We start from the raw sequence: 197,077 nt of genomic DNA, 5'->3' as shown, positions 1-197,077 counted from the left end.
AACCACTCCCCGAGAGCCGGAACTGGATTACCAGTCCAACTTCCGGGGAGCGGTTCAGTCGATGAAGGGACCCTTCATCCCGGACTTGCACGCCGCGCAGGGTCGCCACGTCGCGGGAGCCGTGCAGGCGGTCAGTCGCCGATCTCGAACACCGGCACGAACGCGCGGTCGAACCCGACCCGGCGTCGCGGACCCGTGAGCGTGAACGGCACCGCGGTGTGGACGTCCGCGCTGGACCGCCCGACCCGCAGCTCGACCTCACCGGGATCCACCTGCCGATGCCCAGCCCGTCCGGTGTAGGACGTGAGATCGGCGTGCAGCACCGCGGTGATCGTGCGGGTCTGCCCCGGCTGGAGGTCGACCTTGACCGCGCCGATCAGCTGCCGCACGGGCCTCGCGACCTCGGCCACCGGGTCGTGCAGGTAGATCTGGACGACCTCGGTGGTGCTGATGTCGTGGTCGTTGCGCAGCGTGGTGACCACGCGGCAGGTGCCGTTGGTCGGCCACTCCCGCGCGTCGGCCTCCACTGACACCCACGTGACGGGCGCGTAGGTGAGCCCGTGTCCGAACGGGAACAGCGCGGTCGGGTCGACGGTGCTGACCTCGCTGCGGGCGCCGAGGCCCGCGGTGAGGTAGGTCGACGGCTGGGAGGAACCGGCGCCGGGGAAGCTCACCGGGAGCCGGCCGGACGGGTTGATCCGTCCACTCAGGACTCCGGCGAGCGCCGTGGCGCCCTCCTCGCCGGGGTAGAAGCCGCACACCACGGCGGCGAGCCGGTCGATCTGCCTGGAGAGTTCGTACGGCCGGCCGGACAGCAGCACCAGCACGACCGGGGTGCCCGTCGCGATCAGGGCCTCGAGCAGTTCTTCCTGCCTGCCGGGCAGCACGAGGTCGGTGGCGTCGCAGCCTTCGCCGGACGTGCCACCGCCGAACAACCCCGCCTGGTCGCCGAGCACGGCGACGCACACCTCCGCCGCGCGAGCCGCCTCGACCGCCTCGGCGATCTCGGCGTCGGTGCCGCCGACCACCGGACAGCCCAGCGCGAACGTGACGTCGTGGTCGGCGCGCAACGCGTCCACGACCGTCGGCACCTCGACGCCGATCGGCACGTCCGGATGGTGCACGCCGACGTGCAGCGGGAACGAGTAACAGCCCATCACCGCGCCGGGCTCGGCAGCCCGCGGGCCGACGACCGCGATGCGGCGCTTGCCGGTCAGCGGCAGCACGCCGTCGTTGTGCAGCAACACGATCGACCGTTCGGCGACCTCGCGGGCCAGCGACCGGGCGGCGGGGTCGTCGATGTCGACGTCGGTGTCGGGCTCGGGGGAGAAGTCCGGGTCGAGCAGGCCGAGCTCGCACTTCTGCCGCAGCACGCGTTCCAGCGCCCGGTCCACCAGCGCCAGGTCGACCGTGCCCGCCTCGATCTCGGCCAGCAGCGGCTCGCCGTAACAGTCCACAGTGGGCAGCTCGACGTCGATGCCCGCCGCCAGCGCCTGGCCGGCGGAGCCGGCGCGGTCCGCGGCCACGCCGTGCAGCCGGTACAGGAACGCCACCGCGAAGTAGTCGGCGACCACCGTGCCGGTGAAGCCGTACTCACCGCGCAGCAGGTCGGTCAGCATCACGGGATCGGCCGCGACCGGCACGCCGTCGTTGGAGGTGTAGGAGTTCATGACCGACCGGACGCCCGCACGCAGCGCCATCTCGAACGGCGGCAGGATCACGTCGGCGAGCTCGCGCCGTCCGATGGACACCGGCGCCATGTTGCGCCCAGCGCGGGAAACGGAGTATCCGGCGAAGTGCTTCAGCGTCGCGACGACGCCCGCCGACTCGACGCCCTCGACATAGGCGGTGCCTATGGTGCCGACGAGGTGCGGATCCTCGCCGATGGTCTCCTCCACGCGGCCCCACCGCAGGTCCCGCGTCACGTCGAGCACCGGAGCGAGGCCCTGGTGCACGCCGAGCCGCCGCATCGAACGGCCGATGTGCTCGCCCATCCGCCGCACCAGGTCCGGCTCGAACGTCGCACCCCAGCACAGCGGGGACGGGTACACGGTGGCCTGCCACGCGGCCAGGCCCGTGAGGCACTCCTCGTGCACCATCGCGGGAATCCCGAACCGGTTGCCCGCGATGATCTGGCGCTGGGTGCGGGCGAGGCTGTGCGCGCCCACGTCCGGTGCGATCGGACGGGTGCCGAAGACGCGGGTGAGCTGGCCGATGCCGTGCGGGATCAGGTCGTCGAGGCTCGGCGGCTCCACGATGAGGTCGTGCTGGTGCGGCGCGACCTCACCGCCGGAGTCGATGCCGACCCAGACGCCGTACAGCTGCGCGACCTTCTCGCGCACGGTCATCCGCGCCATGAGATCGCGGACGCGGTCGGCGGTGGCGACGCGCGGGTCGCGCCAGAGTTCGCCCGAGGTGGTGGCTTCGGTCGTCACATGATCTCCAGGAGAGTCAGGAGGGCAACGCGCGGGTCGAATGACGTTCGATCAGCTCGGTGCCGAGCGTGATGTGCGTGTCGTCCGGGGTCTCGCCGTTGATGAGGCGCACCAGCAACGTGATCGCGCGGTGGCCCATCTCGCGGATCGGCTGCTGCACGGTCGTGAGCGGCGGCGAGCACAGCGCGGATTCGGGGATGTTGTCGAAGCCGACCACCGACAGGTCGTCCGGCACTCGCAGTCCGAGGCCGATCGCGGTCTCGATGGCCGCGATGGCGGTGATGTCGTTGGCGGCGAACACGGCCGTCGGCCGGTCCGGTCCGCTGAGCAGCTCGTGCGCCGAGGCCGCCGCGACGTCGTGTTCGTAGTCGCCGCGCCGGATCAGGGATTCGTCCACCGGCACGCCCGCGGCCGCGAGCGCCCTGCGGTAGCCGGTTTCGCGCTGCTGGGCGGACTTCAGGTCCTCGCGGCCGGTGAGCAGCGCGATCCGGCGGTGGCCCAGCGCGAGCAGGTGCTCGGTCGCGAGCCTGCCGCCGGTCAGGTTGTCCGAGTCGACGGTCGGCAGCGCCGCCCGCCCGGTGTGCGGGTCGACCGCCACGACCGGCGTGCCCGGCAGTCCTTCGAGGTCGACCGCGGGCGTGACCAGCACGGCGCCGTCGACCAGCGTGCCGCTGAGCCGCGTGAGGTATCGGCGTTCCCAGCCCTCCGGATCACCGGTGCGGCCACCCGCCGAGTACACGACGAGCTCGAAACCGGTGCCGCGGATGGCATCCGCCGCGCCCTTGAGCAGTTCGGTGCTGAACGGCTCGATGTCGGCGACCAGGATCCCGATGACGTTCGTGCGGTGGTTGCGCAGGCTCTGCGCGACCAGGCTCGCCTCGTACCCGAGCTCCTTGATCACGGCCTGGACCCGCGCGAACGTGTCGGCGGAGACGCCGTAGCGCTGGTTGAGGACCTTGGACACGGTGGCGACCGAGACGCCTGCCTGAGCGGCGACATCACGGATCGTGACGCGGGAGCGTGGGGGCACGGGGCTGAGACTAGCCGTGTAAAACGTTATCGACAACGATTGACACAGCGAGATCGACGCGCAATTGTGACTGCCGTCGCACGCACCATTTCTCTCCGTCCAACCGGCCGACGTCGTCAGGAGTGGACCCCAATGCGCTCTGTGCACAAGTTGTCCGTCGCTCTCGCCGCCGCAGCGACGCTCGTGCTCGCCGCTTGCAGCGGCTCCGGCGGCGACGCATCAACCAACGGTCCGGTCACGCTCACTTGGTGGCACAACCGGACCACCGAGCCCATGAAGACGATCTGGCAGCAGATCGCCGACGACTTCCACAAGAGTCACCAGGACGTCTCGTTCACGATCGAGCCGCTGCAGAACGAGCAGTTCCAGACGAAGATGCCGCTCGCGCTGCAGGGCAGCACGCCGCCGGACATCTTCCAGCAGTGGGGCGGCGGCTCGCTGAAGTCGCAGCTCAGCTCCGGCAAGATCGCCGACATCACGCAGGCGTCGTCGAGCTGGATCGGCCCGCTGGGTCAGTCGGCGAAGGGCTGGCAGGTCGACGGCAAGCAGTACGGCGTGCCGTACCAGATGCACGCTGTCGGGTTCTGGTACCGCAAGGACCTCTTCGCCACCGCGGGTATCACCACTCCACCGTCCACATTGGACGAGCTGAACGCGGCCGTGGCCAAGCTGAAGGCCGCGAACCTGGTGCCGATCGCGGTCGGCGGCAAGGACCGCTGGCCGGACGCGTTCTACTTCAACTACTTCGCGATCCGCCAGTGCTCGGTCGACGCGCTCAAGAAGGCCGTCGAGAAGACCGAGCTCGCCGACCCGTGCTTCACCAAGGCCGGGGAGAACCTCAAGGCGTTCCTGGACACCAAGCCGTTCCAGGACGGGTTCGTCGGCACGCCGGCCCAGCAGGGCGCCGGCAGCTCAGCCGGCATGCTCGCGAACGGCCAGGCCGCCATGGAGCTGCAGGGCGACTGGAACCCCGACGTGATGCAGGCCCTGTCCGAGGACAAGGCCCTGGACTCGAAGATCGGCTGGTTCCCGTTCCCCTCGGTGCCTGGCGGGCAGGGCGACCCGAAGGCCGTGCTCGGCGGCGGTGACGGTTTCTCCTGCACGTCACGAGCGGCCAAGGCGTGCGCGGACTTCCTGGGTCACCTGGTGGGCGAAGAGGTGCAGAAGAAGCTCGCCGCGACGGGCTCCGGCCTGCCGGTGCACCCGGCCGCGGTGGCGTCGCTGAAGACCGAGACGCACAAGCAGATCGCGGAGTACACCGCGAACGCGCCGCACCTGCAGTTCTACCTGGACATCGCCTTCCCGACCAACGTCGGACAGGCGCTCAACGACGCCATCGCCAACTTCTTCGCAGGCCAAGGCGGTCCGGACACCATCGTGCAGTCGGTGACCAAGGCAGCCGCCGGGAACAAGTGATGAGCACCGCGACCAGCGCGCGGCCGTTGACCGCCCCCAGCTCGCACGCGCCGCGGGCTGGGGGCACCCCACGGCGGTCCCGCACACGCACACGACTTGAGCTCGCTCTCCTGCTGGCACCGGGTTTGGTGCTGTTCGTGGGGTTCGTGCTGGTCCCCATCGGCGTGGCCGCGTTCTACAGCCTCTACTCGTGGAACGGCTTCGGCCCGCTGACGGACTTCGTCGGCCTGGACAACTACGTCGACGCCTTCTCCGGCGACGTGTTCCAGAGCGCCATCGCGCACAACCTGATCATCGCGGCGCTCACGATCATCGTGCAGCTCCCGCTCAGCATCAGCCTCGCGCTGCTGCTGAACCGGAAGCTGCGCGGCCGGACGTTCCTGCGGATGGTGGTCTTCGCGCCGTACGTGCTGTCCGAGGCGGTGACGGCGGTGATCTGGCTGCTGATGCTGCAGCCGGGCGGGTTCGTCGACCAGGTGCTGCGCGGGGCCGGTCTCGGCTGGGCCGTGCAGCAGTGGCTCGCCGACCCGAAGATCGTGCTCTACTCGCTGTTCGTCGTGATCACGTGGAAGTACATCGGGTTCGGCGTGATCCTGCTGCTGGCCGGTCTGCAGGGCATTCCGGCGGAGCTGCGGGAGGCCGCGGCGCTCGACGGCGCGTCGAGCTGGCAGACCACCCGGCACGTGGTGCTCCCGTTGCTGGGGCCGACGATCCGGGTGTGGATCTTCCTGGCGGTGATCGGGTCGCTGCAGCTGTTCGACCTGGTCTGGATCATGACGCTGGGCGGTCCCGCCAACGCGTCCACGACCATGGCGACCTACCTGATCGACCACGGCTTCAAGCGCTACGAGTTCGGCTTCGGCAGCGCGGTCGCGGTGATCCTCTTCATCATCTGCTTCACGTTCGCCTTGCTGTACCAGAGGTTCGCGTTGCGCCGGGACACCGACGGCGCGTTGACCAGGGCGGTGAACTGAGATGTCACGTCGCAACGGAGTCGGGTATCTCGCGGCGTTCGCCGTCATCGGCATCACGGTCGTGCCGCTGCTGTTCGTGATCCTGGGCGGGTTCCGCACGACGGCGCAGATCAACCGTGCCTCGGCCGGGTTGCCGGGCCCGTGGGTGTGGGACAACTACCTCGAGGTGCTGGGGTCGCCGTACTTCTGGCGGTTGCTCGGCAACAGCGCGCTCATCGCGGTGATCGCGACGACGCTCGCGGTCGGCTTCGGCTCGATGGCGGCGTTCGCGTTGTCCCGCTACGCGTTCAGGGGCCGCGAGGCGTTCTACACGCTGTTCACGCTCGGCCTGCTGTTCCCGCTCGGGGTGGCGACGCTGCCGTTGTACCTGTGGCTGCGCCAGCTCGGGTTGCTGGAGAACCCGCTCGGCGTCGCCCTGCCGGAGGCGGCGTTCTCCCTGCCGATCACGATCGTGATCCTGCGGCCGTTCATGAACGCGATCCCCGTGGAGCTCGAGGACGCCGCCCTGCTCGACGGAACGGCCAAGCTCGGCTTCTTCTGGCGCATCCTGCTGCCGCTGTCGAGGCCCGCGCTGGCCACCGTGTCCGTGCTCGCGTTCGTCAGCAGCTGGAACTTCTTCCTGCTGCCGCTGCTCGTGTTCAACGACTCCACCAACTTCACGCTCCCGCTCGGCGTGGCGATGTTCCAGTCCGAGCACAGCCAGGACACCGCGAAGATCCTCGCCTTCACCGCGCTGTCCATGATCCCCGCGCTCACGTTCTTCGTGCTCGCGGAGCGCCGCATGGTCGGCGGTCTCACCGGTTCGGTGAAGGGCTGATCCCTGCTCGGAGAGGAGTTCGACGATGAACTCGGACCTCGCGCGACGACATTTCCTGCAACTGTTCGCGGCTTTGACCGCAGTGGGCTCGACGGCGACGGCGACGACGGCGACGGCGGCGGTCGCCGCCGAGCGCGTGACGAGCGAGGGCGGCTCCGGCCGTTTTCCGCTCGTGTCGAAACGAAGGGCCGCCACGATCGCGGTCAGCGGCGGTGATCATCCTGGCGTCCTGCGGGTCGCGGACGACCTGCGGGCCGACGTCGAGCGCGTCACCGGGATCAGACCCGCGCTGGTCGTCGACACGATCCCCGCCGGCGACGTGGTGCTGATCGGGTCACTCGGCCGCAGCCGGCTGGTCGACGGCCTGGTGGCGGCGCGAAAGCTCGACGTCACCGGCATCGCGGGCAAGTGGGAGACCTCGCTCACCGAAGTGGTGCGGACCGGCGGCGGGCGCGCGCTGGTGATCACCGGCAGCGATCCGCGCGGCACCATCTACGGTGCCTACGACCTCTCGCGGCGCATCGGCGTCTCGCCCTGGTACTGGTGGGACGACGTGCCCCCGGAGCACCGCGACGAGCTGCACGTCGACCCCGGACGGCACAGCCTCGGCACGCCGTTCGTCAAGTACCGCGGCATCTTCATCAACGACGAGAACCCGGCGCTGGGCACGTGGGCGCCGCGCTACTTCGGTCCCGGTCACGCGCCGGGACATCCCGGCGGGTTCACCCACGAGTTCTGGGAGAAGATCTTCGAGACCGTCCTGCGGCTGAAGGGCAACTACGTCTGGCCCGCCGTGTGGGGCCGGGCGTTCGCCGAGGACGACCCGCTCAACCACGCCACCGCGAAGCGCTACGGCATCGTCATGGGCACCTCGCACGAGGCCCCGATGATGCGCGGCATCGAGGAGTGGAACCGGCATGCCGTGCCGGCGGTGCGCGACGCGGACGGCAACATCGTCACGCCGGGCCACGACCCGTACGGCGGCACGGGCGAGTGGAGCTACCGCCGCAACCCCGAGGCCATCAGGGCGTACTGGGCCGACGGCATCAAACGCATGGTGGACGAGGACTTCGAAGGCGTCGTGACCGTCGGCATGCGCGGCAACGGCGACACCCGGCTGCCCGACGGCGACAGCATCGAGCTGATGCGGTCGATCCTCGCGGCCGAACAGGAGGTGCTCGCCACCGTCACCGGTCGCGACCCGGCCTCCGTGCCGCAGGTGTGGACGCTCTACAAGGAGGTGATGCGGTACTGGGAGAAGGGACTGCGCCCGCCCGACCACGTCACCGTCGTCTTCCCCGACGACAACTGGGGCAACCTCTGCAAGCTGCCGGACCGGTCGCTGCCACCGCGTGCCGGTGGTTACGGCCTGTACTACCACTTCGACTACGTCGGCGTGGGCCGCAACTACAAGTGGGTCGACACGTGCGCGATCGCCAACGTGTGGGAACAGCTGCACCAGGCCGCCGAGTACGGCGTCACCCGGCTGTGGGTGGCCAACGTCGGTGACTTCAAGGGCAACGAGCTGCCCGCCCAGTTCTTCCTCGACCAGGCCTGGCGACCGATGCCGCTGGAGCGGTTGCCCGTGTGGGAGCGCGACTTCGCCGAGCAGAACTTCGGCAGGCGCACCGCCGTGGCGATCGCCGCGGTGCTGAACACCTACGGCAGGCTCCAGGCGCGGCGCAAACCCGAGCTGCTCAACCGCAGGATCACGCTCGACGGCAGCACGATCGTCTACGACGACAAGCAGACGCCGTTCAGCCTCGTCCACTACCGCGAGCTCGACCGCGTCACGGAGGAGTGGCGCGCGCTGGGGGAGCGCGCCGAGCGGATCGCCGCACGCCTGCCCGCCGCGTTCCGGGACGCGTTCTTCGAGCTGGTGCTGTACGAGGTGAAGGCCACCGCGAACCTGTACGAACTGCGGCGCGCGGAGTTCACGAACATCTTCTACGCCGGGCAGGGCAGGGCGCTCGCCAACGATCTCGCGATCACCGCAGAGGCGCGGTTCGCCGACGATCTCGCGCTGGCCGAACGGTTCAACACCCAGGTCGCCGGTGGCAAGTGGCGTGGCTTCCAGACCCAGCCCCACATCGGATACGGCGACGTCGAGCGGTACGGCCCGAACGCGCCGTGGCAGCAGCCGGAGAAGGACAACGTCGCGCTGCCGGACGAGATCTTCCCGCCGGTGCAGCGGATCACGGTCTCCGGACCGGCCGAGATGGGGGTGGCGATCGACGGGTCCGACCAGTGGTGGCCGTCCTCTTCGGACACCGCGGTGCTGCCGGAGTTCAGCCCGTTCCAGAGCCAGCCGGCGCAGTTCATCGACGTCTTCAACAGGGGAGGGCAGCCGTTCGACTGCTCGATCCGCGCCGCGGTCGGGTGGCTCGTCGTCACACCGGGCAAGGGCAGGGTCTCCAAGCAGCTGCGGGCAGAGCTGCACGTCGACTGGTCGCGGGCGCCGAAGGGCAGGACCCGCGTGCCGATTGTCGTCTCCGGTGCCGGTCGCACGGTGACGGTCGAGGCCGTGATCAGCAACCCGGACGTGCCGCGGGCGTGGCGCGAGGGCTTCATCGAGGCCAACGGCTACGTGTCGATGGAGGCCGAGCACCACAGCGCCAACATCGCCGCCGGTGACGTGAAGTGGCGGCGCATCCCCGGAATCGGCCGCACCGGCGCGGGCATGAAGCCGTTCCCGGTGACCGCGGCGAGCCACGAACCCGGCCGCGGACCGCGCCTGGAGTACCGGATGACGCTGCTGACTCCCGGCGAGGTGACCGTGTGGGCGTACCTCTCGCCCCGCGCGGCTGTGCTGCCGACGCCGGGACTTCGGTATGCCGTCTCGTTCGACGACGTGGCGCCCCAGATCGTCGACGTCATCGCGGCGACCGGCGCCGACCACACCGGGATGAACCGGCAGTGGGAGCGCCTGACCTCCGACAACGTCAGTCTCACCGCCACTCGGCACGTGATCGGCGCACCAGGCCCGCACGTGCTCCGGTTCTGGATGGTCGATCCCACCGTCGTGGTGCAGAAGCTGGTCGTGGACACCGGCGGGCTGCGACCGAGCTACCTCGGACCGCCGGAAAGCAAGCGGTTGTAAGCAAATCCCCTCAAGGAGCGACAATGAAGTTGCACGCACCCCTTGGCAGGAGGATCCTCGCGATTGCGGCGGCGGCGGCCGCGATCGCGGTGGGTCAAGCGGTTCCCGCGTCGGCGGCGGGACCGTTGAAGGACATCACCAACCGGTACGTGGGCAGCGCGGTGGCCGCGGGGCCCCTGGGCAGCCAGGCCGACTACCGCTCGGTGCTGACGCGGGAGTTCGACAGCGTCACGCCCGAGAACGAGATGAAGTGGGCGGTCGTCGAACCGAACCGCGGCCAGTTCAACTGGTCCGGTGCCGACGCGATCGTCAACTACGCGCAGCAGAACGGGAAGTCCGTGCGCGGGCACACGCTCGTGTGGCACAGCCAGTACCCGAACTGGCTGAACAACCTGGGTGGCGCGGAGCTGCGCAACGTCGTCCGGGAGCACATCAACACCGAGATGGGCCGCTACCGCGGCAAGATCCGCGCGTGGGACGTCGTCAACGAGATCTTCGAGGAGAACGGCTCGCGCCGGCAGTCGATCTTCCAGACGCGGCTGGGTGACGGCTTCGTCGCCGAGGCGTTCCGCGCCGCCCGCGCCGCCGACCCGTCGGCGAAGCTGTACATCAACGACTACAACACCGAAGGCATGAACGCCAAGAGCGACGCCATGTACAACCTCGTGCGCACGCTCAAGCAACAGGGCGTGCCCATCGACGGCGTCGGCATTCAGACGCACCTCGCGACCAAGTACGGCTACCCGTCCGGCTTCCGGCAGAACCTCCAGCGGCTGGCCGCGCTCGGCGTCGACATCGCGATCACCGAGGCCGACGTGCGCATCCCGCTGCCCGTCGACCAGAACAAGCTGAACCAGCAGGCGACCATGTTCAAACAGATCTGGGACGACTGCCACGCCGTCTCGCGGTGCGTGGAATTCACGACGTGGGGCTACACCGATCGCCACTCGTGGGTGCCGGGCACGTTCCCCGGTGAGGGCGCTGCCTGCCTCTTCGACTCCAACCTGAGGCCGAAGCCCGCGTACACCAGGATCAACCCGTAGCTGGAGTGTCCACTTGACACAGTTTCAGAACCCGATCCTGCCCGGCTCACACCCCGATCCGTCGGTGTGCCGGGTGGGACCGGACTACTACCTCGTCACCTCGACCTTCGAGTACTTCCCCGGCCTGCCGCTCTACCACAGCCGGGACCTGGTGCACTGGCGTCCCGCCGGGCACGTGCTGGACCGGCCGTCGCAGCTGCCGTTGCAGGGCGTCCGTGCCTCCGGTGGCCTGTACGCGCCCACGATCCGGCACCACGACGGCGTGTTCTACGTCGTGTGCACGCTGGTCGGCGGCACGGGGAAGAGCGGCAACTTCGTGGTGACGGCCACGGATCCCGAGGGGCCCTGGTCGGAGCCGCACTGGCTGCCAGAGGCCGCGGGGTTCGACCCGTCGCTGTTCTTCGACGACGACGGACGCGCCTGGTGGACCGCCACCAGGGAGGTCCGCGACGGCCGGACCGAGGTCTACCTCCGCGAGTTCGACGCCGGCTCGCTCTCGCTGATCGGCGAGGAGCACGTGCTGTTCCACGGCGCGATGCACGACGCCGTGTGGGCCGAGGCGCCACACCTGTACAAAGTGGACGGCCGGTACGTGCTGCTGTGCGCGGAGGGCGGCACGGACTTCGAGCACTCGGTGGTCGTGGCGTTCGCCGACGAGGTCACCGGGCCCTACCGCGGCTCGCCGCTCAACCCGGTGCTGACCCATCGTCACCTCGGCCGTTCCCACCCGATCGCGGCGGCCGGACACGCGGACCTGGTGTGCACGCAGAACGGCCAGTGGTACGCGGTGCTGCTGGCGACCCGGCCGTACGGCGGCTACTACTACAACCTGGGCCGTGAGACCTTCCTGGTGCCGGTGTCGTGGGAGAACGGCGGGCCGGTGTTCAGTCCCGGCACCGGACGCGTCGAAGCCGCCTATCCCGTGCCTGACCTGCTCGTGCACCCGTGGTCGGAGCCCCAGCCGACCGACGACTTCGACGCGCCGGACCTCGGCCCCGCCTGGATGTTCCTGCGCACACCGGAGGAGAAGTTCTGGTCGCTCACCGAACGCCCAGGCCACCTGCGGCTGCGCCTGCGGCCGGAGTCGATCACCGGCCTCGTCACGCCGAGCGCGCTGGTGCGGCGCCAGCAGCACCAGAGCTTCCACGCGTCGTGCGTGCTGGAGTTCGCACCGGCCGGCCCGGCCGAAGCGGCGGGGCTGGTGCTGTTGCAGAACAACGACAACCACCTCCGGTTGCTGCTCGGTGCGGACCGCGAGGTCACCCTCGTGCGCCGGATCCGCGGACGTGAGGAGGTGCTCGCCACCGCGGTGGTGGAGGAGGGACCTGTGCGCCTGGGGTTCGAGGCGGTGGGCCAGGACCACCAGGCGCTGGTCGCGTCCGGCTCCGGCGAGTGGCAGCTGCTGGGGCCCGCGTTCGACGGACGGTTCCTCAGCACGCCGGTCGCGGGCGGGTTCACCGGTGTCCACATCGGACTGTACGCGACCAGCGACGGCGAGCCGAGCCACTCGTGGGCCGACTTCGACAGCTTCACCTACCGCGCCCTGGGTGATCGTCACCTCACGCTGACGGGAATCGCGGGCGAGTAGTACAGCCTGCCGTGAGCGGCCACCCGCACCAGCGTCCACCAGTGCCCGCCGCGACGGGCGGTGGGTGCCGCGGTGGCCGTCACGGGCACGGTGATCTTGCCTCCGGGCGGGATCACGAACGGCTGGGTGCGCGGACCGATGGTGACGTCGTCTCCCCAGGTGCCGAACGGGCTGACCACGGTGACCTCGCCGTGCACCTCGCTCTGCACCCGGTTGAGCAGCGTCACCGGCAGCAGCGAGTGCTCACCGGGGGCCAGCAGCAGAGCACCTGCCCTGAGCAGGACGTCGACCAGCGTCCGGTCCGTGGTGGGACCGGACACCACCTCGACGGTGTCCTCCAGCACCTGGCCGAGGTGGTCGCGGATGCGGGCGGAGTGCAGGTGACGGCCGGGCCGGGCCTTGACGGTGGCGGTGAACTCGGCGAACTCACCGGCGGCGAGGTCGTAGTCCCACGACTGGCCGTCGGTGAAGTCGAGGCGTCCCTTGGCCGGGGTGCCGCTGCAGCTGATGGTGAGGCGCACCCGGCCGGTGGTGCCGGGGGCGAGCCGCGTGAACGACGGGGTGACGTGCACGGTCACCGGCAGGTTGCCGATCGGGGCCGGACCAGCGTTGTGGCGCCAGTACTTCGTGTAGATCGGCTGGACGGGCTCCACGGACTCGACGGGCGTGTGGGGGAGCGCGGTGGCGGGTACGAGCCGCAGCGTCGCGACATCGGCCGCGCCGAGCGCGACCTCGGCCCGTCCTGAGTGGACTGTCAGCTGCTCGAGGTCCCGTTCCTCCAGCAGGTCCGTCCGATACGCCGCCTCGACGCCTCCGTGCAGCGAGACGGTGGCCGTCACCGGTGTGCCGGTCGACTCGTACACCCGCACGGCGAGGTCGGATCCGTGGTCGTCGGTGCAGGACGCGAGCGGGTTGCCGCGGGTCTTCGCCGCGGTGAGCAGCACGCCGGGCGGCGACACGGTCAGCAGGCTCAGCTCGCGCGGCAGGTCACCGGTGGTCGACGGCACGTGGCGGGCGTGCACCGGATGGTTGACGTCCTGCCCGGCGCGGGCGAACCCGGCCTGGCGCCAGTCCCCGGCACCGGTGACGAGGCTCAGCTCGAACGTGTGGGACCAGTGCTGCCAGGCGAAGCTCGACCCGTCCGGCACGGTGCGGCGGTCGCCGTCGATCCACACCTCGGCCGGCCAGCCGCTGCACGACCGCATGAGCGACACGTGCAGCGTGCCGTCCGGGGCCACGACGAACCCCGGCGTGCCGCGGTTGACCACGGCCACCGAGTGGTCGGTCGCGGGATCCGTCGTACCGCCCGGTCCCGCCACCTCGACGCACGCGTCCGCGAGGTCGGCGATCAACGCCTCGACGTCGGTGACGATCAGCACCGGCAGGTCGCGCGGGCCGCGCAGGTCGGCGTTCGCCACCCACTGCTGGGCCCGCGGATACGAGGCCGGGACGAACACCCTGCCGGTCTCGTCGAGTGCCGGGCGGTACTCGGGCGCGCTGTCGAGCACCGCGGCGGTGAACTCGTTGTGGCCGACGGCGATGCGCACGTCGGGCAGGTTCGAGTCGACGTCGAGGGAACCGTAGCGCGGACCCTCCGGACGCGTGCACGTCGCGGTGACGCCCTTGGCGACCAGCGCGGCCATCAGCTCCCGAGCGTCGTCGGCGACGACCTCGGCGACACCGATGGCGTGCAGATCACCGTTGGACAGACGCAACTTCACGGGCGTGGAGAGGCCGGCCCAGGTGTGTGCCGGGCTGTCCAGCGTCCACAGGTGCGTGGCCGCGTCGACGTCCGGGAAGCCGAACGACCGGCCGACCGCGGCGAACCCGATCTCGGCCACGGGCAGCGCGCCCGGCAGGTCGAAGGCGAACCTGCTGCGCAGCAACCGGTCCTGGCCGATGGAACCGTCCACGAAGGACCGGATGTCGATGCGCGGCAGATCACGCCACAGCGTCACGTGCTGGGTGATCCGCAGGTCACCGAGGAGCGTGCGGCTGACGATCCGTTCGCCGGCGGGGCTCGTCTCGACGTGCACGTCGGCCTGTCCGGCGGTGGCGCCGGGGCCCTTTGGCAGCAGGTGCCACGGCCCCTCGCCCCACACCGGATGACCGGGGTGTTCCTCCTGCACGAGCATTTCCGCCGCGAGGCCGCCCGGCCGCAGCAGTTCGCGTCCGGCGGCGACGTCGTACACGCGGGACAACGCGCCACCGCGCTCGGGATCGGCCTCCACGACGAACGAGGACGAGGAGATGGAAGTGCCGGTCTTCGGCATCCAGAACGGCGGCAGCGAGGGGGCGTCGACCACGCGGTAGACCCGGTAGCCGTTCGCGGGGACCTGCCGCGCCACGAACGTCAGCGTCAGTTCGAGCGTGCGGTCCGGGTGCCGGACCACCGCCTCGGTCGCCGCGGAGACCTCGTGGCCGTCGGCGTCCGTGACGCGAGCACCGCGGAATCCGGGCAGGAGAACCGTGACGGTGGTGACGGCGTCACGCGCGAACGCCAGGGTGTTGACGACGATCACCGCCTCGCCCGGTCCCGTCGTGTCGGCACGGGACGCCAGGTGCTCGATCGCGTCACCCAGCACCGAACGGCCGAGCTCGTCGGCCTCCCGCCACCCCGTGAGCAGATCGACGTAGACCTGGTCGGACTCGGTGCCGGTGATGGCGTCGTGGTGCGCGCCGTACACCAGCTGACGCCAGGCCTTGTCCAGTGCGAAAGCGGGATGTCCGCCTCCCAGCAACGTGGTCAGCGCCGCCATCCGCTCGCCGTCGAGCACCGCCACCTCGGCCGCGCGCTGCGCCTGCTTGGTGTCGATGTACGAGACGTCCTTGCCCGTGTAGACCGGGTTCATGTCCCTGGTCTGGGGGCTGAACGTCACCGAACGCGCGGCGGCGTCGGACCGCACCGCGGCGAAGAAGTCGCGGGGCAGCCCGACGACGAAGCGCGGCCAGACGTACCGGGCGTTCCACTCGCGGTGGATCTCCGTGCAGAACCGGGACGGCACGTTGTGGTCATGCCCGACCGGCAGCAGCACGTTGCGCGTGGCCGCGACCTTGCGCAACGTGGAGAACTGGCGGTAGGCCTCCGCCATCGCTTCGTCCACATCGGACTTGCGCTCGATGTCCCACCCGGCCACGTAATGGTCGGCCAGGTAGGCGGTGAGCACACCGCGGCCGCTCGGCGAGATCCACTCGAACTCGGACGGGAACTGCATCCTGGTGATGTCACCGGTGTGCCGCTTGGCCCCGACGTGGTGCCACGGCCCGCGCGCCCACACGCTCGACGTCAGCCCCGCGTCCGCCATCAGCCCCGGATACGACGGGTCGTGCCCGAACACGTCGAGCATCCACGCGGACTGCGGATCGGCACCCAGCACGTCGCGCTGGAACCCGACGCCGTGGACCGCGTTGCGGATCGTCGACTCCGGGTGGGTCAGGTTGGTGTTGGCCTCGTTGTAGTTGCCGCCGACGATCTCGATCCTGCCCTCGCGCAGGAACCGGCGCAGGTCGTGGCGATCACCGGGGAACGCGTCCCAGTGCGGCTTGAGGTAGTCGACCTCGGCGAGCACGAACCGGTAGTCCTCGTCCTCGCGGGCGGCGTCGAGGTGGGCGCGCACCAGGTCGAACGCCGAGAGCTGGAACGGCATCCGCTTCGCCTGCGCGCCCGGCAGGTCGAGCCACGTCTCGGTGAAGCCCGCCTGGGTGTTCCACCACACCGGGTCGTAGTGGAAGTGCGAGACCATCCACATCGTCCACCCGGTCTCCGCGACGGTCACGGTGACGTCCCAGGCGAACGGCGGGGCACCGCTGACCGGCGCGACGACGACGGTCGCCGGATAGGACGTGCCCGCGGTGGTCGGCGCGGAGAACACCACGCCGACCTCGGCCACGACCTCGTCCGGACCCGCCGCCACCCGCACCGGTTCCGGTGTGCGGATCAGCGGCCCGGTGATCCGCACCCACGCCGGCTCCGGCCGCGGCACGGTGACCGCGACCCGGACGAGCTGACGTGGCGCGGACTCCGTGCCGACGAACAGATCCGTGCTCTCGACTTCCACCCCGGGTTTGTCCAGCACTGTGTTACTTGGCCCCTTGAAGTGCTGCCTCGGCGTCGCGGAAGTACTGCGCGACCGCGTCGGGAATGGACATCTTGCCGAACGCGACCTGCTTGGCCGCCGCGTCGAGCGCCGTCTTCGCGTCGTTGTAGCCGGGTGGCGCGGTCGGAGCGTTGGGCAGCCCGTCCTTCGCCACCTCGTCGGCGACGTACTGCGCGTACGTGACGTCCCGCTTGTCCGCCGCGCTCAGCGACGGCGCCAAGGCCTCCAGCGCCTTGGCCGACGGCGGGATGCCGCGCGACAGGGCCATCGCCTTGATCGCGTCGACATCGCTGACGAAGAGGTCGATCAGCTTGGCCGCGGCCTCCGGGTTCTTGCTCTTGACCGGAATGCACAGCAGCACACCGCCGTTGAGCGCCTGGCCCGTCTTGCCGTTGCTTCCGCGCGGCACCAGCACGATGTCGAGCGTGTGCTGGGTCAGCGGTTGCATCTGCGCGAGACCCCAGCCGTTGGTCATCGCGATGTTGCCCGCGATCAGCGGGTGGTTGCCGGCCGCGGAGTCGGTGTTGGCGAGCATCTCGGGCGGGCAGATCGCACCGGCCTTGCGCAGCTTGTCCCACATGGCGAACCACTCGGCGAGGTCGTCCTTGGTGAACGCGAGCTTGCCCTCGTCGTTGTAGAGGTCCTTGCCGCGCTGGCGCAGCCACGGCTGCAGCGCGCCGGAGTCGTCCTTGGACGCGTCGAGCGCGCCGTACTTGCCCTGTCCCAAGGCCTTCGACATCTCACCGGCGATGCGGCCGAAGTCGTCCCACGTCCAGGTGTCGGCGGGGACGGGAATCTTGGCCTGCTCGAACAGGGTCTTGTCGTAGAGGACCGGCGCGTAGCCCGACCCGGAAGGCACGCCGTAGGTCTTGCCGCCCACCGCGCCCGCCCCGCGCACCGCCGGGTAGAGCGTGTCCAGGTGGATCGTGTTCGGGATGTACTGGGAGAGATCGGTCAGCACGCCCTTGGCCGCGTAGGTGCTGACGAGTGCGGTGTCCATCTGGAAGAGGTCCGGAGGGTTGCCGCCCGCGAACTCGGTGTTGAGCTTGTTGAAGTACCCGTCGTAGCCGGAGTACTGGGCGTCGACCTTCGTGCCGTTCTTCTGCGTGAAGATCTGCAGGGCGTTCTGGTACGCCTTGTTGCGCGCCTCGCCGCCCCACCAGCGGAACGTGAGCGAGTTGTTCGCAGCGCCACCGTTGCTGGTCGGCGCGAAACCGCACCCGGCGACGGAGGCGGCGGCGAGACCACCGGCCAGGCCGAAGAGCCCTCTCCTGGAAATGGACATGTGGTTTCCCTTTCTTGGCGGCGAAAAGGCGTTACTTGATGCCGGTGGTGGCGACGCCGTCGACGAGACGGCGTTGCGAGACGAGGAAGACGGCGACGGTGGGCACGAGCGTGACGACCGACATCGCGAGCATGCCGCCGTAACTGGACCCGCTGGCGCGGTCGACGAACGCGTTGAGGCCGAGCGGCGCGGTGTAGCGCGAGTGGTCGGACAGGTAGACCAGCTGGCGCAGGAAGTCGTTGAACGTCCAGATGAACGTCAGGATCGTCGTGGTGAGCAGCGCCGGTTTCAGCAGCGGCAGGATGACGCTGAAGAAGACCCGGACGTGGCCGGCGCCGTCCAGTGCCGCCGCCTCGTCCAGTTCACGCGGGATGCCGCGGATGAACTGCACCATCAGGAAGATGAAGAAGGCGTCGTAGGCCAGCAGGTACGGCACCACCAGCGGCAGGAACGTGTTGACCCAGTTCAGGTTGAAGAAGATCGTGTACTGGGGGATCAGGGTCGCCTGGAACGGCAGCATCATCGTGCCGAGCATCAGCCCGAACCAGAACCTGCGGAACGCGAAGTCCAAGCGGGCGAACGCGTAGGCCGCCACCGAGCAGGAGGCCACGTTCGCGACCACCGTGCAGAGCGAGACCGTCAGCGAGTTGCCCAGGTAGACGGTGAACGAGGTGCCCGTGGCCGTCCAGCCGCTGATGTAGTTGGCGATCGTGAAGCTGAGCGGCAGCGGGTTCATCGTGCTGAAGATCTGGTTCTCCGGCTTGAACGACGCGCCGACCAGCCAGACCATCGGGTAGATCATCGCCACGAGCACGACGATCAGCACGGCGTGCGCCCGCCAGTGGACCTTCTTCTTAGTCTGCATAGTTCACCCACTTGCGGGCCGACCAGAAGTAGATCGCCGTGAAGAGGCCGATCACGGCGAAGAGCACCCACGCCATCGCGGAGGCGTAGCCCATCTGCATGCTGCCGAATCCCTTGAGGTACAGGTAAAGCGTGTACAGCAGCGTCGAGTCGATCGGACCACCCAGCCCGTTCGAGATCACGTACGCCGGGGTGAAGGTCTGAAAGGCGTTGATCGTCTCCAGGACCAGGTTGAAGAAGACCATGGGGGACAGCAGCGGCAGCGTGATCTTGAAGAACACCGTGAACCGCCCGGCGCCGTCGATGGCCGCCGCCTCGTAGAGGTCCTGGGGCAGCTGCTTGAGCCCGGCCAGGAAGATCAGCATCGGAGTGCCGAACTGCCAGCCGGACAGCAGCACGAGCGTCCACATCGCGTAGCGCGGGTCGCCGATCCAGTCGGCGCCCTGGACGCCGAAGAGCCCGAGGAACTGGTTGACCAGACCGTCGCGGGAGAAGATCTGCCGCCACATCACCGACACCGCGACGCTCGCGCCGAGCAGCGACGGCAGGTAGAACGTCGCCCGGTAGAAGCCGAGCGCCCTCAGCCCGCGGTTCAGTGCGACGGCGACCAGCAGTGCCGCGGCGAGCTTGAGCGGTACAGACGTCACCACGTACAGCAGCGTGACCTTGATGGACTGCAGGTACCGCTCGTCGGAGAACAGCCGGGTGTAGTTCTCGAACCCGATCCACTGTGGAGCGGTGAGCAGGTTGAACCTCGTCAGCGACAGGTACAGCGAGTACACCATCGGGATCAGGGTGAACGCGAACAGGCCGATCAGCCAGGGCGCGAGGAACCCGTAGCCGGCGAGGTTGTGCTTGTGCCGCTTGCGTTTGCGCCGCGGCGGTGGTGGTGCCGCCTGCTCGCTGACAGGCGGATCGAGCACGGCAACGCCGCTGTCATCTGACATGTGAGCCACTCCTGGGACGTCATCGCTGGACCGTTCGGTCGCTTTGCCGATGCCACGCACGGCGCAGTTCCAGTGGTCCGTCCCAGGGATCTGGAAAGCGCTTTCCGGGACTGTAGGAACCGGCCACCCGGCTGTCAAGAACAACTTCTGTAAACCTTGTTGCCCAAGGAATTCCGGCGATTTGCGTCTTGACTCCGACCGGGTGAACAAGTTTACGTTTAAACCAACAAGGCGGGTCCCAGCCGCGACGCCCACGACGACGAAGGAGAGGTGACGCACTCCGGCCACGCACGCCCACCAGCACAAACGATCTTGGGCGAGCGCCCCGCGAGGAGTACCGATGACCGCCGCCGCGGTGTATCTGCCGAGCCAGCACGCGAGCGTGCACGACCTGCCGGACGACGACGAAGAGCTGAGGACGGTGCTCGCCAGAGCCGTGTCCCAGGTGCTCGCCCGGCAGCGCCCTGACGGCAACCTGGAGGATCCTGCCGCTGCCGACGACATCGGTGACATGGCGCTGGGCGTGGTCTCGTTGCTGTGCCTGGCCTGGTACCGGGGCGACCGGCGCGACCCCGAGCTGGTGGACGCGGCCCGGCGCGGCCTGGACTTCGTGCTGGCCGAACGGATCTTCCGCACCGACAACCCCGGCGAGCCGTTCCTGCTCGTGCGCGACAGCGGGCTGCCGTACGCCCGGTACGTGCTCGAGGCCGGTGAGCACCCCTTCGGCGACTGGCCGAGCACCGTGTGGGCGTTGCTGCACGCGGTGAACGTGCTCGAGTTCGGCCGCGAGGTGATCACCGAGGCCCGGTGGACCGCGCTGGCGGAGGTGGCGACCGGCTTCTGGCGCTGGCTCACCGAGGCGAGCATGGTCAACCCCCAGCAGACGGCGAACCAGGCGATCGGTGCCGTGGTGGCCGGTTTGACGCTGGGGCGCCTGTTGTCCGAAAAGTCCATCGTGGACGACGCGATGTTCCTGTACCACAGCGAGATCAGGGCCAAGCGCGTCGTCGACCGCGAGCTGCGCCTGCCGGTCGAGCACGGCGCCGGGCACGACCAGAACTACCTGCCCATCTCGCTCACGTTCCTGGCGAGGGCCTACCAGGTGAGCGGTGAGCAGTGCTTCCTCGACGACGGCGACGAGATCGCCCGGCACCTCGAGACGCGCCTGTCGGCCCGCGGGTTCGACTACGGCGGGCCCCGCTACAGCGAACAGCACTGCGGCTGCGAGGGCATGCTCGGCCTGCGGTTCTTCAGCGGTCGCGTCCAGGCCGAGCTCGGCCGCTACCTCGGTGACCGACGGGTGGCCTACTTCTGCGCGACGACACCGGGTGTGCCGAGCGGGCACTTCGCCTTCACCACGGTGTGGTTCTTCCTCGACGACAACCGGTGGTACCGTGCACCGGCCCAGGCCCCCGTGCACACCCGCTACTCGCTGCGGCACGGGCAGGTCTCGGTCTCGCTCACGGGGCAGCTGACGCCCTACCTGATCGACGCCGCCGGGACCGCGGTGATCGAGTCCGTCGTGGACCACCAGCACGGCATCGGGCCGCTGGTGCAGTACGCCGACGGCAGGAGGACGCTGCTCACCCGTCCGCTCGGGCCGGTCAGGGTGCGCGACGCGGCCGAGGACGGGCTGGGTGCCAAGCTGGTGACGAAGGCCGTGGTGACCTGGGAGCAGGTCATGCTCTCCGTGCAGCAGCTGTACGTCACCGACGGCGAGCGTCTCTTCCTGGTCGCGGTGCTCGACCGCGCGGCGCTGCCCGTCAACGCGGAGCTGACCTTCCTCGCCGGCCTGCCCTACGCGACGGCGGAAGGCTCGCGGCAGCGTCGCATCCGGACGGTGAGCGAGCCGGGCGGGGAACCGTTCGATCTCGGTGACGCGTGGCGGGCTCTCAGCACCTCCGGGACGCTGCTCGCGGGCGGGCTCGCGCTGAGCGCGGCCGCCGGTCTGCGCGTGGAGAATCCGCCGGACGGCCCCGCGTACTTCAACAACCCGCGCACCGCCGGCATGACCCAGGAGCAGCTGTCGTTCTGGCTCGGCGACGACCCGCGGGGCTACGGCAACCCGGACGCGGGCTGGCGTCGCGTGATCGCGACCAACCACGTGCTGGCCGAGCCGATCGTCTCCTCGCCGCACGGACGCGCCGTCTTCGCCCTCTGCTACGGGCCGGAACCCGTCGCGCTGGAGGTGACGGCCGAGGAGGTCCCGGACGGCGTGCGGGTGCGCACCCCGTTCTTCACGGCGGTGGTGGGTCACCCGGCGGGCGATGTGGGCGGCGAGCCGGTCCTGCGCGTTGCCGCAGCGTGAACTGTTAACGCTCACACCTCCTTACGTTCGAGTACCGTCCAGTTCCGTTCCGTATTCTGCACGACATTCCCCGTGCCGCCAGACGTGTCCCTGAAGGACTGTTGGGAGCGTTAACATGACCACCGCCGACGCGTTCGACCGCAGGACGCTGCTGCGCCGATCGGCGATGCTGTCCGCCGGCCTGCTGATCGGCCCGACGGCGCTCGACCTGGCCCTCGTAGCGAACGCCGCCGAGCTGCCCACGGGCGCCGCGCCGTTCGTCGACTCCTATCGCACCAACGTGCCCGCCAACCAGACGCCGGAGACCAACGCCGCGGTCCGCATCCTGTGCGGGATGCACGACTTCTGGCGCACCGGCAGCAGCTGGGACAACGGAGTCGTGCTCAACCGGGACGTGCTCACCGCCAACGTCCGCCACGTCGCGCGGATCACCAGGGCACGCACCGCCGATCAGGCCAAGCGAGCGTTCATCGTGGACCGTCAGCACCAGAGCTACGCCGCCATCGGCGGACTCGGCCCGCTGGCCGAGGCGTACCGGGCGGGCGCCAAGGCCGTCACCGGCATCACCGAGGCGCCGGACGGCACCCCGCCGTCCACTGTGGACGACAAGCTGCCGCCGGACGCCCCGGCGGGATCGGCGCTCGGCGCGGGTTCGCCGGACTCCGCGCTGGGGCAGGTCGTCACCCTGGTCAACACGGTGCGCGGGCCGTTCGCCTCTGGCAACCCGTCGAAGTTCGCCTACCAGTACCCGCGGCCGTGGCGGCTGAGCCCGGACAGCACGGTGAGCCCCACCGGGGCCACCGACGAGTTCGGCTACCCGGTGTACCGCACGGACGTCGTGGTGGCCCCGCAACTGCTGCGGCAGCGCAGCACGAAGCCGGCCGAGGACGGCGGCTACCCGAGCGGGCACACCAACGCGCTGCACCTGGCCTGCCTGGCGCTCGCCTACGCGATCCCCGAACGCTTCCAGGAGCTCGTGACCAGGGCGTTCGACCTGGCCGACCTGCGGATCACGGCGGGCATGCACTCGCCGGCCGACGTGATCGGCGGCCGGATCCTGGCGACCGCGCTCGCCGCCGCCACGCTCGCCGACCCGCAGAACGCCGCACTCAAGGCCGCCGCCAGGACGCAGGCGAACGAGTACTTCCGCCAGCACGCCGGCACGGACCTCTTCGAGTACGCGCACTCGGCAGACCTCGCCACCGATCCGTACGCCGACCGCGAGGCCAACGCCCGGCTCGTCGCCCCGCTGCTGACCTACAACCTGCCGAAGACCGGCAAGCGGATCCCGATGACGGTGCCGAAGGGCGCGGAGGTGCTGCTGGAGACCCGGCAGCCGTACCTCACCGCGAACCAGCGGCGCGAGGTCCTGCGCACGACCGCGCTGCCGTCCGGGCACGCGCTGCTCGACGGTCCCGAGCACTGGGGCCGGCTGAACCTCTTCGCCGCGGCCGACGGCTTCGGCGCGTTCGACGCGGACGTGCGGGTCGACATGGACTCCAACCGCGGTGGCTTCCACGCCGCCGACACCTGGCACAACGCGATCGGCGGTCGTGGCGGGCTGGTCAAGCGCGGCACCGGCACACTGACGCTGGCCGGTGCCAACACCTACACCGGCGACACCCGCGTCGAGGGCGGCACGCTGGTGGCCGCGTCACCGTCCGCGCTCGGCAGGGGCGACGTCCACGTCCGCGCGGGCACGCTGCGGCTGGCGGACGCCGTGAGGGTGCGGGGCTACCGGCAGAGCTCCGGCACCACGCTGGCGGCGACCGCGCGGCGCGATTGCGCGGTGCTGACCTCCGCGCGCCCGATCTTCCTCAGCGGCGGCACACTGGAGCTCACGCTGGGGGACGTGCGCGTCGGCGCCGTGCTGCCGGTGCTCGCCGCGCCCGCGTTGCTCGGCAGGTTCGCCCAGATCACCGTGGCGGGCGGTGCGCATCGGGTGCAGGGCTGTTACGGCCCCGGTGGCCTTTCGGTGCGTGTGCTGGCATAGTCCACAGAGGACCGTTGTCGAACGGGGAGATCTCCGTTCGACAACGCCGTTCGACGCCGTTCGACTGCGTTGCTTGACGCTCAGGATGCCCCGTTGCAGACTCCGGAAAGCGTTTTCCAGCCGACGGGGTCAGGAGTTCATGAGCGCGTTAGACGAACTGCGCCAGCTGCGCCGGGGCGGCGTTCAGGTGCGCAAGCGCGACAACAAAGCCGCCTTCTGGTTCCTGGCGCCCTGGTTCGCCGGGCTGGTCTTCATCACGATCGGGCCTGTGCTCGCGTCCTTCGGCCTGGGGTTCACCAAGTACAACCTCATCCAGCCCCCGAGATTCATCGGATTCGACAACTTCGCCCGCATTCTCAGCGACGAGCGGCTGCACAACGCGCTGGGCGTCACGTTCACCTATGTGCTGGTGTCGGTGCCGCTGCAGCTCGCCTGTGCGCTGGGGGTGGCGCTGCTGCTCGACCGCGGGCTGCGGGGGCTGGCGTTCTACCGGTCGGCGTTCTACCTGCCGTCGCTGCTCGGGTCGAGCGTGGCGATCGCGGTGCTGTGGACGCAGGTCTTCGGCACCGACGGCCTGGTGAACCGGGTGCTGGGGTTCTTCGGCGTGGAGGGCAAGGGCTGGATCTCCGACCCGGACACCGCGTTGTCGACGCTCATCGTGCTGAACGTCTGGACGTTCGGATCGCCGATGATCATCTTTCTCGCGGGGCTGCGGCAGATCCCGGCCATGTACTACGAGGCCGCCGCGATCGACGGGGCGAGCAGGTGGTCGCAGTTCTGGCGGATCACGCTGCCGCTGCTCTCGCCGATCGTGTTCTTCAACCTGGTGCTGCAGATCATCCACGCCTTCCAGTCGTTCACGCAGGCGTTCGTCGTCTCCAACGGCACGGGCGGGCCGTCCGACTCGACGATGTTCTACACGCTCTACCTGTACCAGCAGGGCTTCAGCCGGTTCGACATGGGGTACGCCTCCGCGCTGGCGTGGTTCCTGCTCCTGATCATCGCGGCGTTCACCGCGATCAACTTCTGGGCGGCGAAGTACTGGGTGTTCTATGACGACTGATGTGCGCCGACCAGTGACGTCTCCGCGGCCCGCACCGGCGGTGCCGCCTCCGGCCGCTCGAACCTCTCTGCGACGGCGCCTGATCGTGCCGGCCAAGCACCTCGGCCTGGTGCTGATCGGGATCGTGATGCTGTACCCGGTGCTGTGGATGGTCGTGAGCTCGCTGCGGCCCGACGACGAGATCTTCCGCAGTCCCGGCCTGATCCTCGACAGCCTGAAGGTCGAGAACTACGCGGAGGGCTGGAACGCGCTCACCCCGTCGTTCGGGACGTACCTGGTCAACTCGGCGATCGTGGTGCTGGGCTGCATCATCGGCAACCTGGTGTCGTGCTCGATGGCGGCCTACGCGTTCGCCCGGCTGCACTTCAGCGGCAAGCGGTGGTGGTTCGGCATCATGCTCGGCACGATCATGCTGCCCATCCACGTGATCATCGTGCCGCAGTACGTGCTGTTCTCCCAGATCGGCTGGGTGAACACGTTCCTGCCGCTGATCGTGCCGAAGATCCTCGCCACCGACGCGTTCTTCGTGTTCCTGATGGTGCAGTTCATCCGCGGCCTGCCGCGCGAGCTGGACGAGGCCGCGCGCATCGACGGCTGCGGCCACCCGCGGATCTTCCTGCGGATCATCCTGCCGCTGATGACGCCCGCGCTCGCCACCACCACGATCTTCACGTTCATCTGGACCTGGAACGACTTCTTCGGCCAGCTCATCTACCTGACCGACCCCGACATGTACACGGTGCCCGTCGCCCTGCGCACGTTCGTCGACTCGACGGTCGCGACCTCGTGGGGCTCGCAGTTCGCGATGAGCGTCGTGTCCCTCATCCCGATCTTCCTCGCCTTCCTCATCGGCCAGCGGTACCTCGTCAAGGGGATCGCCACGACCGGTGGCAAGTAGCCGAAAGGAACGGACATGTTCAGAGGTGTTCGCCGCCGCACCGCGTTGGCCGTCCTGCTGTCCCTGACCGCGTCGCTGCTCGCGGCCTGCGGTTCCGGTTCCGACGCCGGGGGAGACCTGACGACGGAGAAGGTGACGCTGCGCTTCACCTGGTGGGGCGCGGACGACCGGCACAAGCGGACCCAGCAGGTCATCGAGATGTTCCAGAAGAAGCACCCGAACATCACCATCAAGGGTGAGTTCAAGGAGTGGAACGGCTACTGGGACAGCCTCGCCACCACCATGGCGGCCAACGACGCGCCGGACATCATGCAGATGGACGAGCTGTACATCGCCTCCTACGCCGAGCGCGGCGCGTTGCTGGACCTCAACGAGGCCAAGAAGCACCTCGACACCACGAACTTCGACCAGAAGGCGCTCGCGACCGGCGCGATCGACGGCAAGCAGTACGGGCTGCCGGTCGGTCTCGGCATGTACTCGATCATGGTCAACACGGATCTGCTCGCGAAGTACAACATCCCGCTGCCCGACGACACGAAGTGGTCGTGGGACGACCTGAAGGCCATCGGCGAGCAGGTGTCGAAGGCCGGCGGCGGCCAGGTGTTCGGCGTGCAGTCGCCGGGCATCAACGACACGGCGGGGCTGAGCATCCGGGCGCGGCAGCAGGGCAAGGCGCTGTTCGACAAGGACGGCAAGGTCGTGCTGCCGCCCGAGATCGCGACGCAGTACTGGACCTACATCGCCGACCTCGCCAAGGCCGGGATCGCGCCGCCGCCGTCGGTGACCGTCGAGAAGGCCTCCGCCGGGCTCAACCAGTCCGCGACCGCCACCAACACCGCGGTGTTCGGGTTCTGGTGGAACACCCAGCTCACCGCGCTGACCGCGGCCAGCGGCGCGAAGCTGAAGCTGCTGCGGCTGCCGGGTGAGTCGCAGGGCAGGCCGGGCGCCTACTACAAGCCGTCGATGTTCTGGTCGGTGTCGTCGCGGTCCAAGCACCCCGCGGAGGCGGCGGCGTTCGTGAGCTTCCTCGCCAACGACGAGGAAGCGGCCAAGATCCTGCTGACCGAACGCGGTGTGCCCGCGAACCTGAAGATCCGCGAGGCGATCGCCGGTCAGCTCAAGGAAACCGACAAGGCGGCGAAGGAGTACCTCGACACCGTGCCCGTCAGCGACCCGCCCAGGATCACCCCGAACGGCGCCAGCACCCTCGACGCGATCCTCAAGCGGCACACCGAGGACGTGTTGTTCGGCCGGACCACTCCCGAGGCGGCGGCAGCGTCGTTCATCAGGGAAGTCCAGTCCGAAGTGGACGCGGCGAAGTGAGGCGCGCGGCCATCGTCGGCACGGGGGCCATCGCCACCTCCCACGCCGAGGCGCTGCGGGCGGCGGGCGATCGCGTCGAGCTGGTCGCCGTGGTGGACGTGGACGAGCAGCGCGCGACCGCGTTCGCCCAGGAGTGGAACGTGCCGCGCGTGCACCCCGGGCTCGCGACGCTGCTCGACGTGGAGGAGCTGGACGTGGTGCACGTGTGCACGCCGCCTCGCTCCCACACGCCGCTGGCGCTCGAGTGCCTCGCCGCCAACGTGAACGTGCTCGTGGAGAAGCCTCCCGCGGTGTCGTTGAGCGAGATCGACACGCTGATCGCGGCCGAACGCGGCTCGACCGGGCGGGTCGCCACGGTGTTCCAGCACCGCTTCGGCCCCGCCGCCCACCGGTTGCGGCGCCTGATCGCCGACGGCGTTCTCGGCCGGTCGCTGGTGGCCAAGAGCGACACCCTCTGGTACCGCGACGGTGCCTACTTCGACGTGCCGTGGCGCGGTACGTGGGAGAGCGAGGGCGGCGGGCCGACCATGGGCCACGGCATCCACCAGTTCGACCTGATGCTGTCCGTCCTCGGCCCGTGGCAGGAGATCCGCGCCGTCGCGGCCCGGCAGTCGCGGGCCGTGCAGACCGAGGACCTCTCCATGGCGCTGGTGACCTTCGCCGACGGCACGGTCGCCTCTGTGATCAACTCGGTGCTGTCGCCGCGGGAGACCTCGCAGCTGAGGTTCGACTTCGAGAACGCCACGGTCGAGGTCGAGCACCTCTACGGCTACACCGACGCTCACTGGACCGTCACTTCCGCACCGGGCCACGACGACGTGGTGGCACGGTGGAACGAGGAGCAGTCCACGGTCGTGAGTAGCCACGGCTGTCAGCTGGCGGCGTTCCTCGACGCACTGGACAGTGATGAGACGCCACCGGTGACGCTGGCGGACACGAGGACCACCATGGAGTTCATCGCGGCGTTGTACGCCTCGGCGTTCACCGGCACCGTGGTGAAGGCGGGCCAGATCGGCCCGGACAGCCCGTTCTACGCGACGATGGAAGGAATCGGTGCCCCATGGGCGAACGCCCGGTGATCACTCGGCAGGACGACGAGGTGCTCGTCGTGTCGGTGGGCGACGTCGAGCTCTTCACCTACGTCCACCGGCCGTCCACGCCGGCGTTCGAGGGCCCGAAGCCCTACCTGCACCCGGTGCGGACGCTGGCCGGCGACGTGGTGACGGCGTTCCGGCCGCACGACCACCGCTGGCACAAGGGCGTCCAGATGACTGCGACCGACGTGTCGGGCGAGAACTTCTGGGGTGGCGTCACGTACGTGCGCGACCAGGGCTACGTGGCGCTGCCGAACGTCGGCACCATGCGGCACGAGGAGTTCACGATCGCCGAGGACGACCTGCGGATCGACGAGCTGTTGTCCTGGTTCACCGAGGCCGGACAGCACTGGGTCGACGAGCGGCGCTCGTTCACCGTGCGCGACGTCGAGGACGACGCGTGGACGCTGGAGTTCGCCACCACGCTGACGAACCTGCGCAAGGAGCCGCTGGTCTTCGGCAGCCCGACGACCAACGGCCGCGAGCTCGCGGGTTACACCGGGTTCTTCTGGCGCGGCCCGCGCTCGTTCACCGACGGCACCGTCATCGCGGCCGACGGCGGCTCCGGCCAGGAGATGATGGGCAAGGCCGCCAGGTGGCTCGCGTTCGTCGGCCAGCACGACGAGGTGGACAGGGCGTCGACGCTGCTGTTCCTCGACCACCCCGACAACAAGAACACGCACTGGTTCGTGCGCAGCACGCCGTTCGCCGCGGTCAACCCGTCGTTCGCCTTCTTCGACACCGTCGAGGTCGCGTCCGGCGAGTCGCTGACGCTGCGCTACCGGCTCGTGGTCGCCTCCGGCGAGTGGGACCGCGAGCGTCTGGAGTCCTATGTGGAGGCACACCCGTGGTGACGCCGTTTCCCGGCGGGATCGGCATCTCCGGCCTGCGGGTGTACGACTGGCCGACGGTGGACGGCGTGTGCGGAGGCTCGCCGCACGTCCACCTCACCTGCGCGGAGTGCTACTACGTGATCGGCGGGCGGGGCAGCGTGCAGACGCTGACCCACCGCGGGTTCGCCGAGACACCGCTGCGCGAGGGCACCGTCGCGTGGTTCACGCCCGGCACGATCCACCGCCTGGTCAACGACGAGGAGCTGCGGATCCTCGTCGTGATGCAGAACAGCGGCCTGCCGGAGGCAGGAGACGCGGTGTTCACGTTCCCGGCCGAGGTCCTGGCCGACGCGTCGCGCTACGCCGAGCACGCCGGGGCAGGCGACGAGGAGTCCGTCCGGCGGCGCCGCGATCTGGCCCTCGAAGGGTTCCTCGACCTGAAGCACCGGGTCGCCGACGGTGATCACGCCGCGCTGGACGACTTCTACCGCTCCGCCGTGCGGCTGAAGCAGGGCGTCCTGGACGACTGGGAGAAGCGGTGGCGCTCCGGCGCGCTGGCCTCGGCCGAACGCACCGGTGAGCACCTGGACCTGCTGCGGGGCGGCGACATCGGCCACCTCGCGGAGGCCGACATCCACGTGATGCGCGCGGAGGGACCGCAGCGGTTCGGCATGTGCGGCCGCCTCGACGTGCACGATCCCGCCGAGGGGAAGTCGCCGCACGACTGAGAACCTGGCTCTTTTCAGGAGAGAGCCGGGAAGGGCCCGAGCCGTCGGCTCGGGCCCTTTCTGCGCGACGCTCACGGACACAACAGGAACGAGAGCACCGCGCCGATCACGGCGGCGACCAGCACGGCGGTCGCCGAGTACACCAGGGTGCGTCGCTTGACCGTCCGCACCAGCCGCGGCAGGACCGTCGCGGGGACCTCCGGCGCGGCGGTGAGCGACTCCACCGCCCACTCGGCGGGCACGCGGGACAACAGCCCCGCCGTGCCCGCGAGCCCGCCCACCTGGTGTTCGCAGGGAGGGCACAGGACGAGGTGGCGTTCGTAGGCCTTGCGATCGCCGGGGGACAGGGACCCCAGCACGTAGGCCACGTCCCACTCGTGGAACGGGCACGTCACCGCCCGGTCACCCCGTTCTCCTCCAGCGCGAGCCGCAGCGCGCGCAGGCCGTAGTGCAGGCGGGACTTCACCGTTCCCGGTGGCACCTCCAGCGCTTCGGCCAGCTCGGCGATCGACTCGCCGCGGTAGTACGCCCGCACGATCACCACCCTGTGCTCGGGTTTGAGCTGGGACAGGGCGTCGGCGATGAGCCAGGCGTCCAGCGTCTTGTCGGTGTGGTCGGAGCGCGGGCGGTCAGGAGGGCGGGCCGAGCCGACCTCCCAGCGGGCGCGGGCGCTGCGGCACTCGTCGATGGCGTAGTTGCGCGCCACGGCGTAGAGCCACGCCTTGGAGGCCGCGGTGCCCTGGTCGAGGATGTCCGGGTTGCGCCAGGCCCGCAGCAACGCCTCCTGGACGACGTCCTGCGCCAGTTGCTCGTCGCCGGTGAGGCGGAGGGCGTAGCGCCAGAGCGCTTCGGCGTGGCCGTCGTGCAGGGCGCGGAGCAGGGTGCTGTGGTCGTCGTTGATGGCGCACTCCTAGGTCCGGAACCGGGGCGTGCGCTTGGCGAGGAACGCCGCTGTGCCCTCGCGCATGTCGTCGGTGGTGAAGGCCAGGCGAAACGCTTCGAGCTCTGCTCGCAGGCCCTCGGCGACGCCGAGGCCGTCCACGGTGTTGATCACCGACTTGCAGGCGGAGACCGCAGCGGGGGAGTTGGCGGCGATGTCGGTGAGCACGCGCCGGGCGGCGGCGAACATCTCCTCGCGGCTGTCGAAGACCTCGTTCACGAGCCCGAGGCGATGTGCGTCGACGGCGTCGACGCGACGGCCCGAGTAGATCAGCTCGCGCGCCTTGGCGACGCCGACCCGGCGGAACAGGCGGACGCAGCCGCCGAAGCCGGGGATGAGACCCAGCAGCACCTCCGGCTGGCCGAAGACGGCTTTGCGGGTGGCGTAGATGAAGTCGCACGCCATCGCCATCTCGCAGCCGCCGCCGAGCGCGTACCCGTCGACGCACGCGATCACGGGGACCGGGAGCTGTTCGATGCGCCGGGTCACCTCCTGGCCCAGCGCGCCGAACGTCTCGCCCTGCTCCGGTGTCATCGTCGCCATCTCGCGGATGTCCGCCCCGGCGATGAACGCGGGCCCTTCCGATCCCGTGAGCAGAACCGCGCGCGGACCGGTGAGGCCGGTGAAGAGGTCGCGCAGCTCGGTGAGCGTCTGCTCGGACAACGCGTTGCGCGCCGCCGGGCGGTTCACCGTCACGGTGAGGACGCCGTCGAGCTCGTCGAGCACGAGTGTCTGATAGTCCACAGTGGTCTCCTCACGAGTCCCAGATGGCGCCGTAGGCGGGGATCCCCCTGGCCTCCAGCTCCTCGACGACGTGCCAGGTGGTGGGTTTGTTGGAGATGCAGATGACCGCCTCCGCGTCGAAACGCCTGCAGGCGTCGTAGGCGAGCGCGACCAGGTCGGGTTTGCCGCTGGTGTCGGTGTCCCAGACGACGGCGTCGGGCTGCACGCCGAGGATCTCGTCGACCAGCGCGTCGCCGTAGGTGCGGCGCGGGCTGCGGGTCGACCACACCAGCACCGACGGGGTGTCGCCGGCGAGCAGGTGGGGCAGACAGGGGCCGATGCCGCTGCCGGTCGCGACCCACACGACCCTGGTGAACAGCTTGTCGATGTTGCCGACGCCCGCCGTCGGGATGCCCTTGACCCACACGTGGCTCGGCTGGTCCGCGATGAACTTCGCCGTCCAGTCGCCGGCGCGGGAGATCGTGAGCCGGAAGCCGCTGCGGCCCGGTGCGGGGACGTTGGCGAAGGAGTGCCACTCCAGCAACGGGTTGCGGCTCACCGTCGTCGACGAGCCAGCGAACGGCGTGACGCCGTGGTCGAACGACACCAGCGCGACGTGCGGTGAGGGGCTGACGATGTGCACGGGAACCCGTCGCAGCCGCAGCCACGGCAACGCCACACTGGCCACCACGAGGGCGAGGGGCCAGAGGAAGACGGGGTTCGACACCGCCGCCAGCACGCCGAACAGCACGAGCACCGTCCACCCGCCGAACCGGTGGGAGCGTTCGAACAGGTCGTGGTGCTTCGCCCGCAGGCGGGGGAGCGCGAGCACGACCAGCGCGCCGAGCAGGGCCATGATCGTCCACGTCAGCGCCAGGACGAACGGTGGTCCCGAGGTGGTGGCGGCGAGGACGAGGAACCAGGCGGTGGCGCAGATCGCGGCACCGACGTGGATCCCGCCGAAGTGGTAGACCTTGCCGAGCGTCCAGCGGATCTTCAGCGGCCAGTGCTTCGGCGCGCTGGTGGCGAGCCTGAAGAGCAGGTTGATCACGAGCTGCTGCCGGATCAGGGCGGCCACCGTGAGGTTGGCGACGACCAGCGCGGTCACCCGGTCCGAGTCACCCGCCCAGCCGAGGAAGCAGAGGTTGACCAGCACGACGGCGACCAGGAGCCGGTTGTGGTGGGTGAACGGACGGCGGCGCAGGATCGTGCGCAGCGAGCGGTCGGCCGGCGGGAGCGCGATGGCGTGAACCGAGGTCATGCCACCGTTTCCTTCTGTCCGTCCAAACGCGACAGAAGCGCCCTGCGGTCCACCTTGCCGCGCTCGGTGGTCGGCAGCGTGTCGACCGGCACGATCAACGTGGGCACGCAGTAGTAGGGCAGATGCTCTTCCACGGCCCTGCGCGCCTGTTCCGGCATCGCGCTGGCCGGGCTGATGAACCCGACGAGCGTCCCGTTGTGCAGCAGTGTCGTGGCCCGGCTGCAGTCGGCCGCGCGCTCCAGCGCGGACGTCACGGCGTCGAGCTCCACCCGAAACCCGCGCACCTTCACCTGGTCGTCGGTGCGGCCGTGGTGCTCCAGCTGACCGTCGCGCGTCCACCGGCCGAGGTCGCGGGTGCGGAACATCAGGTGATCGCCACCCAGGAACGGATCGGGCCGATACCGTTCCGCCGTCAGCGAAGGATCACCCAGGTAGCCCGCGGTGACGCACTCGCCGCCCGCCCACATCTCGCCGACCTCGCCGATCGGGCACGGCCGCAGGTTCTCGTCGAGCACGTACACGGTCGTGTTCGGCACGGGCTTGCCGATGGTCAGCGGACCGCCGGGTTCGTAGCGCTGCACCGTGTTGACGATGGTGACCTCGGTGGGTCCGCACGAGTTGTGGAAGACGGCCTGGCGCGCCCAGGTGTCGGCCAGCGCCTGCGGACACCGTTCGCCGGCGACGGCGACCGTGCGAACCCGGCTACACGCTGCGGGATCCAGCGAGGCCAGCACGCTGGGCGTGGCGATCACGACGTCCACGGTGCTCGCGGTCTGCTCGATGTCGCTGCCGCGGACGACGAGCGTGCCACCGTGGGCGAGCGTGCCGAGGATCTCCCACATCGCCATGTCGAACGCGATGTTCAGCAGCTGCGACACCCTGGTTCCCGGTGTGACGCCGAGGCATCCCGGCGCGGTGAGCAGGACGTTGCACAGGTTGGCGTGCGTGACCTGCACGCCGTTCGGCCGCCCGGTGGTACCGGAGGTGAAGATGACGGCCGCGATCTTCGCGTTCCCGGTGGGCGTGCGGCGGAAGTCGCTGGCGTCGGGCACCTCGTCGATCGCGATGACCGTGCCGAGGCTGTCCGGCAACTTGGACCGGTGCTCGCTGGTCGTGAGCACGAAGTTGATCCGCGCTGTCCGGACGATGTGTCGCAAGTGGACTTCCGGGGCGATGCGGACGTCCTGCGGCACGTAGGCCGCACCCGCTTTGAGGATGCCGAGAATGCCGACGACCATGGAGATCGACCGGGTGAGGAACAGCCCGACGCACTCGCCCGGCCGCACCCCAGCGCGGGTCAGGAACTCGGCCAGCAGCTCCGCCCTGCGGTTCAGCTCGGCGTAGGTGATGGACTCGCCGAGGTGCTCCACGGCGGTCAGGTCCGGGTGTCGCGCGGCCTGTTTCTCGACCGCGTGGTGGACGTGGTGGAACGGCGGGACCCGGATCGGTCCGGCGCCGAACGCCTGGAACAACGCGCGGTCCAGCGGCGAGAGGTCGCGCAGAGCGGAATCGTGGAACTCGGCTTTCACTGCAGGATGCCCTTTCTACAGCGTTGCGCGGTCACCCGTTCTGAACGAGACACACCCTCACATCGTTCATGTCGAATCGAACTGGCTGTCGAATCGACGAACCTGTTACACGGCAGCAACTTTTTACTGCGCAGTTAAAGATGAGAATCGCAGCAAGCACTTTCGCGTTCGTTCTCCTGACCGGCCTCACGACGCCCGCGCACGCGGCGGTGTGCTCACGCTGAAGGCGACGCGGATCTCGTGGGACAAGGGCAACAGCGGGGCCTCCCCGCACCTGCCGATCCGCTACCACTCCGGCGCCGTCCACGCCAAGGAGCACGTCGTCGTCAACGACCAGTTCCCCAACTGGGAGGTGAAGGGCGACTTCCAGGCGCCGTCCGCACGCGGCACCTGGCCCGCGTTCTGGCTCACCGGGGCCAACAGCTGGCCGCCCGAGAGCGACATCCTGGAGTTCAAGGGGGACAACCGGAACTGGTCCAACACCTTCCGGACGTCGAGCGACGTGTCCAGCTCGAGCGTCGGCGTGTCCTCACCCGGCTCGTGGCACACCTACCGGGCGTGGATCACCAAGGTCAACAGCACCGACGTCGACATCCACTACTACCTCGACGGCAAGTGGATCGCCAAGCACACCGGGAAGAACTTCGCGGGCAAGCCCCTGTGGGTGATCATCAACCTGCAGATGGAGGGCTCGTCCGGCAGCCCGGGCCCGGCCGCGGAGACGGTCTACCGGGCCCGCAACGTCTACATCGGACGGACACGGGCGTGAGCGGTGGCCCCGGCCGGGACCGGGGCCACCTGGTGCCAGCCCCGGTCAGGCTCCCGCCGGCCGGCCCGACCAGGCCTCCTGCGACGTCAGCGGCCGCAGGGTGATCGTGTACTCGTAGGTGCTGTCCGGGCGCACCTGGCTGCGCTGCCGCACCGGGTTCGGCGTGTCGCCGACACCGGTCACGGCGTGGTCCGCGTGCAGCGTGAAGTAGCCCTTGTTGCGCTGCAACATGAACGGGTACGCGGCCCGCTCGATGTCGTCGTACTGCGTCACGCTGACCTCGCGCGCACCCGACACCAGCAGCCCGGACGTGCGGCCGTCGGTGAGCAGCGCCCACCTGGTGTCGGTGTGGTTGCCGTGGTCCTGCGGACGGTGGTATTCGACGTACTGGTCGGCCACGGACGTGGTGTGCACGCCGATCGGTGTGCCGTCCTTGCGGTCGACGTAGCTCTCCGCCTTCCGGCCGTACCAGGAGAACGTCGAATAGCGGTCCGGCACGGACAGCTGGACCCCGATCCGCGGCAGGTACGGCAACGTCCGCATGCCGCCCTGCGGCGTCACGCGGTGCCCGAGCCGCAGCACACCGGACGTGTCGACCGTGTAGACCATCGTCTGGTCGAACCACGCCCCGCTCACACCGGGCGCGGCGACCCTGCTGTCCACGACGATCCGCGTGGCCTTGACGCCGTCCTTCTCCACCCGGACACCGGTGACGGTGGTCTCCAGCCGGTCGAGGCCCGCCTTGCGCCAGTCCTCGCCCTCCGCGCGACCCCACGTGTAGGTCTCGTTGCTGATTGGCGCCCGCCACGCGTCGAGCTTCGGCCCGCTGGTGAGCAGCTCCCGGCCCCACGACTTGATCGACGTCAGCGTGCCGGTCTTCTTGTCGACCGTGTACGCCGCACCGGCCGCGGTGGCCGTGACCTTGTTCGCGTCCTCCTGGGTGAACACGAGGGCCCAGTCGAGCGGCGCCCTGTCCAGGCCGGGGATCCGGCTGCCGCCCAGCGAGAACTGGTCGTGCGCCAGCACGTGCCCGGACGTCACCGCTTCGACGGTGAGGAACCGCTCGCGGTCGGCGTCGTTGACCGGCACCGGCAGCGAGATCTGCGCGGTCGAGGCGGCGGCCACCCGCAACGGCTGTTCGCCGCTCTTGACCGTCCGCGAGCCCTCGGTGACCCGCCAGCGCAGGGTGAGGTCGTCGGTGCCGGTGAACTGGCGTTCGTTGGTCACCGACAGCACTCCGCCGGAGTAGGCGTACCGGATCGGCTGGTGTGCCCACGCCATCTGCAGGGTCTCGGGCTGGGGCGTGCGGTCGGTGTTGATCAGACCGTCCACACCGGACAGCGTCGACCCGTACGCGAAGTGCGTGCCCTTCTCCTGGACGCGGTCGAAGTCGAGCGCCAGCACGGCTCCACCGACGGGCGCGGAAGCGTTCAGCTCGGCCGCGGACAGCGCCCGGTCGTAGATCCGCACGTCGTCGACGTCACCGGCGGCGAGCCGGGTGACGGTGGACGGGTCGTTCCACGACATCTCGAAGTCGCGGCCGATGTTCACGTCCGCCGCCGAGTAGTCGATCGCGCCGGTGAACGGCAGGTTCCCGACCTCGGCGCCGTCGATGTACAGCCGCAGCGCGGCACCGTCGTACGTACCGCTGACCCGGTGCCACTTGCCGTAGAAGTCGGCCGGCACCTTCGCCTGCACCGCGCGCCAGGTGCCGCTGTGGATGAAGAACTCGAGCGTGGTCTCGTTCTTCATCTTGAGCGTCCACTGGTGGTCGCCCTTGGCGATGATCGGGAACTGCCCGGTCCACCTGCCCGGCTTGACCCACGCGTCGAGCGTCAGCGCGGTGCCGGTGATGTCGAGCTTGCGGTCGCGGTAGACCTCGACGAAGTCGTCGAGCCCCGACAACGACAGCGCCTTGCCGCGGTGACCGTCGACGAGCTTCGGCGCGCCGGACAGCAGCGCGGTGATGTCGTTGCCGGACGTGTCGGGCGTGATCAGGGTCTTCTGCCTGATGTTCTGCTCGGCCCAGTCCCAGATGAACCCGCCCTGCGTCTGCGGGTTGGCCCTGATGATCTCCCAGAACTCGCGGAAGTTGCCGAGGCTGTTGCCCATGGCGTGCGCGTACTCGCCGAAGATCAGCGGCTTGGTCGTGCTCTTCGCCTGCTCCGCGAACCTCTCCGGTGACGGGTAGCGCGGGCCCCAGACGTCGGCGAACGGCGCGTCACCGTCGGGGTTGTTGGACTGGTGGTAGACCGGCCGGGACGGGTCGGCGGCCTTGACCCACTTCGCCATCTCGTAGTGGTGCGCGCCGAGTCCGGCCTCGTTGCCGGTGTCCCACAGGAAGACGCTCGGGTGGTTCTTGTCGCGCTCGACCATGGCGATCATGCGGTCCATGAACGTGTCGCGCCACTCCGGCTGGTTGGCCTGGCACCACCGCGAGCAGTTCTCGTGGTTGTGCGTCTCGATGTCGACCTCGTCGTCGATCCAGAGGCCGTGCCGGTCGGCGAGGTCGTAGAAGTACGGGTCGCTCGGGTAGTGCGAGGTGCGGACGGCGTTGACGTTGAGCTGCTCCATCAGCGCGACGTCGCGTTCCTGCGCCTTCCTCGGCACGTGCCGGCCGTGGTCGGGGTCCGTCTCCGCGCGGTTGACGCCCTTGAACAGCACGCGCTTGCCGTTGACCAGCAACGTGCGGTCGCGGATCTCGATCTTGCGGAAACCGGTGGTGTCACTGGTGATGTGGGTGACCTTGCCGTCGGGCGCGGTCAGCGTGAGCACGACGGTGTAGACGTTCGGCGTCTCGTCGGTCCACTTGGCGGGGTTGCGCACGGGCATCGTCAGCCGTGCGGTGCTGCCGTCGGTTTCCTGGCTCGCCGAAGCGACTTCGGCTCCGCGAGAGTCGCGCAGGCCGGCCGTGACGCGGTGCTTTCCGGTGGTGCCACCGGGCTTGTGGCCCAGTTCGACGTCCGCGGTGAGCGTCGCGTCGGTGTAGGTGGCGTCGAGGTCGGTCCTGAGCGTGACGTCCTGAATGAACGTCGCGGGCGTCGAGTACAGCGTCACCGAGCGGAAGATGCCCGAGTACCGCCACTGGTCGTAGTCCTCGAGGTAGGAACCGGCGCTCCAGCGGTGCACCTGGACGGCGATCTTGTTGCGGCCGGGTCGCAGCGCGGGGGAGATGTCGAACTCGGCCGGGGTGTAGCCGCCCTGGTCGTAGCCGACGTACTTCCCGTTGACCCACACGAAGTAGCCCGAGGTCACGCCCTCGAACCGCAGGAACGTCTCGCGCTTGGTCCAGTCGGCGGGCACGTCGAACTCGCGGACGTACGCGCCGGTCGGGTTGATGTCACGGGGAACTCGGGGCGGGTCGTCCGGCTGGACCTCGGTGGCGATGTTGCGGAAGATCGGGTGGTCGAGGCCGTCGGTCTGCCACGTGTGCGGCACGGTCACTGTGCGCCAGCCGGACGTGTCGTAGTCGTCGGCGTAGAACCGCGCGGGAACGTCGGCGGGCTTGTCCGCCATGGCGATGCGCCACTTGCCGTCGAGCGACTGCGTGAACGGCGTGCGCTCGTCCCCGCGCACGGCGGAGGCGATGTCGGCCTGCGGGAGCAGCAGCGCGTGGTGCGGTTCCTGTCCCTCGGCGATCCTGCGCGGATCTTCGAGATAGGTGTGCACGTCAGGTGGGGGATCCACGGCGGCGGCGATCGGTGTCATCGAACCCGCCGCAACCAACATGACTGTCGCAAGAACAATCGCGCGCCGCACGCTGAACCTCCATGTTCAGACAGAAATGAACACAAGTGAACAGTTCGACGTCGGACGCGACAAGGGGCCGCGAGGTCCACGGCCTTCACAGATCGGCTGCTGTTATCGAACGGTGAGTCTCTTGCGTTCGATTTTGTTCGACATCACGCTGCCGATCAGCAGGCCCGCACCACGATCAACTGGCGGCACGGCAACGTGTCCCGCGCACGCCGGCGACTTCTGGTTCCCCTGCTCTGGCGTCGCCTTCAACGGCCGTCTGGAAGTTCGCTGACTCCCTCGACGAAGAGGATGTGGAAGATGAAACGCAGGACGGCGCCGGTAGTGCTGGCGGCCGCGGTGTTGCTGGCCTCGCTCGCGGCACCCGGATCCGCGGCGCCCGCGGCGGCACCGGTGGTGAGCCTCGTCGGCGACACGCTGCTGGACACTTCGGCGCTGTACTTCGTCTCCTACGACGGGGTGGTGAACAACAACTCGTTCCAGCAGGACGCGATCCTGACCTACCAGGGCCGTCAGTACGCCACCTGGTACACGGCGAGCCGCAACGTCGTGGTCGCGCGGCGCACCATCGGCAGCACGCGGTGGGAGTCCGTCGTGCTGCCGCACCGGCTCAGCGTCGACGACTCGCACAACGTGATCTCGATGGGGATTTCCCCGCAGGACAACACGATCCACGTCGCGATGGACACGCACAATACGCGGTTGTTCTACCTGCGGTCCCAACCGGGCCTCGCGATCGGCGCGCAGCAGTGGAACGCCGCCGCGTTCGGGGAGGTGCAGCGGACGCTCGGCGGCGTCGAGCTCGGGTCGATGACCTACCCGCAGTTCGTGGTGACGCCGGAGGGCAGGCTGCAGTTCAGCTACCGCACCGGCGGGTCCGGCAACGGCGTGAACGAGCTGGCCGAGTACTCCGGCGGCACGTGGCGCAAGCTCGGCGGCTGGTCGTCGGCCACCGGGTCCTACACCGGCCCGAATGGCGTCGTCTCCACCACCCGCAACATGTACCTGCACGGCCTGACGTATGACCGAAGTGGACGGTTGCACGCCGCCTTCACCTGGCGTGAGGGCAATGCCGGGGTGCTGTGCAACTCCGGCGGGCTCACCAACCACGACACCGGCTACGTCTACAGCGACGACCGCGGCCGGACGTGGCGCAACGGTGCCGGAACCGTCGTCGGCACGACGGGTGGCACGCCGGTGAGCGTCACCTCACCCGGTCTGGTGGTCGACCCGCTCGACCCGAACCACGGCCTGATGAACCAGGAGAGCCAGGCGGTGGACGCCGAGGGCCGCCCGCACGTGGTGATCAGCTACGTCCCCGGCCGGTTCACCCAGTGCGTGTCGAACTACGCGCAGCAGCGTGCCCAGTACGGCCGCACGTTCCACGTCTTCCGCGGTGCGGACGGCAAGTGGACGAAGAGGGAGGTGCCGATCCCGCCGAACCACACCCAGCGCACGAAGATCGTGTTCGACCGCGCCGACAACGCCTACCTGGTGATGCCTCGCGGCAGGATCGTGGCGGCGAGCAAGGCCAGCGGGTGGACGGACTGGACGACCGTGTTCGACCGGCCGTCGCTGCAGGCGTTCGGCGAGGTCAACGTCGACACGTCCCGCGTGGTGTCGCAGGGGATGCTGTCGGTGCAGTACCAGCAGGCCTCCACCGGCACGACGCCGTCGCCGATCCGCGTCGCCGACTTCCGGCTGGGGGCCTGACGTGGTCAGAATTCTGCTGGCGTTCGTGCTCGTCGTCGCGGGCCTCTACACCCCGGCGGCAGCCGCGGAACCGTTGCCCTCCAACGGGGTCGTGGTCCGCGTCGACCCGTCCTACCAGCAACCCGAGTTCGAGGGCTGGGGGACGAGCCTCGTGTGGATGGCCAACATCACCGGTGGCTACCCGGAGCCCATCCGCCGCAAGCTCGTCGACCTGCTGTTCGGCGACGACGGTCTGCGGCTGAACATCGCGCGCTACAACATCGGCGGCGGCAACGCGCCGGACGTCCGCAAGGACTACATGAAGGTCGGCGCGACCATGGAGGGCTTCTGGAAGGCCCCGCCCGGCACGACCCGCGCGGACGTGGACTGGTGGCGGCCGGACAACCCCGACCACTGGAACTTCGCCGCGGACGCCAACCAGCGCTGGTGGGTCGACCAGATCAAGCGCAAGGTCACGAAGTGGGAGGCGTTCAGCAACTCACCGCCGTGGTTCCAGACCGTCAGCGGCTACGTCTCTGGCGGCTTCGACGCGAACACCGACCAGATCCGCCGCGACCGCGTCGACGACTTCGGCACCTACCTGGCGCGCGTGACACAGGAGCTGGAACGCGCGCACGGCATCAAGTTCGACACCCTCGCCCCGTTGAACGAGCCGAACACCAACTACTGGGGCACGCAGATCGGCCCGGACGGCCAGCCAACCGGCGGCCGGCAGGAGGGCGCCCACGCGGGACCCGAGCTGCAGCAGGAGGTTCTGCTCGCGACCCGGCGCGCGCTCGACCGGCTGAGGTCGAAGGTGAAGGTGTCCGCAATGGACGAAACCAACCCCGGCACGTTCGTGCGCAACTGGAACGGCTACGGCCCGGCACGCGAGGTGATCGACCAGCTCAACGTGCACACCTACGGCACCGGTCAGCGCACCAGCGCGCGTGACATCGCCAAGGGCGCGAACGAGAAGCTCTGGATGAGCGAGGTCGAGGGCACGTGGGGCAACGGCACCACCGACTACACCGGCATGGAACCGGGCCTGGGCATCGCGACCAGGATGCTCGAGGACATCCGCGAGCTCGAACCGTCGGCCTGGGTGTTCTGGCAGCCGATCGAGGACTCGATCCCGCAGCAGGCGGCGGGCAAGAACTGGGGCAGCGTCCACGTCCCGTTCAACTGCAAGGCGACCGACACCCTGGAGTCCTGCCCGATCAGGACCAACTCCAAGTTCAACACGATCCGCAACTTCACCCACTTCGTCCGGCCGGGCGACCGGTTCGTCAAGACCGACGACCCGTCGACCGTCGCCGCGGTGCAGCGCTTCGGTCAAGGCGCGAACGTCGTGCACGTCAACAACGGCACGGCCGCCCGCACGGTCACGCTCGACCTCACCCGGTTCCGGACCGTCTCGGCGAACGCGCGGGTCGCCCCGGTGGTGACGAGCGCGGACGGTGCCCTGGTTCGCGGTAACCCGGTGCGGGTCTCCGGCGGGGCGGCGACGCTGACCGTGCCGGGGAAGTCGGTCACGACGTTCGTCGTCGACGGGGTGTCCGGGGTGGCCCGCGACGCCGCGCTGGTCCAACCGGACCACGTGTACCGGCTGGGCACGAGTGGGAGGTCGCTGCAGCCGTCGGACGACTGGGCCCGTGCCGTCGCCCGCACGACCGACGCCACCAGCGGGAAGCAGCTGTGGTCGGTGCGCAAGCTCAGTCATGGCAACGGGAACCGCGAGCGTTACGAGATCGTCAACGCGGTGTCCGGCACCCGACTGGCCGCGGTGGGCGATGCCGTGGTGTTGCAGTCGGCGGGGGACACCGCCGCGCAGTGGATCATGTCCACGACCGGTGACGGCAGCTGGACGTTCGTCAACGCCGCCACCGGCGCGTTGATCGACGCGAACGGCGAGACCGTGGCGGCGAAGCCTCCGTCATCGGGCGCGAGCCAGCGGTGGACCGTGACGGACGAAACCGTGCTGCGAACCCAGGACGCGGCCGTGTTCACCGTTCCGAAGCTGCGTCCTGTGCTGCCGTCCACCGTGACGCCGGTGTACCGCGACGGCGCGCGCGGCGCTCTGCCCGTGGTGTGGGACGTGCCGTCCGACTCGCGGTGGAACCAGCCCGGCACCGTCCGGGTGCGCGGCACGGCGACGGATGCGCTGGGGCACAAGCTGTCCGCGCTCGCCGTGGTCACCGTCGACACGATCGCTTCGACGATTCCGGCCCGTGCCAGGACGTACGTCGGTGGGCAGCCGGATCTTCCCGCCACCGTCACGGGCGTCGGCAACCGCGGCGGCAAGGCCGAACTGCCCGTCACGTGGGACGCCGCCGTCTTCGACGAAGTCGGCACGGTGACGGTGACCGGACGCGCCCAGGTCGTCGACGGCAGCACCGTCGCCGCCACCGCGGTCGTGGAGGTCACCGAACCCGTCGAGGTGAACACGGCACCCGACCCGGCCGTGACGGTCGCCGCGACCTACACGGAGTCGGGCTATTCCGCGGAACGGCTGCGCAACGGCGTCACGGACGAGAAGGCGTGGTCGAACTGGAAGTCGGGCACCAAGAACCCGTCCGACACGATCACGTTCACCTTCCCGAAAACGCGCGATCTCACCCGAGTCGCCGTGCACTCCTACCGCGACGGCGAAGGCGGCATCGCCAAGAGCGCCAAGGTGCAGGTGCGCACGGCCGACGGCTCGTGGGTCGACGCGAGCGCTGACGTCGAGGTCACCGGCGTCCGGACGGAGGTCGCGCTGACCCGGTCTGCGACCGCCGTCCGCGTCGTCCTCACCGCGCGCCCGAGCGGGTACCTCACGCTCGGCGAGATCGAGGTGTTCGCGAAAGCCCCGGCCGCGTGAATTCGCATCGAATCGATTCGAAGTCTGCGGATTGTTTGAATGACGAGTGTGTGCGGGGGACGCTTCTCCGAAATCGCTGAGAAAGGGATTCTCAATGCGGAGAGCTCTCGCAGGCGCACTGGCGGCGGTGACGATGGCCGCGCTCGTCGTGGTGGCGCACACGACGGGCGCGGGCCACTCGGCGGCCGCGGCCGAGACGTACTCGTGGGGCAACGCCGAGATCGCGGGCGGCGGTTTCGTGCCCGGGATCGTGTTCAACCAGAGCGAGCCGAACCTGATCTACGCGCGAACCGACATCGGCGGCGCCTACCGGTGGAACCAGCAGACGGGCAGGTGGATTCCGCTGCTCGACCACGTCGGTCTCGACAACTGGGGCCTCAACGGGGTCGCGAGCCTCGCGACCGACGCCGTCGACCCGAACCGCGTGTACGTCGCCGCCGGCATGTACACCAACAGCTGGGATCCCAACAACGGCGCCATTCTGCGTTCGTCCGACCGCGGCGCCACGTGGCAGACCTCGCCGTTGCCGTTCAAGGTCGGCGGCAACATGCCCGGCCGCGGCATGGGGGAGCGGCTCGCGATCGACCCGAACCGCAACAGCGCCCTGTACTTCGGCGCGCCCAGCGGCAAGGGCCTGTGGCGCAGCACGGACTTCGGCGCCACCTGGGGCCAGGTCACGTCGTTCCCGAACCCGGGCAACTACGTCCAGGACCCCAACGACCCCAACGGGTATCTCAACGACAATCAGGGCGTGCTGTGGGTGACGTTCGACCCGCGCACCGGATCGGCCGGGTCGGCGACGCAGACGATCTACGTCGGTGTCGCGGACAAGGAGAACAACGTCTACCGCAGCACGAACGGCGGTACGACGTGGGAACGCGTGGCGGGTCAGCCGACGGGTTTCCTGCCGCACAAGGGAGTTCTCCAGGGCGACACGCTCTACCTCGCCACGAGCGACACCGGCGGCCCGTACGACGGCGCGAAGGGGGACGTCTGGAAGCTGAACACCGCGACCGGAGCGTGGACGCGGATCAGCCCGGTGCCGTCGACCAGCGCCGACAACACCTTCGGCTACAGCGGCCTGACCGTCGATCGCAAGAAGCCCGGCACGCTCATGGTCGCCACGCAGATCGCGTGGTGGCCGGACGTGGTGTTCTTCCGCAGCACCGACTACGGCGCCACGTGGACGCGGATCTGGGACTGGACGAGCTATCCCGACCGCAGCTTCCGCTACAAGATGGACATCAGCGCCTCACCGTGGCTCGACCTCGGCGCGACCCCCGCGCCGCCGGAGACGTCACCGAAGCTCGGCTGGATGACCGAGTCGATGGAGATCGACCCGTTCAACTCCGACCGGATGATGTACGGCACCGGTGCGACGATCTACGGCACCACCGACCTCACGGCGTGGGACCGCGGCACCCAGTTCACGATCAGGCCGATGGCGGCAGGGCTCGAGGAAACCGCGGTGACCGACCTGATCAGCCCGCCGTCCGGTGCGCCGTTGATCAGTGCGCTGGGCGACATCGGCGGGTTCCGGCACGACCGGCTGGACCGGGTGCCTGCCAGGATGTTCACCCAGCCCTACTTCACCACCACGCGCAGCCTCGACTACGCCGAGCTGACCCCGGCGACGATGGTGCGCACCGGTGACTTCGACAAGGCCGGCAGGCCCAACGACAACCGCGTGGCGTTCTCGACGGACGGCGGCGCGAACTGGTTCCAGGGCCAGGAACCGGGCGGCGTCACCGGCGGCGGCACCGTGGCGGCGGCGGCCGACGGCAGCAGGTTCGTCTGGAGTCCCAACGGAACCGGTGTGCACCACGCGACCGGCTTCGGCAACTCGTGGACGGCGTCGACCGGCATCCCGGCGGGTGCCGTCGTCGAGTCCGACCGGGTGAACCCCATGAAGTTCTACGGGTTCTCCGCCGGGAAGTTCTACGTCAGCACCAACGGCGGCGCCGCGTTCACCGCGACGGCCGCGACCGGTCTGCCCGAGTCGGCCCGCTTCAAAGCCGTGCCGGGCAAGGAAGGCGACGTCTGGCTCGCGGGCACGGGCGGGCTGTGGCACTCGACGGACTCCGGCGCGAGCTTCACGAAGGTCTCCGGTGTGGCGGGCTCGCTCAACATCGGCTTCGGCAAGGCCGCCCAGGGTCGGACGTACCCGGCGCTGTACCTGATCGGCGAAACCGGTGGCGTCAAAGGCGTCTTCCGGTCCGACGACACGGGTGCGAGCTGGGTGCGGATCAACGACGACCGCCACCAGTACGGCAACATCGGGGACGCCATCACCGGCGACCCGCGCGTGTACGGCCGCGTCTACCTCGGCACCAACGGCCGTGGCGTCGTGATCGGCGAGATGACCGGAACTCCGCCCACCACAACGACCACGACCACCACCACGACCACCACCACGACCACCACGACGACCACGTCGAGCCAGCCGGGAACGGGCTGCTCGGTGAAGTACACGGTGCCGAACCAGTGGCAGGGCGGGTTCCAGGGCGGCGTCGAAATCACCAACACCGGGTCGGCCGCCATCACCGGCTGGACGCTCAAGTGGACGTTCGCCAACGGCCAGGTGATCACGCAGCTGTGGAACGGAAAGCACACCCAGACCGGTGCCGCGGTGACCGTGACCGACCAGGGCTACAACGCCGAGATCAAGCCGAAGGCGACGGTCGGCTTCGGGTTCACCGCCAGCTGGACCGGCACGAACGCGAAACCCGTGGCGTTCACGCTCAACGATCGGCCGTGCGCGGTGCCGTAGCCGTGCTGCCCCGATCGGTGAGCTGAGGCGCACGAGCAGCGGCACCCCCGGCCGCTGCTCGTGCGCCGCGACCGGCCACCGTTCGAATGCAGGTCGAAGAATTGTGGTCACGGCATTCGATTTGTTCGACGCTAATGTTCGTCCTGTGAAACGTTTCAATTTCTGAAGGGCGGGCTCATGAAACGGACAACGACGTCTGTGCTGTTGGCGGCGATTCTCGTCGCGGGCGGTGTTCCCGCGGTCGCGAGCGAACCGGCGGTCTCGGCGGACCGCGGGCTCGTCAGCATCCGGTCGGTCCACGGCGACGGCAACTTCGTGTCGTGGCGGCTGCTCGGCTCCGACGCCGCTGACGTGGCGTTCAACGTCTACCGCGACGGGGTGAAGGTCAACCGCGCGCCGGTGACGACGGCGACGAGCTACCTCGACGCGGGTGCGCCCGCGACCGCGTCCTACTCGGTGCGACAGGTGAGCGGAGGCGTGGAATCGGCGGCCACGCGGTCCGTCGGCACCCTCGCGACGAGCAGGGACGTTCCCCTGCAGATCCCGGGATCCGGCTACGTGGCGAACGACGCGTCGGTCGGCGACCTGGACGGCGACGGCGAGTGGGAGATCGTCCTCAAGTGGGATCCCGCCGACGCCAAGGACAACTCGCAGGCGGGCCGCACGGGCAACGTGTACCTGGATGCCTACAAGCTCAACGGCACCCGGCTGTGGCGCATCGACCTCGGCCGCAACATCCGCGCGGGCGCGCACTACACCCAGTTCCAGGTCTTCGACTACGACGGTGACGGCAAGGCCGAGATCGCCGTGAAGACCGCGGACGGCACGCGGTCGGGCACCGGGCAGGTGATCGGCAACGCGAACGCCGACCACCGCAACGCCGACGGCTACATCCTCACCGGGCCGGAGTTCCTGTCGGTGTTCCGCGGCACGGACGGCGCGGTGCTCGACACCGAGAACTACGTGCCACCACGCGGAAACGTCTCGTCGTGGGGCGACAGCTACGGCAACCGGGTCGACCGGTTCCTCGCGGGAACGGCCTACCTGGACGGTTCGCGGCCGAGCATCGTGATGGCGCGCGGCTACTACACCCGCAGCGTGATCTCGGCGTGGGACTTCCGCAACGGCCAGCTGACCCAGCGGTGGACGTTCGACTCGGCGGCCCAGTCGAACCGGTCGGCCTGGGAGGGCAAGGGCAACCACAACCTCTCGATCGCCGACGTGGACGGCGACGGCCGCGACGAGATCATCTACGGCTCGATGGCGATCGACGACAACGGCCGGGGGCTGTGGCAGAACAACACCCACCACGGCGACGCCCTGCACGTCGGCGACTTCATCCCGTCCAGGCCGGGACTGGAGGTGTTCAAGCCCTCGGAGTGGACGAACGAGGTCTCGCACTGGATGGGTGACGCGCGCACCGGTCAGATCCTCTGGAGCGCGCCGTCGTGCGGCTGCGACAACGGCAGGGCCGTCGCCGCGGACATCTGGGCCGGCAACCCCGGCGCGGAGGCGTGGTCGGCGTCGGTCGGCGGTCTGCGCAGCGCCACCACGGGCGCCCAGGTCGCCGCACGGAAACCGGGCTCGATCAACTTCGTGATCTGGTGGGACGGCGACGCGCAGCGCGAGCTGCTCAACGGCACCACGATCGACAAGTACGGCCCCAATGGCGACACGCGGCTGCTCACCGGCTCGGGCGTGGCCTCCAACAACGGCACCAAGTCCACCCCGGCGCTGCAGGCCGACATCCTCGGCGACTGGCGCGAGGAGGTCATCTGGCGCACCTCGGACAGCCGGGCGCTGCGCATCTACTCCACCACCGAGCCGACGACGATCCGCCGGCCGTCGCTGATGGAGGACAGGCAGTACCGGGAAGCGGTGGCGTGGCAGAACACGGCCTACAACCAGCCGCCGCACCCGAGCTTCGCCAGCCCCTGATCGTCACGCGGGACAACTGAAAACCGGATCCGCGGACGGGACCGCCCTTCCGCGGTTTCGGTGTGCCCGCGTTTTCGTCGCATTTATATCCGTGAATTGCACGCTTTTCACCGTTGTGAATCTTTTGGTGATTTATTGCGTTTCCGAAAGTGGGTGCGTTAGCTTGCCTGAGAGCGCTCCCGGAAATTGTCTCTCACGCACCCAGGGAGAACTGTCATGAAAGCGACGTCCATTGGGGCGGCATTAGCCGTCGTCCTGGCGCTGCCGTTACCCGCGTCCGCCGCCGACACCGTGCTGTACGTGTCGCCCACCGGCCGTGACGGCGCGACCGGCACGATCTCGGACCCCACCACGCTGACCGCCGCGATCACCCGGATCGCCGCCGGCGGCACGATCCACCTGCGCGGCGGCACGTACAACATCGCCAAGACCGTCACGATCCCGGCGACCAACAACGGCACCGCGAGTACCCGCAAGAAGCTCACGTCCTACCAGTCCGAGAAGCCCGTGCTGAACTTCTCGGCGCAGACCGAGGACCCGGCGAACCGCGGCCTGGCCGTGAACGGCTCGTACTGGCACGTCTACGGCATCACCGTCGAACGGGCCGGCGACAACGGCATCTTCGTGGGCGGCAGCAACAACATCCTCGAACGCACCGTCACCCGCTACAACCGCGACACGGGCCTGCAGCTCTCGCGGATGGCGTCCAGCACGCCGAAGAGCCAGTGGCCGTCGAACAACCTGATCCTCAGCGCCGAGTCGCACGACAACCGCGACTCCGACGGCGAGGACGCGGACGGCTTCGCGGCCAAGCTGACCGTCGGCCCCGGCAACGTCTTCCGCTACGCCGTGTCGCACAACAACATCGACGACGGCTGGGACCTCTACACCAAGTCCGACACCGGCGCGATCGGCCCGGTGACGATCGAGGACTCGCTGGCGTACAAGAACGGCACGCTGAGCAACGGCGGTCAGGCCGGCAACGGCGACCGCAACGGCTTCAAGCTCGGCGGCGAGGACATCGCGGTGAACCACACCATCCGCAGGACGATCGCGTTCGACAACGGCAAGCACGGCTTCACCTACAACCGCAACCCGGGCTCCATGGCGGTGTCGAACAACCTGAGCATCGACAACGACGAGCGCAACTTCTCGTTCGACGCGGGCAGCTCGGTGTTCCGCGGCAACACCTCGTGCCGCAGCAGCAAGGGCACCAACGACAAGACCGTCGGCAACGTGGACAGCTCCAACCAGTTCTGGACCGGTACCAACGGTTCGCGGTGCACGAACTACACCGGTGCCCTTGGCTGGTCGTTCGCCTCGGACGGCCGCCTGGTCGTGACTCTCGGCGGCAAACCGGTGCAACTCTGACCAAGGTTTCGAGGTCGATGAAGGGACCTTTCCCGAGGTCGATGGAGGGTCCCTTCATCACCGGCCTGAGCAGCCCGATCAGGGGGTCAGGTGGTTGCGCAGGTGCCGCAGCTGCGTCTCGACGTGGCTCGTCGGCGTCGTGTGCTTGCCGAACGGCGACACCGTGATCTCCTTGGGCGCACGCACCTCGTGGTACGCGGCGTACACAGTGGACGGTGGACACGTCTCGTCCATCAACCCGACGCTGAACAGGGTGTGCGCGGTGATCCGGCGGGCCAGCAGTGCGCAGTCCACGTACCGCAACGTGTCCATCGCGACCGGCACGAGGGCGTCGTGCTGGGCCAGGAAGTCGCTGATCTCGGTGTACGGCGGGGTGGTGCCGATCCGCACCGCGCGGTGCAGGTCGCACAGGAACGGCACGTCCGAGTGGCACACCTTCACCCGGTCGGCCCGCAACGCCGCGGCGGCCAGGGCGAGCGCTCCGCCCTGGCTGCCACCGGTCACGGCGATGCGGCCGGGGTCGGCGCCGGGCAGTTCGGCAGCGACGTCCACCGCCCGTGCCGCGTCGAGGTAGAGCCGGGTGAAGTAGTAGTCCTCCGGGCTCGCGATGCCCTTGGTCATCACGCCGGGGTGCTCGGGCCCGGTGCCAGGGCCCGCGTCGGCGGTGGCGCCGACCGACCACCGGCCGCCCTGCCCGCGGCTGTCCATCACGAACGTCGCGAAGCCGAGGCTCGGCAGCAGCGTGTGCTGGGCGGGCAGGCCGCGGCCGCCGCCGTAGCCGATGTAGGTCACGACCACCGGCAGCGGGCCGTCGCCGGGCGGGCGCAGGTACCAGCCGCGGACGCGGTGGCCGTGCGCGCCGGAGAACTCCACGTCGTACACCGACAACGGCCGGTAGAGGTCCGGCTCGTGCGGCGTCAGCACGACGGGCGTCGCCGCGGCCGTCGTCTTGGCGAGCCGGGTGGCCCACCACTCGTCGAGGTCGCCGGGCTCCGGTGTGGTGACGCGGTGGCGGAGCAGGTCTTCCTCTGGCATGTCGACGACGGGCACGGGCGCGCTCCTCTAGATCTTCGCGGCGACGATGGGGGCGAGACGCTCGGCGATCTTGCGGTGGCCCTGGTCGTTGGGGTGCACGTTGTCCGTCGTGTCGGTGGCCTCGTTGATCCAGCCCTCGGTGTTGACGAAGTGCACGTTGCGGTCACCCCCGTCGATGAGCGTCTGCACGGCCGCCTGCGTCTCCGGAAGATACCGCTTGCGGAACGTGCCCAGCGCGAAGATCGCGGCGTCCGGGTACTTCTCGCGCGCTCGCCGCAGCAGCGTGACGTAGGAGGCGCGGAACTGGTCCTTGGTGACGCTGTGCCCGACGTCGTTGGTGCCGAGGTTGATCACGACGGCGTTCGCCCGGTAGCGGCCGAAGTTCCACGCGGGGGCGTTCAGCGCGAGACCGGTGCGCAGGAAGCCTTCGCGCATGCTCAGGCACCCGTCGGCCGCCGGGTGCAGGCACGCGCCACCCACCGCGATCTGCGTGTGGCCGGTCCTGAGCTTCTCGCCGGTCAGCCAGCCGTAGGCGGTGAGCGCCTGCTTCGACGACTGCTGGCCCACGGTGATCGAGTCGCCGACGAACTCGATGATCTTCGACGGCACGGCCGGCGCGAACGTCCGCGCACCGGAGTCGAGCTCGATGCCCTGGTACACCGCGTCGCCCTTGTAGGAGCCCGCGATCGGGCGGTAGGACACGCGCAGCGTGTGGTTGCCGGCCGCCAGGGGTGTCGGGGTGAGGTTCACCGTGCCAGATCGGTTCACGTAGGACACGTCGGGTCCGCCGTCGATGCTGACGAAGAAGTCGATCGCGCGGCGCTGCTTGAGCTTCACGGTCCGGCCGGTGAAGCCGACGACGAGGTAGGCGCCCGCCCACTCGGAGACGTAGGCGCTCGACGAACTGGTGTTCCAGCGGCCGAAGTACCTGACGTTCGGGTCGGTGGGAGTGCTCGTGGTGGCGGCGGAGGCGGCCGGCGCCACGACGGCGGTGCTGAGCAGAACCGTTGCTGCGACCAGGAGTTTCACGGTGCGACCTTCCGGTGCGAGGGCAGGGGAATCCGCGACCAGTCGACGTCGGAGGCGAAGTAGAAGCTCGGGTACGACGGCTGGTTGTAGGTGGTCTGCTGGCGGGCGACCTCGACGCGGTACTGGCGGTCGTGCATGAGCGTGTACATCTTGTGGTTCGTCGGTTCCGTGCTGAGGTGGAAGCGCAACGCCGAGCTGTCCTCGGTCCGCATCAGGAGTTCCTCACGCCAATCGCCGAAAACATCGGCCACGAGGGAAGGATTGCCCTTGGTGCCGTTGTTGGCGCGGGTTCCGGTGGCCGTGAGCAGCGTGCCGCGCCGCCAGTCCTCGATCGCCGGCGTCACGTCCTGCGCGCCGGTGACGATCTGGGTGGTCAGGTCGCCCGCCCAGCGGATGCTCATGTTCGTCCCGGGAGAACGGGTGTCGAGCTGACGGCCGTCCGCGCTCCGGATGCCGGCCGAGTCCGAGCCGTTCGGCATCGAGGCCCACGTCTCGAGGCCGGGCACGTCCGGGCGGACGTCGCCGATCATGCCGCGGCCGGTGTCCATTCCCGAGTACGCGCCGTAGATCGTTCCGCCGGTGCGCGCATCGCGCAGCGCGTAACCGTACGGGGCGTACCGCGCGCCCTCGTGGACCATGTAGATCTCGAGGCCGGGGCGGTTCGGGTCGACGTCGGTGACGTGCAGGGCATCACCGTGACCGACCCGGACCACGGCTCCCGGGTCCGCGCTGCCCGGTGGCAGCACGCCGGTGGAGCTGTACAGCAGCGCGCCGTTGTCGTCGAGCGTCGCGCCACCGTAGATGACCTCCTGACGGCCGTCGCCGTCGACGTCGGCAACGCTCAGCGAGTGCGCACCCTGCGTGGTCAGCCTGGCGTGGCTCGGGTTCGTGCCGTCACGGCCGTGCGGGGTGTCGCGGAACGGGTTCGTCATCGGCACCCAGCCGCTGTCGACGAGCCAGCGCTTCGTCAGCCGCCTGCCGTCCCAGTCGTAGGTGGCGACGGTGGACCGCGTGTAGTAGCCGCGGGCGAAGATGGCGGACGGACGCCTGCCGTCCAGGTAGGCGACTCCGGACAGGAACCGGTCGACGCGGTTGCCGGGTTCGATGCGCGGCATCGCGTAGTCGCCCCACAGGAGTCCGTCGTCGGTGCGGCCGGGTTCGTAGCGCACGGTCTGCAGCTCGCGTCCCGAGGCACCGTCGAACACGGTCAGGTACTCCGGGCCGTCGACGATGAACCCGGCGAACTGACGGAGCTTGTTGTTGGCGCTGCGGGACGGCGCGTAGACGTCGATGAAGTGGTCGACCAGCGCGGTGGCGTCCTCTGTGGACAGCGGATAGGTGTAGCGCCGTTCGATGCCGAACGCCTGCTCCAGCGTCGCGGGCCACCGGCCGGCGACCACCTCGGGGTGTCCGTGCCAGCCGCGGAACACGCTGATCAGGTGATCGCGGTAGCCGTCGGCGCTGAGCCGGTAGTCGTCGGTGTTCCGGTAGCCGGCGCGGACGTCCTCGTGCGGCATCGTGACGTACCGCCCGCGGCCGTCCCTGGTGCCCGGCGCGGTCTTCGTCATCAGTTCCGCGCGGCCGTCGCCGTCGAAGTCGTAGACCAGGAACTGGGTGTAGTGCGCGCCCGCCCGGATGTTCACGCCGAGGTCGATGCGGTGCAGCAGCGTGCCGTCGAAGCGGTACGTGTCGAGGTACACCGGGCCGGTGTAGCCGACCTGCGAGACGTCCTTGGAGTTGCTGGGATCCCACTTCACGACGTACTCGTACTGCCCGTCGCCGTCCACGTCGCCGACGCTGACGTCGTTGGCGGAGTAGGTGTAGCGCTCACCGGCCGGTGTCACGCCGTCGGCGGGTTTGTGCAACGGCAGGTCGTAATGGGACGCCGTCCACGCCGTGACCGCCTTGCTCCGGCCCAGCGGGACACCGTGCCGCAGAGGAGCGACCTGGTAACGCGCACCAGGTGTCGTTGCGGTGTCGACGAACGTGGTGCTGTCGGTGACGGTCGCGATGCGCTTCCCGTTGCGGTAGACCGCGAAATCCGGTCCGGCGATGCCGGTCGCCGTGGCACCGGTGGCCTCCTGCCCGAGCAGGCGCCAGCTCAGGTGCACCCCGCCGGGCGTGGTGGCCGCGACGAGTCCGCGGTCGAGTCGTTCTCCCGGCGCGGAGTGCGCTGAGTGCGCGGACGCGGGTGGTTGTCCGGCGAGGACGGCCGTGACCACCAGCGGGAGCAGAACGCTTCGTCGCAGATCCACGGCGGCCACGATGACCCGTACCCGGTGCGTGACGCAAGGCCCAAAGGTGTTGTGGCGCAATGTGGAAAGCGTTTTCCAATCGAATTGTCGAATCGGGTGGGCCGTTCGACGGACCTCGTGTCGAACAAGTCGAACGGCGGCACCGCTCTTGACGGACGCTGTGAGCCGTGCCACGTTCGATGTCCGGTCGAAGCGATTCGATTCAGTCCCGGTGGCTGAACGTCCAGCTTCGGCACCGACTTGTCAATCGTCAAAGTGAACGTTCCCACCTTCGGTGGTGAACGAAGGACACGACCCGACCGTAATGTTGTCGAAACGCTTCAACACTCGGAGGTGCCGACGTGGTCACCATCGCGGATGTGGCGAGGCATGCCGGCGTAGCGCCGAGCACCGTCTCCTACGTGCTCACGGGCAAGCGGTCGATCTCGCCGCAGACCCGCACCAAGGTCAGGGAGAGCATCCGGCTGCTGGGCTATCACCCGCACGCCGGTGCCAGGGCGCTCGCGACGAGCAGGGCCAACGTGGTGGCGCTGGTGCTGCCGCTGCGTCCCGGCGTGCACCTGCCCGTGCTGATGCGCTTCGTGACGGCGGCGGTCACGACAGCGCGCAGGCACGACATGGACGTGCTGCTGGTGACGGCGGACCAGGGCGCCCAGGGCCTGCGCAGGGTCGCGGGCAGCGCCCAGGTCGACGGTTTCCTGGTGATGGACGTGGAACTCGACGACGACCGCGTGCCGTTGCTGCGGCAGATGGGACAACCGTCCGTCCTGATCGGACGCCCGGCGGCGGTCAAGGGACTGACCTGTGTGGACCTCGACTTCGAGGCGGCGGGAGCGCGGTGCGTCGACCACCTGGCCGACCTCGGCCACCGCTACATCGGATTCCTGGGCGCCCCGAGCGTCGTGTACCAGCGCAACACCGGCTACGCGCAGCGCACGATGGCCGGGTTCGGTGCGGCGGCCATGCGGCGCGGCATCGCCTCGACGGCGCTGCCGGCCGAGGACGACTACGAGTCGGTGCTGGCGTCCGTGCGCTCGTTGCTGCGCACCCAACCGGCGATGACTGCGCTCGTCGTGCACAACGAGGCGGCGCTCGGCTGGGTGGCGGGCAGCCTGCGCGCGCTGGGGCGCCGGGTGCCCGACGACATGGCGGTCGTGGCGATCTGCCCGGACGAGCTCGCGGAGCAGATGCAGCTGACGTCGGTGCAGCTGCCCGCGGAGGAACTGGGACGGCAGGCGATGGAGCTGCTCGTCGCCAGGCTGAACGGGCACCCGACGGCGCCGCTGACGCTCCTGCCGCCGAAGCTGTCCGGTCGCGCGAGCACCGCCCCGCGCCTGCGTCACCGCGGCACGGCCTGAGCGAACCCGAAAACGCGGTCGGGGGCGTACTACGGCGGCAACCTCCCGCAGTCGTGGGAGGTTGCCGCCGTAGTACGCCTACCCGGCACGGCTGTGCCCGCCGGCGAGCAGCTGGCACGGGTGATCACGCGCCGCGGGCAACCCGCCGTGCCAGTGCTACTCCAGGGCGAACGTCGCGTCGGCCCGTCCCTGCGCGTCGGTGACCGCCTGCAGGACGATCAGGCCGTTGCTGTGGCGGAGATAGCGGCCGGGGTAGTTGAGCGATTCGAACGACACCGCCGAGCTCGCCGCTAGACCGGCGCGTTGCGAGAAGCTCGCGTCGTTGCGGAACGTGGAGCTGCCGTCGTTGCGATCGACCCAGAACTCGAGGTCGCGGTGACGCAGGTAGTAGCCGGGAAAGTTGGTCGACTCCAGCGACACCGTGCCGGAACCGGCGAGGCCCTGCACCACCTTGAACTGCGAGTCGGCCAGCGGCGAGACGTTCGCCTCCAGCTTCGCGCGGTACTCCCAGTGCCGCACGAACCGGTCGGTGTTGTAGGCCTTCAGCCGGACCGGGGTGGCGCCGTCGGGCACCGGGATGCCGAAGTCCGGCGTCCCGTCGGCCCTGTAGTAGACCTTCTGCACGCGCGTGCGCCGGTTGGGGTCGTTGAGCGGATCACCGTTGATGTCGCGGTAGTTGCGGTCGTGGTAGACCATGACGTCGCTCAGGCCGTCCTCGGACACCGTGAACGAGTTGTGGCCGGGGCCGTACTGGCCGGTCGCGGCATTGGTGGCGAACACGGGGTTGGCGCTCTTGGACCACGACGAGGCGTTGAGCAGATCCGCCGACGCCGACGCGGTCAGCATGCCCAGGCAGTAGTTCGCGTCGGTGGCGCTCGCCGAGTACGTCAGGAAGATCCTTCCGTTGCGCTGCAGCACCGTCGGCCCCTCCGCGACCTTGTACCCGCGGGTCTCCCACGCGAGCGTCGGCACCGTCAGCCGGGTCACCGTGCCGGTGATCGTCCACGGGTTCGCGCCCATGCGGGCGAGGTAGAGGTTGGAGTTCGTGGAGATGCCCGGTTCCTGTTGCGCCCAGATCAGGTAGCGCACGCCGTTGTTCACGAACGTCGACGCGTCCAGCGAGAAGGTGTCCCACGGGGTCGTGATGCGGCCGCGTTCGGTCCACGCGCCGGTCAGCGGGTTCGCATTCGAGGTCTCCAGCACGTACATCCGGATGCGCCAGATGTCGTCACTGCGGCCCGCGGCGAAGTACACGTACCACTTGCCGTTGATGAAGTGGATCTCCGGTGCCCAGATGTGGGCGGCCATCTCGCCGCTCGAGTGCTTGCGCCAGATCACGGTCTCCGGGGCCGACGCGAGGCCCTGGATGGTGGTAGCGCGGCGCAGGACGATCCGGTCGTACTCCGGCACGGTCGCGGTGAAGTAGTAGAACCCGTCGGTGTGCTTGAAGATGTGCGGATCGGCACGGCGTTCCGCGATCGGGTTCGTGTACCGCGTCGCAGGCGTCGCGGAGGCTTGCGGCACGGGCAGGCCGACCACGCAGAGGACGGCGAGCACCAGTGCGGCGACGCGGTGGAGAACTGTCTTCATCGACTGTCCTTTCAGGCCAGTGCGGCCAGCCGCAGGTCAGGCCGTTGACGCCCAGCTGGCGAGGTTTGTCGACTGTCCGAGCGGTGTGCACGTGCCGGGCGCGGACGTCGTGAACTTCGCCGTTCACTGCGCCCGCGCCCGAGCAGCGCGGTCGTCGTCTAGGCCGGCACGAAGATCGCGCCGAGCCGGTCGACCTCGTTGCCCGACCGCCCGGTGAACCCGGCGATGCGCCACCCGGCGGGCGCGGTGACGGTGATCGTCTCACCGGTCGCCTGGCCCGCCGAGAGCGTGCGGCCCCGGTTCGTGGTGAACGCCGCCGAGAACACGCGGGTGTGGCCTTCGTACTTGCCCTGGCTCAGCTTCGCGGACACGAGGTGCTCGCCGGGGTCGAGGGTGAGCGTCGTCGCCGTGCCGCCGTTGCCGCCGTGGGTGAACGTCGTGCCGTTGGTGAGCGTGAACGACACCTGGTCCAGCCGGTTGCCGCCGCGCAGGGTCAGCGACCGCACCGCACCCAGGTCGACCGCCGCGAGGTCGGTGAACGGGGTGCCGTGCGGGCCGCCCAGCTCGGCGCTCAGCCGGATGTTGTCGGCGGCGGTCCAGTCGAACCTCGTGGCGATCGGGTAGTGGTCGGACAGCGGCTTGCCCTGCGCGTCCACGAAAGCCCTGTTGTCATTGCGGTAGTCCCGCGCGGTGAGCGTGATCTGCCGGTTGCCGCGGTACAGGATCTTGTCGACGACCTCGCACGAGTCGGTGAGCGCCGCCGGGTCGCACACCAGCGCAGGGGCACCCGCCGCCGGTGCCTGGCCGCCGCGTTCGAGCTGCACCCACGCGTCGGTCAGGCCGTTGGTGGTGACCAGTTCGCGGATGTTGTCCTCCGCGCGGGTGTAGCGGGTGTTGGTGTCGCCCATGACGATGACGGCGTTGCCCGCCGAGTTCGCCGCGATGAACCGCGACAGCTGGCTGATGTTCGACCGGCGCGCGGCGAGGTCGGCGTTCTCGGTGCCCGCGTTGGGGTGCAGGTTGTACAGGTCGACGTACACCCCCTCGGCCAGCCTGATCCGCTTGTACGTGAACCCCTTGGGCGTGAGGCAGTCCGTGCCGTTGCAGGACGACCACTTCGTGCGTTCGAGGTCGCTGTAGGGCAGGTGGGACAGCGTGTTCAGGCCGCTGCCGAACGGCACACCGCCGCTGGTCGGCGTGCGGTGCGCGTGGTTGTCGCCGGCGTACAGGGCCGCGTGGTAGTTGAAGTCCTCCTGGACGTTGATGATGTCGTAGGGCGCCAGGCGGGGGCTGATCAACGGCGTGTTCACCGCCGGGTTGCCGGACGAGAGCCCCTCCGGCAGACCGGCCACGTTGTAGGTCAGCACCTCGAAGCTGCCGCCGGTGGCGGCGTGGGCGGGCGGGACGAGCGTCGCCAGCACGACGGGGATGGCGAGCAGGGTGAGTCGTCGCATGCTGCTCCTCGCAGGATCGGAGCGTTCGCAACAGGAGAACGCGGCATGATGATCCACGCTTTGTGAGCGTTCACAAAGCCCTTGCTTCACCGGAACCGGTCGAATTCGACGTCGAATCGACGAAGTGGCCGCGCCATGCCGGATTCGTGATCTCCGCGCAAGCTCCCGGTTGCCTTCGCGGTCCGGTCAGGTCGACGCCACGTAGGTCGTGCCGCCGGTGGCGTCGATGGTGATCTCCTTGCCCGTGCCGCGAACCCCGACCTCGCGTCCCGTCCGCGCGTCGAGCACCTCGAAGCGGTTCTCGAACAACGTGCTCGACACCCTCAAGGTCCCGGTGCGCCCGGTCGTGAGCCGGACGTGGACCAGCTTTCCGTTCTGCCACCGGATGTCGACGGTCACGTCGCCGCGTGCCCGCAGGCCGGTGACGGAGCCGGTGTCCCAGCACCGCGGCAGTGCCGGCAGGAGGTCGACGACGCCGCGGTGACTCTGCAGGAGCATCTCCGCCACGCCCGCGGTGGCGCTGAGGTTGCCGTCGATCTGGAACGGCGGATGGGTGTCCCACAGGTTGTCCAGCGTGCTCGTGGCGAGCAGTTCGGCCAGCATCTTGTGGGCGTGGTCGCCGTCGAGCAGCCGGGCCCAGAAGTTGATTTTCCAGGCCTTGCTCCAGCCGGTGCCGCCGTCGCCCCGTGCCGTGAGCGACACCCGTGCCGCGGTGGCCAGCTCCGGGTCTCCTTGTGGCGTGATCCGCCGTCCGGGGTGCAGCGCGAACAGGTGGGACACGTGCCGGTGGGTGTCCTCCTGGTCGTCCCAGTCGCTCTTCCACTCCTGCAGCTGGCCCCAGCAACCGATCCGCAGGCCGGGATCCAGACGGTCCACAGTGGACCGGACCTGCTGGGCGAACCCGAGGTCGCCGAGCGTGGTGGCGGCCTCGACCGTGTTGGTCAGCAGGTCGTGCACGATCTGCTGCGACATCGCCGCGCCCGCGCAGAAGGGGCCGTGCTCGGGGGAGTAGCTCGGGCTCACCACGAGAGTGCCGTCCCGCGGGTCGGTCACCAGTTCGTCCATCCAGAACTCGGCGAGCGACCTCAGCACCGGGTAGGCCCGCGCCCGCAGGAAGTCCTCGTCGCCGGTGAAGAGGTAGTGCTCGTAATAGTGCTGCGCGAGCCACGCGCCCGCTTCCGGGAACCAGAACGCCGTCGGCCAGTCGTGCGCGCCGGTGAACCCGAACGGCGTGGTCTCGTTGTGCACCACCCAGCCGCGGCAGCCGAACATCTCCTTCGCGGTCACCTCGCCGGGTGGCACCAGCGAGTCCACGTAGTCGAACAGCGGTGCCGTGGTCTCCGGCAGGTTCGTCGTCTCGGCCGGCCAGTAGTTCATCTGCAGGTTGATGTTCGTGTGGTAGTCGCCGTTCCACGGTGGTGTCGCGGAGTTGTTCCACACGCCCTGCAGGTTCGCGGGCAGCGACCCGGCCCGTGAGGAGGCCACGAGCAGATAGCGGCCGTACTGGAAGTACAGCGCCTCCAGCGCTTTGCGGTGCGCGGCGGGGGTGCTCGGGTCGCGGTACCGGCGCAGCAGCTCGTCGGTCGGCAGGTCCGGCATCTGCTGGCCCAGGTCGAGCCGCACGCGGTCGAACAGGGTGCGGTGGTCGGAGACGTGGTCGGCGCGCAGCCGTTTGAACCCCTTGGCCACCGCCCGGTCCACCCGTTGCGCGACGGCTTGACGCGGGTGCACGCCGGAGCGGTAGGCGGGAAAGCGAGGGGAGTAGTCGGTGGCAGCGGCCAGCACCAGCAGCGCGGAGTCGGCGTCGCGCACCGACACCGAACCGTCCGGGTTGTCGGTGCGGATGCCGCCGTCGTTGATCACCTGGACCTGCGACTCGAACCGCAACCCGTTGTCGTTCAGGTGGCCGGTCAGCGTGATGCGGCCGTCCCGCGAGGTGATCGTCGCCGTGCGGTTCTCCTGCGTGCGCACGGTTGCGGTGAAACTGATCCGGCCTGTCCGGCCCGCGGTCAGCCGCGCCACGATCACGTCGTCCACCGCGGTGGCGAAGTACTCCCGCGTGTGGTGCACACCGCCGGAGGTGTAGCCGACCCCGGCGACGGCCTCCGCGATGTCGAGGTGGCGCCGGTACGAGGTGACCGCGTCCGCCGCGAACGTCAACAGGAGATCACCGAAGGGCTGGTAGGCACCGAACCCCGACCTCGGCTGGCCGAGTTCGCCTGCCACCCACTCCGGGTCGGCGCTGCCGTCGACGTCGATTCGACGCCGGACCTCTTCGACGGCACCGGGTCGCGGGGACGTCCAGTTGCCGAAGCCGTGGCCCGGTGAGCCCGGACCGCCGGTCCACAGCGTCTTCTCGGCGAACTGCAGCAGTTCGGCCGGGACGCCGCCGAGCACGCTCGCGCCGAGCGCGCCGTTGCCGATGGGAAGGGACTCCGCCTCCCAGCTGGTCGCGGGTTCGTCGTACCAGAGCGTCAGATCGGGATCCGCCATGGTTCGCCATCCTGCCGGTCGTGCACGGAGCGTTGCGAGGTCTGGACCTCTCCCTCATTACGTTTGACGGTACAAACATCCTGGTCGCGGCACGATCACACTTCCGCTGACCGTTGAAAGAACCCCTTCTAAAAAGAATGAAGATCACGTACTGTGCCCGATCGGAGCGCAGTACGAGGAACAGGTTCATGCGACTGAGGCATTCGGGCGATCTCAGGCGGGCACACCGCGTCGAGATCATGCGGAGCTTCTACGGTGGCGAACCCAGGACCCGGCTGGAGCTGGCGAACCAGCTCGGCCTGTCCGTCGCCACGATCGGCACCATCGTCGGTGAGCTGACGAAAGCCGGCTTCCTCAGGGAGACGGCTGGACCGCGCACCGGCGGGCGGCCTGCCACGCGGCTGACGTTGCGCGGCGGCGGTTCGCTGGTGGTGGGGGTGGAGGTCGCCGGGACGTCCGTGACGGTCGAGTTGTTCGACCAGGCCATGGCGCGGCTGGCCCGGAAACGGGTGCCAGTGGTGGAGAGCGCGCCGGACGCTGTCGTCGAGCACGTTCTGGCTGCCGTCGCCGCCGTCCGGCAGCAGGTGTACGAGGCACCGGTCAGCGCGATCGGGGTCAGCCTGCCGGAGCACCCGTTCCGCTCGTTGCTCGAACGCCGTTGTGACGTGCCGGTGGTGCTGGACAAGCCGGTGAAGGCCTTGACGCTGGCCGAGCAGTTGTTCGGCGCGGCGCGCGACCGGGACGACGTGATCGTGGTCGACCTGGGCACCGGTGTCGGTCTGGGAGTGGTGGCCGACGGCCGGGTGGTGCGCGGTGCGACCAACAGCGCGGGGGAGTGGGGGCACACGGTCCTCGAGGCCGGCGGAGAGCCGTGCCGCTGCGGGGGTCGCGGGTGCGTGGAGGCGTACGCCGGGGCGGAGGCGCTGGTGCGTCTGCTCGAAGGCGGCCCGCTGTTCGTGCCCGGTGACGTGGAGGCGTCGGTGGCACGGCTCGCGGAAGCCGTGCGACGAGGCGACTCCGCGGCGCTGGAGACGCTCGAGAAGTTCGCCCGTCCCCTCGGTCACGCGCTCGCAGGCGCGGTCACGCTGCTCGACCCCGCGTTGATCGTGTTCGGCGGGTGGGTCGGCGCCGCACTCGGAGAGCCTCTCGTGTCAGCGGTCACCCCGGTGATCAAGGAGTACGCGCTCGCGACCCCGTTCGAAGCAGCGACCGCCGCGCTGGGCGGGCACCTGGGCAACCCGGTGTCCCTCGGCATGGCCGTGCTCGCCTTCGAAACACACCTGCTCGACTGAACTTCCGAGGGGATCCATCGATGGGGCAACACCGCCCGTTCAGAGCCATGTCCGCAATCGTGGCGTGTCTGGTCGTTTCCGCGTGCACGGCCACCGGCGCACCCGCGTCGGTGCCGGAACCTCAGGTGACGGTCGCCGTGTGGGGCAGCGACCAGGACGCCAAGACCTACCAGCAACGCGCCGATCTCGCGAGTGATCGCGTCAACGGCGTGAACGTCAAGCTGATGCACATCAAGGACGGCGACTACGGCTCGACCATCCAGAAGATGATCTCGGACGGCAACCCGCCCGACATCATCGAGGTCAACGAGTCCGTGCACAGCTACAGCAGCAAGAACCAGTTGCTGCCGTTGAACAACTTCATCGAGACCGAGAAGCTGGACCTGGTCGGGAGGTTCGGCGAGCGGGCCGCGCGCTCCTACGACCGCGACGGCAAGACCTGGGCGCTGCCGGACCGCAGCGGGCCGATGGTCCTGTACTACAACAAGGATCTCTTCGACAAGGACGGCGTCGCCTACCCCACCGCCGACTGGAAGTGGCCGGACTTCCTGGCCGCCGCGCAGAAGCTGACGGTCAGAGACGGTGACAGGACCATGCGGTACGGCTTCGCCGCGGGCGACTGGTGGCCGTGGTGGATGGCGTTCATGCTGCAGAACGGCGGCCGGATCCTCGACGATGCGGGCAAGCCGGTGATCAACTCGCCGGAGAACGCCAAGGCGATGCAGTTCTACGCCGACCTCGTGCACAAGCACCACGTCGCTCCGTCCAAAAAGGACTACGAGGCGCTGAAGGTGTCGAGCCCCGACCAGCTCTTCGCCCAGGGCAACGCGGCCATGATCATGACCGGCTTCTGGAACATCGCCTCGCTCAAGGACAAGCCGCAGGTGCGCTGGGGCATCTCGCCGCTGTTCAGGAACACCAAGCAGGCGACGATCTCGTTCCAGAGCGGCCTCGCGATCACGAAGTCCAGCACGCGTCCGGAGCTCGCGTTCAAGGTGCTCGACTTCCTGACGAGCGCAGAGGGCCAGAAACCCATCGCCACCACCGGACAGGACGCTCCCGCCAACCGCGAGGTGCAGGACAGCGACGACTTCCTGCGTCCCGCGTGGTCGATCGGCGGCGTGAGCATGGACGCGTTCAAGCAGTCCGCCCAGTTCGCGTTCACACCGCCCATGACGCCGGAGTGGGGCAGCATGCAGAAGGTGTTCGGGACGATCATCGGCGAGATCTGCGACGGTGCCGTCACGCCGAAGGACGGCCTGGCGGCAGCCCAGCGGTCACTGGAGAACCTGGGCAAATGACGGCCCGGTGGGCGGGGTCCGCCCCGCCCACCGGGTTCCATTGACGATCGATCGAGTCGCGGCTATGTTGGCGCTCACTTCCGGGACTGTCCGCGTGCTCCCCTTTTCACCCTGCTCCGAGCGTCTTCGCGCGCTCGTCGGGAAAGGCCGGCATGTCCTTCCGTCATCTCACCTTCACCTCGGCCCTCCTCGCCGTCGCCCTCACCTCGGGCGGCCTCGCGATGTCGGTCACGACCAGCTCGGCCGCGACGCTCGACGACGGCCTGGTGGTGCGCTACGACCTCACCCAGACCTCCGGCGCCGCGGTGATCGACACGTCCGGCTTCGGCCGCGACGGCACGGTCAGCGGCGACACCACCTGGCTGGGTGCGGAGGGTCTCCTGCTCGGCGGCACGAACGGTCACGTGCGCCTGCCCGACGACGTGCTGCGCGGGCTCACCGACGTCACCGTCTCGGTCCAGGTCGAGCTCGCGGCCGACCAGTCCGTCCCGTACTTCGTCTGGGGCCTGGGCAACACGCTGGACAACACCGGGAACGGCTACCTGTTCGCGACGGGCACCCGGTTCCGCGCCTCGATTGCGAGCGGCAACTGGTCGACCGAGCAGACCGTCGACAGTGGACGCGACCTCGCGCGCGGCAGCTGGCGCACGATCACCTACACGCTGGGCGGCGGCACGGCGATCCTCTACGAGGACGGCGTCGAGGTCGCCAGGAAGACCGGCGTGACGACCACTCCCGGTGCCATCGGCGGCGGCACCACCACGGCCAACTACCTGGGCCGCTCGGTCTACCCGTCCGACCGCCACCTCAAGGGCAAGCTCCGCGACTTCCGGCTCTACGGCCGTGCGCTGAGCGCGGGAGAGGCGCGCGAGCTGGGGAAGACCACGGCGTCGGGACGGCCAGCCGCCGACGTCGCTGCGCTCGGCCTGGGGGACACCTCGGCCGTGACCGAGGACCTGACGCTGCCGGCCAGAGCGGCGGGTGGTTCGGCGATCTCCTGGGAGTCGAGCAAGCCCTCGGTGGTCTCGCCGACCGGTGTCGTCACCCGTCCCGCACCTCGCACGGGCAACGCGACGGTGACGCTGACCGCGACCGCCACCTACGCCGGGTACACCGCGACGCGCGACTTCACCGTGACCGTGCTGGAGGACATCACCGACCGCCAGAAGGTCGACAACGCGTTGAAGGACCTCGTGATCCACGACCAGGACGCGATCCGCGGCAACATCACGCTGCCCGCCAAGGGTGCCCGTGACGTCACGTTCACCTGGCAGAGCAACGATCCCGGCGTCGTCACCGCCACGGGCGAGGTGACGAGGCCGCCCGCCGGGTCGAAGCCGCGCATCGCCCGTCTCTCGGTGAGGGCGACGAAGGGCTACGCCGGCAACACCCGCTACTTCACGCTCACCGTCCTCCCGCTGCCGAAGAAGGCACCGATGGAGGGGTACGTGTTCGCGTACTTCACCGGCGAGGCCACCCAGGACAGCGAGCAGGTGCACTTCGCGGTGAGCAGGGGCGACGACCCGCTGCACTGGGACGAGCTCAACGGCGGCCGTCCGGTGCTCAGGTCGAAGCACGGCGAGACCGGCGTGCGCGACCCGTTCCTCGTCCGCAGTCAGGAGGGCGACAGGTTCTTCCTCGTCGCGACCGACCTGCAGATCAACGACGGCCGCGGCTGGGACGCCGCGATGAGGCACGGCAGCAGGTACCTGGAGATCTGGGAGTCGACGGACCTCGTGACGTGGTCCGAGCAGCGGCACGTCCTGGTGTCGGACCCGACGGCCGGCATGACGTGGGCTCCCGAAGCGACCTACGACCCGTTGATCGGCGCCTACGTCGTGTACTGGGCGTCCAATGTGTACACCGATCCGGACCACACCGGCTCGACGTACCCGCGGATGATGTACTCGACGACCCGCGACTTCCGCACGTTCACCCGCCCGCAGGTCTGGAACGACCCCGGCCGCGGCGTGATCGACTCCACCGTCATCAAGGACGGCGAGTACTACTACCGGCTCACCACCGACGAGAAGGTCATCGGGTCGTGCCAGCGGGACATCGTGCTGGAGCGCTCGAAGGACCTGCGGGCGGTCGACCTGCCCGGTACCCAGCCGCGCAACTGGGAGCCCGTCGACGACTGCATCCGCACCGGGCTCGGCACCGACTGGGTCGAGGGGCCGACGGCGTTCAGGTCCAACGACGGCAGCAAGTTCTACGTGTTCATGGACGAGACACCGCGCCGCGGCTATCTCCCGTTCGTCACCGACTCCCTGGCGAACCCGAACTGGACGATCCCGGCGGACTACCGGCTGCCCGCGAAACCTCGGCACGGCACGGTGCTGCCGGTGTCGAAGGCCGAGCTCGACCGGCTGCGGCAGGGCCCGCCACCGGTGCGCGCGAACAAGAAGGGTGTCGTGGCCGACTACGACCTGACCGGGGGAACCGGTGCGGCCATCGCCGATCGGTCCGGATTCGGCCGCACCGCGACGATTCGCGGCGACGTCAGCCGCTCACCGGCCGGGCTCGTCTTCGGGGGCACGGACGGTCATCTCGACCTGCCGGACAACCTCACGGCCGGGCTCGACGCGATGACCGTCTCCGCGCAGGTGTGGATCGACAGGGCATCGGCTTCGTTGTGGGACCTCGGAACCCAGCACGCCTTGCCGCGCGGCGATTGGCACACCATCACGTACACGTTGTCGAACGGCACCGTGCGCTTGTTCGACAACGGCGTCGAATTCGCGCGAGTGGACGGTGTGACAACGATGCCGCACGAATTCGGCGGCAGGTACTTCAAGGGCAAGATGCGCAGGCTGACGGTGTGGAACCGGGTGCTGACACCGCAGGAGACCGGTCAGCGCTGAGAAGGCTTGTCCTGCCGGACAATGCGATGTCAGCGGGTTGTCCGGATCGGACAGGTTCACGCCGTGCGCCAGTCGGCGGTACGCCCGCATCTGGGAGCGCTCCCAGAATTCGGGGTGCACTGGCGGACCTTTCCTCAGGAGGTCGTATGACCTGGCGAACACTCCGAGCGGTGGTGGCGGGCGTGCTGCTGGCCGCCACCGTCCTCCTCGCTCCCGCCGCGAACGCCGCGGCGCCCACGCGAATCATGGCCCTCGGCGACTCGATCACCGGCTCGCCGGGCTGCTGGCGGGCACTGCTCTGGAAACACCTGCAGGACACCGGGCACGCCGACGTCGACTTCGTCGGCTCGCTCCCGGCGCCGGGGTGCGGGTTCACCTACGACGGCGACAACGAGGGTCACGGCGGGATCCTCGCGACGAACATCGTGCGGGACAACCAGCTTCCCGGCTGGCTGTCGTCGGCGCGTCCGGACGTCGTGCTGATGCACCTGGGCACCAACGACGTCTGGAACAACATCCCGGCGCAGACGATCCTCAACGCCTACAGCACGATGCTCGGCCAGATGAGGGCGAGCAACCCGGCGATCAAGCTGATCGTCGCGAAGATCATCCCGATGAACCCGGCGAACTGCTCCGCGTGCGGACAGCGGGTCGTCGACCTGAACGCGGCGATTCCCGGCTGGGCGCAGGCGAACAGCACCGCCGCCTCGCCGATCACCGTCGTCGACCAGTGGACCGGGTTCGACACCGCGGCCGACACCACGGACGGCGTCCACCCCAACAGCACCACCGGCATCCAGAAGATGGAAAGCCGCTGGTACCCCGCGGTGGTCGCGGCGCTGGGCGGCGGCAGCACACCGGCGGTGGGCCTGCACGTCGAGGGCACGCGGGTCGTCGAGGCCAACGGCACCCCGTTCGTGATGCGCGGCGTGAACCACGCCTACGTCTGGTACCCGACCCAGAACAGGGCGTTCGCGGACATGAAGTCCTTCGGCACCAACACGGTCCGGGTCGTGCTCGGCAGCGGCCAGCGGTGGGGACCGACCCCGGCTGCCGAGGTCACGAACGTCATCTCGCTGTGCAAGCAGAACAAGATGATCTGTGTGCTTGAGGTCCACGACACCACGGGCTACGGAGAGCAAAGCGGTGCGGCGACCCTCGACCAGGCGGCGACCTACTGGATCAGCGTGGCGAACGCGCTCAAGGGTCAGGAAGACTATGTCGTCATCAACCTGGGCAACGAGCCGTTCGGCAACAACGCGTCGGTGAGTGCGACCTGGAGGACCGCGACGAGCAGCGCGATCAGCCGCCTGCGCGGCGCGGGGTTGCAGCACCTGCTGATGGCCGACGCGCCGATGTGGGGCCAGGACTGGCAGAACATCATGCGTGACAACGCGGCCGCGGTGCTGAACGCGGATCCGCAGCGCAACACGGTGTTCTCCGTCCACATGTACGGCGTCTACAACACCGCGGCGAAGGTCAACGCTTACTTCGACGCGTTCCAGACCGCCGGCCTGCCACTGGTGGTGGGGGAGTTCGGGCACAACCACTCCGACGGAGACCCGGACGAGGCCACGATCATGGCGCAGGCCCAGGCGCGCGGGCTCGGGTACATCGGCTGGTCGTGGAGCGGCAACAGCAGCGATGTCGCCTACCTCGACATGACCAACTCCTTCAACCCGGCGAGCCTCACGCCGTGGGGTGAGCGGTTCCTCAACGGAGCCAACGGTGTCCGGCAGACGTCGAAGGAGGCCACCATCTTCGGCGGCGGAGGTGGTGGCGACACGACGCCACCGTCCACACCGGGCACTCCGAGCGCATCGGCCGTGACGTCCACCGGTCTCACGCTGACCTGGGCGGCGTCGACGGACAACGTCGGTGTCACCGGCTACGACGTGTTCCGCGCGGTGGGCAGCGGGTCGTTCGCGCTCGTGGGCTCGTCGGCGTCGGCGGCCTACACCGACAGCGGCCTGACCCCGTCGACCACCTACCGCTACCAGGTGCGGGCGAGGGACGCCGCCGGAAACGTCTCGGCGAACTCCGCCATCGGGACGGCGACGACCAGCGCGGGCGGCGGCCCCGGCACCTGCAAGGTCGGGTACTCGCCGCAGAACTGGGGCGGTGGCAACGGGTTCACCGCGAGCGTGACCATCACGAACACGGGCACCAGCGCGGTCGACGGCTGGACCCTGGCCTTCAGCTTCGCGAACGGCCAGAAGGTCACGCTGCCCAGCTGGGGTGCCGCGTGGGCCCAGACCGGCGGCAACGTCACCGCGACCAACCTGACGTGGAACCGCACGCTGGCACCGAACGCGTCGGTGAGCATCGGGTTCAACGGCACGTACAGCGGCTCCAACCCGGCGCCGACGTCGTTCACGCTCAACGGAAGCATCTGCACGACCGGCTGAACGAACACGGACCGGTCCTGGCGACAGGGCCGGTCCCGGGTTCGTTTCCGGCTTCGCCGACCCGGCACATGCCCTCCTTCGTCGGGCGTGTGCCGGACCGAATTTCTGTAGCTGGGTTTTCGTAGGTGGTTGCGGGGCGTGGTCGTTTTGCTTTGTTTGTGTTCTTGTTGCGTGTGTGGTTGCTAGTGGTTGCGTGCCGTGTCGAGAGAGATGGTTGCTATACGGTGCCATAGGGGTTGAGCTGCGGTTTCACCCGATAGTGTGGCACTCTTCGTCTCTTTTTGTTTTTGATCTCGAATAGAATTGGGGTATGGACGTCGTCGAGGTTCTCGATGCTCTCGCCTATCACGAGAAACAGGTCGCCTATCATCAGGCGCAGGGTTTGCGGATTCTCGCGGATTACGTGCTCGCGTGTGAGGGTGAGGAGTTCTTCGACGCTGAGATCGCCGCCGCGATGCACTGGACCTCGGCCTGGACGTCTCACCAGATCGCTATGGCGCTGGATTTGGCCTCGAAGCTGCCGCGCACGCTGGACGCCCTGGAGAAGGGTGAGATCGACCTGTACAAGGCGCGGGTGCTGCACGACTCGACGCTGCCGCTGGCGGCGGATCTGGCGGCGCAGGTGGAGGAGCGGGTGCTGGCCAAGGCCGAGGGCAGGACGGGTGCGCAGGTGCGGCGGCTGGCCAGTCGGGTGGTGATGCGCGTCGACCCGGACGGCCACCGGGACCGGGCGGAGGTCCGCAAGGCCCAGCGCTGCACCGGCATCGACCCGCAGGCCGACCAGATGGCGCGGTTGTGGGCCTACCTGCCGCTGGAGCGGGCGGCGGCGTGCTACGACCGCGTCGACACCATCGCCCGCGGCGTCTATACCGCCGAGGATCCCCGGACGCTGGATCAGGTCCGCGCGGATGTGGTGGCGGATTTGTTGCTGGCCACGCCGGACAAGACCAGCGCGGTGAAGGTCGAGCTGTACGTGACCGTCTCGGCGGCCACCCTGATGGGCTTGTCGGAGCAGCCGGGGGAGTTGGCCGGGTACGGTCCGATCACCGCCGACCTGGCGCGGGAGCTGGCCGCGGACGCGACCTGGCGGCGCCTGCTGACCGATCCGGTCACCGGCGAGGCTCTGGAGTTCGGCACCAGCACCTACCGGCCACCGGCGAAGTTGCGGCGGTTTGTGTGGGTGCGGGATCGGACGTGCCGGTTCCCGGGTTGTATGCGGCCCGCGCACAAGTCCGAGCTCGACCACACGGTGCCGTTCCCGCAAGGGCCGACGTCGGAGGCCAATCTCGGCGCGTTCTGCGGCTACCACCACAAGGTCAAGCACCGCACGGCCTGGGAAGTCGGCCAGCCCACGCCCGGCAGGTTCCAGTTCCGCAGCCCGGCCGGGAAGACCTACCGGCGCGAACCCGAGCCGGTCTTCGACGACCCACCACCGTTCTAGCCCACGGCCACCGGCCACGCCGGGTTGCGATCCCAGGGAAACCTCCGGATCGCAGCCCTCTTCGGCGACCCCTCACCCAAACCGGAAGCCGAACAACCCAGATCCCACAAGGGAAAATCCCCGCCCGTGGCGACCACCTCCGCGACCGGCAGCGGAAATCCCAAGGCGCATCTGTGGAACGCAACCCGCGCCTTGGCGACCACCTACGCGACCGGCAGCCAAAACTCCCAAGGCACATCTCCAAAACGCAACCCGCGCCCTGGTGACCACCCACGCAACCGACGCCTGCCGCACACCACCCGGCCACGCCCCGCAACCACTCACGCAACCCAGCCACAGAAATTCGGTCCGGCACACGCCCGACGAAGGAGGGCATGTGCCGGGTCGGCGAAGCCGCCAAATCCAGGTGTGCGGACAGGCCTGGCCCGCACTTTCGCCCGGTACATCGGTTGGTGATCAATGGGGAGAATTCCGTGCCGTTGCTGGAGAACGAAGTCAGTGCGCGGCTAGGGTCCCTCTGCTCGAGCTGACGAACAGGAGTGCGGATGGAGCGGCGGCACTGGCCGATCGGGTTGGAAGCACTGGCGTACGGCGGTGAGTACACCCCCGAGCAGTGGCCGGAGCCGGTGTGGCAGGAGGACGTCCGCCTCATGCGCGAGGCCGGGGTGACGATGATCGGCATCGGGGCCTTCACGTGGGCACTGCTCGAACCCGAGCCGGGCCGGTACGACTTCGGCTGGCTGGATCGGCTGCTGGACCTGCTGCACGGCAACGGGATCCGCGTCAGCCTCGGCACTCCCGCGGTCGTGCCGCCCGCCTGGTTCTTCGCGAAGTTCCCGATGGCGCTGCCGGTGAGCGGTGACGGCACGGTCTGCCACCACGCGCCCGCCTATCAGCAGGCCGCGGTGTCGATCACCAGGAAGCTGGCCCGTCGTTACGGCGAACATCCCGCGCTGGCGATGTGGAACGTGCACACCGAGCGCGGCGCCTGCGACTGCGATCTCGCGGCGGCCGCGTTCCGCCGCTGGCTGGTCGACCGCTACACGACGGTCAAGGAGCTGAACGAGGCCTGGGGCACCAGCGTGCGGGGGCAGACCTACAACTCTTTCGAGCAGGTGCGGCCACCACGGCTCACGCGCAACCCGGCCCAGCAGCTCGACTGGGTCCGGTTCACCGACGGGGCGATGCTCGCGAACTTCAAACGGGAGCGGGACGTCCTGCGCGAGGCGTCGCCCGGGGTTCCCGTCACCACGACCTTCCACGTGGCGCTGTCCGGGTGCGAGTCGGTCGACTACTGGGCCTGGGCGCGCGAGGTCGACGTCGTCACCAACGGCCACCACCCGGCCGCCGGGGCGGAGCGGCCCCACGTGCACCTCGCGATGGCCGCCGATCTCACGCGCTCGCTGGCGGACGGGCGGCCGTGGCTGTCGCTGGAACGCTCCACGAGCGCGGTGAACGGGCAGCGCACCAGCCTCGCGCACGTCGCCCGCGGCTCGGACGGCGCGATGTTCTCCCGGTGGCGTGCTTCCCGGTTCGGTGCCGAGAAGTTCCACCCGGCGATGCTGCCGCACGCCGGCACGGAGAGCCGGGTCTGGCAGGAGGTCGTGCGGCTCGGCCGGGATCTCGGATTACTCGCCGCACTTCGCGGCAGCCACGTCGAGGCGGACGTCGTGCTGCTGTGGGACTGGCAGTCGTGGTGGGCGCAACGGGGCGCCGAGATCGACGCCCGCGAGCGAGCGGAGGCCTGGTTCGCCGCCACCTACGACCTGCACCTCACCGCCGGCTTCGCCCACCCGGAAGCCGATCTGAGCGGTTGTGCGCTCGTCGTGGTGCCCGCGTTGTACTCCATGACGGAGGCCGCGTCGGCGAACCTGCGCCGTTACGTCGAGGAAGGCGGCGTCCTGGTCGTGTCGTGTTTTTCCGGGATCGTCGACGAGCACGACACCGTCCACGACGGGCCGCATCCCGGCGCGTTGCGGGAGGTGCTGGGCCTGACGGTGGAGGAGTTCACGCCACTGCGCGCGGGCGAACGGGTGCGGCTGGACGGCGGAACGACGGGCGGTGTGTGGGCCGAGGTCGTGACCGCGCGGGGTGCGGCGGCGGTGTGGTCCTATGTGGATGGCCCCGCTGCCGGGTCGCCCGCCGTGACCAGGCATCCGTTCGGGAGGGGCAGCGCCTGGTACGTGTCGACCTGCCTCGGGGAGGACGGGCTCGACGCCGTGCTGCTGGCGGCGTGCGCGGAGGCCGGGATCTCCTCGCGCGACCTGCCCCGTGACGTCGAGGTGGTGGAGCGGGGCAGGCACCTGTTCGCGATCAACCACAGCCGCGGGACCGAGCTGGTCCCGGCGACGGGAACCGAGCTGCTCACCGGTGAGAGCGTGGCCGGTCACCTCACGTTGCCTCCCGGTGCGGGCCGGGTGGTGTTCACGGCGCCTCCGGAAAGCGCTTTCTACCCGAACGAGGTGTGATTCCTTAACAGCCTGTGACGCGGAAATCACAGTTGAGCCGAAACCTCGCGGTGCACGTATTCCCGATCATGCACGGCATGAGCGAGGAGGACGAATGACACACCGCGAAGCCGACAGGCGGAAGTTCCGCCTGATCGCCTCGTTGTCGGCGGTGGCCGTGGTGGCCGCCGGCACCGCCACCGTGGCACTGGCTGCCAAGGACGGCGAGCCGGCACCAGTCAGCGCGTTCGTGCGCATTGAGCAGGTCGGCAAGAACGTCGTCGAGCCGAAGGTGCAGCAGAACGGCGCCAGCGGCGTGTTCACCGTGGACTGCGGCACGAACGAGAACGGCAAGTTCAGCGCGGACAACCCCGTCGCACAGCCGGGTCTGCCCCACGGTGCCCAGCACGTCCACGACTTCGTGGGCAACCTGTCGATCAGCGCGGAGTCGACCGACGACAGCCTGGCCGACTCGGACACCACCTGCAAGAACGGTGACAAGTCCTCCTACTTCTGGCCGGTCGTGCGGATCAACCCGAAGGCCAACCAGAACTCGTCCGGCTCCAACCCGGACAAGGTCAAGGAGGCGGGCGCACCCCACATCGCCTGCCCGTCGGTCTCCGACCGGCTGCCCGCCGTGCCGGAGCGGGCGCGCGAGGAGGTGGACCGCAACCTCGAACTGCTGGACAAGCAGGTCAAGGAAGCCAACGACCGGGTGGCGCGCAACGAGAATCCCGGCGACCCGAACTTCGTCAACAACGCGATCCTCGGCCCGCTGCGCGACAAGCGCGTGGCCACTCTGGACCGCATCGCGATCTCGATCGGCCGCAGCGCGCCGAAGCCGAACCTGACCTCGCTCGCCGAGTGCGAGCTGTTCTTCGGCGCAGGCCATGGCAACAACGGCCAGGCACCGCGCAAGTTCAGCGGTCAGCACGGCGGCTCGGACGAACACGCCGGCCACGGCACCAGCGGCGAGGCTCCGCGCAAGTTCGCGGGCCAGCCGGGCGGTTCCGGTGACGACGCCACGCCGACCGTGAAGTGCCCCTCGGTGCGCGGCGCGCTGGGTGCCGTTCCGGACCAGGCGGTCGCCGAGGTGGACCGCAACCTCGCGTTGCTGGACAAGCAGATCGCGGAGGCCAACCAGCGGATCGTGACCACCAAGGGACAGGGCGGCCCGAACTTCATCAACAACGCCATCCTCGGTCCGTTGAAGGACAAGCGGGTCGCCACGATCGACCGGATGGCGATCGCGATCGGCCGCAACGGGCAGAAGCCGCAGGGGCTGGAGCGCCTGGCGCCCTGCAAGCTCAGCAACGACAACGGCGGCAACAACGGCGGCGGTAACAACAACGGCAACAACAACGGTGGCAACAACGGGGGTAACAACAACGGCGGCGGCAACGCGGGCCTGGCCGTTCCCTCCGGACCGAACCTGGAGCTCGTCGGTAACAACGGCAAGATCGTCCGCCCGGCCCAGGTGAAGATCGAGTACCGCGGCAACGCGACCAGCAAGGTCACCGCCATGCCGAAGTTCCTGAAGATGATCGTCGGTGACGCGAAGCCGACCAGCCGCGGCCCCGCCAACGCTCGCGCCACGTGGACCTGCAGCGGGTTCGAGGACCGGCTGTCGGACAAGTACGTGATCTGCCCGAACGGCAGCAAGGTCATGCGCGTGCACAACTTCGCGAGCTGCTGGGACGGCAAGAACACCGACAGCGCGAACCACCGCGACCACGTCCGGTTCGCGGACCAGAAGACCGGCGCGTGCCCGAAGGGCTTCAAGGCGATCCCGCAGCTGCGGATCAGCATCTCCTACGACATCCCGAAGGACGTTCAGGAGAAGGGGCAGTACCAGCTCGACGCGTTCCCCGAGGAGAACCACAACCCGTTCTCCGACCACAACGACTACGCCAACGTCAACTCCGACGAGACGATGGCGAAGATCGTGAAGTGCGTGAACGAGGGGCGCAAGTGCTCCTGATCGCCTGATCATCGCGCTCGCCACCAACGATGAACGGCGCTTTTGTCCACCTGAAGTGGACAAAAGCGCCGTTCATCGTTTGCCCAGCAGGGGTGGGATTGAAGCGTTTCAACCGGCTGTCCGGTTGTGGACAGGCTTGTGCCTGACGTCTTGACGCGCTGTGCTCGGCACAACGACGCTGGCTGTCGCCTCAGGAATTGAAACGTTTCATCCAGCGACGAAGGTGGAGACGACGTGCGGCGACGGGTGTTCCTGAAGACATCGGCGGTCGGGCTGTCCGCGACGGCGCTGCCGGTCGGGGTGGCGCAGGCCGGGCAGGAGAAGGCGGGTGGGCTGCGGGTGGTGCGAACAACCGTCGAGTACGCGGAGACGTTGCTGGGGACCGACGTCACGGCGCCGCGGCTGGGCTGGGTGCTCGCGGCGGCCGGCACCGGTGCCCGGCAGACGGCCTACCAGGTCGAGGTGGGCACGGCGCCGGGACGGGCGGACGTGTGGCAGTCCGGGCGGGTGAACTCGGACCGGACCACGGGCATCGCCTACGGCGGCAAGGCGCTGAAGCCGCGCACGCGGTACCACTGGCGGGTGCGGGTGTGGGACGGCGCGGGCAAACCCTCCGCGTGGAGCCTGAACGGCTGGTGGGAGACGGCGTTGCTCGGCACGCCGTGGCAGGCGCGGTGGATCGGGGCGCCGGACACGTCGATCGGGTTCACCGGTGCCTCGTGGATCTGGTCGGCCACCATGCCACCGGAGAGCCGGTGGTTCCGCACCCAGGTCGAGCTGCCGGCAGAGGTGGTCCGCGCGAGACTCGTGGCGACCGCGGACGACGACTTCACCTTGTACGTCAACGGGTCTGAGGCGTTGCACGTGCCCGAGCAGACCGACGTGTGGAAGGTCGGTCAGCGCGCCGACGTCACGCGGTTGATCAACGGCAGGCGGATCGTGCTGGCCGCGCGCGCCACGAACAGGTCACCAGGGCCGGCCGGGTTTCTGTTGCGGTTGCTGGTGGATCTGCCCGACGGGCAGCACGAGGTCGTCACCGGGCCCGGCTGGAAGGTGGCCGACTCCGAGCAGACCGGGTGGCAGACACCGGAGTTCGACGACTCGGGGTGGGCGGCCGCCACCGTGCTCGACCCGTACGGGCAAGGGCCGTGGGGGTCGAACGTCACGGTCAAGGAACAGCCAGCGCCCTTGCTGCGCAAGGAGTTCAGTCTGGACAAACCGGTCCGCAGCGCGAGGTTGTACGTCAGCGGGCTCGCCTACCACGAGACCGAGATCAACGGACGGCGCGTTGGCGACCGCGTGCTCGATCCCGGCTTCACCGACTACGACAACACGGTCTTGTACGCGACGCACGACGTCACCGGGCTGGTGCGCGCCGGGCGCAACGCGATCGGGGTGACGCTGGGGCGCGGGTTCTACGGCATGAAGACGCCGAACGTGTGGCGCTGGGAGCGTCCGCCGTGGCACGACGAGCCGAAACTGCTGGCACAGCTGGAGATCGAGCACCCGGACGGCACGCGCACGACGATCGCCTCGGACGAGTCGTGGCGGCTGACCGACGGTCCCACGGTGTCGAACTCGCTCTACACCGGCGAAACCTACGACGCCCGCCTGGCGCCGGAGAACTGGACGAAACCCGGTTTCGACGACAGCAGGTGGCTACCGGCACCGGTGAGACCCGCTCCGAAGGGCACGCTGAAAGCCCAGGAGCACGAACCGATCCGGGTGGTCGAGTCGGTCACACCGTCACTGACGACCGTGAAGCCCGGCGTGTTCGTCGCCGACATGGGCCGCACGATGTCCGGCTGGACGCAGATCACGGTGAACGCGCCCGCCGGAACCGTCGTCCGGCTCAAGCACGGCGAGACGCTGAACGCCGACGGCACCGTGCGCATGGAGAACGGGCACGTCACCGGCGGCCGCATCCAGCTCGACGAGTTCGTCTGCTCGGGACGGCAGGAGACCTGGGAACCGAAGTTCTCCTACAAGGGTTTCCGCTACGTCGAGGTCACCGGCCTCAGCGAGGCGCCGCGGCTGGTCGGCCGCGTCGTCCACTCCGATGTGAGGCAGGCGAGCACGTTCCGGTGCTCGGAGCCGTTGTTCGAGCAGTACGACGCCGCGATGCGCCGCACCGTGCTGAACAATCTGCACGGCATCCCCACCGACACCCCGACGTACGAGAAGAACGGCTGGACCGGGGACGCGCAGGTCGGCGCGCCGTCGATGCTCGCCGAGTTCGGGATGGCGAAGTTCTTCACCAAGTGGCTCGGCGACCTGGCGGACAGCCAGGACGCCACAGGGCAGCTGCCGGTGATCGTGCCGAGCGGCGGCTGGGGCTACCGCGAGCTCGCGCCCGCCCCGGAGTGGACGACGGTGTACCCGTTCGTGCTGCGCGAGATGTACCGGATCTACGGCGACGACCGGCTGCCCGCACAGCACTGGCCGGTGCTCACCCGCTACCTCGACTGGGAGATCGGCAGGCTCCAGAACGGGCTCGCCGTCACCGCGCTGGGCGACTTCCTGTCGCCCAACTCGGGCGGCATTCCACCCGAGGACACCCGGCTCACCGCCACCGCCTACCTCTACCGCTCACTGCTGCACACCGCCGAACTCGGTGACGCGATCGGAAAACCGGTACCGCGGTATCGCGAGGTCGCCGCGAACCTGCTGGCGGAGTTCAACAAGACGTTCCTGAACGGCTACTACCGCACGGCCAAGGACCCCGGCTACCGGCAGACCTCCAACGCGATTCCGCTGGCGTTCGGCATGGTGCCCGCCGGATCCGTCCAGTCGGTGGCGGACCGGCTCGCGGCCGAGGTGAAGGCCAACGGCAACCACGTCAACGTCGGCTGCCTGGGCGCGAGCGTGCTGCTGAAGGCGTTGAGCGACAACGGACACGCCGATGTCGCACACGCCATGGCCACCGAGCGGTCCTACCCGAGCTGGGGACACTGGTTCGCGAACGGCGCCGACACCATGTGGGAGATGTGGGACTCCGGCACGCGTTCACGCAACCACTACTTCAAAGGCACTGTGGCGCAGTGGTTGTACGAGCACGTGGCCGGGCTGGTGCCGGGTGACGCGGGCTACCGGACGTTCACCGTGCGGCCCAACGCCACCACCGGGTTGTCGTGGGCGCGGCTCGAGTTCGAGAGCGTGCGCGGACGCATCGAGGTGGCGTGGGCCAAGGTCGACGGGGTGCTGAGGCTGACCGTCGAGGTGCCGGTGGGCTCCACCGCCGAGGTGCACGTGCCCGGATCGGGAATCAGGACGGTGCCGCACGGACGGTGGACGTTCAACGGAAGAGCTTGAGGGGAACCGCTTCGGCGAGCATGCGGTAGCCCGTGGGGTTGAGGTGGAGGTGGTCTCCGACGTCCGCGGCGGCGACGAGCTGCCGCGGGTTCGCCGGGTCGCGGACGGCGGCGTCGAAGTCGACGACGGCGTCGAACTGGCGGCTGGTGCGGATCCAGCGGTTCACGGTCTGCCGGGACTCCTCGCGGAAGCCCTCGTCGTAGAAGCTGCCGCCGAACGGGGTGATCGTCGCGCCGTACACCTTGATGTCGTGCGCGTGGGCTCGCTCCAAGATCTGCTGGTAGGCGGCGATCAGGTCGTCTGCCAGCTGTTTCTGGGCGGTTTGGGTCGTCGCCGCCGTGCCGATGTCGTTGACGCCCTCGAACAGCAGCAGCCACCGGACGCCGCTCTGCGCCAGCAGGTCGCGGTCGAGCCGGGCCAGCACGCTGGGGCCCAGGCCGTCGTTGAGCACGCGGTTGCCGCCGGCGGCCTGGTTGAGCACCGCGACGTCGCCGCGCAGCCGGTCGAAGAACTGGTCGGGCCAGCGGTTGTTGCCGTTGGTGGTGGAACCGCGGCCGTCGGTCAGCGAGTCGCCGATCAGGACGACGGCCGACGCGGACGAGATCACCTCGATGCCGCTGAAGAAGTACCAGTGGTCGACGGGAGTCGCCCCGGTCAGGTCCGCGTCCTCGGTGTGGTTGCCCGCCAGCAGGTACGACGTCGTGCGCGAGCCGGGGTGCGAGGTGATGTCGTTGGAGGCCTGGCCGCGCGCGAGATAGATCGTGACGGTGAGGATCGATCCCGGCGCCAGCGGGAAGTCCAGCGGATCGGACACCGCCAGCGCACCGCGCGGAACGTCCACTGAGGACCGTCCGGTGAACGTCACGCGTCGCACCGTGTTCGGCTGGATCGCGCTGACGCCCGCGCGGCCGTCCTTCGGCAGCGCGACGGTGACGGCGGTGATCGGCAGCACCGCGCCACCGAACACGTTGGAGAAGCGCAGTCGCATCCGCCGTCCGCCGACCGTGACCCGGACGGTCTGGCGCAGCGTCGCGTCGGCCAGCACCAAGCCGTCCTGGGTGAACGGCGGAGGCGGCATGTTGCCCGGTTCGCACAGCTGCGGCATGGACGTCCAGGTGTTCACCCAGCGGGTGCGCGCGGGAGCGTCAGCTCGCGCGACGGCGGGGGCGAGGACACCTGTGGCGGCCAGACCGAAGAACGAGCGCCTGCGCATCTTCCACACCTTCCGGAAAAGGGGACCGAAAGATCAACCTAGAAGTGCGCGCAAATGAGCGTCAATTGACAAAGCGACGCTAATTCATTTTCGAAAGTTTTCGATATCGAACCGGTTCGCGACCTCACGCCCCGCGGCGCGCCCCGGTGCTCGACCGCAAGGTGATCGACGGCGCGAGCATGCTGTGCCGCGGCGCCGCCGACGGGTCGCCGATCTGCTCCAGCAGCAGGTCGACGGCGAGCCGGGCCATGTCGCCGGCGGGCACGTCCGCGGCCGTCAGCGGCGGGTGGAAGTCCTCGGCGAGCCGGTCGGCGATCACGCCGGTGAGCGAGAAGTCCCTCGGCACGGCGAGCCCCGCGCTGTGCAACGCGCGCTGCACGCCGGGCAGCGCCGCCTCGTTGATCGTCACCGCCGCCGTGACCTCCGGCCAGCGGGCCCTGATGTCCTCGAAGCACGCGACGCCGGCGGCGGGCTCGTCGGCGCAGCACACGGTGTGCGCCTGGATGCCGCACTCCCGCGCGGTCTCGGCGAACGCCGTCGCCGCGCGCAGAGCAGGGCCGTAGCCCGCGGCGACCAGCTCGTCGGAGCGGTTGATCAGCACGACGTCGGAGTGGCCGAGATCGGCGAGGTGCCGCACGCAGCGGGTGATCAGCCCGGCGTAGTCGACGTCGACCCACCACGACGCGGCCGGGTCCTCGACGTGGCCGATCGTCACGAACGGCAGCCCGGCGCTGGTCAGCCGTTCGACTCTCCGGTCCTGCAGCAGGATCTCCATCAGGATCACGCCGTCGACGCGGCGGCCGGTGACGATCCGCTCGAACGACCGGTCGTGGTCACCGCCGCTGGGGGACAGCAGCACGTCGTGGTCGTGGACGGCCGCGGCCTCCACGACACTGGCGACGAACGCCAGCTGGACGTCGGTGAGCCGGGTGCTCGCGGGCGGTATCACCAGCCCGAACGTGCGGGTGCGGCCCTCGGCGAGCGCGCGGGCACTGGCGTTGGGGCGGTAACCGAGCTCCGCGATGACGTCGTTGATCCGCTGGGCGGTCGCCGCGGACACCGGCCGTTTGCCGCTCAGCGCGTACGACACGGTGCTGCGGGACACCCCGGCCCGCTTGGCGATCTCTCCGATGTTCATGCGCGCATCCCGTCTCCGGCCCGCTCGGTGAGAACCGGTTCGACTGTGCGCCATCGTAGAACTTCCCCTCTTGCACGACATCACACGTGGGGTTTACGTTGACGCCGCTCCTCGGCATCGAACCGGTTCGACCTCTTGTCGTCAGCGAAGCCGTCAGGAAGGACCCCCATGTTCCCCGCACCTGTACCCGCACGTCTGCTGGCCGCGCTGGGCCTGGTCGTGTCCGTGGCGGCGTGCTCGTCCACGCCGGCCACCACCGCGACACCGGACACCTTCTCGGTCTGGGACCCGTACCCGCAGTTCACCGCCGAGTCCGAGTGGGTGAAGACGATCGAGAAGTGCGGGACGGAGGCAGGCGTCAAGATCCAGCGTCAGGCCTACGACACCACGGACCTCACCAGCAAGGTCCTGCTCGCCGCGCAGCAACGCACCGCGCCGCAGGTGCTGGTGGTCGACAACCCGGTGGTGTCCACGCTCGTCGAGGCGGGTGTGCTGAAGGCGAACTCGGACGTCGGCCTCGACGCCGCGCAGGTCTCGCCGAACCTGGTGGCCGCGGGGACGGTGGAGGGGCAGACCTACGGCGTGCCGATCGGAGCGAACACCCTGGCCCTCTACTACAACAAGGCGGTGCTGGCCGCCGCCGGTGTCGACCCGGCGTCGGTCAAGGACTGGGACTCGCTGAACGCGGCACTGGCCAAGGTGAAGGCCGCCGGCAAGAAGGGCATCACGTTCTCCGCGATCGGCACCGAGGAGGGCACCTTCCAGTTCCTGCCGTGGTTCTGGGGTGCGGGCGGGAAGCTGACCGACCTGCCGTCGGGCAAGGCCGCGCTGGAGCTGTGGAAGTCCTGGCTCGACAACGGCTACGCGCCGAACTCGGTCGTCAACAACACCCAGACCACGAGCTGGCAGGAGTTCGCCACCGGTGAGTACGCGTTCGCCGAGAACGGCACCTGGCAGCTGGGGAACGCGAAGAAGGCCGGGTTCGAGTACGGCGTGATCCCGGTTCCTGGCCGCACGGGTGGCACCGCGCCCGCACCGACCGGTGGTGAGTTCGTCACGGTTCCCGTGCAGGACAACAAGGACACCGAGGCCAAGGCGGGCCGCATCGCGTCGTGTCTCACCGCGCCGGACAAGGTGCTGGCCGCGGACACCGCGCTGACCTACATCTCGGCCGTGCCTTCCGTGCAGCAGCAACAGGTCTCGGCCCAGGCGGACCTGGCCGTGTGGGTCGAGGCGGTGAAGAACGCCAAGGGGCGCACCGGCGACAACCTCGGCACGAAGTACCCGAAGATCTCGCAGCCGCTGTGGGGTGCCGTGCAGGCCGCGCTCACCGGTGCCAAGGCGCCGGAAGCGGCGTTGCGGGACGCCCAGGCCGCGGTGAAGTAGGTGCGGGCGAGGCTGGCGGGGTGGGCCTTCCTCGTCCCGCTCGTGGCGTACCTGGTGGGGTGTTACGCGTATCCGCTGTTCACCAACGTCGACCTGAGCATCCGCGGGTACACCGTCCGGTCGTTCGTCCACGGCGGCGCGCCGCTGGTCGGGTTCGCCAACTACGCGGGCGTGTTCGGCGACCCGACCTTCCGCACCGCGCTGGTCAACACCGTCCTGTTCACCCTGGTGTCGCTGTTCTTCCAGTACACGATCGGACTCGCGGCGGCGTTGTTCTTCGCCCGCGGCTTCCGGTTGTCCGCGACGCTGCGCGCGTTGTTCCTCGTGCCGTGGCTGCTGCCGCTGATCGTGTCGGCGTCGACGTGGGCGTGGTTGCTCAACAGCGAGTCGGGGCTCGTCAACGCGGCGCTGAAGGTCGTGGGACTCGGGCCGGTCAACTGGCTGACCTCACCCGACTGGTCGCTCGTGTCGGTGACGATCGCGAACATCTGGATCGGCATCCCGTTCAACCTCGTCGTGCTCTACAGCGGGCTGCAGAACATCCCGCGCGAGGTGCACGAGGCGTCCGCTTTGGACGGTGCGAGCGGCTGGCAGACGTTCTGGCACGTCACGTTCCCGTTGCTGCGCCCGGTCTCCGCGATCACCCTGCTGCTCGGGCTGGTGTACACGCTGAAGGTGTTCGACGTCATCTGGATCATGACGAAGGGCGGGCCGAGCGGGTCGTCCACGACGCTCGCGACCTGGTCCTACGAGCTCGGGTTCGGCAACATGCTGCCGCGCTTCGGGCCCAGCGCGGCCGTCGGCAACGTCCTGATCCTGATCGCGGTGGTCGCCGGATTGCTCTACATCCGCCTCCAGCGCAGGCAGGAGCTCGCATGAGGACCGCGGTCGGCGTGCTGCTGACGGCACTGATGCTGTTCCCCGTCTACTGGATGATCAACGTGTCGCTCACACCGTTGAGCGACATGCGCAAGGCGCCGAGCCTGATCCCGGTCCACCCCACGACGGAGGGCTACGAGCAGGTGCTGCGCGAGCAGATGCCGTACCTCGGCACGAGCCTGCTCGTTGCGCTCGGCACCGTCGTGCTGACCCTCGCGCTGGCGGCACCGGCCGCCTATTCGCTCGCGAAGCTCCGCCCCGCCGGGCGGCGAGCGCTCGGGTTCGTGCTGCTGGTCGCGCAGATGATCCCCGGGATCATCATGGCGCTGGGCTTCTACGGCGTCTACGTCAAGCTCGGCGTCACGAACACCGTGTGGGGACTGGTTCTCGCGGACTCGACCATCGCGGTGCCGTTCGCGGTGCTGATCCTCACCTCGTTCATGGCGTCCGTGCCCGACGAGGTGCTGCAGGCGGCCACGATCGACGGGGCGGGGCCGTGGCGGTCGTTCGTCTCGGTCGTGCTGCCCGCGAGCCGCAACGGCGTGGTGACCGCCGCGCTGTTCTCGTTCCTGTGGGCGTGGTCGGACTTCCTCTTCGCCGCCACGCTCGACTCGGGCGGCCGGCTGCAGCCGCTCACCCTCGGCATCTACCGCTACATCGGCAACAACAACCAGGAGTGGAACTCGATCATGGCCACCGCCGTGGTCGCGTCCGTGCCCGCGACGGTGCTCATCGTGGTGGCCCAGCGCTACGTCGCGGCGGGTGTCACCTCCGGTGCCGTCAAGGACTGAAAGGAAACCCGTGGCCACCGAGTTCTCCGTGCGCGAGATCCCGTTCAGCCGGTCCGGCGCGTGGTTCGGCCTCTCGCCGGTGGTGGGACTGGCGAGGTACGCCCAGGACGTGCACGTGGTGTCGCACCGCAACGGCATGCACGCCGTGCTGTCCCTGGTGTCCTCGCGGCCCGCCGAGATCGTCGCCGACCCCGCCGTGCTCACCTGGCGCAGCGGCGAGTCGTGGATCCAGGCCGTCTTCTCCGCTCCGGACACGCTCCGGATCTCCGGCAACGGCCTGGGAATGCGCATCGCGGCCGCCGAACGGACGCTCACTCCGTTCACCGGCACGTACTTCTTCGTCGAACCGACGGGTGGTGCGGTGTTCACGTCCTACGAGACCGGGCACCGGTTCCGCGTGACCGTCCTTTCCGGACAATCGCGGGACCTTGGCGTGCAGGAGCTGGCGACCGCGGATCGCGCGGTCGTGCTGGGGGAGGAACCGTGGGAGGTGGTGATCGAGGAGTTCACCACGGCACGGGCGCCGTTCCGCCGCGACACCGGGTTCACCGACGAGGTGACTGCCGTCCGCGAGGAGTTCGGCCGGTTCGTCGACGCCGTGGCACCGTCCCGCGCACCCGCCGCCGAACTGGCCTGCTACGTGATCTGGTCGGCCACCGTCGCCCCGGCGGGGTTCGTGACGCGCCCGGCGGTGCTGATGTCCAAGCACTGGATGGACAAGGTGTGGAGCTGGGACCACTGCTTCAACGCCCTCGCCCTCGCACCCGGCGCACCCGAGCTGGCGTGGCACCAGTTCCAGGTGGTGTTCGACCACCAGGACGCACAGGGCGCGTTGCCGGACTCGATCACCCACTCCGAGGTGCTGCGCAACTTCGTGAAGCCGCCGATCCACGGCTGGACGCTCGGCCGGCTGCGCGAACGGCTCGCCGGCGGGCTGCCCGACCCGGAACTCGCGTACCGGCGGCTGTCGGCGTGGACGTCGTTCTGGCTCGACCGCCGGCGAGCGCCCGGCAGGCCCTTGCCGTACTACGAGCACGGCAACGACAGCGGCTGGGACAACTCCACGGTGTTCGGTGAGGAACGGCTCGTCGAGTCGGCCGACCTCGCGGCGTTCCTGGTGCTGCAGATGAAGGAACTGGCCGTGCTCGGCGCGGAGATCGGCGACGGCACACCCTGGGGCGAGCGGGCAGACGAGATGCTGTCCGCGCTGCTGGAGGAGTTGTGGGACGGCACCAGGTTCGTCAGCCGAGGTGTGACGTCGGGGAAGCTGAGGGCCACCGCGAGCCTGCTCGACCTGATGCCGGTCGTGCTGGGTGAACACCTGCCGCGCGAGATCTTCGACCGGCTGTGCGACGGCATCGCCGAGCATCTGACCGACGTCGGACCTGCCACCGAACTGCCCAGCTCGCCGTTCTACGAGGCGGACGGCTACTGGCGGGGCCCCGTGTGGGCCCCGGCCACCGTGCTGATCGAGGACGGCCTGCGCCGCGGCGGTGCGGTGGACCTGGCCGGCGAGGTGAGCGCGCGGTTCCGGGCGACGTGCGAGAAGTCCGGGTTCGCCGAGAACTTCGACGCGCTCACCGGGCAGGGCCTGCGCGACCGCGCCTACACCTGGACAGCCGCCGCCTACCTCCTGCTCAGCGCGGGAGATATCGCCTCAGCTGCTGGGAGTCCCGCACCAACGTCCTGAGATCGGCGAGCGTGCCGTGCACCGCGCCCACGGCACGCGCCTGCACCAGAACGTTCCCCAGCGCGGTCGCCTCGGCGGGCCCCGCGACCACCGGGAGACCGCACGCGTCGGCGGTGAGCTGGCACAACAACTCGTTGCGCGAGCCGCCGCCGACGATGTGCACGACCTCGACCTCCTTGCCGGACAACCGCTGGGCGTCCGCGACGGCATCCCGGTGCGCCAGCGCCAGACTGTCCAGAACGGACCGGACGATCTCGGGCCTGGTCATGGTCTTCCCGCACTGCTGCTGGATCCGAGCGGGCATGTCGCCGGGTGGCAGGAACACCGGGTCATTGGGGTCGAACACGGTGCCTCGCGCGCCGGCGGCCTCCCGCAGCAACGGCTCCAGCGGGGTCACCCAGTGCCGCAGGCACTCCTGCAGCAGCCACAGGCCCATCACGTTGCGGAGGTACCGGATCGTGCCGTCGACACCGCCCTCGTTGGTGAAGTTGGCGGCACGGCTCTCCTCGGTGAGCACGGGGGAGTCGAGCTCGACGCCGACCAGCGACCACGTGCCGCACGAGATGTAGGCGAACCTGTCGTTCTCGGCGGGCACGGCGACGACGGCGGACGCGGTGTCGTGCGAGCCGACCGCGGTGACCGGAACGCCCTCGTACGTGCCGGCGGGATCGCCGGGGTGGCGCAGGTCCGGCAGCAGACCTTTCGGCAGATCACGGGTCAGCTCGGCCGACCACTGTCCACTTCGGACGTCGATCAGGCCCGTCGTGGTGGCGTTGGTGTATTCAGCGCCGCGTACGCCCGTCAGCCAATACGAGAGCAGGTCCGGGATCAGCAGGAGCTGCGCAGCGTGCTCCAGCAGCGGTTCCGCCATCAGCTGGAACATCGTGTTGAACGGCTGGAACTGCAGCCCGTTGACCTCGTACAGGCCGTCCGGTGGCGTGATGCCCTCGGTGCGGGAGTCGCGGTAGTGCACCGGGTTGCCCAGCAACGCGCCGCGTGCGTCGAGCAGGCCGTAGTCGACCGCCCAGCTGTCGATGCCGATGCTGTCGAGGCCGACGGCGTCCAGTTCGGCGGCGAGCCGGAGACCGGTCAGGACCTCCCGGTACAGCCCCAGGACGTCCCAGTGCAGGGTGCCGAGCAGGCGCACCGGCCCGTTGGGGAACCGGTGCACCTCCTCGGTGTGCAGCTTGCCGTCGCCGACCCGGCCCAGCAGCACGCGGCCGCTGGAGGCGCCGAGGTCGACGGCCGCGACCGTCGCGGTCATCGCAGGAACGCCGCTGCCACACCGGCGTCGACCGGCACGTGCAGGCCCGTGGTGAGCGACAGGTCACCCGCTGTCAGCGCGAACACCGCCGCGGCCACGTGCTCGGGCAGCACCTCGCGCTTGAGCAGGGTGCGCTGGGCGTAGAACTCACCGAGCTTCTCCTCCGGCACGCCGTAGACGGCGGCGCGCTGGGCACCCCAGCCGCCGGCGAAGATGCCGGAGCCGCGGACCACGCCGTCCGGGTTGATGCCGTTGACGCGGATGCCGTCCTCACCGAGTTCCGCCGCCAGCAACCGGACCTGGTGCGCCTGGTCGGCCTTGGCGGCGCCGTAGGCGACGTTGTTCGGACCGGCGAAGACCGCGTTCTTGCTGGAGATGTAGACGATGTCGCCGCCCATCCGCTGAGCGCGCATGACCTTCGTGGCCGCCTGCGACACCAGGAACGAGCCCTTGGCCATCACGTCGTGCTGCAGGTCCCAGTCCGCCTCGGTGGTGTCGGCGAGGGGCTTGGAGATCGACAGACCGGCGTTGTTGACCACCAGGTCCACACCGCCGAACGCGAGCGACGCCGCACGGAACGCCTCGGTGATGCCCGCGCTGTCGGTGACGTCGACCGTGACCGCCACGGCCACGTCCGTCGAACCGATTCCCTCGGCGACCTCACGAGCGCTGTCGCCGTCGCGGTCCGCCACGACGACACACGCGCCCTCGGCGGCCAGCCGTCGCGCGATCGCCCTGCCGATGCCCGATCCGCCGCCGGTGACCAGCGCGACGCGGGTGGCGAGCGGCTTGGGCTTCGGCATCCGCTGCAGCTTGGCCTCTTCGAGCGCCCAGTACTCGATGCGGAACTTCTCGCTCTCCTCGATCGGCGCGTACCGGGAGACCGACTCGGCGCCGCGCATCACGTTGATGGCGTTGACGTAGAACTCGCCGGCGACGCGCGCGGTCTGCTTGTTCCTGCCGAAGCTGAACATGCCGACACCCGGCACGAGGACGATGGCCGGGTCCGCGCCGCGCATCGGCGGGCTGTCCGGCTCGGCGTGCCGCTCGTAGTAGGCCCGGTAGTCCTGGCGGTAGGCCTCGTGCAGGTGCTTCAGCCGCTCGACGACGTCCTCCAACGGCGCGGTCGGCGGGAGGTCGACCACCAGCGGCCGGACCTTGGTGCGCAGGAAGTGGTCGGGACACGACGTGCCGAGCGCGGCCAGCTCCGGATGCCGCTCGCGCGACAGGAAGTCCAGCACCACGTCGCTGTCGGTGAAGTGGCCGACCTGCGGGGAGTCGGTGGACGCGAGGCCGCGGATCACCGGTGCGAGCTCGGCGGCCCGCACCCGGCGTTGGGCCTCGGGGAGGGGCTCGTGGACGACCGGGCCGAACGGTTCGGCGCGGCCGTGCTCGTCGAGGTAGCGCTGCGCGGTGGTGATGATGTCGAGCGAGTTGGCCTCGCACTCCTCGCTCGTCGCACCCCACGCCGTGATGCCGTGCCCGCCCAGGATCACGCCGATGGCCTGCGGGTTGTCCCGCTTGACCGCCGCGATGTCGAGGCCCAGCTGGAAACCGGGCCGCCGCCACGGCACCCACACCACCCGGTCGCCGAAGCACGCCTTCACCAGCGCCTCGCCGTCGGCGGCCGTGGCGAACGCGATGCCCGCGTCCGGGTGCAGGTGGTCGACGTGGGCCGCGTCGACCAGGCCGTGCATGGCCGTGTCGATCGACGGCGCCGCGCCACCCCTGCCGTGCAGGCAGAAGTCGAACGCGGCGACCATCTCGTCTTCCCGTTCGACACCGGGGTAGACCGACGTCAGCGCGCGCAGCCGGTCGAGCCGCAGGACCGCGAGCCCGGCCTCGGTGAGCGTGCCGAGATCACCGCCGGATCCCTTGACCCACATCAGTTCCACGGGCTGCCCGGTGACCGGGTCGAGCTCCTCGCCCTTGGCCGAGGTGTTGCCGCCCGCGTAGTTGGTGTTGCGCGGATCGGCTCCCAGCCGGTTGCTCCGCCCCAGCAGCGCCTGGACCTGACCCATCACGCACCCCACCCGGCGGCCTCGCCACCGACTCGCTCACGAACGATCTGCTCGGCGTAACCCGACCGCCGGTACGCGGCCATCGGGTCGGGATCGAGGCCCATCTCCTCGCGCAGTTCGCGCAGGAGCGGGCGGACATCGGTGTTGTAGGCGTCCATCAACGCGGCGTTCGCGCCGAGCACGTCACCGGCCTGCTGGGCCTGAGTGAGCGCCTCGTGGTCGACCAGCAGCGCCTTGGCAGTGGCCTCCTGGACGTTGAGCACCGACCGGATGATCGCCGGGATCTTCGGCTCCAGGTTGTGGCACTGGTCGAGCATGAACGCGATGCCCGCGGCCGGCGTCAGCGCGTCGGCCAGCACGATCTCGTGCATGATCCGGAACAGCTGGAACGGGTCGGCCGCACCGACCATCAGGTCGTCGTCGGCGTAGAAGCGCGAGTTGAAGTCGAACGCCCCGAGCTTGTTGGCCCGCAACAGGAACGACACGATGAACTCGATGTTCGTGCCCGGAGCGTGGTGCCCGGTGTCGATCACGACCTGCGCCTTCTCGCCCAGCTGCAGGCAGTGCGCGTAGGCGGTGCCCCAGTCCGGCACGTCGGTCACGTAGAACGCGGGCTCGAAGAGCTTGTACTCCAGCAACATCCGCTGGTCGTCGCCGAGCCGCTCGTACGTCTCCCGCAACGCCTCGGCGAGCCGGTCCTGGCGGGCCCGGATGTTGTCCTGACCGGGGTAGTTGAGGCCGTCGGCGAACCACAGCTTCAGGTCGCGCGAACCCGTGGCGTCCATGATGTCCACGCACTCGAGCAGGTGCCCGATCGCCTTGCGCCGCACGGCCGGATCGGGATGGCACACGCTGCCGAGCTTGTAATCGTCGTCCTGGAAGACGTTGGAGTTGATGGCACCGATCGCGACACCGCGGTCCCGCGCGTACTCGGCCAGCTTGCCGTAGTCGTCGACCTTGTCCCACGGGATGTGCAGCGCGACCGTCGGCGCGACGCCGGTGAGCCGGTGCACCACCGCCGCGTCGTCGATCTTCTCGTACGGCGTGCGCGGAACTCCCTGCTGCGCGAACACCTTGAACCGGGTCCCCGAGTTCCCGTAGGCCCACGAGGGGGTTTCGATCCGCTGCTCGCGCAGCGCGTCCTTCACACTCATCGTTGTCCCCAAAGCTCTTCGGTCGAGGTGGAAGACCTCGTCCAGCGGCCGCATCCGTTCGTCGGCGTTGCCGTCGCCGACGAAGAACTCCGCCATCTCGGCTTGCCACCGCGCGTTGACCTCGGTGCGGGCCATCTCGGCTAGCGCCGCGTCGAAGTCGTCGCATTCGAGGTAGCCGATCAGCAGGCCGTCCTCGGCGAGGAAGAGGCTGTAGTTGCGCCAACCCGCCTCGCTGAGGGCGGCCCGCATCTCGGGCCACACCTCGCGGTGCCGAGCCCTGTACTCGTCGATCCGGTCCGGCCGGACCCGGAGGGTGAAGCAGATCCGCACGTCAGAAGTCGAACTTGTCGATGTTGTCCTTGGTGAACACCTGCGGCGGCCCGAGCACGACCTCGCCCTTGGCGCCGATCGTGTACTCGCCGAGGTCACCGGCCTTGAACTTCTCGCCCTGCGCACCGGTGATCTGGCCGGACGCGAGCGCGGCGGCGGCGTAGGTGGCGAGATAGCCGAGCTTGCTCGGGTCCCACAGCGCGAACGACTTCACCGTGCCGTCCTGCACGAACTTGCGCATCTGGTTCGGCGTGCCGAGACCGGTCAGCTGGACCTTGCCCTTGTACTCGGACGAGCTGAGGTAGCGGGCGGCGGCCGCGACACCGACGGTGGTCGGCGAGATGATGCCCTTGAGGTTCGGGTGCGCCTGCAGCAGACCCTGGGTCTTCTGGAACGACGTCTGGTCGTCGTCGTTGCCGTACGCGGTCTCCACGAGCTTCAGGCCGGAGTACTCGGGCTTCGCGAGCTCGGTCTTCATGACCTCGATCCACGCGTTCTGGTTGGTGGCGTTCGGGGTCGCGGACAGGATCGCGATCTCACCGCTGCCGCCGACGGCCTCGGAGATGAGCTTCACCTGGCCGGCCGCGATCTCGTTCGACGTGGCCTGGTTGATGAAGACGTCCCTGGCGTCCGCGGCGGCGTCGGAGTCGAACGTGACGACCTTGACCCCCTGGGACCGCGCGGACTTCAGCGCGGGTGCGACGGCGTTGGCGTCGTTCGCGGAGATCACCAGCGCGTTCTGCTTCTGCTGGGCGGCGGTGTTGATGTAGGTGACCTGCGAGCTCGCGGCGGCGTCGGACGGGCCGGTGGCCTTGACCTCCGCCTTGATCGCGGTACCCGCCTGCTCGGCACCCTTCTGCGCCACGGTGAAGTACGGGTTGTTGACCTGCTTGGGCAGGAACGTGATCTTGAGGCCTTCCTTCAGCGGCGCGTTCGGGTCGGCCTTGGCGGCGTTGGTGGCGCCGCCGGAGTCCTGGCCCGCGCTGTCCTTCGTGGTGCCACCGCAGGCGGTGAGCGCGACGGCCCCGGACACCACCAGGGCGAGCACTAGACGTGGGTTCATGGTGTGGCCTTTCGCAGAGTTCCAACGCGACGGGTGACGGACGGGGCGAGAACGCTCACCAGCAGCAGAAGGCCGGTGACGATGGTGAGCACCTCGGTCGAGGTGTCCTGCAGGATCAGCAGGTTGCGCAGACCGCCCAGCAGCAGCACGCCCGCGAGCACGCCGAAGAGCGATCCCTTGCCGCCGAAGATGGAGACACCGCCGAGCAGGACCGCGGCGACGACGGCCAGCTCGAGCCCGACGCCGTTGTCCGCGCGGGCGCTGGAGAAGCGGAACGTGTAGACGATGCCCGCGATCGCGGCGACCGCCCCGGCGAGCACGAAGAGGATCAGCTTGATCCGCTTGACCCGGATGCCGGAGAAGCGGGCGCCCTCCTCGTTGGCGCCGATCGCGTAGACGGACCGGCCGAACGAGCTGGCGTGCAACGCGATGCCGAACAGGACCGCGAGGATCGCCGCGAGCACGATCGGGTACGGGATGCCGGTGCCGGGCACCGGTGTCGTGCCGAACGACGTGTAGCTCGCCGGGAAGTCGGCGACCGCCGTGTCGCCCAGCACCACGAGCGCGAGGCCGCGGTAGAGGGCGAGCGTGCCGATCGTGACCGCGAGGCTGGGCAGGCCGAGCCGCGTGACGAGCAGACCGTTGAACGCCCCGCAGAGCGCGCCGGCGACGATCACCGTCGGCAGGATCGTCTCCAGCGGCCAGCCCGCGTTCCACAGCCAGCCGATCAACGCGCTGGACAGGCCGAGCACGGAGGCGACGGACAGGTCGATCTCGCCCGCGACGATCACCAGTGTCAGCGGGAGGGCGATCAGCGCGATCTCGCCGATGTCCAGGCCGAGGTAGAAGAGGTTGCCACCGGACAGGAACGAGCCGTCCGTGCCGACCTGGCCGGTGAGTGCCACGACGACCAGCAGGAACACCAGCGCGGTCTCCCACCGCAGGAGGTTACGCATGGCTGGTCCCTTCCGTGGTGCGCAGGGCCTTCGCGAGCCGCAGCGCGAGCAGGCGGTCGACGGTGATGGCGCCCAGCAGCAACGCGCCCGCGATCGCCTGCTGCCAGAACGCGGGGATCTGCAGCACCACCAGGCAGCTGGTGATCGTGCCGAGCAGGAGGGCGCCGAGCGCGGCACCGGCCACGGTCCCGGAGCCGCCGAAGATCGCGACACCACCCACCACCACCGCCGCGACGACCTGGAGTTCCAGGCCGGTGCCCGCGGCCGCGTCGACCGTGCCGTAGCGGGCGACCCACAGCGCTCCGGCGAGCCCCGCGATCAGTCCGGAGAGGACGAACGCGGTGAGCGTGCGCCTGGCGACCGGGATGCCCGCCAGGGTGGCGGCCTCCGGGTTGGAGCCGATCGCGTACAGCTCGCGGCCGCACCGGTAGGAACGCAGGTGGAGCGCGGCGGCCGCGATGACCACGACCGTGACCAGGACGAGGACCGGCACACCGAGGACCCGGCTGCTGCCGAGGTCCAGCAGCGCGTCGGGGAGGTTCGCGGCGTTGACCTGCCTGCCCTGGGCGAGCGCGTAGTCGATGCCGCGGAACACGTAGAGGGTGCCGAGGGTGACGACGAGGCTGGGCACGTTGCCCAGCGCGACGAGCAGGCCGTTGAGCAGCCCGCACGCCAGGCCGACCGCGACGCCGAAGCCGATGCCCGCCAGCAGCGGGGTACCGGGGTGGTCGGCGAACTGTTGCGCGGTCAGGAAAGCCGAGAGGCCGAGGACCGAACCCACTGACAGATCGACGTTGCGGGTGATGACCACGAGGGTTTGGCCCACGGCGAGCAGGGCGACGATCGAGGCGTTGAGGAGGAGGTCGCGGAGGCTCTGCGGCTGGATGAAACGAGGGTTCACGACCGCGGTCGGGATGACCACGAGGGCCAGGGCCACGACGATGCCGAGTTCCCTCATGCGGCCCACGCGGGTGGAAAGGCGGCGAGCGGCGGTGCGCTCGGCGGGTGGGGCGTCGGGCATTTCGGCGTGGTGTGCGGGAGCCGGCGGTGCGACGGAATTGCCTTTGTGCGGCGTCATCGCGTCACCTGCCCGGCGGCGGCGAGCGCCACGCGCTCCTCGGTGGCCTCGGCGCGTGAGAGCTCCTCGACCAACCGGCCTTCGTGCATCACCAGCACGCGGTCGGCCATGCCGAGCACCTCCGGCAGCTCGGACGAGATCATCAGCACGGCCACGCCCTGCCCGGCCAGCTCCGACAACAAGCGGTGCACCTCGGCTTTCGTCCCGACGTCGATGCCGCGCGTCGGCTCGTCGACGATCAGCACGGACGGCTTGCGCGCCAGCCACTTCGCGAGCACGACCTTCTGCTGGTTGCCGCCGGACAGCACTCCCACGGGGTCGCTCAGCCGCGCGAACTTCAGCCGCAGCTTCACCGCCCAGTCCTGCGCCAAAGCGCGTTCGGAGCGTCGCCGGAGCAACCCGAACCTCGACAACTGGCCGAGCGAGGCGAGCGCGGTGTTGCGTTCGATCGACGCGTCCATCACGAGTCCCTGCTGGCGGCGGTCCTCCGGCACGAACCCGATCCCCGCGGCCATGGCGGCGGTGGGGGAGCCGTACTTCAGCTTCCGGCCTCGCACGTGCACCGCGCCGCCGTCGGGCCGGTCGATGCCGAACACCGCCCGTGCGACCTCACTGCGCCCGGCGCCGACCAGCCCGGACAGTGCCACGATCTCGCCAGCGTGGACGTCGAACGACACGTCGGTGAACACACCTTCGCGCGTAAGTCGTTGCACGGACAGCAGAACCTCGCCCGGGGTCGTGTCCTCCTTGGGGAAGAGCTGCGACAACTCGCGGCCGACCATCCGGCGCACCAGGGAGTCCGGGGTCTCGCCGTCGAGGGGGCCCGACCAGACGAACTCGCCATCGCGCAACACCGTCGCCCGCTGGCACAACGCGAACACCTCGTCGAGCCGGTGCGACACGAAGAGCACCGCGGCGTCCTGGTCGCGCAACGCCCGCACCACACCGAAGAGCCGCTGCACCTCGTGGGCGGACAGCGCCGCGGTCGGCTCGTCCATCACGATCACGCGGGCGTCGAACGACAGCGCCTTGGCGATCTCCACCAGCTGCTGGTCCGCAATGGACAGTCCGCGCGCCGGCCGGGCCGGATCGAGCCGGACACCCAGGCGGGAGAACAACTCCGCTGTGCGGGCGTGCATCGCGGCGACGTCGATGCGACGGCCGAGCCCGAGCGGCTGGCGTCCCATGAAGACGTTCTCCGCCACCGACAGGTCACCGAAGAGCGTCGGTTCCTGGTAGATGATCGCGATGCCCGCGGCGAGCGCGTCGGCGGGTCCTGTGAACCTCCGCGGCTCGCCGTCGACCTCCACGTGCCCCTCGTCGGGCCGGTGCACCCCGGCGAGCGTCTTGATCAGCGTCGACTTGCCTGCGCCGTTCTCCCCGAGCAGCGCGTGGGCCTCGCCCGGCAGCAGCCGCAGCGACACCCCGGCCAAGGCGCGGACGGCGCCGAAGGACTTGCTCACCTCGTCCAGCGCTACCACGGGAGGTCGGTCCACGGTGACGTCTCCTCGATGTTGAAACGTTTTAACGCCTGAGTTACGAGAACTCTGAGTGCGTCGCGGCCCCATGTCAAGAGAGGCGGGGTACGATTCGTTGTCACGTTTCAACAAAGGAGCCGCCGGTGAAGCCGTCAGTGGGCATCCGCGACGTCGCGCAGCACGCCGGCGTGTCGAACGCGACCGTCTCGAACGTGCTGAACAGGCCGGACGTCGTCGCTCCCGCCACTCGGCAGCGGGTGCTGGCCGCCATCGCCGAACTGGGCTTCGTGCGCAACGAGTCCGCGCGCCAGCTCCGCGCGGGCCGCAGCCGGGTGATCGCCTACGTCGTGCTCGACGCCGCGAACCCGTTCTTCACCGACGTCGCCCGCGGCGTGGAGGACGCGGCACGGGAGGCGGGCCTCGCGCTGTTCCTGTGCAACAGCGCCTCCGACGACGGCCGCGAACGCGAGTACCTGGAGCTGCTGCACGAGCAGCGCGTCGAAGGCATCCTGATCACCCCGGTCGACGGCGACAGCGCCCGGTTCACCGAACGCGGCACCCCGCTGGTGCTGGTCGACCGCGCGTCGACGGACGGCACGCGCTGCTCGGTCGCCGTGGACGACGTCCTCGGCGGTGAGCTCGCGGTGACCCACCTGATCGAGGCCGGCCACACCCGGATCGCGATGATCGGCGGCCCGTTGTCGATCCAGCAGGTGCGCGACCGCCACTCGGGCGCGTTGCGCGCCCTGGCCAACGCGGGTCTCCCCGCCGACGCGCTGACGTTCCTGGAGACGAAGGGCCTGCAGGTCGCGGAAGGCCGCGGCGCGGGGGAGCGGCTCGTGGGCCTGCCGTCGTCACGCCGCCCGACCGCGGCGTTCTGCGCCAACGACCTGCTCGCACTCGGCCTGCTCCAGTCGATGACGCAGCAGGGCCTGCGCGTGCCGGACGACCTGGCCGTGGTGGGCTACGACGACATCGAGTTCGCCGCGGCCGCCGCCGTGCCGCTGACGTCGGTGCGCCAGCCGCGCGAGCAGCTGGGCCGCACCGCCGCCCAGCTGCTGCTGTCGGAGAACGAGCCGGACCACGAGCACCGGCACGTGAAGTTCCAGCCGGAGCTCGTGGTCCGCGCTTCGAGCGCGGTGAAACGCTGAATTATCGGACTGGCGCGGTGGCGCACAACGTTGCCGGCCACCTCGCGGTCAGGCGGTGCATCGCGGTGCCGCCGTGAGGTGCCCTACTGAGCGTGAAATTGACGCCCAGCGTTGTGGGTCATCGCACCAGCATCATTTCGCGGTCTTCTTCCACGGTGTTCGACTGGTCCGGCGGAAGATAGACGTTCAGCGACGCGGACGTGAATGCGACGCCCTGCCGGAACGCCTTCGTGCGTGACACCACGGTCACGTCGATCCGCTGGTATTGACCGGTGCACGGAACGCTGGGCGTGTATTTGTCGCCGATCGCGAGCTCACCGCGCACGTTCTGGGTGACCTGCACCCACAGCGACCCGGTCGCGCCCTTCTGGCACATCACCCGCACCGGCACGGTGACGGCGGCACCCCGCGCCTCGAGCCTGCCCTGCGGCGCGAGTGCGACGGCGGCATCGACCTGTGCTGCGGCCGGCAATGCCGTGGCCACTATTGCGGCAGCGCTCAGCACCAACGTCGAAATTGCACGCATGATTCTCCACCTCGTTGTTGTTGGCGGTTGTCGCGGCCGCACAGCGACATTAGCCACGGTGTGATCAAGCGAGCGAGGGGCCAAACAAAATCAGGTTTCGCCGAACAGCGCGTTCCGGACGGTGTCGCCGTGTTCGTCCGCCCACTCCCCGAGGGCGAAGATCGGCACCAGCAGATCGCGTCCCGCTTTGGTCAGCTCGTACTCGACGCGCGGCGGGGCCTCGGCGTACCGGCGGCGTTCCACGAGGGCCATGTTCTCCATGCGCCGCAACGTCTGCGTGAGCATCTTCTGGCTGATGTGGCCGATGGTGGCGCGTAGTTCGCCGGGTCGCATCGGGCCGTTCCGCAACGTGTAGACGATCACCGTCAGCCAGGAGTTGCCGAACAGGTCGACCGCGATCCTGGCCGGGCAGTCGGCCTCGAAGTCGCCGTACGGCCCGAGATCCCTCTCTTCGATCGTCACGGCGTTCAGCCTGCCAGGCGCGTTGCGCACCTGGAGGTGCCTTTCGGGTTTCCTAGCGTCTGCGGCATGCGAATCGGAATCATCGGTGCGGGACAGATGGCACGGGCACTGGGCAACGGCTGGGCCGCGGCGGGTCACGAGCTCCGGTACGGCGGACGCGGCGAGGTGCGCGAGGCCGTGGCGTTCGGTGACGTGACGCTGCTGGCGGTGCCCGTGTCGGCGCTGGCGGAAGTGTTGGGAGAAGAGGACTTCGAAGGGCGGACGCTGATCGACTGCACGAACGCCTTCGAGCCGGACGGCGGCTCCATGGTGCTGGGCGAGGACGCCGTCGCCGAGCGGGTGGCGGAGCTCGCGCCGGGAGCGCGGGTGGTGAAGGCGTTCAACCTGTGTGCGGCCGAGGTGTGGGAGGCCGACGAGCGGGTGTTCGAGGGACGCCGGCTGGCGGTTCCGTTGTGCGGTGACGATGCGGAGGCACTTGCGGCCGTTGAGCAACTGGTTCGCGACCTGAAGGCGGAGCCGGTCCGCGCGGGTGGGCTGAACCGGGCCCGGTACCTGGAGGCGATGTCGGCGTTCGTGGTGGGCCTGTGGTTCGCGGGTGTCGACGCCCGTGCCGCGTTGCCGCCGCTGGAGGCCGCGTTCGCGATCCCCGACTGACGGTTGGATCACCCGTTGAGCGGGAACCTTCTGGTATGCCGGACAGACGTCTTCTCGCCGACCGCTACCGGTTGGGCGAGGTGCTGGGCACGGGTGGCGTGGCGGAGGTGCGCCGGGCCAGGGACGTTGTGCTGGCCAGGGACGTCGCGGTGAAACTGTTCCGGCGCAACGGCGACATGGCCGACGTGCGGCGGTTCGACAACGAGATCCGCACGCTCGCCACGTTGTCACATCCGGGCCTCGTGACCGTGTACGACGCGGACACCAGCGGTGACACGCCGTTCATGGTGCTGGAACTGGTCGACGGCCGCACTCTGCGTGACCACCTCGCCAACGGACCGATGGAGGTCGGCGAGGTGCGCAGGCTCGGGGCGGCGCTGGCCGACGCCCTGGCGCATGTGCACGATCGCGGGTTCGTCCACCGGGACGTCAAGCCGTCCAACATCCTGCTCGACGATGACGACACCCCGCGCCTGGCCGACTTCGGTCTCGCGCGGCTGGTGGACGGCGCCAGGTTCACGCGGGCCGATCAGGTCGTCGGCACGGCGGCGTACCTGGCGCCGGAACAGGTGCGCGGCGGGGAGATCACGCCGGCGGTCGACGTGTACGCGCTCGGGCTGGTGCTGCTGGAGTGCCTGACCGGGCACCGGGAGTACGAGGGTGCCGAGATCGAGGCGGCCGTGGCCAGGCTGCACCGGCCGCCGGTGATCCCGGACGACCTGCCGTTCGACCTCGCCCGGTTGTTGTCGTTGATGACGGCCCTGCCCGCTGGTCGCCGCCCGACCGCGCGTGAGTGCGCCGACATCCTGCGCGGTCCGGGCACGCAGACCCTCGTGGCGCCGGTTCCCCGCCGTCACCGCGGCGTGCTCGCCGCCGCCTCGGCCGCGGTGCTGGCCGCCGCCGTCGGCATCGGGCTCGTCGTGCAGAACCAGCAGGTCACCCCTGCGGAGTCGGCACCACCGCAGACCACCCAGCAGCAGCAGCAGACGTCGACCCAGCCGGCACCCGTGGTGGAGCAACCCGTCGTGTCGACCGTCGTACAGCCACCCGTTCAGGCGAACAACGAGGGGAAGGGCAAGCCCGGCAAGGGCAAGGGAAAGGGCAAGCCCTGAACCGTCAGCGGTTGGACGACGGGAACTGGCCGCCCTTGCTGCCCAGCGCGAGCAGATCGGTGTACTGATCCTGCCAGGATCGTTCGGTGGCCAGCAGATCCGCGAGCCGCTGCACCCAGGCGTCGTCGACGGGAGGGGTGGCGCCGGTGGCGAGGTGCTCTTCGGTCTCCGCGCGCGCCTTGCGCCACTCGGACAGCGTGGGGCCTATCGCGGGGCCGCCCTGTTCTTCTGACATGCACCGACAGTACTGCGCGGCGCCCTGGGAGTCTCTGCTGTACAGTCTGGCCGGTCGGGGTTCGCACGTTGTCGGCAGCCCGCCGTCGCCGGCCCCGATCCAGTCCGGCCAGAGGGCTATCCGGCCGGGGACAGGAGCGCCGGCTTGCCGCCGGATCATCAGCTCTACCTCGTTCTTCCCACGAAGTCACGGGCTCGCGAACGTTCTTTTGCGCGGCTGATGCCGTGATGACTTCGACCAGAACGCGCGGCCCGGCGACCGGCTTCGCCGAAGCGAGGATCGCCGCCGAGCAGGCAGAAGCCGTTCAGCAGCGTGCGGCGGCCCGCAGGGTGGCGGAACACTCCCACGACGCGGGCGACTGCCGGGAGCTCCTCCTGATGCTCGGGCTCACGACATCAGACCTCCCGGCCGGAGGAGCACGTGAATGACCCAGGGCACCATCAAGTGCCCTGTAGTACCTCAGCGCACGGGTAGCGTGATCGCGGACGGCCGATCGGGTCCGAAGTGGACGGTCTGATCGGCCGCGAGCAACGCAGTGGCCGTGGCACGTGGTTCACCGGTACCGGGATTGCGGGCGTAGCGCGGGAAAGCGCCGCTGGAGACCTGCACCCGGATGCGGTGGCCACGCCGGAAGCGGTGCGCCGTCGGCCACAACCGGACGACGGCGCACCGCGGTTCGGTGGCGTCGGACAGACTGACCAGGCCGTCGCACACGTTCCACGAGCGGCCGTCGGGATCGACGTCGCAGAGCCGCACGAACACGTCGGCGTGGGGAAGGCTGGAGGAGAACCAGATCTCGGCGCTCACCTCGCCGATCACCTCGACGTCGGAGTCCAGCACGGGTGTCGTGTAGGTGAGGACGTCGGGCCGTGCCTCCAGCGCGGTGTTGTCGACGCGACCGCTGTCCGCCACCAGGCGCACACCGCCCACCGCCGGAGTCGGATCGGCGGGGTCGTAGCGGTAGGTGTCCACTGAGGACTCGGTCGGCACCTCCGCCGTCAGCGCACCCTCGGAACCGAGGTGGAAACGTCGTGGTGAGTAGCCTTCTGGTGGCCACGACGAGAACTCACGCCACGCTTCCTCGCCCATGACGTACAGCCGGACGGGCGCGCGATCCGGCGGTTGCTCACCGCGGGCGTGGGCCAGCCCGAACTCGACGGCCTCGTCGACCGGTGTGGAGGTGAACTCCGCGTGCGTCCACGGGCCGACGGTCAGCCGGGCCGGGTGGCCGTTCGCCTGGAGCGTCTGGAAGTCGCGCAGCTGGCCGGGCAGGAAGATGTCGTACCAGCCGCCGATCGAGCTGACCGGCACGGTGACGGCGGCGACCCGGTGGCGGTGGTCGAGCCCTTCCCACCGCGGGGAATCGGCGTCGTGGACGAGGATGTCCTGGATGTAGGCGGAACGCTCACCGAACGCCGCGATGTCGGCGTCGCGCAGCGGAAGCGTCCGCAGCGCGCGTGCGGTTTTCTTGTCCTGCACCGCTTTGCGCAGGAACGCCAGGGAACGCTCCTGGGTGCCGACCAGCACGCCCCAGCCGAACGGCGTTTCCAGGGACATGCCGTCGGAGCGCAGGAACTCGAGCGTCAGCGCGGACTCCGTCACGACCGGGATCATCGCCTTGACCTGGGGCGGCAGCTGGTCGGCGACCGCCCACTGCACGTGCCCGAGGTAGCTCAGCCCGTAGAGCACGATCGCGTCGCTCCACGGCTGCGCGACCAGCCAGTCCAGCGTCGCGAGCCCGTCCGCGCGTTCCTGCACCATCGGGTCGAACGTGCCGCCGGAGCCGAACCCGCCGCGCGTGCTCTGGATCAGCACCTGGTAGCCGCGCTCGGCCAGTGGTCGCGCGAGGATCTGGCCGAACATCCGCCGGCCGTAGGGGGAGCGGATCAGCGCGGTCGGCAGCCCGTCGCCACCGGAGCGCGGCATCCACCGGTCCGCCAGCAGCTCGACGCCGTCGGGCATCGGCACGCGCAAGTCCTTCTGCACCACGACGTTGCGGGTGAGCGGCGGTGAGAGCCTCAGCTTGCGCTCGATGAGGTGGCTGATCATCGGACCTCCAGCAGAAGTGAGATCACGGCGATCAACCGGTCGGTGAACGCCTCCGGATCATGCGCGCCGTCGACCACCCACGCCGTGATGAACGACCCCGCGCCGCCGGTGATGAAGGCGGCGAGGTCGTCGGCGGCCTGGGCGGTGAGCCGGTCGCCGTGCAGGTGCTCGACGGCCTGCCGGTTGACCGGCAGGAGCAGGCTGATCAGGCCTCGGTCGAGGGCGAACGCGCAGGAGCCGGTCAGCAGGGCGTGGTAGAACACCTGGTGCCGGGCGAAGTGCGTCGCCACGGCGAGGGTCTCCGCACGTGCGTCCACGCCCTCCTGGTGATTCGTGAGCCGTGGCAGCAGCTCGCGCCGCGCAAGGTCGAGACCGGCCTCCAGCAGCACCGTGTCCAGGTCGCCGAAGTGCTGGTACACGACCCGGCGGCTGACGTCCGCGGCCTCCGCGATCTCGGACACCGTGATCGCGGTCGTGCCGCGTTCGGTGACGAGTTCGAACGCGGCCCGCAGCACGGCCGCGCGGGTCCGGCGCACCCGTGGATCGCGGACAGGCTCGGCCTCGTGCAGATTCACGCCTCAGATCATGCACATGTGTTACTAAGTGCGCAAGTGTTACTTATCTGAGCTCCTGTCCGGAGATGAAGGCGACGAGGCCGGGTTCCGGGGCACGTCGCACCTCGACATCGGCTCCGAGAGCGCGCAGGCGTGGCGTGATCAACTCCGGATCGGGGTGTTCGACGTGCAACGACTCCAGGACGAGCCCGGCAGGCGCGGACAGCGCGGGTGAGGGCGTGTCGCCCCAGCTGATCAGGAACGGCACCACGCCACCGGTGAGGGCGTTGCTGGTGAGCCGCCACCGCAGCACCTCGCCCGAGGCGGTCCGCCGCCGGCCGTCGATCACCTCACCGAGACCGGCAACGGCGGCTGCGTGCTCGATGTCGTCGCACGTGATCGCCCACGCGACCAGGCCGGGCCGCGTCACACCGTCCACTCCGAACGGTCGCGGCAGCTCCGGCTCCGGCTGGCGCGGGTCGGGAGCGATGATCTCCAGGTACGTCCGGGGCCCGAGCGCGAGCAACCTGTTGTGCGTGCCCAGGCCGACGTGCTGGCCACCGCCGTCGGCCCGCACCCCGAAGCGTTCCTCGACCTCGGTCACGGCCTCGTCGAGATCCGGCGCGGCGTAGACGAGGTGGTCGATCATCACGCACCCCGTCCCAGGTACTTCTTGATGCAGTGGACGACACCGAGGCGGCTGGCGAAGGCGTTGAAGTCGGCGAGCCGGACCACCGTGAACCCCATGCCGGTCCACAGCTCCTCCATCTCGTCGTCGATCACCGCCAGGTCGGACTGCTCGCCGTGACCGAACGTCGGCAGGTAGACCGTCCTGCCCGCGCTGGAACTGTTCTCCACCAGGCAGTTGTTCCAGGTGATGTGGTGCCACGACCGGACCTGGATCGTGGTCTCCTGCTGCGCGCCCGCCGCGGTGAACTCGGCGACGACCTGGCGCAGCTCGGCGCCGTCCGGGGTGCCCGCGAAGTCGCGCAGCGCCGCGAACGTGAGCTGCTGGGTGATCTGCGGCCGGTGGACGAGCGGGTTGCGCCGCACTGCGAATCCGCGCCGCTCGAACTCGGCCGCGATCTCGTCGTAGGCGGTCTGCAGCGCGAACGGCGACTTCGTGCCGAGTGCGGCGTCGGCGAGCGCCGGGCTGCCCACGAGCACGCGGAACCGGCCGTCGTCGCCGGGACCGGCCAGCGTCACGAACATGTCGATGTGGAAGATCGGCTGCAGGTCGCCGGTGCCGCCATCGGGCAGGTCGAGCAGGTACTGCCCGGCCTCCACCGTCGCGTAGTACTTCTTCAGCCCCAGCGGGCGTTTCGTGCCGACGAGCTGGAGTTCCCGCCCGCTGTCGACGTGCCTGCCGAAGAGTTCGCGGACGAACTCGACCTCCGTGCGACCCTCCGGCACGCTCACCGGCAGCTCACCGCTGCGGATCAGCTCCAGCGTGTCGAGGAAGTAGTCGGTGCCCAGCAACCAGAAGTCGTCGCCGACGAGGCAATTGCCGCCCTGGAACACCAGCGGCGCCTGGCTAGCCCGCACCGGCGTGTACTCCTCGACGGTGTCCGCGATCAGCGAGTCGCCCGAGCGCGGGAACGACCACGGCTCCAGCAGGTACGTCAGGCTCGTCTCGTCGTCGGCGTCGACGAGCGCGAGGTAGCCGTCCTCCGCCCAGTCGGTGAAGTCGACGTAGTCCGGCATCGGCACGTACGACACGTTCGCCGCGGGATGCCCGCTGAACCACTCCTCGACGACCTGACGATCACTCTCGTGGTGCACCACCACGAACCGGGTTCCCACCCGCATCGCGTTGATCACGGACCGGTAGCCCGCCGTGAGCTCTGCGGTGTGCACCCCGTAGGAGGGGAACGACAGCAGCAGGCTCTCGATCGTCCCCGACCACGACGAGACCAGGCTCGGGCGCTGGACGCCCGGCCTCGCCCGGAACACGTTGAGCGTGGCCGCCCGCGTGGAGTCGAAGGCGGGGAACAGGTCCGAGTCGGTGCGCTTGTGGTGCGGCGCATCGGGAACGAGGAAGCGGTAGGCGGCGTCTCCGTACGTGCCGGCACCCAAGGTGCACCTCCGAGATCGGCGGGATCACGTGCGGGCAGCATCCCACGGCCGCTCGGGGGCGTCAGTCCGTTTCGCGCGGCTCCTGGTGTCCGCGCAGCGAACCGGGGTGCGCCTTGGCCGACGGGTCGTTGCGGGTCTTGACGAGGCTGGCGACCGTCACGACGACGAGGATGGCGATGATCACGCCGAGGCTGAGCGGTGTGGGCACCTCGGGGATCGACGCGGAGATGTCGACGTGGCCCCAGTGCAGGATCAGTTTCACGCCGATGAACGCGAGGATGATCGCGAGGGCGGTCGACAGGTACACCAGCCGGTCGAGCAGGCCCTTGACGAGGAAGAACAACGCGCGCAGGCCGAGCAGCGCGAACGCGTTGGCGGTGAACACGATGTAGGGCTCCTCGGTCACGCCGAACACCGCGGGGATCGAGTCGAGCGCGAACAGCAGGTCGACGCCGCCGATCGCGACCAGCACGACGAACAGGGGAGTGGCCATGCGCCTGCCGTCGACGCGGGTGAAGATCTTGCCGCCGACGTAGTCGTCGGTGACGGGCAGGAGCTTGCGGGCGGTCTTGACCACGACGTTGTTCTCGACGTCGGGATCCTCGTCGCGATGCCGGAACAGCTGCACGGCGGTGTAGATGAGCAGCAGGCCGAACAGCAGGAACATGAAGGAGAACAACGACAGCAGCGTCGCGCCGACCGCGATGAAGATCGCGCGCATGATCAGCGCCAGCACGATGCCGAACGTCAGCACCTTGTGCTGGTGCTCCTCCGGCACCAGGAACGTGGTCATGATGATCACGAAGACGAACAGGTTGTCGACCGAAAGGCTCTTCTCGACGATGTAGCCGGCGAAGTACTCCGCGCCGAACTCGCCGCCGTGCGCCATCGCGAACCACACGCCGAAGCCGACGGCGACGAGGATGTAGAACACCGACCACAGACTGGCTTCGCGGAAGCCGATCCGGTGCGGCCGCCATGCCGCGAGCACGAGGTCGACCGCCAGCAGCACCACGATCAACCCGATCGTGACCGCCCACGTCAGTCCGCTGATCTCCAGCACAGCCACTCCTCCGAGAAGTCCTGTCCGTCTTAAAAGGACGTTACCGGATCTGGCACGGGTGATCGTTGACGGAGAAACCGATCGGGTCCGGGTTGTCCGCGCGGTTGCTTCCTGTGTACCCGACCACCTGCTTGGCTCCGGCCGGAATGGTGGCGGAGTACGAGACGTTGGTGGCGCTCACGTCGGCGCCGTTCTGCTTGGCGGTGGCGTTCCACATGTCCGTCACGATCTGGCCGCGGGTGAACGTCCAGCGCAGCGTCCAGCCGGAGATCGGCGCGTTTCCCGTGTTGATGATCGTCACATCGGCGTTGTAGCCGCCGTTCCAGCGGTAGGTGACGCGGTAGGTGATGGCGCACCCGAACACCGGGGCGGTCGTGGTCGTGGTCGGCGCCGGTTTCGGTGTCGAGGCGGCGGGTGGTGGCGGCGCCGGCGTGCTGGTGGGTCCCTTGGGCTGGCCGCGGCAGGGATCGCCCCACAGGCCCAGTCCCGCCTTCGCGGCGGCGTCCTCGGCGTCGCGGAACGCCGCGTCGTGCGGCGAGGCGTGGCGCAGCACCCCCTGGCTGACGGCGAGCAACGCGTACTCGGTGCCGTCCTCGAGCCACAACGGGACCTCGTCGACGATCGCGGGATCGCCCGGATCGACCTTCACCGGCTTGTCGAGCAGGAAGGCCTTGGCGAACGCGGTGGCGGCGCCCGCCCAGCACTCCTCCGGCGCGGCGAGCCCGGCCATGCGGATCCGCGTGCCGTCCGACAGGAGCACGGTGCGGCCGTCCTCCACCCCCTGGACGGTCAGCGTGTTCGCGATGGTCGGCGGCGCGACGAGGTGGTGACTGGACGGCGGTCCGGACGCGATCGGAGTGGGCGTTCCGGTGCATCCGGCGGTCAGGAATATCGCGCCGATCACCAGAACGGACGATCTGGGTCTCATTCTTCCCCCGGTACTGCGGTGGTACGAGTGGAGCTGGGCAATGGCCGGGGAAGTTAGACCAGACGGCAGACCTGGTCAATACGAGACTGACAAGTTCCGTTCGACGATCAGGTCGTCGAATCGCATCGAACTCCCTGGTAGAACTGTCGAAACATGGTTCGACAAGCTGACAGATCGTGATGAGCATGTCACCTGGCACACGAGTCGGCAGCCGTGCGGGCCATTTCGAGGTGTTCGATTCGAATTCTTGTCGAATTTCCGATCGAATTGTCGAACGCATTCATTTCATTGACGCCCGGCGCACGTGTTCGTAATATCCGGTTCACGCTCGTGGACGGCGTTCACAAATATGAACAACCCATTCGAAGGGTGTTGCGCCATGCGATTGTTCGTACGTGCGCTTGTGCTGGCCTGCGCCTGCACGGGGCTGGTGGGCGCACCCGCGCACGCCGGGCACGACCCGGCCAGAGAGGTTCTGCCCAACGGAGACGGGTGGGCCTCGACCGGTTCCGGGACCACCGGTGGCGCGGCCGCGCCCGCCGACCACGTGCACACCGTGCGCACGCGCGCCGAGCTCGTCGCCGCGCTGGCCGCACCCGCCCCGCGGATCATCCGGATCAAGGGTGTCATCGAGGCGAACACCGGCCCCGACGGGAAACCGTTGGAGTGCGAGGACTACGCGACCGGCGGCTACACGCTGCCCGCGTACCTCGCCGCCTACGACCCCGCCGTCTGGGGCCGTGACCGCAAGCCGCAGGGACCGCTCGAGGACGCGCGGGCGGCCTCAGCGCGCAACCAGCTGGCGGTGATCGGGTTCGAGGTCGGTTCGGACACGACGATCATCGGAGCCTCTCCCGGTGCCGGCATCACGGGTGGCAGCCTGCGCATCCACGGCGCCAGCAACGTGATCGTGCGCAACCTGACCTTCCGCGACACCTCCGACTGCTTCCCCGCCTGGGACCCCACCGACTCAAGCCCCGGTGCTCCGCCCGGCAACTGGAACTCGCTCTGGGACTCGGTGTCGCTGCAGAAGTCCGAACACGTCTGGATCGACCACAACACGTTCACCGACGAGCCGAACCCCGACAGCACCCAGCCGCTCCACTTCGAGCGGCCCTACCAGGTGCACGACGGCCAGCTCGACATCACCGCGGCCTCCGACCTGGTCACCGTGTCGCGCAACGTGTTCACCGAGCACGGCAAGACCATGCTGATCGGCGGGTCCAACACCTCGACGACCGACCCCGGCAAGCTGCGGGTCTCGGTGCACCACAACATCTTCCGCAACGTCCAGGAACGCGGCCCGCGGGTGCGGTTCGGCCAGGTGCACGTCTACAACAACCTGTACGAGGGCTCCCAGGTGTACAGCTGGGGCGTCGGCGTGAAGTCCCAGATCTACGCCCAGAACAACTACATCCGCGGTATCGCGCCCGAGAAGGTCGTCTACAACTGGGGCGGCACGGCGATCACCGACACCGGCAACCTCGTCGACGGGAAACCGGTCAGCCTGGTCGGCGCCTTCAACACCGCGTTCCCCGAGAAGAAGCTCGGCACGGACGCCGGCTGGACCCCGACGCTGAACCGCGGCCTCGAACCCGCCCACCGGATCAGGCACCTGAAGGCGGGCGCGCAACCCGCAGGGCGTCACCTCGTGGTGGGCCAGGGCTTCGCGACCGTGCAGTCCGCGATCGACGCCGCACCCGCCGGCGCCGTGATCACCGTGCCGAAGGGCGTGTACCGCGAGGTCGTCAAGATCCCCGTGAGCAAGCGCGGCCTGACCCTGCGCGGCGCCACCGGACGCGCGCAGGACGTCGTGATCGACTACGACAACGCCAACGGCACGAAGAAACCCGACGGCACCACCTACGGCACGTCCGGCAGCGCCACAGCGACCATCGCCGCGGACGACTTCAAGGCACGCGACCTCACCTTCCGCAACTCGTTCGACCGCAGGAAGCACCCGGAGATCACGAACACCCAGGCCGTCGCGGTGAAGGCCACCGGAGACCGGATGTTCTTCGACCGGGTGCACTTCGAGGGCCACCAGGACACGCTGTACGCCGACAGCCCGAACGTGACCACGCGCTCCCGCCAGTACTACCGGGACTGCGCGATCACCGGCGACGTCGACTTCCTCTTCGGCCGTGCCACCGCGGTCTTCGACCGGGCCACGATCACCGCTCTCACCCGCGGCAGCGACCCGAACGGCTACATCACCGCCGCGAGCACCCAGCGCTCCAACCCCCGCGGGTTCCTGATCACGAACTCGCACATCCGCAGCGACGCGCCCGCGGGCACGTACTTCCTCGGCAGGCCCTGGCACCCCGGCGGCGATCCGGAGGCGATCGCGCAGGTCGTCGTCCGCGACACCGTCCTGCCCGCCGCGATCAAGCCCGTGCCGTGGACCGACATGTCCGGCTTCCCGTGGCGTGAGGCCAGGTTCGCGGAGTACCGCAACACCGGACCCGGCGCGGGCACGGGCACCGACCGCCCGCAGCTCACCGACGACGAGGCGAAGCGGTTCACCAAGAGCGCCTACCTGGACGGGTGGAACCCCGCGTGAGGACTCGCACCTGGGCGCCCTATGCGCTCATCGCTCCGACACTGCTGCTGATGGCGGTGTTCCTCGTTTACCCGATCGCGTCGGTCGGATGGTTCAGCCTCCGCCAGCACACGGTCACCCAGCCGTGGAAGAACGGCTTCATCGGGTTCGAGAACTTCCGCAGGATGCTGTTCGACGATCCGCTCTTCTGGCAGAGCCTCGTGTTCAGCGCCAAGTGGGTCGTCGCCGAGGTCGGCCTGCAGCTCGTGCTGGGCCTGATCCTCGCGCTGATCGTCAACGAGACGTTCATCGGCCGCGCGGTGGCACGAGCGCTGGTGTTCTCGCCGTGGGCGGTGTCCGGTGTGCTCACCACCGGCATCTGGATCCTGCTGTACAACCCCTCGACCGGCGTCTTCCAGCAGCTCGCGCAGTGGGGCATCGGCGATCCCGGCACGTCGGTGCTCGGCGACCCGGCGACGGTCTTCCCGGCCACCGTCGTCACCGAGCTGTGGCGCGGCGTGCCGTTCTTCGCGATCTTGCTGCTCGCCGACCTTCAGACGATTCCGGGCGACCTGTACGAGGCCGCGTCGGTCGACGGCGCCGGACGATGGCGCCGGTTCATCAGCGTCACCCTGCCCCACCTGCGTGACGCGATCGTGCTCTCGACGCTGCTGCGTGCGGTGTGGGAGTTCAACAACGTCGACCTGATCTACACGCTCACCGGCGGCGGCCCGGCGAACCAGACCACGACGCTGCCGCTGTACGTGGCGCGCAAAGCCGTGGACTCGCACGACTTCGGCTACGGCTCGGCGCTCACGATGGCCGGCTTCGTGATCCTGCTGTTCTTCTCGATCCTCTACCTGAGGCTGTCCAAGTTCGGGAGCCGAGCGTGACCCAGACCCTCACCCGCGCGGAAACCCCGGTGTCACCACCACCGACGGCGCCACCACGGCGCAAGAAGCACCGCGACCCCAGCCGGTTCGTCCGCCTGCACCTGCCGTTGGTGCTCTACCTGCTGTTCACGCTGATCCCGTTCTACTGGATGCTCGTCTTCGCGTTGCGCCCGGCGGGGGAGACCGCGCTGGTGCCGTGGCCGATCACGTTCGAGCACTTCGACACCGTGTGGAACGGCATCGGCTTCGGGTTGTTCTTCCAGAACAGCCTGATCATCGCGCTCGGCACGCTGGTCACCGTCACGGTGTTCGCGCTGATGGGCGGCTACGCGCTGGCGCGCTTCAAGTTCCGCGGCCAGCGCGTGTTCCTGCTGGCGTTGCTGTGCACGCAGTTCATCCCCGGCGCGATGATGCTGATCCCGCTGTTCGTGATCTTCAAGACCGCCGGGCTGCTGAACAGCCTCACCGGACTGGTCGTCGCGGACACCGCTTTCCAGCTGCCGCTCGCGTTGATCCTGATGAGCGGCTTCGTGCGCAACGTGCCGGTGGAGCTGGAGGAAGCCGCGATGGTCGACGGCTGTTCGCGGCTGCGGGCGTTCTTCGCGGTGACGTTGCCCCAGCTCCGTCCGGCCCTGGTGGCCGTCGGGTCCTTCGCGTTCATCGGTGCCTGGAACAACTTCCTCTTCGCGCTGATGTTCGCGAGCAAACAGGACAAGTTCACTCTGCCGGTCGGGCTCAGCTACGCGCTGGGCGAGTTCAACACCGACTTCGGGGCGCTCGCGGCGGGCGGAGTCGTCGCCGCGGTGCCGGTCGTGCTGGTTTTCGCCGTGGTGCAGCGGTTCCTCGTGCAGGGACTCAGCGCAGGCGCGGTCAAGGGATAGGGGAGACGCATGAGGAGACTGCTGGTCGCGCTGGCGCTCGTGCTGAGCGCGTGTTCCGCCGGGCAGGACGGTCCGACGACGATCACGTTCTGGGACAACAACGGCGGCCCCGGGCGCACGCCCATCTACGAGGAGCTGATCAAGCGGTTCGAGGCGGCGAACCCGGACATCAAGGTCGAGTACGTCGGCGTGCCGAGCTCGTCGGTGCAGCAGAAGTACGACACGGCCATCGCGGGCGGCTCGACCCCGGACGTCGGCGGCGTCACGACCTCCTACCTCGCGCACCTCGTCGGGCAGGACGCGCTCGAACCCGCCGACGACCGGCTGGAGAACGGGCCGCTCAAGGGAAAGCTGCTGCCCGGCCTGCTCGAGACCGTGCGGCAGACCGCCCCCGACGGCAAGCTCTACGCCGTTCCCGCGTCGGGCAACCTCGACGTCATCTGGTACCGCTCCGACCGGTTCGCGGAGCACAAGATCGCCGAACCGTCCACGTGGGACGATCTGGTGAAGGCCGCGACGCAGCTGACGAAGCCCGCGGACAACCAGTACGGCTTCACCATCCGCGGCGGCGCCGGATCGATCTTCCAGTTGCTGTCCGAGACCTACTCCTACTCCGGCATCGACAAGTTCTACGACGGCGGCAGGAGCACGGTCAACGACCCGCGCAACGCCGAGCTCGTGCGCAAGGTGGCCGAGCTGTACAAGAAGGCGACGCCCGAGGCGGACGTCAGCAACAACTACACGCAGATGGTCGCGCAGTTCACCGGCGGCACGGTCGCGATGATGCACCACAACCTCGGCTCGACCGGAGACGTGATGAAGGCGCTCGGCCCGGAACGCGTCAGCGCCATGCCGTTGCCGAAGGGCCCGTCGGGCAAGCGGACCGTCGTGCCGAACCCGACCGACGGTTTCGCGGTGTTCAAGGGCAGCAAGAACCGGGACGCCTCGTGGAAGTTCGTCGAGTTCCTGACCTCGGCGGAGAGCAACGGCTACTGGAACGAGAAGGTCGGCCAGATCCCGGCCAACACCGACGTGCGCGGTGCCGGGTGGATCCAGAAGAACCCGGCCGTGAAGATGGCGCTCGGGGTGCTGGAGGACCCGGCGACCGTCATCGTGCCCGCGCCGGTGTACCTGCCCGAGTACTCGTCGATCACCAAGACCGACACCGAGCCGCTGTACCAGAAGGTGCTGCTCGGTCAGATGCCCGCGCAGGAGTTCCTCGACCAGCTCGCGGCCAAGCTCACGACCGCACAGCAGGAATGGGAGAAGCGCAAGTGATCGAACGCGTTGCCGTGCGCACGTTCACCACGACCGCGTGCACGGCCGTGGATCCCGAAGGGCACCGGCATCCCGCGCCCGAGCACGAGGTGACCGAGGCGCTGCTGGAGATCACCGACACCGACGGCGTGACCGGGTACTGCCAGGTCCAGCCCGATCACCTCCGGCCCGCCGTGCTCGACCAGCACGTGCGGCCGGTGCTGAGCGGGCAGGACCCGTGGGACCGCGAACGGCTCTGGCGGCTCATGGCACGGCGGCAACGGGGATCGGGCGGCGGGTTCACCGACCGTGCGCTCGGGTTTGTCGACACGGCGTTGTGGGATCTCGTCGCGCGCAAGGCCGGGCTGCCCGCGTGGAAGCTCGCCGGTGGTGCCCGTGACCGGATTCCCGCCTACGCCAGCACGATGTGCGGCGACACCGACGGGCTGGCGACGCCGGGCGACTACGCCGACTTCGCCAAGCACCTGGTGTCGACCGGCTACCGGGCGATCAAGCTGCACACCTGGATGCCGCCGGTGCCGGGCGCACCGAGCGTCTCCCGGGACATCGCGGCGTGCCAGGCCGTGCGCGAGGCGGTCGGGCCGGACGTGGAGCTGATGCTCGATGCGAGCCACTGGTACTCGCGCACTGAAGCGTTTCGACTCGGCAAGGCTTTGGAGGAGCTCGGTTTCTACTGGTTCGAGGAACCGATGGAGGAGGCGTCGATCAGCTCCTACCGGTGGCTGTCCGAGCAGCTGGTGATCCCCGTGATCGGGCCGGAGGTGGCGTGGGGCAAGCACCTGACCCGCGCCGAGTGGATCACTTCAGGAGCGTGCGACATCCTGCGGGCCGGTCCGGCCGGTGCCGGCGGCATCACTCCGGTGCTCAAGACCGTGCACCTCGCGGAGTCGTTCAACCTCGACTGCGAGATCCACGGCAACGGCACCGCCAGTCTGACGGTGCTCGGCGCCACGGATGCGGGCCGGTGGTACGAACGCGGACTGCTGCATCCGCACGTCGACTTCGACCGGGTGCCGCCGCACCGGAACTCCATCCCCGACGAATTGGACGAGCACGGCGAGGTGTCGCTTTCGCTGTCGCCGGGAATCGGTGACGACTGGAATTTCGACCACATCGGTTCGCACACCGTCGAAACGTGGTGAAGAAATGGCCCCGGGAACTCGTCCCGGGGCCATTTCCACTAGCGATACGTCACGTCGGACGTTTTGTAGAGGCAGTTCGTGCTGTCCGGGCCGCTGCCGATCTTCGTCGGCTCACCGCTCGTGACGCCGCGGTACTTCTCGCAGACCACGATCTTGCGGCTGCTGTCGCCGACGATCGTGATCTTCGAAAGCCGTGCCGTGTCGCCGTAGTTGGTGTTGATGCCCACCAGCGTCTTGCCTGGCGAGAACGCCGTGATGTTCTCCAGCACCACGTCCCGCTTGTACTGCTTCTTGCAGTTGCCGCAGGACCGGTAGAGCTTGCCGAAGTCGTCCACCTGGAAGTTGCGGATGTACATCGTGCCCGGTCCGTTGTGCTGGAACACCTTGTCGGACGCCTTGCGCGCGCCGCCACCGTTGATCGTCATGGTCTGCGACGACGACGTGCCCTTGAACGTGGCCGCGTCCTCGCCCACGTCCTCCCACCACACGTTGGTCAGCGTGCACGTGCCGAGGCAGTGCACGCCGTCCGCGGCGGGGGCGCCCAGCACCACGTTCTTCAGCGTCGCGCCGTCGGCGAGCTGGAAGATCGGGTCCTGGTTCTCGTTCTGGCCTCCCGACCCGAGGTTCCCGGTGCCGTAGAACCGCTTCATGCCACCGTCGTAAGTGCCTGACGGCACCTTGATGGTCGCGCTGACCGGCTTCTGCCCGGTGGGCGTCGGAAACGTGCTGCCCGCGGCCTGCGCCTGGGGTGCGAGCATTGTGGCCAGCGCAGCGACGAACATCATTGCTGCGAGTTTCCTCATGTGCGCTCCGTTTGCTCCGGATGCGCGGCGGTAATTCCGATGGTAGTGCGCGGTATCTGTTTCCTGTCAATTCACGTCGACAATTCGAATCGAAATTCGTCGAATTTTCGGGACCGTTCCGGCTGTCTGCGGGCACGCGCTGACGGCGGTCCGGGAACGTTCCCAGAAATTCCACTCGAAGGGAGTAGCAAGAGGGCGGTAAGAGGAACGTGCGGACCAACGCCTCCTGCGCCGAAAGGCGCAACTGCAACCTCTGTGTGGTTGAAGAACTACTTTCAGTGCCGCCGGTCGGCGGATGTGGCCCACGTTACAGTGCCGTGAAATCTGGGAGCGCTCCCAGTAGTCGAGAGGCGGCGGCATGACTCGACGAACAGTGGCAATGACGATCGCGGCGGTGACGGTGATCGGCGGAGTGCCCGCGGTGGCGGCACCCGCTGCGGTCGCCTGCACTGTCACCTACCAGGTCACCAACGAGTGGAGCACCGGTTTCGGCGCGACGGCGACGATCCGCAACGACGGTGACGTGCTGAACGGCTGGCGGCTCACGTGGACGTTCCCGGACGGGCAGCGGGTCACGCAGGGGTGGAACGGCACGTTCAGCCAGACCGGCGCGGTGGTGACGGTGACGAACCCGGACTGGGCGCGGACGATTCCGTCCGGTGGTTCGGCGCAGGTCGGGTTCAACGGCAGCAAGGGTGCGCAGAACCGGCCGCCGACCGATTTCGCGGTCAACGGGGTGGCGTGCACCGGTCCGAACCAGTCTCCGTCGGTGGCGCTGACGGCGCCGACGGCGGGGAGCACGTACACCTTGCCCGCGACTGTTCCGTTGGCGGCGACGGCGCAGGACAGCGACGGCACGGTGGCGAAGGTCGACTTCTTCGCGGGTGACCAGTTGATCGCGACCGACACCAGCGCGCCGTTCACCGGCAGTTGGACGACGCCGACGGCGGGTGATCACCCGATCACCGCGAGGGCGACCGACAACCGGGGTGCGGCCACCACTTCGGCGCCGGTGGTGGTGAAGGTGCTGGCCGGGCCCGCGGTGCTGGCATCGCCGAGCACAGTCACGGTCAGGCAAGGGCAGGCGGCCACGTTCGACGTCTCGCTCGCGACAGCACCGTCCCAGCCCGTCACCGTGACCATCGCGCGCACGGGCAGCACCGATCTCACGGTGAGTCCCGCGACGCTGACGTTCACCAGCGCGGCGAAGCAGACCGTCACCGTCACGTCGGCGAACAACGGTGGCGACCTCGCGACCGCGACCTTCACCGCGAGCGCGACCGGCCATTCCCCTGCCTCGGTCGCGGTCCGGGAGATCGATTCGTCCACTTCGGACTTCAGCAAGGCGTTCCTGGACCAGTACAACAAGATCAAGGATCCGGCGAGCGGGTATTTCCGCAGGTTCGGTGATCTGCTGGTGCCGTACCACTCGGTGGAGACGCTGATGGTGGAGGCTCCGGATCACGGTCATCAGACGACGTCGGAGGCGTTCAGCTACTACCTGTGGCTGGAGGCGAGCTATGGCCGGGTGACGGGTGATTGGGCGCCGTTCAAGTCGGCGTGGGCGTCGATGGAGAAGTTCATCATCCCGGCGAAGGCCGACCAGCCGACCAACGACAAGTACAACGCCTCGAAGCCCGCGACCTATGCGCCGGAGCACCCGCGCATGGACCGCTACCCGGCCGTGCTCGACTCGGGCATCTCAGTCGGCTCGGATCCGATCGCCTCCGAACTGAAGTCCGCGTACGGCACGGATGACATCTACGGCATGCACTGGCTGCTGGATGTCGACAACACCTACGGCTTCGGCCGGTGTGGTGACGGCACCACCGCGCCGTCGTACATCAACACGTATCAGCGTGGTTCGTCGGAGTCGGTGTGGGAGACGGTCCCGCAGCCGTCGTGTGACACGTTCAAGCACGGTGGCCCGAACGGGTTCCTGGACCTGTTCACCAAGGATTCCTCGTACGCCAAGCAATGGAAGTACACCAACGCACCCGACGCGGACGCCCGCGTCGTCCAGGTCGCGTTGCTCGCCCAGCAGTGGGCCACCGCTCAGGGCAAGGCCGGGCAGATCTCCGGCGAGATCGGCAAGGCCGCGAAGATGGGCGACTACCTGCGCTACGCCATGTTCGACAAGTACTTCAAGCGCATCGGCAACTGTGTCGGCGCGAGCTCCTGCCCGGCCGGGTCCGGCAAGAGCAGCGCGCACTACCTGATGTCGTGGTACTACGCGTGGGGTGGTGCGACCGACACGAGTGCCGGGTGGGCGTGGCGCATCGGTGACGGCGCCTCGCATCAGGGCTACCAGAACCCGCTCGCGGCGTACGCGCTGTCCACGGTGCCCGCGCTCAAGCCGTTGTCCTCCAGTGGACAACAGGACTGGACCACCAGCCTGAGCCGGCAGATGGAGCTGTTGCAGTGGTTGCAGTCGGCCGACGGTGGTCTCGCGGGTGGTGTGACGAACTCGTGGGAGGGCCAGTACGGCACGCCTCCGGCGGGCACGCCGACGTTCTACGGCATGTTCTACGACCCGCACCCGGTGTGGCGTGACCCGCCGTCGAACCGCTGGTTCGGTTTCCAGGTGTGGGGTCTGGAGCGCACGGCAGCCCTGTACCGGCTGACCGGCGACGCCCGTGCGAAGAAGATCCTGGACAAGTGGGTGCCGTGGGCGCTCGCGAACACCACGACCGGCACGAACTTCCAGATCCCCGCTGACCTGGAGTGGACCGGCGCGCCCGACACGTGGAACGCGTCGAATCCAGGCGCGAACGCGAACCTGCGGGTCCGGGTCGTCAACAAGAACCAGGACGTGGGCGTGGCGGCGTCGTACGCCAAGGTGCTGCTGAACTACGCGGCCAAGTCGGGGCACGCCCAGGCGAAGGCGACGGGTGAAGCGCTGCTGACGTCGTTGTTGTCGCATCAGGACAGCCTCGGTATCGCGACGCCGGAGACGCGCACGGACTACAACCGGTTCGACGACGTGTACAACGCGTCGACGGGTGAGGGTCCGTACGTGCCGCCGGGCTGGACCGGGAAGATGCCCAACGGCGACCAGATCGCCCAGGGCGCGACGTTCCTGTCGATCCGGTCGATGTACCGCAACGACCCGCAGTGGTCCAAGGTGCAGTCCTATCTGGACGGTGGTCCCGCCCCGACCTTCACCTATCACCGGTTCTGGGCACAGGCGGAGATCGCCACCGCCTTCTCCCTGCACACCGAACTCTTCGGCTGAGGAGTACCGAGATGAGGAAACGCCTAGCGCTCTTCACCGTGGCCGCCTGCACGGCCGCAGTCCTCGTGCACACCGAAGGCACGGCCCTCGCGCACGGCTCGATGGTGTGGCCCGGCAGCCGCACCTACCTCTGCTACGAGGACGGTCGCGCCGGCGGCGGTGGCGGCGACCTCCAGCCCACCAACCCGGCGTGCGTCGCGGCCGTGGCCCAGGGCGGCAAGCAGCCGTTGTGGGACTGGTTCGGCAACCTGATCAGCAACGCCGCCGGACGGCACCGGGAGATCATCCCGGACGGGCACCTCTGCGGCCCGACCACGAAGTACGACGCGTACAACCTCGCCCGTGCTGACTGGCCGGTCACGCGGCTGACCGCCAACCAGACGGTCACCTTGCGGTACAACGCGTGGGCGCCACACCCCGGCACCTGGGAGCAGTACGTCACCAAGGACGGCTTCGACGTCACCAAGCCGCTCAAGTGGTCCGACCTCGAACCGGTGCCGTTCGACAAGATCACCAACCCGCCGCAGGCGAACGGTGAGTACAGCTGGCAGGCGAAGCTGCCCAACAAGTCGGGCAGGCACATCATCTACTCGCTCTGGCAGCGCTCCGACAGTCCCGAGGCGTTCTACAGCTGCTCCGACGTCCAGTTCGGCGGCGGCGTGCCCGACACGCAACCGCCGACCGCGCCCGGAACACCGGTCGCGTCCGCGATCACCGGCAGTTCGGTGAAGCTCGACTGGCCCGCGGCCACGGACGACCAGGGCGTCACGAGCTATCGCGTGCAGAACGGCAGCCAGGTGGTGGCGACCTCGGCCACCAACTCCGCCACCGTCACGGGGCTCACCGCGAACACCGACTACACCTTCACCGTGGTCGCGCTGGACGCGGCGGGCAACGTCTCACCGGCTTCGCCGGGCGTCGCGGTGCGCACGGCCGCCACCGGCGCGTGTTCGGTGTCCTACACCAGACCGAGCACGTGGAACGGCGGCTTCACGGCCAACGTGAAGATCACCAACTCCGGCACAGGCGCGGTGCGGGCCTGGCAGCTCGTCTGGGACTTCCCGGCCGGCCAGACGCTCACGCAGGCCTGGTCGTCCACGATCACCGTGGTCAACGGGAAAGCCACCGCGAAGGGCGCGTCGTACAACGCCGACGTGCCGGCGGGCGCCTCGGTGACCTTCGGGTTCAACGCCGGCACGACCGGGGCGGTGACCGACCCGGCGTCCTTCACGCTCAACGGTTCCGCCTGCTCCACGGGATGAGAGCTCGTCGAGATCGAACATCGTTGAAAGACAGGAGATCCGGGACAATGAAGTTCATCGGACGAAGGCGGTGGGCATCGGCGGGCGTGGCCTTCGCGACCGCCGTCGCCACGGTCGGGTTCGCGCTGAGCGCACCCGCGGGCGCGGCGCCCGGTTGCCGTGTCGACTACACCGCGAGCAACTGGGGCGGTGGCGGTTTCGGCGGCAAGGTGAAGATCACGAACCTCGGTGACGCCCTGTCGTCGTGGACGCTGAAGTTCACGTTCCCCGGCTCCCAGAAGGTGACTCAGGGTTGGAGTGCGACCTGGTCGCAGTCCGGCGCGAACGTGACGGCGACGAGCATGTCGTGGAACGGGAATCTGGGCACCGGTGCGTCGACGGAGATCGGTTTCAACGGCAGCTACACCGGTTCCAGCAACGTCGATCCCACGTCGTTCACGTTGAACGGCACGGTCTGCACCGGCCAGCAGCCGCCGACGAGCACGACGACCACGACCACGACGTCCGGCAACCCGAACCCGGGCAATCGTGTCGACAACCCGTATGTGGGCGCGAAGATGTATGTCAATCCGGACTGGTCGGCGAAGGCGGCGGCTGAGCCGGGTGGTAGCAGGGTGGCGAATCAGCCGACGGGGGTGTGGATCGACCGGATCGCGGCGATCACGGGCACGGTGGACTCGCGTGGTATCGAGGGGCATCTGGACGAGGCGGTGCGGCAGGCGGCGGGTGCGCCGCTGGTGATCCAGTTCGTGATCTACAACCTGCCGGGTCGTGACTGTTCGGCGCTGGCGTCCAACGGTGAGCTCAAGCCGGATGAGATCGGCCGGTACAAGACGGAGTACATCGATCCGATCGCGGCGATTTTCGCCAAGCCGGCGTACAAGGATCTGCGGATCGTGACGACGGTGGAGATCGACTCGTTGCCGAACCTGGTGACGAACGTGACGCCGCGGCCGACGGCGGTGCCGGCGTGTGATGTGATGAAGGCCAACGGCAACTACGTCACCGGTGTCGGGTACGCGCTGGCGAAGCTGGGTGCGGTGCCGAACGTGTACAACTACCTCGACATCGGTCACCACGGCTGGATCGGCTGGGACGACAACTTCGGCCCGACCGCGGAGTTGCTGTTCCAGGCGGCGAACGCCTCGGGGAGCACGAAGGCGAACGTGCACGGGTTCATCGCCAACACCGCGAACTACGGTGCGTTGAAGGAGCCGTATTTCACGATCGAGGATTCGGTGAACGGCACCTCGGTGCGTCAGTCGAAGTGGGTGGACTGGAACCGGTATGTCGATGAGCAGTCGTATGCGCAGGCGTTCCGGCAGCGTGCGGTGCAGGCGGGGTTCGATCCGGGGGTGGGCATGCTGATCGACACCAGCCGCAACGGCTGGGGCGGTGCCGCCCGCCCGGCGGGTCCTGGTCCGAAGACGAGCGTGGACGCCTATGTCAACGGTGGCCGGCTGGATCGGCGTATTCACACCGGTAACTGGTGCAACCAGGCCGGTGCCGGCTTGGGTGAGCGGCCGAAGGCGGCGCCGGCGGCGGGGATCGACGCGTATGTGTGGATGAAGCCGCCGGGCGAGTCCGACGGCGCGAGCAAGGAGATCCCGAACAACGAGGGCAAGGGCGCGGACAAGATGTGCGACCCGGCCTACACCGGCAACATCCGCAACGGCAACAACATGTCGGGCGCACTGCCGGACGCCCCGCTGTCCGGCAAGTGGTTCTCCGCACAGTTCCAGGAACTCATGCGCAACGCCTACCCGGCACTGTGAGGAAGAGACCGTCATGAAACTCCTGCACGTGCTGTCGCTCGTGCTGGCGTCGACCGTCGCCGTCGCAGCTCCCACTGCGACGGCGGCCGGCGATGCCTGCAAGGTTGCTTACACCGTGCCGAACGACTGGGGCTCCGGGTTCACCGCGGCGGTGTCCATCACGAACACCTCGAGCACCGCGATCGACGGCTGGACGCTCACCTTCTCCTTCCCCGGCAACCAGAGGATCACCACCGGCTGGGGTGCCACGTGGACCCAGACGTCGGCGACCGCGATGAGCTGGAACCGGACCATCGCGCCCGGTGCGACGCTCACCGGCCTGGGGTTCAACGCCTCCTACAGCGGCGCGAACAGCTCGCCCGCGGAGTTCCGGCTCAACGGGCAGCTGTGCAACGCGCCGTCGCCCGGCACCAAACCGTTGCGGGATCTGGCCGCCGCCAAGGGGAAGTACTTCGGCAGCGCGATGACCGTGACAGAACTGGAGGACACGCAGAACCGTGACCTGACCGCACGCGAGGCCGGTGTCATCACCGTCGGCAACGAGATGAAGTGGGATGCCACCGAACCCTCTCGCGGCCAGTTCACGTTCACCGGCGGCGACCGGATCTGGGCGGGTGCGGTCGCCGCCGGCCAACGCGTGCGCGGGCACACCCTGGTGTGGCACAACCAGACCCCGCAGTGGGTCCAGGACCTGCCCGCGGACCAGCTGCGGCAGGCGATGCTCGACCACATCCGCGAGGTCGCGGGCCACTACCGCGGCAAGGTGTTCGCCTGGGACGTCGTGAACGAGGCGTTCGAGGAGAACGGCACGCGCCGCCAGTCGTTCTGGCAGCAGAAGCTCGGGGACGGCTACCTCGCCGAGGCGTTCCGCGCGGCCCGTGCCGCCGACCCGGACGCCAAGCTGTACTACAACGACTACAACACCGACGGGCTCGGCGCGAAGAGCGACGCCGTGTACGAGCTGGTGAAGTCGTTCAAGCAGCAGGGCGTGCCGATCGACGGCGTCGGGTTCCAGTCGCACCTCCTGCTCGGCGGTGTACCCGCGTCGATGCGGCAGAACCTGCAACGGTTCGCGGATCTCGGCGTGGACGTGGCGATCACCGAGCTCGACGTGCGGATGAGGCTGCCGGCGGACTCGGCGAAGCTCGCGACCCAGGCCGCGGACTACGGCGCGGTGGCCGGGGCCTGTCTCGCGGTGAGCCGGTGCGTCGGGATCACCACGTGGTCGCTGTCCGACAAGCACTCGTGGATCCCGTCGGTGTTCCCGGGCGAGGGGGCGGCGCTGCCGTTCGACGCGGCGTTCGCACCCAAACCTGCCTACCAGGCACTCGTGACGGCCTTCAGCTGATCGTCACCTGTGAACGTGCTCACGCTCCGTGTCGGCATGGTCTACGGCGCGGAGCGAGAGCGCGAACTCGGCTGAGCTGCAGGAAAGTTTCTGTTCTGGAAGTTTCCAGACGACACAATTCGTCTGGACCACGTTTCGCAAACAATGTTAACGCCAACATGACCCTTGAGTTCACCTGAACGTGCTCCCTATCGTGGCGGAACGCAGCAGGTGAAGTGGGTTCGCGAGAGGGGTCGGTGTGGTCACCATCGCGGACGTCGCACGGCACGCTGGTGTCGCCCCGAGCACTGTCTCCTACGTGCTGACGGGCAAGCGGTCGATCTCGGCCGACACCAAGTCGCGGGTGCGCGAGAGCATCAGGGCGCTCGGCTACCAGCCGCACGCGGGCGAGCGCGCGTCGAGCTCCAGCCGGGCCAACGTGATCGGCCTCGTGCTGCCGTTGCGCGCGGGTCTCCACCTCCCGGTGATGATGCGGTTCGTCACGGCGGCCGTGACGGCCGCGCGCAGACACGACATGGACGTGCTGCTGATGACCGCCGAGGACGGTGCACCCGGCCTGCGCAAGGCCGCGGACGGCGCCCAGGCCGACGGGTTCCTGGTGCTGGACGTGGAGATGGACGACGACCGCGTCCCCGTGCTGCGGGAGCTCGCGAAGCCGTCCGTCCTCATCGGACACCCGGCGGCGACGAAGGGCCTCACCTGCGTGGACCTCGACTTCGAGGCCGCGGGCGCCAAGTGCGTGGACCACCTCGCCGACCTCGGCCACCGCTCGATCGGCTTCCTCGGCGCCCCGAGCGCCGTCTACCGCCGCAACACGGGTTTCGCCCACCGGGCGATGGCCGGGTTCAGCGCGGCCGCCATGCGCCGCGGCATCGCCACGACGGCCATGCCCACGGAAGAGGACTACGAGTCGGTGCTCAGGTCCGTCCAGGCGCTGCTCCGCGCACACCCGGCGATGACAGCACTGGTGGTGCACAACGACGCGGCGCTCGGCTGGGTGAGCTCGTGCCTGCGCGCCTGCGGGCGGAAGGTGCCCGGCGACGTGGCCGTGGTCGCGATCTGCCCCGACGAGCTCGCCGAACAGGTCTCGCCCCCGCTCACGTCGGTACGGCTGCCGGTGGACGAACTGGGCCGGCACGCGGTGGAACTCCTGGTGGGCAAGCTCGAGGGCCGCGCCGTCCCCCCGCTGCTGTTGCTGCCGCCACGGCTGTCCCGGCGCGTGAGCACCCCGGAGCTCGCCGCGGCCCGCTACGGCGCGGCCTCCTCCAGCTGACCGTAGAATCGCCGGGGTGGAACTGACGAACGCCTTGGCGCACAGGGTCGTCGTGCTGGACGGCGGGATGTCGACCGCACTGGAACAGGCCGGGCACGACCTGTCCGACGAGCTGTGGTCCGGCAGGTTGCTCCTCGCGGACCCCGACGCGGTGCGCGCCGCCCATCTGGCGTTCTACCGGGCAGGTGCCGAAGTCGCGATCACGGCGAGCTACCAGGTGACCTACGAGGGCTTCTCCCGGCACGGCATCGGCCACGACGAGACCTCGGCTCTGCTGCGCGCCAGCGTGGCGCTGGCCAGGTCGGCCGCCTCCGATGTGGACGGACAGCGCTGGGTCGCGGCCTCGGTCGGCCCGTACGGGGCGATGCTCGCCGACGGGTCGGAGTACCGCGGCAACTACGGCCTCGGCAAGCAGGAACTGGTGCAGTTCCACCGCCCCCGCATCGAGACGCTGGTCTCGGCCGACCCGGATGTGCTCGCCGTCGAGACGATTCCCGACGTGGACGAGGCGTCGGCAGTCGTCGACGTCGTGCGCGGCAGTGGCGTGCCGATGTGGCTGTCCTACAGCATTCGCGGCGACCGGACGTGTGCCGGGCAGCCGTTGGAGGAGGCGTTCGCGGTCGCCGCGGGCGTCGACGAGGTCGTGGCCGTCGGCGTGAACTGCTGTGCCCCGGAGGATGTCGCGCATGCGGTGGACGTGGCTCGGAAGGCCACCGGGCTGCCCGTGGTGGTCTATCCGAACAGCGGGGAGCGGTGGGACGCGGCGGAGCGTGCGTGGACCGGTGACGGTACCGGGTTCGGCGCGCTGGCGGGGGAGTGGACGGAGCGCGGGGCCCGGCTGGTGGGCGGGTGTTGCCGGACCGGGCCGGACGCGATCGGGGTGCTCGCTGCCGCGCTAGCCGAGTGAGCAGGTCACGCCGTTCACCACGAACGTCGTCGGCGCGACGTTCGGTCCGGACGTGACCCCGTTGAACCGCAACGACACTTGCCCGCCCGCGCTGATCGACCCGTTCCCGTCCTGGCTCACCGCGAGCACGTCCGCGCCGTGCTGGTAGGCGGTCATGCCCCAGGTCTCCCTGATCTGCTGACCACTGGGGAACTTCCAGTACAGCTTCCACTGCGAGAACGGCTTGTCCGTGTTGTTGCGGACGATCAGCTCGACGTGGAAGCCGCCCGGCCATTCCCGCGCAACGCGGTACGTGACCGCGCAGCCCTTCTTCTCGACCGGCGGCGGCGGGGGAGTGCTGGTGGTCGGCGCGGGCGGAGGCGGGGGAGCGGCCGTCGGTGTGGTGTCCTGGCCCTTGCACGGCGGGCCCCACAGACCGAGGCCCGCCTTTGCGGCGGACTTCTCCGGCTCGGTGAGGACCGGGTCGTCCTTCTCGGCGCGGGCGGCGCCCTGGCTCACGGCGAGGAAGGCGTAGTCGTGGTCGTTGGCCAGGCGCAGCGTGATGGCCGACTCCGAGGCGCGGCTGTAGCGCACCGGCTTGCTGAGCAGGGTGTCTCTGGCGAACTTCAGTGCGGCCGCCGACCAGCACTCTCCTGGCGCCGCCAGGCCGAGCACGCGGGCCTTCACGCCGTTCGACAGCACGACGGTCCTGCCGTCGACGACCTCCTCGACCGTCTCTGGCGGCGGTGGGAGGACGGTGACGTGCTGGGGCGAGGTCACCGCGGCCGGGGTGTCGGCGGGGGTTTCCGCGGCGCTCGTCGCACACGCGGCCACGACGAGCACGGCGAACGGCGTGTACAGGATGGGCCGGTGGTGGCCGAACGGTCTCAAGAATCCCCCGGTGCTGGTCGTTCCCTGTCCGGGAGTGGACCGTACGTCCCTGTGCCGGAATGCGGGAAGCGCTTTCCCAACCGCGAGAGTCACTTGTAACAATGAAACGAGCTGTTCGACGCCGTTCGAGTCGAACGGCGTCGAACAGCTCGGCGAACTAGTTGTACTGAGCCCGGCAGTGCTGTGGGCGGATCCTTTGTGGAGCCACGCTTTCCAGGGTCGGCGCAACGGGTGCGATGGTGCCGTCGCGGTTGAACCGCATCCTGTCGATCGTGGTCTCGCGGTGCATGCCGTCCCCGCCGGGGATGGCGAAGCGGTGGTACACGAGGTACCAGTCGTCGGTGCCGGGTACCTGCAGCATCGAGCTGTGGCCGGTGCCCAGCACGCCGAGCTTCGGCTCCTTCTGCAGAATCAGGCCGCGGTTGGTGAACGGGCCGAGCGGGCTCGGGGCCGTCGCGTAGCCGACGCGGTAGTTCTCGCTGCGGGTGTCGTCGATCGACCAGCTCAGGTAGTACGTGCCCGTGCGCTCGACCATGAACAGGCCCTCGCGGAAGTCGTCGAGCCCGGTGATCCGCGTCACGCGAGCCGGGTCGTACGACACCATGTCGGCGTTCAGCGGCACGACGTAGGCCTCACCGTTGCCCCAGTACAGGTACGGCTGGCCCGACTTGTCGATGAACACCGCCGGGTCGATCGCCTGGCCACCACCTGGGTTCTTCGCCACCAACGGCTTGCCGGAGTCCACGAACGGGCCCGTCGGCGAGTCCGACACCGCGACACCGATCTTCGCGTCGGCGCAGAAGTAGAAGTAGTACTTGCCGTCGCGCTCGGCGATCGTCGGCGCCCAGGCCCGGCTGTCCGCCCAGCTCACGTCCGGGCCGAGGTCGAGGATGACGCCCTCGTCCTTCCAGTCGACGAGGTTCTTCGACGACCACGCGGAGAACTTCGTGCCGCTCCAGCCGTCGAACCCGTCGGTGGTGGCGTAGATGTAGTAGGTGTCCCCGAACGCGATGATGTTCGGGTCGGCGTTCAGGCCCGGCAGCACGGGGCTGCGCATCTCGTGCGCCTCCACCGTCCACTCACGACGGTCGCCCGCGGAGTTCGTGACCACGAACTTCTTGGGCTTGCGCAGGTCGACGGTCCCGGTCGGAGTGATCTTCGAACCGGGCGCGAGACCGAACTTCGGCGCGAGCCTGCGCAGGTCCGTGCCGGGCTTGACCGGCAGCACCACCGTGTTCGCCGCCGAGTCGATCACCGCGGGCACCTTGAGCGATGCCAGCTCGACCGACGAGATCACCGTGCTGTTCGACGGCAGCGCGGCGACCTCCGCACCCGACAGGGCGCGGTTGTAGAGCCGGACGTCCTTCATCCTGCCGATCAGCGTCTTGTCCGCGGCGTAGACCGAGCGGCCCAGGTAGTTCGCCGCCGTCACGCCACCGCCGAGGTCCGACGGCTTGATCGTCACGTTGCTGTTGCGCGCGACCTCGGCACCATCCAGGTACAGCACCTCGACACCGTTGCCGATGGTCAGCGTGACGTTCTTCCAGACACCACGCGGCAACGCACGACCGGAGTTCGCGACCTGCTCGGTCGTCCAGTTGCCGGATGCGATCGCACCGCGATAGGTGTCACCGGTGCTGAACAGGTAGCCGTTGCCGACCCCGTCCTTGGCGGTGTTGCCGAACCCGTAGAGGAAGTACGGCGTCTGCTGCCCCGGATCCACCAGCACGTCCGCGGACATCGTGATCGCCGAGGCGCCGGTCAGCATGTTGTTCGGCAGCTGGACGTGCCCGCCGTTCAACGACAACGCCCCGCCGGACCAGGAGGTGTTGCCCGCGAGCACGCCGTCGTAGCCGTGGCCCGTGGCGTCCGCCGCGACCTGGCCGGACGTGGCGTTGAGCGGCCAGTGCGCGACGAGGCCCTTCGAGTCCGCCTTGACCGGTGCCGGGGGAGCGGTCAGCCGGTTCAGCTCGGCCTGCGTCACCGGCAGCACCGTGCCGTGGCGCGGGGAGGCGGGCAACCGGGCACCGGTGGACATCGTCCACTTGCCGGACGCGAGGTCGGTCGTCTCGAACGGCACGTAGCCGCGGCCGCCGAACTCGTCGATGAACAGGTACCACTTGTTCTCGGTGTTGGACTTGAAGCCCGTCGGCCCCTCACCCGCGGAGAGCCCGGGGCTGGTCGCGGTCGCCTTGCCGATGCACTCCGCCACGAAGTCGTACCTGGGGTTGAGCAGGTCGGTCGACTTCTCCGCGGTGATGAACTTGCTGCACGGCGTGGACGACGTGTTGTTCCGCTCGTCCTTGGTGTAGCGGTAGTACGTGCCCTTGTCCTCGATGATCGTCGAGTCGATCACGGAGTAACCGGGGTCGATCCACACCTTCGCCGGGCTGAACGTCACGAAGTCACGCGTCGTCGCGTACATCATGCGGTTGTAGCTGTCGCCGGTGTGGTTGGGGTCGTTCTCCGCGTACAGCTTCGACGCCCAGTAGACGACGTACGTGCCGCGCTTGGCGTCCCAGAAGGCTTCCGGCGCCCACGTGTTGCCCGCGGTGGGCGGCGACACCTGGACGCTGCGCTGGCGCGACCAGTTCTTCAGGTCCGTCGACTCCCAGACCATGATCGACCGGCTGCCGGTGCGCTGCGCCGCGTCCCAGCCACGCCCGCCGTTGATCTTCAGGTCGGTGGCGAGCAGGAAGAACTTGTCGCCCTCCGGGGAGCGGAGGATGAACGGGTCGCGCACGCCCAGCTCACCGAGGCTGGACTTGAGGATCGGCTGGCCGTTGTTCAGCTCCGTCCAGTCGAGGGGGTTGTTGCCGTTGCTGGCGGCGGCGTAGATCTGCTCGCCGATCGGGCTGCCCTCACCGGTGAAGTAGAAGAAGCTGTAGCCCGCCAACGGTTCCTTGGCCGGCATCGGCGCGACCGTCGCCGTCAGCTTCTTCGTCGTGCTCTGGAAACCGCGGCTCACCTTGGCCGTCAGCACGACCTTGACCGGCTTGGCGCCGGTCGCGGGCCGGGTGACCTCACCGGTCGGGGTGATCACGGACCGGTTCGACGACGTCCACGTGATCGTGGTGTCGCCGGAACCGGTGGTGGGCAGGGTCAGGTGTCCGCGCACGTCCTCGATGTTCGGCACGGACAACGCCTCGGCGGCGCTCTTCACCACGGATTCGGCGGCGTTGGCGGGAACAGGGACCAACGCGGCCGTCACCGCGAGAACGACGCCGAGGCGGCGCAGGGATAACAACATCGTTGTTGCTGCCTTCCGATTTGCAGGGGGTGTCAGGCCCTTCTCTTGGTCCACACGTCGTAGGCAACCGCCGCGAGCAGGACCAGTCCCTTCACGAGCATCACGCGCTCACTGGGAGCGCCGATCAGCGACATCCCGTTGTTGATCACGCCCATGATCAGGCCGCCGGTGATCGCGCCGACGACCTTGCCGACGCCGCCCTGCACGGCGGCACCGCCGATGAAGGCCGCCGCGATGGCGTCGAGCTCGAACGCCGTGCCCGCGGTCGGGCCGGCCTGGTTGAGCCGTCCGGCGAAGATGACGCCGGCGAGCGCGGCCAGCGCGCCCATGTTCACGAACACCCAGAACGTGACGGCCTTGACCTTCACACCCGACAGGGTGGCGGCCTGCAGGTTGCCGCCGATCGAGTAGATGTGCCGGCCGAACACGGAGTTGTTCGCCATCAACGAGTAACCGAGCGCCAGCGCGGCGAGCAGTACCAGCACCCACGGCAGGTTGCGGAACCGCGCCAGCTGCACCACGACGGCCATCACGACGACGCCGACACCGACGATCTTGAGCACGAACAGCGGCATCGGGTCGACGGACTGGCCGTAGCCCAGGCGGGCGGCCCGCTTGCGCCACTGCGACAACGCGAACCCGGCGACGAACAGCAGGCCGGCCAGCAGGCTCACCAGGTCGGCGCCGCCCAGCGGACCGAGGCCGACGTTGCCGAGGTAGCCGCCGGTGAAACCGTTGGAGAGCGAGCGGATCTCGTCCGGGAACGGCCCGATGCCCTGGTTGCCCAGCGTCGTGAGGGTCAGCGCGCGGAACACCAGCATGCCCGCCAGCGTCACGATGAACGCGGGAATGCCGAAGTACGCGATCCAATATCCCTGCGCGGCACCGATGAGCGCGCCGGCCAGCAGCGTCAGCAGCACGGCCACCGGCCACGGCAGTCCCCAGTGGACGGTCAGCACCGCGCAGATCGCGCCCGTCAGCGCCACCGTCGAGCCCACCGACAGGTCGATGTGCCCGCCGATGATCACCAGGATCATGCCGATCGCGAGGATCAGCACGTAGGAGTTCTGGACGATGATGTTCGAGATGTTCTGCGGCTGCAGCAGGGCACCGTCGGTCAGGAACGCGAAGAGCACCACGATGAGTGCGAACGCGACGTAGATGCCGGACTGCCGCAGGTTGATGGAGAGCCGGCTCTGGGGAGCCGTCGGTGCGGCGGCCGCAGTGGGCGCGGTCTTCGTGGTCATGAGTTCTGTCCTCGGGTCATGTACTGCATCAGGCGTTCCTGCGTCGCCTCGGCCCGGTCCACCTCTCCGGTGATCCGGCCCTCGGACAACGCGTAGATCCGGTCGCACAGGCCGAGCAGCTCCGGCAGCTCTGAGGAGATCACGAGCACGGCCCTGCCCTGCGCGGCGAGATCGTTGATGATCGAGTAGATCTCGTACTTCGCGCCGACGTCGATGCCGCGCGTCGGCTCGTCGAGGATCAGCACGTCCGGGTCGGTGAACATCCACTTCGCCAGCACGACCTTCTGCTGGTTGCCACCGGAGAGCGTGCCGACCTGCGTCGACACCGAGGGCGTGCGGATGCCCATCGAGCGGCGGAACCGTTCCGCGACCGAGAACTCCTCGTTCTCGTTCACCCAGCCGTTCTTCGCCAGCTTGCCCAGCGCGGCGGCGGAGACGTTGCGCTGCACGCCCTCGATGAGGTTGAGGCCGTAGCGCTTGCGGTCCTCGCTGACGTACGCGAGCCCGTTGCGGATGGCGGCCTGCACGGTCCTGGTGTCGATCTCCTGGCCGTCCTTCACGACCCGGCCGGAGATGCCGACCCCGTACGAGCGGCCGAACACGCTCATCGCGAGCTCGGTGCGCCCCGCGCCCATCAGCCCGGCGAGACCGACGATCTCCCCGCGCCGCAACGTGAGCGTGGCGCGGTCGACGAGCACGCGGTCGGGCTGGGCCGGGCTGTGCACCGTCCAGTCCTCGATGCGCAGGACCTCGTCACCGATGTCGGGGGTGCGCGGCGGGAACCGGTGCTCCAAGTCGCGGCCGACCATGCCCGCGATGATCCGCTCCTCGCTGAGTCCCTGTGCCGGAAGCGTTTCGATGGTCTTGCCGTCGCGCAGCACCGTGACGGTGTCGGCGATCCTGGTGACCTCGTTGAGCTTGTGCGAGATGATCACCGAGGTGATGCCCTCGTCGCGCAGCCCGTCCAGCAGGTCGAGCAGGTGCTGCGAGTCGTCGTCGTTCAACGCCGCCGTCGGCTCGTCCAGGATCAGCAGCTTGACCTCTTTGGACAGTGCCTTGGCGATCTCGACCAGCTGCTGCTTGCCGACACCGAGGTCGTTGACCGGCGTGGTGGGGTTCTCGCGGAGACCGACGCGATCGAGCAGCGCCTGCGCCTCGTGGTTGGTGCGGTTCCAGTCGATGAACCCGCGCCGCGCTCTTTCGTTGCCCAGGAACAGGTTCTCCGCCACCGAGAGCTGGCCGCACAGCGCCAGCTCCTGGTGGATGATCACGATGCCGCGCCGCTCGCTGTCGCGCACGCCGTGGAACGCACACGGCTCGCCGTCGAAGACGATCTCGCCTTCGTACGTGCCGTGCGGGTGAACGCCCGACAGCACCTTCATCAGCGTGGACTTGCCCGCGCCGTTCTCTCCGCAGATCGCGTGGATCTCACCGCGCCGCACGCTCAACGTGACGTCGTGCAGCGCGGTGACCCCTGCGAACCTCTTGGTGATGCCGCGCATCACCAGGATTTCGTCAGACACGTTTTCTCACTTGAGCTGGTCGGCGGTGTAGTAACCGGTGTCGATCAGCTCTTTCTTGTAGTTGGCCTTGTCGACCGGGACGGGCTGCAGCAGGTACGACGGGACGACCTTGACGCCGTTGTCGTAGTCCTTGGTGTTGTTCACCTCGGGCTTGCCGCCCTTGAGCACGGCGTCGGCCATCGTCACGGTGACCTCGGCGAGCTTGCGGGTGTCCTTGTGGATCGTGGAGTACTGCTCACCGGCGATGATCGACTTCACCGAGGCGACCTCGGCGTCCTGACCGGTCACGATCGGGTAGGCCTGACCGGCGGCGCCGTAGCCACCGCTCTTGAGCGCGGACAGGATGCCGATCGAGATGCCGTCGTACGGGGAGAGGACGCCGTCGACCTTCGCACCACCGTAGGTCGAGGTGAGGATGTCCTCCATGCGCTTCTGCGCGGTGGCCGGGTCCCAGCGCAGGATCGCGACGGTCTTGAAGTCCTTCTGGCCGGACTTCACGACGAGCTTGCCCTGGTCGATGAGCGGCTGCAGCACCGACATCGCGCCGTTGAAGAAGAACGTGGCGTTGTTGTCGTCCGGCGAGCCCGCGAACAGCTCGATGTTGAACGGACCCTCACCGCGCGTCTTCAGGCCGGCGAGCAGCGAGTTCGCCTGCTCCACACCGACCTTGAAGTTGTCGAACGTCGCGTAGTAGTCGACGTTCGGGCTCTGCCGGATCAGCCGGTCGTAGGCGATCACCGGGATCTTGGCGTCCGCGGCCTGCTGCAGCTGCGACGTGATCGCGGTGCCGTCGATCGAGGCGACGATCAGGAGCTTGGCGCCCTTGGTGATCTGGTTCTCGATCTGGTTCGCCTGGGTGGGGATGTCGTTCTCGGCGTACTGCAGATCGACCTTGTAGCCCTTGCCTTCCAGGGCCTTCTTGATGTTGTCGCCGTCGTGGATCCACCGTTCCGACGACCGGGTCGGCATGGTCACGCCCACGAGCGCGCCCTCGTTCGAGCCGCCTTGCTTGTCGATGGTCTTCTCCGCCGAACCGCAGGCTGTCAGCGTGAGAACCAGCGCGGCGGCGGCGATGTGCGGGAGCCTCATAGGCGGCGAGTGTTATCGCTAACAATCTTTCCGTCAAGGTCTTGTTAACTCCGAGACCAAATTGATGTTAGCGCTCACAGGGCGGAACCGGTTTCACCTGCACGGACCTGGGCCGACCTGCGCGGACGTGGGTGGTGTCGCCGCGACAAGGGCCGCGGCGACACCGAGCGGTCACGCGCCGGCGCCGCTCCTGATGGCGTTGATCATGCCCTGCTGGGTGATCGCGAGACTCCGCCGGTCGATCAGCCCGAACCCGTACTGGCCGGTGTAGCCGTTGTCCCAGTAGACGGGGGCTGCCCCGTACTTCTTGGCGGTGGCCGCGACGGCTCGCACGTAGTCCGCGCGGTACCGCGGGTTCGTGGAGTCGGCGAACGCCTTGTCGATCGCGCCGTACTCACCGACGACCACCGGGTATCCCTGCCTGACGAACTTGTCGTACATCTTCTTCAGCTGCCCGTCGAGAAAGTCCTCCTGGCCCCAGGTCGACTTCCTCGACGCGTCGGTCGAGCCCCGGCCCCACTGCGTGATCCTGGTGCTCTCCTCGCCCGTGAAGTCCCACGGGTCGTAGTAGTGGACCGAGATCATGATGCGCTTCTCGCTGCTGGGGATCGAGGGGGAGCGGTACCGGTCGGTCGGCAGCACGAAGCCGTAGTCGCCTGCCGTGTAGTCGATGTTGGTGTTCCAGCCGGGGACGAGCAGCCACCGGGACGGGTTGTTGCCGCCCGCCCTGCGCACGGTGTCCACGAAGATCTGGTTGTAGCTGTTGATGTTCGAGTAGCACGGCTGGGTCGGCCGGCCCCACTGGCCGTCGAAGTTCTCGTTCATCGACTCGAGGATCAGGCGCTGGTCGTAGTTCGCGAACCTGGTCGCGATCTGCTGCCACACCTTCTGGTACTTGGCCCTGATCTCCGTCTGGTTCTGCGCGTCGCAGATCAGCCAGGCGCCGTAGATGGTCTTGTAGCCGTCGCCGTGCATGTTGATCAGCACGTACAGGCCGCGGTTGTAGGCGTAGTCGACGACTTCCTGGATCCGGTTCAGCCAGCCGGCGTTGATCGTGTAGTTCGGGCCGGAGCCGATGTGGTTCAGGTACGAGACCGGAATCCGGATGGTCTTGAACCCGGCGGCCTTCACCTTGTCGATGAGAGCCTGCGTGACGGTCGGCTGGCCCCACGCCGTCTCGCTCGGGACGCCACCCGAGTTGGCCTCCAGCTGGTTGCCCAGGTTCCAGCCGGCGCCCATGTCGGCGACGATCTGCGCCGCGGTGGCCGCCGATGCCTGGTTCGCCGGGCCGGTCACGGCCGTGGCGACTGTCAGCAGGACGGTCAGCGCAATGCCGCTGAACCTTCGTTTTCCGGGAGTCATGGCGCTCCTCTCTCTTCAGCGGCGGGGTTTGTACCGACGTTTCAGAAAGCGCTTTCCGGGCTTAAGGTAGGGCGGGGTGTCAGAGGTGGTCAAGCTTTCAACGGATTGTGCGCAGTCGAATTCGCGCGCGTTCGACGATCGGGTCCACGGCGACCGGAACCCCTTTTCCCGGCCGGATCGCAGGTCGCGCGAATAGTTGGAGCGGATTCTTCGGCAGGGATTTGTCGAATCGACAGTCGAACGAAACCCGCGCGTTCTCGCGAACGCGCGGGCCGGGGGAGAAACGGTTCAGATTCGCAGACCGCGGCGCAACGCCTCCAGCTCGTCGGCGAACATCCTGCGGGTGATCTCCGCACTCTCGACGAAGGAGGACCCGTGGAACGTGGCGGGGTAGTGGCGCAGCTCGGTCGGCACGCCGGCGTGGGCGAGCCGCCGGGCGTACTCGATGCCCTCGTCGCGCAGCGGGTCGTACTGGCAGGTGGTCACGAACGCCGGTGGCAGACCCGCCAGGTCGGTGGCGCGGGCGGGTGCGGCGTAGGGCGAGACGTCGTCGCCGCCCGGCTCGGTGCCGAGGTAGCTGGTCCAGCTGAAGATGGCGTTGGGCCGGTTCCACAGCGGGGTGTCGACGTAGTCGCGCATCGACTCCGTGTCGAGGCGGTCGTCCAGCTCGGGAATGCCGAGGTACTGGAAGCAGAGCTCGGGACCGCCGCGATCACGGGCCAGCAGCACGGTCCCGGCGGTGAGCCCGCCACCGGCGCTCTCGCCTCCGATGCCGAGGCGCTTCGGGTCGATGCCCAGTTCGTCGGCCTTCGCCGCGACCCACTGCAGCGCGGCGTAGCAGTCCTCGACCGGTGTCGGGAACGGGTGCTCGGGCGCCAGCCGGTAGTCGACCGACACGATGACGATGCCCAGCTCGTCGGCGAGCCGCAGGACGTGCGGGTGGAACATGTCCAGGTCGCCGAGAACGAACCCGCCGCCGTGGAGGTAGACCAGTCCGGGCACGGCTTCGGTCCGGTTCGCCGGGGTGTAGATGCGCACCGGCACGTCGGGCGCGTCGGACGGGCCGGGGACGGCGGTGTCGCGGACGTCGACCGGGTTCGCCGGCTCGTAGGCGGGCACGAGGTCGCTCAGCTGGGAACGCTGGGCGCGCGCGGCCACGAGGGCGTCGTAGTCCTGCAACACCACTGACGGCAGCATGTCGAGCCAGGGCAGCAGTTCGGGGTCGATGGCGTAGCTCATGACCTGATCCTCGGCTCGGGGTGGCGGGGCGGGCAGCCGACACGTGGCGGGCAATCACGGCACCGGACCCGCCACGTGTCTGGGGTTATGGTGGCGGGATGAGAGGCCTGCTGCTGAGGTTGTCCGCGCTGGACGCCGACGCCGAGAACGCGGTGCGGGTGATCGGGTTCTTCGATCGCCTCATCACCGAGCGCGCGGGCCTCGACACGCTGGTGCGCAGCACGGCCGAGCTCGCCGGGTGCCCGGTGGGTCTTTCCGCGCCCGGCCAGGGGCTCGCGCTGCGGGCCGACTCGGGTGCCGCCGTCACGGCGGGGCCGGTGCCGAGGCGGGCCGCGGTGCGGTCGCTCGAGGGTGGTGTGGAGGTCTGGGTCGCGCGCGAGGGCACGCCCGCGCCGCTGGACGACATGTTGCTGGAACGCTTCGCGATCGCCGCCGCCGTGCTGCTCGACCACTCCAGCGTCCCCCTGCCCGAACTCGGCGATCCCGCGCTCGTCGAACTGGTTCTCTCGCACGGCGTCGGCACCGCGGAACGGTCCCGCGCCCTGCACCTGCTCGGCATCGCGGCGACGAGCCCGTTGCGGGTGCTCGCCACCACCGGCGAGATCGAGGGGCGGTCGGCGTTGCTGGGCACCGTGCGGGCGGTGCTGGTCACGGAGGTTCCCGAGGCCGAGGGCAGGCTCGGGATCGGGCCGGTGGTGCCCGCCATCGACGCGGCCAAGTCGTGGCAGGCCGCGCGGACGGCGCTGCGGTACACATCGGACAGTCATCCGGTCGAGTGGTGGGAACGGCTCGGCGGCCTCGCGCTGATCGCCGAGCAGCTGGATCCCTCGGACATCGCGGCGTTGCCCGACGTGCGGGTGCTCGACCGGCTCGCCGCCGAACCGGACATGATCACGGCGCTGGACGCGCTCGCGGCGACCGGGTCGGTGCGCAAGGCTGCGACCGCGGTGCACCGGCACCACAGCACGATGACCGCACGGCTCGCCCGTGCCGAGTCGATGCTCGGGTTCGAGCTCGACTCGGCGTCCGGACGGTTCAGGCTGCACCTGGCGTTGATGCTGCGGCGGTTGCGGGACAACGCGGAGTGATCGCCTGGCGGTGCTGCCGCGCCTGCTTGGGCATGTTCCAGCCCAGCACGCCGACCACCTCGCCGCCGCGGTGATACCGCACCACGAAACGTCGTTCGGCCAGGCTTCCCTCCACAACGGACGCTTCCGGCCCGGCGAACCCGTGGACGTGGATCTTCGCGTCGAACTGGTCGGTCCAGAAGTACGGCACCGGCGTGTAGGGCTGGTCGGCGCCGAGGATGTTGGCCGCGACGGCGACGGCCTGCTCGGTGGCGTTCGTGCGGTTCTCCAGCCGCACCAGCCTGCCGAGCGTCTCGTGGTGCCAGCGGGCGACGTCGCCCACGGCCCAGATGCCGTCGGCGGCACGGCAGCGGGAGTCGCACACGACGCCGTTGCCGAGCACGAGTCCGCTGTTGGACAACCACTCGGTCGCCGGAGCGGAGCCGAACGCCACCACGACGAGGTCGGCGGGCAGCACGTCGCCGGTCTCCAGCAGCACGCCGTCGTCCTCGACGCCGGTGACGGCCGCGCCGAGGCGCAGGTCAACGCCCTGAGAGGTGTGCAGTTCGGCGAGCAGGCCGGCGACCACCGGTCCGAGCTGGAGCTCCATCGGGGCCTGCTGCGGACCGGCCAGGGTGACCGGGACGCCCATCTGCCGCGCGGTCGCGGCGATCTCGGCGCCCAGCACGCCGTCTCCGACGACGACCGCCCGCTTGCACTGCGGCAGGTCCGAGCGCAACGCCAGTGCGTCGTCGAGCGTCCGGAGTGTGCGCTGCCCCGGCAACGTGCGGGGGCGCAGACCCGTTGCCAGCACGACGTTCTCGGCCTCGAGCACGCGACCGGACGCGGTGTGCACGGCCCGTTCGGCGACGTCGAGGTGCACGGCCGGGTCGCCGAGCACGAACTCCGCGTCGAGAGCGGCGAGCGCTTCCGCCGGCCGGAGCTGGGCCTTCGCGGGTTCCCACGCGCCGGACAGGACCTGTTTGGACAGTGGCGGCCGGTCGTACGGCAGGTGCGGTTCGGCGCCGAGGATCGTCAGGCGGCCGGTGTAACCCTTGCGGCGCAACGCCTCGGCGGTCGCGAGACCCGCGGCGGAGGCACCGACGATCAGCGTCACGACGACACCGAGATCGCGGCGGCGGGGCACACGCTCGCCGCCTCCCGCACGAGCGGGTGGAGCTCGGCCGGCGGCTCCGCGTCGAGCAGCACCACGATGCCGTCCTCGTCGCGCTGGTCGAACACGTCCGGTGCGAGCAGCACGCACGTTCCGGCGCCGCAGCACTTGTCCTGGTCAACGGTGATCTTCACGGTGAAGCCTTCTCACGAGTCGGTGGTGATCGGCGCCAGCCACAGGCCGACGAGGGCGTCGACGAGGCCGGTCGCGGCGTCGTGCCAGCTGGCGCGCGGGGTGGGGGTGCCCTCGGCGAGCGCGCGCTCGCGTTCGGCGATCATGTGCACGAGCAGTTGCCGGGACATGTCGAACCGTTCGGCCCGCACGTCGTCCGGGAGGTGGCGCAGGCAGAGGTCCAGGCCCGCCAGGACGCGCACCATCGACGGTGACGACTGCGTCTCCTCGACGATGATCGGCTGCAGCGTCGGATCGGTCATGACCTGCGCGCCGAACCGGGCGAACCAGGTGGGGCTGCCCACCTCCGTCAGGTGGTCCGTGACCGGCCGCACCAGGCAGGACAGCCAGTCGCGCAGCTCCGTGCTGTCGCCGATCTCCGCGAGCATCTGCTGCCGGCGCTCCTCGATCTGCGCCAGGTGCTTGCGGGCGATGGCCCGCACGAGGTCGGCCTTGGTGCCGAAGTGGTAGCCGACGGCCGTGTTGTTGCCCTGCCCGGCGGCCTCGCTGACCTGCCGGTTCGAGACAGCCAGCACCCCGTGCTCGGCGAACAGGCGCTCGGCCGCGGTCAGGATCAGCTCGCGCGTGGCGTGCGCCCGCTCCGCCCGTGACGGGTTGTCGTCGACCTTGTTCATCACGTCACCATCGCACCGGTAGTTCCACGAGCCCGCCCACGACGAGCCCCTCGACTCGACGTAGATCTTCCACGTCCACCGCCAGGTCCAGCGACGGGAGCCTGCGCAGCAGCACCTCGAGCACCACCTGCAGCTCGGTGCGGGCCAGCGGCTGACCGAGGCACGCATGGGCACCGGCGCCGAACGCGAGGTGCGGGTTGGGGCTGCGGCTCAGGTCCATTTCGGACGCTCGTTCGAACGCGTCCTCGTCGCGGTTCGCCGCGGCCATGCCGCACATCGCGGTGGTGCCGGCCGGGAGCACGACCCCGCCGATCTCGATCTCCTCGGTGAGGTAGCGGGCCAGGCCGACGCCCAGGTTGGCGTCGAGCCGCAGCGACTCCTCGACCGCGGTGCGCACCAGCGACGGGTCGGCGAGCAGCTGTTCCCAGCGGCTGCGGTCGGACAGCAGCATCGCGACCATCTTGGTGATCATGTTCGCGGTCGTCTCGTGGCCCGCGATCAGCAACCCGATGCCGGTGGCGATGAGCGTCCGGTCGGACATCGGTTCCGGGTCCGTGATCAGCGCGCTGAGCAGGTCGTCGCCCGGCTGTTCGCGCTTGGCGGCGATGTGCGCGGCCATGTACCGCCAGAACTCCTGCTCGGCGGCCTTCATCTCCGCCGCGCTGTAGCGGGTCATGCTCAGCATCGTGTCCGACCAGTGCGAGAACCTGTCGCGGTCGGTGTCGGGCACGCCGAGCATGTCGCAGATGACCCACACCGGCAGCGGGAAACCGAGGCTCGCCTTGAGGTCCGCGGGCGCGCCCTTGGCGACCATCTCGTCGATGAGCTGCTCGGCCATCACCGCGATGCCCGGCCGCAGCGCGTTCATCCGCTTGGCCGTGAACCACTTGCCGATGCCGCGCCGCCACGTCAGGTGCGCCTCGCCGTGCTGCGGGATGACCTCGGCCATGTCGCTGTTGTAGATGCCGCCTCCCTCGCTGTCCGCGATGCGGGCGGCGTCGTCGCCGGGGGTCGGCCTGGTGAACCGCGGGTCGGACAGGACGTTCCTGACGTCCTCGTGGCGGGTGAGCAGTGCGGCCACGTCGCCGCTGGCCAGTTTCACGTGCGCCACCGGGCATTTCGACCGCAGCTGCGCCCACTCGGCCGGTGGTTCGAGGGCCGCGTCGGCGGGGAACGGGAAGCGCGGCAGTTCGTCTACTTCGGACACTCGGGTTCCTTCGTGGTGGGAGGCGTCTCTTCTCCACCATGTCGGCCCGGATGGATTAAGTCAAGTGATTGACTTAGAGTGGGCGGGTGCTCCTGGAATAGACGCGTCCGGTGACGCGCCGCATGCTGCTGGTGAGCCTCGTCATGCTGATCCTCGGCTCGGTGATCGCCGCGCTCAGCCAGTCGCTGCTGCCGATGATCACCGGGCGCGTCGTGTTCTGGACGTCGGCGGCGGCCGGGGTGATCGTGCTGGCCGCGGTGCAGGTCTTCGTGCCGGAGTTGTCGCCGATCTGCGCGCCACGGTCCGTCGTCAGGTGCTGCTGACCAACATCGCGTCGGCGGTGTTCGCGTTCTCGACGCTCGCGCAGTCGTTGGTGCTGCCGCAGATCCTGCAGCTGCCAGCGTCCACCGGCCACGGGCTCGGGCAGTCGCTGCTCGTCACCGGTCTCGTGCTGGTGCCGTCCGGGCTGGTCATGATGGCGATGGCGCCGGTGTCCGCGCGGATCTCGAACGCGCGCGGCCCTCGTGCCACGTTGATGCTCGGCACCGTCGTGGTCGCGTTCGGTTACGGCACAGGGGTTGTGCTGATGTCCGCGGTGTGGCAGCTCGTCGTGGTGTCGTCGGTGATCGGTGCCGGGATCGGCCTGGCGTACGGCGCGATGCCCGGCCTGATCATGGGTACCGTGCCGGCGGCGGAGACCGCGGCGGCCAACAGCCTGAACACGCTGATGTGCGCGATCGGCACGTCGATCTCCAGCGCCGTGGCCGGTGTGGTGCTCACGCAGGTGACGGTCCCGTCCAGCTTCCGCCTGATCATGGGCCTGGGTGCCGCGACCGCGCTGCTGGCGTGCGCGGTCGCGGCGTTCATCCCGCGGCTCAGCCGAAGAACTCCGTGAGCGCACGGGCGACGGCGTCGGGCTGCTCCTCCGCGAGCCAGTGTCCGGCGCCGTCGACCGCCACGACCCTGGAGTCCGCGGCGACGTTCGGCAGCGCGGCCACCATCTGCTCGTACGACAGGATCGATGCGAGCCCCAGCGCCGGCGGCGTCAGCTTGGCGTACGTCTTGCCGTCGGCGATGTCCTGGTGGAACGCCTTGTACCAGCCGTTGCTCGCGCGGATGGCGTCCGGCGTGTCGTACGCCCGCGCGTAGATCGCCCTGGACCGCTCGTCGAGCGCGTCCGGGTTGAGCGCGGTGTTCGCGAACAGCCAGTCGATCAGGTACCGGAACCGGCCGGCGAGCAGTTGTTCCGGCAGCGTCTGCACCTGGTTGAACGCGAACCACCACAGGTTGAACTGACCGGGCGGCGGCAGCAGCGGGAGGTGGTAGTAGCCCTCGTCCGGGTGCAGGACGTCCAGCAACGCCACCTTGCGCGTGGCGCCGGGGAAGTTGGCCGCGAAGCTGAACGCGACCTGGCTGCCGATGTCGTGTCCGGCGACGTTCACCTTGCCGTACCCGAGCTTCTTGACGAGCTCGTGGATGTCGGTGGCCATCGTCTTCTTGTCGTAGCCGCCCTGCGGCTTTTCCGACCCGCCCATGCCCCGCAGGTCCACCGCGATGACCCGGAACCTCGTGGCCAGCGCGGGCATGATCCGGTGGTACTCCCACCACGTCTGCGGCCAGCCGGGCAGCAGCACGAGCGGCTCACCGCGCCCGCCCGTCACGTAGTGCAGGCGCACGCCGTTGACCTGGGCGTGGTTGTGCCGGAATCCGGGCAGATCAGCCTCGTGGTCACTGTCGGCGGACGCGACACCCGTGGCGCTCAACGCGGCGATGCCCGCGCCTAACGCGAACATGCTGCGTCTGTTCAACTCTGACATCTCGGAACCCCCATGTCCCGCTCGGCGCTCGCCGAGCGCGGGACGAGCCTAGGTGGAGGTGTCCGTGTCGTGGGCGAAGTTGCTCACCCGAGTTCGGCCGAGTCGGTGAGCCGCAGCTTGCGCCGCGCCCGCTGGTAGAACGTCGTCATCCCGAGCCGCACCACCCGCGCCGCGCCAGGCCGTGCCTTCAGCGACACCCGCTCACCAGGCTGCACGTACCCCGCGACCATCCCGTCCACCTCGACCGCGAGGCGTCCGCTGGACGGCAGCAGGTCGAGATCGACGTCGTCGTGCACCGACAGCACCACCCCGCGGCTGTAGGCGGAGTGCGGCGCGGCCGGGGTGACCAGCAGCGCCTCCACGGACGGGCTGGTGATCGGCCCGCCGGCGGAGAAGCTGTACGCCGTGGACCCGGTCGGGGTGGCGACGATGACCGCGTCCGCCGCGTAGCTCACGAACGGCTGGCCCGCCACGCGCACCGCCACCCGTGCGCTGCCCTCGCCGGGGATGCGCACGACGGCGACGTCGTTGAACGCGGTGACCTTGTCGCCGTTGAAGACCGCGTCGACGGCCAGGCGGGGTTCGACGGTGAAGTCGTGGGCGTCGATCGCGGACAGGGCGGCGGGCAGGTCCGGGACGTCGACCTCGGCCAGGAAGCCGAGTTTGCCCAGGTTGACGCCCAGGACCGGAGCCTGCTCGCCGTCGGCCAGGCGCATGGCGCGCAACATCGTGCCGTCGCCGCCGAGGCTCACGACCAGGTCGGCGCGGCGGCCCAGCTCCTCCGGCGAGACCGGGGTGGCCTCGCAGCGCAGGCGCTCGATCTCGTCGGCGATGCCGAGGATCTCGACACCGCGGTTGGTCGCCCAGCCGAGGACGGCCTCGACGGCGGCGGCGGAGTCTCGTTGCGGGTGCAGCACCAGGCCGGCGGCGTGCACGTCAGCACTTCCTCAAACTCGTCACGAGGCCAGTCTGCCGAATTCCCACGGGTCGTGGGCGCTGAAGAGCGTGACCTCGTCGGAGTGGTCGCGCGCGAGGATCCTCAGCCGTGCCTGCGTGTCGATCCTCTTGTCGTGGTCGACCTCGGAGCTGGTCTGCACGATGTCGAGCAACGGGTGTGGTTCGGGGTTTTCGTCCAGTTCGCGGTGGTAGTAGTAGGCGTCTCCGCAGTGCAGGAGCCACTTGTTGCCGTCGTGCACGGCGACACCCGCGTGTCCGGCGGTGTGGCCGCCCAGCGGGACGAGCTTGATCTCCTCCGGGAGGCCGGACGGCCCGATCGCGGTGAAGCCGAACCACGAGTCGCCTGTGGACTCGTACGTGCGCCACTGTGGACCGTGCGCCCAGTGAGCCGGGCGGTAGCGGCGGCTCGGGGCTTCCGCCAGGGCGGCGCGCAGTTCTGCCTCCAGCACGTGGACCGCGGCGTGCGGGAAGTCCGGCAGGCCGCCGCAGTGGTCGACGTCGAGGTGCGTCAGGAGGACGTGCCGGACGTCCGACGGTGTGAATCCCAGGCGTTCCACCTGCCGGATGGCCGTTTCGTGCTCCTGCAGAGCCGGTTGGGCCATCTCCACCCAGTCGGCGCTGAGGCTGCCGCCAGGGTTGCGGACGTCGTCCAGGCCCAGTCCTGTTTCGACCAGGACGAGTCCATTTCGGGCGGTTTCGACCAGCAGGCAGTGGTTCACGGCCGGCGCGCTCGGCAGGCCTTCGTACGTCGGATCGATCTGGCGCACTGAACCGCAGTTCAGGTGGTGGATCTTCATGGGGACGAGAGTGCGACTTGAACCGCGGTTGAGGTCAAGGCCTCGGCCGAACGGCTGATGTCCGGCCCGTCGAACCGGCCGTTCGGCGACCGGGGTTGACCTTGAGGAGGAGTCCGGCGTGGTCGCGCGTTCCTAGGTTGGCCGCATGACCATCCTGCTGTCCGATCCGGTCGTGCGCGCCGTTCGCGTCCTTGAGAACGGCGATCCGCTGGTACCGCTCATCTTCGCGCCTGACGTGCTGGTCAGGCAGGGGCTCGCGCTGCGGCTCGTCGACGCCCGCAACGCGCTGCCGTCCGGTGTGGACCTGAAGGTGATCGAGGGGCATCGCAGCATCGCCGACCAGAACGCGATCATCGAGCGGTACACCGAGGAGCTGCGGGAGCTCCACCCGTCGGCCGATGCCGTCGAGCTCGACCGTCTTTCCAGCCGCTTCGTCGCACCGCTGGCCGTCGCACCGCACGTCGCGGGTGCCGCCGTGGACCTGACGCTGGTCGACTCGCGGGGCAACGAGCTGTGGATGGGCACCGAGGTCGACGCCACGCCCGAGCAGAGCGGCGGCGCGTGCTTCTTCAACGCCGACGTGGACGCCCAGGCGCGGCACAACCGGACGGTGCTGGCCGACGCGTTGAGCGGTGCGGGCCTGGTCAACTATCCGACCGAATGGTGGCACTGGTCCTACGGCGACCGCTACTGGGCCCTTCTGACCGGAGCCGACTTCGCCCTCTACGGACCTGTGGAGGTGCCTGCGTGGGCGCGCTCGTGACCAGCATCCGCCACGCCTCGGCCGAGCCGTCGCTGGAGGTGGACCTGGGGGCGGTGGCGGCCAACACACGGCGGTTCGTGGCGTTGGCGCGCGGCGAGGTCATGGCCGTGGTGAAGGCGGACGGGTTCGGGCACGGGCTCGGTGACGTCGCGCGGACGGCGGTCGCCGCGGGGGCGACGTGGATCGGGGTCACTTCGCTCGCCGAGGCGGTGGCGGTGCGGGAGTCCGGTGTGGACGTTCCGGTGCTCAGCTGGCTGAACCCGGTCGACGTGGACGTCCGCACGGCGGTGCGGTACGGGATCGACCTCAGCGTGCCGAGCCTGCGCCACCTGGCGGTGATCGAACAGGCGGGGCCGGTTCGCGTGCACCTGCAGCTCGACACCGGGATGGCACGGGACGGCGCCGCGCCGCAGGACTGGCTGGCGTTGATGTCCGCGGCCCGGCGCGCGGAACTGGCCGGGAAGATCTCGGTGGTCGGCGTGATGGGGCACCTGCCGTGCGCCGACACACCCGGCGCGAACGCTGGTGGCCGGCGCGCGTTGCTGCGCGGCGTGGAGATGGCCCGTCAGGCGGGGTTGCGGCCGTCGGTGCGGCATCTGGCGGCCACCAGCGCCGCGTTGACGGATCCCGGCAGCCACCTGGACGTGGTGCGGATCGGTGCCGGTCTGGTGGGGATCGACCCGTCCGGGACCACCCGGCTGCGGTCCGCGTTGCGGTTCACGGCGCCGGTGGTGCAGGTGCGGCGGGTGGAGGCCGGTTGTGGCGTCGGGTACGGACATTCGCACGTGACCGAGCGCGCGACCACGCTGGCGTTGCTGCCGGTCGGGTACGCGGACGGGCTGCCGCGGGCGGCTTCCGGGCACGCGGAGGTGTTCCTGGGCGGCCGGCGGAGGCGTGTCGCCGGGGTGATCTCGATGGACCAGGTCGTGGTCGACGTGGGTGACGACGTGGTGGTGCCTGGCGACGAGGCCGTGGTGTTCGGGCCTGGCGACGACGGCGAACCGACCGTGGCGGAGTGGGCGCGGTGGGCGGGAACGATCCCGCACGAAATCGTCACGGGAATCGGCGCTCGGGTGTGGCGGCACGTTCGATGACTGTCTCTATAGCTTCAGTGTTAACCGAAATCAAATCTCGATCCGGGGTGCGGTGTTGAGGGCAATCAGGGTCGCCGTCATCGGCGGCGGACAGAACTGCGAGCACGACGTCTCGGTGGCGTCGGCCGCGTCGGTGCTGAAGGCACTCGACCCGGCGAAGTACGAGGCCGTGTCGCTCACCATCGGCAGGGACGGCAGCTGGTCAGGGCGGAGTCTCGCCGCCGCGCTCGACGTGCTGACGACGTGCGACGTCGTGCTGCCCCTGGTCCACGGGCCGTTGGGCGAGGACGGCACGCTGGCGGGGTTGTGTGAACTGGCCGGTGTGCCGTACGTGGGTTCGCCGCTGCGGTCCGGTGCGCTCGCGATGGACAAGTGGGCCACCAAGCTCGTCGCCGAGGCGGTCGGGATCCGCACGGCGCGGGGCAGGCTGGTCACCGATGCGTCCACTGTGGACTTCACCGGTCCCGTCGTGGTGAAGCCGGTGGCGGCGGGGTCGAGCTTCGGCGTGCGGCTGGTGTCGCGGGAGGAGGACCTCGAACCCGCTGTCCGCCAGGCGTTGGAGCTCGACGACCGGGTGCTCGTCGAGGAGGTCCTGGAAGGGCGGGAGATCGACATCGCCGTCCTCGACGACCCGGACTCCGGGCGCAGGACCGGGCCGCCGCTGGAGATCCAGGTGCCCGGCCTGTTCGACACGACCGTGAAGTACGACGGCAGCGCGACGTTCGTGATCCCGGCCCCGCTGGCCGACACGGAGCTCAAGGCGCTGGAGGACTCGGCGCTGAGGGTCTACGAGGCGCTCGGGTGCCGCGGGCTGGCCAGGGTCGACTTCTTCCTGACCTCCGACGGGCTGGTGCTCAACGAGGTCAACACCATGCCGGGCATGACGGCGGAGTCGCAGGTGCCCAAGATGTTCGCGGCGGCCGGACTGTCCTATCCGGACCTGCTGGACAAGCTCGTCAGGGGAGCGCTGCGGTGAAGCGCGTCGCCGGGCTGGACGTGCTGCGTGGCATCGCCATTCTGCTGGTGATGCTGCGGCACGCGTTTCCCGACGTGTTCCCCGGTGCCGGTGTGGTCGGCGTGGTCGTGTTCTTCACGCTGAGCGGCTACCTGATCACCGGCGTGCTGAGCCGGGAGCTCCGAAGCGAGGGACGCGTCGACTTCAAGCGGTTCTACCTGCGCCGGGCGCGCAGGCTGCTGCCGGCGTTGCTGGCGCTCGTGGTCGTGTTCGTCGTGGTCACGCTCGTGTTCGATCCGCCGGGGGAGCGCGAGAGGCTGCTGAAGACGGTGTTGGTGCTGGTGACGTTCACGGGCAACCTGCCGGTCGGCGGGGTCAGCCCGGCGGCGTTCCACAGCTGGACGTTGGCGACGGAGGAGCAGTTCTACCTGCTGTGGCCCGCTTTGCTGGCGTTCGCCTGGGTGCGCAACCGGACGGGCGCGGTCCTGGCGGTCACCGGGCTGGCGGCTCTCGCGGCCTGCACGGCGACGCTGATCTGGTTGTGGCCGCACGCCGACAACGCCTACGCGCTGCCGACGTCGTGGTTCGTGTGCTTCGTGATCGGCGCGGCGACCCGGCTGAAGGGTTCTTCGGTGCCGCGCTGGGCTGTGCCGGTCGCGCTCACCGGCCTGGCGGTGCTGTCGGTGGTTCCGCTGCGGGGTCACGCTGTGACGTACCTGGTGGCGGGTCCGGCGATCGCGGGCTGCACGGCGGTGCTGCTGCTGGCGTGGTCGGCGTGGGAGCGGGTGGCGACGCCGATCCGGCCGCTGGTGGCGCTGGGAGTCGTGTCCTACGGCGCCTACCTGTGGAACTACCCGCTGACGTTGTGGCTGCGGCCGGAGCTGGGCGCCGCCGCCGGGCCGATCGCGGCGGTGCTCACGATCGTGGCGGCGGCGCTCAGCTGGCGTTACGTCGAGGAGCCTGTCATGCGGCGAGGTAGCCGTTCACCAGCTCCAGCCACGCCTGCTTGACGATCCAGCCGTCCGCGTCGGCCGGGTCTCGGTAGTAAATGCCGTGCGTGTCCGGGTTGGTGCCGTTGAGCCGGAAGGTCCACCAGGCCCAGCCGATCCCGTTGTCGGAGAAGGCCCGCAACACCGTGCGGGCCTTGAGCTTCGCGTCCACGTCACCGCTCTCGACGCCGACCTGGTTGATCCACACCGGGACGTCGTGCGCGGTGCGGAAGTCGGTGATGAGCTTGATGCGGTTCAGCGGCTTGTCGAAGATGAAGTAGTTGCAGGTGTAGATGACCTTCGGGTCGGCCGTGGTGAAGGCGCCTTCCAGGTGGCTGCAGCTGTAGTTGTCGTTGGGCCCCACCACGACCGGCGTGCGGCGGTCGATCCCGCGGATCACACCGATCATCTCGTCGTAGAACGCGCGCACCTGGTCGTCGTTCTGCCCGATCGGCTTGGGCTCGGGCAGGATCTCGAAGGCGCCCAGGTACGGCGTGGCCTTGTAGCGCCGCACGAGGAACTGCCAGACCTCCTTGAACTGCTGCTTCATCTCGGGGTTGGTCCAGAAGTTGTCGGGCCTGCCGCCCGCGCCCTGGCCGTGGTCGGAGTCGACGAACAGCGTGATCCACAGGTGCTTGGCGCTCGCCTGCTCGATCGTCTGGTCGAGCAGCGCCAGGTGGCCCGCCTTGATGTGGCTGGGGTTGGCGGGGTCGGGGTCGCGGCTGTCCACGTCGTCCTTCCACTCACCCCACCAGCGCAACGGGATCCGCACCGAGTTGGCGCCCGCCGCCACGTGGTCGCCCGCGTCCTGCGGCTGAACCGTGCCCCAGTGCCCCCAGTTGTAGCCCCGCAGCACGATCGGGTTGCCCGCCGGGTCGACGACGTCCGCGCCCGACACCGAGAGACGTGGCTGTGGTGCCGCCGACGCCGGGACGCCGCCCAGCAGCAGCACCGCGGCGGTCGTCAGCCCGAATAAGACCCGTCTCAGTTCCATGCTCTGCCCCTCTCGAGGAAACGTTCGGGGCGGTACGTTGCCGGACGCGGAACCGGGGCTGGTTCGGGATTTGTTCGAGGAATGTCAAGATCGCGATTAGCCTCGGACGGGTGTTGGACATCGCCGAAGTGGCCGAGAGGACGGGGCTGGCGCCGTCGGCTCTGCGGTTCTACGAGAAGAAGGGGCTGCTCTCCTCCAGCGGCCGCAACGGACTGCGCCGCACGTACGAACCCGAGGTGCTGCACAGGCTGGAGCTGATCAACTGCGCGCGCCGGGCGGGGTTCTCGATCGCGGAGATCAGCCGGTTCCTGGTGGCGACGCCGGGGGACGACGCGTTGCGCGCGAGGATGGTGGAGAAGGTCGCCGAGCTGGACGAGGACATCGCCCGGTTGCAGCGCATGCGGCACAGCCTGGAGCACGCTTCGACGTGCACTCACGAACCGCTGGTCGAGTGTCCGGAGTTCAAGCAGGCGCTGCGGTCGTGAGTCCTTCTGTGCTGATGAGGACGACCGTGCCGAGCTCGCCCAGGTCGTCGCGGGCGGCGCGGAGCCCGGCCGGCGGTGCGGCGCCGCACGGTCCGGAGTGGACGTGCAGGTCGCGGACGGCGTGCCGCAGTTGAGGCCGGCCATGATCGTGTCGCTCGTGGGGATGGTCGTGAGGGCACCGGCGTGGAGGCACGCGAGGACACACGCGGCCTTGTCCGGTTCGACGCGGTGCACGGCCCACGACGCGCCGAAAGCCTTGAAAGCGGGCAGGCCGAGCCGGGAGGATTCGTCCTTGACGAACAGCGCAGCTCGGGAGGAGGTGCCGATGACCGACGAGGAGCTGATCGTCGAGTTCGCGCTGACCCGCCTCGACCACCCCGGCCTCGACCTGGAGGAGGTCGCGGCGCTGGTGGTCCGGCGGATGGGGCCGCAGCGCATGGTCGAGTTCGCGGGGCAGACCCTCGCGCACCGCGACGAGCTGCGCGGGGCTGTGTTCCCCGCCGCCGTTGAGCACGTGCTGCGGGTGGTCCTGACGTTGCGGGGACCGCGGGACTAGCGGCCTGACCAGCTGTTATGCCTGGTTGACCGGAATTGTCGGTGCCGCCGGGTACGGTCCTTCCCATGAGTGCTGGGGACCGGATTCAACAGCTCGCCGCGCGGATCGTGGAACTGCGCGACGCGTACTACCAGGGCGCGCCGCTGGTGGCCGACGCGGAGTACGACGCGGTGGAGGACGAGCTGCGCGCGTTGATCGCGGCGCACCCGGAGCTGACGCCGGAGGACAACCCGCTCGACCAGGTGGGCGCGCCCTCGGTGCTGCACGCGCCGGTGCGGCACTCGCGGCCGATGCTGTCGCTGGAGAAGGCGAACAAGCCCGAGCAGGTCGAGGCGTTCTTCGCCCGGTTCCCCGGTCAGCCCGTGGTCGTCATGCCGAAGCTCGACGGCCTGTCGCTGGCCCTGGTCTACGAGAACGGGCGGCTCGTCCGAGCGGTCACCCGCGGCGACGGCACGACGGGCGACGACGTCACGTTCCTCACGCGCGCGTTGTGCGACGGGGTGCCGGACAAAGTGGACGCACCGGGCCGCGTCGAGGTGCGCGGCGAGTGCGTGATGCTGCGCTCGACGTTCAACGCGTACAACCAGAAGAACCCCGACAAGCCGTTGATCAACCCCCGCAACGCGGCCGCCGGCACCCTGCGTGCGAAGGACCCGAAGGCCGTCGAGGGCCGTCGCATGCAGTTCTTCGCGTTCGACCTCACCACCGAACCGGAGAGCGCCGACTCCGACCTCGACGCCGGCCTGCGCAAGCTCGGCTTCAGCGTCGCCGAGATGCGGCACTGCTCGACCGCCGCCGAGGCGCAGGAGCTGATCGGCGCGATCGAGCGGCAGCGCAACGAGCTCGACTACGACCTCGACGGCGCCGTCCTGCGCCTGGCCAACCGCGACGCGTACGCCGCCGCCGGCACCCGTTCCAGCTCCCCGCGCGGCGCCATCGCCTACAAGTTCGCCGCCGAGGAGAAGACGACGATCCTGACCGACGTCGTCTGGGACGTGGGGAAGACGGGCAAGATCGCCCCGGTGGCCTGGCTCGAGCCCGTGTTCGTCGGCGGCACCACCGTCACCCGCGCCACGCTGGCCAACCAGGAGGTCATCCGCTCGCGCGGCATCAAGATCGGCGACACGGTCCTGGTCCGCCGCGCGGGCGACGTGATCCCGTTCGTGGCCGGAGTGCTCGACGCCTCCAAGCGCACCGGAGCCGAACGCGAGATCGTCCCGCCGTCGCAGTGCCCGTCCTGCGCCCAGCCGCTGACCGAGCAGGGCAACAGCCGCGAGCTGTTCTGCACCAACGCCGCCTGCCCTGCCCAGACCGTGCGCCGCCTGATCCACTGGGCGTCCAGGGCAGGAGCCGACATCGACGCCATCGGCCAGGTGTGGATCGAACGCCTCGCCGACACCGGCGACCTGGTGAACCCGTCCGACTTCTACACGCTCACCAAGGAAAGGCTCCTGGAATTCGACCGCGTCGGCGAGGTCTCCGCGACCCGCATGATCGAGTCGATCGACCGCAGCCGCTCCGTGGGCCTGCGCCGCGCCCTCATCGGCCTGTCCATCCCGATGGCCTCGGAAGGCACCGCCGCCCGCCTCTGCCGTGCGGGCTTCCGTTCCCTGGAGGAGGTGGCCGACGCGGGTGTGGAGAAGCTGGTGGCCGTGGAGGACATCGGCCAGAAGGTCGCCGAGTCCCTGACCCACCACCTGGCCCGCCTGCGCCCGGAGATCGAACGCCTCCGCGACCGCGGCGTGTCCCTGGACGTCCGCGAGGAGGACCTGCCGCCCGAGGTCGTGGCCGGCGCACCCCTGGAGGGCAAGACCGTAGTCATCACCGGCTCCATCAGCGACCCGCGCTCGGGTGAGAAGGTAACCCGCCCGACGTTCCAGAAGATGTGCGAACGAGCGGGCGCCACCACGGCCTCCTCGGTCTCGGCGACCACCGACATGCTCATCACGGGCGCCGGCGTGGGCGCGAGCAAGCTGACGAAGGCGGAGAAGCTCGGCGTCGAGGTGGTCGACCAGTCCGACATCTGGCCACTGCTGATCGAGGCGGGCGTCGCCTGAACCCGTCCTGTCGTTGTGGCAGGACGCCCTCAGGCCGCCGTCGGGGGGATAGGTGACGGCCTGAGGGCGAGTCGGTGGCCGGGTGCGGCGGTCGCCTCTCGGCGGTGGGCTCGACGCGGTACCGGTGTTCCGGTGTTCCGCGAAGGCGGTTGGGGTGAGGCCCGGGGGACCTGAACCGCACCGACCAGTCTGTTCAACGGTGTTGGGCCGTCTGGTGTTTCCGGGTGGCGTGTGTGGTCGGTCACCGCGAAGTTGTGGTGCTGCAAGGAAAACGCGGCCGTCGCAGGCCGGCGCTCGGGGTGGGAGACGCGGTTGCGGGATGCCCCCAGGCCGTCATCGGGGGAGAACGTGACGGTCTGGGGGCAAGTCCGGTGGGTGGCCCGCAGGCTGCCGCTGGGGGGTGACGGCGGCCTGGGGCGGGTCTGTGACGGTCGGTGCGGCGGTCGCCTCTCGGCGGTGGGCTCGACGCGGTACCAGCCGAACGGTCTTCCGCGAAGGCAGTTTGGGTGAGGCCCGGGGGACACGTTTCGCACCGACCGCTTTCTACAACGGTTGTGGTGTCTGGTGTGTTTCCGGCCAGTCTGTGTGGTCGGTCACCGTGAAGTTGTTGTTTTGCAAGGAAAAGTGCGGGGTGCCCTCAGACCGTCGTCGGGGGAGGACGTGGCGGTCTGAGGGCGGAGGTGGCCCTCAGGCCGCCGCTGGGGGTTCGGCGGCCTGCGGGCGGGTCTGAGATGGTCGGTGCGGCGGTCGCCTCTCGGCGGTGGGCTCGACGCGGTACCAGCCGAACGGTTCTCCGCGAAGGCGATTTGGGTGAGGCCCGGGGGACACGTTCCGCACCGACCGCTTTCTACAACGGTTGTGGTGTCTGGTGTGTTTCCGGCCGGCCTGTGTGGTCGGTCACCCTGAAGTTGTTGTTTTGCAAGGAAAAACGGTCGGTGCGGCGGTCGCCTCTCGGCGGTGGGCTCGACGCGGTACCAGCCGAACGGTCTTCCGCGAAGGCGATTTGGGTGAGGCCCGGGGGACACGGACCGCACCGACCGCTCTCTACAACGGCCCCGGAATCTCGCGTGTTTCCCGGTGATCTGTGTGCTCGCTCACCACACATGACAGCGCGCGAACGGGCGGCGCGGTCCGGAGTCCGCGTCGCCCGTTCCCCGCCTGGCAGCGTCAGTCGCCGAGCAGGTAGTCCATCGACCTGTCCATCACGAGGTGGCGTGCCGCGGCGCTCGTGATGCCCTCGAAGCCGAACCCGAAGTAAAGGGTGTCGGCCGTCCTCACCACGGCGCCCTCCGGGAACCCGGCGGCGGTGGTGCGGGTGAAGTTGTTGCCGTTGGGCGCGCTGCCCGCGGGTGGGCCGGTGACGGTCCAACCGTCCACACCGGACTCGAACGACGTGCTTCCCTCGCCGGTCGTGACGGTGATGTCGTCGACGAACGTGCCGAGGCCCTGGGTCGCCCAGTCGCTGGCGTAGGCGATGGACACCTCGACCTGGCTGCCCGCGTAGGCGGACAGGTCGACGTTCCACTGCTGCCAGCCGGCGGAGCTGCCGGACGCCGCGTTCCACGTGCCCGTCGTGCCGGTGGGTGAGCAGGTGCCGTCGGCGTTGATCGTCTGGTAGTGGTCGAGGTGCGGATGCAGGTCGCGCCAGCCCGCGGGGCAGCTTTCGCCGGTGGCGGTGGAGGTGTGCCCGTTGAGGTCGGGCAACGTCGTCCAGTTGGTGCCGCCGGCCGTGCGGGCCTCGACGAACACGTAGTCCCAGTCGGCCTCGGTGTCGTGCGACGTCCAGAACGACATCTGGGCACCGCCGGCTGGCACGGTGATGGTGCGCGTCAGCCGCTTGTACGACACGTCGCTGATCTGCGAGTACATGTAGTAGTCGCCGGTGTGCGGGGCGAACGGGCCGCCGGGGCGGTCCCAGACGGCCGTGACCGTGCTGGCGAACTGCGGGTACTGGTTCACCGGCAGCAGGCCGCTCGTCGTCAGGAACGACGCGGTGTTGTTCTGGTTCTGCGCGCTGTCGGTTCCGTTGAGGTCCCACGTGAGGCCTGCGTGCGGATCCGCGACGCCCTTGACGGCGAACGGCTCGTGGTTCTCGTCCTGGCCCGCGCCGCCGTTGATGATCGCGGCGCCGAACCAGTACTCGATGACGTCGTTCACGCCGTCGCCGGAGCCGCGCAGCGGGCGGCACCGCGTGTCCTTGTCCGGCAGGGTGCTGCACTGCTTGTTCTCGAACGGGTCGTAGAGCTGGGTGCCGATCCCGCTGGCGCCGGTGTACTGGTGCCCGGCGTTCTTGCCGGTGTAGAGCACCTTTCCGCCCTCGTTGAGGTAGTCGCGGATCTCGAAGAGCTCCGTCTGCGCCAGGCTGGAGGCGTTGCCGACGCCCCAGCCCGCCTCGCGCGTCACGGTGTCGTCGCCGGTGTACCAGACGACAGCCTTGTAGTGGCTCAGCACGCCGAGCGCGTCAGGTGCCCTGCGGCCGTGCGCGTCCACGTCGTACACGTCGTGGCTGATGCCGTTGGCGCTGAGCGCGTCCGTGTAGAACGACAGGTACTTCGGTGCGGTGACGCCCTGCACGGGCGAGGCGCCGGTGTAGTCCTCGGCGGCGAGGACGAGCACCTTGGCGCCGCTCTCGGAGACCGCGTGGTAGGTGAACGAGCCGCTGGTCTGGCCGCCGCCCTCGAACCACACCTTGACGTCGTCACCGGGGTTCGTGCCGGTCACGGTGCCCCGCACGACGTGGTAGTAGTTCGCGTTGCCGGCGTTGTAGCGCTCGCCGCCGGTCCACTCGGTCGTCGGTGCGCTGTGCACCGGTCCGTTGCCGATCTGCCACTTGACGGTCACCGCGCCGAGCGACTTCTTCGCCAGCACGCGAACCTCCTGCGGGTCGCCGTAGGACTCGGCGAACGTGAAGTCCAACATGGACAGCGGGCCGTTCTCCTGGTCGGCGTCGGCCTGGTCGAGGTAGAACGGCTTGACGCCGATGCCGACGGCCGACTTCGGGTTGGCCGGGTCCGGTGCCGACTTCGCGAGCGACAGCGAGAACGGCAGCGCCTTCTGGAACTCGGCCTCGACGAGAGCCTCGTCGTCGGGGAAGACGAAGCCGCAGCCCTCGCAGCCCTCGCCGAGCTCCGGCGTGAACGCCACGGTGCCGCTGTGGCTGTCGGCGTAGTCGGTGGTCTCGCCGTTGGTCACGTACAGCTCGTCGGAGCTGATGCCGGGGTCGAAGCCGGGGATCGCGGGATTGGCGTCGGTGCCGGCGAGCGCGACGTAGATCGGGTTGTCGGCCTCCGGCGTGCCGGTCTGCCAGCCCTGCGGGTAGAGGATGAGCGGACCGTAGGAGTGCATGTTGGACTGGAACTTCGGCTTGATCCGGTCCAGCAGCCCCTGCATCGCCTTCGTCTCGGGCTCGGAGACCGCACTCGGTCCGCGGTAGGTCTCGCTGGCCGCCGCGGTCGACGACCCCTCGTTGTCGTAGTTGAAGTGCTCGTCGAAGTTGCGGTTCGGGTCGACGCCGTCGCCGACGGTGATCTGCCCGTTGCCGTCGTTGTCGCGGAGGTTCTTGCGCCACAGGCGTTCCACGTCGAACGTGTACTGGTAGCCGTCCGGGTTGGCGACGAGCACGAACCACAGCTCGGTTTCCTTGAGGAGCTCCTTGATCTCCTTGTCGCCCGCCTTGAACCGGTCGACGACGTTGCTCAGCAGCCTGCGGTTGACCTCGGTGCTGATCCACTCACGAGCGTGCTGCGTCGACGAGTACAACACCGCGGGCCTGGCTCCGTCGCGCAGGCCCACGGCGCCCTGCGTCACCTTCAGCGCGATGATCTCGCGGCCCTGCCCGGTCTTTCCGAGCACCTCGAGCTTGACGAGGTTCTGGTTGTTGCGGGCCATCGCGTACAGCTGGTCGCGGATCCCGCCCGGCTCGTCGTAGGACCGCCACACGGTGTACCCGGCGGCGGCCTGCTCGGCGGCGAGCTGCCTCGCGCTCTTGCCGTCCTTGTTCTTCTTGACCTTGGCGTCGACACCGCGCTTGGCCAGTTGCGCCTGCTGGCTGCCGGCGAGCACGAGCTCGACCTCGACCTTGTCGCCGGACGCCCGGCTGCCGACGACGTCGAAGCCCTGTCTGGAGAGGTCACCCGCCTGTTGCGGCGTCACCTCGGCGACGTAGACGTCGAGCGGGTCGGCGGTGGGAGCGGCCGCGGCGGGTGACGCCGCCACGCCGCCGAGGACGAGAGCCAATGCGGACAGGAGAGTCGTGGACCGCTTCATCGCGTTCCTCCGTGGCGTGCGTGGTCGACGCAAGACCAGCCGACGCTACGCCGATCGGGCGTTGCTTTGACGAGCCTTTCGGCCCTACTCTTTCGGCCCAACGGTGGCAGCACGTGGTGGAGTGGTCGCGCCCTGTGGCTCGGGCTCCCACTCGTACGGCTTCGCAACGGAATCGCTGCCGCGGGAGAGGCTCTCGAACGCCGTGCGCGCGTCAACCTCGTCCTCCGCCATCTTCGCGGCGATGAGCCCACCGAGGTGGGCGGCGGCGCAGGAAGTGCCCCGCCACGACACGAAGCCTGATTTCAGCCCTTTGAGAGGTGCGCCGCTTTGCAGCGTGACGGCCGTCGACTTGAAGTAGGCACTGACGAACTCACCCCTCGGTCCGGGGTCGACTGTGCAGGTCACCCACGGGAGGTCGGGACTGTAGTCCAGGCGCTCGAACTCCCCGTCCTCGTCGGGGAACGGGGTCGGCAGCCCGACTGCCACGACGTCGCGGAGCGCCGCCGGCCACGTGGGGGAGTTGCGCGTGATCTGCAGATCCCGCGACATGCCGCTCATGGCACCGTGATTGCCCGCCGCGGCCACGACCAGCATGCGGCGGTTGAGCCGCTCGATGGCGCGTTCGAGGATCAACGGCGCCTTGCCGTCGTGGGTGCGGCAGCCGCTGGCCAGCACGAGCACCTGCACCCGGTCCTTCGGCTCGTCCAAGTAGAACTTCTCGAGCTGCTTGACCACGCACCACGCGGAGGCCTTGCCGTCGTCCTTGAGAGCGGCGCGTGCGACGAGCTTGGCGGCGGGCGCCTGGTTGAGGATGAGGCCGGCCATGAAAATGCCGTGCCCGGCTTCGAAGAAGACGCTGTCGGGTGCCTTGTCCAGGGTGAATCCCATCGGCTCGATGGCCTCGCCGGGAATGGCCTCGTGTTCGTAGATCCTCGTGTCGAGCAGGCCGACGCGCACACCTTCGCCTTTGCCGGCGTGTTCCGTGAGCCATCCGGAAGGTCGGTCCACCGGTTTCGGATCCCACAACGTGTGGCTCTTGGTCTGCGGGTACGCGCCGAAGACGCTGTTCATCTGCCGGTTCTTGCCGATCAACGGCACCCAGCCCCCGCAGCGTCCGGCGAACCGCGCCCGCACCTCGTTCAGCACCGGGTCGAGGTCCGCGACCGGCTGGGTGTCGTCGTGGCCGGGGACAGGCCCGTGCTCGAGATCGAGGAGCGTGAGGTCGAACGCGGGTGCGCTCCCCACCTCCGTGGCCTGGATCTTGAGCTCGGCGAGCACCTTCTCCACGGCGTCGCGGTGGATGCTGTCGACGACGAGCTGGCCGGCGCCGTTGAGGTCTTCGCACTCGCTCTCGACTGGGGTGGTCATGTCAGCCTCCGTGGTGAGTTCTCGCTGAACCGATGCCGCCGCGCGCCGCGTTGATACCTTGGTCATCATGCTGCCGGGACCGGTGTTACACGCGGCGCGCGAGGCGATGCGGCTCGCCGACGTCGACCCGGTCAAGGCGATCCCGGTGGCCGCGCGGATCGTGCGGGAGTCCCGAGGGGACACCGCGGCCCGCGCCCTGGCCGAACAGGCGTGGGGCCACGCCCTGGCGCAGACGGGACAGGTGAGCGACGCCGTCACCCATCTGCGCCGCGCGGTCCGGCTCGGCGAGGGCAGGGCGGCCGCGGAAAGCCGGATGAAGCTCGCGTTCGCCCTGGTGCACCAGGGCCGTGCCGCGGCGGCCCTGCGCGAGGTGGACCTGGCGGTGCCGTTGCTGGGTGCGCGCGCACGCGGTCAGCGCGCCGTGATCCTCTACCACCTGGGCAGGCTGGACGAGGCGTTCTCCGACTACCAGGCCGTCGACCGCGCGTTCCGCCGCAGCGGTGACAAGCTCGGTCAGCAGCGGAACCTGGTCAACCGCGGCATCCTGCAGGCCGAGCGGCAGAACTTCGCCGCCGCCGTGAAGGACCTGCTGGAGGCCGAGCGGCTGGCCGGGGAACTGGGCCGCGACCTCGTGGTCGGGATCATCGCCGAGAACCTGGGCTTCGTGGAGGGCCGCCGCGGTGACGTCCCGGCCGCGCTGGCGCACCTGGACAGGGCCGAGGAGATCATCGGCCTGCACGGCGGCCAGCTCGCGCCGGTGCTGCAGGACCGCGCGGAGCTGCTGCTGTCCGTGGGCCTGGTGAACGAGGCCCGCGAGCACGCTTCCCAGGCGGTCGAGGCGTTCCGCGCGGAGGGGCGCCGCCTCAAGGTCCCGGAGGCCCGCCTGCTGCTCGCGGACGCCGCGCTGCTGGCCTCCGACTGGGCCGCCGCCGGCCGGCACGCCCGCGCCGCGCTCGCCCAGTTCACCCGGCAGGGCCGCGACCACCACGCCGCGCTGGCCCGCGCCACGGTGCTGCGGGCGGCGTTGAAGTCGGGAAAGCCGTGCCGGATCAGCGATCCCGACGGCATGATCGCGGCGTTGCGGGGCCGCCCGGCCGCCGTCGTCCAGGCGCACCTCGACCTCGCGTCCGTCGCCGAGCGCCGAAGACAACCGGCTCGCGCGGTCGCGCACCTGACCGTCGCGAGCCGCGCGCGGGTGCGCGGCCCGGCCGCGGTGCGTGCTCGCGGCTGGTACGCGGAAGCCCTGCTGCGCCGGCGTTCCGATCCCCGTTCCGCGCTGGCCGCGGCCAGAACCGGTCTCCGCGTCCTCGACGAGAACCACGCGGCTCTCGGCACCGGCGACCTCCGCGCCCACTCGGCCGCGCACCGCGCCGACCTGGCCTCGCTGGGCCTGCGCATCGCGTTGAGCACCGGCAAGCCCGCCGACGTCTTCGAATGGGCAGAACGCGGCCGGGCCAGCAGGTTCCTCCGCCGTGAGGTCCGTCCGCCGGACGACCCCGAACTAGCCTCGTTGCTGCCCCTGTTGCGCGCCACGGCACACGAGCTGGAGAACAGCCCCACGCCGAAGCTCCGACAACGCCAGTTGGAACTGGAACGCCGGATCAAGAACCGCAGCCGCCTGCTCCGGGCGGACGGCGCCGGTCCAGCGGAACCCGTCCGGCCGTCCGAACTGGACCTCGGCGACCGGGTGCTGGTCCAGTTCATCGAGATCGACGGCGCACTGCTGGCGTCGACTCTCGCGGACGGACGGCTGGACCTGCGCACCGTCGGCTCCGTTCGCGAGGTCGGCGATCTGCTCGAACGGGTGCCGTTCGCCTTGCGGCACCTGGCCAGACGCCCGCGCCAGGAGATCAGGACGCTGCTGGAGACCACCGCGGCGAGGCTCGACGCGCTGCTCCTGCCGCGCGACGACCGGCCCCTGGTGGTCGTGCCCACGGGCGTGCTGCACGACGTCCCGTGGTCGGCTTTGCCGTCGTGCCGCGGAAAACCGGTCGTGGTCTCACCGTCGGCAACGCTGTGGCAGGCCGCCGCGACCCAGCCTCCCCGCCCGCGCACCTTCGCGGTGGCGAGCGGCCCCGGCCTGCCCGGCGCCGAGGAGGAAGCCGCGGCCGTGGCGGAGATCCACCAGATCGCCCAGCCGCACCACGCGACCGTCGACGACGTCCTGAAGGCCCTCGCGACGGCCGGCACCGTGCACCTCGCCGCCCACGGCCGGCTCAACCCGGACAACCCGCTGTTCTCGGCCCTCTCGCTGCACGACGGCCCGCTGGTCGTCCACGACGTCGCGCGCCTCGACCAGGTCCCGGAGACCGTGATCATGGCCGCCTGCGACGTCGGCAGGCCGGTCGTGGTGTCGGGCAACGAACTCCTCGGCCTTGCCGCGACGTTCCTCGAACGCGGCGTGTCCCAGCTGATCGCCTCGGTCGTCCCGGTCCCGGACGCCGGGACCAAGGACCTCATGGTCGCGCTGCACCGCCGGTTGCGGGACGGAGCGGACCCCGCGCTGGCGTTGGCGGAGGCGCAGGAGGAACTCGGCGAGCCGAACGGCTTCGTCTGCGTGGGTGCCTAGTGGTGTGGCTCGGAACGTTGCCGGGGGAATTCGCGGTCAGACGGGTGCATCGCGGCACCGCCCCCACGTCCTCGTACTGGTTGTACGGGGGCGTGGGGGCGGTGCCGCGAGGTGCCCTGCTGAGCGTGGATTACCTCGCCAACGTTCCGAGACGCGCCACTAGGTCGATCTCCTGGCGTCGCGCCGGTTCCTCACTTCCTTGCGGACCTTCACCTCCCACGGCAGCGGGGGATCGCTCGCCGGGTCGTACGGCGGAAGCTGTGGTTGAGCCGCACCCAGATCGTGCAGCAGCAAGGACGCTTCCCTCAGGTCGTAACGACGGACGTGCGGCTCACCATCGGCCCAGGCCCTCCGGTACGCCAGTACTGCGTGCGCGAGAGCCTTCTCGTCCTCACCGAGCGCCCGCCACAGCAGGGCGAGCGGTGCGTGCGCCGGCCGGTCGCCGGAGGAGAGCCGTCCGGCCTCCGCCGCGGCATTCGACGACTGTCCTGAGTGGAGCCTGGCGAGCACGAGTTTCGTGGCTGTGTCGGTGTCGTGGATGTCGGACGTGCGCGCCATCCGCATCGCCTCGCCGAGCTCGTGCGCGGCGGCACCCCAGTCCTCCAGCTGCAGGAACAGGTTCCCTCTCATCCTGTGCACCTTGCGCTGCAGTGCTTTGCTGTTCGTCGCACGCGCGTGCTTCTCGATCGACGTCAGCTCCGAGTCGGACAGCCGGCCGGTGCGCAGCTTGAAGTACGCGTTCACGATCTCCGCCTGTCCGCTGCGGCGTGCGGCGTAGTCCCAGCTGTGCAGGAAGTCGAGCGACGCCCACATCTTCTCGGCCTCCGCCTCCTGTCCCGCGTCGACGAGGCGTTCGAACGTCGCGAGGCGCGCCACGAACAACGCCCTGCCGTTCGGGTACAGCTCGGCCAGCTCCAGCGCGAGGCGCACCACCCGGTCGGTCCGCGCCAGCCGGTTCAACCCGTCGAGCGTGGTGGCCGCGTTCGCCAGGTTCACCACAGCACGCACCGAGTTGCCGCTGTCGATGTTCTTGGTCAGCGCGAGACCGTGCAGCGCGAGGGCGCGTTCCAGCTCGCCCACCCTCGTCAACGCGCACGCCGCATCGGTCGCGAGGGACGCGGCCTGTTCGGTGATGAGGTCGCGATGCGGTGCCGACCAGCCGTGCGTGAAGAACGGTTGCAGGAGCGAGAGAACCTCCGGAAACGCTTCGAGCTTGTGCACCAGCGCACCGCCCAGCTCGGTGTACCGCAGGCCCGCCTCGTGGATGCGGTTCAGCTGGACGAGTGTGCGCACCAGCGTCATCCCGTGGCGCAGGTCCTCCACGCTCTCGGGCTCGGCGCGCCAGGGGTTCTCCCACCGCGCGGTGAAGTGGTCGACCATGCGCTGCCCGATGAGGTGCACGTCCTCCTTGAGCAGTCCACCGGCCGTGACACCGCGCACCACGGGGTGGATGTCGTAGCGCTGGGTTCGCCGGTCGTACTGCAGCAGCCCGCGGTGTTCGAGGTCGTGCACGGTCGCGCTGAGCTTGTGCAGGGCCGCCGCCTGCTCCTCGGGTTCCACCGATCGGTCGAGCGGCAGGTGCGGGTTGAACGCGCAGAGCGTCTCGTAGTCGACGGTCTCCGAGAGCAACGCCAGCGTGTTGAGCAGCCGCCAGCTCGGTTCCGGCAGCGCCGCCAGTGCCGCGCGCAGGATGTGGTTGCGCTTCCCGACGAGGTCGAGCTCGGAGAGTTTGAGATGGCCGCCGTGGTGCGGATCGGCGGCCCAGGCGTCGAAGTCGCCGCGCGCGGGGAGGTAGCCGTTGACCAGGCCGGCCACGACCCCGGTCACCAGCGGGTGGCAGTCGCAATGCCGCTTCAGGTACGCGCGTATGGCCGCGGAATCGCCGGTGACGTTGCAGCTGCGCAGCAGGGCCTCGGCGTCGGCGGGCCGCAGCCCTGGCAGGCGTTCGTGCAGCACGCCGGGAATCGGGTGGTTCGACGTGTTGAGCAGCACGGAGGGCACGAGGCGGGAGGTGATGAGGATCTTTGACGGCTCCGCGCCCGCGAGCTGCCGCAGGAGATCCTCGTCCTCGGGGCGGATCGCGCTGCACGGATCGCGGTCGGTGATGTCGTCCGACTCGGCCGCGCGGTCGTCGAGCAGCTGCGACGCGTCGTAGTGGTGGTAGGCGGCGAGAACCCGTTCGAGTCCATCGAGGACGAAGAGCCACGGGTGACGCTTGAGCTGCCGCACGAGGAGCTCCGCGACCTCGGGCGACCCCTTCGTCGCGAACTCGCTCACCGGACGCATCGTCGTGTAGGCGAGGGCGCGGCGGCAGAAGTCGTCCATCACCGCGCCCTTCTCGTAGAACGAGTACCAGAACCGGCCGGCCCAGTCGCGGCGGACGGCGGGGGCATGACGCGTGATCCACTCCCACGAGAGCATGCTCTTCCCGGCACCCCCGATCGACTCGAAGAGCAGCACGGGGTGCTGGTCGGCGGCGTCCGCCCAGTCGTTCAGCGTCGCGAGCTGAGCCCGCCTGCCGACGAACGTGTGCGACCCGATGTAGCTCGGGTGGGCGTAGAGCGCGGGCGGAGCCGGAATGTCGAGGTCACCGTCCTGCGCGGGAGCCGACGTGAGGTGCCAGCGCAGCTCGGCGACGGACTGCGTGGCGGCCGCCGAGAAGTCGGCCAGGTCGTTGAACACCCGGTACACGCGATGAACCGAGCCGCCCGCGGACGCGCGTTTGGCCTCCTCCCGGAACGCCTCCAGCTTCCGCCGCTTGTCGGGATCGACTTCCACCGCGCCGGCGACCACGGGATGGCCCGGCCCCATGATGAAGATCAGGATCGGCAGGCCCAGTCTGCGTGCTTCCCGGAACTCCAGTTCGGTGAGCGAGAGCCGGTCCGGGTTCTCCTCGCACTCCGGCACCTGGCCGTACCGGTGGCTGATCACCCCGACGTAGGCGGCCGCGTGGCGCACCTTGCTCAGCGACGCCTCGACGACCGTGCCGGCCGGCAACGCCGCGTCCTGCTCCATCGCCACCGGGTGCAGGTGCTGACCCTCGATCGCCCGCATCAGCGCGGCACGATGCTCCTCGAGATCCTCGAACGTGCTCGACACGACGACGCCCGGGTAGCGGCGTGGTTGCGGCCTGTGTGGATCCACTGCGCCACAGTACGATCATTCGGCCGTAAACCGACGCAACCGTTGCGGTGAAGGCACCTTATGCGCTCCGGAGTGGAAATTCCGGTGGCTTGACCGGTGTCGAGGTTCCGAGCAGGACCAGCGCCTGCTCGTGCCGGTGGTCGCGCAGGTGTTCCCCTGCGGCACAACAGTGGTGCAGACAAAGCAGGCCGGTTCCCCGCGAGCCAACGGCACCAGGACCGCGCGACCAGTGCGTGGCGCGTTCGCGGCCGGTGCTGTGTACTGCACCCATGCCGATCGTCTCACCCGGCTTCACCGGCCGGCGCCAGTCGCCGGACGTGCAGCTGCCGCCGGGGCAGTACCTCACCGAGGACTTCCCCGTGCTCACCGCGGGCCCGACACCGCGCGTGCCGACCGACCGGTGGGAGTTCACCGTCAGCACCGAGGCCGGCCAGAAGCACACCTGGTCGTGGCAGCAGCTGATGGAGCTGCCCGCGGAGAAGATCACCACGGACATCCACTGCGTCACCAAGTGGTCCAAGCTGCGGACCCGGTGGAAGGGCGTGTCGCTGGACGTGCTGCTGGAGGAGGTGGAGACGGCGGCGGACTTCGCGCTCGTGCACTCCTACGGCGGCTACACGACCAACCTGCCGCTGGAGGACCTGCTCGACGGCCAGGCGTGGATCGCCTACCGCTACGACGACGAGGATCTCACGCCGGAGCACGGCGGGCCGGCGCGGTTGCTGGTGCCGCACCTGTACTTCTGGAAGTCGGCCAAGTGGGTGCGCGGCATCCAGCTGCTGCTCGAGGACGAACCCGGTTTCTGGGAGACCGCCGGCTATCACGACTACGGAGACCCATGGCGCGAGCAGCGGTATCAGGGCGACTGACCTGGCGGGTGGCCGAACTGGCCGACGCCTCCGATCTCACCAAGAGCGCGCGCAGCCTGGTGTTCGACGTGCCCGGCTGGCCGGGACACCTGCCGGGCCAGCACGTCGACGTGCGGCTCACCGCCGAGGACGGATATTCGGTGCAGCGCAGCTACTCCGTCTCGTCGGCACCGGACGGCGACCGGGTCGAGCTGGCCGTGCAGCGGGTGGCCGACGGCGAGGTGTCGCCGTACCTGTGCGACGTGCTGTCGGTGGGCGACCAGATCGAGCTGCGCGGGCCGGTCGGCGGCTGGTTCGTGTGGCGGGCGGCCGACCCGGCACCGGTGACGCTGGTCGCGGGCGGGTCCGGCATCGCACCGCTGATGGCGATGATCCGCACGCGGGCCGCGGAGGGCAGCCGTGTGCCGTTCCGGCTGGTGTACTCGGTGCGCACGCCTGACGACGTGATGTTCGCGGACGAGTTGCGGCAGCGTGCCCGCGAGGACGCCGGGCTGGACGTGCGGCTCGTGTACACCCGGCAGGCCCCGGAAGGGTCTCCGGAGCCGCCGGGCCGGCTGGGTGTGGCCACCCTGAACACGCACGGCTGGCCCGCCGAGTTCACCCCGAACTGCTTCGTGTGCGGGCCCACCGGTTTCGTCGAGACGGTGTCCGACATCCTCGTGGCGCTGGGCCACGACCCCCGCCGTGTCCGCACCGAACGCTTCGGCTGACAGGAGACCACCGATGAGCGACGACCACGTCGACGGCAACGCGCTCGCGGGCGACCTGCGGGAGATCTTCGCGGTGGACCTGACGGTGGCGACGGGGCAGTGCGCGGGCTGTGGGTACCGGGGCTCGGTGGCGACCTTGCGGGTCTACCAGAACGCGCCCGGCCTCGTCGCACGCTGCCCGCACTGCGAGGAGGTCGTGCTGCGCCTGGTGCGCGCGCCCGGCCGCGCGTGGCTGGACCTGCGCGGCACGGTGAGCCTGGAAATCCCGCTGCCGTCCTGACCGCTCGGCGAGGACGATGAACGGCGCTTTTGTCCACCCCAGGTGAACAAAAGCGCCGTTCATCGAGCCAGAACGCGGGTGTGGGCGCGCTCCCACGCTGCACGGAATTCTGTCCGGTTTGACATGGCCGATACCTCCGATCGGAGGTAGCCCGGCCTCCGAACCCTGTGCGTGGATAGATGGGAGCGCTCTTACAACGTTGTAAAAACGAAGGGGACCTCGCCGATGAGAAAAGCCGCCCCCGTACTCGTCGCGCTGCTGGCGCTGGGCGTCGCGCCCGGCACACCACCCGCGGGTGCCGCCGAGCCCGTGCACGGCCTGAAAGGCGAGTACTTCAGCATGTCGGCGCCCGGCGCGCGGGACTTCGCGACCCTCGCGGGCACCGTGCTGGACGCCGAGGTGAACCACCCGGACCTGACCTCGGTCTTCGGCTTCCTGGCAGGCCGCACCGAACACACGACCGCGCGCTGGACCGGCCGGATCACCGCGCCGCGGACCGGCGACTACACGTTCCACGCCATCGGGGACAACGGGTTCCGGCTGTTCGTCGACGACAAACCGGTGATCGACCACTGGGTGGGCGACTGGGACCGCGAGCAGACCAGCGCGCCGGTGCCGCTGACCGCGGGGCGGCAGTACGAGTTCCGGCTGGAGATGTTCCAGGACACCGGCGGCGCCAACATGTTCCTGCGCTGGTCGAGCGACGGAATGCCGAAGCAGATCGTGCCGGAGTCCGCGTTCACGCCGCCTCCGGACTTCCAGGTCGTGCCGCGCACCGCAGCCGTGTCCGGTGACGGACGGGTGCTGACGGCCGAGTTCGACGGCCGCGTCACGAACGTCGCCGACCTGAAGGCCCATCTGCGGATCGACGTGGACGCGACGCCGATGCCGGTCGACGTGATCACCGCGAGCCGCAACCGGCTCACCGTCCGGCTGAGCGAGAAAGTGCTGAAGAGCCAGCGGGTCCGGCTGTTCTACGACGGCGCCGGCGCCTTGACCGTCGACGGCAGGAAGGTCGGCAAGACCGCGCGAACGGTCGCCAACTCGTCGCAGCAGCGGCTCAGGACGCCCTGGGGCGAGAAGGTCGACCCCCGCAACCCGCTGCCGGAGTACCCGAGGCCGCAGCTGGAACGCGAGAAGTGGCTCAACCTCAACGGCCCGTGGGAGTTCGCGGGCGCCAAAGCCGGGCAGCAGCCGGTGTTCGGGCAGCGGCTGCCCGAGCGGGTGATCGTGCCGTTCCCGATCGAGTCGCAGCTCTCCGGGCTGGAACGGCACGAGGACCACATGTTCTACCGCCGCACGGTGACCGTGCCGCGCGACTGGTCGGGGCAACGCGTGAAGCTCCACTTCGGCGCGGTCGACCACGAGGCCAAGGTCTGGGTGAACGGCAAGCTCGTCGCCGAGCACTCCGGTGGCTACACGGCGTTCAGCGCGGACATCACCGATGCCCTGAAGCGCGGCGAGCAGGAGATCGTCGTCGCGGTCACCGATACCACGGGCCCGCACCAGCCCAAGGGCAAGCAGTCGCGCAATCCCGGAGGCATCTTCTACACGCCGTCGTCGGGCATCTGGCAGACCGTGTGGATGGAACCCGTGCCGGACAAGGCGATCGACGACGTGAAGATGACGCCGGACCTCGCCACGAGCTCACTGGCGCTGGAGGTCAGGTCCGCAGGGAACACCAGCGTCACGGCGGTCGCGAAGGACGCGCGCGGCAAGCAGGTCGGCACGGTCACCGGTGCCGCCAACACGAAGCTGACCCTGCCGGTGCCCGACCCGCACCTGTGGTCGCCGGACGACCCGTACCTCTACCAGCTGGAGATCAGGCTCGGCGGCGACCGGGTGAAGAGCTACTTCGGCATGCGGTCCACCGGGATCGCGGACGTCGGCGGCCAGAAGAAGCTCACGCTCAACGGAAAGCCGATCTTCTCGTTGATGATGCTGGACCAGGGTTTCTTCCCGGACGGCCTGAACACCGCGCCGAGCGACGCCGCGCTCGAGTTCGACCTCAAGGCGCAGAAGGACCTCGGCTTCAACTCGGTCCGCAAGCACATCAAGGGCGAGCCCGCCCGCTGGTACTACCACGCCGACCGGCTGGGACTGCTGGTGTGGCAGGACTTCGTGTCCGTCGAGGACGGGGAGAACCCCGCGGCACGGCAGGCGTTCCTGACCGAGAACCGCGAGATGATGAAGCAGCTGCACAACTCTCCGTCGATCTTCGCGTGGATCGTGTTCAACGAGGGCTGGGGCGAGTGGGACCGCACGGTGACCGGCCAGATCACCGACGACGTCAAGGCCGCCGACCCGAGCCGGATCGTCAGCGCGCACAGCGGCGTGAACTGCTGCGCCTCCAAGGGTGACTCCGGCAGGGGCGACGTCATCGACCACCACGACTACAACAACACCGACCCCGCACGCCCGGACGGCAGGCGGGTCGTGATGGACGGCGAGCACGGCGGCTTCACCCTGCGGACTCCTGGCCACCAGTGGCCGGGCGCGCCGGCGAACATCTACAGCGGCGTGGCGGACAAGGCGGCGCTGACGGCGAAGTACGTCGACAACACTCGCACGTTCTACCTCGGGCAGGCGCGCGCCGAGCTGTCCGCGTCGGTCTACACGCAGGTCACCGACCTGGAGAACGAGCTCAACGGGTTCTACACCTACGACCGCAAGCGCATCAAGGTCGATCCCGGTCCCGTCCGCGAGATCAACCGGCGGGTGATCGAGGCCGGGGCGAACGCGGGCACGCCGTACCCCTATGCGGCGCGCGGCGAGTGGAAGCTCGACGAAGGCAGGGGAACGGTGGCGAAGGACTCCAGCGGCGGCGGCAACCCGCTGACGCTGAGCCCGACCGGTGTCACCTGGAAGTCCGGTGCGCTGGAGTTCACCGGCGGCTCCGCGGACACCTACGGTCCCGTGGTCGACACGACCGGCGACTACACGGTGTCCGCGCGGGTGCGGCTGGACGAGCTGCCCGGCAACTACGCCACCGCCGTGAGCCAGGACGGCAGGGAGCGGGAGAACCCGTTCTACCTGCAGTACGGGCAGGGCGCGTTCGCGTTCAGCACGCCGGGTGGCAACCGGGCCCGCCACGAGATCACCCCGGAGCTCGGCCGCTGGTACGAGCTCACGGGAGTGCGGGCGGGCAACGAGATCCGCCTCTACGTCGACGGTGTGCGGGTCGCGACGGCGCCGGCCGGACCGGCGATCGTGAGCACCGGGGCGTTCACGGTGGGACGCGCGAAGTTCGGTGGCCAGAACGTGGACTTCTGGCTTGGCGCGATCGACGACGTCAGCGTCGTGGGCCGCGCTCTGACGGACGCGGAACTCGCGGGGTGAGCGGCGAGGTGCTGGACCGGCTGGTCCAGCACCTCGCAGGTAATCTCTGTCCAATGGGGAAGATCGTCCGCATCGGCGTGTTCTACGACGGCACGTGGTTCGCGTATCTCAGCGACTTCTACGCGACAGCGCACGCGCGGGCCGCCCGGATCTCGCTGGACGGTCTGCACGACGCCCTGCGCTGGTACGTCCACACCGAGACCGGCCGCCCGCTCGACGAGTGCGTGGTGTCCGAGGCGCACTACGTCCGCGGCCGCATCGAGACCCCGGCCGCGTCGTTCGACGCGGTGCTGAGCGCCGCCGGGGTGACCCGGCACGACCTGCCCCTGCACGGCGGCAAGGAGAAGGGCGTCGACGTCCAGCTGGCGCTCGAGGCCTGGGACCGCGCCACCACCGTGCCGCTGCAGTGGGTCGTCCTGCTCACCGGCGACGCCGACTTCGCCCCGCTCGTGACCAGGCTGACCGAACGCGGCGTGCACGTGGTCGTCCCGGTCGTCGACGTCCGGACCGTCGACAGCGCGCCGGCCTGGACCCCGCGCACCGCCGCACCGCTGCGCGCCGCGACCCCGTTCACGCCCGGTTTCGACGAGCTGTTCGCGCCGGCGGACCTGTCCGAGTACCCGTTGCGGCGCGCGTTCGTGCGGTCGTCGGAGGCCGTCGCCTCGCCGGTGGGCGCGCCGCGCGGTCGCCGGCGGGGGACCGTGACGACGTGGAAGTCCGGGCAGTCGCACGGGTTCATCACCGACACGCGCGGCGGTTCGTGGTTCGTGTCGCGTGACGACCTGCCGGAAGGGCTGACGTTGCTGCTGGCCGGGACACCGGTGTCGTTCACCGGGTCGCCGGTGCCGATGCCGGGCCGCAAGTACCCCAGGGCACTGCTGGTGCGCCTCGACGACAGATGACAGGAAGAAGTACCGGCAGAAGTGTGATGTGGTTCTTGCCGGTGCTTCTTCGTGGCCCGCGGGTTGATCTTGTGATTGCATCGGGGTCATTCCGGTCTGTACTCACCCCGCAGCACTACTCGCCGCAGGGGACGAAGGGCGCGTAGTTGTTGTGACCGCTGTTGGAGCTGTGCTCCGGCGTATCCCGCGGCGAATTCTCTGGCCAGGCGTGTTCGGCGCCGTGATGCTCGCCGTCGGCGGGCTGGGCGCCGGTGCGATCGTCCGCCGTGACCCGCTGCTGAGCGGGACGATGCTGAACGCGATCAGGTACGGCCACGGCCACGACCTGGCGTTCATGGTGCTGTTCGCCGGGCTCGGGCTGATGGTGCTGTCGTGGGTGCGGCTCGGGCGGCTGGTGCTCACCGGTGAGGCCGGTGGCCGGGTCGTGTCGGTGGCCGCGGCGGCGTGGACCGCGCCGCTGATCATCGCGCCGCCGTTGTACAGCCGGGACGTCTACAGCTACCTCGCGCAGGGTGCGGTGGCGTTGCGCGGCTTCGACCCGTACGCCGAGGGCGCGTCCGTGCTGGATCTGCCGCTGCGGGGCAACGTCGCGGGGCTGTGGCAGGACACGCCGTCGCCGTACGGGCCGTTGTTCCTGCTGCTCGGCAAGGTCACGGTCTTCCTGACCGGTGACAACGTCATCCTCGGCGCGATCTTCATGCGCCTCGCCGTGCTCACCGGGCTCGTGCTGCTCGGCTGGGCGATTCCGCGCCTCACCCGGCATCTGGGCGGGCGGAACTCGACGGCGTTGTGGCTCACGGTGGCCAACCCGTTGGTGGTGGCGCTGGGCATCGGCGGTGCGCACAACGACATCCTCATGGTCGGGCTGATGGTGGTCGGCGTGGTGAAGGTGCTCGACCGCAGGCACCTCACGGGGTTCGCGTTCATCGCCCTGGCCACCGCCGTGAAAGCCACCGCGGTGCTGGTCGCGCCGTTCCTCGTGTGGGTGTGGGCGGCGCGGCTGTCCGGTCCGGCACGGCACCGCTTCCTCACCGCGGCCATTACCGCCGGAGCAGTCTTCGTGCTCACCTTCTCCGCGGCCACCGTCCTCGCGGGCGTCGACCTCGGCTGGATCAACGTGTTGCGGTCGCAGGGTCCGTTGCTGACGTGGATGTCGTTGCCGTGCGCGGTGGCGGAGATCCTCTTCTACGGGGTCGGCCAGTACCTGCCCGGCTTCACCCGGCTCGGCTTCCTCAGCGTGTTCCGCGCCGCGGGCGTGGTGCTGCTCGCCGGCGTGCTGGTGCGGCAGTGGTGGCTCGCCAGACAGGGCGGTGTCGAAGCGGTCCGGCGCGCCACCATCGCCCTGCTCGCCGCGACGGTGCTGGCGCCGTCCGTGCTGCCCTGGTACTTCACGTGGTCGCTGGCGCTGGCCGCGGCGTTCCCGTGGAAGAACCGCATGGTCGCCGTGCTGGCCGGTGTGTCGGTCTGGATGGTGCTGGTCACGTTGCCCGACGGCACGATTGTCGCCCGCTGGACCTACGACGACATGAACCCCTGGGTGTGGTGGCCCTACTTCGCCGCGACGGTGCTCGCCGGCGTGTGGGTCGGACGGGCACTGCTGCAACCCGCGCCCGTCGTTGCCGGATCAACGCAACTCGTCGGAGGAAACGGTGGGTGAGCTCGAGAGCCGCGCGTTGCGGTTCGCGCCGCTGGTGCTGGGCGTGTCGCTCGCCCTCCACGCCTGGACGCTGGGCAACCCGGCGGACTGGGGGATGATCGACCTCAAGGTCTACTGGAGCCTCGCCCCGAACGTCCTCACGGACCAGCTCTACGACATCAACATGCCGTTCACGGCCGACTTCCCGCTGCCGTTCACCTACCCGCCCTTCGCGGCGATGGTGTTCCTGCCGGTGTCGGCGCTGCCGTGGCTCGCCGCGCGCATCGTGTGGCAGGTGCTGTCGGTGTTCTGCCTGTGGTGGCTCGTGCGGACGGCGCTGAAGTCGCTGGCGGCCAAGGCGGATCAGCCGTACGACGCCAAGTGGTCGCGCCGGGCCTTGCTGTGGACCGCGCTGGCCCTGTGGTGCGAGCCGGTGCGCAAGACGCTCGACTTCGGACAGATCAACCTCGTCCTCGTCGCCGGGGTGTTCGCCGCGATGATGGCGACCCGGCAGGCGGTGGCCGGACTCGGTGTCGGTGCGGGCGTCGGGATGAAGCTGACGCCCGGGATCTCCGTGCTGTACTTCCTGGCCACCCGCAGGTTCGCCGCGGCGGTGTGGTCGGCGGTGGGTTTCGCGATCACCGTGGCCCTCGGGTTCCTGGTGTCCGCCAAGGATTCCTGGCGTTACTGGTTCGAGCTGCTCGGTGCGGCCGACCGGGTCGGGCCGGTGGGCTCGGCGATCAACCAGTCGCTGCGCGGCGCGTTGTCCCGCACTTTCGGTTACGACGTCGAGATGTCCTGGCCGTGGCTGCTCGCGGTGGCGGTGTCGGCGGCACTGACGTGGTTCGCGGTGCGCGCCGCGGTACGAGCGGGCGACGAACTGGCCGCATTGCTGTCCGTGCAACTGTTCGGGCTGCTGATCTCCCCCATCTCGTGGAGCCATCACTGGTTGTGGATCATCCCGGTGGTGCTCTGGATGGCCTACGGCGCAAGACATGCGGCGCTCGCCGTGGCGTGGGTCGTCGTGACCGGATCGGACGTGATCACGTTCCTGATCAACCAGCAACCGTCCATTTGGGAGATTCCGAGGCCGTGGCCGCTCGCCGCGCTCGGCTGGGCGTACCCGGCCCTCGGACTGCTCACCCTCGCGGCCGTGCCGAAGCTGCTCCGCGTGGGACAACGCGCGGAGGTGGCGCTGTGAGGCAACTGGAACAGCGGCTGCTCCCCGTCGCCCCCTGGCTGCTGGTGATCTCCGCGGTGGTCCGCACGTGGGTCATCGTCACCGGGTTCGGCAACGAGTCGATCGACCTGTACGTGTACTGGTCGCTCGCCCCGCACGTGCTCGACGGCGACCTGTACCAGGTGACGTCGCCGCACTCGCCGCCGGACTTCCCGCTGCCGTTCACCTACCCGCCGTTCGGCGCGCTGGTGTTCCTGCCGATGACGTGGATGTTCTGGGGCCTCGCCCAGTGGAGCTTCCGCCTGCTGTCGGTGCTGTGCCTGTACTGGATCGTGCGCGTGACGCTGCGGCTGGTCGCGGGGGAGGGCTGGACGACCGACGCCCGGTTGTGGCGGCAGCGGGCGATCCTGTGGACCGCGGTGCTGCTGTGGATGATGCCGGTCTTCCACACCTTCGAGTTCGGCCAGATCAACCTGGTGCTGGCGGCGGTCGTGCTGGCCGCGATGGTGGCGCGGGACCAGCGGGTCGCGGGCGCCGGCATCGGCCTGACTGCCGGGGTGAAGCTCGTGCCGGCGATCTCCGGCCTGTACTTCCTCGCCACCCGCCGGTGGGCGGCCGCGCTGTGGTCGATCGTCGCGTTCGCGGCGAGCGTCGGCCTCGGCTTCCTCGTGGACTTCAACCAGGCCAGGCAGTACTGGTTCGTGCTGTTCGGCGACCCCGACCGGGTGGGGCCGATCGCCACCGCGCACAACCAGTCGCTGCGCGGGGCGTTGTCGCGGACGTTCGGCTACGACGTGGGCATGTCGTGGCCCTGGCTGATCGCCGCTGTGATCGCGGTGATCGTGACCGGGTTCGCGCTGCGGGCGGCCGTGCGGGCGGGTGACGCGCTGATCGGCGTGGTGACCGTGCAGTTCCTCGGGCTGCTGCTCTCGCCGATCTCGTGGGACCACCACTGGGTGTGGGTCGCTCCGCTGCTGATCTGGCTGGTGCACCACCGGATCGCGCCCTGGGCTCGCACCACGCTGCTGGTGCTGTGGGTTCCCGTCATGTTCTGGGACGTGATCGCGTTCCAGCTGCACCGGCAGCCGACGATCTGGACGATCAGCCGGCCCGGCTGGCTGTCCGCGGTCGGGTGGGTCTACCCGGCGTTCGCGCTGGTCACGCTGGTCGTGATCGCGGTAGCCCTCACCGGTGCCCTGCGGATCCGCTCGACGGACCTGAAGAACACCGTCAGGCCGATCGCCGTCAGGTAGACGAGGTGTCCGAACCGGCTGGCCAGCCGGTTCCCCGTAGGTTCATCGGTCATGGAGCACGAAGTGCGCGGGGTGGGCCGGACCGACGGCTGGGTGCTGGCGGGCGTCGTGCTCGCCGCGCTCGTGGCGACCGGTGTGCAGGCGAGATCGCTCGGCACGTGGGTGCTCGAAGTCGTGTGGGTGCTGATCGGCCTGCCGCTGGTGGTCGCGCTGCACAAGCGGTTCCCGTTGACCAGACTGCTGACCTGGCTGTTGGTGCTGCACGCGCTGGTGCTCTGCTACGGCGGGCAGTACACCTACGCGGAGACACCGCTGGGGGAGTGGGCGCAGGAGCTGCTCGGCACCCAGCGCAACAACTACGACCGCTTCGCGCACTTCATCCAGGGCTTCGTTCCGGCCGTGGCCGTCCGCGAGGTGCTGCTGCGGCGCACTCCGCTGCGGCCGGGCGGCTGGGTCGGCTTCCTCACCGCCAGCGTGTGTCTCGCGATCAGCGCGTGTTTCGAGTTCGTCGAGTGGTTCAGCGCGCTGATCCTGGGCAGCGGGGCCGACGACTTCCTCGGGACCCAAGGCGATCAGTGGGACACCCAGTGGGACATGTTCCTGTGCCTGTGCGGCGCCATCGTCTCGTTGCTCGTGTGGCGCCGAATTCACGACCGTCAGCTCCAGCGTTCGTTATAGTAAACGTAACGTTCAACGGTTGGAGCAGCCGATGCAGGTCAGGGCGTACCTCGACGACACCTACGCGGACGAGGCCGACACTCGGGTGATCGCGGTGGGACAGCGCGACGGACGGCCGTGGGCCGCCGTCGAGCACTGCCTGTTCCACCCGCAGGGCGGTGGTCAGCCCGCCGACCGGGGCTGGCTGGACGACGTCGAGGTCGTGCCCGTCAAGGACGAGCAGTCGGGACTGGTGGTGACCGAGGGGCCGGAGCTGGCCGTGGGGCAGCGGGTGCGGGCCAGGATCGACCTGCGGCTCCGGCTCGCGCACGCCGCCCTGCACACCGCAGGGCACCTGGTCGAGGCGGCGGGCCGCTCGTTCGGGTGGGAGCTGGCCGGGAGCAACCACTTCCCCGGTCAGGCGCGCGTCGAGTTCACCGATCCGCGCGCCGACCCCCGGCTGGCGGATCCCGGCGGCCGCGAGGAGGTGACGGCCGAGCTGCGCAAGGTGGTCGCGGCGGCCGTCGACGAGGACCTGCCGGTGACCGCGGAGACGAACGAGCAGGGGCGGCGGGTGGTGTGCCTGGGTGCCCTGCACGCGGCGCCGTGCGGTGGAACGCACGTCCGCAGCCTGGGCGACCTCACCGATCTCGTGGTGCCGACGGTGAAGGTCAAGAAGGGACGCGTCCGGGTGTCGTACTCCGCCGCGCACGGGACGCGGTGATGGCCGGGCGGCCGGCGAGCAGCACCGCCGCGTCCGTGGGCGCGCAGATCCGCCGCCGCCGGGAGCAGCGCGGCATGACCGGCTCCGAGCTGGCGCGCCGGGCGGGCCTGAGCAAGGCGACGCTGTCCAAACTGGAGGCCGGGCTGGGGAACCCGACGGTGGAGACGCTCGACGCGCTCGCCATCGCGCTGCGGATCCCGCTGACCGACCTGCTCACCCGCGACACCGATCCCGGCCCGGTGTTCGTGCCCGGCACCGAGCTCGCCGAGGGAGAGGTCGGCCGGGAGCTGCTGCGCCGGATCAGCAGCGGCAACAGCCTGGAGATCTGGCGACTGCGGATGCCGAAGGACACCGAGATGCACGGCATCCCGCACGCGACCGGCACCGTCGAGCACCTGCTGGTCGTCTCCGGCCAGCTGACCGCGGGTCCGTCGGAGAACCCGCGCGAGCTGGCGCCCGGCGACCTGCTCGCGTTCGCCGGAGACGCGCCCCACCTCTACCACACCGGAACCGAACCGGCGGACGTCACCGTCGTCATCGCCTCGCCCATCGTCAGCTGAAGGGTCTTCTCACGTGACCGCCTACGCGCACGCTTTCGCCAGTGACAACTCCGCCGGGACCACTCCGGAGATCCTCGACGCCGTCGCTCGCGCCTCGTCCGGACCTGCCGCGGCGTACGGCAACGACACCATCAGCGCCGAGGTCCGCCGACGACTGTGCGAGATGTTCGAACGCGACGTGGACGTGCTGTTCACGTCGACCGGTTCCGCCGCCAACTCGCTCTGCCTCGCGGCGCTGACCCCGCCGTGGGGCAGCGTGCTGTGCCACCGCGAGAGCCACGTCAACAACGACGAGTGCGGAGCGCCCGAGTTCTTCACCGCCGGTGCGAAGCTGATCCCGCTGCCCGGCGACGACGCCAAGATCGACCCGGACGCGCTGCGAGCCGCCGTGCGGCACAAGAAAGGCGACGTGCACAGCGTCGAGCCGTCGGTCGTGAGCATCAGCCAGGCCACGGAAACCGGCGGAGTGCTCAGCCTCGACGAGATCCGCGTCCTCGGCGAGATCACCGAGGAGGCGGGACTGCGCCTGCACATGGACGGCGCGCGGTTCGCCGGCGCGGTCGCGGCCCTCGGCTGCACTCCCGCCGAGATGAGCTGGCGGGCGGGCGTCGACCTGCTTTCCTTCGGTGCCACCAAGAACGGCACGATGACCGCGGACGCCATCGTCGTGTTCGACCGCTCGCTCACGCCGGAGCTCATGTTCCGCGCCAAGCGCGCCGGCCAGCTCACGTCCAAGATGCGCTTCCAGGCAGCCCAGCTCGACGCCTACCTGACCGACGAGCTGTGGCTGCGCAACGCCAGGCACGCCAACGCGATGGCCGCGCGACTCCAGAACGGGCTCAAGGCGATTCCCGGCGTCGAGCTCGTCGCCGCGGCCGATGCGAACATCATCTTCTGCCGCCTGCCCCACCACGTCACCGACGGCCTGCTGGCTCAGGGCTACGCCTTCTACCACGACCGGTGGGAGCCGGGAGTCGCCCGCCTCGTCACGTCGTTCGCGACCGCACCAGAGGACGTCGACGGTCTGCTCACCGCCATCAGCGCGCTGAGCTGACGCCGCACACCCGTTCGGCCAGGACCTGCCAGCTCGCGATCAGGCCGTCCACCTCCGGGGTTCCCTCGCCCCGCAGGTACAGCAGGATCGGCCCTTCCAGCGCGGCGACCAGCTGCACCGCCAGCGCACCGCTCGCGGCTTCGGCCGGGCACGCCTCGTTGAGCAGCATCTGCACGTGGAACAGCGACGGGCTCTCGCTGACGGGAACCGGCTGGCCGGGATCGAGCGAGGCACGGGCCAGCACCATGTGCTCCACGAGGAACTCCAGGCGTGCCCGGCCGAACGCGATCAGCCGCTCGACCGGCGGCGCACCCGGACCCAGCGGCGGCGGCCCGCTCAGCACCCGTTGCTGGAAGTGCCTCTCCTCCTCGTCGAGCAGCGCGTGGAAGATGCCCGCACGGGTGCCGAAACGGCGGAACACCGTGCCCTTGCCCAGCCCTGCCTGCTCGGCGAGGCCGTCCATGGTGACCTTGTCGGCGCCCAGCTCCGCCACCATCCGGCGAGCGACGTCGATCAGGTGGGCGCGGTTGCGTGCGGCGTCGGCCCGCTCTTCACGTGGTCGGCCCCACGGCAGCGCAACGGGTTCCACGGCCTGAACGCTACCCGCACTACAGTCAGCCGCTGTCCACGACGTGCGAGTCAGCACCGCCTTGGGCCGCGAGAACCAGCTCGTGCTGCCCGATTAGTGCCAACTGTCGTCTCAACTGGTGGTTGACCGTTGACAGTCGAGCCGGGGTGGATTACTCAGTCACCGGAGGTGGGCGGGGCCACCGGACCGCAGTAGTCGGCAACGAGGTGACGAATGACAGAGGAGTTACCGGAGATCCCCGGATTCCGGTACGCCCGGCCGCTCGGCAAGAACGTCCACCTGTACCGCGGTGCGGACGGCGAGGTCGCGGTCAAGCTGCTCGTCGACCCGCCGCGTGCCGCGGAGATGAGGACGGTGCTGGGACTGGGGCACCCCGGCATCGTCTCGGTGCACCGCGCCGGCCGGACTCGCGCCGGCCTGCTGTACCTGGTGATGAAGCACTACTCGAACGGTGACGTCGGCGCGCTGGCGCCGTTGCCGTTCGAGCGCGTGCTCGACATCGGCGTGCAGGTCGCGGACGCGCTGCACGCCGCGCACCGGGTCGGTGTGGTGCACCGCGACGTCAAGCCCGCCAACGTCCTGCTCGACGAGCACGGCAACGCCTGTCTCACCGACTTCGGCGTGCTCGGCCGCGACCGGCTGCCGTGGACGGCGCCCGAGGTGATCACCAGCGGCCTCCACGGCGTGCGGGCGGACGTCTTCTCGCTCGGGGCGACGCTGTGGCACCTGCTCGTCGGGCACTCGCCGTTCGTGCTGCCTCGGGGCAACAACTCGCACGCCGCTGTGGAGCAACGCGTCCTGCACGGCCGTCCGCCGTCGACCGGCCGGGCTCCGCAGTCGCTGGAAGTCCTGCTGCACCAGGCGATGGCGGCCGATCCCGCCGCGCGTCCGGTGTCCGCGGAGGCCTTTGCACTGCGGCTGCGGGAGATCTACCACGAGACCTCGCCGACCGGGTCCACTGTGGACGCCGTGGTGCTCCCGGCTGAGCCGGGTCCGCGCCGGAAGCGACGCTGGCCGGTGTACGCCAGTGCCGCCGCTGTCGCCGCCGGAGTGCTCGGCACCAGCGGGATGTTGTTCCTGAAGGACGACTCCCTGCCGCAGCAGCCCCAGGAGGTGCAGCCGCAGAGCGCGGTGGGCAACGGGCCGTCGGCCGGCGTGACCGTCACCGTCACCCGCGTGAACCGCGAGACCCTCCGCTTCTCGTGGACCTACCCGTCGCCGCTGGCGGGGGACACGTTCGCCTGGCGCACCAACGACGAACTGAAGACGGGCACGGTCGAGACGCCGTCGGTCGAGCTCTACGCCCCCGGCGCGCTGTGCGTGCAGGTCAGGGTGTTGCGCGCCGACGGCAGCAACGCGAGTGATCAGACGTGGTCACCGGAGGGCTGCGGATTCTGAGGCGTGACGGGCAGCCGGACCGTTGCGACGAGACCGCCCGCGAGGCGCGGCGTGAGGTGCAGCGTTCCACCGTGGGCCCGCACGACGCTGTGCACGATGGCGAGCCCCAGCCCGGCACCGGCGTGCCCGTCGGTGCGGACGCGGTCCGCACCGCGGCGAAACGGTTCGACGAGCGTCGGCACCAGCTCCGCCGGAAGTTGAGGACCCGTGTTCTCGACTCGTAGCACGGCCGTGTCGCGCCACGATTCGGTGTGAACGGTGACGGTGCCGGCCGGGAGGTTGTGGACGATGGCGTTCTGGACGAGGTTCGTCACCATCCGCAGCAGCAGAGCCTCGGAACCGGCGGTCTTCGCGGCATCACCGGTGACGTCGAGCGTGATCTCGCGCTGTTCGGCGAGAGGCAGCAGCGTTTCGACGGCCTCCTCCGCGACGAGCGAGAGATCCACGGGCTCGCGCGTGAAGGCCCCGCGGTCGCTGCGGCTGAGCAGCAACAGGGCCTCGGTGAGGTCGATCGCCCGCGTGTTCACGGTGTGGAGGCGCTCGACGAGTTCGGCGTGGTCGTGCGCCGGGTCCTTGCGGGCGACGTCGAGCAGCGACCGCGTGATCGCCAGCGGGGTGCGCAGCTCGTGCGAGGCGTTCGCGGCGAAGCGCTGCTGTTCGGCGAAGTGCGACTCGAGCTGGTCGAGCATGGCGTCGAACGCGTCGGCCAGCTCGCGGAACTCGTCCTGGCGGCCCGGCAGCCGGACCCGGTGGGACAACGACCCGGTGGAGGACTTCCGTGCCGCGTCGGTGATCCGGTGCAGCGGGGCGAGCATCCGGCCGGCCAGGATCCACCCGCCGGCGAGGCCGGACACCAGCAGGACGGCCAGCGCGATCGCCGCGGCGCGTCCGAAGATGCGGGAGAGCAGGTACCGGTTGGGCGAGGTGTAGAGCAGGCCCTGTTCGACGTTCGGGACGTAGCGCAGCAGGTACATCCACACCACCGCCAGCAGGACCGCGCCGGTGACGAGGACGAGCGCGGCGTAGCTCAGCGTGAGCTTCAGGCGTGCGCTGAGCCCCGGTTGCCTGGTCACGTGGCGATCCGGTAGCCGACACCGGGAACCGTGGCGATGAGCCAGGGTTCGCCGAGTCGTTTGCGCAGCGCCGAGACGGTGATGCGGACGGCGTTGGTGAACGGGTCGGCGTTCTCGTCCCAGGCTCGTTCCAGCAGCTCCTCGGCGCTGACCACACCGCCCTCCGCCGCGACGAGGACCTCGAGCACGGCGAACTGCTTGCGGGTGAGCGCGACGTAACGCCCGTCGCGGAACACCTCGCGGCGGAACGGGTCGAGCCGCAGCCCGGCGAGCTCGCGCACCGGCGGCCGGGCGTGCGCGCGCCTGCGGTCCAGGGCCCGCAGCCGCAGCACGAGCTCGCGCAGGTCGAACGGCTTGGTGAGGTAGTCGTCGGCCCCGAGCTCGAACCCCGAGGCCTTGTCGTCGATCCGGTCGGCCGCCGTGAGCATGAGGATCGGCATGCCGCTGCCACCCGCGACGATCCGCCGGGCGATCTCGTCACCGGACGGGCCGGGGATGTCGCGGTCGAGCACCGCGATGTCGTAGGAGTTGACGTGGAGCAGCTCCAGCGCGGTGTCGCCGTCGTTCGCGACGTCGGCGGCGATCGCCTCCAGCCGCAGCCCGTCCCGGACGGCCTCGGCCAGGTAGGGCTCGTCCTCCACGATCAGCACGCGCATACCCGGCACCCTAGACACCGCTGCATATCGCCGCCGTATCCGTCCGCGCCGCGGTGCGCCACCAGGGGTACGACGCGAGCGCGGCCAGTCCCGCCCCGGCCGCGTTGAGCAGCACGTCGTCCACTGAGGACACCCGGTCCAGCCAGAGGTACTGCGTGATCTCCAGCAGGGCCGACCACGTCGCCGTGACCACGAGCATTCGCCGCACCGACGCCAGCGCCTTGAGCCGCATCGGCCCGAAGAACCCGAACGCGGCGAAGACCAGCAGGTTGCCGACGATCTGACCGGTGTCCATCTCCAGCAGGTCGCGCAGCGGTACGAGGTTGAGCGGGCCGAGGACCTGCCCGGGGCGCTCGCCCGGCAACAGGATCAGCCACACCGACGGCACCGTGCCGTAGACCATGCCGACCTCGGCGAGCGACGTTCGCCACGGTTTCGGGGCGCCGATGACTTTCCTGCGCCACCCCAGGACCACTGTGGTGACGCAGGCGACCGGAAGCGAGAGCACGGTGAGGGCCACGACGCCGGTGAACGTGCCGACCCAGTCCTGCCATTCGTTGAGCATGTCGCCACTGAAGACGGGAAGTGGTTGTGGCGGTGTATCCGGTTTTCGATACGCCCGCGATATGCGCTCAGGACCGGGTGACGGAGTCGAGCAGGTTCTTCGCGACGTCGCGCAGCTTGACGTTCTCGTGCTGCGACCGTTCGACGAGCATCGCGAACGCCTCGTCGGCCGTGCACGAGTGGACCGCCATCAGCACGCCTTTCGCCTGGTCGATGACGGCGCGCGAGATCATCGCCTGTTCCAGGTGGGCGATGTGCTCGCGCGAGCGCTGCCAGCGTTGGTCGGACGTGATCGTGGCCGACGCCGCGGTCGTGAAGAGACGCATCAGGCCCTCGTCGAACGGGTCGAAGGCCGCCGCGGTGTGGCTGTAGATGTTGAGTGTGCCGACGTGCTCGTCACCTGCGGCTTTGGGGGAGGGCAGCACCACGGGCACCGACAGGTACGCGCGGATGTCGTGCTGGGCGACCCCCGCCTCGAACTCCGGCCACACGTCGAGGTGCTCGCCGGCGACCGCTCGCACGGGCCGCAGCGTGCGTGCGGACTCGAAGCACGGGCCGCGACCGGCGCTGTACTGCTTCTCGTCGACTTCGGTGAGCCGGGGATCCGTGGTGGCGGCCGTCCGGAGCTGTCCCGAGGTCACGACGGAGACCGTCACCGCGTCGGCGTCCGGGATCGCCCTGGCCGCCGTCTCCGCGAGCCGCTGCAGGGCGGTGTCGAGCGACTCCTCGCCGGTGAAGGCGTCGCGCAGCAGTTCCAGCGCCTCCGCTGCCTCGTCCAGGCGGGCCACCGGGTCGGGGCGGGAGCCGTTGTGCGATCTGGCGGCGGTCTCGAACGTTCCTGTTTCGTCGGTCATGCCGAGGCACCTCTTCATCCGTAGGAGCGGAGTCCACGGCGCCTGCTTCTCGACGTCGTGCACCGCATCGTACGGGTGTTGATCGCGGCGCGCGTGCGGCTGTACGGGCACAATCGGGGCATTAGGCTGTCGGGGTGGGGGACACCGAAGAGCTCAACGCGTCCGATCGCGACTTCAGCCGGTATCTCCACGCGCGCGTGCTGTCGGTCGTGGGCGCGGTGGTGTCGGCGGTGGCGATGCCGGTCCTCGTCTACCGGCTGACCGGGTCGGCGGGGTGGACCTCGGCGGTGACGGCGGCGGAAGCGTTGCCATACCTCGTGTTCGGGTTGCTCGCGGGTGCGCTCGCGGATCGGCTCGACCGCCGGAAGATGATGGTGGCGCTGGACTTCACGGTCGCCGCCGTGCTGCTGAGCGTGCCGCTGGCGTGGCTCGCCGGGGCGTTGACCGCGCCGCACGTCGTGGCGGTGGCGTTCGCGGCGCAGACGGCGTTCGTGTTCTTCGACGCGGCCAACTTCGGCGCGCTGCCGGCGTTGGTGGGCAAGGACCGGCTGACGGCGGCCTACTCGACCCTCTACGGGCGTTCGACCGTGGTGGAGCTCGTGGTGCCCGGTGTGACGGGACTGCTGGTGGCCGTCGTCGCTCCGGCGGCACTGCTCGCGGTGAACGCGCTGACCGGTGTGGGATCGGCGTTGTTGTTGCGCGGCATCACCAGCAGCATGGCGAACCCGCGTCCGGTGCGCGGTGCCGGCGAACTCGTCGCCGACGTGCGGGAAGGGTTGCGGTTCCTGTGGAAGGAGCCGGTCGTGCGGACGCTCACCCTCGTCGGTGCGGCGCACTCGGTCGCCAACGGTGCGTGGTTCGCGGTGCTCGTGCCGTTCGCCGACCGCGTCCTGGGTGTCGCGCCGCGCGGGGACGTGCGGCTGGCGGCGTTGTTCAGCTGCTGGGGCGTGGGCGCGATCATCGCGTCCCGGTTGCTGCCGCGGCTGACCGAACGCTGGGGCGGCGCGCGGCTGGCGTTGGGAGCGTTGCTGCTCTCGTTGCTCGGCGGGCTTTTCGTGCTCGCGAGCGGGCATTGGCTCGTGACGTGCGTGGCGGCGGTGTACTGGGGTGCCACGAGCGCGACCGTGGTGATCAACGGCATCACCTACCGCCAGCAGGTGTGCCCGGAGGAACTGCAGTCACGGGTGAACACCACGGCCAGGATGCTGGCGTGGGGCCTCGGCCAGCCGCTCGGCGCGGCGCTCGGGGGAGCCGTGGCGGTCGTGGCGGGGGATCCGCGCGCCGGGCTCGCGGCGGGGGTCGCGGTGCTCGGGACCGGCGTGGCGCTGGCGTGGGTGACGCCGGTGCTGCGGCGTGCGGCACGGGCCTGATCTCGACAACCATCCGAACGACCGGATGTCGATGGCGTTCGACGGCGTTACGTTCGCGGGACCCTGCGATCCCTGCGAAGGAGTCCTGCCGTGCGAAGAAGATCCCTGTTATCCACCGCGTTGACGACCGTCCTCGTCGCCGCTGCGATGGCCATCCCTGCGGCCGCCGCACCGCTCGCCGGTTGCTCCGGCACCAACGACGGTGACGTCGCGATCGGCGACAACACCACGGTCGAATCGCCGCTCACCATCTCCGGCTGCGCGTCGGCGCCCTCGGCCGCGAGCGCGGTGCCGGTGAAGATCGCCCACACCTACATCGGCGACCTCGCCGTCACCCTGGTTGCCCCCGACGGCTCGACCTATCCGCTGCACAACCACACCGGCGGCTCGGCCGACAACATCGACCAGACCTACACCGTCGACCTGTCGGGCGAGACCGCGAACGGCACGTGGAAGCTCCGGGTCACCGACAACGCGGCCAACGACGTCGGCCGGATCGACACCTGGTCGCTGAACCTCGCCCCCGCCAACGACTTCTCCGTCGCCGTGTCACCGGCTTCCGGCTCCGTCGCGCCGGGGTCCTCGGCGTCCACGACGGTGCAGACGCAGACGACGAGCGGCCAGCCGCAGACGGTCCAGCTGTCGGCCTCCGGTCTGCCTTCCGGCGCGACCGCGTCCTTCAGCCCGGCGTCCGTCACGACCGGCGCGAACTCGGCGCTGACCATCTCCACCAGCGCGTCGACCCCCGCGGGCACCTACCCGGTGACGATCCAGGCCGCAGGCGCCACGACCAAGACCGCGACCTACACGCTGACCGTCACCTCGGGCGGCGGCGTGCAGATCCCCGACATCGACGTCACGGCGGTCAAGCAGCACCTGACCCAGTTCAACGCGATCGCCACGCAGAACGGCGGCAACCGGCGTTCCACCACGGCCGGCTACCGGGCGTCGGTGGCGTACGTGAAGGACAAGCTGACCGCGGCCGGGTTCACCGTGTCCGAGCAGGCCTGCACGTCGGGCTGCACCACTGGCGCCGGTCCGAACGTGATCGCGGAGTGGCCCGGCGGCAACGCCGACAACGTCTACATGTTCGGCGCGCACCTCGACTCCGTGTCCGCGGGGCCCGGCATCAACGACAACGGCTCGGGTTCCGCCGCGTTGCTGGAGACCGCGCTCGTGCTCTCGCGGACGAACCCGACGATGCTGAACAAGGTCCGCTTCGGCTGGTGGACCGACGAGGAGCAGGGCCTCAACGGCTCGCGCTTCTACGTCTCCCGGCTCACGTCGGCGGAGCGGTCGAAGATCAAGACCTACCACAACTTCGACATGATCGCGTCGGTCAACGGCGGCTACTTCATCAACAACATCAACTCCGCGCAGTCCGCGCACATGAAGGCGTACTGGGACTCCCTGAGCCTGTCGCCGGAGGAGAACACCGAGGGCCGCAACCGTTCCGACGACGCGTCGTTCACCAACGCGGGCATCCCGGCGTCCGGGTACGCCATGGGCGCCAGCGCCACCAAGACCTCGGCCCAGGCGGCGAAGTGGGGCGGCACGGCGGGCAGCGCGTTCGACCCGTGCTACCACCGAGCCTGCGACACCACGAACAACATCAGCGACACCCACCTCAACGCCGCGGTCGACGGCATCGCCTACACCCTGTGGAAGTCGGCCGTGAGCGGTTCGCCCTCGGCGGACTTCTCCGTGTCGGTCTCGCCGGCGTCCGGTTCGGTGGCGGCGGGTTCCGCGGTGTCGGCCACCGTGCAGACCCGGACGGTGAGCGGCGAGCCGCAGACCGTGCAGCTGTCGGCGTCCGGTCTCCCTTCCGGCGCAACGGCTTCGTTCAGCCCGGCCTCCGTGACGACGGGCGGCAGCTCGACGCTGACGATCAGCACCACGGCGTCCGTCGCGTCCGGCACCTACCCGATCACGATCACCGCGACCGGCTCCGGCTCCCGCACCGCGACCTTTTCGTTGACGGTCACCGGCGTCGGCTGTTCCGGCACGAACCCGAACGACGTCGCCATCCCGGACGCGGGCGCGGCGGTCGACAGCGACATCGTGATCTCGGGCTGCACCGCGACACCGTCCGCCAGTTCCACCGTCGCGGTGAACATCCGCCACACCTACATCGGCGACCTGACGGTGGCTCTGATCGCACCGGACGGCACGTCGTACTCGTTGCACAACCGCAGCGGCGGCAGCGCGGACAACATCAACCAGACCTACACGGTGAACCTGTCCGGCGAGGCCGCCAACGGCACGTGGAAGCTCCGCGTCCGTGACCTCGAACAGGCCGATGTCGGCACGATCGACACCTGGACCCTCAACCTGACGCCCTGAGCCCGGTTTCGTGCACCCCTGCCCGCAGGGGTGCACGGCCGCGTGCGGAGGCAATAACACCAGGGGTTCTGTGAAATATAGCCAATAAATCGATTGAACCTTTTTGCCTTCTTGACGGTCCACTTGTGAGCGATAACACTGCCTCGACAATCGATCACACCACTCGGGGACAGCCATTGCCGAACCCAGTCGAGTCACCCCGGCAACCAGGAGCCGTGCGCCGCCTCTGGTGGGGCGCCAGCCATCGCACCAGGCTCGCGGTCATGTGCCTGGGCGTCGTCACGGCGCTCGTCACCACCGCCGCAGCCGGCCTCCTGGACAACGCGCAACCGCGGCAACACGGGGACGCCGGACTCGACACCGCCGTGCACAGAGGCGATTCCTTCGAGGTGACCGTCCACACGGTGTCCGATGTGGACCTGTTCGAAGGCGTGGAACCCGCCACGGGCGTCTTCTTCGACGCCCGCGTGGCAGGCCTGCGCCGCATCGCCGACTGCTGGCTCGCGGAATCCCGTGCCACAGCCCAGAACCTGCTGCTGGGCAAGACGGTCCGGCTCACCGTGAAGAAGGACGTCGACGCGGACAGCAACCGAATCGCGGTGGACGTCCGCCTCCCGAACGGCGAGGACTACGCCCGAACCATCGTGCACGACGGCGTGGCACGAGCAGACCTGACGTCACGCGACGAGCTGGCCCCCGTCGAATCCTCCGCACGCCAGGAACGCCGCGGCCTGTGGGCAGCCAGCTGCCTCACGAACGAAATGCCGACGTCGTCCACCACAACTTCGTCCTCCACTCCCACCACGACGACAACCACCTCCACGCCGGAGCCCTCCACACCGCCACCACCGCCACCTCCGGTCACGACCACCACCACCACCACCACGACACCGTTCGACGAGATCGACAACATCTGGCCGGGCAAGATCTGCTTCAAGGAAGGCGCCCGCCGCACGACCTCGAACGGCGAGGAAATGGTCTGCGCCCGCAACGGCCGCAACAACCTGAGGTGGCGCCGTGCAGACTGACACCGGCATCGACCTGTTCCGCAAACCGCCGGAGATCACCGACCCACCCCCGAGCCTCGACCACGGCAAGCCCCCGCGCGGCCTGACGAAGGCGGGCTGGATACGCACGACGGGCTGGCTCCAGGTAGGCGACCACCCCGTGCACTCCGCCCACGTGGCCACCGTGGTCGGCCTGTTGTGGTCGCTGGTGGTCGCCGCCGTGCTGGTGACGGCCTTCCCAGTCGTTGCAGGCGTTCTGGTGCTCACCGTCCCGGTGCTGTGCGGCGGTTTCTGGTGGCTCTTCACCACGTTCCTGAGGCCGTCGTCGCTGGCCCGCAACGTCGGGACAAAGCAGGCGGACTCGCTGTCACCCGGCGACCTCGTCCGCTTGTACGGCTCGATCGGCCCGATCGCCCAGGTGACCGAGGTGGCGCTCGGGTCGGACGTTCGCGTGACCTTTCACGGCGGCAGTCACCGGTCGTGGGCGCGTGATCAGGTGGTGCATCTGGCAGAGCTGCTCAGCTGACGGCGACGATTGCGATCGGAGCTTGACTTCGGGGACCTTGCTAGGCGCACATCGGCCTTCAAGAGCCGGGCAGGTAGAGAAAGGTGTGGCATCAGGTTCGATTCACTCGATGGTGTTCATTTTCGACCGTAATATTCTCGTGATCTTGCGGTAGAGTCGAACACGTGATCGACCTTCCTCTCCTCTCCACCGGCGAGCTGCTGCGCGGCATCGTCGACGAGGTGACGGAAATCCGGGCCCGCGATTATGCGGTGATGCAGAAAATTGCCGAATTGAACCGGCGCGGAGCCGCCGCTGAACTCGGTTACAAGAATTTGCAGGACGTGTTGCGGCATGCGGTCCGGTGGGACAAGAACACCGCGAAACGCTGGGTCGAGCAGGCCGCGCTGCTGAGCAGTGAGATCACCCTGACCGGCAGTGAGGTCGCTGCCCGGCTTCCGATCGCTGCCGCGGCGGCGGCCGAGGGCGCGGTGTCGATCGATCATGTCGCGGTGGTCGCCGAGGCGATGAAGACTCTGCCTGCCGAGCGTGAGGGGCAGATGGTGGACTACGCGCGCCAGTTCGCGCCCGCCGCGGTGCGCGTGCTGGGCAAGAGGCTGATCTACGCGCTGTTCCAGAGCGACCCCGAGCCGCGTGACCCCGAGCCCGAGTCCGCGCGCAACCGGCTCACGCTGCGGCAGAGCAAGACGGGGGACTGGAAGCTCGCGGCGACGATGGACGCCCTCACCGGCGCGAAGTTCGCGACCCTGCTCGACCCGCTGGCCAAGCCGCGCCCGACCACCGCCGAGGGCCCGGACCCGCGTTCGCTCGACGAACGCCAGGGCGACGCGCTGGCCGAACTCGTCGACCTGACGCTGCGGGCGGACCAGCTGCCCGAACACGGCGGCGAACCAGTCACCCTGACCTTGACAATGCGCTACCAGGACCTGGCCGAGCAGATCGGTGCGGCGACGCTGGACAACGGCGAACCGATCCCGGCCGACCAGGTCCGCCAGCTGGCCTGCAGTGCCGGGATCATCCCGATGGTGATGGGCAGCCGGTCGCAGCCGCTCGACGTGGGCCGCCGGTCGCGGCTGTTCACCGCCGGGATCCGCCGGGCCCTGGTCGCGCGTGATCACGGCTGCGCGTTCCCCGGCTGCCACCGTCCGCCGAAGCATTGCGACGCCCACCACGTGCACCACTGGGCCGACGGCGGCGACACTCGCGTCGACAACGGCGTGCTGCTGTGCCGTCACCACCACACCCTGATCCACCGCAGCGGGTGGGAAGTGACGATGGAGCACGGCCTACCGGTCTTCTACGCGCCCGCCTGGCTGGACCCGCTGCGAACACCCAGACGCAACCAGCTTCACACCGCCGCCTGACTCCGACCGGGGAACGCGAGCGGCCCATCACCGCCTCCACCGCCACGGCCGTGCAGCACCACCACGGCCGTGGCACAGCCATGCCCAAACCCGGCCAGGGTCGGAAAGCGGGGACAAGGGCGATCACCCTGACGAAGCGGCAATAGTCCAGACGGGGGCGGGGCACCGGCGCAGGCAAGGGACTGGACGAGACCGTGGCGCTGGCACATGCAAGGCGCTGATGAGGCCTAAACCGCCCACTGTCAATCATTGCGAAAGGCAAAGCCCCCGAAACCGCGATGCGAAGCGAGCCGGACAGCACCCGATGCCACGCCGTTCAAGCGGTAATTTCCGGAACCCGACCGCCTAACGCAACCACGCACGCTCGCGATTGGGGCTTGACTTTGGGTGCGAGGTGCTACCGTGTTCGGATCGGCCGGGCGCTTTACATGCCCGGCTTTTGAAGGCCGATCTGCGCCTCGCAAGGGCCCCGAAGTCAAGCCCCAATCGCAATCGTCGCGAAGCGGCGATGAAATGACCCCGCTCGTCAACACCCAACGCAACCAACTAAGCAAGGCGACGGAACCCGCACTACCGGACCCCTCCGGCAAGCTCACTCAGGCCGAAGATCAGTCACCGACAACCCGTACTCGTCACGCAACCGTCCAGCCACAAGCGACCGATGACAAGCCTCCGCATCCCGCTCCACACAAAACAACGCCGAAAACCCGGGAAGCGCCCTCACCAGCTCACCAAGGTCGAACGGCGCCAAAACCTCCTGGGTGTACCGCGAAGCGAAAGCCGGCGCCAACGCGACCCGAGACCGTTTGCCCACCCCCTGCCGATCATCCTCCTGGTACTGCAGCTGCCTCATCTCCGTGGTGGGCGCAAGCTCCTTCACGTGCCGGTACCCGATGCCGGCAGAGGCCAGCAGCCCTTGCAGCTGCGCCGAGTTGGCCCACGCGTACTCGTGCCCCCGAACGCCACGACGTTGCCGGAGATCGACCAGCATCTCCACGCCGGCGCCGGTGAGCGTCGAGATGAAGGTGGCGGCCGTGAAGCCGTAGACGCCGATCGTCGCGATCCGTTTCGTCGCAGTGCGTTTCACAGCCGCCACCTCCAGGAGCTCTACGGTAGGAGCGGCACCAGCATCGGCTGGTCAACGACCCACAACCATGACCCGTCCGGCTGACGTCGTGCGATCTCGACCGTCATCTCGCCGGTGGCCAGCGTGGTGGCGGTGAGCGCCAGGTCGCCGCAGACCAGGGCGGGGTGCTGCCTGCCGGGCACCAGGTCCGGGGCGGCTGCCACGAAACCCTCGTAGACCTTGCGGATTTCGGCGTGTCCGGTCGCGATGGTGCCCGGCGGGAACGCCAGCACCGCGTCCGGTTCGTACAGCGCCACCAGGCCGTCCACGTCGCCCGCCTTGCCGCGTTCGATGAAGAACCTGCTCAGGTCGTTCGGTTCGGTGGCCACAGGAATGTTCGTCATGCGGAGGAGCCTGCCAACGAATCACGTCACCTTGTGTCGTGTATTTCGTAGAGTTCGGGAATGCGTGCCGATCGGTTGGTGTCGCTCGTGTTGCTGTTGCGCCGGCACGGTCGGCTGTCGGCGACGGCGCTCGCTCGCGAGCTCGAGGTGTCGACCCGCACCGTGTTGCGGGACATCGATGCGTTGTCGGCGGCCGGGGTGCCGGTTTACGCCGAGCGCGGTCGGCACGGCGGGTTCGCGTTGTTGCCCGGTTTTCAGACCGAGCTCACCGGGCTGAACCACGACGAGGCGCTCGCGCTGCTGGTTGCCGGGTCTCGGCGGGGTGCGCAGGCGTTCGGTCTCGGTACGGCGCTCGCCTCGGCCATGCGCAAGGTGGTCGACGCGTTGCCGGAGAGCTACCGGGCCACGGCGGCCGGTGCTGCCGAACGACTGCTCATCGATCCGGACACCGATCTCCTCGCGCGCAGGCGGATTCCGGACGAGGTGCCCGACGCCGTTGTGGCCGAGGTGCGGCGCGCTGTGTTCGCGGGCCACAAGGTGCGGATCCGCTACGCGGCCGCCGGGCAGGCGCCGAAGTGGCGCACGGTCGACCCGATCGGGCTGGTCACGGTGCGCGAACAGGGATACCTGCTGGCCGCCAGGGAGGGGGAGGACCGGACTTACCGGTTGTCGAGGATCGTCGCCGCCGAGGAGCTCGACGAACCCGCGCAGCGGCCGGACCGGGTCGATCTGGACCTGGCCTGGCAGGAACGCAGTGCGCGGTTCCGCAGCGGCGGTGACCAGGTCGCGGTGGTGCTGCGGCTGGATCCGGCGCGGCGCGAGGACCTGGTGACCACCGCGCTGGCGGTCCTGGCCGAGCGGACCGACGCGGACGGCCGGCTGCGGCTGGAGGTGACCTTCCAGGACTCGCGGCACGCCGAATGGGCGGTCTGGCAGCTTGCGGCGAATGCGGAAGTGCTTGCGCCGCAATGGTTGCGCGTGGCCGTCCGAGACCGTGCAGCGGCACTCGCCGCACGCTACGCAAGCGATGTGACCTGAGATCTTCCGGCAGATCGGTCTGGCCTGACGCCGGTGCGGCTCGCGGAGGCGAGCAGCAGGGCGACCATCACCAGTCCGAAGCCGATCAGGCCCAGTACGACCATGATGCCGACGTGGAGGGCGGCGCCCGCGAGCACCGCCCACCGCCGGACGCGGACGACGCAGAACGCCGACACCGCCAGGAACGCCTCGAAGACGAGCGTGCCCCACGTCATCAGCGGGCCCAGGCCGTTGACGAGCCCGGCCAGTGCGGGTCTGGCGCCGAAGTAGGCGTCCTGCATCGCGTAGTGCATCGCCTCGCCGGTGCGCCACTCCGGTTCGCGCAGCTTGAACCACACCGCCTCGCCGTAGACGACGGCGACCTGGATCCGGATCGCCAGGTGGGCGGCGGCCGCCGCGCCGTGCCACCTCGGGGGCATCCGGGTGGCCGGGCTGGTCCAGTGCCACCGGCGGTCGTCGCCCAGCAGCACCGGGATCAGGAGCAGGGCGAGGATCTTGCTGATGTGCTCGCCGCCGTTCGACGCGATCAGCGCGGCGCTGAAGCTGAACGCCACGTACCAGTGCGGCACGCACGTCCATCGAGGCCGATAGCCGACGGCCACGGCGACAAGCACCGCGATCGCGATCCAGCGTGCGACCGAAGGGTTGAAACCCAGGCACCACAAGGAGGTTCCGCGCAGACCGGTGCACTGCGGTCCGTCGGGAGCGCCGTCGAGACCGGGGAACAGGCCGGTGTCGGAGGTGAACGCCAGGGTCAGCAGCTGGGCCGCGGCGACGAGGGTGCGGGCCGCGCCGAGCAGTGGCGAACGCGGGTCGGCCGCCAGGAGCCGGTTCAGCACGTCAGCTCCACGGCGGCGACGCGGGTGACGCGCCTGGTCGTGCGGTCGGCGGACGGACGTTCGACGGCGAAGACGGCGGGGCCGCACACGTGCGGTGCGAACCCGTCGGGGATCGGTGTGCGCGGAGCTTCGGTGATCACGCGCGTGCACGCGGCGATGTCCGCGGCGTCGCAGTCCCGCCACTGGTCCGGCCGGACGGACCGCGCGGTGGACACCAGCCGGGCCATGTCGCCGTAGGACGTTCTGTTCAACCCGTACTGGTAGCGGGCGTCGGCGGCGGGGCGGGTCAGCGGGACGAACGAGTCGCCGGACTGCTGATAGACGACGGTGAACTCGCGTTCAGCGGAATTGACGTAGAAGCGCCACGCCATCGGCCAGATCAATTTAGCGGCGTCCTGGCGAGCGGTGATCGAATCGCCGACGAGACTCTTCGGCAGATACGTGACGGCGATGCCGAGGGTGAGTACCAAAAGCGCCGCGCAGGTGAACGCGAAACCCTGCGCGGCGCCTGTCCGGTCGTCAGGGTCGCCGGGCACCGAACCAGCTCAGCATCCGGTCGAGCACGGCGCGAGGCCGGCCTGCACGGTCTCGGACGAGCCGGGGCCCGATGTGTCCGAACCGGGCAGGAGCAGCGCCGCGGCCAGTGCCAACACCGCCGACAGCGCTCCCAGTAAGGCGTACCACCGCATTTCGAACGCCCCCTCTTCACGTTGGACCGCCACAGCAACTGTGGCGGCGGTTACACATGAGAGCCGGTCCGGCGCTCCCTGTCAACGTTTACTGCACGTGTCTGAATGGGTTCGAAGCGTAGTTGGAATGTTTTCGCGAAAACGATCCTTCAGTTCCGCGCTGATGTGGTATTCAAAAGGCCTTCACATTGATTCGGGGGAGTCCGTGGTCCTTGAATATCGGATACTCGGCCCGCTGGAACTCCACCGAGCGGGCAGTCCTGTCGAGCTCGGCGGAGAACGGCAGCAGAAGCTGCTCGCCGTGCTGTTGCTCAACGCCGGATCGGTCGTGTCGTTCGACCGGCTCGTGGACGAGCTGTGGGACGACCCTCCGCAGACCGCGCGCCGTCAGGTGTCCAACGCCGCGGCGGGCGTGCGCCGCGTGATCGGTGCGGCCGGTGGGCGCCTGGTCACGACGACGCACGGCTACCGCGTGCAGATCGACGGCGAGACCCTCGACTCCGACGTCTTCCGCACCCTCGTGCGCGACGCGGACGCCGCGGCGGAAGCCGGGCGCCTGAAGGAGGCCGCCGCCGCGCTGACCGAAGCGCTGGCGTTGTGGCGCGGCCCGTTGCTGGACGGGCTCGCCTCGTCGTCGATCACGACGGCCCGCGACGCGATGGCCGAGCAGCGGCTGGTGGCGGTGGAACGGCTGGCGCGATTACGCCTCGAGCTCGACGACCCCGCTCTGGTCGCCGAGCTCGTCGGGCACGTGGCCGAGAACCCGCTGCGGGAGTCGTTGCGCGCCACGCTGATGCGGGCGTTGTACCGGGCGGGACGGCAGGGCGACGCGCTGGCGGTGTACGAGGAGGGACGCCGGCTGCTCGCCGAGGAGCTGGGCGCGGATCCCGGTCCGGAACTGCGGGCCCTGCACGAGCGGATGCTGCGCTCCGAGCCGGCCGGTGAGCTGGCGCAACCGCTGACCGCCGAGCCGGTCGGTTCGTTTCTCCCTTACGACACACCGGATTTCACCGGCCGCGCCGCCGAGGTGGCGCAGTTGCTCGCCTTCGCGGCCGACGGCCTGACGATCCTCGTCGTCGAGGGCATGGGCGGCGTCGGGAAGACCGCGCTCGCCGTGCACGTCGCGCATCTGCTGCTCGACCGCTACCCGGACGGCCAGTACTTCGTGGACCTGCGCGGTCACACCGACGACGTGCGGCCGATGACGGCGGACGAGGCGGTGGACGCACTGCTGTGGCAGACCGGTGTTCCCGCGCACCAGATGCCGGCCGACCCGGCGTCGCGGCGGGACCGCTGGCGCGAACGCACGGCCGGCAGGCGGGTGCTGGTCCTGCTCGACAACGCCGCCGACTCCGCGCAGGTCCGGCCGTTGCTGCCGGGTGGACCGGGATCGCTCGTGCTGGTGACCAGCAGACGCCAGCTGCTCGACCTGCCCGGCGCGGTGCCGCTGCCGTTGGACGTGCTCGAACCGGACGGGGCCGTGGAACTGTTCGGGCGGATCGCGTCGGCCGACCGCGTCAACGCCGAACGCCAGGCGACCGAGGCGGTGGTCGCGTTGTGCGGCGGCCTCCCGCTGGCCGTGCGGATCGCCGCGTCCCGCTTCCGCCGCCGTCCGAAGTGGACGATGGCGGACCTCGCCGATCAGCTGCGTGACCGGCGCAGGCGCGACCGCACGTTCACGATGGAGGACCAGAGCGTCTCCGGCGTGATCGCGTTGTCCTACCGGCACCTCAACCCGGTGCGGCAGCGGCTGTTCCGGCTGCTCGGACTCGTGCCGGGCCACGACTTCGACGCGTACGTGGCCGCCGCGCTGACCGGGATGGCGCCCGCCGACGCCGAGGACGTGCTGGAGGCGCTGCTGGAGACGAACCTGGTGATGCAACGCGACTCCGGCCGCTACTGCCTGCACGACCTGGTGCGCGACTGCGCCCGCGGCATGGCCGAGCAGCTGAGCCCCGACGAGGTGCGCGGGGCCCGGCACCGGTTGTTCGACCACTACCTCGGATTCGCCGAGAAGTACTGCGCGACGCTCACGATGGGCTACCCGCGGTTCACCCCGGAGATTGCGCACGACTCACCCGCACCCGCGCCGGGCAGCGCCGAGGAGGCGTTGCGCGGCCTGCGCGCCGAGCACAGGAACTTCGTCGCGGTCGTCGAACACGCCGCGACGCACGGCTGGCTGACGCACGCGTGGCAGCTGCCGTGCGCGCTGGTGCCGTACTTCCAGCGGATCGGGCAGCGGGCCGGCGTGCTGGAGCTGGCCGACCAGGCGGTGCGGGCGGCCCGTGAGCTGGGCGACCAGCGCGGGCTCGCGCTCGCGTGGCAGACGGTGGCGTTCGCGTTGCGGGAGCAGGGCCGCAGCCTCGAGGTGCGCGACGTCCTGGAGCGGTCGGTCGCGATCTGCCGGGAGCTCGACGACCTGCCCGCGCTCGCCGGCGGGCTGCGTGATCTCGGCGTCTCGCTGCTGCAGGCCGGTGACCTCACCGAGTCCGCGCTGCGGTTCGAGGAGGCGCGTCAGGTCGCGCAGACGCTCGGCGACGCGGACAACGGCGTCAACTCCGCGATCAACCTCGGCATCGTCGCCTGCCAGCTCGGCATGTACGACAGGGCGCGGTTGCTGTTCGAGCAGGCTCTCGTGCACCACCAGCGGGTGGGGTCGGTCGAGGGCGAGGCGATCACGCTGATCAACATCGGCTGGCTGGAGCACAACCGGGAACGCGACGAGTTCGCGGTCGACCCGCTCGACCGGGCGGTCCGGCTGAGCCGCTCGATCGGGTTCGTGCGCGGGGAGGTCGTGGCGCTGTCGTGGTTGTCGGTGACCTACCGGGCGCAGGGACGCCTCGACGAGGCGACGTCGGTGGCCGTCGCGTCCCGGGAGGCTGCGCGGTCGTCGGACCTGCACGAACCGGAGTGCGACGCGATCACCGCCGTGGCCGAGGCGGATCTCGCGGCCGGTCGGCTGGCCGAGGCGCAGGCGGGCTTCCACGAGGCGGAGCGGGTGTCGCTGGAGGGCGATCTGCCGCTGGCGCTCGCGCGGGCGAGGGAGGGCCTGGCCCACGTCGCCGCCGCGCTCGGCGAGCACGACAGGGCGCGCAACCTGTGGGAGAAGGCGCTGCCCGTCTACCACGACGACGCGCCGGAGACCGGACAGATCCGCGCCCATCTGGCCGCGCCCGGTGACAGGTCGGTGTTGTGCAGCCGCTGCCGGACCCGCGCGGGCGCCCTGCGTCCCGTGACCCAGGTGCTCGCTCCCCGGAAGGTGCACGCCTAGCGCCGATGTTCCGGCCGATGTCGAGCGAAGGCCGAGCCGATGCTGAGCGTTGCTTGACTCCCCACCCAGCGGTGACGCCGGAGAGGGACCGGGGGGTCGGATGCGTCTGCACGTGCTGGGTCCGTTGGAGGTGCACGGGGCTGAGGGGCGCCTCGCCATCGGCGGGGTGAAACGGCAGGGGGTGCTGGTCGCGCTGTTGTTGCGCGCCGGCGAGATGGTCTCCACCGACAGGCTGGTGGAGACGTTGTGGGGTGAGGCGCCGCCGCGCTCGGCGCCGTCGAACGTGCGCACCTACGTGTCGGATCTGCGGCGGATGCTGGCGGGGACCGCCCAGGTCAGCAGCGTCGGGGTCGGCTACCGGATGGAGGTGGATCCCGCCGAGGTCGATCTGCACGTGTTCCACCGCCTCGCCGACGAGGGCGAGCAGGCCGTCCGTGCGGGGGAGCACGGGCACGCGGTCGGCGTGCTGACGCGGGCGCTGGGGTTGTGGCGAGGGCGGGCGTTCGGCGGGGCCGAGCTGGGGCCGTGGGTGGACGCGGCGGCGACCGCGCTGGACGACCGGCGCTGGGCGGCGTTGTCGGCGCTGGTGGAGGCGCTCACCGCGACGGGGCGCGGGGACGACGCGATCTGCCTGCTGCGCGAGATGGTCGCCGAACGCCCGCTGGCGGAGGGCACCTGGGCCCAGCTGGTCGGGGCGCTGCACCGGGCCGGACGCACGGCGGACGCCCTGGCCGTCTTCGGCAAGGCGCGGGACGTGCTGCGCACCGAGCTCGGCCTGGATCCGGGGCCCGTGCTGCGGGACGCCCAGCGCCGGGTGTTCGCCGCCGTTCCGCGTGGTCTGCCGCCGGGTCCGGCCGATTTCGCCGGTCGCAGGAGGGAGCTCGCCGCGATCACGGCCTCGGCCAGCCGGATGACGGTGGTGTGCGGCCCGCCTGGGATCGGCAAGTCCGCCCTGGTGCTGCGGGCGGCGGAACGGCTCGCACCGTCCTTTCCGGACGGTCAGCTCTACCACGCGGTCACCCGCGGAACGGGTGGCGCTCTCACGGAGTTGTTGTGTGCCCTGGGGGTCCGGCGGGACGACGTGCCGGAAGAGATCGCCGACCGGGCCGCGGCGTACCGGTCGCTGCTCGCGGAACGGCGCGTGCTGATCGTGCTCGACGGCGCGCGGGAGGTCGCGCCGTTCGTGCTCGGCACCGGGCAGAGCCGGGTGCTCGTCTCGACCCGCCGCACGCCCGGCGGGTTCGAGGCCCTGAGACTCGGCCCGCTCGCCGACCGGGACGCCGTTCGCGTGCTCGGCGTGGCGAGGGCGACGGCCGAACCCGCCGCCGCACGGGCCGTGGTGCGGGCGTGCGCCGGCAACCCGCGCGCGTTGCGGATCATCGCGGAACGCCTGGCGTTGCGGCCGGGGATGTCGTTGCGGCGCCTGGCCGATCGCATGGCCGACGACGCCGGAGTGCTGGACGAGCTCGCCGTCGGCACGACCAGTGTGCGGGCGGAGATCGCCGCCAGCCTCGACGCGTTGTCACCCGCGGCGCTGCGGGCGTTGCGCGCGCTCGCCACCACCGGCTCCGCTCGCGAGCCGGGACGCACCGAGTCCGCCGTGGACCTCGCCGTCGAGGAACTGGTGGCGGCCGGTCTCGTCGATCCGGCCGGCCGGGTCGACCCGCTGGTGCGGCTGTGCGCCCGCGAGCTGTCCGCCGAGTCCGTCCCGCTCTGACCGGAGGTTCTCCCGATGTCACTCGACCCGATCGTCGACGAGTTCCTGGTGAGCGGTGAGCCGGACGTGGCCGTGCTCGAACAGGCGCTCACCGCCGAAGCCGCGCGGCGCGTGGAGCTGCGCGCGTACTTCCGCGAACTGGACGGCGCGCCGGTGCGGCTGGTCGCCCGCCGGATCGCCGTGCGGATCAACGACAACACCCCGCTCGACCCCGCGAACCCGCCGCTGTTCCGGATTTCGCTGGAGGACGGCGTGCTCCGTGTGGTGATCCATCCGTTGCTCGACAGCCATCCGCTGCCCGGCGCCGACCTGCCTCCGCGCGCGAACGGCCGGGGCGAGGCCAGCGGGTGGATCGAGCTCGACGGCGTCACCGAAGAGGCCGTGGCGGCACTCGGCGGCCTGCTCGTCGAGGACGACTCACCCTCCACAGTGGACTTCGCCGGGCACGTGCTGACGCGGTCGATCCCGGTCGTCTCCGCCGAGGAACCGGTCGTTCGCGTGCGGGGCGGGCAGGTCCGCGTCGAGCACTCCGACGCGGAACGGTGGCTCGCCCGCCTGCGGTCGCTCGTGACGACCGGTGAACTGCTGCCACCGGAGGAGATCGACCAGCTCCGCGCGTGGTCGGCCGGGCCCGTGGCGCCCGTGTCGCCACCGGTGCACGAACTGGTGGAAGCGGCGGCACGGGAGCACCCCGACGTGATCGCCGTCCGGTTCCACCGGGACGAACTGACGTACCGCGAGCTGGACGAACGGGCCAACCGGCTGGCGAACGCGTTGCGGGCCAGGGGAGTGCGGGCCGAGGACAGGGTGGCGGTCTGCCTGGAGCGGGGCCTGGATCTGCCGGTCGCGTTGCTCGGCGTGCTCAAGGCGGGTGCCGCGTACCTGCCGCTCGACCCAGCCAACCCGCAGGGACGGCTCGCGTTCCTGGTCGTCGACGGCGGCGCCCGTCAGCTCGTCACCTCACCCGAGCTCGCGGGCCGCGTTCCCGTGCTGCCGCGCAAGACCCTGCTGACCACCACCCTCGACCGGTTTCCCGCCACCAGACCGGAGGTGGAGGTTCACCCCGACAACCTGGCCTACGTCCTGCACACTTCGGGCTCGACCGGAGTGCCGAAGGGCGTCGGTGTGACGCACGGCGGGTTCGCGAACTACGTCAGCTGGGCGCGGGAGGCCTACGAGCTCGACCGGGGCGCAGGGTCGCCGCTGCACTCGTCGATCGGCTTCGACCTCACCGTGACCTCGCTGTTCCCCGCGCTGGTGGCAGGACGCGCGGTCACGCTGACCGACGCCGACGTCACCGGGCTGGCACGGGTGCTGGGCGGGCAGAGCCTGGTCAAGCTCACGCCCGCGCACCTGGACCTGCTGGGCGCGCTGTTGTCACCGGACGAGGTCGCGAGTGCGACCAGACGGCTGGTCGTCGGTGGCGAAGCGTTGTCCGGTCAGGCGTTGCGGGCGTGGACCGAGCACGCACCGGACACGCTGGTGGTCAACGAGTACGGGCCGACGGAGACCGTCGTCGGCTGTTGCGTGCACGAGGTGACCGCCGGTGCCGCACCGCCCGGACAGGTCCCCATCGGCAGGCCGATCGCCAACACCCGCCTGCACGTCCTGGACGACGAGCTGCGTCCGGTGCCCGCCGGGGCGGTCGGGGAACTGTTCATCGGCGGCGCCGGAGTGGCCCGCGGGTATCTGGGCCGCCCAGGGCTCACGGCCGAACGGTTCGTGCCGGACCCGGTCACGCCCGGCGAACGTCTCTACCGCACCGGGGATCTCGTCCGCTACCGCGACGACGGTGTGCTGGAGTACCTGGGGCGCAACGACGACCAGGTCAAGGTGCGCGGTCATCGGATCGAGCTCAGCGAGATCGAGATGACCCTCGTGCGCCACCCCGACGTGACCGCCGTGGCCGTGCTGGCCCGCGAGGACGTGCCCGGCGACCGCAGGCTCGTGGCCTACCACGCGCCGGGCGCGGCGCCTCCCGACGACCTGGCCGGGTTCCTGCGACGCACGCTGCCCGAGTACATGGTGCCCGCGCACTACGTCGGGCTGCCCGAACTCCCGTTGACCCGCAACGGGAAGGTGGACAGGGCCGCGTTGCCCGCTCCCGGCGAGAAGAGCGAGCTCGAACGGGACGCGGTGCTCGACGACGACATCTCGCCTGCCCCGATCCTGGCGGATTTCCTGAACCCGCGGCACGTCCTGATCACCGGCGCGACCGGCTACCTCGGCGCGTTCCTGCTCGCCGAACTGCTGCACAAGGACGACGCGATCATCCACTGCCTGGTCAGGGCCGACGACGGCACCGCAGCCTGGCAACGGCTCGAACGCTGCCTGCGCGACTACGAGATCTGGGACGAGGGGTTCCGCGACCGGATCGTCGTGGTGCCGGGAAGCCTGGACCAGCCGGGACTCGGGCTCGGCAAGGAGCGTTACGACCAGCTCGCGAACGAGATCGACGCGATCTACCACTGCGGCGCGCAGGTCAACTTCGTCTTCCCGTACTCGGCGCTGCGTCAGGTGAACGTGCTGGGCACCAAGGAGGTCCTGCGCCTCGCGTGCACGGTGAAGGCGAAAGCCGTGCACCACCTGTCCACATTGGACATACTGATGCACGGCAGCGAGCGCGACGTCCGCGAGGACACGGTGATCCCGCCGTCCGAGGTCGTCGGTGGCTACGACCAGAGCAAATGGGTCGCAGAACAGCTCGTCGCCGCGGCCGGGGCGCGAGGGCTTCCGGTCGTCCGCTACCGGCCGGGCGCCATGCTCGGCCACAGCGCCACCGGCGTGGCGAACCCGGCCGACTACTCGTGCGTGCTGGTGAAGGGCTGTGTGCAGCTCGGGATCGGGCCCGACCACGACCTCACGCTGAACTTCATGCCGGTCGACCACGTCAGCCGGGCGATCGCGCACCTGTCGCGGCAGCAGGCCTCGTTCGGCCGCGTCTTCCACCTGAACAACCCGCGGTCGTTGCCGCTGAAGGACGTCTGGCGGTGGATCACCGACTTCGGCTACCCGTTCGAGGTCGTGGACGACGACCGCTGGCGTGCCGCGCTCGCCGGCGTCGGCCCGGACAACGCCCTGTTCCCGGTCGTCCCGCTGCTGTTGCGGGAGGACTTCGTCGACCCGCGTGCCGGTGGGCAGTACCGGGTCGACCGCACCAACACCGAGACCGCGCTGGCCGGCAACGGCCTCACCTGCCCGC

Annotated in this window: 146 protein-coding genes and 1 pseudogene (1 of these 147 running past the window's edge); 81 read left to right on the top strand and 66 right to left on the bottom strand. The window is 69.5% G+C overall.

Going from position 1 to position 197,077, the window contains the following annotated elements; genetic code table 11:
• Nucleotides 1-131 precede the first annotated feature (131 nt).
• On the bottom strand, nucleotides 132-2,435 hold the full coding sequence (locus tag IEZ09_RS10465; RefSeq protein ID WP_189253424.1) for a beta-xylosidase/alpha-l-arabinosidase: 2,304 nt from the start codon (nucleotides 2,433-2,435) through the stop codon (nucleotides 132-134).
• Between the two features lie 16 nt (nucleotides 2,436-2,451).
• Nucleotides 2,452-3,465 carry a LacI family DNA-binding transcriptional regulator gene (locus IEZ09_RS10460; protein WP_189253423.1) on the bottom strand — a complete coding sequence of 338 codons (1,014 nt, stop codon included), beginning with the start codon at nucleotides 3,463-3,465 and terminating at the stop codon, nucleotides 2,452-2,454.
• A gap of 132 nt (nucleotides 3,466-3,597) precedes the next feature.
• On the opposite strand from IEZ09_RS10460, the gene IEZ09_RS10455 reads away from it, so the two are divergent.
• From IEZ09_RS10455 to IEZ09_RS10430, 6 genes are all read left to right on the top strand, one after another.
• Nucleotides 3,598-4,881: an ABC transporter substrate-binding protein gene (locus tag IEZ09_RS10455; RefSeq protein WP_189253422.1), complete on the top strand. Its 1,284-nt coding sequence runs from the start codon at nucleotides 3,598-3,600 to the stop codon at nucleotides 4,879-4,881.
• Nucleotides 4,882-5,018: 137 nt separating this feature from the next.
• Nucleotides 5,019-5,855 (top strand): carbohydrate ABC transporter permease, encoded by an 837-nt coding sequence (locus IEZ09_RS10450; protein WP_229812425.1) that lies wholly within the window; start codon nucleotides 5,019-5,021, stop codon nucleotides 5,853-5,855.
• A 1-nt stretch (nucleotide 5,856) separates the two neighbouring features.
• On the top strand, nucleotides 5,857-6,672 hold the full coding sequence (locus IEZ09_RS10445; RefSeq protein ID WP_189253420.1) for a carbohydrate ABC transporter permease: 816 nt from the start codon (nucleotides 5,857-5,859) through the stop codon (nucleotides 6,670-6,672).
• 25 nt (nucleotides 6,673-6,697) lie between these two features.
• The gene (locus IEZ09_RS10440; RefSeq protein WP_189253419.1) at nucleotides 6,698-9,772 is read left to right on the top strand and encodes a glycosyl hydrolase 115 family protein; all 3,075 of its coding nucleotides are present in this window, start codon (nucleotides 6,698-6,700) and stop codon (nucleotides 9,770-9,772) included.
• A 23-nt stretch (nucleotides 9,773-9,795) separates the two neighbouring features.
• Nucleotides 9,796-10,815, top strand: coding sequence for a glycoside hydrolase family 10 protein (locus IEZ09_RS10435; protein ID WP_229812424.1), 1,020 nt, complete (start codon nucleotides 9,796-9,798; stop codon nucleotides 10,813-10,815).
• 13 nt (nucleotides 10,816-10,828) lie between these two features.
• Nucleotides 10,829-12,403: a glycoside hydrolase family 43 protein gene (locus IEZ09_RS10430; protein WP_189253418.1), complete on the top strand. Its 1,575-nt coding sequence runs from the start codon at nucleotides 10,829-10,831 to the stop codon at nucleotides 12,401-12,403.
• Here IEZ09_RS10430 and IEZ09_RS10425 read toward each other — a convergent pair.
• The 4 genes from IEZ09_RS10425 to IEZ09_RS10410 are packed head-to-tail and all read right to left on the bottom strand — an operon-like array spanning nucleotide 12,370 to nucleotide 19,596.
• Entirely contained in the window at nucleotides 12,370-16,461 is a 4,092-nt protein-coding gene (locus IEZ09_RS10425; protein WP_189253417.1) for a glycoside hydrolase family 38 N-terminal domain-containing protein, read from the bottom strand. The genes IEZ09_RS10430 and IEZ09_RS10425 overlap by 34 nt on opposite strands.
• A gap of 22 nt (nucleotides 16,462-16,483) precedes the next feature.
• Nucleotides 16,484-17,785 (bottom strand): ABC transporter substrate-binding protein, encoded by a 1,302-nt coding sequence (locus tag IEZ09_RS10420; protein ID WP_189253416.1) that lies wholly within the window; start codon nucleotides 17,783-17,785, stop codon nucleotides 16,484-16,486.
• A gap of 31 nt (nucleotides 17,786-17,816) precedes the next feature.
• A complete protein-coding gene (locus tag IEZ09_RS10415; RefSeq protein ID WP_189253415.1) occupies nucleotides 17,817-18,650 on the bottom strand; it encodes a carbohydrate ABC transporter permease in 834 nt (277 codons plus the stop codon).
• Nucleotides 18,640-19,596 (bottom strand): carbohydrate ABC transporter permease, encoded by a 957-nt coding sequence (locus IEZ09_RS10410; protein ID WP_189253414.1) that lies wholly within the window; start codon nucleotides 19,594-19,596, stop codon nucleotides 18,640-18,642. Before IEZ09_RS10410 ends, IEZ09_RS10415 begins: the two co-directional genes overlap by 11 nt.
• A 340-nt stretch (nucleotides 19,597-19,936) precedes the next feature.
• Here IEZ09_RS10410 and IEZ09_RS10405 point away from each other — a divergent pair, with 340 nt between their 5' ends.
• From IEZ09_RS10405 to IEZ09_RS10370, 8 genes are all read left to right on the top strand, one after another.
• On the top strand, nucleotides 19,937-21,904 hold the full coding sequence (locus tag IEZ09_RS10405) for a hypothetical protein (RefSeq protein WP_229812423.1): 1,968 nt from the start codon (nucleotides 19,937-19,939) through the stop codon (nucleotides 21,902-21,904).
• Nucleotides 21,905-22,019: 115 nt separating this feature from the next.
• A complete protein-coding gene (locus IEZ09_RS10400; protein WP_189253413.1) occupies nucleotides 22,020-23,897 on the top strand; it encodes a phosphatase PAP2 family protein in 1,878 nt (625 codons plus the stop codon).
• A gap of 139 nt (nucleotides 23,898-24,036) precedes the next feature.
• Nucleotides 24,037-24,960 (top strand): carbohydrate ABC transporter permease, encoded by a 924-nt coding sequence (locus IEZ09_RS10395; RefSeq protein WP_189253412.1) that lies wholly within the window; start codon nucleotides 24,037-24,039, stop codon nucleotides 24,958-24,960.
• A gap of 85 nt (nucleotides 24,961-25,045) precedes the next feature.
• Nucleotides 25,046-25,858 (top strand): carbohydrate ABC transporter permease, encoded by an 813-nt coding sequence (locus IEZ09_RS10390; protein WP_229812422.1) that lies wholly within the window; start codon nucleotides 25,046-25,048, stop codon nucleotides 25,856-25,858.
• A gap of 15 nt (nucleotides 25,859-25,873) precedes the next feature.
• Nucleotides 25,874-27,181: an ABC transporter substrate-binding protein gene (locus tag IEZ09_RS10385; RefSeq protein ID WP_189253410.1), complete on the top strand. Its 1,308-nt coding sequence runs from the start codon at nucleotides 25,874-25,876 to the stop codon at nucleotides 27,179-27,181.
• A complete protein-coding gene (locus tag IEZ09_RS10380) occupies nucleotides 27,178-28,260 on the top strand; it encodes a Gfo/Idh/MocA family protein (RefSeq protein WP_189253409.1) in 1,083 nt (360 codons plus the stop codon). Before IEZ09_RS10385 ends, IEZ09_RS10380 begins: the two co-directional genes overlap by 4 nt.
• A complete protein-coding gene (locus IEZ09_RS10375; RefSeq protein ID WP_189253408.1) occupies nucleotides 28,242-29,129 on the top strand; it encodes a DUF6807 domain-containing protein in 888 nt (295 codons plus the stop codon). Before IEZ09_RS10380 ends, IEZ09_RS10375 begins: the two co-directional genes overlap by 19 nt.
• Nucleotides 29,123-29,836 carry a cupin domain-containing protein gene (locus tag IEZ09_RS10370; protein ID WP_229812421.1) on the top strand — a complete coding sequence of 238 codons (714 nt, stop codon included), beginning with the start codon at nucleotides 29,123-29,125 and terminating at the stop codon, nucleotides 29,834-29,836. The genes IEZ09_RS10375 and IEZ09_RS10370 overlap by 7 nt, the downstream gene beginning before the upstream one ends.
• Before the next feature lie 71 nt (nucleotides 29,837-29,907).
• On the opposite strand, the gene IEZ09_RS10365 is transcribed toward IEZ09_RS10370, so the two are convergent.
• Genes IEZ09_RS10365 through IEZ09_RS10345 form a run of 5 tightly spaced genes read right to left on the bottom strand, consistent with a single transcriptional unit; the run spans nucleotide 29,908 to nucleotide 34,289 of the window.
• Nucleotides 29,908-30,231 (bottom strand): anti-sigma factor family protein, encoded by a 324-nt coding sequence (locus tag IEZ09_RS10365; protein WP_189253407.1) that lies wholly within the window; start codon nucleotides 30,229-30,231, stop codon nucleotides 29,908-29,910.
• The gene (locus IEZ09_RS10360) at nucleotides 30,228-30,737 is read right to left on the bottom strand and encodes a sigma-70 family RNA polymerase sigma factor (RefSeq protein WP_189253441.1); all 510 of its coding nucleotides are present in this window, start codon (nucleotides 30,735-30,737) and stop codon (nucleotides 30,228-30,230) included. Before IEZ09_RS10360 ends, IEZ09_RS10365 begins: the two co-directional genes overlap by 4 nt.
• A gap of 9 nt (nucleotides 30,738-30,746) precedes the next feature.
• Nucleotides 30,747-31,520 (bottom strand): enoyl-CoA hydratase/isomerase family protein, encoded by a 774-nt coding sequence (locus IEZ09_RS10355; RefSeq protein ID WP_189253406.1) that lies wholly within the window; start codon nucleotides 31,518-31,520, stop codon nucleotides 30,747-30,749.
• A 10-nt stretch (nucleotides 31,521-31,530) separates the two neighbouring features.
• The gene (locus tag IEZ09_RS10350) at nucleotides 31,531-32,760 is read right to left on the bottom strand and encodes an FNR domain-containing protein (RefSeq protein ID WP_189253405.1); all 1,230 of its coding nucleotides are present in this window, start codon (nucleotides 32,758-32,760) and stop codon (nucleotides 31,531-31,533) included.
• Nucleotides 32,757-34,289, bottom strand: coding sequence for an amino acid adenylation domain-containing protein (locus tag IEZ09_RS10345; RefSeq protein ID WP_189253404.1), 1,533 nt, complete (start codon nucleotides 34,287-34,289; stop codon nucleotides 32,757-32,759). Before IEZ09_RS10345 ends, IEZ09_RS10350 begins: the two co-directional genes overlap by 4 nt.
• Before the next feature lie 211 nt (nucleotides 34,290-34,500).
• On the opposite strand from IEZ09_RS10345, the gene IEZ09_RS10340 reads away from it, so the two are divergent.
• Nucleotides 34,501-35,058 carry a family 16 glycosylhydrolase gene (locus IEZ09_RS10340; RefSeq protein ID WP_229812420.1) on the top strand — a complete coding sequence of 186 codons (558 nt, stop codon included), beginning with the start codon at nucleotides 34,501-34,503 and terminating at the stop codon, nucleotides 35,056-35,058.
• Nucleotides 35,059-35,103: 45 nt separating this feature from the next.
• On the opposite strand, the gene IEZ09_RS10335 is transcribed toward IEZ09_RS10340, so the two are convergent.
• Nucleotides 35,104-38,766, bottom strand: coding sequence for a glycoside hydrolase family 2 TIM barrel-domain containing protein (locus IEZ09_RS10335; RefSeq protein WP_229812419.1), 3,663 nt, complete (start codon nucleotides 38,764-38,766; stop codon nucleotides 35,104-35,106).
• 348 nt (nucleotides 38,767-39,114) lie between these two features.
• On the opposite strand from IEZ09_RS10335, the gene IEZ09_RS10330 reads away from it, so the two are divergent.
• The 5 genes from IEZ09_RS10330 to IEZ09_RS10310 all read left to right on the top strand — a co-directional run bounded on the left by IEZ09_RS10330 (nucleotide 39,115) and on the right by IEZ09_RS10310 (nucleotide 49,448).
• Nucleotides 39,115-40,527 carry a BNR repeat-containing protein gene (locus IEZ09_RS10330; protein WP_189253402.1) on the top strand — a complete coding sequence of 471 codons (1,413 nt, stop codon included), beginning with the start codon at nucleotides 39,115-39,117 and terminating at the stop codon, nucleotides 40,525-40,527.
• A 1-nt stretch (nucleotide 40,528) separates the two neighbouring features.
• Nucleotides 40,529-43,369: an Ig-like domain-containing protein gene (locus IEZ09_RS10325; RefSeq protein ID WP_189253401.1), complete on the top strand. Its 2,841-nt coding sequence runs from the start codon at nucleotides 40,529-40,531 to the stop codon at nucleotides 43,367-43,369.
• Between the two features lie 94 nt (nucleotides 43,370-43,463).
• Complete coding sequence (locus tag IEZ09_RS10320) at nucleotides 43,464-46,139, top strand: cellulose binding domain-containing protein (RefSeq protein WP_189253400.1); 2,676 nt, start codon at nucleotides 43,464-43,466, stop codon at nucleotides 46,137-46,139.
• 177 nt (nucleotides 46,140-46,316) lie between these two features.
• Nucleotides 46,317-48,077, top strand: coding sequence for a rhamnogalacturonan lyase (locus tag IEZ09_RS10315; protein WP_189253399.1), 1,761 nt, complete (start codon nucleotides 46,317-46,319; stop codon nucleotides 48,075-48,077).
• Nucleotides 48,078-48,293: 216 nt separating this feature from the next.
• Nucleotides 48,294-49,448 (top strand): right-handed parallel beta-helix repeat-containing protein, encoded by a 1,155-nt coding sequence (locus IEZ09_RS10310; protein ID WP_189253398.1) that lies wholly within the window; start codon nucleotides 48,294-48,296, stop codon nucleotides 49,446-49,448.
• 78 nt (nucleotides 49,449-49,526) lie between these two features.
• Here IEZ09_RS10310 and IEZ09_RS10305 read toward each other — a convergent pair whose 3' ends face one another.
• From IEZ09_RS10305 to IEZ09_RS10295, 3 genes are read right to left on the bottom strand one after another with little or no spacing between them, the layout of a single operon-like run.
• Complete coding sequence (locus IEZ09_RS10305; RefSeq protein WP_189253397.1) at nucleotides 49,527-50,498, bottom strand: acetylxylan esterase; 972 nt, start codon at nucleotides 50,496-50,498, stop codon at nucleotides 49,527-49,529.
• 12 nt (nucleotides 50,499-50,510) lie between these two features.
• Nucleotides 50,511-51,512 carry an SGNH/GDSL hydrolase family protein gene (locus IEZ09_RS10300; RefSeq protein WP_189253396.1) on the bottom strand — a complete coding sequence of 334 codons (1,002 nt, stop codon included), beginning with the start codon at nucleotides 51,510-51,512 and terminating at the stop codon, nucleotides 50,511-50,513.
• Nucleotides 51,509-53,767 carry a rhamnogalacturonan lyase gene (locus IEZ09_RS10295; protein ID WP_189253395.1) on the bottom strand — a complete coding sequence of 753 codons (2,259 nt, stop codon included), beginning with the start codon at nucleotides 53,765-53,767 and terminating at the stop codon, nucleotides 51,509-51,511. Before IEZ09_RS10295 ends, IEZ09_RS10300 begins: the two co-directional genes overlap by 4 nt.
• 341 nt (nucleotides 53,768-54,108) lie before the next feature.
• Here IEZ09_RS10295 and IEZ09_RS10290 point away from each other — a divergent pair, with 341 nt between their 5' ends.
• On the top strand, nucleotides 54,109-55,125 hold the full coding sequence (locus IEZ09_RS10290) for a LacI family DNA-binding transcriptional regulator (RefSeq protein WP_189253394.1): 1,017 nt from the start codon (nucleotides 54,109-54,111) through the stop codon (nucleotides 55,123-55,125).
• 156 nt (nucleotides 55,126-55,281) lie between these two features.
• Here the strand turns inward: IEZ09_RS10290 and IEZ09_RS10285 are convergent, their stop codons facing one another.
• From IEZ09_RS10285 to IEZ09_RS10275, 3 genes are all read right to left on the bottom strand, one after another.
• A complete protein-coding gene (locus IEZ09_RS10285) occupies nucleotides 55,282-56,715 on the bottom strand; it encodes a family 43 glycosylhydrolase (protein WP_189253393.1) in 1,434 nt (477 codons plus the stop codon).
• A 158-nt stretch (nucleotides 56,716-56,873) separates the two neighbouring features.
• Nucleotides 56,874-58,169, bottom strand: coding sequence for a jacalin-like lectin (locus tag IEZ09_RS10280; RefSeq protein WP_189253392.1), 1,296 nt, complete (start codon nucleotides 58,167-58,169; stop codon nucleotides 56,874-56,876).
• Between the two features lie 186 nt (nucleotides 58,170-58,355).
• Nucleotides 58,356-60,662, bottom strand: a complete 2,307-nt coding sequence (locus tag IEZ09_RS10275) for a glycoside hydrolase family 95 protein (protein ID WP_189253391.1) — start codon at nucleotides 60,660-60,662, stop codon at nucleotides 58,356-58,358.
• 188 nt (nucleotides 60,663-60,850) lie between these two features.
• On the opposite strand from IEZ09_RS10275, the gene IEZ09_RS10270 reads away from it, so the two are divergent.
• The 8 genes from IEZ09_RS10270 to IEZ09_RS10235 all read left to right on the top strand — a co-directional run bounded on the left by IEZ09_RS10270 (nucleotide 60,851) and on the right by IEZ09_RS10235 (nucleotide 77,708).
• A complete protein-coding gene (locus tag IEZ09_RS10270) occupies nucleotides 60,851-61,954 on the top strand; it encodes an ROK family protein (protein ID WP_189253390.1) in 1,104 nt (367 codons plus the stop codon).
• A 47-nt stretch (nucleotides 61,955-62,001) separates the two neighbouring features.
• Entirely contained in the window at nucleotides 62,002-63,255 is a 1,254-nt protein-coding gene (locus tag IEZ09_RS10265) for an ABC transporter substrate-binding protein (protein WP_189253389.1), read from the top strand.
• Between the two features lie 152 nt (nucleotides 63,256-63,407).
• Nucleotides 63,408-66,119, top strand: coding sequence for an immunoglobulin-like domain-containing protein (locus IEZ09_RS10260; RefSeq protein ID WP_189253388.1), 2,712 nt, complete (start codon nucleotides 63,408-63,410; stop codon nucleotides 66,117-66,119).
• Nucleotides 66,120-66,265: 146 nt separating this feature from the next.
• Nucleotides 66,266-68,527, top strand: a complete 2,262-nt coding sequence (locus IEZ09_RS10255; protein WP_189253387.1) for a cellulase family glycosylhydrolase — start codon at nucleotides 66,266-66,268, stop codon at nucleotides 68,525-68,527.
• 310 nt (nucleotides 68,528-68,837) lie between these two features.
• The gene (locus IEZ09_RS10250; protein WP_189253386.1) at nucleotides 68,838-69,968 is read left to right on the top strand and encodes an HNH endonuclease signature motif containing protein; all 1,131 of its coding nucleotides are present in this window, start codon (nucleotides 68,838-68,840) and stop codon (nucleotides 69,966-69,968) included.
• A 545-nt stretch (nucleotides 69,969-70,513) separates the two neighbouring features.
• Complete coding sequence (locus tag IEZ09_RS10245; protein ID WP_189253385.1) at nucleotides 70,514-72,436, top strand: beta-galactosidase; 1,923 nt, start codon at nucleotides 70,514-70,516, stop codon at nucleotides 72,434-72,436.
• 94 nt (nucleotides 72,437-72,530) lie between these two features.
• A complete protein-coding gene (locus IEZ09_RS10240) occupies nucleotides 72,531-74,396 on the top strand; it encodes a DUF1996 domain-containing protein (RefSeq protein WP_189253384.1) in 1,866 nt (621 codons plus the stop codon).
• Between the two features lie 234 nt (nucleotides 74,397-74,630).
• Nucleotides 74,631-77,708, top strand: coding sequence for a family 78 glycoside hydrolase catalytic domain (locus IEZ09_RS10235; protein WP_189253383.1), 3,078 nt, complete (start codon nucleotides 74,631-74,633; stop codon nucleotides 77,706-77,708).
• On the opposite strand, the gene IEZ09_RS10230 is transcribed toward IEZ09_RS10235, so the two are convergent.
• Nucleotides 77,692-78,921: an SGNH/GDSL hydrolase family protein gene (locus tag IEZ09_RS10230; protein WP_189253382.1), complete on the bottom strand. Its 1,230-nt coding sequence runs from the start codon at nucleotides 78,919-78,921 to the stop codon at nucleotides 77,692-77,694. The two genes, IEZ09_RS10235 and IEZ09_RS10230, sit on opposite strands and share 17 nt — an antisense overlap.
• 124 nt (nucleotides 78,922-79,045) lie before the next feature.
• Nucleotides 79,046-80,059, bottom strand: coding sequence for a LacI family DNA-binding transcriptional regulator (locus IEZ09_RS10225; protein ID WP_189253381.1), 1,014 nt, complete (start codon nucleotides 80,057-80,059; stop codon nucleotides 79,046-79,048).
• A 168-nt stretch (nucleotides 80,060-80,227) separates the two neighbouring features.
• Here IEZ09_RS10225 and IEZ09_RS10220 point away from each other — a divergent pair, with 168 nt between their 5' ends.
• The 4 genes from IEZ09_RS10220 to IEZ09_RS10205 are packed head-to-tail and all read left to right on the top strand — an operon-like array spanning nucleotide 80,228 to nucleotide 84,805.
• Nucleotides 80,228-81,445, top strand: a complete 1,218-nt coding sequence (locus IEZ09_RS10220; protein ID WP_189253380.1) for a sugar ABC transporter substrate-binding protein — start codon at nucleotides 80,228-80,230, stop codon at nucleotides 81,443-81,445.
• Entirely contained in the window at nucleotides 81,446-82,324 is an 879-nt protein-coding gene (locus IEZ09_RS10215) for a carbohydrate ABC transporter permease (protein WP_189253379.1), read from the top strand.
• Nucleotides 82,321-83,115, top strand: a complete 795-nt coding sequence (locus tag IEZ09_RS10210; protein WP_189253378.1) for a carbohydrate ABC transporter permease — start codon at nucleotides 82,321-82,323, stop codon at nucleotides 83,113-83,115. The genes IEZ09_RS10215 and IEZ09_RS10210 overlap by 4 nt, the downstream gene beginning before the upstream one ends.
• A 10-nt stretch (nucleotides 83,116-83,125) precedes the next feature.
• Nucleotides 83,126-84,805 carry an amylo-alpha-1,6-glucosidase gene (locus tag IEZ09_RS10205; protein WP_189253377.1) on the top strand — a complete coding sequence of 560 codons (1,680 nt, stop codon included), beginning with the start codon at nucleotides 83,126-83,128 and terminating at the stop codon, nucleotides 84,803-84,805.
• Here IEZ09_RS10205 and IEZ09_RS10200 read toward each other — a convergent pair.
• The 8 genes and pseudogenes from IEZ09_RS10200 to IEZ09_RS10170 all read right to left on the bottom strand — a co-directional run bounded on the left by IEZ09_RS10200 (nucleotide 84,753) and on the right by IEZ09_RS10170 (nucleotide 94,167).
• Nucleotides 84,753-86,069: a rhamnulokinase gene (locus tag IEZ09_RS10200; RefSeq protein WP_189253376.1), complete on the bottom strand. Its 1,317-nt coding sequence runs from the start codon at nucleotides 86,067-86,069 to the stop codon at nucleotides 84,753-84,755. The two genes, IEZ09_RS10205 and IEZ09_RS10200, sit on opposite strands and share 53 nt — an antisense overlap.
• Nucleotides 86,066-88,090 (bottom strand): bifunctional aldolase/short-chain dehydrogenase, encoded by a 2,025-nt coding sequence (locus IEZ09_RS10195; protein WP_189253375.1) that lies wholly within the window; start codon nucleotides 88,088-88,090, stop codon nucleotides 86,066-86,068. Before IEZ09_RS10195 ends, IEZ09_RS10200 begins: the two co-directional genes overlap by 4 nt.
• Nucleotides 88,090-89,244: an L-rhamnose isomerase gene (gene rhaI, locus IEZ09_RS10190; protein WP_229812428.1), complete on the bottom strand. Its 1,155-nt coding sequence runs from the start codon at nucleotides 89,242-89,244 to the stop codon at nucleotides 88,090-88,092. Before rhaI ends, IEZ09_RS10195 begins: the two co-directional genes overlap by 1 nt.
• A 21-nt stretch (nucleotides 89,245-89,265) precedes the next feature.
• A pseudogene (locus IEZ09_RS46305) lies at nucleotides 89,266-89,574 on the bottom strand (L-rhamnose mutarotase); the annotation flags it as partial.
• Nucleotide 89,575: 1 nt separating this feature from the next.
• Nucleotides 89,576-90,637, bottom strand: a complete 1,062-nt coding sequence (gene rhaS / locus IEZ09_RS10185) for a rhamnose ABC transporter substrate-binding protein (RefSeq protein WP_189253373.1) — start codon at nucleotides 90,635-90,637, stop codon at nucleotides 89,576-89,578.
• Nucleotides 90,634-91,593, bottom strand: a complete 960-nt coding sequence (locus IEZ09_RS10180) for an ABC transporter permease (protein ID WP_189253372.1) — start codon at nucleotides 91,591-91,593, stop codon at nucleotides 90,634-90,636. Before IEZ09_RS10180 ends, rhaS begins: the two co-directional genes overlap by 4 nt.
• On the bottom strand, nucleotides 91,586-92,614 hold the full coding sequence (locus IEZ09_RS10175; RefSeq protein WP_189253439.1) for an ABC transporter permease: 1,029 nt from the start codon (nucleotides 92,612-92,614) through the stop codon (nucleotides 91,586-91,588). The genes IEZ09_RS10180 and IEZ09_RS10175 overlap by 8 nt, the downstream gene beginning before the upstream one ends.
• Nucleotides 92,615-92,667: 53 nt before the next feature.
• Nucleotides 92,668-94,167, bottom strand: coding sequence for a sugar ABC transporter ATP-binding protein (locus IEZ09_RS10170; protein WP_229812418.1), 1,500 nt, complete (start codon nucleotides 94,165-94,167; stop codon nucleotides 92,668-92,670).
• A 125-nt stretch (nucleotides 94,168-94,292) separates the two neighbouring features.
• Between IEZ09_RS10170 and IEZ09_RS10165 the strand changes: the two genes are divergently transcribed.
• Entirely contained in the window at nucleotides 94,293-95,300 is a 1,008-nt protein-coding gene (locus tag IEZ09_RS10165; RefSeq protein ID WP_229812417.1) for a LacI family DNA-binding transcriptional regulator, read from the top strand.
• A gap of 118 nt (nucleotides 95,301-95,418) precedes the next feature.
• Here the strand turns inward: IEZ09_RS10165 and IEZ09_RS10160 are convergent, their stop codons facing one another.
• A complete protein-coding gene (locus IEZ09_RS10160; RefSeq protein ID WP_189253370.1) occupies nucleotides 95,419-95,826 on the bottom strand; it encodes a hypothetical protein in 408 nt (135 codons plus the stop codon).
• 90 nt (nucleotides 95,827-95,916) lie between these two features.
• Nucleotides 95,917-96,288, bottom strand: coding sequence for a winged helix-turn-helix transcriptional regulator (locus IEZ09_RS10155; RefSeq protein ID WP_229812416.1), 372 nt, complete (start codon nucleotides 96,286-96,288; stop codon nucleotides 95,917-95,919).
• Between the two features lie 66 nt (nucleotides 96,289-96,354).
• Between IEZ09_RS10155 and IEZ09_RS10150 the strand changes: the two genes are divergently transcribed.
• Both IEZ09_RS10150 and IEZ09_RS10145 read left to right on the top strand, forming a co-directional pair.
• Nucleotides 96,355-96,942, top strand: coding sequence for an NADPH-dependent F420 reductase (locus tag IEZ09_RS10150; protein WP_189253369.1), 588 nt, complete (start codon nucleotides 96,355-96,357; stop codon nucleotides 96,940-96,942).
• 35 nt (nucleotides 96,943-96,977) lie between these two features.
• Complete coding sequence (locus IEZ09_RS10145; protein WP_189253368.1) at nucleotides 96,978-98,054, top strand: serine/threonine-protein kinase; 1,077 nt, start codon at nucleotides 96,978-96,980, stop codon at nucleotides 98,052-98,054.
• A 4-nt stretch (nucleotides 98,055-98,058) separates the two neighbouring features.
• Here the strand turns inward: IEZ09_RS10145 and IEZ09_RS10140 are convergent, their stop codons facing one another.
• The gene (locus IEZ09_RS10140; protein WP_189253367.1) at nucleotides 98,059-98,289 is read right to left on the bottom strand and encodes a hypothetical protein; all 231 of its coding nucleotides are present in this window, start codon (nucleotides 98,287-98,289) and stop codon (nucleotides 98,059-98,061) included.
• 227 nt (nucleotides 98,290-98,516) lie between these two features.
• Here IEZ09_RS10140 and IEZ09_RS10135 point away from each other — a divergent pair, with 227 nt between their 5' ends.
• Nucleotides 98,517-98,717 carry a hypothetical protein gene (locus IEZ09_RS10135; protein ID WP_189253366.1) on the top strand — a complete coding sequence of 67 codons (201 nt, stop codon included), beginning with the start codon at nucleotides 98,517-98,519 and terminating at the stop codon, nucleotides 98,715-98,717.
• Between the two features lie 31 nt (nucleotides 98,718-98,748).
• Here the strand turns inward: IEZ09_RS10135 and IEZ09_RS10130 are convergent, their stop codons facing one another.
• The 6 genes from IEZ09_RS10130 to IEZ09_RS10105 form a co-directional block, all read right to left on the bottom strand.
• Entirely contained in the window at nucleotides 98,749-100,338 is a 1,590-nt protein-coding gene (locus IEZ09_RS10130) for a CocE/NonD family hydrolase (RefSeq protein ID WP_189253365.1), read from the bottom strand.
• The gene (locus tag IEZ09_RS10125) at nucleotides 100,335-100,913 is read right to left on the bottom strand and encodes a TetR/AcrR family transcriptional regulator (protein WP_189253364.1); all 579 of its coding nucleotides are present in this window, start codon (nucleotides 100,911-100,913) and stop codon (nucleotides 100,335-100,337) included. Before IEZ09_RS10125 ends, IEZ09_RS10130 begins: the two co-directional genes overlap by 4 nt.
• A 43-nt stretch (nucleotides 100,914-100,956) precedes the next feature.
• Nucleotides 100,957-101,541 carry a VOC family protein gene (locus tag IEZ09_RS10120; RefSeq protein ID WP_189253363.1) on the bottom strand — a complete coding sequence of 195 codons (585 nt, stop codon included), beginning with the start codon at nucleotides 101,539-101,541 and terminating at the stop codon, nucleotides 100,957-100,959.
• Entirely contained in the window at nucleotides 101,541-102,968 is a 1,428-nt protein-coding gene (locus IEZ09_RS10115) for a hypothetical protein (protein ID WP_189253362.1), read from the bottom strand. The genes IEZ09_RS10120 and IEZ09_RS10115 overlap by 1 nt, the downstream gene beginning before the upstream one ends.
• A 61-nt stretch (nucleotides 102,969-103,029) precedes the next feature.
• Entirely contained in the window at nucleotides 103,030-104,031 is a 1,002-nt protein-coding gene (locus IEZ09_RS10110) for a TerC family protein (RefSeq protein WP_189253361.1), read from the bottom strand.
• Nucleotides 104,032-104,071: 40 nt separating this feature from the next.
• On the bottom strand, nucleotides 104,072-104,959 hold the full coding sequence (locus IEZ09_RS10105) for a cellulose binding domain-containing protein (protein WP_189253360.1): 888 nt from the start codon (nucleotides 104,957-104,959) through the stop codon (nucleotides 104,072-104,074).
• A 379-nt stretch (nucleotides 104,960-105,338) separates the two neighbouring features.
• Here IEZ09_RS10105 and IEZ09_RS46300 point away from each other — a divergent pair, with 379 nt between their 5' ends.
• From IEZ09_RS46300 to IEZ09_RS10075, 5 genes are read left to right on the top strand one after another with little or no spacing between them, the layout of a single operon-like run.
• Nucleotides 105,339-107,522: a pectinesterase family protein gene (locus IEZ09_RS46300; protein ID WP_229812415.1), complete on the top strand. Its 2,184-nt coding sequence runs from the start codon at nucleotides 105,339-105,341 to the stop codon at nucleotides 107,520-107,522.
• Nucleotides 107,519-108,394: a carbohydrate ABC transporter permease gene (locus IEZ09_RS10090; protein WP_229812414.1), complete on the top strand. Its 876-nt coding sequence runs from the start codon at nucleotides 107,519-107,521 to the stop codon at nucleotides 108,392-108,394. Before IEZ09_RS46300 ends, IEZ09_RS10090 begins: the two co-directional genes overlap by 4 nt.
• Nucleotides 108,391-109,275 carry a carbohydrate ABC transporter permease gene (locus tag IEZ09_RS10085; RefSeq protein WP_189253359.1) on the top strand — a complete coding sequence of 295 codons (885 nt, stop codon included), beginning with the start codon at nucleotides 108,391-108,393 and terminating at the stop codon, nucleotides 109,273-109,275. The genes IEZ09_RS10090 and IEZ09_RS10085 overlap by 4 nt, the downstream gene beginning before the upstream one ends.
• Nucleotides 109,276-109,284: 9 nt before the next feature.
• Nucleotides 109,285-110,553 carry an ABC transporter substrate-binding protein gene (locus IEZ09_RS10080; RefSeq protein ID WP_189253358.1) on the top strand — a complete coding sequence of 423 codons (1,269 nt, stop codon included), beginning with the start codon at nucleotides 109,285-109,287 and terminating at the stop codon, nucleotides 110,551-110,553.
• The gene (locus tag IEZ09_RS10075; protein ID WP_229812413.1) at nucleotides 110,550-111,695 is read left to right on the top strand and encodes an enolase C-terminal domain-like protein; all 1,146 of its coding nucleotides are present in this window, start codon (nucleotides 110,550-110,552) and stop codon (nucleotides 111,693-111,695) included. Before IEZ09_RS10080 ends, IEZ09_RS10075 begins: the two co-directional genes overlap by 4 nt.
• A gap of 38 nt (nucleotides 111,696-111,733) precedes the next feature.
• Here the strand turns inward: IEZ09_RS10075 and IEZ09_RS10070 are convergent, their stop codons facing one another.
• Nucleotides 111,734-112,498, bottom strand: coding sequence for a pectate lyase (locus IEZ09_RS10070; RefSeq protein ID WP_189253356.1), 765 nt, complete (start codon nucleotides 112,496-112,498; stop codon nucleotides 111,734-111,736).
• A gap of 358 nt (nucleotides 112,499-112,856) precedes the next feature.
• On the opposite strand from IEZ09_RS10070, the gene IEZ09_RS10065 reads away from it, so the two are divergent.
• From IEZ09_RS10065 to mmuM, 6 genes are all read left to right on the top strand, one after another.
• A complete protein-coding gene (locus tag IEZ09_RS10065) occupies nucleotides 112,857-115,733 on the top strand; it encodes a glycoside hydrolase family 48 protein (RefSeq protein WP_189253355.1) in 2,877 nt (958 codons plus the stop codon).
• Between the two features lie 11 nt (nucleotides 115,734-115,744).
• Nucleotides 115,745-116,995, top strand: coding sequence for a lytic polysaccharide monooxygenase (locus IEZ09_RS10060; protein WP_189253354.1), 1,251 nt, complete (start codon nucleotides 115,745-115,747; stop codon nucleotides 116,993-116,995).
• Between the two features lie 47 nt (nucleotides 116,996-117,042).
• Nucleotides 117,043-118,770, top strand: a complete 1,728-nt coding sequence (locus IEZ09_RS10055) for a glycoside hydrolase family 6 protein (protein ID WP_189253353.1) — start codon at nucleotides 117,043-117,045, stop codon at nucleotides 118,768-118,770.
• A gap of 13 nt (nucleotides 118,771-118,783) precedes the next feature.
• Nucleotides 118,784-120,118: an endo-1,4-beta-xylanase gene (locus IEZ09_RS10050; RefSeq protein WP_229812412.1), complete on the top strand. Its 1,335-nt coding sequence runs from the start codon at nucleotides 118,784-118,786 to the stop codon at nucleotides 120,116-120,118.
• A 238-nt stretch (nucleotides 120,119-120,356) separates the two neighbouring features.
• Nucleotides 120,357-121,391, top strand: coding sequence for a LacI family DNA-binding transcriptional regulator (locus IEZ09_RS10045; protein ID WP_189253352.1), 1,035 nt, complete (start codon nucleotides 120,357-120,359; stop codon nucleotides 121,389-121,391).
• 22 nt (nucleotides 121,392-121,413) lie between these two features.
• Nucleotides 121,414-122,298, top strand: a complete 885-nt coding sequence (gene mmuM, locus IEZ09_RS10040; protein WP_301325607.1) for a homocysteine S-methyltransferase — start codon at nucleotides 121,414-121,416, stop codon at nucleotides 122,296-122,298.
• Here mmuM and IEZ09_RS10035 read toward each other — a convergent pair.
• The 7 genes from IEZ09_RS10035 to IEZ09_RS10005 form a co-directional block, all read right to left on the bottom strand.
• Nucleotides 122,287-123,168: a cellulose binding domain-containing protein gene (locus tag IEZ09_RS10035; RefSeq protein ID WP_189253351.1), complete on the bottom strand. Its 882-nt coding sequence runs from the start codon at nucleotides 123,166-123,168 to the stop codon at nucleotides 122,287-122,289. The two genes, mmuM and IEZ09_RS10035, sit on opposite strands and share 12 nt — an antisense overlap.
• A gap of 157 nt (nucleotides 123,169-123,325) precedes the next feature.
• Entirely contained in the window at nucleotides 123,326-126,418 is a 3,093-nt protein-coding gene (locus IEZ09_RS10030) for a family 43 glycosylhydrolase (RefSeq protein ID WP_189253350.1), read from the bottom strand.
• A gap of 32 nt (nucleotides 126,419-126,450) precedes the next feature.
• Entirely contained in the window at nucleotides 126,451-127,665 is a 1,215-nt protein-coding gene (gene mmsB, locus IEZ09_RS10025; protein ID WP_189253349.1) for a multiple monosaccharide ABC transporter permease, read from the bottom strand.
• Entirely contained in the window at nucleotides 127,662-129,167 is a 1,506-nt protein-coding gene (gene mmsA, locus IEZ09_RS10020; protein WP_301325606.1) for a multiple monosaccharide ABC transporter ATP-binding protein, read from the bottom strand. The genes mmsB and mmsA overlap by 4 nt, the downstream gene beginning before the upstream one ends.
• Before the next feature lie 27 nt (nucleotides 129,168-129,194).
• On the bottom strand, nucleotides 129,195-130,277 hold the full coding sequence (gene chvE / locus IEZ09_RS10015) for a multiple monosaccharide ABC transporter substrate-binding protein (protein ID WP_189253347.1): 1,083 nt from the start codon (nucleotides 130,275-130,277) through the stop codon (nucleotides 129,195-129,197).
• Between the two features lie 171 nt (nucleotides 130,278-130,448).
• Complete coding sequence (locus tag IEZ09_RS10010; protein WP_189253346.1) at nucleotides 130,449-131,639, bottom strand: glycoside hydrolase family 5 protein; 1,191 nt, start codon at nucleotides 131,637-131,639, stop codon at nucleotides 130,449-130,451.
• Nucleotides 131,640-131,927: 288 nt separating this feature from the next.
• Nucleotides 131,928-132,878: an alpha/beta hydrolase gene (locus IEZ09_RS10005; RefSeq protein ID WP_189253345.1), complete on the bottom strand. Its 951-nt coding sequence runs from the start codon at nucleotides 132,876-132,878 to the stop codon at nucleotides 131,928-131,930.
• 98 nt (nucleotides 132,879-132,976) lie between these two features.
• On the opposite strand from IEZ09_RS10005, the gene IEZ09_RS10000 reads away from it, so the two are divergent.
• Nucleotides 132,977-133,966, top strand: a complete 990-nt coding sequence (locus IEZ09_RS10000; RefSeq protein WP_189253344.1) for a helix-turn-helix domain-containing protein — start codon at nucleotides 132,977-132,979, stop codon at nucleotides 133,964-133,966.
• Here the strand turns inward: IEZ09_RS10000 and IEZ09_RS09995 are convergent.
• Genes IEZ09_RS09995 through IEZ09_RS09980 form a run of 4 tightly spaced genes read right to left on the bottom strand, consistent with a single transcriptional unit; the run spans nucleotide 133,914 to nucleotide 137,132 of the window.
• Complete coding sequence (locus tag IEZ09_RS09995) at nucleotides 133,914-135,053, bottom strand: NAD(P)/FAD-dependent oxidoreductase (protein WP_229812426.1); 1,140 nt, start codon at nucleotides 135,051-135,053, stop codon at nucleotides 133,914-133,916. The two genes, IEZ09_RS10000 and IEZ09_RS09995, sit on opposite strands and share 53 nt — an antisense overlap.
• A gap of 5 nt (nucleotides 135,054-135,058) precedes the next feature.
• Nucleotides 135,059-135,253: a ferredoxin gene (locus IEZ09_RS09990; RefSeq protein WP_189253342.1), complete on the bottom strand. Its 195-nt coding sequence runs from the start codon at nucleotides 135,251-135,253 to the stop codon at nucleotides 135,059-135,061.
• A gap of 12 nt (nucleotides 135,254-135,265) precedes the next feature.
• Complete coding sequence (locus IEZ09_RS09985) at nucleotides 135,266-135,925, bottom strand: TetR/AcrR family transcriptional regulator (protein ID WP_189253341.1); 660 nt, start codon at nucleotides 135,923-135,925, stop codon at nucleotides 135,266-135,268.
• Nucleotides 135,926-135,929: 4 nt separating this feature from the next.
• Nucleotides 135,930-137,132, bottom strand: coding sequence for a cytochrome P450 (locus IEZ09_RS09980; protein ID WP_189253340.1), 1,203 nt, complete (start codon nucleotides 137,130-137,132; stop codon nucleotides 135,930-135,932).
• Between the two features lie 110 nt (nucleotides 137,133-137,242).
• On the opposite strand from IEZ09_RS09980, the gene IEZ09_RS46295 reads away from it, so the two are divergent.
• Together IEZ09_RS46295 and IEZ09_RS09975 are read left to right on the top strand one after the other, a co-directional pair.
• Entirely contained in the window at nucleotides 137,243-137,455 is a 213-nt protein-coding gene (locus IEZ09_RS46295) for a hypothetical protein (RefSeq protein ID WP_229812411.1), read from the top strand.
• Nucleotides 137,446-138,027 carry an MFS transporter gene (locus IEZ09_RS09975; protein WP_229812410.1) on the top strand — a complete coding sequence of 194 codons (582 nt, stop codon included), beginning with the start codon at nucleotides 137,446-137,448 and terminating at the stop codon, nucleotides 138,025-138,027. Before IEZ09_RS46295 ends, IEZ09_RS09975 begins: the two co-directional genes overlap by 10 nt.
• Here IEZ09_RS09975 and IEZ09_RS09970 read toward each other — a convergent pair.
• The 3 genes from IEZ09_RS09970 to IEZ09_RS09960 all read right to left on the bottom strand — a co-directional run bounded on the left by IEZ09_RS09970 (nucleotide 138,008) and on the right by IEZ09_RS09960 (nucleotide 140,703).
• A complete protein-coding gene (locus tag IEZ09_RS09970) occupies nucleotides 138,008-138,925 on the bottom strand; it encodes an alpha/beta fold hydrolase (protein ID WP_229812409.1) in 918 nt (305 codons plus the stop codon). The two genes, IEZ09_RS09975 and IEZ09_RS09970, sit on opposite strands and share 20 nt — an antisense overlap.
• 107 nt (nucleotides 138,926-139,032) lie before the next feature.
• Nucleotides 139,033-139,884: an NAD(+)/NADH kinase gene (locus IEZ09_RS09965; RefSeq protein WP_189253338.1), complete on the bottom strand. Its 852-nt coding sequence runs from the start codon at nucleotides 139,882-139,884 to the stop codon at nucleotides 139,033-139,035.
• Nucleotides 139,885-139,905: 21 nt separating this feature from the next.
• On the bottom strand, nucleotides 139,906-140,703 hold the full coding sequence (locus IEZ09_RS09960; protein WP_189253337.1) for an MBL fold metallo-hydrolase: 798 nt from the start codon (nucleotides 140,701-140,703) through the stop codon (nucleotides 139,906-139,908).
• A 145-nt stretch (nucleotides 140,704-140,848) separates the two neighbouring features.
• Here IEZ09_RS09960 and IEZ09_RS09955 point away from each other — a divergent pair, with 145 nt between their 5' ends.
• From IEZ09_RS09955 to IEZ09_RS09940, 4 genes are read left to right on the top strand one after another with little or no spacing between them, the layout of a single operon-like run.
• Complete coding sequence (locus IEZ09_RS09955) at nucleotides 140,849-141,466, top strand: M15 family metallopeptidase (protein ID WP_189253336.1); 618 nt, start codon at nucleotides 140,849-140,851, stop codon at nucleotides 141,464-141,466.
• Nucleotides 141,451-142,560 (top strand): alanine racemase, encoded by a 1,110-nt coding sequence (alr, locus tag IEZ09_RS09950; RefSeq protein WP_229812408.1) that lies wholly within the window; start codon nucleotides 141,451-141,453, stop codon nucleotides 142,558-142,560. Before IEZ09_RS09955 ends, alr begins: the two co-directional genes overlap by 16 nt.
• Nucleotides 142,561-142,615: 55 nt before the next feature.
• Nucleotides 142,616-143,536: a D-alanine--D-alanine ligase family protein gene (locus tag IEZ09_RS09945; protein WP_229812407.1), complete on the top strand. Its 921-nt coding sequence runs from the start codon at nucleotides 142,616-142,618 to the stop codon at nucleotides 143,534-143,536.
• A complete protein-coding gene (locus IEZ09_RS09940) occupies nucleotides 143,533-144,525 on the top strand; it encodes an acyltransferase family protein (protein WP_229812406.1) in 993 nt (330 codons plus the stop codon). Before IEZ09_RS09945 ends, IEZ09_RS09940 begins: the two co-directional genes overlap by 4 nt.
• Here IEZ09_RS09940 and IEZ09_RS09935 read toward each other — a convergent pair.
• A complete protein-coding gene (locus tag IEZ09_RS09935) occupies nucleotides 144,479-145,498 on the bottom strand; it encodes a glycoside hydrolase family 5 protein (RefSeq protein WP_189253333.1) in 1,020 nt (339 codons plus the stop codon). The two genes, IEZ09_RS09940 and IEZ09_RS09935, sit on opposite strands and share 47 nt — an antisense overlap.
• Before the next feature lie 110 nt (nucleotides 145,499-145,608).
• Between IEZ09_RS09935 and IEZ09_RS09930 the strand changes: the two genes are divergently transcribed.
• The 3 genes from IEZ09_RS09930 (at nucleotide 145,609) to ligA (ending at nucleotide 148,596) form a co-directional block, all read left to right on the top strand.
• Nucleotides 145,609-145,983, top strand: coding sequence for a MerR family transcriptional regulator (locus IEZ09_RS09930; RefSeq protein ID WP_189253332.1), 375 nt, complete (start codon nucleotides 145,609-145,611; stop codon nucleotides 145,981-145,983).
• 325 nt (nucleotides 145,984-146,308) lie between these two features.
• On the top strand, nucleotides 146,309-146,539 hold the full coding sequence (locus IEZ09_RS09925) for a hypothetical protein (RefSeq protein WP_189253331.1): 231 nt from the start codon (nucleotides 146,309-146,311) through the stop codon (nucleotides 146,537-146,539).
• Between the two features lie 65 nt (nucleotides 146,540-146,604).
• Nucleotides 146,605-148,596: an NAD-dependent DNA ligase LigA gene (gene ligA, locus IEZ09_RS09920; protein ID WP_189253330.1), complete on the top strand. Its 1,992-nt coding sequence runs from the start codon at nucleotides 146,605-146,607 to the stop codon at nucleotides 148,594-148,596.
• 1,167 nt (nucleotides 148,597-149,763) lie between these two features.
• Here ligA and IEZ09_RS09915 read toward each other — a convergent pair.
• Complete coding sequence (locus IEZ09_RS09915) at nucleotides 149,764-152,862, bottom strand: M14 family metallopeptidase (protein WP_189253329.1); 3,099 nt, start codon at nucleotides 152,860-152,862, stop codon at nucleotides 149,764-149,766.
• 84 nt (nucleotides 152,863-152,946) lie between these two features.
• Nucleotides 152,947-154,230: a S8/S53 family peptidase gene (locus IEZ09_RS09910; protein ID WP_189253328.1), complete on the bottom strand. Its 1,284-nt coding sequence runs from the start codon at nucleotides 154,228-154,230 to the stop codon at nucleotides 152,947-152,949.
• A gap of 67 nt (nucleotides 154,231-154,297) precedes the next feature.
• Between IEZ09_RS09910 and IEZ09_RS09905 the strand changes: the two genes are divergently transcribed.
• Complete coding sequence (locus IEZ09_RS09905; protein ID WP_189253327.1) at nucleotides 154,298-156,799, top strand: CHAT domain-containing protein; 2,502 nt, start codon at nucleotides 154,298-154,300, stop codon at nucleotides 156,797-156,799.
• Nucleotides 156,800-156,958: 159 nt separating this feature from the next.
• Here the strand turns inward: IEZ09_RS09905 and IEZ09_RS09900 are convergent, their stop codons facing one another.
• Entirely contained in the window at nucleotides 156,959-159,943 is a 2,985-nt protein-coding gene (locus tag IEZ09_RS09900) for a DUF4062 domain-containing protein (RefSeq protein ID WP_189253326.1), read from the bottom strand.
• A 269-nt stretch (nucleotides 159,944-160,212) separates the two neighbouring features.
• Here IEZ09_RS09900 and IEZ09_RS09895 point away from each other — a divergent pair, with 269 nt between their 5' ends.
• The 12 genes from IEZ09_RS09895 to IEZ09_RS09840 all read left to right on the top strand — a co-directional run bounded on the left by IEZ09_RS09895 (nucleotide 160,213) and on the right by IEZ09_RS09840 (nucleotide 173,107).
• Entirely contained in the window at nucleotides 160,213-160,812 is a 600-nt protein-coding gene (locus tag IEZ09_RS09895) for a sulfite oxidase-like oxidoreductase (protein WP_189253325.1), read from the top strand.
• Nucleotides 160,782-161,522: a ferredoxin reductase gene (locus IEZ09_RS09890; protein ID WP_189253324.1), complete on the top strand. Its 741-nt coding sequence runs from the start codon at nucleotides 160,782-160,784 to the stop codon at nucleotides 161,520-161,522. The genes IEZ09_RS09895 and IEZ09_RS09890 overlap by 31 nt, the downstream gene beginning before the upstream one ends.
• Nucleotides 161,523-161,535: 13 nt before the next feature.
• Nucleotides 161,536-161,802 carry a DUF6510 family protein gene (locus tag IEZ09_RS09885; protein WP_189253323.1) on the top strand — a complete coding sequence of 89 codons (267 nt, stop codon included), beginning with the start codon at nucleotides 161,536-161,538 and terminating at the stop codon, nucleotides 161,800-161,802.
• 225 nt (nucleotides 161,803-162,027) lie between these two features.
• Complete coding sequence (locus IEZ09_RS09880) at nucleotides 162,028-165,141, top strand: LamG-like jellyroll fold domain-containing protein (RefSeq protein WP_189253322.1); 3,114 nt, start codon at nucleotides 162,028-162,030, stop codon at nucleotides 165,139-165,141.
• Between the two features lie 53 nt (nucleotides 165,142-165,194).
• On the top strand, nucleotides 165,195-166,043 hold the full coding sequence (locus tag IEZ09_RS09875) for an NYN domain-containing protein (protein WP_189253321.1): 849 nt from the start codon (nucleotides 165,195-165,197) through the stop codon (nucleotides 166,041-166,043).
• A gap of 151 nt (nucleotides 166,044-166,194) precedes the next feature.
• Entirely contained in the window at nucleotides 166,195-167,700 is a 1,506-nt protein-coding gene (gene mptB, locus IEZ09_RS09870) for a polyprenol phosphomannose-dependent alpha 1,6 mannosyltransferase MptB (protein ID WP_308202420.1), read from the top strand.
• Nucleotides 167,693-168,880 carry a glycosyltransferase 87 family protein gene (locus IEZ09_RS09865; protein WP_189253319.1) on the top strand — a complete coding sequence of 396 codons (1,188 nt, stop codon included), beginning with the start codon at nucleotides 167,693-167,695 and terminating at the stop codon, nucleotides 168,878-168,880. Before mptB ends, IEZ09_RS09865 begins: the two co-directional genes overlap by 8 nt.
• Nucleotides 168,877-170,112 carry a glycosyltransferase 87 family protein gene (locus tag IEZ09_RS09860; protein WP_189253318.1) on the top strand — a complete coding sequence of 412 codons (1,236 nt, stop codon included), beginning with the start codon at nucleotides 168,877-168,879 and terminating at the stop codon, nucleotides 170,110-170,112. The genes IEZ09_RS09865 and IEZ09_RS09860 overlap by 4 nt, the downstream gene beginning before the upstream one ends.
• Before the next feature lie 51 nt (nucleotides 170,113-170,163).
• Nucleotides 170,164-170,790 (top strand): DUF2238 domain-containing protein, encoded by a 627-nt coding sequence (locus IEZ09_RS09855; protein ID WP_189253317.1) that lies wholly within the window; start codon nucleotides 170,164-170,166, stop codon nucleotides 170,788-170,790.
• Nucleotides 170,791-170,809: 19 nt separating this feature from the next.
• A complete protein-coding gene (locus tag IEZ09_RS09850; protein ID WP_229812405.1) occupies nucleotides 170,810-171,493 on the top strand; it encodes an alanyl-tRNA editing protein in 684 nt (227 codons plus the stop codon).
• Entirely contained in the window at nucleotides 171,493-172,053 is a 561-nt protein-coding gene (locus tag IEZ09_RS09845) for a helix-turn-helix domain-containing protein (RefSeq protein WP_189253316.1), read from the top strand. The genes IEZ09_RS09850 and IEZ09_RS09845 overlap by 1 nt, the downstream gene beginning before the upstream one ends.
• Nucleotides 172,054-172,066: 13 nt before the next feature.
• Nucleotides 172,067-173,107 (top strand): threonine aldolase family protein, encoded by a 1,041-nt coding sequence (locus tag IEZ09_RS09840; RefSeq protein ID WP_189253315.1) that lies wholly within the window; start codon nucleotides 172,067-172,069, stop codon nucleotides 173,105-173,107.
• Here IEZ09_RS09840 and IEZ09_RS09835 read toward each other — a convergent pair.
• The gene (locus IEZ09_RS09835) at nucleotides 173,091-173,696 is read right to left on the bottom strand and encodes a TetR/AcrR family transcriptional regulator (protein ID WP_229812404.1); all 606 of its coding nucleotides are present in this window, start codon (nucleotides 173,694-173,696) and stop codon (nucleotides 173,091-173,093) included. The genes IEZ09_RS09840 and IEZ09_RS09835 overlap by 17 nt on opposite strands.
• Nucleotides 173,697-173,909: 213 nt before the next feature.
• On the opposite strand from IEZ09_RS09835, the gene IEZ09_RS09830 reads away from it, so the two are divergent.
• On the top strand, nucleotides 173,910-175,094 hold the full coding sequence (locus IEZ09_RS09830) for a serine/threonine-protein kinase (RefSeq protein WP_189253314.1): 1,185 nt from the start codon (nucleotides 173,910-173,912) through the stop codon (nucleotides 175,092-175,094).
• Here the strand turns inward: IEZ09_RS09830 and IEZ09_RS09825 are convergent.
• The 4 genes from IEZ09_RS09825 to IEZ09_RS09810 all read right to left on the bottom strand — a co-directional run bounded on the left by IEZ09_RS09825 (nucleotide 175,061) and on the right by IEZ09_RS09810 (nucleotide 178,241).
• Nucleotides 175,061-176,167 carry a sensor histidine kinase gene (locus IEZ09_RS09825; RefSeq protein WP_189253313.1) on the bottom strand — a complete coding sequence of 369 codons (1,107 nt, stop codon included), beginning with the start codon at nucleotides 176,165-176,167 and terminating at the stop codon, nucleotides 175,061-175,063. The two genes, IEZ09_RS09830 and IEZ09_RS09825, sit on opposite strands and share 34 nt — an antisense overlap.
• Nucleotides 176,164-176,823 (bottom strand): response regulator transcription factor, encoded by a 660-nt coding sequence (locus IEZ09_RS09820; RefSeq protein ID WP_189253312.1) that lies wholly within the window; start codon nucleotides 176,821-176,823, stop codon nucleotides 176,164-176,166. Before IEZ09_RS09820 ends, IEZ09_RS09825 begins: the two co-directional genes overlap by 4 nt.
• A 10-nt stretch (nucleotides 176,824-176,833) precedes the next feature.
• Entirely contained in the window at nucleotides 176,834-177,388 is a 555-nt protein-coding gene (locus IEZ09_RS09815) for a VanZ family protein (RefSeq protein ID WP_189253311.1), read from the bottom strand.
• A gap of 67 nt (nucleotides 177,389-177,455) precedes the next feature.
• Nucleotides 177,456-178,241, bottom strand: a complete 786-nt coding sequence (locus IEZ09_RS09810; protein ID WP_189253310.1) for a GAF and ANTAR domain-containing protein — start codon at nucleotides 178,239-178,241, stop codon at nucleotides 177,456-177,458.
• Nucleotides 178,242-178,375: 134 nt separating this feature from the next.
• Here IEZ09_RS09810 and IEZ09_RS09805 point away from each other — a divergent pair, with 134 nt between their 5' ends.
• The 5 genes from IEZ09_RS09805 to IEZ09_RS09785 all read left to right on the top strand — a co-directional run bounded on the left by IEZ09_RS09805 (nucleotide 178,376) and on the right by IEZ09_RS09785 (nucleotide 184,851).
• A complete protein-coding gene (locus tag IEZ09_RS09805; protein WP_189253309.1) occupies nucleotides 178,376-179,611 on the top strand; it encodes an MFS transporter in 1,236 nt (411 codons plus the stop codon).
• 90 nt (nucleotides 179,612-179,701) lie between these two features.
• A complete protein-coding gene (locus tag IEZ09_RS09800) occupies nucleotides 179,702-181,954 on the top strand; it encodes a proprotein convertase P-domain-containing protein (protein ID WP_229812403.1) in 2,253 nt (750 codons plus the stop codon).
• A gap of 215 nt (nucleotides 181,955-182,169) precedes the next feature.
• Nucleotides 182,170-182,982 (top strand): thermonuclease family protein, encoded by an 813-nt coding sequence (locus IEZ09_RS09795; protein WP_189253308.1) that lies wholly within the window; start codon nucleotides 182,170-182,172, stop codon nucleotides 182,980-182,982.
• Nucleotides 182,972-183,487, top strand: coding sequence for a hypothetical protein (locus IEZ09_RS09790; protein WP_189253307.1), 516 nt, complete (start codon nucleotides 182,972-182,974; stop codon nucleotides 183,485-183,487). Before IEZ09_RS09795 ends, IEZ09_RS09790 begins: the two co-directional genes overlap by 11 nt.
• Before the next feature lie 164 nt (nucleotides 183,488-183,651).
• A complete protein-coding gene (locus IEZ09_RS09785; protein ID WP_189253306.1) occupies nucleotides 183,652-184,851 on the top strand; it encodes an HNH endonuclease signature motif containing protein in 1,200 nt (399 codons plus the stop codon).
• 592 nt (nucleotides 184,852-185,443) lie between these two features.
• On the opposite strand, the gene IEZ09_RS09780 is transcribed toward IEZ09_RS09785, so the two are convergent.
• Nucleotides 185,444-185,947 carry a DUF488 domain-containing protein gene (locus IEZ09_RS09780; protein WP_229812402.1) on the bottom strand — a complete coding sequence of 168 codons (504 nt, stop codon included), beginning with the start codon at nucleotides 185,945-185,947 and terminating at the stop codon, nucleotides 185,444-185,446.
• 11 nt (nucleotides 185,948-185,958) lie between these two features.
• Nucleotides 185,959-186,306 carry a YybH family protein gene (locus tag IEZ09_RS09775; RefSeq protein WP_189253427.1) on the bottom strand — a complete coding sequence of 116 codons (348 nt, stop codon included), beginning with the start codon at nucleotides 186,304-186,306 and terminating at the stop codon, nucleotides 185,959-185,961.
• Nucleotides 186,307-186,381: 75 nt separating this feature from the next.
• Here IEZ09_RS09775 and IEZ09_RS09770 point away from each other — a divergent pair, with 75 nt between their 5' ends.
• The gene (locus IEZ09_RS09770) at nucleotides 186,382-187,359 is read left to right on the top strand and encodes a helix-turn-helix transcriptional regulator (RefSeq protein ID WP_189253305.1); all 978 of its coding nucleotides are present in this window, start codon (nucleotides 186,382-186,384) and stop codon (nucleotides 187,357-187,359) included.
• On the opposite strand, the gene IEZ09_RS09765 is transcribed toward IEZ09_RS09770, so the two are convergent.
• From IEZ09_RS09765 to IEZ09_RS09755, 3 genes are read right to left on the bottom strand one after another with little or no spacing between them, the layout of a single operon-like run.
• Nucleotides 187,338-188,198, bottom strand: coding sequence for a sporulation-delaying protein SdpB family protein (locus IEZ09_RS09765; protein WP_189253304.1), 861 nt, complete (start codon nucleotides 188,196-188,198; stop codon nucleotides 187,338-187,340). The two genes, IEZ09_RS09770 and IEZ09_RS09765, sit on opposite strands and share 22 nt — an antisense overlap.
• Complete coding sequence (locus IEZ09_RS09760) at nucleotides 188,192-188,734, bottom strand: hypothetical protein (RefSeq protein WP_189253303.1); 543 nt, start codon at nucleotides 188,732-188,734, stop codon at nucleotides 188,192-188,194. Before IEZ09_RS09760 ends, IEZ09_RS09765 begins: the two co-directional genes overlap by 7 nt.
• Before the next feature lie 9 nt (nucleotides 188,735-188,743).
• Nucleotides 188,744-188,887, bottom strand: a complete 144-nt coding sequence (locus tag IEZ09_RS09755) for a hypothetical protein (protein WP_189253302.1) — start codon at nucleotides 188,885-188,887, stop codon at nucleotides 188,744-188,746.
• Nucleotides 188,888-189,092: 205 nt separating this feature from the next.
• On the opposite strand from IEZ09_RS09755, the gene IEZ09_RS09750 reads away from it, so the two are divergent.
• The 3 genes from IEZ09_RS09750 to IEZ09_RS09740 all read left to right on the top strand — a co-directional run.
• Nucleotides 189,093-192,158 carry an AfsR/SARP family transcriptional regulator gene (locus tag IEZ09_RS09750; protein WP_189253301.1) on the top strand — a complete coding sequence of 1,022 codons (3,066 nt, stop codon included), beginning with the start codon at nucleotides 189,093-189,095 and terminating at the stop codon, nucleotides 192,156-192,158.
• Between the two features lie 100 nt (nucleotides 192,159-192,258).
• A complete protein-coding gene (locus IEZ09_RS09745; RefSeq protein ID WP_189253300.1) occupies nucleotides 192,259-193,875 on the top strand; it encodes an AfsR/SARP family transcriptional regulator in 1,617 nt (538 codons plus the stop codon).
• A gap of 15 nt (nucleotides 193,876-193,890) precedes the next feature.
• Nucleotides 193,891-197,077, top strand: the 5' portion of a protein-coding gene (locus IEZ09_RS09740) for an amino acid adenylation domain-containing protein (RefSeq protein WP_189253299.1). 149 nt of this gene lie beyond the right edge of the window; 3,187 of the gene's 3,336 nt are visible here — the first part of the coding sequence; its start codon is at nucleotides 193,891-193,893; its stop codon lies beyond the right edge, outside the window.

The sequence above is a fragment of the Lentzea flava genome (assembly GCF_014648475.1).
In the GTDB taxonomy this organism is placed as follows: Bacteria; Actinomycetota; Actinomycetes; order Mycobacteriales; family Pseudonocardiaceae; genus Lentzea; species Lentzea flava.
Note: the sequence above shows the minus strand (reverse complement) of the source record. Positions and strands in the feature narration are given on the sequence as shown.

Bases quoted from the DNA above. Each gene is read 5' to 3' on its own strand.
- IEZ09_RS10455 (WP_189253422.1), top strand. From the start codon at position 3,598: ATGCGCTCTGTGCACAAGTTGTCCGTCGCTCTCGCCGCCGCAGCGACG.
- IEZ09_RS10445 (WP_189253420.1), top strand. From the start codon at position 5,857: ATGTCACGTCGCAACGGAGTCGGGTATCTCGCGGCGTTCGCCGTCATC.
- IEZ09_RS10440 (WP_189253419.1), top strand. From the start codon at position 6,698: ATGAACTCGGACCTCGCGCGACGACATTTCCTGCAACTGTTCGCGGCT.
- IEZ09_RS10435 (WP_229812424.1), top strand. From the start codon at position 9,796: ATGAAGTTGCACGCACCCCTTGGCAGGAGGATCCTCGCGATTGCGGCG.
- IEZ09_RS10420 (WP_189253416.1), bottom strand. From the start codon at position 17,785: ATGTCCATTTCCAGGAGAGGGCTCTTCGGCCTGGCCGGTGGTCTCGCC.
- IEZ09_RS10415 (WP_189253415.1), bottom strand. From the start codon at position 18,650: ATGCAGACTAAGAAGAAGGTCCACTGGCGGGCGCACGCCGTGCTGATC.
- IEZ09_RS10410 (WP_189253414.1), bottom strand. From the start codon at position 19,596: ATGTCAGATGACAGCGGCGTTGCCGTGCTCGATCCGCCTGTCAGCGAG.
- IEZ09_RS10405 (WP_229812423.1), top strand. From the start codon at position 19,937: ATGACCGCCGCCGCGGTGTATCTGCCGAGCCAGCACGCGAGCGTGCAC.
- IEZ09_RS10400 (WP_189253413.1), top strand. From the start codon at position 22,020: ATGACCACCGCCGACGCGTTCGACCGCAGGACGCTGCTGCGCCGATCG.
- IEZ09_RS10395 (WP_189253412.1), top strand. From the start codon at position 24,037: ATGAGCGCGTTAGACGAACTGCGCCAGCTGCGCCGGGGCGGCGTTCAG.
- IEZ09_RS10385 (WP_189253410.1), top strand. From the start codon at position 25,874: ATGTTCAGAGGTGTTCGCCGCCGCACCGCGTTGGCCGTCCTGCTGTCC.
- IEZ09_RS10375 (WP_189253408.1), top strand. From the start codon at position 28,242: ATGGGCGAACGCCCGGTGATCACTCGGCAGGACGACGAGGTGCTCGTC.
- IEZ09_RS10350 (WP_189253405.1), bottom strand. From the start codon at position 32,760: ATGACCTCGGTTCACGCCATCGCGCTCCCGCCGGCCGACCGCTCGCTG.
- IEZ09_RS10335 (WP_229812419.1), bottom strand. From the start codon at position 38,766: ATGACACCGATCGCCGCCGCCGTGGATCCCCCACCTGACGTGCACACC.
- IEZ09_RS10330 (WP_189253402.1), top strand. From the start codon at position 39,115: ATGAAACGCAGGACGGCGCCGGTAGTGCTGGCGGCCGCGGTGTTGCTG.
- IEZ09_RS10320 (WP_189253400.1), top strand. From the start codon at position 43,464: ATGCGGAGAGCTCTCGCAGGCGCACTGGCGGCGGTGACGATGGCCGCG.
- IEZ09_RS10315 (WP_189253399.1), top strand. From the start codon at position 46,317: ATGAAACGGACAACGACGTCTGTGCTGTTGGCGGCGATTCTCGTCGCG.
- IEZ09_RS10310 (WP_189253398.1), top strand. From the start codon at position 48,294: ATGAAAGCGACGTCCATTGGGGCGGCATTAGCCGTCGTCCTGGCGCTG.
- IEZ09_RS10285 (WP_189253393.1), bottom strand. From the start codon at position 56,715: ATGAAGACAGTTCTCCACCGCGTCGCCGCACTGGTGCTCGCCGTCCTC.
- IEZ09_RS10280 (WP_189253392.1), bottom strand. From the start codon at position 58,169: ATGCGACGACTCACCCTGCTCGCCATCCCCGTCGTGCTGGCGACGCTC.
- IEZ09_RS10275 (WP_189253391.1), bottom strand. From the start codon at position 60,662: ATGGCGGATCCCGATCTGACGCTCTGGTACGACGAACCCGCGACCAGC.
- IEZ09_RS10270 (WP_189253390.1), top strand. From the start codon at position 60,851: ATGCGACTGAGGCATTCGGGCGATCTCAGGCGGGCACACCGCGTCGAG.
- IEZ09_RS10265 (WP_189253389.1), top strand. From the start codon at position 62,002: ATGTCCGCAATCGTGGCGTGTCTGGTCGTTTCCGCGTGCACGGCCACC.
- IEZ09_RS10260 (WP_189253388.1), top strand. From the start codon at position 63,408: ATGTCCTTCCGTCATCTCACCTTCACCTCGGCCCTCCTCGCCGTCGCC.
- IEZ09_RS10255 (WP_189253387.1), top strand. From the start codon at position 66,266: ATGACCTGGCGAACACTCCGAGCGGTGGTGGCGGGCGTGCTGCTGGCC.
- IEZ09_RS10250 (WP_189253386.1), top strand. From the start codon at position 68,838: ATGGACGTCGTCGAGGTTCTCGATGCTCTCGCCTATCACGAGAAACAG.
- IEZ09_RS10245 (WP_189253385.1), top strand. From the start codon at position 70,514: ATGGAGCGGCGGCACTGGCCGATCGGGTTGGAAGCACTGGCGTACGGC.
- IEZ09_RS10240 (WP_189253384.1), top strand. From the start codon at position 72,531: ATGACACACCGCGAAGCCGACAGGCGGAAGTTCCGCCTGATCGCCTCG.
- IEZ09_RS10230 (WP_189253382.1), bottom strand. From the start codon at position 78,921: ATGCGCAGGCGCTCGTTCTTCGGTCTGGCCGCCACAGGTGTCCTCGCC.
- IEZ09_RS10225 (WP_189253381.1), bottom strand. From the start codon at position 80,059: ATGAACATCGGAGAGATCGCCAAGCGGGCCGGGGTGTCCCGCAGCACC.
- IEZ09_RS10220 (WP_189253380.1), top strand. From the start codon at position 80,228: ATGTTCCCCGCACCTGTACCCGCACGTCTGCTGGCCGCGCTGGGCCTG.
- IEZ09_RS10210 (WP_189253378.1), top strand. From the start codon at position 82,321: ATGAGGACCGCGGTCGGCGTGCTGCTGACGGCACTGATGCTGTTCCCC.
- IEZ09_RS10200 (WP_189253376.1), bottom strand. From the start codon at position 86,069: ATGACCGCGACGGTCGCGGCCGTCGACCTCGGCGCCTCCAGCGGCCGC.
- IEZ09_RS10195 (WP_189253375.1), bottom strand. From the start codon at position 88,090: ATGGGTCAGGTCCAGGCGCTGCTGGGGCGGAGCAACCGGCTGGGAGCC.
- rhaI (WP_229812428.1), bottom strand. From the start codon at position 89,244: ATGAGTGTGAAGGACGCGCTGCGCGAGCAGCGGATCGAAACCCCCTCG.
- rhaS (WP_189253373.1), bottom strand. From the start codon at position 90,637: ATGAACCCACGTCTAGTGCTCGCCCTGGTGGTGTCCGGGGCCGTCGCG.
- IEZ09_RS10180 (WP_189253372.1), bottom strand. From the start codon at position 91,593: ATGCGTAACCTCCTGCGGTGGGAGACCGCGCTGGTGTTCCTGCTGGTC.
- IEZ09_RS10175 (WP_189253439.1), bottom strand. From the start codon at position 92,614: ATGCCCGACGCCCCACCCGCCGAGCGCACCGCCGCTCGCCGCCTTTCC.
- IEZ09_RS10160 (WP_189253370.1), bottom strand. From the start codon at position 95,826: ATGCGTGCAATTTCGACGTTGGTGCTGAGCGCTGCCGCAATAGTGGCC.
- IEZ09_RS10150 (WP_189253369.1), top strand. From the start codon at position 96,355: ATGCGAATCGGAATCATCGGTGCGGGACAGATGGCACGGGCACTGGGC.
- IEZ09_RS10145 (WP_189253368.1), top strand. From the start codon at position 96,978: ATGCCGGACAGACGTCTTCTCGCCGACCGCTACCGGTTGGGCGAGGTG.
- IEZ09_RS10140 (WP_189253367.1), bottom strand. From the start codon at position 98,289: ATGTCAGAAGAACAGGGCGGCCCCGCGATAGGCCCCACGCTGTCCGAG.
- IEZ09_RS10135 (WP_189253366.1), top strand. From the start codon at position 98,517: ATGACTTCGACCAGAACGCGCGGCCCGGCGACCGGCTTCGCCGAAGCG.
- IEZ09_RS10130 (WP_189253365.1), bottom strand. From the start codon at position 100,338: ATGATCAGCCACCTCATCGAGCGCAAGCTGAGGCTCTCACCGCCGCTC.
- IEZ09_RS10120 (WP_189253363.1), bottom strand. From the start codon at position 101,541: ATGATCGACCACCTCGTCTACGCCGCGCCGGATCTCGACGAGGCCGTG.
- IEZ09_RS10105 (WP_189253360.1), bottom strand. From the start codon at position 104,959: ATGAGACCCAGATCGTCCGTTCTGGTGATCGGCGCGATATTCCTGACC.
- IEZ09_RS46300 (WP_229812415.1), top strand. From the start codon at position 105,339: ATGCGATTGTTCGTACGTGCGCTTGTGCTGGCCTGCGCCTGCACGGGG.
- IEZ09_RS10080 (WP_189253358.1), top strand. From the start codon at position 109,285: ATGAGGAGACTGCTGGTCGCGCTGGCGCTCGTGCTGAGCGCGTGTTCC.
- IEZ09_RS10070 (WP_189253356.1), bottom strand. From the start codon at position 112,498: ATGAGGAAACTCGCAGCAATGATGTTCGTCGCTGCGCTGGCCACAATG.
- IEZ09_RS10065 (WP_189253355.1), top strand. From the start codon at position 112,857: ATGACTCGACGAACAGTGGCAATGACGATCGCGGCGGTGACGGTGATC.
- IEZ09_RS10060 (WP_189253354.1), top strand. From the start codon at position 115,745: ATGAGGAAACGCCTAGCGCTCTTCACCGTGGCCGCCTGCACGGCCGCA.
- IEZ09_RS10055 (WP_189253353.1), top strand. From the start codon at position 117,043: ATGAAGTTCATCGGACGAAGGCGGTGGGCATCGGCGGGCGTGGCCTTC.
- IEZ09_RS10050 (WP_229812412.1), top strand. From the start codon at position 118,784: ATGAAACTCCTGCACGTGCTGTCGCTCGTGCTGGCGTCGACCGTCGCC.
- IEZ09_RS10030 (WP_189253350.1), bottom strand. From the start codon at position 126,418: ATGTTGTTATCCCTGCGCCGCCTCGGCGTCGTTCTCGCGGTGACGGCC.
- mmsB (WP_189253349.1), bottom strand. From the start codon at position 127,665: ATGACCACGAAGACCGCGCCCACTGCGGCCGCCGCACCGACGGCTCCC.
- mmsA (WP_301325606.1), bottom strand. From the start codon at position 129,167: ATGCGCGGCATCACCAAGAGGTTCGCAGGGGTCACCGCGCTGCACGAC.
- chvE (WP_189253347.1), bottom strand. From the start codon at position 130,277: ATGAGGCTCCCGCACATCGCCGCCGCCGCGCTGGTTCTCACGCTGACA.
- IEZ09_RS10010 (WP_189253346.1), bottom strand. From the start codon at position 131,639: ATGACTCCCGGAAAACGAAGGTTCAGCGGCATTGCGCTGACCGTCCTG.
- IEZ09_RS10005 (WP_189253345.1), bottom strand. From the start codon at position 132,878: ATGAGCTACGCCATCGACCCCGAACTGCTGCCCTGGCTCGACATGCTG.
- IEZ09_RS10000 (WP_189253344.1), top strand. From the start codon at position 132,977: ATGAGAGGCCTGCTGCTGAGGTTGTCCGCGCTGGACGCCGACGCCGAG.
- IEZ09_RS09985 (WP_189253341.1), bottom strand. From the start codon at position 135,925: ATGAACAAGGTCGACGACAACCCGTCACGGGCGGAGCGGGCGCACGCC.
- IEZ09_RS09970 (WP_229812409.1), bottom strand. From the start codon at position 138,925: ATGTTCGCGTTAGGCGCGGGCATCGCCGCGTTGAGCGCCACGGGTGTC.
- IEZ09_RS09960 (WP_189253337.1), bottom strand. From the start codon at position 140,703: ATGAAGATCCACCACCTGAACTGCGGTTCAGTGCGCCAGATCGATCCG.
- IEZ09_RS09955 (WP_189253336.1), top strand. From the start codon at position 140,849: ATGACCATCCTGCTGTCCGATCCGGTCGTGCGCGCCGTTCGCGTCCTT.
- IEZ09_RS09935 (WP_189253333.1), bottom strand. From the start codon at position 145,498: ATGGAACTGAGACGGGTCTTATTCGGGCTGACGACCGCCGCGGTGCTG.
- IEZ09_RS09925 (WP_189253331.1), top strand. From the start codon at position 146,309: ATGACCGACGAGGAGCTGATCGTCGAGTTCGCGCTGACCCGCCTCGAC.
- ligA (WP_189253330.1), top strand. From the start codon at position 146,605: ATGAGTGCTGGGGACCGGATTCAACAGCTCGCCGCGCGGATCGTGGAA.
- IEZ09_RS09915 (WP_189253329.1), bottom strand. From the start codon at position 152,862: ATGAAGCGGTCCACGACTCTCCTGTCCGCATTGGCTCTCGTCCTCGGC.
- IEZ09_RS09910 (WP_189253328.1), bottom strand. From the start codon at position 154,230: ATGACCACCCCAGTCGAGAGCGAGTGCGAAGACCTCAACGGCGCCGGC.
- IEZ09_RS09905 (WP_189253327.1), top strand. From the start codon at position 154,298: ATGCTGCCGGGACCGGTGTTACACGCGGCGCGCGAGGCGATGCGGCTC.
- IEZ09_RS09895 (WP_189253325.1), top strand. From the start codon at position 160,213: ATGCCGATCGTCTCACCCGGCTTCACCGGCCGGCGCCAGTCGCCGGAC.
- IEZ09_RS09890 (WP_189253324.1), top strand. From the start codon at position 160,782: ATGGCGCGAGCAGCGGTATCAGGGCGACTGACCTGGCGGGTGGCCGAA.
- IEZ09_RS09885 (WP_189253323.1), top strand. From the start codon at position 161,536: ATGAGCGACGACCACGTCGACGGCAACGCGCTCGCGGGCGACCTGCGG.
- IEZ09_RS09880 (WP_189253322.1), top strand. From the start codon at position 162,028: ATGAGAAAAGCCGCCCCCGTACTCGTCGCGCTGCTGGCGCTGGGCGTC.
- IEZ09_RS09875 (WP_189253321.1), top strand. From the start codon at position 165,195: ATGGGGAAGATCGTCCGCATCGGCGTGTTCTACGACGGCACGTGGTTC.
- IEZ09_RS09855 (WP_189253317.1), top strand. From the start codon at position 170,164: ATGGAGCACGAAGTGCGCGGGGTGGGCCGGACCGACGGCTGGGTGCTG.
- IEZ09_RS09845 (WP_189253316.1), top strand. From the start codon at position 171,493: ATGGCCGGGCGGCCGGCGAGCAGCACCGCCGCGTCCGTGGGCGCGCAG.
- IEZ09_RS09830 (WP_189253314.1), top strand. From the start codon at position 173,910: ATGACAGAGGAGTTACCGGAGATCCCCGGATTCCGGTACGCCCGGCCG.
- IEZ09_RS09820 (WP_189253312.1), bottom strand. From the start codon at position 176,823: ATGCGCGTGCTGATCGTGGAGGACGAGCCCTACCTGGCCGAGGCCGTC.
- IEZ09_RS09815 (WP_189253311.1), bottom strand. From the start codon at position 177,388: ATGCTCAACGAATGGCAGGACTGGGTCGGCACGTTCACCGGCGTCGTG.
- IEZ09_RS09810 (WP_189253310.1), bottom strand. From the start codon at position 178,241: ATGACCGACGAAACAGGAACGTTCGAGACCGCCGCCAGATCGCACAAC.
- IEZ09_RS09770 (WP_189253305.1), top strand. From the start codon at position 186,382: ATGCGTGCCGATCGGTTGGTGTCGCTCGTGTTGCTGTTGCGCCGGCAC.
- IEZ09_RS09755 (WP_189253302.1), bottom strand. From the start codon at position 188,887: ATGCGGTGGTACGCCTTACTGGGAGCGCTGTCGGCGGTGTTGGCACTG.
- IEZ09_RS09745 (WP_189253300.1), top strand. From the start codon at position 192,259: ATGCGTCTGCACGTGCTGGGTCCGTTGGAGGTGCACGGGGCTGAGGGG.